This window comes from Pseudoxanthomonas helianthi, from assembly GCF_017939625.1.
Classification (GTDB): domain Bacteria; phylum Pseudomonadota; class Gammaproteobacteria; order Xanthomonadales; family Xanthomonadaceae; genus Pseudoxanthomonas_A; species Pseudoxanthomonas_A helianthi.
Genome location: NZ_JAGKTC010000003.1, coordinates 115,344 through 346,029, shown reverse-complemented (window position 1 = coordinate 346,029; position 230,686 = coordinate 115,344). Strand labels below are relative to the sequence as shown.

General features: G+C 66.2%; 166 protein-coding genes, 6 tRNA genes and 2 pseudogenes (2 of these 174 only partly in view). 79 read left to right on the top strand and 95 right to left on the bottom strand.

Annotation, left to right across the window (positions count from 1 at the left end; translation table 11 throughout):
* From pilW to J5837_RS13360, 7 genes are all read left to right on the top strand, one after another.
* Positions 1-322, top strand: the final stretch of a protein-coding gene (gene pilW, locus J5837_RS13390) for a type IV pilus biogenesis/stability protein PilW (protein ID WP_210537574.1). 482 nt of this gene lie to the left of the window's left edge; the window shows 322 of its 804 coding nt (coding positions 483-804); its start codon lies beyond the left edge, outside the window; it ends in the stop codon at positions 320-322.
* Positions 322-1,116, top strand: a complete 795-nt coding sequence (locus J5837_RS13385; RefSeq protein ID WP_210537265.1) for a RodZ domain-containing protein — start codon at positions 322-324, stop codon at positions 1,114-1,116. The genes pilW and J5837_RS13385 overlap by 1 nt, the downstream gene beginning before the upstream one ends.
* Before the next feature lie 83 nt (positions 1,117-1,199).
* Positions 1,200-1,868 carry a YfgM family protein gene (locus J5837_RS13380; protein WP_210537264.1) on the top strand — a complete coding sequence of 223 codons (669 nt, stop codon included), beginning with the start codon at positions 1,200-1,202 and terminating at the stop codon, positions 1,866-1,868.
* On the top strand, positions 1,868-3,202 hold the full coding sequence (gene bamB / locus J5837_RS13375; protein WP_210537263.1) for an outer membrane protein assembly factor BamB: 1,335 nt from the start codon (positions 1,868-1,870) through the stop codon (positions 3,200-3,202). The genes J5837_RS13380 and bamB overlap by 1 nt, the downstream gene beginning before the upstream one ends.
* Before the next feature lie 145 nt (positions 3,203-3,347).
* On the top strand, positions 3,348-4,745 hold the full coding sequence (gene der, locus J5837_RS13370; protein ID WP_210537262.1) for a ribosome biogenesis GTPase Der: 1,398 nt from the start codon (positions 3,348-3,350) through the stop codon (positions 4,743-4,745).
* Between the two features lie 49 nt (positions 4,746-4,794).
* On the top strand, positions 4,795-5,928 hold the full coding sequence (gene moeB, locus J5837_RS13365) for a molybdopterin-synthase adenylyltransferase MoeB (protein WP_210537261.1): 1,134 nt from the start codon (positions 4,795-4,797) through the stop codon (positions 5,926-5,928).
* A 230-nt stretch (positions 5,929-6,158) separates the two neighbouring features.
* The gene (locus J5837_RS13360) at positions 6,159-7,160 is read left to right on the top strand and encodes a DUF2272 domain-containing protein (RefSeq protein ID WP_210537260.1); all 1,002 of its coding nucleotides are present in this window, start codon (positions 6,159-6,161) and stop codon (positions 7,158-7,160) included.
* Between the two features lie 12 nt (positions 7,161-7,172).
* On the opposite strand, the gene J5837_RS13355 is transcribed toward J5837_RS13360, so the two are convergent.
* The gene (locus J5837_RS13355) at positions 7,173-8,075 is read right to left on the bottom strand and encodes a LysR family transcriptional regulator (protein ID WP_210537259.1); all 903 of its coding nucleotides are present in this window, start codon (positions 8,073-8,075) and stop codon (positions 7,173-7,175) included.
* A 107-nt stretch (positions 8,076-8,182) separates the two neighbouring features.
* Between J5837_RS13355 and J5837_RS13350 the strand changes: the two genes are divergently transcribed.
* The 8 genes and pseudogenes from J5837_RS13350 (at position 8,183) to tadA (ending at position 15,715) form a co-directional block, all read left to right on the top strand.
* Positions 8,183-8,959, top strand: a complete 777-nt coding sequence (locus J5837_RS13350; protein ID WP_210537258.1) for an SDR family oxidoreductase — start codon at positions 8,183-8,185, stop codon at positions 8,957-8,959.
* A gap of 88 nt (positions 8,960-9,047) precedes the next feature.
* Positions 9,048-9,296 (top strand): hypothetical protein, encoded by a 249-nt coding sequence (locus J5837_RS13345; RefSeq protein ID WP_210537257.1) that lies wholly within the window; start codon positions 9,048-9,050, stop codon positions 9,294-9,296.
* Complete coding sequence (locus tag J5837_RS13340; RefSeq protein ID WP_210537256.1) at positions 9,293-10,480, top strand: low temperature requirement protein A; 1,188 nt, start codon at positions 9,293-9,295, stop codon at positions 10,478-10,480. The genes J5837_RS13345 and J5837_RS13340 overlap by 4 nt, the downstream gene beginning before the upstream one ends.
* A gap of 97 nt (positions 10,481-10,577) precedes the next feature.
* A complete protein-coding gene (folD, locus tag J5837_RS13335) occupies positions 10,578-11,465 on the top strand; it encodes a bifunctional methylenetetrahydrofolate dehydrogenase/methenyltetrahydrofolate cyclohydrolase FolD (protein ID WP_425504846.1) in 888 nt (295 codons plus the stop codon).
* Between the two features lie 93 nt (positions 11,466-11,558).
* Positions 11,559-13,016, top strand: a complete 1,458-nt coding sequence (guaB, locus tag J5837_RS13330) for an IMP dehydrogenase (RefSeq protein WP_210537254.1) — start codon at positions 11,559-11,561, stop codon at positions 13,014-13,016.
* Positions 13,017-13,099: 83 nt separating this feature from the next.
* Entirely contained in the window at positions 13,100-14,665 is a 1,566-nt protein-coding gene (gene guaA, locus J5837_RS13325) for a glutamine-hydrolyzing GMP synthase (RefSeq protein ID WP_210537253.1), read from the top strand.
* 18 nt (positions 14,666-14,683) lie between these two features.
* A pseudogene (locus J5837_RS16450) lies at positions 14,684-15,127 on the top strand (GNAT family N-acetyltransferase); the annotation flags it as partial.
* A 138-nt stretch (positions 15,128-15,265) separates the two neighbouring features.
* Complete coding sequence (tadA, locus tag J5837_RS16445) at positions 15,266-15,715, top strand: tRNA adenosine(34) deaminase TadA (RefSeq protein ID WP_244755988.1); 450 nt, start codon at positions 15,266-15,268, stop codon at positions 15,713-15,715.
* A gap of 91 nt (positions 15,716-15,806) precedes the next feature.
* Here the strand turns inward: tadA and J5837_RS13315 are convergent, their stop codons facing one another.
* Positions 15,807-16,280: a DUF2721 domain-containing protein gene (locus tag J5837_RS13315; RefSeq protein WP_210537251.1), complete on the bottom strand. Its 474-nt coding sequence runs from the start codon at positions 16,278-16,280 to the stop codon at positions 15,807-15,809.
* A 58-nt stretch (positions 16,281-16,338) separates the two neighbouring features.
* On the opposite strand from J5837_RS13315, the gene orn reads away from it, so the two are divergent.
* Together orn and J5837_RS13305 are read left to right on the top strand one after the other, a co-directional pair.
* Positions 16,339-16,896 (top strand): oligoribonuclease, encoded by a 558-nt coding sequence (gene orn / locus J5837_RS13310; protein ID WP_210537250.1) that lies wholly within the window; start codon positions 16,339-16,341, stop codon positions 16,894-16,896.
* A gap of 3 nt (positions 16,897-16,899) precedes the next feature.
* Positions 16,900-17,334, top strand: coding sequence for a GFA family protein (locus J5837_RS13305; RefSeq protein ID WP_210537249.1), 435 nt, complete (start codon positions 16,900-16,902; stop codon positions 17,332-17,334).
* Between the two features lie 15 nt (positions 17,335-17,349).
* On the opposite strand, the gene J5837_RS13300 is transcribed toward J5837_RS13305, so the two are convergent.
* Together J5837_RS13300 and ppsA are read right to left on the bottom strand one after the other, a co-directional pair.
* Positions 17,350-18,306 carry a mechanosensitive ion channel family protein gene (locus J5837_RS13300; protein ID WP_244755987.1) on the bottom strand — a complete coding sequence of 319 codons (957 nt, stop codon included), beginning with the start codon at positions 18,304-18,306 and terminating at the stop codon, positions 17,350-17,352.
* A 113-nt stretch (positions 18,307-18,419) separates the two neighbouring features.
* Positions 18,420-20,807: a phosphoenolpyruvate synthase gene (ppsA, locus tag J5837_RS13295; protein WP_210537248.1), complete on the bottom strand. Its 2,388-nt coding sequence runs from the start codon at positions 20,805-20,807 to the stop codon at positions 18,420-18,422.
* A 148-nt stretch (positions 20,808-20,955) separates the two neighbouring features.
* Here ppsA and ppsR point away from each other — a divergent pair, with 148 nt between their 5' ends.
* A complete protein-coding gene (gene ppsR, locus J5837_RS13290) occupies positions 20,956-21,777 on the top strand; it encodes a posphoenolpyruvate synthetase regulatory kinase/phosphorylase PpsR (protein ID WP_210537247.1) in 822 nt (273 codons plus the stop codon).
* A gap of 114 nt (positions 21,778-21,891) precedes the next feature.
* Positions 21,892-22,380, top strand: coding sequence for a DUF1249 domain-containing protein (locus tag J5837_RS13285; protein ID WP_210537246.1), 489 nt, complete (start codon positions 21,892-21,894; stop codon positions 22,378-22,380).
* A gap of 62 nt (positions 22,381-22,442) precedes the next feature.
* On the opposite strand, the gene J5837_RS13280 is transcribed toward J5837_RS13285, so the two are convergent.
* Both J5837_RS13280 and J5837_RS13275 read right to left on the bottom strand, forming a co-directional pair.
* Positions 22,443-22,518: transfer RNA gene (locus tag J5837_RS13280), tRNA-Glu, on the bottom strand.
* A 46-nt stretch (positions 22,519-22,564) separates the two neighbouring features.
* Positions 22,565-22,640: transfer RNA gene (locus J5837_RS13275), tRNA-Ala, on the bottom strand.
* Between the two features lie 138 nt (positions 22,641-22,778).
* Between J5837_RS13275 and J5837_RS13270 the strand changes: the two genes are divergently transcribed.
* From J5837_RS13270 to J5837_RS13155, 24 genes are all read left to right on the top strand, one after another.
* Positions 22,779-23,516, top strand: coding sequence for a beta-ketoacyl synthase chain length factor (locus J5837_RS13270; protein WP_210537245.1), 738 nt, complete (start codon positions 22,779-22,781; stop codon positions 23,514-23,516).
* Positions 23,509-24,291 (top strand): lysophospholipid acyltransferase family protein, encoded by a 783-nt coding sequence (locus J5837_RS13265; RefSeq protein ID WP_210537244.1) that lies wholly within the window; start codon positions 23,509-23,511, stop codon positions 24,289-24,291. The genes J5837_RS13270 and J5837_RS13265 overlap by 8 nt, the downstream gene beginning before the upstream one ends.
* The gene (locus J5837_RS13260) at positions 24,278-24,541 is read left to right on the top strand and encodes a phosphopantetheine-binding protein (protein WP_210537243.1); all 264 of its coding nucleotides are present in this window, start codon (positions 24,278-24,280) and stop codon (positions 24,539-24,541) included. Before J5837_RS13265 ends, J5837_RS13260 begins: the two co-directional genes overlap by 14 nt.
* Positions 24,538-24,792 carry an acyl carrier protein gene (locus J5837_RS13255; RefSeq protein WP_210537242.1) on the top strand — a complete coding sequence of 85 codons (255 nt, stop codon included), beginning with the start codon at positions 24,538-24,540 and terminating at the stop codon, positions 24,790-24,792. Before J5837_RS13260 ends, J5837_RS13255 begins: the two co-directional genes overlap by 4 nt.
* A gap of 21 nt (positions 24,793-24,813) precedes the next feature.
* Positions 24,814-25,365, top strand: coding sequence for a COG4648 family protein (locus J5837_RS13250; protein WP_210537241.1), 552 nt, complete (start codon positions 24,814-24,816; stop codon positions 25,363-25,365).
* Entirely contained in the window at positions 25,358-27,046 is a 1,689-nt protein-coding gene (locus J5837_RS13245) for an ApeI family dehydratase (RefSeq protein WP_210537240.1), read from the top strand. The genes J5837_RS13250 and J5837_RS13245 overlap by 8 nt, the downstream gene beginning before the upstream one ends.
* Positions 27,047-27,066: 20 nt before the next feature.
* On the top strand, positions 27,067-27,801 hold the full coding sequence (locus J5837_RS13240; protein WP_244755984.1) for a glycosyltransferase family 2 protein: 735 nt from the start codon (positions 27,067-27,069) through the stop codon (positions 27,799-27,801).
* Positions 27,798-28,736, top strand: a complete 939-nt coding sequence (locus tag J5837_RS13235; protein WP_210537238.1) for a lysophospholipid acyltransferase family protein — start codon at positions 27,798-27,800, stop codon at positions 28,734-28,736. The genes J5837_RS13240 and J5837_RS13235 overlap by 4 nt, the downstream gene beginning before the upstream one ends.
* Positions 28,729-30,273, top strand: a complete 1,545-nt coding sequence (locus J5837_RS13230) for an HAL/PAL/TAL family ammonia-lyase (protein WP_210537237.1) — start codon at positions 28,729-28,731, stop codon at positions 30,271-30,273. The genes J5837_RS13235 and J5837_RS13230 overlap by 8 nt, the downstream gene beginning before the upstream one ends.
* Entirely contained in the window at positions 30,260-30,682 is a 423-nt protein-coding gene (locus J5837_RS13225; RefSeq protein WP_210537236.1) for an acyl-CoA thioesterase, read from the top strand. The genes J5837_RS13230 and J5837_RS13225 overlap by 14 nt, the downstream gene beginning before the upstream one ends.
* Positions 30,679-31,293, top strand: a complete 615-nt coding sequence (locus J5837_RS13220; RefSeq protein ID WP_342345547.1) for an outer membrane lipoprotein carrier protein LolA — start codon at positions 30,679-30,681, stop codon at positions 31,291-31,293. The genes J5837_RS13225 and J5837_RS13220 overlap by 4 nt, the downstream gene beginning before the upstream one ends.
* The gene (locus J5837_RS13215) at positions 31,286-33,637 is read left to right on the top strand and encodes an MMPL family transporter (protein WP_210537235.1); all 2,352 of its coding nucleotides are present in this window, start codon (positions 31,286-31,288) and stop codon (positions 33,635-33,637) included. Before J5837_RS13220 ends, J5837_RS13215 begins: the two co-directional genes overlap by 8 nt.
* Positions 33,634-34,869, top strand: a complete 1,236-nt coding sequence (locus J5837_RS13210; protein ID WP_210537234.1) for an NAD(P)/FAD-dependent oxidoreductase — start codon at positions 33,634-33,636, stop codon at positions 34,867-34,869. Before J5837_RS13215 ends, J5837_RS13210 begins: the two co-directional genes overlap by 4 nt.
* The gene (locus J5837_RS13205; RefSeq protein WP_210537233.1) at positions 34,857-35,414 is read left to right on the top strand and encodes a DUF3261 domain-containing protein; all 558 of its coding nucleotides are present in this window, start codon (positions 34,857-34,859) and stop codon (positions 35,412-35,414) included. Before J5837_RS13210 ends, J5837_RS13205 begins: the two co-directional genes overlap by 13 nt.
* Complete coding sequence (locus J5837_RS13200; protein ID WP_210537232.1) at positions 35,411-36,598, top strand: beta-ketoacyl-ACP synthase; 1,188 nt, start codon at positions 35,411-35,413, stop codon at positions 36,596-36,598. Before J5837_RS13205 ends, J5837_RS13200 begins: the two co-directional genes overlap by 4 nt.
* Positions 36,598-37,071, top strand: a complete 474-nt coding sequence (locus J5837_RS13195; protein WP_210537231.1) for a hotdog family protein — start codon at positions 36,598-36,600, stop codon at positions 37,069-37,071. Before J5837_RS13200 ends, J5837_RS13195 begins: the two co-directional genes overlap by 1 nt.
* An 8-nt stretch (positions 37,072-37,079) precedes the next feature.
* The gene (gene fabG / locus J5837_RS13190; protein ID WP_210537230.1) at positions 37,080-37,814 is read left to right on the top strand and encodes a 3-oxoacyl-ACP reductase FabG; all 735 of its coding nucleotides are present in this window, start codon (positions 37,080-37,082) and stop codon (positions 37,812-37,814) included.
* Positions 37,811-39,082 (top strand): beta-ketoacyl-ACP synthase, encoded by a 1,272-nt coding sequence (locus tag J5837_RS13185; protein WP_210537229.1) that lies wholly within the window; start codon positions 37,811-37,813, stop codon positions 39,080-39,082. The genes fabG and J5837_RS13185 overlap by 4 nt, the downstream gene beginning before the upstream one ends.
* Positions 39,083-39,123: 41 nt before the next feature.
* Positions 39,124-39,567 (top strand): excinuclease ATPase subunit, encoded by a 444-nt coding sequence (locus J5837_RS13180; RefSeq protein ID WP_210537228.1) that lies wholly within the window; start codon positions 39,124-39,126, stop codon positions 39,565-39,567.
* A gap of 105 nt (positions 39,568-39,672) precedes the next feature.
* Positions 39,673-40,122: a CopL family metal-binding regulatory protein gene (locus tag J5837_RS13175; RefSeq protein WP_210537227.1), complete on the top strand. Its 450-nt coding sequence runs from the start codon at positions 39,673-39,675 to the stop codon at positions 40,120-40,122.
* Positions 40,123-40,242: 120 nt separating this feature from the next.
* Positions 40,243-42,108 carry a copper resistance system multicopper oxidase gene (locus J5837_RS13170; RefSeq protein WP_210537226.1) on the top strand — a complete coding sequence of 622 codons (1,866 nt, stop codon included), beginning with the start codon at positions 40,243-40,245 and terminating at the stop codon, positions 42,106-42,108.
* Complete coding sequence (locus tag J5837_RS13165; protein WP_210537225.1) at positions 42,105-43,106, top strand: copper resistance protein B; 1,002 nt, start codon at positions 42,105-42,107, stop codon at positions 43,104-43,106. The genes J5837_RS13170 and J5837_RS13165 overlap by 4 nt, the downstream gene beginning before the upstream one ends.
* A 106-nt stretch (positions 43,107-43,212) precedes the next feature.
* Positions 43,213-43,620, top strand: coding sequence for a heavy metal-responsive transcriptional regulator (locus tag J5837_RS13160; protein WP_210537224.1), 408 nt, complete (start codon positions 43,213-43,215; stop codon positions 43,618-43,620).
* Positions 43,607-46,114, top strand: a complete 2,508-nt coding sequence (locus J5837_RS13155; RefSeq protein ID WP_210537223.1) for a heavy metal translocating P-type ATPase — start codon at positions 43,607-43,609, stop codon at positions 46,112-46,114. Before J5837_RS13160 ends, J5837_RS13155 begins: the two co-directional genes overlap by 14 nt.
* A gap of 7 nt (positions 46,115-46,121) precedes the next feature.
* Here the strand turns inward: J5837_RS13155 and alr are convergent, their stop codons facing one another.
* The 4 genes from alr to J5837_RS13135 all read right to left on the bottom strand — a co-directional run bounded on the left by alr (position 46,122) and on the right by J5837_RS13135 (position 49,997).
* Complete coding sequence (gene alr, locus J5837_RS13150; protein WP_210537222.1) at positions 46,122-47,207, bottom strand: alanine racemase; 1,086 nt, start codon at positions 47,205-47,207, stop codon at positions 46,122-46,124.
* A 5-nt stretch (positions 47,208-47,212) separates the two neighbouring features.
* Positions 47,213-48,466 carry a D-amino acid dehydrogenase gene (locus J5837_RS13145; protein ID WP_210537221.1) on the bottom strand — a complete coding sequence of 418 codons (1,254 nt, stop codon included), beginning with the start codon at positions 48,464-48,466 and terminating at the stop codon, positions 47,213-47,215.
* 146 nt (positions 48,467-48,612) lie between these two features.
* Positions 48,613-48,867 carry a DUF6522 family protein gene (locus tag J5837_RS13140; RefSeq protein ID WP_210537220.1) on the bottom strand — a complete coding sequence of 85 codons (255 nt, stop codon included), beginning with the start codon at positions 48,865-48,867 and terminating at the stop codon, positions 48,613-48,615.
* 119 nt (positions 48,868-48,986) lie between these two features.
* Positions 48,987-49,997: a LacI family DNA-binding transcriptional regulator gene (locus J5837_RS13135; protein WP_210537219.1), complete on the bottom strand. Its 1,011-nt coding sequence runs from the start codon at positions 49,995-49,997 to the stop codon at positions 48,987-48,989.
* A 94-nt stretch (positions 49,998-50,091) separates the two neighbouring features.
* Between J5837_RS13135 and J5837_RS13130 the strand changes: the two genes are divergently transcribed.
* From J5837_RS13130 to J5837_RS13110, 5 genes are all read left to right on the top strand, one after another.
* Positions 50,092-51,144, top strand: a complete 1,053-nt coding sequence (locus tag J5837_RS13130) for a sugar phosphate isomerase/epimerase family protein (RefSeq protein ID WP_210537218.1) — start codon at positions 50,092-50,094, stop codon at positions 51,142-51,144.
* A 26-nt stretch (positions 51,145-51,170) separates the two neighbouring features.
* Complete coding sequence (locus J5837_RS13125; protein WP_210537217.1) at positions 51,171-52,388, top strand: nucleoside permease; 1,218 nt, start codon at positions 51,171-51,173, stop codon at positions 52,386-52,388.
* A gap of 12 nt (positions 52,389-52,400) precedes the next feature.
* Positions 52,401-53,525 carry a Gfo/Idh/MocA family protein gene (locus J5837_RS13120; RefSeq protein WP_210537216.1) on the top strand — a complete coding sequence of 375 codons (1,125 nt, stop codon included), beginning with the start codon at positions 52,401-52,403 and terminating at the stop codon, positions 53,523-53,525.
* Between the two features lie 63 nt (positions 53,526-53,588).
* Positions 53,589-54,449, top strand: a complete 861-nt coding sequence (locus tag J5837_RS13115) for a sugar phosphate isomerase/epimerase family protein (protein WP_210537215.1) — start codon at positions 53,589-53,591, stop codon at positions 54,447-54,449.
* Positions 54,450-54,464: 15 nt separating this feature from the next.
* Complete coding sequence (locus J5837_RS13110; protein ID WP_425504845.1) at positions 54,465-54,761, top strand: c-type cytochrome; 297 nt, start codon at positions 54,465-54,467, stop codon at positions 54,759-54,761.
* Positions 54,762-54,798: 37 nt separating this feature from the next.
* Here the strand turns inward: J5837_RS13110 and J5837_RS13105 are convergent, their stop codons facing one another.
* The 4 genes from J5837_RS13105 to J5837_RS13090 are packed head-to-tail and all read right to left on the bottom strand — an operon-like array spanning position 54,799 to position 58,635.
* Positions 54,799-55,554 carry a 3-keto-disaccharide hydrolase gene (locus J5837_RS13105; protein ID WP_425504844.1) on the bottom strand — a complete coding sequence of 252 codons (756 nt, stop codon included), beginning with the start codon at positions 55,552-55,554 and terminating at the stop codon, positions 54,799-54,801.
* Positions 55,554-56,126, bottom strand: coding sequence for a gluconate 2-dehydrogenase subunit 3 family protein (locus J5837_RS13100; RefSeq protein WP_210537213.1), 573 nt, complete (start codon positions 56,124-56,126; stop codon positions 55,554-55,556). The genes J5837_RS13105 and J5837_RS13100 overlap by 1 nt, the downstream gene beginning before the upstream one ends.
* Positions 56,126-57,811, bottom strand: coding sequence for a GMC oxidoreductase (locus tag J5837_RS13095; protein ID WP_210537212.1), 1,686 nt, complete (start codon positions 57,809-57,811; stop codon positions 56,126-56,128). The genes J5837_RS13100 and J5837_RS13095 overlap by 1 nt, the downstream gene beginning before the upstream one ends.
* A gap of 29 nt (positions 57,812-57,840) precedes the next feature.
* Positions 57,841-58,635: a hydroxypyruvate isomerase family protein gene (locus J5837_RS13090; protein WP_210537570.1), complete on the bottom strand. Its 795-nt coding sequence runs from the start codon at positions 58,633-58,635 to the stop codon at positions 57,841-57,843.
* Between the two features lie 235 nt (positions 58,636-58,870).
* Between J5837_RS13090 and J5837_RS13085 the strand changes: the two genes are divergently transcribed.
* Positions 58,871-59,221 carry a hypothetical protein gene (locus J5837_RS13085; RefSeq protein ID WP_210537211.1) on the top strand — a complete coding sequence of 117 codons (351 nt, stop codon included), beginning with the start codon at positions 58,871-58,873 and terminating at the stop codon, positions 59,219-59,221.
* On the opposite strand, the gene J5837_RS13080 is transcribed toward J5837_RS13085, so the two are convergent.
* The 6 genes from J5837_RS13080 to J5837_RS13055 form a co-directional block, all read right to left on the bottom strand.
* Entirely contained in the window at positions 59,172-60,266 is a 1,095-nt protein-coding gene (locus J5837_RS13080) for a polysaccharide biosynthesis/export family protein (protein WP_244755953.1), read from the bottom strand. The two genes, J5837_RS13085 and J5837_RS13080, sit on opposite strands and share 50 nt — an antisense overlap.
* Before the next feature lie 190 nt (positions 60,267-60,456).
* Positions 60,457-61,209, bottom strand: a complete 753-nt coding sequence (locus J5837_RS13075) for a YdcF family protein (protein ID WP_210537210.1) — start codon at positions 61,207-61,209, stop codon at positions 60,457-60,459.
* A 2-nt stretch (positions 61,210-61,211) separates the two neighbouring features.
* Positions 61,212-62,384, bottom strand: a complete 1,173-nt coding sequence (locus J5837_RS13070; protein ID WP_210537209.1) for a glycosyltransferase family 4 protein — start codon at positions 62,382-62,384, stop codon at positions 61,212-61,214.
* Positions 62,381-63,550, bottom strand: a complete 1,170-nt coding sequence (locus J5837_RS13065) for a hypothetical protein (RefSeq protein WP_210537208.1) — start codon at positions 63,548-63,550, stop codon at positions 62,381-62,383. The genes J5837_RS13070 and J5837_RS13065 overlap by 4 nt, the downstream gene beginning before the upstream one ends.
* 48 nt (positions 63,551-63,598) lie before the next feature.
* A complete protein-coding gene (locus J5837_RS13060; RefSeq protein ID WP_210537207.1) occupies positions 63,599-64,906 on the bottom strand; it encodes a lipopolysaccharide biosynthesis protein in 1,308 nt (435 codons plus the stop codon).
* 346 nt (positions 64,907-65,252) lie between these two features.
* A complete protein-coding gene (locus J5837_RS13055; RefSeq protein WP_210537206.1) occupies positions 65,253-66,440 on the bottom strand; it encodes a right-handed parallel beta-helix repeat-containing protein in 1,188 nt (395 codons plus the stop codon).
* 308 nt (positions 66,441-66,748) lie between these two features.
* On the opposite strand from J5837_RS13055, the gene J5837_RS13050 reads away from it, so the two are divergent.
* Positions 66,749-67,588 carry a hypothetical protein gene (locus tag J5837_RS13050; RefSeq protein ID WP_210537205.1) on the top strand — a complete coding sequence of 280 codons (840 nt, stop codon included), beginning with the start codon at positions 66,749-66,751 and terminating at the stop codon, positions 67,586-67,588.
* On the opposite strand, the gene J5837_RS13045 is transcribed toward J5837_RS13050, so the two are convergent.
* The 10 genes from J5837_RS13045 to J5837_RS13000 form a co-directional block, all read right to left on the bottom strand.
* On the bottom strand, positions 67,585-68,601 hold the full coding sequence (locus J5837_RS13045; protein ID WP_210537204.1) for a right-handed parallel beta-helix repeat-containing protein: 1,017 nt from the start codon (positions 68,599-68,601) through the stop codon (positions 67,585-67,587). The genes J5837_RS13050 and J5837_RS13045 overlap by 4 nt on opposite strands.
* Entirely contained in the window at positions 68,598-70,004 is a 1,407-nt protein-coding gene (locus tag J5837_RS13040; RefSeq protein WP_210537203.1) for an asparagine synthase-related protein, read from the bottom strand. The genes J5837_RS13045 and J5837_RS13040 overlap by 4 nt, the downstream gene beginning before the upstream one ends.
* Positions 70,005-70,034: 30 nt before the next feature.
* On the bottom strand, positions 70,035-72,266 hold the full coding sequence (locus J5837_RS13035) for a polysaccharide biosynthesis tyrosine autokinase (RefSeq protein ID WP_210537202.1): 2,232 nt from the start codon (positions 72,264-72,266) through the stop codon (positions 70,035-70,037).
* 43 nt (positions 72,267-72,309) lie between these two features.
* Positions 72,310-74,046, bottom strand: a complete 1,737-nt coding sequence (locus J5837_RS13030) for a UDP-N-acetylglucosamine 2-epimerase (protein WP_210537201.1) — start codon at positions 74,044-74,046, stop codon at positions 72,310-72,312.
* 409 nt (positions 74,047-74,455) lie between these two features.
* On the bottom strand, positions 74,456-74,893 hold the full coding sequence (locus J5837_RS13025; protein WP_210537200.1) for a low molecular weight protein-tyrosine-phosphatase: 438 nt from the start codon (positions 74,891-74,893) through the stop codon (positions 74,456-74,458).
* Between the two features lie 21 nt (positions 74,894-74,914).
* Entirely contained in the window at positions 74,915-75,313 is a 399-nt protein-coding gene (gene crcB, locus J5837_RS13020) for a fluoride efflux transporter CrcB (RefSeq protein ID WP_210537199.1), read from the bottom strand.
* Positions 75,310-76,620 carry a replication-associated recombination protein A gene (locus J5837_RS13015; protein ID WP_210537568.1) on the bottom strand — a complete coding sequence of 437 codons (1,311 nt, stop codon included), beginning with the start codon at positions 76,618-76,620 and terminating at the stop codon, positions 75,310-75,312. Before J5837_RS13015 ends, crcB begins: the two co-directional genes overlap by 4 nt.
* A gap of 233 nt (positions 76,621-76,853) precedes the next feature.
* Positions 76,854-77,477 carry an outer membrane lipoprotein periplasmic chaperone LolA gene (lolA, locus tag J5837_RS13010; protein ID WP_210537198.1) on the bottom strand — a complete coding sequence of 208 codons (624 nt, stop codon included), beginning with the start codon at positions 77,475-77,477 and terminating at the stop codon, positions 76,854-76,856.
* Positions 77,478-77,566: 89 nt separating this feature from the next.
* Positions 77,567-77,752, bottom strand: coding sequence for a hypothetical protein (locus tag J5837_RS13005; protein WP_210537197.1), 186 nt, complete (start codon positions 77,750-77,752; stop codon positions 77,567-77,569).
* 28 nt (positions 77,753-77,780) lie between these two features.
* Positions 77,781-80,147, bottom strand: coding sequence for a DNA translocase FtsK (locus J5837_RS13000; protein ID WP_210537196.1), 2,367 nt, complete (start codon positions 80,145-80,147; stop codon positions 77,781-77,783).
* Between the two features lie 287 nt (positions 80,148-80,434).
* Here J5837_RS13000 and trxB point away from each other — a divergent pair, with 287 nt between their 5' ends.
* From trxB to aat, 4 genes are all read left to right on the top strand, one after another.
* Positions 80,435-81,391 carry a thioredoxin-disulfide reductase gene (gene trxB, locus J5837_RS12995; protein ID WP_210537195.1) on the top strand — a complete coding sequence of 319 codons (957 nt, stop codon included), beginning with the start codon at positions 80,435-80,437 and terminating at the stop codon, positions 81,389-81,391.
* Positions 81,392-81,407: 16 nt separating this feature from the next.
* Positions 81,408-82,004, top strand: a complete 597-nt coding sequence (locus J5837_RS12990) for a PIN domain-containing protein (RefSeq protein WP_210537194.1) — start codon at positions 81,408-81,410, stop codon at positions 82,002-82,004.
* Between the two features lie 2 nt (positions 82,005-82,006).
* A complete protein-coding gene (locus J5837_RS12985) occupies positions 82,007-83,131 on the top strand; it encodes a GNAT family N-acetyltransferase (RefSeq protein WP_244755952.1) in 1,125 nt (374 codons plus the stop codon).
* A 130-nt stretch (positions 83,132-83,261) separates the two neighbouring features.
* Positions 83,262-83,993: a leucyl/phenylalanyl-tRNA--protein transferase gene (gene aat, locus J5837_RS12980; RefSeq protein WP_210537192.1), complete on the top strand. Its 732-nt coding sequence runs from the start codon at positions 83,262-83,264 to the stop codon at positions 83,991-83,993.
* Positions 83,994-84,097: 104 nt separating this feature from the next.
* Here aat and J5837_RS12975 read toward each other — a convergent pair whose 3' ends face one another.
* Positions 84,098-84,523, bottom strand: coding sequence for a hypothetical protein (locus tag J5837_RS12975; RefSeq protein WP_210537191.1), 426 nt, complete (start codon positions 84,521-84,523; stop codon positions 84,098-84,100).
* Positions 84,524-84,664: 141 nt separating this feature from the next.
* Between J5837_RS12975 and J5837_RS12970 the strand changes: the two genes are divergently transcribed.
* Both J5837_RS12970 and J5837_RS12965 read left to right on the top strand, forming a co-directional pair.
* The gene (locus tag J5837_RS12970; protein ID WP_210537190.1) at positions 84,665-85,519 is read left to right on the top strand and encodes a tetratricopeptide repeat protein; all 855 of its coding nucleotides are present in this window, start codon (positions 84,665-84,667) and stop codon (positions 85,517-85,519) included.
* A complete protein-coding gene (locus J5837_RS12965) occupies positions 85,488-86,105 on the top strand; it encodes a hypothetical protein (RefSeq protein WP_210537189.1) in 618 nt (205 codons plus the stop codon). The genes J5837_RS12970 and J5837_RS12965 overlap by 32 nt, the downstream gene beginning before the upstream one ends.
* A gap of 104 nt (positions 86,106-86,209) precedes the next feature.
* Here J5837_RS12965 and J5837_RS12960 read toward each other — a convergent pair whose 3' ends face one another.
* From J5837_RS12960 to J5837_RS12935, 6 genes are all read right to left on the bottom strand, one after another.
* A complete protein-coding gene (locus J5837_RS12960) occupies positions 86,210-87,667 on the bottom strand; it encodes an efflux transporter outer membrane subunit (protein WP_210537188.1) in 1,458 nt (485 codons plus the stop codon).
* A 5-nt stretch (positions 87,668-87,672) separates the two neighbouring features.
* Positions 87,673-88,422 carry an SDR family oxidoreductase gene (locus tag J5837_RS12955; protein WP_210537187.1) on the bottom strand — a complete coding sequence of 250 codons (750 nt, stop codon included), beginning with the start codon at positions 88,420-88,422 and terminating at the stop codon, positions 87,673-87,675.
* 77 nt (positions 88,423-88,499) lie between these two features.
* A complete protein-coding gene (locus J5837_RS12950; protein ID WP_210537186.1) occupies positions 88,500-91,682 on the bottom strand; it encodes an efflux RND transporter permease subunit in 3,183 nt (1,060 codons plus the stop codon).
* A gap of 149 nt (positions 91,683-91,831) precedes the next feature.
* The gene (locus J5837_RS12945; protein WP_210537185.1) at positions 91,832-93,022 is read right to left on the bottom strand and encodes an efflux RND transporter periplasmic adaptor subunit; all 1,191 of its coding nucleotides are present in this window, start codon (positions 93,020-93,022) and stop codon (positions 91,832-91,834) included.
* Positions 93,019-93,816 carry an SDR family oxidoreductase gene (locus J5837_RS12940; protein WP_210537184.1) on the bottom strand — a complete coding sequence of 266 codons (798 nt, stop codon included), beginning with the start codon at positions 93,814-93,816 and terminating at the stop codon, positions 93,019-93,021. Before J5837_RS12940 ends, J5837_RS12945 begins: the two co-directional genes overlap by 4 nt.
* Positions 93,813-94,040 carry a hypothetical protein gene (locus J5837_RS12935; protein WP_210537183.1) on the bottom strand — a complete coding sequence of 76 codons (228 nt, stop codon included), beginning with the start codon at positions 94,038-94,040 and terminating at the stop codon, positions 93,813-93,815. Before J5837_RS12935 ends, J5837_RS12940 begins: the two co-directional genes overlap by 4 nt.
* 124 nt (positions 94,041-94,164) lie before the next feature.
* Here J5837_RS12935 and J5837_RS12930 point away from each other — a divergent pair, with 124 nt between their 5' ends.
* Positions 94,165-95,163, top strand: coding sequence for a LysR family transcriptional regulator (locus J5837_RS12930; RefSeq protein WP_210537182.1), 999 nt, complete (start codon positions 94,165-94,167; stop codon positions 95,161-95,163).
* Positions 95,164-95,242: 79 nt separating this feature from the next.
* On the opposite strand, the gene J5837_RS12925 is transcribed toward J5837_RS12930, so the two are convergent.
* From J5837_RS12925 to J5837_RS12915, 3 genes are all read right to left on the bottom strand, one after another.
* The gene (locus J5837_RS12925; RefSeq protein WP_210537181.1) at positions 95,243-96,703 is read right to left on the bottom strand and encodes an MFS transporter; all 1,461 of its coding nucleotides are present in this window, start codon (positions 96,701-96,703) and stop codon (positions 95,243-95,245) included.
* A gap of 70 nt (positions 96,704-96,773) precedes the next feature.
* A complete protein-coding gene (locus tag J5837_RS12920; protein WP_210537180.1) occupies positions 96,774-99,323 on the bottom strand; it encodes a glycoside hydrolase family 3 protein in 2,550 nt (849 codons plus the stop codon).
* Between the two features lie 94 nt (positions 99,324-99,417).
* Positions 99,418-102,285: a TonB-dependent receptor gene (locus tag J5837_RS12915; protein WP_210537179.1), complete on the bottom strand. Its 2,868-nt coding sequence runs from the start codon at positions 102,283-102,285 to the stop codon at positions 99,418-99,420.
* A gap of 364 nt (positions 102,286-102,649) precedes the next feature.
* Here J5837_RS12915 and J5837_RS12910 point away from each other — a divergent pair, with 364 nt between their 5' ends.
* Positions 102,650-103,954, top strand: coding sequence for a glycoside hydrolase family 30 protein (locus tag J5837_RS12910; protein ID WP_244755951.1), 1,305 nt, complete (start codon positions 102,650-102,652; stop codon positions 103,952-103,954).
* A gap of 142 nt (positions 103,955-104,096) precedes the next feature.
* Here the strand turns inward: J5837_RS12910 and J5837_RS12905 are convergent, their stop codons facing one another.
* The 6 genes and pseudogenes from J5837_RS12905 to J5837_RS12885 form a co-directional block, all read right to left on the bottom strand.
* Positions 104,097-116,756 carry an autotransporter-associated beta strand repeat-containing protein gene (locus tag J5837_RS12905; RefSeq protein ID WP_244755950.1) on the bottom strand — a complete coding sequence of 4,220 codons (12,660 nt, stop codon included), beginning with the start codon at positions 116,754-116,756 and terminating at the stop codon, positions 104,097-104,099.
* 72 nt (positions 116,757-116,828) lie between these two features.
* Positions 116,829-116,933 (bottom strand): annotated as a pseudogene (locus J5837_RS16655) (ESPR domain-containing protein); the annotation flags it as partial.
* Positions 116,934-117,535: 602 nt separating this feature from the next.
* On the bottom strand, positions 117,536-118,348 hold the full coding sequence (locus tag J5837_RS12900) for a sulfotransferase family protein (protein ID WP_210537176.1): 813 nt from the start codon (positions 118,346-118,348) through the stop codon (positions 117,536-117,538).
* Positions 118,349-118,509: 161 nt separating this feature from the next.
* Positions 118,510-118,821, bottom strand: coding sequence for a hypothetical protein (locus J5837_RS12895; RefSeq protein ID WP_210537175.1), 312 nt, complete (start codon positions 118,819-118,821; stop codon positions 118,510-118,512).
* A gap of 255 nt (positions 118,822-119,076) precedes the next feature.
* Positions 119,077-119,700 (bottom strand): response regulator transcription factor, encoded by a 624-nt coding sequence (locus J5837_RS12890; RefSeq protein WP_210537174.1) that lies wholly within the window; start codon positions 119,698-119,700, stop codon positions 119,077-119,079.
* 144 nt (positions 119,701-119,844) lie between these two features.
* The gene (locus J5837_RS12885; protein ID WP_210537173.1) at positions 119,845-123,309 is read right to left on the bottom strand and encodes a PAS domain-containing protein; all 3,465 of its coding nucleotides are present in this window, start codon (positions 123,307-123,309) and stop codon (positions 119,845-119,847) included.
* Positions 123,310-123,489: 180 nt separating this feature from the next.
* Between J5837_RS12885 and J5837_RS12880 the strand changes: the two genes are divergently transcribed.
* Positions 123,490-124,725, top strand: coding sequence for an EAL domain-containing response regulator (locus J5837_RS12880; RefSeq protein WP_280518233.1), 1,236 nt, complete (start codon positions 123,490-123,492; stop codon positions 124,723-124,725).
* A 117-nt stretch (positions 124,726-124,842) separates the two neighbouring features.
* Here J5837_RS12880 and J5837_RS12875 read toward each other — a convergent pair whose 3' ends face one another.
* The 17 genes from J5837_RS12875 to J5837_RS12795 all read right to left on the bottom strand — a co-directional run bounded on the left by J5837_RS12875 (position 124,843) and on the right by J5837_RS12795 (position 163,456).
* Complete coding sequence (locus J5837_RS12875) at positions 124,843-138,180, bottom strand: autotransporter-associated beta strand repeat-containing protein (protein ID WP_210537171.1); 13,338 nt, start codon at positions 138,178-138,180, stop codon at positions 124,843-124,845.
* A gap of 366 nt (positions 138,181-138,546) precedes the next feature.
* Entirely contained in the window at positions 138,547-138,972 is a 426-nt protein-coding gene (locus tag J5837_RS12870; protein WP_280518232.1) for a helix-turn-helix domain-containing protein, read from the bottom strand.
* Between the two features lie 70 nt (positions 138,973-139,042).
* Positions 139,043-139,555, bottom strand: a complete 513-nt coding sequence (locus J5837_RS12865) for a hypothetical protein (RefSeq protein ID WP_210537169.1) — start codon at positions 139,553-139,555, stop codon at positions 139,043-139,045.
* Positions 139,555-140,025: an EF-hand domain-containing protein gene (locus J5837_RS12860; RefSeq protein WP_210537168.1), complete on the bottom strand. Its 471-nt coding sequence runs from the start codon at positions 140,023-140,025 to the stop codon at positions 139,555-139,557. Before J5837_RS12860 ends, J5837_RS12865 begins: the two co-directional genes overlap by 1 nt.
* Positions 140,022-141,218, bottom strand: coding sequence for a TIGR03032 family protein (locus J5837_RS12855; RefSeq protein ID WP_342345546.1), 1,197 nt, complete (start codon positions 141,216-141,218; stop codon positions 140,022-140,024). Before J5837_RS12855 ends, J5837_RS12860 begins: the two co-directional genes overlap by 4 nt.
* 66 nt (positions 141,219-141,284) lie before the next feature.
* Positions 141,285-146,192, bottom strand: a complete 4,908-nt coding sequence (locus J5837_RS12850) for an autotransporter outer membrane beta-barrel domain-containing protein (protein WP_210537167.1) — start codon at positions 146,190-146,192, stop codon at positions 141,285-141,287.
* 79 nt (positions 146,193-146,271) lie between these two features.
* Positions 146,272-147,762 (bottom strand): M4 family metallopeptidase, encoded by a 1,491-nt coding sequence (locus J5837_RS12845; protein WP_210537566.1) that lies wholly within the window; start codon positions 147,760-147,762, stop codon positions 146,272-146,274.
* 384 nt (positions 147,763-148,146) lie between these two features.
* The gene (locus J5837_RS12840) at positions 148,147-150,591 is read right to left on the bottom strand and encodes a winged helix-turn-helix domain-containing protein (protein ID WP_210537166.1); all 2,445 of its coding nucleotides are present in this window, start codon (positions 150,589-150,591) and stop codon (positions 148,147-148,149) included.
* Between the two features lie 181 nt (positions 150,592-150,772).
* Positions 150,773-151,183, bottom strand: a complete 411-nt coding sequence (locus J5837_RS12835; RefSeq protein WP_210537165.1) for an SPOR domain-containing protein — start codon at positions 151,181-151,183, stop codon at positions 150,773-150,775.
* A gap of 620 nt (positions 151,184-151,803) precedes the next feature.
* Positions 151,804-151,878, bottom strand: a tRNA-Val gene (locus J5837_RS12830).
* A gap of 73 nt (positions 151,879-151,951) precedes the next feature.
* Complete coding sequence (locus J5837_RS12825; RefSeq protein WP_210537164.1) at positions 151,952-153,574, bottom strand: FMN-binding glutamate synthase family protein; 1,623 nt, start codon at positions 153,572-153,574, stop codon at positions 151,952-151,954.
* Between the two features lie 22 nt (positions 153,575-153,596).
* Positions 153,597-153,680, bottom strand: a tRNA-Leu gene (locus J5837_RS12820).
* Between the two features lie 251 nt (positions 153,681-153,931).
* A complete protein-coding gene (locus J5837_RS12815) occupies positions 153,932-154,681 on the bottom strand; it encodes an N-acetylmuramoyl-L-alanine amidase (RefSeq protein WP_484573295.1) in 750 nt (249 codons plus the stop codon).
* Positions 154,682-154,803: 122 nt separating this feature from the next.
* A complete protein-coding gene (locus J5837_RS12810) occupies positions 154,804-157,662 on the bottom strand; it encodes a TonB-dependent receptor domain-containing protein (RefSeq protein ID WP_210537162.1) in 2,859 nt (952 codons plus the stop codon).
* Between the two features lie 335 nt (positions 157,663-157,997).
* Positions 157,998-159,590, bottom strand: a complete 1,593-nt coding sequence (locus J5837_RS12805; protein ID WP_210537161.1) for a serine hydrolase domain-containing protein — start codon at positions 159,588-159,590, stop codon at positions 157,998-158,000.
* A gap of 40 nt (positions 159,591-159,630) precedes the next feature.
* Positions 159,631-160,371, bottom strand: a complete 741-nt coding sequence (locus tag J5837_RS12800; RefSeq protein ID WP_244755947.1) for an N-acetylmuramoyl-L-alanine amidase — start codon at positions 160,369-160,371, stop codon at positions 159,631-159,633.
* Positions 160,372-160,474: 103 nt separating this feature from the next.
* A complete protein-coding gene (locus J5837_RS12795) occupies positions 160,475-163,456 on the bottom strand; it encodes a TonB-dependent receptor (RefSeq protein WP_210537160.1) in 2,982 nt (993 codons plus the stop codon).
* Positions 163,457-163,746: 290 nt separating this feature from the next.
* Between J5837_RS12795 and J5837_RS12790 the strand changes: the two genes are divergently transcribed.
* From J5837_RS12790 to J5837_RS12770, 5 genes are all read left to right on the top strand, one after another.
* Positions 163,747-165,117 carry a C40 family peptidase gene (locus J5837_RS12790; RefSeq protein ID WP_244755946.1) on the top strand — a complete coding sequence of 457 codons (1,371 nt, stop codon included), beginning with the start codon at positions 163,747-163,749 and terminating at the stop codon, positions 165,115-165,117.
* Positions 165,114-166,220, top strand: coding sequence for a dipeptide epimerase (locus tag J5837_RS12785; protein WP_210537158.1), 1,107 nt, complete (start codon positions 165,114-165,116; stop codon positions 166,218-166,220). The genes J5837_RS12790 and J5837_RS12785 overlap by 4 nt, the downstream gene beginning before the upstream one ends.
* Before the next feature lie 10 nt (positions 166,221-166,230).
* Positions 166,231-167,076, top strand: coding sequence for a MurR/RpiR family transcriptional regulator (locus J5837_RS12780; RefSeq protein WP_210537157.1), 846 nt, complete (start codon positions 166,231-166,233; stop codon positions 167,074-167,076).
* 160 nt (positions 167,077-167,236) lie between these two features.
* Positions 167,237-168,010: a L,D-transpeptidase family protein gene (locus J5837_RS12775; RefSeq protein ID WP_342345545.1), complete on the top strand. Its 774-nt coding sequence runs from the start codon at positions 167,237-167,239 to the stop codon at positions 168,008-168,010.
* Complete coding sequence (locus tag J5837_RS12770) at positions 168,007-169,263, top strand: dicarboxylate/amino acid:cation symporter (protein WP_210537155.1); 1,257 nt, start codon at positions 168,007-168,009, stop codon at positions 169,261-169,263. The genes J5837_RS12775 and J5837_RS12770 overlap by 4 nt, the downstream gene beginning before the upstream one ends.
* A gap of 77 nt (positions 169,264-169,340) precedes the next feature.
* On the opposite strand, the gene J5837_RS12765 is transcribed toward J5837_RS12770, so the two are convergent.
* From J5837_RS12765 to J5837_RS12700, 14 genes are all read right to left on the bottom strand, one after another.
* On the bottom strand, positions 169,341-170,537 hold the full coding sequence (locus J5837_RS12765; RefSeq protein WP_210537154.1) for a CaiB/BaiF CoA transferase family protein: 1,197 nt from the start codon (positions 170,535-170,537) through the stop codon (positions 169,341-169,343).
* A 113-nt stretch (positions 170,538-170,650) separates the two neighbouring features.
* Positions 170,651-172,486, bottom strand: coding sequence for a glycoside hydrolase family 127 protein (locus tag J5837_RS12760; RefSeq protein ID WP_210537153.1), 1,836 nt, complete (start codon positions 172,484-172,486; stop codon positions 170,651-170,653).
* Complete coding sequence (locus tag J5837_RS12755; protein ID WP_210537152.1) at positions 172,483-175,305, bottom strand: ThuA domain-containing protein; 2,823 nt, start codon at positions 175,303-175,305, stop codon at positions 172,483-172,485. Before J5837_RS12755 ends, J5837_RS12760 begins: the two co-directional genes overlap by 4 nt.
* Entirely contained in the window at positions 175,302-177,476 is a 2,175-nt protein-coding gene (locus J5837_RS12750; protein ID WP_210537151.1) for a formylglycine-generating enzyme family protein, read from the bottom strand. The genes J5837_RS12755 and J5837_RS12750 overlap by 4 nt, the downstream gene beginning before the upstream one ends.
* 20 nt (positions 177,477-177,496) lie before the next feature.
* A complete protein-coding gene (locus J5837_RS12745) occupies positions 177,497-178,438 on the bottom strand; it encodes a ribokinase (RefSeq protein ID WP_210537150.1) in 942 nt (313 codons plus the stop codon).
* A complete protein-coding gene (locus tag J5837_RS12740; protein ID WP_210537149.1) occupies positions 178,435-179,766 on the bottom strand; it encodes a serine hydrolase domain-containing protein in 1,332 nt (443 codons plus the stop codon). The genes J5837_RS12745 and J5837_RS12740 overlap by 4 nt, the downstream gene beginning before the upstream one ends.
* A gap of 35 nt (positions 179,767-179,801) precedes the next feature.
* Entirely contained in the window at positions 179,802-182,030 is a 2,229-nt protein-coding gene (locus J5837_RS12735; protein WP_210537148.1) for a TonB-dependent receptor, read from the bottom strand.
* Positions 182,031-182,270: 240 nt separating this feature from the next.
* Positions 182,271-183,137, bottom strand: a complete 867-nt coding sequence (locus J5837_RS12730) for a LysR family transcriptional regulator (RefSeq protein ID WP_210537147.1) — start codon at positions 183,135-183,137, stop codon at positions 182,271-182,273.
* A 47-nt stretch (positions 183,138-183,184) separates the two neighbouring features.
* The gene (locus J5837_RS12725) at positions 183,185-185,602 is read right to left on the bottom strand and encodes a sodium:solute symporter (RefSeq protein WP_210537146.1); all 2,418 of its coding nucleotides are present in this window, start codon (positions 185,600-185,602) and stop codon (positions 183,185-183,187) included.
* Between the two features lie 33 nt (positions 185,603-185,635).
* Positions 185,636-186,478, bottom strand: a complete 843-nt coding sequence (locus J5837_RS12720) for an HpcH/HpaI aldolase/citrate lyase family protein (RefSeq protein WP_210537145.1) — start codon at positions 186,476-186,478, stop codon at positions 185,636-185,638.
* Between the two features lie 175 nt (positions 186,479-186,653).
* Complete coding sequence (locus J5837_RS12715) at positions 186,654-187,919, bottom strand: DUF3472 domain-containing protein (RefSeq protein ID WP_210537144.1); 1,266 nt, start codon at positions 187,917-187,919, stop codon at positions 186,654-186,656.
* 130 nt (positions 187,920-188,049) lie between these two features.
* Positions 188,050-191,025, bottom strand: a complete 2,976-nt coding sequence (locus J5837_RS12710) for a TonB-dependent receptor domain-containing protein (protein WP_244755945.1) — start codon at positions 191,023-191,025, stop codon at positions 188,050-188,052.
* A 145-nt stretch (positions 191,026-191,170) separates the two neighbouring features.
* Positions 191,171-194,278, bottom strand: a complete 3,108-nt coding sequence (locus tag J5837_RS12705) for a TonB-dependent receptor (RefSeq protein ID WP_210537143.1) — start codon at positions 194,276-194,278, stop codon at positions 191,171-191,173.
* A gap of 237 nt (positions 194,279-194,515) precedes the next feature.
* Positions 194,516-197,800, bottom strand: a complete 3,285-nt coding sequence (locus J5837_RS12700) for a TIM-barrel domain-containing protein (RefSeq protein ID WP_210537563.1) — start codon at positions 197,798-197,800, stop codon at positions 194,516-194,518.
* 384 nt (positions 197,801-198,184) lie between these two features.
* Between J5837_RS12700 and J5837_RS12695 the strand changes: the two genes are divergently transcribed.
* The 4 genes from J5837_RS12695 to J5837_RS12680 are packed head-to-tail and all read left to right on the top strand — an operon-like array spanning position 198,185 to position 202,420.
* Positions 198,185-199,342, top strand: a complete 1,158-nt coding sequence (locus tag J5837_RS12695; protein ID WP_210537142.1) for an SIS domain-containing protein — start codon at positions 198,185-198,187, stop codon at positions 199,340-199,342.
* Between the two features lie 25 nt (positions 199,343-199,367).
* Positions 199,368-200,291 (top strand): ROK family protein, encoded by a 924-nt coding sequence (locus J5837_RS12690; RefSeq protein WP_210537562.1) that lies wholly within the window; start codon positions 199,368-199,370, stop codon positions 200,289-200,291.
* A 27-nt stretch (positions 200,292-200,318) separates the two neighbouring features.
* Positions 200,319-201,611, top strand: coding sequence for a D-tagatose-bisphosphate aldolase, class II, non-catalytic subunit (locus J5837_RS12685; RefSeq protein WP_210537141.1), 1,293 nt, complete (start codon positions 200,319-200,321; stop codon positions 201,609-201,611).
* A gap of 32 nt (positions 201,612-201,643) precedes the next feature.
* Positions 201,644-202,420 carry a DeoR family transcriptional regulator gene (locus J5837_RS12680; protein WP_210537140.1) on the top strand — a complete coding sequence of 259 codons (777 nt, stop codon included), beginning with the start codon at positions 201,644-201,646 and terminating at the stop codon, positions 202,418-202,420.
* A gap of 142 nt (positions 202,421-202,562) precedes the next feature.
* Here the strand turns inward: J5837_RS12680 and J5837_RS12675 are convergent.
* The 12 genes from J5837_RS12675 to J5837_RS12625 all read right to left on the bottom strand — a co-directional run bounded on the left by J5837_RS12675 (position 202,563) and on the right by J5837_RS12625 (position 213,016).
* Positions 202,563-202,636, bottom strand: a tRNA-Cys gene (locus J5837_RS12675).
* Between the two features lie 79 nt (positions 202,637-202,715).
* Positions 202,716-202,791 (bottom strand) — tRNA-Gly (locus J5837_RS12670).
* Entirely contained in the window at positions 202,782-203,435 is a 654-nt protein-coding gene (gene pgsA, locus J5837_RS12665) for a CDP-diacylglycerol--glycerol-3-phosphate 3-phosphatidyltransferase (protein ID WP_210537139.1), read from the bottom strand. Before pgsA ends, J5837_RS12670 begins: the two co-directional genes overlap by 10 nt.
* Entirely contained in the window at positions 203,432-205,291 is a 1,860-nt protein-coding gene (gene uvrC / locus J5837_RS12660) for an excinuclease ABC subunit UvrC (RefSeq protein ID WP_210537138.1), read from the bottom strand. The genes pgsA and uvrC overlap by 4 nt, the downstream gene beginning before the upstream one ends.
* 70 nt (positions 205,292-205,361) lie before the next feature.
* Entirely contained in the window at positions 205,362-205,850 is a 489-nt protein-coding gene (locus tag J5837_RS12655) for a low molecular weight protein-tyrosine-phosphatase (protein WP_210537137.1), read from the bottom strand.
* Positions 205,847-206,611 (bottom strand): 3-deoxy-manno-octulosonate cytidylyltransferase, encoded by a 765-nt coding sequence (gene kdsB / locus J5837_RS12650; protein WP_210537136.1) that lies wholly within the window; start codon positions 206,609-206,611, stop codon positions 205,847-205,849. Before kdsB ends, J5837_RS12655 begins: the two co-directional genes overlap by 4 nt.
* Positions 206,612-206,640: 29 nt before the next feature.
* Entirely contained in the window at positions 206,641-206,763 is a 123-nt protein-coding gene (locus J5837_RS16525; RefSeq protein WP_280518228.1) for a hypothetical protein, read from the bottom strand.
* A gap of 3 nt (positions 206,764-206,766) precedes the next feature.
* On the bottom strand, positions 206,767-207,783 hold the full coding sequence (gene lpxK, locus J5837_RS12645; protein WP_210537135.1) for a tetraacyldisaccharide 4'-kinase: 1,017 nt from the start codon (positions 207,781-207,783) through the stop codon (positions 206,767-206,769).
* Positions 207,780-209,528 (bottom strand): lipid A export permease/ATP-binding protein MsbA, encoded by a 1,749-nt coding sequence (gene msbA, locus J5837_RS12640; RefSeq protein WP_210537134.1) that lies wholly within the window; start codon positions 209,526-209,528, stop codon positions 207,780-207,782. Before msbA ends, lpxK begins: the two co-directional genes overlap by 4 nt.
* Positions 209,525-209,947, bottom strand: coding sequence for an ExbD/TolR family protein (locus J5837_RS12635; protein ID WP_210537133.1), 423 nt, complete (start codon positions 209,945-209,947; stop codon positions 209,525-209,527). The genes msbA and J5837_RS12635 overlap by 4 nt, the downstream gene beginning before the upstream one ends.
* A gap of 11 nt (positions 209,948-209,958) precedes the next feature.
* On the bottom strand, positions 209,959-210,600 hold the full coding sequence (locus tag J5837_RS12630) for a MotA/TolQ/ExbB proton channel family protein (RefSeq protein WP_210537132.1): 642 nt from the start codon (positions 210,598-210,600) through the stop codon (positions 209,959-209,961).
* A 73-nt stretch (positions 210,601-210,673) separates the two neighbouring features.
* Positions 210,674-213,016, bottom strand: coding sequence for a DNA internalization-related competence protein ComEC/Rec2 (locus J5837_RS12625; protein ID WP_244755944.1), 2,343 nt, complete (start codon positions 213,014-213,016; stop codon positions 210,674-210,676).
* Positions 213,017-213,210: 194 nt separating this feature from the next.
* On the opposite strand from J5837_RS12625, the gene J5837_RS12620 reads away from it, so the two are divergent.
* The 9 genes from J5837_RS12620 (at position 213,211) to J5837_RS12580 (ending at position 220,212) form a co-directional block, all read left to right on the top strand.
* Positions 213,211-213,540 carry a hypothetical protein gene (locus J5837_RS12620; RefSeq protein ID WP_210537131.1) on the top strand — a complete coding sequence of 110 codons (330 nt, stop codon included), beginning with the start codon at positions 213,211-213,213 and terminating at the stop codon, positions 213,538-213,540.
* 27 nt (positions 213,541-213,567) lie between these two features.
* Positions 213,568-214,026, top strand: coding sequence for a DUF2628 domain-containing protein (locus J5837_RS12615; RefSeq protein WP_210537130.1), 459 nt, complete (start codon positions 213,568-213,570; stop codon positions 214,024-214,026).
* Between the two features lie 61 nt (positions 214,027-214,087).
* Positions 214,088-215,119, top strand: coding sequence for an agmatine deiminase family protein (locus tag J5837_RS12610; protein WP_210537129.1), 1,032 nt, complete (start codon positions 214,088-214,090; stop codon positions 215,117-215,119).
* An 11-nt stretch (positions 215,120-215,130) separates the two neighbouring features.
* The gene (locus tag J5837_RS12605) at positions 215,131-215,646 is read left to right on the top strand and encodes a DUF1697 domain-containing protein (RefSeq protein WP_210537128.1); all 516 of its coding nucleotides are present in this window, start codon (positions 215,131-215,133) and stop codon (positions 215,644-215,646) included.
* A 25-nt stretch (positions 215,647-215,671) separates the two neighbouring features.
* Positions 215,672-216,556 carry a carbon-nitrogen hydrolase gene (locus J5837_RS12600; protein WP_210537127.1) on the top strand — a complete coding sequence of 295 codons (885 nt, stop codon included), beginning with the start codon at positions 215,672-215,674 and terminating at the stop codon, positions 216,554-216,556.
* A gap of 7 nt (positions 216,557-216,563) precedes the next feature.
* On the top strand, positions 216,564-217,094 hold the full coding sequence (locus tag J5837_RS12595) for a GNAT family N-acetyltransferase (protein ID WP_210537126.1): 531 nt from the start codon (positions 216,564-216,566) through the stop codon (positions 217,092-217,094).
* Positions 217,095-217,139: 45 nt separating this feature from the next.
* Positions 217,140-217,775: a TetR/AcrR family transcriptional regulator gene (locus tag J5837_RS12590; protein WP_210537125.1), complete on the top strand. Its 636-nt coding sequence runs from the start codon at positions 217,140-217,142 to the stop codon at positions 217,773-217,775.
* Positions 217,776-217,943: 168 nt separating this feature from the next.
* A complete protein-coding gene (locus tag J5837_RS12585; RefSeq protein ID WP_210537124.1) occupies positions 217,944-218,834 on the top strand; it encodes an alpha/beta hydrolase in 891 nt (296 codons plus the stop codon).
* Between the two features lie 163 nt (positions 218,835-218,997).
* Complete coding sequence (locus J5837_RS12580; protein WP_210537123.1) at positions 218,998-220,212, top strand: TraB/GumN family protein; 1,215 nt, start codon at positions 218,998-219,000, stop codon at positions 220,210-220,212.
* A 40-nt stretch (positions 220,213-220,252) separates the two neighbouring features.
* On the opposite strand, the gene J5837_RS12575 is transcribed toward J5837_RS12580, so the two are convergent.
* From J5837_RS12575 to J5837_RS12555, 5 genes are read right to left on the bottom strand one after another with little or no spacing between them, the layout of a single operon-like run.
* Positions 220,253-220,678, bottom strand: coding sequence for a DUF6326 family protein (locus tag J5837_RS12575; RefSeq protein WP_210537122.1), 426 nt, complete (start codon positions 220,676-220,678; stop codon positions 220,253-220,255).
* Positions 220,679-220,687: 9 nt separating this feature from the next.
* Positions 220,688-221,386: a DUF4386 domain-containing protein gene (locus J5837_RS12570; protein ID WP_210537121.1), complete on the bottom strand. Its 699-nt coding sequence runs from the start codon at positions 221,384-221,386 to the stop codon at positions 220,688-220,690.
* Positions 221,383-224,454 (bottom strand): efflux RND transporter permease subunit, encoded by a 3,072-nt coding sequence (locus tag J5837_RS12565; protein ID WP_210537120.1) that lies wholly within the window; start codon positions 224,452-224,454, stop codon positions 221,383-221,385. The genes J5837_RS12570 and J5837_RS12565 overlap by 4 nt, the downstream gene beginning before the upstream one ends.
* 4 nt (positions 224,455-224,458) lie before the next feature.
* The gene (locus tag J5837_RS12560) at positions 224,459-227,944 is read right to left on the bottom strand and encodes an efflux RND transporter permease subunit (protein WP_210537119.1); all 3,486 of its coding nucleotides are present in this window, start codon (positions 227,942-227,944) and stop codon (positions 224,459-224,461) included.
* The gene (locus J5837_RS12555) at positions 227,944-229,071 is read right to left on the bottom strand and encodes an efflux RND transporter periplasmic adaptor subunit (protein ID WP_210537118.1); all 1,128 of its coding nucleotides are present in this window, start codon (positions 229,069-229,071) and stop codon (positions 227,944-227,946) included. Before J5837_RS12555 ends, J5837_RS12560 begins: the two co-directional genes overlap by 1 nt.
* 273 nt (positions 229,072-229,344) lie before the next feature.
* Here J5837_RS12555 and J5837_RS12550 point away from each other — a divergent pair, with 273 nt between their 5' ends.
* Positions 229,345-229,737: a c-type cytochrome gene (locus tag J5837_RS12550; protein ID WP_210537560.1), complete on the top strand. Its 393-nt coding sequence runs from the start codon at positions 229,345-229,347 to the stop codon at positions 229,735-229,737.
* Positions 229,738-229,744: 7 nt separating this feature from the next.
* Positions 229,745-230,194, top strand: coding sequence for a c-type cytochrome (locus J5837_RS12545; protein WP_210537117.1), 450 nt, complete (start codon positions 229,745-229,747; stop codon positions 230,192-230,194).
* A 342-nt stretch (positions 230,195-230,536) separates the two neighbouring features.
* Here the strand turns inward: J5837_RS12545 and J5837_RS12540 are convergent, their stop codons facing one another.
* Positions 230,537-230,686: the 3' portion of a hypothetical protein gene (locus tag J5837_RS12540; protein WP_210537116.1), read on the bottom strand. It continues 1,383 nt past the right edge of the window; the window shows 150 of its 1,533 coding nt (coding positions 1,384-1,533); its start codon lies beyond the right edge, outside the window — the gene reads right to left on this strand; the stop codon is at positions 230,537-230,539.

Sequence of the window (230,686 nt, the reverse complement as noted above, 5' to 3'; positions counted from 1 at the left end):
GGGCGGGTGCGCGCGCAAGGCGGGACAGTACGAACGCGCCGAGCGCGATTTGCGACGCGCGTTGCAATTGGATGAAAACAACCCCTATGCCTTGGCAGAAATGGCCGAAAGCGAGTACCGTAATGGCCGGTTTTTCGAGGCTCGTGCGTTCTGCGAGCGCCGTTTGGGGATTGCGCCCGCCGATCGACGGACGCTGGAACTTGCCGCGATGACCGAAGAGAAGCTCGGCGACACGGACGCCGCGAAGCGTTACCGACAGCGCCTGGAGACGGAGTTTTCCAGCGCCACACCTGCAGTTCCAGTTCCCGGGAATCGACCCTGATGGCGGAGCAGAGTTCGTTCGATGCCGGACAAGCGCGCGATGCGGGCGAACGCCTGCGCGCGGCGCGCGAAGCGGCCGGTTTGAGCCTTGCCGAAGTCGGCACGCGCCTGCACATGCCGGTACGGATCGTGCAGACGCTGGAAGCCGGCGACTGGCAGCAACTGGGCGCGCCGGTGTTCGTGCGCGGGCAGCTGCGCAGCTACGCCAAGCTGGTGAAGGTCGACCTGGAACCGCTGCTGGACCAGGTGCGCATGACCCCGGTACAGCCGGTGGAACTGGTCAGCCGCAGCCACACCTCCCGGTTCCAGCGCATCGCCGAAAGCGTCGGCCGCCGCGCGGTCTACGTGGTGATGACCGCCGCACTGGCGATCCCGGTATGGCTGGCCACCCAATCGCACTTCGGCAAGGACCCGCGCGCGACCGCGTCGCTGGACGCGCCGCCGCCGATGCCTACCACCGCGGCAACAACCACCCCCAACAACGCAGCGCCGATCGCGGCGTCGCTGACGCCGTTGCCGCGCGCCGAGGCGCCGGCATTGAAACTGGTGTTCAACGCCGACAGTTGGCTGACCGCCACCACGGCCGATGGCAATCCGCTGGAAAAAGGCCTGGTCAAGGCCGGCGAACAACGCAGCTATCGCGCCGGCGAAATCGCCCGCCTCGTGATCGGCAATGCGGCTGCGGTCGAGGTTCAGCAAACCGGTAGTACGGTTGACGTGACGCCGTACGTGCGGGGCAACGTGGCACGCCTTGCGGTATCCTCTGACGGTTCGCTCGCGCCGGTCGCCAACTGACCCCGCGCGGGTCATCCGGAAGCGCTACCTCCAACCCGAACCCAACCCAGAAGACCCCGCTCGCGCGGGGCCACAGAGAACGCATGGCGATCGACGATCTGCTCGACGAACACGAACAAAGCGAACGCGTCCGCAATTGGCTCAAGAACAACGGCGCCGGCCTGATCGGCGGCATCGCGCTGGGCCTTGCGGTGATCTTCGGCTGGCAATGGTGGGATCGCCACCAGGCCCAGCAGAAGCAGCAGGCCTTCCAGGACTACGCGACTGCCCAGGCCAGCCTGGACAAGGCGACGGCCGCTGGCGCCGGCGGCCAGAAACTAGCCGACCTGAAGTCGGTGCAGGCCGAAGTCGCCAAGCTCGCCGCCGAAAACGAGCTGTACGCCAACCTTGCCGCGCTGCGCCTGGCCAAGGCCCAGGTCGAATCCGGCAAGCGCGACGAGGCCATCGCCACGCTGAAGGCGATCAAGCCAACGGCCGAGCTGAAAGCGGTGGTCGACCTGCGCCTCGCGCGTTTGCTGGCCGATGCCGGCAAGCATGACGAAGCCCTGAAACTGATCGGCAATGCCACTGATGCCGACAGCCTGGTCGCCCGCGCCGACATCCTGGCCGCGACCGGCAAACCCGAGCAGGCGCGCGAGCTGTACCTGAAGGCCCTGACCGGCATGGACGTGGCCGCGCCGCAGCGCCGGCTGGTCGAACTCAAGCTCACCGATGTAGGCGGTACCCCGCCCAAGCCCGCGGAGGCCACCTGATGAAAGCCGTTTCCCCACGTGGCCGCGTGCTCGGCCGCGTCGTCATCGTCGTCGCGCTGGCCTTCGCGGTCAGCGGCTGTAGCACCATCAAAGGCTGGTTCAGCGGAAAGGACGGCGACGCCAAGAAGGCTGCCGAGCCGGCCGAACTGACCAAGTTCACCCCCAGCGCCGGCGTTTCCCAGGTCTGGAAGGCCAATGCCGGCAAGGGTGAGGGCCGCCTCGGCCTGGCCCAGGGTCCGGTGGTCGCGGACGGACGCGTGTATGCGGCGGCCGTGGAAGGCGGCGTATACGCCTTCGATCTGCAGACCGGCAAGGAAATCTGGCACTACAAGCCCGAGAAGCGCCAGCGCGGCGCCAGCGAAGCGAGCGAGGCCAGCGAGAGCGCGCCCGTCAGCGAAGAAGCCAGCAAGGAAGAAAAGCGCCTGCGCAAGGCCATGGCCAAACAGGCCAAGAAGGCCGCGAAGGAAAAGCAGGACTGGCAGTTCTCCGGCGGCCCCGGTGCCGGCGACGGCCTGGTGGTGGTCGGCACGCTGGAAGGCGAGGTCATCGCCCTCGACGCCGCTACCGGTACGGAAAAATGGCACGCCAAGGTGCCCAACGAAGTGATCGCCGCCCCGGTCATCGGCCAGGGCATGGTGCTGGTCAAGGCCAACGACGGCGGCGTGACCGCCTTCGATGCGGCCACGGGCGAGCGCAAGTGGTTCTGGAACCACGAAATGCCCGCGCTGACCGTGCGCGGCAACGCGCCGGTGACGCTGGCGCCGGGCGTGGTGTTCTCGCCCAACGACGACGGCACGCTGGCCGCGCTCAACCTGAGCAACGGCGCCCAGGTGTGGAGCCAGACCGTGGCCGACGCCAGCGGCCGCAGCGAGCTGGATCGCATGGCCGACGTCGACGGCCCCGCGGTGCTCGACGGCACCACGCTGTACGCCAGCAGCTTCAAGAAGGAAACCATCGCCATCGAAGGCCCGAGCGGCCGCGTGCTTTGGACCCACGAGAACGGCGGCGCCGGCGGCGTCGGCGTGGGTGCGTCCTCGGTGGTGGTGTCCGATCCGGCCGGCACGGTATGGGCGATGGACAAGAACACCGGCGGCGCGATGTGGTCCCAGCCCGTGCTGGCGCGCCGCTCGCTGACCGCGCCGACGGTGCAAGGCGACTACGCCGTGGTCGGCGACTACGACGGCTACGTGCACTGGCTGAAGCTGGACAACGGCGAACTGGCCGCGCGCGAGCGCGTAGGCGGCGAGGCGATCCGGGCCAAGCCGGTGGTCGCCGACGGCATCCTGATCGTGCAGAACGTCGATGGCGAGCTGACCGCGTTCAAGCTGCAATAAGGCCGGAACCGGCAAGGCGCGTCGACTCGACCGGGGCGGAAACGCCCCGGTTTGTTTTGGGTGCATCGCCTGTCCGCCCAATCCCTGTTAACGTCGCCGGCGAGTCCGGCTTCATCCCTTTCCATTCCCGCGGGTTCCTCCATCCATGCTGCCCCTCGTCGCCCTCGTCGGCCGCCCCAACGTCGGCAAATCGACGCTGTTCAACGCGCTGACCCGCAGCCGCGACGCGCTGGTCCACGACCAGCCGGGCGTGACCCGCGACCGCAACTACGGCGTATGCCGACTGCGCGAGCCGCACTTCGTCGTCGTCGACACCGGCGGCATCGCCGGCGAAGAGGAAGGCCTGGCCGGCGCAACCGCCCGGCAGGCCCGCGCCGCGGCCGAGGAAGCCGACCTGGTACTGTTCATCGTCGATGGTCGCGAGGGCGCGTCCGGCCTGGACGACGACATCCTGCGCTGGCTGCGCAAGACCGCGCGGCCCACGCTGCTGGTGATCAACAAGATCGACGGCATCGACGAGAACGCGGCGCGCGCCGAGTTCGCCCGCTACGGCTTCAACGACGTGCTGGCCATTTCCGCGGCGCATCGCCAGGGCGTGGACGACCTGGTCGACGAAGTGCTGGAACGCCTGCCCGAGGAAGGCGAGGCGCCGATGCTCGACGACGATCCGTCGCGCATGCGCATCGCCTTCGTCGGCCGCCCCAACGTCGGCAAGTCGACCCTGGTCAATCGCGTGCTCGGCGAGGAGCGCATGATCGCCTCGGACGTGCCCGGCACCACACGTGATTCCATCGCCGTGGACATGGAACGCGACGGCCGCCAGTACCGGCTGGTCGACACCGCCGGCCTGCGGCGCAAGTCGCGCGTCGACGAGGCGGTGGAGAAGTTCTCCATCGTCAAGACGCTGCAGGCGATCGAGCAATGCCAGGTCGCGGTGCTGATGCTGGACGCGGGCGAGGGCGTCACCGACCAGGACGCCACCGTGCTCGGCGCGATCCTCGATGCCGGGCGCGCCTTCGTCGTGGCGATCAACAAGTGGGACGGCCTGACGACCTACCAGCGCGAGCAGGCCGAAGCCTTGCTGTCGCGCAAGCTCGGTTTCGTCGACTGGGCCGAGGCGGTGCGCATCTCGGCCAAGCACGGCTCCGGCCTGCGCGAACTGTTCCGCGCCATCCATCGCGCGCATGCCTCGGCCGCCCGGGAATTCGGCACCAGCGAACTGAACCGCGCGCTGGAAATCGCCTACGAAACCAACCCGCCGCCGAGCATCCGCGGCCACGTATCGAAGCTGCGCTTCGTGCACCCGGGCGGGACCAATCCGCCGACCTTCATCGTCCACGGCACCCGCCTGAAGGTGCTGCCGGATTCGTACACGCGCTACCTCGAGAACTTCTTCCGCAAGCGCTTCAAGCTGGTCGGCACGCCGGTGCGCTTCGTGTTCAAGGAAGGCGAGAACCCGTACGAAGGCAAGAAGAACGTGCTGAGCGAACGCCAGGTGGCGAAGAAGCGGCGGTTGATCCGCCACGTCAAACGCAACAAGTAGTTGCGCAGGCCGCGCGGTCCGGCGAGGAGAAACGCGCGATAATCGCCGCATGAGCATCCGCGAGATCGTCCCGGCAGAAGTCGCGGGCCTGTTGGCCCAAGGCGCGCTGTTCATCGATGTGCGCGAGGAACACGAACGTGCCGGTGGCATGGCCGAGGGAGCGCGTGGCGTGGCCAAGGCGACGCTTGAAGCCCAGCCCGCCGTCCATGTCGCAGACCGCAGCGCCACCGTGGTGCTGATCTGCCAGCGCGGCGCGCGTTCGATGCAGGCCGCGCAGGCGCTGCAAGCCGCCGGCTACACCGACATCGTCTCGGTCGTCGGCGGTACCAGTCGCTGGATCGAGGAAGGCCTGCCCGTGGTCCGGCCGCAGCTCGATGCCGACCAGCGCGACTTCCACGAACGTTATTCGCGCCACCTGCTGTTGCCGGAAGTCGGCGTCGAAGGGCAGCGCAGGCTGCAGGCTGCGCGGGTGCTGGTGATCGGCGCCGGCGGGCTGGGGTCGCCGGCGGCGTATTACCTGGCCGCGGCCGGCGTCGGCACCTTACGCATCGCCGACGACGACGTGGTCGACCGCAGCAACCTGCAGCGGCAGATCCTGCATACCGAAGCGCGGGTCGGCGAGCCCAAGGTCGCTTCGGCCGAGCAGGCGCTGCTTGCGCTCAACCCTCGCACGAAGATCGAAGCCGTCGCCGAGCGCGTGACCTCGGCCAATGTCGAACGCCTGTTGCAGGGCGTCGACGTGGTGGTCGACGGCGCCGACAACTTCCCGGCGCGCTACCTGCTCAACGACGCGTGCGTGAAGCTGGGCAAACCGCTGGTGTACGGCGCGGTGCAGCGCTTCGAGGGGCAGGCCAGCGTGTTCGACGCCGGCCGCCATCGCGGCGAAGCGCCGTGCTACCGCTGCCTGTTCCCCGAGCCGCCGCCGGCGGAATTCGCGCCGAACTGCGCGGAAGCCGGCGTGCTCGGCGTGCTGCCTGGCGTGATCGGCCTGTTGCAGGCGTCGGAGGCGATCAAGCTGTTGCTGGGCATCGGCGAACCGTTGACCGGACGCTTGCTGAACTTCGATGCTTTGTCGATGCGCTTCCGGGAAGTGCGCCTGAAGGCCGATCCGGATTGCGCGGTCTGCGCGCCGGGCAAGCCGTTCCCCGGATACATCGATTACGCCGCGTTCTGCGCCGGCTGAGGGCCGAGATGGTTCTCGTCCTGGGCCGATGCCCCTCCCTGTGGGAGCGACGTCAGTCGCGAATGTCGTAGCCACAAGATTCTCGTTGCGCGAACCGGATGCCGAAGCGATCGACGAGGGCGTTCGAGACCGGTGTGCTCATGCCTTCGGGATTCGCAGCTGACGTCGCTCCCGCGCCGGCTCTGCGAATGGCTTACCCTAGCCCTGTCTAGGGATGACGAGGTCAACGGATGTTGCGCGCACTGATCGCAGGTTCATTGGGTTGGTTCATCTGCACGATTGCCTCGCCTGCGCACGCTGCCGATCCCTGTCCGCTGCTGCGAACGCAGGTCGCGGCCAGCGACGTCGCGACCCGTATCGCCGCCTATGCGTGCAAGGAAAACCAGGACTGGTTCCGTCCGTTCATCGATGCGGACGGGCGCAGCGGCGGGCTGGGCGTGTACGAAGCCGAAAACGGCCTGTTGGCCGACGGCACCGCCGCCTGGCGCAAGGTCGCCCAGTACTGGATCGAAAGCGGCACCGGTGGCGGTGGCGAATGCGGCTATGCGGCTTCGTCGCCGTATCCATCGCCGGGATGCCGCAGTTTCGTCATCGACCGGCCGTGGTCGGCGGCCTTCGTGTCCTGGGTGATGCGCAAGGCGGGCCTGCCGGGTTTCCGCTATTCGGCCGGTCATATCGATTATGTGCGCCAGGCCTATCGCGACCCGGCATCGAGCCCGTACCTGGTGCAGGCGCCGCTGGGCGGCAAGCCGGCGCCGGGCGACTTGTTGTGCTACGTACGCATGGATTCCCGGATCTTCGGCTTCGGCCAGCTGGCGACCTTGCTGAGCATGCCCGATGCCAGCGGCCTGGCGATGCACTGCGACATCGTCGTCGCCGCCGATCCGAGCATGACCTGGCTGGTCGGCGGCAACGTGCAGAACACCGTGACCCTGCGCGCCCTGAAGCTGGATGCGCGCGGCTATCTGTCCGGTTTGCCGATGCGCACTCTGGCCGATCCGGTGTGCAGTCCCAACGCGCCGGCCAATTGCAATGCGAACCGGCAGGACTGGGCGGTATTGCTGAAGCTCAAGCCGCCCGCGGAGCTGGCGCGACTGCCGCAGCCGCCGCGGCCCATCGGCGCTCCGACGCCGCTGGCACCGACGCATTGTGCGGCCGTTGCGGGTGGCATGCAGGTATGTTCCAGCGGTGCATCCGCGCCGCAGCCCGTACCGGCCGATGAGACTCGCTGAAGATCGGACGCTTCAACGGACGACGTAGGGCGCCAGCAGTTCTTCCAGCCAGTCGATGTACACGTGCAGCAATCGCGACAACCGCCGCTGCGGTGGATACAGCACGGCGACGGGCAACGACGGCGCTTCGCAACCGGGCACGACGATCTCGACCAGCTCGCCGCCCTGCAGCAGCCCGGTCACGTCGTAGCGCGGCACCTGGATGAGGCCGAGGCCGGCCAGGCAACAGGCGATATAGGTCTCGGCACTGGTGACCGACACGTTTCCCTGCATCGACAGCGTGCGAGTGTGCCCGTCGCGCAGGTACTCCCAGTCCTCGCTCTTGCCGATGGCGACCCGGCCGAAGTGCACCACCGGCATGCGCGCCAGTTCGTCCAGCGTGTTGGGCATGCCATGGGCGGCGACCAGGGCAGGGCTGGCGCAGGTCGTTTGCGGCAAGCGGCCCAACGGCCGTTCCACCAGATCGAGCTCGCCCGTCTCGCCGACGCGCAGGACGCAGTCGATGCCTTCGTCCACCAGATTCGCGCGCTTGTCGGTGCTACCCAGCTCGATGGACGCCTGCGGATACCGTGCGAGAAAGCCCGGCAACGCCGGGGCGATCAGGGTGCGTCCCATCCGGGCCGGTACCTCGACCCGGAGCTGGCCGCCGGGCGCGAGTCCGCCGCGGAACAGGGACTCGGTTTCGGCCGCGTCGGCCAGCAGGCAACTGGCGCGTTCGTAAAGTTGTTCGCCTTCGCTGCTCAACCGCACGGACCGGGTGGTGCGCTGGAACAGGGGCACGCCCAGGTGCTGCTCCAGCTTCTGGACCGCCGCGGAAACGGACGAAGTCGCCATGCCCAGCGCATCGGCGGCGCGGGTGAAGCTGCCGGTTTCGGCCACCCGTTGGAACAAGGCCAGCGACTGCAGCAGGTCCATGGGCAATATTTCGATCTTTCCGAAAAGAATGTCCGGTATTGATGAGTTTATCCGATTCGGGCGGAGGCACAGACTCCCTTCCTCCCGAATCAACCGGAGTCGCATTCATGAGCAATCCCCACACGCTGCAGGACAAGGTCGCGGTCATCGCCGGTGGTGGCAAGAACCTCGGCGCATTGATCGGACGCCAGTTCGTCGAAGCCGGCGCGCGCGGCATCGCCATCCACTACAATAGCGACGCTTCGAAGGCCGATGCCGAAAAGACCGCGGCCGAGCTGCGCGGCCAGGGCGCCGACGTGACCCTGTTCCAGGGCGACCTGGCAGTGGTCGACAACAACGTGAAGCTGTTCGAACAGGCCAAGGCCCATTTCGGCCGGATAGACATCGCGATCAACACCGCGGGCGTGGTGATCAAGAAGCCGATCCTGGACGTGGACGAAGCCGACTACGACCGCAGTTTCGACGCCAACGCCAAGGCGGCGTTCTTCTTCCTGCAGCAGGCGGGCCGGACCCTGGCCGATGGCGGCAAGATCGTCACCCTGGTCAGTTCGCTGCTGGCCGCCTACACGCCGTTCTACGCGATCTATCCGGGCAGCAAGGCGGCCGTCGAGCATTTCACCCGGGCGGCGTCGAAGGAATTCGGCGCACGGGGCATTTCGGTCAATGCCATCGGCCCGGGCCCGATGGACACGCCGTTCTTCTACGGGCAGGAGCAGCCGGAAGCGGTGGCCTACCACAAGTCCGCGGCCGCGCTGAGTCCCTTCAGCAAGACCGGCCTGACCGACATCGAGGACATCGCGCCGATCGTCAGATTCCTGGTCACCGAAGGCTGGTGGATCACCGGGCAAACCATCTTCGCCAACGGCGGCTACACCACGCGTTGATGCATGCGGTAGCGGGGGCGAAGTGGGCAATCCCGACGCTTGAGGTTACGCTGGCGCGTCTTCCGATGATGGCGTCAGGGGAGGGTGGATGCGCACTGTCTTGTTGATCGTGGCCGGTTCGGCATTGGCCTGGCTGGCGATTTGGCTGGGCGCGCCGGCGCGGCGAAAACTCGCGGCAGGGTTGTTCGCCGCCGCCTGGCTGGGCGTGGTCGGCTGGAATTTGCGCACGGGCCTTTCGCACGGTTATTCGCTGGGCGAGGAGTTGCCGATCCAGGCCTTGATCTATCTCGTGCCGGTGGCGATCGCCGCCGTGCTGTCCTGGCGCGGCAAGCGATGAGCACGGGTTCGCGATCGCTGCTGCGCACGCGCGGCGGGCACGACAGCGGCCGGGTCGGCATGGTCGAGCTGTTCTTCGATCTGGTGTTCGTGTTCGCGGTCACCCAGCTGTCCCACAGCCTGCTGGCGCACCTCGACGCCGCCGGCGCCTTGCGAACCGGTTTCCTGCTGCTGGCGGTGTGGTGGGTGTGGATCTACACCTCGTGGGTCACCAACTGGCTGGACCCGGAAAAGATCCCGGTGCGGTTGATGCTGTTCGCATTGATGCTGGCGGGACTGGTGCTGTCGGCGTCGATTCCCAAGGCATTCGCGCAGCAGGGCGCCGCGTTCGCGCTGGCCTACGCGGCGATGCAGGTCGGGCGCACGGCGTTCATGCTGTGGGCGGCGCGTGGCGAGCCGGTGTTGCGCAACAACTTCCAGCGCATCCTGATCTGGCTGGCGATCTCCGCGGTGCTGTGGATCGCGGGCGGATTTTCCGAAGGCGATGCGCGCTGGGCTTTCTGGGTACCGGCTATGGCGCTGGAGATCGTTTCGCCGATGCTCTACTTCTGGGTGCCGGGGCTGGGCCGCTCCAGCACCGCCGACTGGAACGTGGATGGCAGCCACCTGTCCGAACGCTGTGCGCTGTTCGTGATCATCGCCCTGGGCGAATCGCTGCTGGTGACCGGGGCGACCTTCGCCGGGGTGGAGACGCTGGGTACGTCGCAGGCATTGGCATTCGCATCCGCGTTCGTCGGCAGCGTGGCGATGTGGTGGATCTATTTCGACACCGGGGCCGAGCGCGCCCACCACCGCATCGTCCATTCGAACGATCCGGGTCGCCAGGCACGCAGCGCGTATACCTATTTCCACGTGCCGATCGTCGCCGGCATCATCGTCTGCGCGGTCTCCGACGAACTGGTGCTGGTGCATCCGGACCATGCCGACGACGTCGGCATCGCGGTGATCCTGGCCGGCCCGGCGCTGTACCTGGTCGGCACTGCACTGTTCAAGTGGGTCACCAACGACCGCATCATCCCGCCGCTGTCGCACCTGGCCGGACTGGCATTGCTGGCCGCGCTCGCATGGCCGGCATTCGCGCATGCGTTCAGCGCCTTGCAACTGGGCCTGCTAACCACCGCGGTGATGGTGCTGGTGGCGACGTGGGAAACGCTGGCGCTGCGGCGGCCGGCCAAGGCGCGCTGAAGCACTCTGGGAGCGGCCACCGCTGCGATGCTTTTCTGGCCGGGCCGCAAATCGCGTCCATGGCCGCTCCCACAACATCGCATTGTTCGGGGAGAATATGCATCTTCCCGCACCGAATTGCCCGATGACCGCCCGCATCCTCGATGGCCGCCGCATTGCCGAAGACCTGCTCGACCACCTGAAGGACCGGGTCGATGCGCGGCTGGCCGCGGGACATTCGCGGCCCGGACTGGCGGTGGTACTGGTCGGCGGCGACCCGGCCAGCGCGGTGTACGTGCGCAACAAGCGCCGCGCGGCGGAGAAGGTCGGCATCCAGGCCCACGACTTCGACCTGCCCGAAGGTACGTCGGAAGCCGAATTGCTGGCCCTGATCGACCGACTCAACGCCGATCCCGAAATCCACGGCATCCTCGTGCAGCTGCCGCTGCCGGGCATCCCCGACGCCAGCCGACTGATCCACCGCATCGATCCGCGCAAGGACGTGGACGGCTTCCACCCGGAGAACGTCGGCCACCTGGCCTTGCGCCAGTTCGGCCTGCGCCCGTGCACGCCGCGCGGCATCACCACGCTGCTGGCCTATACCGACCAGCCGGTGCGCGGCCGCAACGCCACCATCGTCGGCGTGTCCAACCACGTCGGCCGGCCGATGGCGCTGGAGCTGCTGATCGCCGGCTGCACGGTCACCAGCTGCCACAAGTTCACTCCCGCCGAAGTACTGGAAGCGCGGGTCCGCGATGCAGACATCCTGGTGGTCGCGGTGGGCCGGCCGGGCATCGTGCCGGGCGAATGGGTCAAGCCGGGCGCCGTGGTCATCGACGTGGGCATCAACCGGCTGGACGACGGCCGCCTGGTCGGCGACGTGGGTTACCAGGCCGCTGCCGAACGCGCCAGCTGGATCACCCCCGTGCCGGGCGGGGTGGGGCCGATGACCGTGGCCACGCTGATGCAGAACACCATCGAGGCGGCCGAGGCCTCCGGCGCCTGAGTCCGGCACGCAGCGTTCCGTCGCCGGCAGGCGGCAAACCGGGGCCGTTTGGCGCTACAATTACGTGCTTCCCCAACTCCCCCGGGACCGCCGATGCTACGCATCCAGGCTGAAGCACTGACCTACGACGACGTTTCGCTCGTCCCCGCCCATTCCACCGTCCTGCCCAAGGACGTCAGCCTGGAAACCCGGCTGACCCGCGACCTGCGCCTGAAGCTGCCGATCGTGTCGGCGGCCATGGACACGGTCACCGAAGCGCGCCTCGCCATCGCCATGGCCCAGCTGGGCGGCATCGGCATCATCCACAAGAACCTGACCATCGAACAGCAGGCCGCCGAAGTGGCCAAGGTCAAGAAGTTCGAGGCCGGCGTGATCAAGGACCCGTTCACCGTCGGGCCCGATACCACCATCGGCGACGTGCTCAAGCTGACCCGCGCGCGCAACATCTCCGGCGTGCCGGTGGTGGATGGCGGCCAGTTGGTCGGCATCGTCACCAGCCGCGACATGCGCTTCGAAAAGAAGCTCGACGATCCGGTCCGCCACATCATGACCAAGAAGGATCGGCTGGTCACCGTGCGCGAAGGCGCGAGCGACGGTGAAGTGCTCGACCTGCTGCACAAGCACCGCATCGAGAAGGTGCTGGTGGTCAACGACGGCTTCGAGCTGCGCGGCCTGATCACGGTCAAGGACATCCAGAAGAAGACCGACAACCCCAACGCCGCCAAGGACGCCACCAGCCGCCTGCTGGTCGGCGCCGCGGTCGGCGTCGGCGGCGACACGGACCAGCGCGTCGAAGCGCTGGTCGCGGCGGGCGTGGACGTGGTCATCGTCGATACCGCACACGGCCACTCGCAGGGCGTGATCGACCGCGTGGCCTGGGTGAAGAAGACCTTCCCGAGCCTGCAGGTGATCGGCGGCAACATTGTCACCGGCGAGGCAGCACTGGCGTTGATGGACGCCGGCGCGGACGCGGTCAAGGTCGGCGTCGGTCCCGGTTCGATCTGCACCACCCGCATGGTCGCCGGCGTCGGCGTGCCGCAGGTCACCGCCGTGGACATGGTCGCGGAGGCGCTGCAGGACCGCATTCCGCTGATCGCCGATGGCGGCATTCGCTATTCCGGCGATCTGGGCAAGGCGATTGCGGCGGGCGCGTCGACGGTGATGATCGGCGGCCTGTTCGCCGGCACCGAGGAGGCGCCGGGCGAAGTCGAGCTGTTCCAGGGCCGCAGCTACAAGAGCTACCGCGGCATGGGTTCGCTGGGCGCGATGGAGAAGGGGTCCAAGGACCGTTATTTCCAGGACGCGAGCGACGCCGACAAGCTGGTGCCGGAAGGCATCGAAGGCCGCGTGCCGTATCGCGGTTCGGTCGGCAGCATCCTGCACCAGCTGGTCGGCGGCCTGCGCGCGACCATGGGCTACGTGGGCTGCGCGACCATCGAGGAAATGCGCAAGAAACCGCAGTTCGTGGTCATCACCGGCGCGGGCCAGCGCGAGAGCCACGTGCACGACGTGCAGATCACCAAGGAACCGCCCAACTACCGCATGAGTTGAGGCAGGACAGGAGAGGGAGGCGCACGGCGCGTCCCTCTCTTCGTATCAGGCATCCAGAATTCCATTCGCAAACGCATCACTCCATGACCGACCTGCACAGCGACAAGATCCTCATCCTCGACTTCGGCGCGCAGTACACCCAGCTGATCGCGCGGCGCATCCGCGAGATCGGCGTCTACTGCGAAATCTGGGCCTGGGACCACGATCCGGCCGAGATCGCGAAGTTCGGCGCCAAGGGCATCATCCTGTCGGGCGGCCCGGAATCGACCACGGAGCAGGGCGCGCCGGCCGCGCCGCAACAAGTGTTCGACAGCGGCCTGCCGCTGCTGGGCATCTGCTACGGCATGCAGACCCTGGCCGCGCAATTGGGTGGTGCAACCGAAGCGGCCGACGCACGCGAATTCGGCCACGCCCAGGTGGAGATCGTCGTGGCGGATGCACTGCTCAAGGGTCTGAGCGACCACGGCGGCAAACCGGCCATCGACGTATGGATGAGCCATGGCGACCACGTCGCCAAGGCGCCGCCGGGCTTCACCGTCACGGCCGTCACCGACCGGATCCCGGTCGCGGCGATGAGCAACGAAGCCAAGCGATGGTACGGCGTGCAGTTCCATCCGGAAGTCACCCACACCAAGCAGGGCCAGGAACTGCTGCGTCGCTTCGTCGTCGACATCTGCGGCTGCCAGACGCTGTGGACTTCGGCCAATATCATCGAAGACCAGATCGCCCGCGTGCGCGAGCAGGTGGGTTCCGACGAAGTGATCCTCGGCCTGTCCGGCGGCGTCGATTCCTCGGTGGTCGCCGCTTTGCTGCACAAGGCGATCGGCGACCAGCTGACCTGCGTGTTCGTCGACACCGGCCTGCTGCGCTGGCAGGAAGGCGACCAGGTGATGGCCACGATGGCCGAGCACATGGGCGTGAAGGTCGTTCGCGTTAACGCCGCCGAGCGCTATTTCAGCGCGCTGAAGGGCGTCGACGACCCGGAAGCCAAGCGCAAGATCATAGGCAACCTGTTCGTCGAGATATTCGACGAAGAATCGAACAAACTGAAGAACGCCAAGTGGCTGGCGCAGGGCACGATCTATCCGGACGTGATCGAGTCGGCCGGCAGCAAGACCGGCAAGGCCCACGTCATCAAGAGCCACCACAACGTCGGCGGCCTGCCCGAAGACATGAAGCTCAAGCTGGTCGAGCCGCTGCGCGAACTGTTCAAGGACGAAGTGCGCCGCCTCGGCGTCGAACTCGGCTTGCCGCGCGAAATGGTCTACCGCCATCCGTTCCCCGGCCCGGGCCTGGGTGTGCGCATCCTCGGCGAAGTGAAGGCCGAATACGCCGAACTGCTGGCCAAGGCCGACGCGATCTTCATCGACGAACTGCGCAAGTCCGGCTGGTACGACAAGACTTCGCAGGCGTTCGCGGTGTTCCTGCCGGTGAAGTCGGTCGGCGTGGTCGGCGACGCCCGCGCCTACGAATGGGTGATCGCGCTGCGCGCGGTCGAGACCATCGATTTCATGACCGCGCACTGGGCGCACCTGCCGTACGAACTGCTCGGCACCGTGTCCAACCGCATCATCAACGAACTGCGCGGCGTCTCGCGCGTGGTGTACGACGTCTCCGGCAAACCGCCGGCGACGATCGAGTGGGAATAAGCCACAGATCGTTCCGACATGTCCTTGATCGCGAGTGGACAGGAAATGCGCATCGCCCCGGTTGCCGAAGCCGATCGCGATGCGCTCGCCAGTCTGTTGATCGAAACGGTCGCGGCGAACGGCTCGGTCGGCTTCATGCATCCGCTGCCCTTGGCCGAGGCCCAGGCATTCTGGTCGCAGGCGCTGGCTTCCGCGGCACGCGGCGAACGCGTCGTCCTCGGGGCCTGGCTGGGTGATGTGCTGGTCGGTACCGGCACGGTGGTGTTGGCCATGGCGCCCAGCCAGCCGCATCGCGCCGAGCTGACCAAGGTGATGACCGCGCCGTCGGCGCGTGGCACCGGCATCGGCGCGGCGTTGGTCGCCGCACTGGAACAGGCCGTGCGCGACGCGGGCAAATCGCTGCTGACGCTGGATGCCGCGGTGATCGAAGGCGCGACCGCCTTCTATCGTCGCCTTGGCTACCACGGCGTGGGGGACATTCCGGCTTACGCGTACAAGCCGCTCGGCGGGCTGGGCGCGACGCGCCTGTTCTGGAAATCGCTAGATGCCCGCGAAATCACCACGACTTCGACAGCGGACCACGCAGCCGACGAACAATGGATGCAACGCGCACTGGCGCTGGCCGATCGTGCCGAACGCGAAGACGATGAGATCCCGGTCGGCGCCTTGCTGGTCTCGGCCGAAGGGGAAGTGCTGGGCGAGGGCTGGAACCGCAACATCGGCGACCACGACCCCAGTGCGCATGCCGAGATCGTCGCGATGCGCGAAGCCGGCAAGCGGCTCGGCAACCACCGCCTGGTCGGCAGCACGCTGTACGTGACGCTGGAACCGTGTGCGATGTGCGCGATGGCGATGGTGCATGCGCGGATCGCACGCGTGGTGTTCGCCGCCAGCGACCCGAAGACCGGTGCCGCCGGCAGCGTGTTCGACCTGCTGGCCGATCCGCGCCACAACCATCGCGTCGAAGTGCGTGGCGGCGTGCTGGCTGAAGAAGCCAGCCGGCGTCTTACCAACTATTTCCGCGCCAAACGCGGCAGACCGCTGCTGTAGGAGCGTCCTTCAGGGCGCGACTGCGAGAAAACGGGACTACGCGGAGTTTTCCGCGATCACGAGGGTTCCGGTCGCGCCCTGAAGGGCGCTCCTACAATTGGCCGCGCTTGCGGCGCGCACGCGCGTGGGCCTGGTCCATTTCCTCGTTGACCGCGGCCACCGCCAGTGCCGACTCGCGCGACAGCAGCAGGCTGGCCCCGAACAGGCACAGCACGCCGAGTACGGCGGAAACCGTCGGCAACACGTCCAGCCGGTATTGCAGGAAGGCGTCGACGGCGACGAACAGGCTGGTGGCGACGAAGCAGCTGATCGCGCCATACAGCAGGCGCCCGGCCTGCATGATGCGCATGCTGCGCTTGCGCTGCACGCTGATGCTCTGTTCGAGGGCAGCCAGGTACTCCGCGTCGTGCGGTTGTTCGATCTCGCGGATCAGCGTGCGCAGGCGGTCGACCACGCGGGCGAGCCGGTTGTTCGCCGACAGGATCAACGACGCGGTCGCGGTCAGGAAGAAGGCGGGCGCGAGCATCGCGGTGAGGATGCTGTAATGGCTGGCGTCGGCGGGCATCGCGGTTCCGGAAGCGTTTTCGGCAGGGATATCGGCGGGTCTGGGCTATCATAAGGCCATGACAGACAGCCATCGCAGCGACCGCCTGATCTGGATCGACCTGGAAATGACCGGGCTGGACACCACCCGCGATTCGATCATCGAGATCGCCACGGTGGTCACCGATTCGTCCCTGAACGTGCTGGCCGAAGGGCCGGAGTTCGCGATCTCCCATCCATTGTCGGCGCTGGAAGCGATGGACAACTGGAACCAGAACCAGCATCGTCGTTCGGGCCTGTGGCAGCGCGTGCTGGACAGCCAGGTCGGCCTGGCCGAGGCCGAGGCGCGCACGGTCGCCTTCCTGGCCGAATGGGTGCCGGCCAACGCCTCGCCGATGTGCGGCAATTCGATCTGCCAGGACCGGCGTTTCCTGCACCGGCTGATGCCGCGCCTGGAGAAGTATTTCCACTATCGCAACCTCGACGTCAGCACGTTGAAGGAACTGGCACGGCGCTGGGCGCCGCAGGTGCTGGCGGGAGTCAACAAGGAATCCAAGCACACTGCGCTCAGCGACGTGCACGATTCGATCGAGGAATTGCGGCATTACCGCAAGCATCTAGCCGAACTGGCGGAGTAGGGCGTGATCGCGCATCGGCTGGGCGGCAGCTGCGCTTGCGGTGCGGTCGCGGTGGAAGTCGGATTGGGTCGCGAGTTGGCCGCTTATTCGCCGCGTGCCTGCGATTGCGATTTCTGCTGCAAGCGAGGCGCGGCCTGGCTATCCGACTCCGCAGGTTTCCTGCGCCTGCGGACGAATGCCGGCCAGGACTTGAAGCGCGAACGGCAGGGGTCGGAGCAAGCGGAGTTCCTTTCCTGCGCCGCGTGCGGCACGCTGCTGGCCGTGCGCTGGCGCGATGACGATGGCCACGCTTACGGTGCGGTCAATGCACGGGTCCTGGCGCGCCACGATGAATTCGCGAGCGAGCAGGGCGCATCGCCGAAACTGCTGGAAGCCGCGGAAAAAACCGCTCGCTGGAAGGTATTGTGGTTCGCCGACGTAGAAGTGGCGACCGGCTGAGAAAAGCCGCCGGTCTCAGGGCTTCGCGTCGCCGTCGTCCGCCACCGATTTGTACACGATGTCGGACAGCGGGGTCCCGTCGGCATTGTGGTGATAGACGTGCAGGTCGCGCTGCGGGTAGGGAATGTTCAGGCCATGGCCGATGATCTCGGTACGCACCGCTTCGGTCAGGTCGCTCTTCACGCTTCCGAAATCCGTGGTCGCGACCCAGGCGAACAGGGTCAGGTTGACGCTGCTTTCCGCCAATTGGGTGACCTGCACGAAGGGTTCCGGCTGTTTCAGCACGCGCGGATTGTCCGTGGCGATCTTCAGCAGGATCGTCCGCGCCTGCTTGAGGTCGTCGTCGTAACCGACGCCCACCGCGATGTCGATGCGGCGCTGCGGCTTGGCGGTGAAATTGATGATCGGCGCGGTGGTGACCATGCTGTTCGGCAGCACGATCACCCGGTTGTCGAAGGTGCGCAAACGGGTCTGGAAGATGCGCACTTCCTCGACCGTGCCCTCCTGGCCGGCGGCGAGCACGTGGTCGCCGTCGCGGAACGGACGCAGCACGATCAGCATCACGCCGGAGGCGATGTTCGACAGCGAATCCTTCAGGGCCAGGCCGACGGCGAGGCCGGCCGCGCCGACCACCGCCAGCACCGAGGTCGTCGGCACGCCGATCTTCTGCAGCGCGGCGACGAACACCACCACCATCATCGCCGCGTAGGCGACATTGCGCAGGAATCCGGCCAGCGTGTGTTCCACATGGCCGCGGGTCAGGGCGCGGTAGACCATGCGGCTGATCCATTTGGCCAGCCAGTAACCGAGCAGGACGATGATCGCCGCGATCGCCCAGTTGGCCAGCACGGACGACCAGTGCATCTCGCTCCAATCGAACAGCGGGCCGGCCGCCTCCGCGGGCTTGCCGGCCGGCGCCAGTATCGACGCCAGGATCTCTTTCCAGCCGTCTTCGCTGGCGAACCGCTTCAGACCTTCCACGCCACCTCCGGATCCATCAACAGGAAGCCCCGCACAGGCGGGGCTTCCGATGCCTTGCCGACAGTCTAGCAACGGCAAGATGAGCGTGGCCTGTTTCCGGCCGGTCAGCCTGCCTTGAGCTTGGCCAGCCGCAACCAGGTATCGACCACGGTGTCCGGGTTCAGCGACACCGATTCGATGCCCTGCTGATACAGCCATTCGGCGAGGTCGGGATGGTCGCTGGGCCCCTGGCCGCAGATGCCGACGTACTTGCCTTTTTTCTTCGCGGCCGCGATGGCCATCGACAGCATCTTCTTCACCGCCGGATTGCGCTCGTCGAACAGGTTGGCGACGATGCTCGAATCGCGGTCCAGTCCCAGGGTGAGCTGGGTCATGTCGTTGGAACCGATCGAGAAGCCATCGAAGATGTCGAGGAACTCCTCGGCCAGCAGCGCGTTCGAAGGCACCTCGCACATCATGATGACCTTCAGGCCGTTCTCGCCCTGCTTCAGGCCATGGCGCGCCAGCACTTCGACGACTTTGCGGCCTTCCTCCAGCGTACGCACGAACGGGATCATCACCCACAGGTTGTCCAGGCCCATGCTTTCGCGTACCAGCTTGACCGCCTGGCATTCCAGCGCGAACGCCGGCTCGAACGACGGGTCGACGTAGCGGCTGGCGCCGCGGAAGCCGATCATCGGGTTTTCTTCGTGCGGTTCGTAGCGGGTGCCGCCGATCAGGTTGGCGTATTCGTTCGACTTGAAGTCGGACAGGCGCACGATCACCGGGTTCGGCGCGACCGACGCGGTGATGGTGGCGATGCCTTCCTTCAGGCGTTCGACGTAGAACTCGACCGGCGAAGCGTAGCCGGCGATCTTGGCGTCGATCTTCCGGCGGGTGTCGGCGTCCTGGCGGTCGTATTCCAGCAAGGCGAGCGGATGCACGCCGATGTGGCTGGCGATGATCATTTCCAGCCGGGCCAAGCCGATGCCGGCGTTGGGCAGCTGGCCGAAATCGAACGCGCGCTCCGGGTTGGCCACGTTCATCATGATCTTCAGCGGCGCCGGCGGCATGTTGCCCAGGTCGGTCGTCGTGCGCTCGAAGGGCAGGGCGCCGGCATAGATGTAGCCGGTGTCGCCTTCGGCGCAGCTGACCGTCACTTCGGCGCCGTCCTCGATGCGGTCCAGCGCGTCGCCGGTGCCGACCACTGCCGGCACGCCCAGCTCGCGGGCGATGATTGCGGCGTGGCAGGTGCGGCCGCCGCGGTTGGTGACGATGGCCGAGGCCCGCTTCATCACCGGTTCCCAGTCCGGGTCGGTCATGTCGGCGACCAGCACGTCGCCGGGTTGCACGCGGCTCATGTCGTCGAGCGAACGCACGACGCGGGCGATGCCGCTGCCGATCTTCTGGCCGATGGCGCGGCCCTCGGCGATCACGTCGCCGCGCTTCTCCAGCGCGTAGCGTTCGATCTGGGTCACGTGCGCGCGCGACTTCACCGTCTCCGGGCGCGCCTGCACGATGAACAGCTTGCCGCTGACGCCGTCCTTCGCCCATTCGATGTCCATGGGCCGGCCGTAGTGCTTTTCGATGGTCAGCGCCTGCGTCGACAACGCCTGCACGTCCTCGTCGGAAATCGAGAACTTGCCGCGCAACTCGGCCGGCGTGTCCTCGGTCCGCACGCGTTCGCCGGGCACGCTGGAATAGACCATGCGGATCGCCTTGGCGCCGAGCGTGCGGCGCAGGATCGCCGGCTTGCCCGCCTGCAGCGTGGGCTTGTACACGTAGAACTCGTCCGGGTTGACCGCGCCTTGCACGACCATTTCGCCCAGGCCGTAGGACGAGGTGACGAAGACCACGTCGCGGAAGCCGGATTCGGTGTCCAGGGTGAACAGCACGCCCGACGCACCGACGTCCGAACGCACCATCAGCTGCACGCCGGCCGAGAGGAACACGTCCTCGTGCTTGAAGCCATGGTGCACGCGGTAGGCGATGGCCCGGTCGTTGTACAGCGAAGCGAACACTTCCTTGACCTTGTGCACCACGTCGTCGGCGCCGGTCACGTTGAGGAAGGTTTCCTGCTGGCCTGCGAACGAGGCGTCGGGCAGGTCTTCGGCAGTGGCCGAGGAACGCACGGCCACGGCCACGTCGCCGCCCCCGTTCTCGGCGCACAGCTTGGCGTAGGCGCTGCGGATGTCCTGGTCCAGGTCCGGCTGCAACGGCGCGTCGATCACCCAGCCGCGGATTTCCTTGCCGGCCGCGGTCAGCGCCGGCACGTCTTCCACGTCCAGCGTGGCCAACTTGTCGTAGATGCGCTGGTGCAGGTCGTTGTGCGCGATGAAAGCTTTGAACGCCTCGGCGGTGGTCGCGTAGCCCCCGGGCACCGAGACGCCCAGGCCGGACAACTGGCCGATCATTTCGCCGAGCGAGGAATTCTTGCCGCCGACCCGGGCCAGGTCGGCCAGGCGGAGCTCATGCAGCCACAGGACGTTCGGGTGGGGGCTGGTCTGGTTCAAGCGCGATACTCCGAGACCGGCGCACACCGCGTGGAATCCCGGGGCGCAGGCCGCATGCGTGGGGAAGAGCGGCTATGATGCAGTGCAGACCAATTGCAGACAAGATTGATTTTGCTGCGGTTTTCGTGTTCACGACAGGAAGTGCGGAATGTCCGACATCAGGCCCGTGTTCTATGTTTCCGACGGCACCGGCATCACCGTGGAAACCATCGGCCACAGCCTGCTGACCCAGTTCAGCGGCTTCCACTTCCAGACCGAGCGCATCCCGTTCGTCGACGATGCGGACAAGGCGCACGACGCCGTCCGGCGCATCCGCGAGGCCGGCGAACGCCACCTGTCCCGGCCCATCGTGATCCATTCGATCGTCGATCCGGTGGTCGCGGCGATGCTGGGCGAAAGCGGGGCATTGACCCTGGACGTGTTCGCGCCATTCATCGACCCGATGGAACGCGAACTGGGCACCTTGCGCCAGTCGCGGGTGGGGCAGGCGCACGGCCTGGTCGATTTCGAGACCTATCACCGCCGCATCAACGCGATGAACTTCGCCCTGACCCACGACGACGGCATCGCGGTGAGTTACGACGAGGCCGACCTGATCCTGGTCGCGGTGTCGCGCGCCGGCAAGACGCCGACCTGCGTGTACCTGGCGCTGCATTACGGGATCCGCGCGGCGAATTACCCGTTGACCGACCAGGACCTGGAAACCGATCGCCTGCCGGCGCGTTTGCGCGCGTACCGGCGCAAGCTGTTCGGCCTGACCATCGACCCGGAACGCCTGGCGCAGATCCGCCAGGAGCGCCGGCCGAATTCCCGCTACGCGCAGTTGGACACCTGCAAGCGCGAAGTGGCCGCGGCGGAAGTCATGTTCCAGATGGAGCGCATCCCCACGCTCAGCACCACGCATACCTCGATCGAGGAAATCGCCAGCAAGGTGATGACCACGCTGGGGCTGCGGCGCGAAATGTTCTGAGGGGAAGGGTGCGGATCGCGCAATCGTCGCGATCGCGGAGAATCCTTAAATTAAGCCGCGGGAACCGATCCGTCAATGCTGCCGCAATCGCGTTCCGGCGTGTAGCATCGGGCCATGGCTTCGACCCTGCTTTCCGCCACGCGCATCCCCAAGCTCGGCCGCTTCGGCTGGCTGATGGCGTTGTACGCGGAGAACCACGCACGGCTGGTAAGGCTGTTCGAACCGGCCGACCTGGCGCCGGGTCGTTATGTCTCCAGCGTCGGCGACGGACTGGACGTGTATCTCGACGTGATCGAGACCCATCGCTACACGGTGGAATTGCGCCTGACTTACGGCCTGCACGACCCGGTCACCGGCGAGCCCGACCCGTCGGCCTTCGTCCGCATGTACCGCGACGCGCGCCAGGCCGAGGCCACGCATTGCTACGTCGGTCGCCGCTGGCAGGACGTGATCGGCCTGTACCCGCCGCCGGCGGAGTTGATCGGCCATCGCATGCGCATGAACACCTTCCTCGGCAAATGGCTGGAATACCTGGCCGAACGCGGCCACGGCGTGGCCACGCTGCGTCCGACGCACGCGGAACCCCATTGCGAAGTGGCCTGAGTCGAGGGTCGGCCGGAGTGCGGAAACGAAAACGGCCGCTTGCGCGGCCGTTCCGTTTTAGCTGGCGTCCCCACGGGGATTCGAACCCCGGTCGCTACCGTGAAAGGGTAATGTCCTAGGCCTCTAGACGATGGGGACACGGCGAAACTTTTTACCAGATCCCGACGGCCTAATGCCGGGAAGGTGGTGGAGCCAGCCGGGATCGAACCGGCGACCTCCTGCATGCCATGCAGGCGCTCTCCCAGCTGAGCTATGGCCCCACAAGGCTGGTGAGCCGCGCATTCTATCGGCCGTTTCGGGATCGTGCAAGCGGCATTTGCGTCGCGTTTGCCGGCTGGCGCAACAACAGGTGAATGCGGTTGAATTGCGCCGACGATTTCTTGAGCGCAGTGGCAGGGATGATCGAGTTCACCGTGGCCGACTGGGCCGCCTGGGCGCCGGGCTTGACCGGCGCGGAAGACTGGCGGGCCTGGGCGCGGCAGCCGTATCCGCCACGGGGCGAAGACGCGCCGCCGTTGACCGAAGTGCCGGCGATGCAGCGCCGCCGCATCGAGCGGCTGGGCCGCATGGCGATGCAGGCGGCGTACTGGTGCCAGCCCGCGCAGGCGGAGGCGATGCCGCTGGTGTTCGCATCGCGGCACGGCGACCCGGCGCGTTCGCTGGAACTGCTCGATGCGATGACGCGCGGCGAAGCGATGTCGCCCGCGGGATTCAGCCTGTCGGTGCACAACGCGATCGCGGCGATGTACTCGATCGTGCGCGGCGAACGCGGCAACTACGTGGCGCTGGCCGCCGGCGCGGCGACCGCCGAAGCTGCGCTGGTCGAAGCCGCCGGCCTGCTGGCCGATGGCGCGCCCGAAGCGCTGGTCGTGCTGTACGACTCGCCGCTGCCCGAGGTCTACCAGTCCTACGCCGACGAACCCGACCCGTACTACGCCTGGTGCTGGCGGATCGCACGTGCAGGCGAGGGGCCCCGCATCGCGCTGGCCAATGCGGCGGACGAGCCCGGGATCGAAGAGCCTGCGCCACCGGGGCTGCCGCACGGCCTCGACGTATTGCGTTTCCTGCTTGCGGGCGACGCCGAACTGACGTTCCGCGACCAGGGCGTGCAATGGCGCTGGAGCCGCCGTGCCTGATCGCCTGAACCATGCCTGGCGCGTGTTCGCCACCGGGCTCAGCTTCCTCGCCTTCGGCGTGGGCGGACTGCTGCTGCGTTTCGGCGTGATCGCGCCGCTGTCGTGGCTGGTGCGCGAGCCGCAGCGCCGACAGCGCCTGGTGCGGCGGATCGTGCAGGCCAGCTTCGCCGGGCATATCGAACTGATGCGCGTGCTGGGCGTGCTGACCTACGAGATCCGCGGCCGCGAGCGACTGGACCGCGCGGGCCTGTTGGTCCTGGCCAACCATCCGACACTGATCGACGTGGTATTCCTGATTTCATTGCTGCCCAACGCCGACTGCGTGGTGAAGTCGGCGGTGGCGCGCAATCCGGTGATGCTGGCGCGCGTGGCCGGCTACGTCAGCAACGACGACGGCGCCGGGCTGGTCGACGACTGCATCGCCGCGGTACGCCGGGGCGGCTGCCTGGTGATCTTTCCCGAAGGCACGCGCACGGTGCGCGGGCAGCCCATGCGGCTGCAGCGCGGTGCCGCGAACATCGCCGTGCGCGGCCGGCTGGACGTCACCCCGGTACGCCTCAGCTGCACGCCGATGACCTTGGGAAAGGGCGAAAAATGGTATCGTGTGCCGTCGCGTCGGTTCCATTACGTCGTCGACGTTCAGGAAGACCTGCCCATCGCGCAATTCCTGAACGACAACGGGACCGCGTCGGGGGGCGAGGCGGTCGCGGCGAGGCGGTTGACCGACTATCTGGCTGGGTATTTTTCGGGAGAACACACGCGTGCAGGCACTTGAGCACGAGATCAAGGAATTGATCATCGCGTCGCTGTCGCTGGAAGACGTGACGCCGGACGACATCGACGCTGCCGCGCCGCTGTTCGTCGAAGGGTTGGGGCTGGATTCGATCGATGCGCTGGAACTGGGCCTGGCGTTGCAGAAGCGCTACGGGGTCAGCCTCGCGGCCGATTCGCAGGAAACCCGTCGGCATTTCTCCAGCGTGCGCGCGCTGGCCGAGTTCGTTTCCGCGCAGAAGGCGATCGCATGACCAAGAACGAACTGCTGGCCCGGATCACCGCGATCCTGCACGACACCTTCGAGATCGACGAGGCGAGGGTCGTGCCCGAGGCGCGCCTGTACGACGACCTGGACATCGACAGCATCGACGCGGTCGACATGATCGTGCAATTGAAGCCGTTGCTCGGCCGCAACCTGCAGCCGGACGCCTTCAAGTCGGTGCGCACCGTACAGGACGTGGTGGACGTGCTCTACGGGCTGATCCGCGACGAAGCCGCCTGATCCGTCGGCGTCGGGGGTCGCTTGAGCCGCGTTCGCGCCACCCTGGTCCTGTTGCTGTCGCTGGCCTATCCGCTACTGGTCTACCTGGCGCTGGGACGCTTCGAGCCGCGCTGGCTGGCGCTGCTGCTGTTCGCGCTGGCGCTGCTGCGCGCGGCGACCGCGCGCGAGCCGGTATGGCTGGTTGCGGCGGCCGGCGCCGGCGCGTTGGCGGTGCTGACCACGCTGTTGAACGATGCGCTGCCGCTGAAGCTGTACCCCGTGCTGGTCAACGCGACCTTGCTGGCGGTATTCGGCATCAGCCTGCGCTATCCGCCGACCGTGGTGGAACGGCTGGCGCGCCTGCGCCATCCGCAATTGCCGCCTTCCGGCGTGGCCTACACGCGACGCGTCACCCAGGTCTGGTGCGGATTCTTCTTGTTCAACGGGCTGATTGCGCTGGCTACCGCGCTGTACGCCAACGACCGCGCCTGGGCGCTGTACAACGGTTTCATCGCTTACCTGCTGATGGGGCTGCTGTTCGCCGGTGAATGGCTGGTGCGCCGGCGCGTGATGGCGGGGCAGGCGCATGGCTGAGTGGCTGCCGCTGGATCGCGCGGCCGTGGCGCCGATCGCGGGGCGCCTCGTCGCCGTCGGTGGCGGCGAGCGACGCGACCATGCCGAGTGGTGCCGCCGCGTCGACGCCTGGCAGGCTGCGTTCTCTGCGCGAGCCGGCCTGCGCTGGGCGTTGTATCGCGAGGATGCTTTCGATTTTTCCGCCTGCCTGTATGGCGCCTGGCACGCCGGCAAGACGGTGTACCTGTGCGGCGACAACCTGCCGCAGACGCTGGATGCCGTGTCCGGCCACGTCGACGGTTTCGTTGGCGACATGCCTGCGGACCGCTCGCCATTGCATGGGTCCGAAGCCGAAGACGCCACGTTCGCCAGGACGCCGCTCGATGAGCACGCCGCGCGCCTGGTCGTGTTCACTTCCGGCTCCAGCGGTGAACCCGCCGCCATCGACAAGCGGCTGGCGCAACTGGCGCGCGAAGTCGAAGCGCTGGAAGCCAGCTTCGGCCCCGGTCTCGGCGACGCCATCGTCCACGGCACCGTCTCGCACCAGCACATCTACGGCCTGCTGTTCCGCGCCTTGTGGCCGCTGGCCGCGGGTCGTGCGGTCGCGCCACGACTGTTCTTCCCCGAAGAAATGCAGGCCGAGCTGGCCAAGGCGCCGAGCGTGCTGGTCGCCAGTCCCGCGCACCTGAAGCGGTTGCCGGAGACCCTGGACTGGTCCGGCGCGCGCCCAATGCTGCGCGCGGTGTTTTCCTCCGGCGGCGCCTTGCCGGCCGATGCGGCGGCGAACGTGCAGCGCCTGCTCGGCGTGCCCGCGACGGAGATCTATGGCAGCAGCGAGACCGGCGGCATCGCCTGGCGGCGCTGGGATGGCCATGCGAACGCGTGGCGGGCGTTGCCGGGTGTCGAATGGCGCGTCGCCGATGGGCAACTGGAAGTCGCCTCCCCGCATCTCGCCGACGGGAACTGGTGGCGCAGCGAAGACCGCGCCGAAGCCGACGGCGAAGGCGGCTTCCGTTTGCTCGGCCGCGCCGACCGCATCGTCAAGATCGAAGAGCGCCGCGTGTCGCTGACGGCGCTCGAGCGGCAGTTGCAGGCCCTGGACGAAGTCGCCGAAGCGCGCGTGCTGGTCCTGCAGGGTGCGCGCAGCCTGCTCGCGGCGGTGGTCGTGCCCAGCGAAAAGGGGCGCGTCCGCCTGGACGAATCGGGCGCGGCGAAATTCTCGCGCCGGCTGAACGCCGCACTGGCCGATAGCCATGACGCAGTCGCACGGCCTCATCGCTGGCGCTTCGTGGAAACGATGCCGGTCAATGCGCAGGGCAAGTCCACCATCGCCGCATTGGCGGCGCTGTTCCGTCCGGAACGGCCCGAACCGCAATGGTTGCGGCGCGAAGCAGAGCAGGCGGAACTGGAACTCGAACTGTCGCCGACGTTGGCGGCCTTCGATGGGCACTTTCCGCAAGCCGCGATCCTGCCCGGCGTCGCGCAACTGGACTGGGCGATCCGTTTCGGCCGGGAGGCGTTCGCGTTGCCGCCGCGTTTCCTGCGCATGGAGGCGCTGAAATTCCAGCAGGTGTTGCGTCCCGGTACGCGGGTGAACCTGAGCCTGGAATGGTTGCCGGAGAAGGGCGCGCTGCAATTCCGTTACCGGTCCGAAGCCGGCGCCCACGCCAGCGGACGTGTGTTGTTCGGGGAAACGCCGTGAGCGACTCCCTATTTACGCCGATGGTGGCGATCCCGGTGTACAACCACGAACACGCGGTCGGCGCGATGGTCGATGGCGTGCTGGCCAGCGGCGTGCCGTGCCTGCTGGTCGACGACGGTTCGCGCGAAAGCTGCGCGCGGGTGCTGCGCGAGCTGGCCGCGCGGGACCCGCAGCGCGTGTTCCTGCTGCGCCTGGCGCGAAACAGCGGCAAGGGCGCGGCAATGCTGGCGGGCTTCCGCGAAGCCGCGCGGCGCGGCGCCAGCCACGTGCTGCAGATCGATGCCGACGGCCAGCACGACGCCAGCGACATCCCGCGTTTCCTCGACGAGGCGCGGCGCGCCCCGGATGCGGTGATCTGCGGCGCACCGGTCTACGACGCCAGCGTGCCGAAGGGCCGCCTGTACGGCCGTTACCTCACCCATGTCTGGGTCTGGATCAACACGCTGTCGTTCGCCATCCGCGACTCGATGTGCGGTTTCCGCGTGTATCCCCTGGCGGCCGTGCTGCCGCTGATCGACGCCGAGCCGATCGGCCAGCGCATGGATTTCGACCCCGAAGTCCTGGTACGCCTGCATTGGCGCGGAGTGCGCGTGGCGAACCTGGAGACGCCGGTCCGCTATCCCCGCGACGGCATTTCCCATTTCGATGTGTGGGCCGACAACGTGCGCATCAGCCGCATGCACGCGCGCTTGTTCTTCGGCATGTTGCGCCGGCTGCCGCGCCTGCTGGCGATGCGCCTGGGGCGCGGCCGATGAGCGCGCGGCATTGGGCCGATATCGGCGAATCGACGTCGGCGCTGGGCATCCGTTTCCTGTGCGGCGTGCATCGCTGGCTGGGACGCTGGCCGTTCCGCCTGTGCCTGTATCCGGTGGTGACCTGCCACTGGCTGGCCAACGCGACCGCGCGCCACGCATCGCGCGAGTACCTGCGGCGCCTGCGCTCGCGCTTTGGCGAATCGATGCCCGCGCCGAACGCCTGGAACAGCCTGCGTCATTTCGCCCGTTTCGCCGAAACCCTGCTGGACAAGATCCTCGCTCTCGGCGGGCGTTATCCGCTGGGGAAGGTGGCCACCGAACGCGATGCGATGCTCGCGCAGATCGCCGCGGGGCAGGGCGGGGTGATCGTCACCGCGCACATCGGCTGCCTGGAACTGTGCCAGGCGCTGGCCGAGGACGTGCCTGGCTTCCGGGTCACCGCGCTGGTGCACACCGTGCATGCCGAGCGCTTCAACCGCCTGGCGCGGCGCATGCAGCCGCAAGGCCGGGTCGAACTGATGCAGGTCACCGAACTGGGGCCGGAAACCGCGATACGGCTGGCGGAAAAAGTCGCGCGCGGCGAGTTCGTCGCCGTGGCCGGGGATCGCGTGCCGATCCGCAGCACGCGCAATGCGCGGGCGCCGTTCCTGGGCCGCGAGGCGCCGTTCCCGATCGGACCGTACGTGATCGCGGCGATCCTCGGTTGCCCGCTGTTCGCGATGTCCTGCCTGCACCGGGACGACGGCTATGTCGTCCGCTTCGAACGTTTCGAGGAACGCGTGGTCCTGCCGCGCACGGACCGCAACGCCGCGCTGGCGCGGCAGGCAGCGCGTTTTGCACAATGGCTGGAAGCACAGGTGCGACAGGCGCCGTTCGACTGGTTCAATTTCTTTCCCTTCTGGGATCAACTGGCTGAAAACCCCACCCATGACTGAGTCGAATCCCATCGCCATCGGCGCCGCGCCGCTGCGCATCGAAGACGTCGTCGCCCTGGCGCGGCGCGAACGCACGGCCGCGTTGTCGGACAACGCCGCGTTCCGCGCGCGCATCGCCCGCGGCGCCGATTTCCTCGACCGCCTGTTGGCCGAAGATGGCGTGATCTACGGCGTCACCACCGGTTACGGCGATTCGTGCACGGTGAACATTCCGCCGGACCTGGTTGCGGAACTGCCGCACCATCTGTTCGCCTACCACGGCGTCGGCATGGGCCGTTTCCTCGACGCGGCCGAAACCCGCGCCGTGCTGGCCGCGCGCCTGGCGTCGCTGGCGCATGGCATGTCTGGCGTCAGCCTGCCATTGCTGGAGGGCCTCACCGCGTTGTTGCAACACGACGTGCTGCCGTTGATCCCCGCCGAAGGCTCGGTCGGCGCCAGCGGCGACCTGACCCCGTTGTCGTACGTCGCCGCGGTGCTGTGCGGCGAGCGCGAGGTGATGTATCGCGGCGAACGTCGTCCGGCGAAAGACGTCCTGGCCGAGATCGGGCTGGCGCCGCTGAAGCTGCGGCCCAAGGAAGGCCTGGCGATCATGAACGGCACGGCGGTGATGACCGCGCTGGCCTGCCTGGCCTTCGAACGCGCCGATTACCTGTCGCGGTTGGCGACGCGGTTGACCGCGTACAACGTCCTGGCCAGCGCCGGCAACGCGCATCACTACGACGAAGTTCTGTTCGCGGCCAAGCCGCACCCGGGCCAGACGCGCGTCGCCGCACGGCTGCGCGCCGACCTGCACAGCGACCGCCCGCCGCGCAACGAGCAGCGCCTGCAGGACCGTTACTCGCTGCGCTGTGCGCCGCACGTGATCGGCGTACTGGAGGACGCGTTGCCGTTCCTGCGCCAGCTGATCGAGACCGAACTCAACAGCGCCAACGACAACCCGCTGATCGACCCCGAAGGCGAACAGATCCTGCACGGCGGCCATTTCTACGGCGGCCACATCGCCTTCGCGATGGACGCGTTGAAGAATACCGTCGCCAACCTCGCCGACCTGATGGACCGGCAGCTGGCCCTGCTGGTCGACGCGCGATACAACCACGGCTTGCCGGCCAACCTGTCGGCGTCGCAAGGTCCGCGCGCGGCGATCAACCATGGCCTGAAGGCGCTGCAGATCAGCGTTTCCGCGTGGACCGCCGAGGCGCTGAAGCAGACCATGCCGGCCTCGGTGTTCTCGCGTTCGACCGAATGCCACAACCAGGACAAGGTCAGCATGGGCACCATCGCCGCGCGCGATTGCCTGCGCGTGATCGAACTGACCGAGCAGGTCGCCGCCGCCATGCTGGTCGCGGCGCGCCAGGGCGTCGAACTGCGCCAGCACATCGCGCCGGAGGCCTCGCTGTCCGGCGCGCCGGCGACCATGCTGGACGACTTGCGCGCACGCATCGCCCTGGTCGAGGAAGACCGTGCGCTGGACGGCGAGCTGCACGCGCTGCTGGCCGGCATCCGCAACCGCGACTGGACGTTGTATGCAGACGCCTGAATTCCGCGCCGAGGTCGAACTGACCCCGGCCTTCCACGATTGCGACGCGATGGCGGTGGTCTGGCACGGCCACTACTTCAAGTACTTCGAAATCGCCCGCTGCGCGCTGCTGCAGCAGTTTGGCTACGACTATCCGCAGATGCTCGAGTCGGGTTATTTGTGGCCCGTGGTCGACGCAAGGGTGAAGTACGTGCGTCCCTTGCGCTACAACCAGCCGCTGAAGGTCGGCGCCGCGCTGGTCGAGTGGGAAAACCGGATGAAGATCGAATACGCCATCGCCGACGCCGCCAGCGGCGAGGTGCTGACCCGCGCGCATACCATCCAGGTCGCGGTCGATGCGGCTTCGGGCGAGATGCTGTATGTGTGCCCGCCGGTGCTGTGGGAAAAGCTGGGAGTGCGGCCGGCGTGAAACGGATCCTGGCATTCGTATTGATCGGCTTGGCCTCCTTCGCGGCCCAAGCCGCGGACACCGGCCTGGCGATGGTGCAGCAGCGCGTGGCCAAGGTGGCGGTGCTGCGCGGCGAGTTCGTGCAGGAAAAGCGGGTCGCCGGGTTCAAGAGCCCGTTGCGCTCGCAGGGCCGCTTCGTGCTGGCGCGCGACCGCGGCGTGATCTGGACCACGCTGAAGCCTTTTCCGTCGGAAGTCGTGGTCACCCGCGATCGCATCTACAGCGTGCAGCGCGACGGCAGTCGCCAAGTCGAACTCGACGGCAGCCGGCAACCCGCATTGCGCGGAGTCAACCAGATGATGCTGGCGCTCGTGGCGGGCGACCTGCAGGGCCTGGCCGCTCGCTTCGAAGCGCAGGCGACCGCATTGCCGGGGCAGGGCTGGAAGCTGTCGCTGACGCCGAAATCCGCTGCGCTGGCCAAGGCCTTCGCCCGCATCGATCTGCAAGGCGACCGCTACGTGCGCGAAGCGCGCATCGTCGAAGCCAGCGGCGACGCGACGGTATTGGATTTTTCCGCCTTGGCCGAAACGCCGGCGCAACTGAGCCGCGAAGAGGCCGCGCGCCTTGACTGACGCGTCGGGCCAGGGGGAAGCGCATTTCCGGCGTCGCTGGCGCTGGCTGGCATGGGCGTGGTTGTTGCTCGTGCTGGCGGTGGCCTGGCACCAATGGCGTTTCTGGCACGAATCGCGGCTGGACAGCGATGTGCTGGCCCTGTTGCCGCAGGAAGCGCAGGACGCCGAGCTGGCCGACGTCACCCGTCGCATCGCCGACGCCAGCGCCCGCCAGGTCGTGGTACTGCTCGGTGCGGAGACGCCGGAGCGGGCGCATGCCGCCGAGGCCGCCTTCCGCAAACGCATCGCAACGGCGCAATCCTTGCGCGGAAACGGCGCGGCGCAGGACTGGTTCGACGCGGCGCGACGCTTCTACGCGCCGTATCGCGATCGCCTGCTGACCGACGAGCAACGCCGGCAACTGCGCGCCACGCCGGCGGAGGCATTGGCCGAAAACGCGCTGGCGGCGCTGTACGGTCCGGTCGGTGCGCCGCGCCTGACCGAATGGCGCAACGACCCGCTGGGTCTGTGGCCGCAGTGGTGGCAGGCGCGTGCGGCGGCTTCCGGCATGCAGGTCGGCGAGGACGGTCTGTTGCAGGCCGAAGGCCGTTACTGGCTAGCATTACAGTTCGAAACCCGCGATTCGGCGTTCCGGCTGGACGGGTCGCGCCCGTTGCAGGAAGCATTGGACGCCGCGTCCGGCGCAGCGCAGGCCACCGTGCCGGGCCTGCGCGTACTGCGCGCCGGCGTGCCACTGCACGCCGAAGCCGCTGCGGCGCAGGCCAACCGCGAAATCAACACCATCGGCTGGGGCTCGCTGGCGGCGGTGTTGTTGCTGGTGTGGCTGTCGTTCCGTTCGTTGCGGCCGATCCTGCTGGTTGCCGCCTCTCTGCTGGTCGGCTGCGCCGCGGCGTTGTCGGTGACTGCCATGGTGTTCGGCAAGGTGCACCTGTTGACCCTGATCTTCGGCGCCAGCCTGGTCGGCGTGGCCGAGGACTACGGCATCCACTGGTTCGCCTCGAGGCAGGGCCGTCCGGCTTCGCAACGCTGGTCCTTGCTGCGGCATCTTTTGCCCGGCCTTTGGCTGGCGCTGTTGACCAGCGCACTGGCCTATCTCGCATTGGGCCTGGCGCCGTTCCCCGGATTGCGGCAGATGGCCTTGTTCTCGGTGACGGGATTGGCCGCCGCGTTCCTGACCGTAATCTGCTGGTTCCCGTGGCTGGATCGCGGCGAACTGCGCGCCACGCGTTTTTCGCAGGCCATCGGCGCTTCGCTGTCGCGCTGGCCGCGGATGCGGCGGAGCAAGGCATGGCTGGCGTTCGCGGCGGTGGCGCTGCTTGCCGCGATCGCAGGTTTTGCGAAATTGCACGTCGACGACGACCTGCGCTCGCTGCAATCTTCACCGAAATCGCTGATCGCGCAGCAGATCGAAATCGGCCGCGTACTGGGCTTGCCGAGCCCGGCGCAGTTCTATCTGGTGCGCGGCGACAGCGCGCAGGGCCTGCTGGAACGCGAAGAAGCCCTGGTCGGGAGGCTAGAGGTCCTGCAAGCCAAGGGCGAAATCCACGGCTTCCAGGCAGTCAGCACCTGGCTGCCGTCCCTGCGTCGTCAGCGCGAGGACGCCGCGCTGAGTGCGGAAAAGGAAACCGCCGTGCTCGCAGCGGTCGGCACCGCGCTGGGCGAAGCCTTGCAGCGGCCGGGCTTCGCAAGCGATGCGATTGAACCCGCCGCATGGCTGGCCTCGCCGGTATCCCAGCCGTTCCGCCGATTGTGGCTGGGCGACATCGGCCACGGCATGGCCAGCGTGGTGATGATCGACGGATTGACCGCATCCAACGCGGCGACGACCCTGCCGGCGCAGGCGCAAGGCCTGCCCGGCGTGCGCTGGGTCGACCGCACCGCCGATTTCTCTTCCCTGCTGCGCCATTACCGGCGCCTGATGGGCGGCCTGTTGCTGGCCGGTGCGGCATTGGTGTTCGCGTTGCTGTGGTGGCGTTACCGCGGCAACGCGTGGCGGGTGATGCTGCCGACGCTGTTGGCCGGCGCGATCACCGTGGCCGCCCTCGGCTGGCTGGGCCAGCCGCTGCAGCTGTTCAACGTGCTGGCCTTGTTGCTGCTGCTGGGCATGGGCATCGACTACGGCATCTTCCTCCTGGAACACGATGGCGATCCGACCGCATGGACCGCGGTCTGCGTCGGCGCGGCCAGCACGTGGCTGTCGTTCGGCCTGCTCGCGTTGTCCTCGACGCCGGCACTGCGCGCGTTCGGCCTGACCCTGTTGTTCGGCATCGGCCTGGTCTGGCTGCTGTCCCCGCTGTTCCGGCCATCGGCCACCCACACTGCAAGGACTGGAAACCTGGAATGAACAAGGAAACGACCGAAATCCTGATCGTCGGCGCAGGCCCCGCCGGCTCGGTGGCCGCGGCGATGCTGCGCCAGCAGGGGCGCAAGGTGCTGATCGTCGAGCGCGAACGGTTCCCGCGCTTCTCCATCGGCGAAAGCCTGCTGCCGCAGAGCATGGAATACATCGAAGCGGCCGGCCTGTTGCAGGACGTGGTCGAGGCCGGCTTCCAGTACAAGAACGGCGCGGCCTTCGCCTATGGCGACAGGCGCACCGAGTTCGATTTCCGCGACAAGTTCTCGCCGGGGTGGGGCACCACCTACCAGGTGCAGCGGGCCAATTTCGACCATCTGCTGGCGAAGGGCGCCGAGCGCATGGGCGCCGAGGTGCGCTTCGGCCATGAGGTGCTGGCGGTCGAGCCGGGCGAACGTCCGCGCGTCGCCGTGCGCGCGCCGGAAGACGGGGAGTACGTGATCGAGGCGGACTTCATCCTCGACGCCAGCGGTTTCGGCCGCCTGCTGCCGCGCCTGCTGAAGCTGGAGTCGCCGTCCAACTTCCCGGTGCGCGGCGCGATCTTCACCCACGTGCGCGACAACATTCCGCCCGAGTCGGATTTCGACCGCAACAAGATCCTGATCACCACGCACCCGCAGCACGTCGACGTGTGGTACTGGACCATTCCGTTCTCCAACGGCTGCTGCTCGCTGGGCGTGGTCGCCGAACGGGAGTTCCTCGATCGTTACCCCGGCAGCGAACTCGAACGCCTGCAGGCCATCGTCGGCGAAGACCCGAACCTGTCGCGGCTGCTGGCCAAGGCCGAGTGGGGCGTGATGCCGGCGAAGCAGATCGTCGGCTACTCGGCCAACGTCGCCTCGCTGTGGGGGCCGGGCTACGCGTTGCTGGGCAATGCCGGCGAATTCCTCGATCCGGTGTTCTCGTCCGGCGTGACCATCGCGTTCAAATCGGCGCAACTGGCCGCCGAATGCCTGCGCCGCAAGTACGCGGGCGCAAGCGTCGATTGGGAAGCCGATTTCTCCATTCCGCTGCGCGCCGGGGTCAAGACCTTCCGCCGCTTCGTCGAGGCCTGGTACCAGGGCGGGTTCCAGAAGATCATCTATTTCGAGAAGGCCCAGCCCGAGGTGCGGGCGATGATCTGCTCGATCCTGGCCGGTTACGCCTGGGACACCGACAATCCGTATGTCGCCGACGAAAGCGGCCGGCGCATGCGCGTGCTGGAGGAGCTGTGCGCCGCCTGATCGTGCTCGCATTCGCCAGTCTGCTGCTGGCCGCGTGTGCGTCGCGCGGGCCGGTGGCGCGCCCGCAGGTCGAGCTGCCGCCGTTGCGGCTGCCGCCGGCGGCGCTGGGCAAGTCGTTGTCGCTGCAGCAGCGCCTGCATTTCACATTCGGTACCCAGCAGCGCGACCTCGATGCGCTGCTGGAGGCCGATCCGGACGAAGTGCGCCTGCTGGTGCAGGCGATGGGGCAGTCCGGCGTGCGCCTCAGCTGGGACGGAAAGGAACTGCGGGAACAGCGCGCGCCATGGCTGCCGCCGGCGGTGCGTGGCGAACGCGTGCTCGACGACCTGCAGTTCGTGCTGTGGCCGACCGAAGCGATCCGCGCGGCGCTGCCCTCCGGCTGGACGCTGGAAGAACGCGACGGCGAGCGCAGCCTGCAGCACCAAGGACACGTCTGGCTGCGCAGCAGCGGCGACGCGGCGAACGGCAACGCCACGCTGGAAAACCTGGCCGAAGGCTACCGCCTGCAGATCGAATCGGCATCCGGCACGGAAGCTTCGCCTTGAACGCATCGGTGTACCTCAACGAAGCCGGCGTGACCTGCGCACTGGGCGACGGTCTCGACGCGGTGGGCCGTGCCTTGTTCGCCGACGACCGGCCGCATGGCGTCGCGGTCAGCGAACGCTGGTCGCCGGGGCGACCGCTGGCGGTCGGCGAGGTGCCCGGCGTGCTGGCCGATCTTTCCGATTGCCCATTGCCGCTGCGCAGCCGCAACAACGCCCTGCTGCGCATGGCCTATGCGCAGATCCGCGCGGGCTGCGAACAGGCAATCGCCCGCTACGGCGCGCACCGGGTCGCGGTGGTGCTCGGCACCAGCACCTCCGGCATCGGCGAAACCGAAGCGGTCATGGCGCAACGGCATGCCGAAGGCCCATGGCCGGCGCGGTTCCATTACGCACAGCAGGAGATCGGCGCGCCTTCGCGATTCCTGGCCGCTGAATCCGGCGCGCGCGGGCCGGCGTGGACGGTGTCGACGGCCTGTTCGTCCAGCGCCAAGGCGTTGGCATCGGCCGCGCGGCTGCTGCGCGCGGGCATCGCCGATGCGGTGATCGCCGGCGGCGCGGATTCGCTGTGCGCGTTCACCATCGCCGGCTTCAGCGCGCTGGAAGCGGTCTCGGCGCAGCGCTGCAATCCGTTCTCGCAACGGCGCAACGGCATCAACATCGGCGAAGGCGCGGCGCTGTTCCTGCTGACCCGCGAGCCCGGTCCGGTACGGCTGGCAGGCTGGGGCGAAACCGCCGATGCCCACCACATTTCCGCGCCCGACCCGCACGGCGCGATGGCCGTCGTCGCGGTCGAACAGGCACTGGCGCGAGCCGGCCTGCGGGCCGGCGACATCGACTACGTGAACCTGCACGGCACCGCCACCGCGCAGAACGATGCGATGGAAAGCCAGGTGGTCGCCGCCAGCGTGGGGCAGGGCGTGCCGGTCAGTTCGACCAAGCCGCTGACCGGACACACGCTGGGCGCTGCGGGCGCGGTCGAGGCCGCGCTGTGCTGGCTGTCCATCGCACGCAATCCGCATGCCTTGCTGCCGCCGCACTGGTGGGACGGTGAGGCCGACCCGACGTTGCCGGCGCTGGCCTTCGCCCGCCCCGGTGAACGCGCCGGGCGTCCGCTGCGCCACGTGCTGAGCCATTCCTTCGCCTTCGGCGGCAGCAATGCCGTGCTGATGTTCGGAGCAGGCTGATGGAGAAACGAATCGAACCGATCGAGCGCGTGGTGCCGCATCGCGGCACCTTGCTGCTGATCGATCGCGTGCTGGACTGGGATGCCGAATCGATCCTGGTCGAATTGCGCGTGCCGGATGAAAGCATCTTCCACGATGCCGAAGGCGTGCCGGGCTGGGTCGGGCTGGAATACATGGCCCAGGCCATCGCCGCGTGGGCGGGCTGCAAGGCGCGCGCGGGCGGCGGCGCGCCGACCATCGGCTTCCTGCTGGGCACCCGTCGTTACGAATGCGCGCGCACCCATTTCCGCAGCGGAAGCCTGCTGCAGGTGGAGGCGCGCTGCGAGCTGTTGGGCGACAATGGGCTGGGGATGTTCGCCTGCCGCATCGTCGAAGGCGGGGAAACGCTGGCCACGGCCAATGTCTCGGTGTTCGAACCGGGCGATGCCGCGGCCTATCTGGAAACCGGAACCATGGGGAATACCCAAACGTGAGCGGCGACATGAGTGCAGACACGACGGTGCTGGTCACCGGCGCCAGCCGCGGCATCGGCCGCGCCATCGCCCTGCGCGCCGCGCGCGAGGGCTTCGACGTGGTCGTGCATTGCCGCAGCCGCGTCGACGAGGCCGAAGCGGTGGCCGCGCAGGTGCGCGAGGCCGGGCGCGAAGCGCGCGTGCTGGCTTTCGACGTGGCCGACCGCGCCGCCGCGGCCGCCGCGCTGCAGGCCGACGTCGCCGCGAATGGCGCCTACTACGGCGTGGTCTGCAATGCCGGCATCGCCCGCGACGCGGCCTTCCCGGCGATGAGCGGCGAGGATTGGGACGCGGTGGTGCATACCAACCTCGACGCGTTCTACAACGTGCTCAACCCGTTGGTGATGCCGATGGTGCGCCGGCGCAAACCCGGCCGCATCGTGACCCTGTCGTCGGTGTCCGGCCTGGTCGGCAACCGCGGGCAGACCAACTACAGCGCGGCCAAGGCCGGCATCATCGGCGCGACCAAGGCACTGGCGCTGGAGCTGGCCAGCCGCGGCATCACCGTCAACTGCGTCGCGCCGGGGCTGATCGACACCGAGATGCTCAGCGAAGAGGTCGTCGAACATGCGTTGAAACTGATTCCGGCGAACCGACTGGGCCGCCCCGACGAAGTCGCGGCGGCGGTGTGCTTCCTGCTGTCGGAGCCCGCGGGTTACATTACCCGGCAGGTGATATCGGTGAACGGCGGGCTCATCGGATGAGCGCAATCTTTGATCGGGCAATCCTCGACCAGGCAGGCAGGCGGCGCGTCGTGGTGACCGGCGCCGGTGCGATCAGCCCCATCGGCAATGACTGGCCGGCGATGTTCCAGCGCCTGCGCGAGCGCCGCAACGCGGTGCGGCGCATCGACGAATGGGACATCTACGACGGCCTCAATACCAAACTGGCCGCGCCGGCGCAGCCGTTCGAACTTCCGCCGCATTACAACCGCAAGACCATGCGCGGCATGGGGCGGGTTGCGGTGATGGCGGTGCGCGCCAGCGAGGTGGCGCTGGAGCAGGCGGGCCTGCTCGGCGATCCGCTGCTGAAGAGCGGGCGCGTCGGCGTGGCCAACGGCTCCTCGGCAGGCACCCATTCGGCCATCGGCGATTTCGGCCGCATGCTCAACGAGCACACCACCGCCGGGATCAACGCCACCACCTACATCAAGATGATGAGCCACACCGCGCCGGTGAACATCGGCGTGTTCTTCGGCCTGACCGGTCGCATCATCACCACGTCCAGCGCCTGCACCTCGGGCAGCCAGGGCGTGGGTTCGGCCTACGAAACCGTCCGCGCCGGCAAGCAGGTGGCCATGCTGGCAGGCGGTTCGGAGCAGCTCGATGCCACCGCCGCGGCGGTATTCGACACCCTGTTCGCCACCAGCGTACGCAACGACGAGCCGCAGGCCACGCCGCGGCCATTCGACGCCAACCGCGACGGCCTGGTGCTGGGCGAAGGCGCGTGCACGCTGATCCTCGAGGATCTGGAGCATGCGCGTGCGCGCGGCGCGAACATCGTCGCCGAAGTAGTCGGCTACGGCACCAACAGCGACGGCCAGCACGTGACCCAGCCCAGCTCGGAAACCATGGCCCAGGCGATGCGCCTGGCGCTGGAAGACGCCGGACTGCCGGCGTCGGCGATCGGCTATGTCAACGCCCACGGCACCGCGACCGAGCACGGCGACATCGCCGAATCGCGGGCGACGGCGGAAGTGTTCGGTTCGAACGTGCCGTTCAGCTCGTTGAAGAGCTATGTCGGCCACACCCTGGGCGCTTGCGGCGCGCTGGAAGCCTGGGCCAGCATCGAGATGATGCGCGAAGGCTGGTTCTCGCCGAACCTGAACCTGGAAAACGTCGATCCGCGTTGCGCCGAACTGGACTACGTGGCCGGCGAGGGCAGGGCGCTGCAGACCGAGTACGTGATGAGCAACAACTTCGCCTTCGGTGGGATCAACACTTCGTTGATCTTCCGTCGTTGGCGCGATTGATCCGGTATTTCCGACGTTCCATTGACCTCAAGGAGTTGTGCATGAAGAAGGTAGCGATTGCGGGTTTGTTGACGTTGATGATCGCAGCACCACATGCGAATGCCGCGGATCGACGCATCGAGCTGCCGTTGCAGGATCTGCTTTCCTCGCAGGAAGCGAAGGCCGCCGGCATCGATGGCAGCGTCCGTTTCTACCTGGCGGGGCAGAAGACGCCTGCGGTGGCTTCGCGGATGGGTGAGGGCGTTTCCAACAAGAGGACCAATGGCGTGGGTAAATCCGACGAAGAAGCCTGCCGCTGGGTGATGCTGTCGGTGCTTAAGGCGTTCCAGGACTCGGCCAAGGCCAAGGGCGCCAATGCCGTGGTCGACATGGTTAGCTATTTCAAGAAGAACGAATTCCGCAGTGCGACCAACTACGAATGCCATGCGGGCAACATCATGTCCGGCATCGCAATGAAGGGCACTTACGCGAAAGTCGGCAACTAAGTCCGGTCGGCTCCCGCGGCGAGCGGGAGCCGCACGGGGGCGGGTCCTGAACCGCCCTGTGCGGCGTGGATGGCTGTAGCGGCGGGGCTGGAGTAAAGTAGGCCTATGAGTCCGTGGTCCGCCCTGTTGCGTGTAGTGCTGATCCTCGTCCTGGTCCTGAATGGGGCAGGGGCGGCAGCGGCGTCCGTGACGATGATGCGGGCCACGATGTCGGAAGGCGCACCCATGGCGACTTCCGCGGCGTTGGAAACCTCGTCCGTGCAGGGCGAGACGCCCCCCTGCCACGACATGGCGCAGACGACGGCGAAAACCGCTTCGCCCGATGTCGCCATGCAGTCGCCGGCTCATGCGAGCCACGGCAAGGGCAAGCCGACGACTCCCGATTGCTGCAAGGGCGGCACTTGCCAGTGCGCCTGCATGCAGGCGGCACATGCCGCGCTTCCGGCGATGATCGCGTTCGCCCTCGTTTCCCCGCATTCGGATGTCGCGCATCCGATGCCCGCCGGCCATGCGGATCCCGCATTGCCGCACCTGGTCCGACCTCCCATCGGCTAAGCGTCCAAACGGCATCCGTGGTGCCTTTCCTCCATGCCCGAGATCCGGCCTGCGCCGGTTGCGGTCCATGGATATGGCCGCGTTCGAGCGGCATCTCATGACGCTTGCAGTGGGGTTCACATGTTTTCCGATTCATCCGATTCCGGCATTCCGCGCGGATTGTCGCGCCGCCGTTTCGTGCAGGGCCTGGCCGCGGGGGGCGCGGCACTGGGCTTGGGTCTGTGGCCCAAGCGCAGCTGGGCGTTGAAAGGCCCCGGCTATGCCAACGTCCTCTCGGGGACCGAGTTCGACCTGGCCATCGGCGAAACGCCGATGGATTTCACCGGCCGCCTGCGGCCGGCGATCACCGTCAACGGCTCGTTGCCGGCGCCGATCCTGCGTTGGCGCGAAGGCACCACCGTCAATCTGCGGGTCAGCAACGTGCTGCCCGCCGGCTCGATCCATGGCAAGCAAACCTCGATCCATTGGCACGGCATCATCCTGCCGGCCAACATGGACGGCGTTCCCGGCCTGAGCTATGACGGCATCGACCGCGGCGAGACCTACCATTACCGCTTCGCGGTCAACCAGGGCGGTACCTACTGGTACCACAGCCATTCGTCGTTCCAGGAACAGGCCGGCCTGTACGGTCCGCTGATCATCGATCCGATCGCGCCGGAACCCTTCGCCTACGACCGCGACTACGTGGTCATGCTCAGCGACTGGACCGACCTCGATCCGACCGCGCTGTTCTCCCGGTTGAAGAAGATGGCCGGCTACGACAACTACTACAAGCGCACCGTCGGCGACTTCCTGCGCGATGCGAAACAGGACGGGCTGAAAGCCACGCTGGCCGACCGGCGCATGTGGGGCCAGATGCGGATGACGCCGACCGATCTGTCGGACGTCAACGCCAACACCTACACCTACCTGATGAACGGCACCACCGCGCTGGGCAACTGGACCGGCCTGTTCCGCAGCGGCGAAAAGGTGCGCTTGCGCTTCATCAACGGCTCGTCGATGACCTACTTCGACGTGCGCATCCCCGGTCTGAAGCTCACCGTGGTCGCTTCCGACGGCCAGTACGTGCATCCGGTGACGGTGGACGAGTTCCGTATCGCGCCGGCGGAGACCTACGACGTCATCGTCGAACCTTCCGGGCAGGATGCGTTCGCCATCTTCGCCCAGGATGCCGGTCGTACCGGCTACGTCAGCGGCACGCTGGCGGTGCGCGAAGGCCTGCGCGCACCGGTGCCGTCCGTCGACAAGCGCCCGCTGCTGACCATGCAGGACATGGGCATGGCCCACGGCGGCATGGACATGTCCGGCGGCAAGGGCGCGGAGATGAGCTGCGGCGCGAGCATGGGCATGGCCGGGATGGACCATGGTTCGGAACAGGAACCGGCCAGCGCCGACCCGCACGCAGGCCACGACATGGCCGCTTCGACGCCCGGCGCGGACCAGGCCGATGGCGGCGTGACCCATCCGGCCAGCGAGACGCGCAACCCGCTGGTCGACGGCCAGGCCATGAGCGTCAGTTCGCGTCTGGACGACCCGGGCAACGGCTTGCGCGACAACGGCCGCAACGTGCTCAGCTACTCGATGCTGAAGAGCCTGTTCGACGATCCGGACGGCCGCGATCCGGGCAGGGAGATCCAGTTGCACCTGACCGGACACATGGAGAAATTCGCCTGGAGCTTCAATGGGCAGAAATTCTCCGAAGCCGCGCCGCTGCGGCTCAACTACGGCGAGCGGCTGCGCATCGTATTGGTCAACGACACGATGATGACCCATCCGATCCACCTGCACGGCATGTGGAGCGACGTGGAAGACGACAACGGCGAGTTCATGGTGCGCAAGCACACCGTCGACATGCCGCCGGGCAGCCGGCGCAGCTATCGCGTGCGCGCCGACGCGCTCGGCCATTGGGCCTATCACTGCCACCTGCTCTACCACATGGAAGCCGGAATGATGCGCACCGTACAGGTCGGGGAGGGCATCGCATGAACGCCCTGAAGACCAGCCTGCTGTGCATCGCGTTGGCTTCCGCATGGCCGGTGGCGGCGCAGGAGATGGACCATTCGAAGATGGATCATTCGAAAATGGCCATGCCTGAAACGCCGAAGCCGACGGAAACGGACCCCGCGAAGAAGAAGGCCGAACCCGAGGACGAACCGGCGCCGATGGACCATTCGAAAATGGATCACGCGGCAATGGGCCACGACATGTCGGGCATGCCGGTGGATTCGTCGATGCCGGGCATGCAGCACGACGAAGCGATGGCGCCCGAGCAACCGCGTACGCCGATTCCCCCGATCACCGACGCCGACCGCGCCGCCGCCCAGCCTCCCGGCGGGCACATGGCGCATCTCGACAACGGGATCCACAGCTACTCGTTGCTCAACCGGCTGGAAGGCTGGGACGCCGATCCCGGCAAAGGCCTGGCCTGGGAAGGGCAGGGCTGGATCGGCACCGACCTGGACCGCCTGTGGTGGCGCAGCGAAGGCGAACGCGTCGACGGGCACACCGAGTCGGCCGACATCGAAGTGCTCTACGGGCGCAGCGTTTCGACCTGGTGGGACGTGGTCGCCGGCGTGCGCCACGACTTCAAGCCCGGTGATTCGCAAAGCTTTGCTGCGTTCGGCGTGCAGGGGCTTGCGCCGCAGAAGTTCGAAGTCTCGGCGACGGCATACGTCGGCGAACGCGGCCAGACCGCGGCGCGCTTCGAAGTCGAATACGAGCTGCTGCTGACCAATCGCCTGATCCTGCAGCCGCTGGTCGAAGTCGACTTGTACGGTAAGGACGATCCGGCGCGCGGCATCGGTTCGGGACTGAGCACGGCGGAAGCCGGACTGCGCCTGCGCTACGAGTTCAGCCGCAGGTTCGCGCCGTACATCGGCGTGGTCCACGAACGCGCGTTCGGCAATACCGCCGACCTGCGCCGTGAGGAAGGCGAAGGCGCCAGCGATACGCGGTTTGTCGTTGGCGTCCGCGCCTGGTTCTGACCCGGCTGCCGCAAAGGCTTGACTCTGGACCCGGGTCCAAGGTGCAGACTGTCTTCGCGGGGCCCGGCCAGCCGGGCCCCATCCCACGTTCCCCGGAGTTCGGGACATGCACATCGGACAACTCGCGAAACAGGCCGGCGTGACGCCGGACACCATCCGCTATTACGAACGGGAAGGCGTGCTGCCTTCGCCGGCGCGGCTTGAATCCCGCTACCGCAACTACGGCCAGGACGATGTGGCCCGGCTGCAGTTCATCCAGCGCGCCAAGGCGCTCGGCTTCACCCTAGCCGACGTCGGCGAACTGCTGAGCCTGTCCGGCAGCAGGGAATCGGACATGTCGCGGGTCAGGCAGGCCGCGCAGGTGCGGCTGGCCGGCGTCGAAGCCAAGCTGGCCGAACTGACCCGCTTGCGCGACGGCCTGGTCAGCCTGATCGATGCTTGTCCGGGGCATGGGGAACTGCAGGGCTGCCCCATCCTCAATGCACTCGTCGGTGAAACACATGAACACGCCTGATCCTTCCAAACATCCACACCACCATCACCACGACCCGAAGCAGGGCTGCTGTTCATCCGACGCAAAGACGAGCGCGTCGACGCAGGCCGCTCACGACGACCATGGCGCGGCACATGGCTGCTGTTCCGCCAAGAAGGCCGATGCCGCCAATGCGAACCTGGTCACCGATCCGGTCTGCGGCATGCAGGTCGATCCCGCCACCACGCCGCACCACGCGGACCACGAAGGTAGCGAGTACCACTTCTGCTCGGCGCGCTGCCGCGAGAAGTTCGTCGCCGAGCCGGGCAGGTACCTTGCGCCGAAACCCGCGGCGCCGGTCGCGATGCCGAAGGGCACGACCTATACCTGCCCGATGCATCCGCAAATCCGCCAGGAGGGTCCGGGCACCTGTCCGATCTGCGGCATGGCGCTGGAACCGGAAATGCCCAGCCTGGAAGAGGAAGAAAATCCCGAGTTGAAGGATTTCACCCGGCGCTTCTGGTGGACCTTGCCGCTGTCGGTCGTGGTGTTCCTACTCGCGATGTTCGGCAACCGCATCGCATCGCTGGACATGGGCACGCGCACCTGGCTGGAACTCGCGCTTAGCGCGCCGGTCGTCCTGTGGGCCGGCTGGCCGTTCTTCGAGCGTTGCGTGCAGTCGATCCGCAACCGCAGCCCGAACATGTGGACGCTGATCGGTGTCGGCGTGGCCGCGGCCTTCGGCTACAGCGTCGTCGCCACGGTGGCGCCGGGCATCTTCCCGGATTCGTTCCGCGAACATGGCCGCGTCGGCGTGTATTTCGAAGCGGCGGCGGTGATCGTGTCGCTGACCCTGCTGGGCCAGTTGCTGGAGCTGCGTGCGCGATCCAAGACTTCCGCCGCGATCAAGGCGTTGCTGGGACTGGCGCCGAAGACCGCACGGCGCATCAACGACCGTGGCGATGAAGAAGACGTGCCGCTCGAACACGTGCACGTCGGCGACCGCCTGCGCGTGCGCCCGGGCGAGAAGGTGCCGGTCGATGGCATCGTGCTGGAAGGCCGTTCCAGCCTGGACGAATCGATGCTGACCGGCGAGCCGATCCCGGTGGAAAAGACTGCCGGCGGCCAGGTGATCGGCGCGACCCTCAACGGCACCGGCAGCCTGGTGATCCGCGCCGAGAAGATCGGCTCGGAAACCGTGCTGGCGCAGATCGTGCAACTGGTCGCGCAGGCGCAGCGCTCGCGCGCGCCGATGCAGCGCATGGCCGACAGGGTCGCGTTCTGGTTCGTGCTGGCGGTATTCGCCGTCGCCCTGCTGACTTTCTTCGGCTGGGGCCTGTTCGGACCGGAACCTTCGTGGACCTATGCCGTGCTCAACGCGGTGTCGGTGCTGATCATCGCCTGTCCGTGTGCATTGGGCCTGGCCACGCCGATGTCGATCATGGTCGCCACCGGTCGCGCCGCGCACGCCGGCGTGTTGTTCCGCGACGCCGAGGCGATCGAAAACCTGCGCAGGATCGATACGCTGGTCGTCGACAAGACCGGCACGCTGACCGAAGGCAAGCCGGCATTCCGCGATTGCCTGGTCGCACAAGGCTTCGAAAACGACCAGGTGCTGCGCTGGGCGGCCAGTCTGGAGCAGGGCAGCGAACATCCGCTGGCCGAAGCGATCCTCGCCGAGGCGCGGCAGCGCAATCTCCCGCTGGAAAAAGCCGATGGATTCGATTCGGTGACGGGGCAGGGCGTTCGCGGTCGCGTCGAAGGCCACGACCTGGTCCTCGGCAACCAGGCGCTGATGTCATCCGTCGGCGCCGATGTCGCCCCGCTTGCCGATGCGGTGGAACGCCTGCGCGGGCAGGGCGCCAGCGTGATGTTCCTGGCCGCCGATGGTCGTCTCGCCGGCGCGATCGCCGTGGCCGATCCGGTCAAGCCGACCACGCTGCCGGCGCTCAACGAATTGCGCGCCGCAGGCCTGCACATCGTCATGGCTTCCGGCGATGCGCAAGCCACCGCGGAGGCGGTCGGCCGCACGCTGGGCATCGACGACGTGCGCGGCAACGTCAAGCCGCAGGACAAGGCGGAATTGGTGCAGGCATTGAAGGCGCAGGGCAAGCGCGTGGCGATGGCCGGCGACGGCATCAACGACGCGCCGGCACTGGCCGCCGCCGACGTGGGCATCGCGATGGGCACCGGCACCGACGTGGCCATGTCCAGCGCGCAGGTGACCCTGGTCAAGGGCGATCTGCGGCGGATCCTGCAGGCGCGGGCGATTTCCGAAGAGACCGTCGCCAACATGAAGCAGAACCTCGGCTTCGCCTTCCTCTACAACGCCATCGGCGTGCCGGTGGCGGCGGGCGTGCTGTATCCGGTATTCGGTCTGCTGCTCAGCCCGATGATCGCCGCGCTGGCGATGAGCCTGAGTTCGGTTTCGGTGGTCGCGAATGCGCTGCGGCTGGCGAAGATGCGAGCGGACGTGTCGGCATCGATTTCGCATCGCCATGCCGCTTCTACAAGCGGCGGCGCCTCATGTCATTGAAACCGGTCTATCGCAGTGCGTCGGCGGAAACATATTTCCGTTCGACGCGCTTCAGCCCGGAGAGCAGGGTATACGCGCTGGTGCCGCAATGGCGGACCACATCGGCCAAGGGCACCTGCGTTCCCCACAGCTCCACTTCGCTGCCGACGCCTGCGTCGGGCAGGGCGCTGAGGTCGATGGTCAGCATGTCCATCGACACCCTGCCGACGATGCGGCTGGCATGCCCATCGACGGCGACCGGCGTGCCTTCGGGGGCACGCTGCGGATAACCGTCGGCGTAGCCCATCGCGACGACACCGATGCGCATCGACTTCGGCGTAATAAACGTGCCGCCGTAACCGATGGGTTCTCCGGCTTCCAATTCGCGCACGGCAATCACGCGCGAACGCAGGCTCATCACCGGACGCAACGCGTCGGCGCTCGGCTCGGGCCCGACGAAGGGCGACGCGCCGTACAGCATCAGGCCAGGCCGTACCCAGTCGCGGCGCGCATCCGGCCACGCCAGCAGACCAGCGGAATTCGCCAGGCTGCGCACGCCGATGTCGAGCCCGGCGCAGGCTGCGTCGAACGCCGCGATCTGCTCGCGGGTATAGGCGTCGGCCACGTCGTCCGCATTGGCGAAATGGGTCATCGCCACCGCGTCCCGCACCCACGGCAGGCGTTGCAGCCGTTGCCAGGCATCCGCGAATTCCGCTGGCGGCAGGCCGAGCCGATGCATGCCCGAGTCCATCTTCAACCAGATGCGCAGCGGACGTTTCGGCGCGTAGCGTTCCAGCGCGGCGAGCTGCCATTCCGAAGCGATGGCGCACCACAGGTCGTGGCGTTCGATCAGCGGCAATTCGTCGGCTTCGAAAAAACCTTCCAGCAGCAGGATAGGGCGGACGATGCCGGCTTCGCGCAGGGCCAGCGCTTCTTCGATGGCGGCCACGCCGAAGGCTTCGGCTTCAGGCTCAAGCGCGCGCGCGCATTCGACCGCACCGTGGCCGTAAGCATCGGCCTTGACGATGGCCATCGCATGGCTGGCGGTGCCACGCGCCACGCGGTAGTTGTGGCGCAACGCATCGAGATCGATCAGGGCCTGGGCGGGACGCATGGTTTTCAGCCGAACCGGGAAATATCGAGGCCTTCCGGATCGATCTGGGGCGTGCGCCCGGCGATCGTGTCGGCGATGTAGCGGCCCGAGCCGCAAGCCATGGTCCAGCCCAGCGTGCCATGTCCGGTATTGAGGAAAAGGTTGCGCAGCCTGGTCCTGCCCACGACCGGCGGGCCATCCGGCGTAGCGGGGCGCAAACCCGTCCAGAAACTTGCGCCGGCCAAGTCGCCGCCATGCGGATACAGGCTGCGCACGACCTTCTCCAGCGTCTGCCGGCGCTTGTGCCGCAACGCCAGGTCGAAGCCGGAGACTTCCGCCATGCCGCCGACGCGGATGCGCTGGTCGAAGCGGGTAATGGCGACCTTGTAGGTTTCATCCAGCACCGTCGACACCGGCGCCATCGCGGCGTCGGTGATCGACAGGGTCAGCGAATAGCCCTTCAGCGGATACACCGGCAGATCGATGCCCAGCGGCTTCAACAGGTTCGTCGACCAGCTGCCCAGCGCCATCAGGTAGACGTCGGCGGTTTCCACGTGGCCGTCGATGCGCACGCCGTCGAGGCGGTCGCCGGAAGCCTGCAGCCCTTCGATGCGGTGGCCGAAACGGAACTGCACGCCTTCGGCCTCGGCCAGTGCGGCCAGTCGCCGGGTGAACAGATGGCAATCGCCGGTCTGGTCGCCGGGCAGGCGCAAGGCGCCGGCCAGGGTATGGACCACGCCGGCCAGCGCGGGCTCGGCGCGGACGATGCCGTCGCGGTCCAGCACCTCGTACGGCACGCCATATTGCTCGAGCACGGCGATGTCCTTGCCCGCGGCGTCGAGCTGGGCCTGGGTGCGGAACAGCTGGGTGGTGCCCAACTGGCGCGATTCGTATTCGATGCCGGTTTCCGCGCGCAGCTCGTCGAGGCAATCGCGGCTGTATTCGGCCAGCCGGACCATGCGCGCCTTGTTGACCTTGTAGTGTTCGACCGTGCAGTTGCGCCACAGCTGCCACAGCCAGCGGTACTGGGCGAAGTCGGTGGTCGGCCGGATCGCCAGCGGCGCGTCCTTCGACAGCAGCCACTTGATCGCCTTCAGCGGCACGCCGGGCGCCGGCCACGGCGAGGCATAGCCCGGCGAGACCTGTCCGGCATTGCCGAAACTGGTGGCCATCGCCACCGCCGGTTCGCGGTCCACCACGGTGACGTCGAAGCCTGCACGGCGCAGGTACCAGGCGCTGGTCACGCCGATCACGCCGGCGCCAAGAATCAGGATTCGCATGCAATGAACCGGAACAGGAGGACGAAAGCGTCCTTCAAAAAAGGTATGTGAATTGTCTTACACGCCGACGCCTTTAGATAGATGCGAACTGCCGGCATTGGCGTCCGGCACACCGGATTGCTGCCTTATTGAGGCCCGCAACAGCATCAACGCTCGATGGCGCCCACGAGTCGACCTTCGCGATCCACCACCAGCCGCACCCGTTTTTGCCCGTAGTAGAACGTGGTCCGATACAGGCCTTCGTCCGCGCCGGTGCCGCGCTCGCACAAATGGGCGATCTTGCGATCGTCCAGGAGTCGCTTGAATTCGTCGGTGGCCAATCCGAACGCGCTGGCGACCTGCGCGCCGTCGATCTCGATTTCGAATTTCGGATTGAGGCGGATGGGAATGGACTTGGCCATGTCTTTCGATCGGGTGGGTGTGGGCCGAGTCTGGCTGCCTGGATCTGGCGGGGCATTGACCCAGGTCAGAGGCCATATCGCCTCATCCGTAATTTCGCATAATGTATATTATGTAAATATCAGGACCCAGTCCCGGGCGCAGCGGTCGACCCCCGCAGCATCAGGCTGAAAGCCAGGGTCTGCTGGTGCGGCACTTCCACGCCCTCGACGATGGCCAGCAGCAGGTTCACGGCGCGGACGCCGATCTCGCGCATCGGCTGACTGATGGTCGTCAGCGGCGGCGTGAGATACCGCGACGAGGCCAGGTCGTCGAAGCCGACGATCGAAAAGTCTTCCGGCACGCGCACGCCCAGATCCCGGCATGCGGCAAGAACTCCCAGCGCCATCTGGTCGCTGAAACAGAAGGCGGCGGTCGGCGCGGGTGCCTGGCTCAACAGGTCTTTCGCAGCCGCGTAGCCGGATTCGACCGAGAAGTCGCCCGGCGCGACGGTCAGGAGACGCAGGCGGCCGCGTGCCCTGCCCGCGGCCTTGGCCCCTTCCAGGCGTTGCTGGTGCAGGGGGTTGTCGGGCGGGCCGCCGACCACGGCGATCCGCTCGTGCCCCAATTCGTAGAGATGCTCCATCGCGGCGCGCGAGGCGGCGGCGTTGTCGATGTGGACGCTGGGAATGCCCAGTGCGGGATCGAACTCGCATCCGTTGACTACCGGCGCGATGTCGCCCAGTTGCCTGACGATCTCGCGTGCGGTCGGCGGCAGCCGATGCCCGAGGACGATCAAACCATCGGCCTCGTTGCGGCGAAGCATCTGCGCATAACGCTCCTCGCGATCCGGTTGGTGCTGGGTATCGCCAAGCAGGACGGCATAGTCGGCGGCCTGCGCCGCTTCTTCCGCACCCTGCAGGATCTGGGCGAAGAACGGATTGGCGATATCCGGGACCGTGACCAGGATCTTGCCGCTGCGCTGGGTCTTGAGCGTCCTGGCCACCGTGTTGGGGACATAGCCCAACGCGGCGGCGGCCTGCTCGATGCGCTGGCGCGTGGCTGGCAGGACCTTCTCGGGACGGGACAGCGCGCGCGACACCGTACCTGCCGAGACGCCGACGCGCCTTGCGATGTCGTAGATGGTTGCCATGCGTCAGTCCTTCGTTCCCCGGTGCGGTGCACAACAGGTGTTCCGCTGGGCCCATGCTAGGATAATGCAATCGATTGCATCGAGGCGGATTGCAGTGAAAACACTCAAGGGCCCAGCGCTGTTCCTGGCGCAGTTCATCGGTGACAAGCCTCCGTTCGATCGACTGGACACGCTGGCAGAATGGGCCGCCGGGCTCGGCTATTCTGGCGTACAAGTACCGACCAGCGCGCCCCACATCTTCGATCTCGCCCAGGCCGCGCAGAGCCAGGCCTATTGCGACGACATCGCCGGCATGCTGGCCCGGCACGGCATCCAGGTCACCGAGCTGTCCACGCATCTGCAGGGACAGCTGGTCGCCGTCCATCCCGCCTACGACAGCCTGTTCGACGGTTTCGCGCCGCCGGAAAAACGTGGCAATCCCGCGGCCCGGCAGGCTTGGGCCGTCGAGCAGATGACTTTGGCCGCCAAGGCCAGCCAGCGCCTCGGGCTGACGGCGCATGCCACGTTTTCGGGCGCGCTGGCCTGGCCGTATTTCTATCCGTGGCCGCAACGGCCGCCGGGATTGGTGGAAGAAGCCTTCGCCGAACTCGGTCGGCGCTGGCGGCCGATCCTGGATGTCTTCGACGCCTGCGGCGTGGATTTGTGCTACGAGATCCATCCGGGCGAAGACCTGCACGACGGCGCGACCTTCGAGCGCTTCCTCGACGCGGTCGACCACCACCCGCGGGCCAAGATCCTGTACGACCCCAGCCACCTGCTGTTGCAGCAGATGGACTACCTCGGCTTCATCGACCGCTACCACGACCGGATCGGCATCTTCCACGTCAAGGATGCCGAATACCGCGCCAGTGCGCGCAGCGGCGTCTATGGCGGCTACGAGAACTGGATCGATCGCCCCGGACGGTTCCGTTCGCTCGGCGACGGGCAGATCGACTTCAAAGCGATCTTTTCCAAGTTCGCCCAGTACGACTTCCCCGGCTGGGCGGTGCTGGAATGGGAGTGCTGCCTGAAGCATCCGGAGGACGGCGCGCGCGAAGGCGCCGCCTTCATCCGCGACCACCTCATCCGCGTGACCGAACGCGCCTTCGACGATTTCGCCGACAGCGGCGCCGATCCGGACGCGTTGCGCCGCATGCTGGGAATTTGAACCATACCGCCCTGGGAGGGGAAGCCGTGACGTCAACCATGCCGCGCCTGAGCGCGATGATGTTCCTGCAGTTCTTCATCTGGGGCGCGTGGTTCGTGACCCTGGGTACCTACCTGGTGCAAGGCCCGTTGCAGGCCAGTGCGAGCCAGGTGGCGACGGCGTACCTGAGCCAGTCCATCGGCGCGATCGTCGCGCCGTTCCTGGTCGGGCTGATCGCCGACCGCTACTTTGCCGCGCAGCGCATCCTGGCGGTGCTGCACCTGGCCGGCGCGGCGCTGATGTGGGTGGCTTCCACGGCCACGGACTTCAGCACGTTCGCAGGCTGCGTCATGGGCTACATGTTGTTGTTCATGCCGACGCTGGCCTTGGCCAACAGCGTCGCGATGCGGCACATGCAGTCGTCCGAAAAGCAGTTCCCGCTGGTGCGGGTCGCCGGCACCATCGGCTGGATCGTCGCCGGCGTGCTGATCGGCTGGCTGGGTTGGGAACAGGCGCATCGCCTCGAACTGACCTTCCGGATGGCCGCAGCGGCCTCGCTGGTCCTCGGCCTGTATGCGTTCACCCTCCCCCACACCCCGCCGCTGGCGCAACAACGCAACGCCACGCTCGGGCAGATCCTGGGGCTGGATGCGCTGCGCCTGCTGAAATCGCGTGCGTACCTGGTGTTCTTCCTGGCCTCGATCGCCATCTGCGTCCCGCTGTCGTTCTACTACAACTTCACCAATCCCTACCTCAACGACCTCGGCGTGCGCGGTGCGGCCGGTTTGCAATCGCTCGGCCAGGTGTCCGAGGTGCTGCTGATGCTGGCCATGCCGTTCCTGTTCGTGCGCCTGGGCGTGAAGACCATGCTCGCGGTGGGCATGGCGGCCTGGGTGCTGCGCTATGGCATGTTCGCCTATGGCAATGCCGACAGCGGATTCGCCCTGCTGGTGATCGGCATCGTGCTGCACGGCATCTGCTACGACTTCTTCTTCGTCACCGGGCAGATCTACACCGATGCCCATGCGGGCCCCGACACCCGCAGCAGCGCGCAGGGTTTCATCACCCTGGCGACCTACGGCGTCGGCATGCTGATCGGTACCTTCCTGTCCGGCGCGGTCGTGGAGCACTACACCACCGCGACGGGTCCCGACTGGCGGCATATCTGGCTGTTCCCGGCCGGCGTCGCGCTGGTCGTGCTGGTCGCCTTCCTGTTCCTGTTCCGCGAACGGCCGGCTGCCGTCGCTGCGCCGTCCACGCACTGAGAGCCCCGAAAGATGAGCAAGCTTGGCATCGCCATCGTGGGCACCGGGATGATCGGCGCCGTGCATCGTCGCGCGGCGCTGCTGGCCGGCGCCGTCATCCGCGGCGTGGGCGCGTCGTCGCCGGAACGCGCGAAGGAAGTAGCGCAGTCCTGGGATGTTCCGCGCGCCTATCGCGATATCGAGGAAGTCGTCGCCGATCCGCAGGTGCAGGTCGTGCATGTGTGCACGCCCAACCACCTGCACCGGCCGATGGCTCAGGCCGCGCTGCAGGCCGGCAAGCACGTAGTCTGCGAGAAGCCGCTGGCCACGACGCTGGAAGACGCCACGGCGCTGGCGTCGTTGGCCGCTTCGACCGGCCTGGTGGCCACGGTACCCTTCGTCTATCGCTATCACCCGGTCGTGCGCGAAGCGCGTGCACGCATCGCCCAGGGTGAGCTTGGGCCGTTGCGCCTGATCCATGGCAGCTACCTGCAGGACTGGTTGCTGGATCCGGCCAGCAACAACTGGCGCGTCGATCCGGCGCTGGGCGGTGCATCGCGCGTGTTCGCCGACATCGGCTCGCACTGGTGCGACCTGGTGGAATGGGTGGGCGGCGAGCGCTTCGTCGACGTCAGCGCCGTCTTCGAGACCGTGATCGCCGAGCGCGGCGCCACCGCTGGCCAGAGCTTCACCACGCCCGCAGCCGGCGGCGCGATGCAAGCCGTGTCGAGCGAAGACGTCGCCGCGGCCATGTTCAAGACCGCAAGCGGCACGCTGGCCTCGTTGACCGTCAGCCAGGTCTCGGCCGGACGCAAGAACCGCCTGTGGTTCGAGATCGATGGCGCCAGGGCCAGCGTGGCGTTCGACCAGGAAGACTGCGAACGCCTCTGGATCGGCCTGCCCGACCAGCGCGAGGAAGTCTTCGTGCGCGGCCCGGGGGCCGGAAGCGCCGAGCAGCGCAGGCTCTCGGTGTTCCCGGCCGGCCACGCGCAAGGCTACGGCAACTGCTTCGAGGCTTTCGTCGCGGACACCTATCGCGCCATCGCTGCCGAACGGCCCGAAGGGCTGCCGACCTTCGACGATGGCCTGCGTTCAGCGCTGATCGTCGATCGTGTCATCGCATCGGCCAAGAGCCGCGCCTGGACCCCCATCGGTTGAGCGAAGGGCGACCCGCCCTGCTCCACTCCTTGTTCGTAATCATCGGAATCACGTGAGGACATCATGACGAACAACACCCCACGCAAGCTCGCGACCGCCGCGCTCCTGCTCTTCGCCGCCCTGCCCGGCTTCGCGAAGGAAACCGGCGCCCGGACCAAGCCCATCGCAGTGCAGATGTACACGCTGCGCAACGTCGCTTCGCTCGACGAACGGTTGAAGATCGTCCATGACGCAGGCGTGCATGCAGTGGAAACGGTCGGCACGCAGGATGTCACCGCCGCGGAACTCAAGCGACTGCTGGACAAGTATTCGATCAAGGCCATCTCCAGCCACGTGCAACTGGCCGATCTGCGCAACAACCTCGACAGCGTGGTCGCCTTCAACAAGTCGATCGGCAACACCGTGCTGGTGATGCCTTACCTGGCCGAAAAGGATCGCCCGACCGATGCCGCGGGCTGGATCGCATTGGGCAAGGAACTGGGCGAGCTCTCGAAGCAGGTCCAGGCCAAGGGCATGACCCTGGCCTATCACAACCACGCCTTCGAACTGGTCGATTTCAACGGCAAGACGGGCCTTGAACTCCTGTTCGAAGCGGCCGGACCCCAGCTCAAGACCGAACTCGACCTGGCCTGGGTCGCGCGCGCCGGCTACGACCCGGCAGTGATGCTCGGCAAATTCCGTGGCCGCGTGTTCGCGGTGCACGCCAAGGACAATGCGCCGGCGGGCCAGGCCAAGGACGAGGGCGGTTTCGCCGCGCTGGGCCAGGGCGTGCTGGATTGGAAGAAGATCCTGCCCGCCGCCGCGGACGCGGGCGTGCAGTGGTACATCATCGAGCACGACGAACCGCTCGATCCGGCCAAGGTCGTGAAGACCGGCGCGGATTACCTGCGCGCGCACCTCCCCGCAAACGGCACTCGCCAGTAACCGACGGAGCCCGTGTTGAAAACCATCCTCACAGTAGCCCTGGTCGCCTCCGCAGCGATGCTTGCGGCCCCCGCATCCGCCGCGGAAGACGCCGCGACGGGCGCCAAACTCTACTCGGCCAATTGCTCGTCCTGCCACGGCGCCAACCGCGCGGGCATTCCGGGCATGTTTCCCGCGCTCACCGACGTGGGCAAGCGCCTCGACGCGAAACAGATCAAGGAAAAGATCACCAAAGGGGGCGGACTGATGCCGCCCTTCAGCCAACTGTCCGAGAAGGACATCGAAGACATCACGGCCTACCTGAAAAAATAGGACGCGTGGGCGCGGAAACGCGTTCCGCGCCCTTCGCTTACAGCTCGCGCACCCAGATGTTGCGATAGCTGACCTTGGAATCGTGGTCCTGCAGATAGATCGGCGCGCAGCCATGCGGCGAATACGAGGGCGCGCCGATGTATTCGGTCTTGCCCGACAGGACGGTGTCGTTCTGCACCAGGACGCCGTTGTGCAGCACGGTGATCCGGGCGGGCGAAACCAGGCCGCCGCCGTCCGAGAAACGCGGCGCCTTCCAGATGACGTCGTACACCTGCCACTCGCCCGGGGCGCGCGAGGCATTCACCAGCGGGATGGACTGCTTGTAGATCGACGCGGCCTGGCCGTTGGAATAGGTCGGATTGTTGTAGCTATCGAGCACCTGCAGCTCATAGACCTCCTGCAGGAAGATGCCGCTGTTGCCACGATGCTGGCCGTCGAAGCCTTTCGTCTCGGTCGGCGTGCGCCATTCCACGTGCAACTGGATGTCGCAGAAACGCTGCTTCGTGCGAATTCCCTTGCTACCCGGTACCACGGTGAACGCGCCATCGGCAACGGTCCAAGGCGCCTTGCCGCCCTGCTCTCCTTCCCAGGCCGAAAGATCCTTGCCGCCGAACAGCACCACGGCGTCGGAGGGCGACGCGCCGCTGGGCGTGGCGACGGCCGCGGGAACCGGTTTCCAGACTTCGGTCTTCGCGGGATCGCGCGACGGGTCGTTCTGCGCTTGCGCGAACGCGGGCGCCGCGATCAGCAAACAGGTCCCCATCAGGACGGGGCGAGTCATCTTGGCGTCCATCAGGTCGCCCACCCGGGCGTACCCGGCTCATAGTGCATGTCGCCGTCATAGCGACCCGGCACGGCGACGTATCGCAATACCTTCGTCGATCCCACCTCCGAGGTGAAGAAACTGAAGATGGCGAGCTGCTTGATCATCGTGAAGTAATGCGGCTTCAACGCTTCCTTGTCGGCGCCGCTGGCTGCGGCTATCGCCTTGGCCTGCTTCCTGGCTTCGGCGTCCAGGGTGCGCAGCAGTTCGGTGCGCGCTTCGGGCTTCAGCGACACGAAGCGGCCGCCGGCGCGCTTGTCGATGTCGGCCAGGCCGGCGCGGAACGTCGCCTGGTTCTCCGCGGTGTAGCAGTCGGTGGCGAATTGCGCCATGAACAGGCCCACGCCCGCGTCCTTCGCGCCCGGCGTCTTGGTCCGCGGCAGGATGGTTTCCGCGATCTCGTCCAGCGTGGCCACGTCGGCTGCGGAAAAGGCATTGTTGGCCGCCGGAACCGGTTCCTGTCCGTAGACGAAGGCCGGTACGCCGATCATGGCCGCGCCGGTGGCGGCGGCGATCATCTTCAGGAGGTCACGACGTTCCATCACAGGTTCCCCGCCTTGAGTTCGCGCACCGCGTGGTCCGCCGCCCGCGCCGTCAACGCCATGTACGTCAGCGACGGATTCACGCAACCACTGGAGGTCATGCAGGCGCCGTCGGTGACGTAGACGTTCGGCGCGTCCCACACCTGGTTGTGCATGTTCAGCACCGAGTTCTTCCGGTCCCGGCCCATGCGCGCCGTGCCCATTTCGTGGATGCCCATGCCGGGCGCGTAGTCGTTGTCGTGCGCCCTGACGTCCTTGACGCCCGCCGCTTCCAGCATCTCGGCGGCGTCCGCGCCCATGTCCTTGCGCATGGCCATTTCGTTCTCGCGTATGGACACATCCATCGCCAGCACCGGCAAGCCCCACTTGTCCTTGCGGTTCGGATCCAGGCTGATCTTGTTGTCGTGGTAGGGCAGCATCTCGCCGAAACCGGTCATGCCGATGTGCCAATCGCCCGGCAGGGTCAACGCATCCTTCAGGTCGGCACCGATGTTGAGCTCGGCGATCTCGCGCGACCATCCCGAACGGCTGGCCCCGCCCTGGTAACCGAACCCGCGGATATAACCGCGCTTGTCGCCGCCGACGTTGCGGAAACGCGGGATGTAGAAGCCGCAGGGACGACGGCCGTAGTAATACTTGTCCTCGTAGCCGTCGACCCGGCCGGACGCGCCGACGCGGAAATGGTGGTCCATGACGTTGTGCCCCAGCTCGCCCGAGGAAGAACCCAGCCCGCCTTCCCAGACATCGGTGGCCGAGTTCATCAGCAGCCAGGTCGAGTTGAAGGCCGATGCGTTGAGGAAAACGACCTTGGCGGTGTACTGGTAGGTCTGGCCGGTCTCGGCATCGATGATCTCCACCCCGCGCGCCCGCTTGCGGTCCTTGTCGTAGAGCACTTCCTTGACGATCGAGAACGGACGCAGGGTCAGGTTGCCGGTCTTCATCGCCGCCGGCAGCGTCGCCGACTGGGTCGAGAAGTACGCGCCGAACGGACAGCCCAGGATGCACTTGTTGCGGTACTGGCAATTGACCCGGCCCTGCTCGGGCTTGGGCTGGGTGATGTTCGCGGTACGCGAATGGATCAGGTGGCGCGTGCCGCCGAATGCCTGCTTGATCCGGGCCGCCACGTCCTTCTCGACGATGTTCAGCGGGATGGGCGGCAGGAACTCGCCGTCCGGAAGCACGTCCAGCCCCTCGCGGGTGCCGGCGATGCCGGCGAACTTCTCCACGTAGTCGTACCACGGCGCGATGTCGGCGTAGCGGATCGGCCAGTCGGTGCCGATGCCGTCCTTTAGGTTCGCTTCGAAATCCAGCTCGGACAGGCGATAGCTCTGCCGGCCCCACAGCAGCGAGCGGCCGCCGACGTGGTAGCCGCGGAACCAGTCGAAGCGCTTGGTCTCGGTGTAGGGGCAGTCCTTCTCGTCGGCCCACATTCCCGCGGTTTCCTCGGAAAGCGGGTAGTCGCGCTTCAACACCGGATGGTCCGCGATCATCGCCTGGGTCGGCTCGCCGCGATGCGGGTAGTTCCAGGCCTCCTTGGTCGCGTTGACGTAATCCTTGACGTGCTCGATGTTGCGGCCGCGCTCCAGCATCAGGACCTTGAGGCCCTTCTCGGTCAGTTCCTTGGCAGCCCAACCGCCGCTGATGCCCGAGCCGACGACGATGGCGTCGTAGTGATTGTCTGCCATGGGTTTGTTCACCTAGGTGGATGTATTTTTCAGACGTCGCAGAGGCGTATCGCCTCGCGCAGCGAAGCGACCGGGTCCGGACCTTCGGCTTCGAACTCCTGCGCCACGTATCCCTGGAAGCCGGTGTCGCGGATCGCGCGACAGATCGCCGGATAGTTGAGTTCCTGGTTGTCGCCGATCTCGTGCCGGCCGGGCACGCCCGCCGTGTGGTAGTGCTTGAAGCACTCGTGGTGCTTGCGGATGGTGGCGATGACGTCGCCTTCCATGATCTGCATGTGGTAGATGTCGTACAGCAGGCCGAAGTTGTCCGACCCGATCCGCTTGCACAGCTCCACGCCCCACGCGGAGTGATCGCACAGGTAGTCGTGGTGGTCGACCTTGGAGTTCAGCAACTCCATCACCAGCACGACACCGCGCTTCTCGGCATGGCCCAGAATGCGCTTCAGCCCGGCCTCCGCATTGGCCATTCCCACCGCGGGGTCCATGCCGTTGCGATTGCCGGAGAAGCAGATCAGGTTGCGGTAACCGGCATCGGCGACCAGGTCGATGTGGCGGGTGTAGCGTTCCACCAGCTGGTCGTGGAATTCGGTGGCGGCGAAGCCCTTGGTCAGGCCCAGTTCCGCGCCGTTGCACATCGAGCTGTACACGCCATGCGCCTTCAGGACGGACCATTCATCCGGGCCGACCAGATCGATGGCGGCAAAGCCGATGTCCTTCACCGTCTGGCAAAGCTGGGCGAGCGACTGGTTGGAAAGGGTCCAGCGGCAGACAGAATGTTTCAGGTTGCCCTTCAGCGGCGATGCGGCGGCGAACCCGGGCAGCATGCCTGTGGCAACCAGCCCGAGGCCCCCCATCGCCGCAGAACGAAGTGCACTGCGCCTGGTGAACTTGGAATCCAGAGCGCTCATCGCGGCATCCTTACGTCACAAAGGAAAGTTCTCTGCAACAAATCTTTCGAGGTATCGCGCAACGGGGATGCACACCGGCTGGCGCTGCTGCGCGCCGGCCCGATCGAATAGATGCCCATTCATCTTCCGGCCTCCCGACCGGTACGAAACCTTGAAGATTCGCCTTGATGCAATCGATTGCAACATTAAACAGCGAAATGCCTCATGGCAATACTTCAGGCATGACTTCTTATGCTGCAAGGCACAACGCGACGCGACGTTTTCGCTCGCGCAGACTGCCTGGGTGCCTTCGGTGATCATCCCCGTCGATGATCGCATGCGCGCGCGTCCGGGCGCTGCAATGTTCGTGTACGAAACTCGTGGCGATGCCTCTATCCGTTTCGACATCCGCCGCTCCGGCGAAGAGGCGACGGCCTGTCTTCACGAAGTTCGCGGGAAACGCGATGCCCGCATCAATTCCCGGCGCGATCCAAGTTGTACTGCGCAGCCGCTGCGTTGTTGATCAGGCCCGACAGCGGCAGCAATTGGCTCAGGAAGCGATTCCAGCGCGTCACCCCCGCCGGACCGACCCAGACCACATCGCCTGCCCGCAGCGGAAAACGCGAGCCGAGCGCGAAAGCCGCCGGCGACTTGGCGTTCAAGTGATAGACCGTGGTCTGCGCATTCTGCAGATCCTCGATGCCGCGGATCACGTAGACCGCGCTGCCTTTCGAGGTCACCGGATTGAGTCCACCACTGCGGCCCAGGGCCTGGGTCAGCGACAGATCGGTGGTCTTGAAGGTGATCGCCTGCGGACGCATCACTTCGCCGATCACGTAGACCTGCTTGCGATCGTTGAACGGCAGGAACAACTGGTCGCCGGGCTTCAGGTAAATGGTCGGCGCGGTCTTGCCGTCGCGGTTCAACGCATCGAGGTCGATCGGATAATTGCGTTGGTCGCGGGTCAGCACGAAACCGGACAGATCTGCCTGTTCCGGATCGATCCGCGCCTTGCCGATGGCCTGCGCCAAGGTCAGCGGAACGGTGGTGATTTCCTGGGGCGTGGTATCGGCGAACGCGCCCTGCACCGAAACCCGGCTGCCATAACCGACCACGTTGACGTCGAGCTGCGGATCGCGCAGGTACTTCGACAGGCGATTGGCCAGTGTGCTGCGCAATTGCTCGATCGACATGCCGGTCACGTTGATCTTGCCGGCGTAGGGATAGAAGAAGCTGCCGTCCGGCTGCACCAAGCGTCCATTGGTCACTGCCTGCTGCTGGCTGCCGGCAGGCGTGGTGAGTTCCGGGTGATCCCAGACCGTGACCAGCAAGGTATCGCCCGGTTGGATGCGATAGGTTTCCGGGCGATAGCTGACGATTTCCGAAGGCAACGCCGCGGCCGGCACGGACGGTTGGGCACTAGCCAGCAGCTGCGGGGTGATCGCCACCACGCGCGGCTCGTTGCCCTGCACCGTGGCGTTGTCGCTTTCGCCGCGCACGGACATCTGCTGGCCGGTGCAGCCGGCGAACATGGCGACGCACAGGGCGGCAGCCAGGGACTTGGTCATGGTGTTCATCGTGTGCCCTCCTTGCGGGCGGCGTGAACGAAAGGATTGCGGCAATGCGATGCATTGCGTTCGCCGACGGTGGTGCACGGCGGTGCTGTCGAGCCTAGTTTTCGCGGTGCGTGCTCCGCGTGAAATGCATCGCGCAACTTTGCTCGCGGATGAACACGTCGCGTATGCGCAAGGTTCATCTTCATAACCGCGCGGCCAGCAGCCCGGCGAGTTCCTTCCACGCGCGCCCGCTGCGCCACAACGCGCCGCGCGACGGCACCCAGCGTTGTTTCCAGCCGCACAACGGCGCGCCTTCCGGTACCGGCACCGGGACCACTTCGATCCCGGCTTCGCGGAACAGAAGGTTGGCTCGCGGCATGTGCAGCGACGAAGTGACCAGCAGCAGGCGTCGCAAGCCGTGCCGGCGCGCGATCTCCGCGGTGTATTCCGCGTTGTCGCGCGTATCGCGGCTGTTCTCTTCCAGCAGCAGTACCGAAGCGGGCACGCCGAGCCGTTCCATCGCATCGGCCATGCGGCGCGCTTCACTGCCCTTCCCGCCTCCGCCGCCACCGGAGAGGATCACCAGCGGCGCTCGGCGCGCCCACCAAGCGCGCGCGCCGGCGGCGACGCGGCTGTACTTCAGCGCCTGCGCATCGACTTCGGGACGATCCAGCCATCCGTAATGGCCGCCGCCGAGCACCACGATGGCATCCGCCGTGGGCAGGCTCGCGGCATCGGCGACCGTCGGGTAACGACGTTCCAGCAAGCCGCGCAGCGCATCCGAAGCGATCGGCACCGACCACACCGCCGACCACGCCACGCCCAATGCGAGCAGCGCGGCGCCGAGCCTGCGTCGCCGCACCACGATCAACACAAGCGCGGCCAACGCCAGCCACAGCGACAGGGTCGGCGGATAGGTCAGCGCAACGACGAGATCCTCGATCGAATTCGGCATGCTCAGGAAACCTGCAGGCACTTCTGCCAATCGCCCGGCAACGGCACCGGGAGCAATTCGTCGTAGACCTCGAGGGTCTGGCGGATCACGCCGCGCAGGTCGAAGTGCTGCAGCGCCTGCTGGCGCGCGCGGTCGCCCAGGCGCAACAGCAACTCGCGATCGTCGTCCAGCCGCGCCAGCGCCGCGGCCAGCGACGACGCGCTGCGCGGTTGCACGTGCAGGCCGTCGACGCCGTCTTCGGCGACGACTTCGCGACACCCCGGAAGATCGGTGGTCACCAGCGCCAGGCCGCTAGCCGCGCCTTCGATCAGGCTCTTCGGCACGCCTTCGCGGTAGTAGCTCGGCAACGCCATCACGTCGACCCGGCGCATCAACGCAGGCATGTCTTCGACGTGGCCGAGCCAGCGCAGGGCGCCCTGGCGCTGCCACTCTTCGACCTCTTCGCGCTGCACCGAACTCGGATTGCCCGGATCGGGCGTGCCGGCGAGCAGGAAGTCGATCTGCCGCCCCTGCCGTTTCAGCATCAGGGCGGCTTCGGCGAACTCGCCAACGCCCTTTTCCCGCAACAGCCGCGCCGCCAGCAGCACGCACATCGGTCGCGTCGCCGGTGCGCGCGGCGCAGGACTGAACCGGGTGATGTCGACGCCGGAGCTACGGATCACCCGGATCTTTTCCGCCGGCGCCAGTCGCAGTTCGGTGAACAGGTCCGCGTCGTCCGGGTTCTGCAGGATGACCCGGGAATTGCCATGGCCCAGGCTGCCGCGCATCAACGCGCCGACCAGGGGCCGAAGCACGCGCGCCTTCAGGCTTTCGCTGGCGAACACGTAGCCCATCCCGGCCACTGCATTGACCATCGCAGGTACACCGGCGATGCGCCCGGCTAGCGCACCGTACACCGCGCATTTGGCGGTGAAGCTGTGCAGCAGGTCGGGTTTCTCCGCTGCCAGCAAGCGTGCGAGCGCCCGCAATACCCACGCCTCGCGCAACGGATTGAGGCTGCTGCGTTGCATCGGCAGCGTCCGCCACTGGATGCCATGATCCGCGAAACGGGCGCCGAAATCGCCGGGCGGCGACACCATCACCACCTCCGCGCCCAGCGATTGCAGTTGCTGCGCGGTCGACAGGCGGAAGTTGTACAGGTACCAGTCGGTGTTGGCGAACAGCACGATCTTCATCGAACGCCCTCCGCCATGCCACCGTGCACGGCATCCCCGGCCCTGCCCTGCCCGATGGTTGCGAATCGTGCCGACGGCAGCAGCAAGGGAAGGATCAGGAACAGCAGGAAGCAGGACGCATAGCGGATGCCGCTGCCGGGGTTGTAGATGCCGAACGGCGTATACGCCACCAGCATCATCACCGTTGCCGGCAGCCAGCCCAGCAGCACTACGGCGCGCGGCGGCTCGTGCAGCTTGAACAACGCGGTGTAGGCGGCGCGCAGCAGCAAGCCGAGCACGATCAGCCCGGCGGCGAAGAACGGCAGCATGATCGGCCGAGAAAGCACTTCCATCGGCGTCGGCCCGACCAACGCCAAGGGCGCCATCCACCACACGTTGGCCAGCAGGTCGCCGGTGTCGCGAAGGTCGACCCAGGTCCGCGTGGTCGCCGAGGTCACCGTGAAGTAGCTCCTGGCCTGCGGCAGCACTTCCTCGCCGATGAAGGCGTCGATCTGCGGCCACGTCACGTACAGCGTCAACGCGGCGAGCAGGATGAAGAACAGGGCGCGCACGCCGACGCTGAGGCGCAGCCGCGGCCCCCAGGCGAACATCAGGTAGACCACGAAGAACAAGGCTGCGCCGAGGCCGAACGGCGCGCGCAGGTACACCATTCCCGCCACCGCCAGGGCCGCCAGCAGCATGGCGCCAGCGCCGCGCCGGCGCCGGTAATGCCCGAGCACCGCGCCCATGAAGAAGCCCATCATGCCGACGAACAGCGATTCACGACCGGTCACCGAGGCCCACACGCCGAAGTTCGGGTTCAACAGGATCAGCAACAACGGCCAACGCTGGCGTCCGCGCAAATCCGCGCCGGAGGCCAGGTAGCAGACGCCGGCGGCGGCGAACATCGAGAATGCGAGATGCACCAGCACGTCCATGCCCAGCACCGAGCGCAGGCCGCCGGCGATGCGCGTGATCAGCAGGGTGCGGCCCTGGGTAAACGACGATTCGCCATAGCCGCCTTCCAGGTAGGCCTGGGCATCGCCGAGCATGCTGTAGCGGCTGTAGACGAAGACGGAAAACAGTGTCCAGCCGGCGAAGATCGCCAGCACGAGGAGCCGACCGAGCGGTGCGCCCTCGATGGCCAGCGACCGCGGCGCGAAACGGTATTGTGCGGATGCGATCATCGTTCGAACCTCCGTGGTGCGCGGTTCCCCGCGCGATGCCGGCGCGGATCACGGGCCATGGGTCAACTCCGGGTGCAGCTTGCGCACGCCCCGCCAGGTGCCGAACAACAGCGCGGCTTCCGCCACCACCGTCGCCCAGGCTGCGCCCATTTCGGAGAACAGCGGGATCAACAGGACGTTGCCGATCACGGCGACGACCGTCGCCATCGTCATCGCGTGGACGCGCAGGCGCATGTGGTCGCCGGTCATCAGCGCGGCGCCCATCGCGGTGGAAAGGAAGCGGACCGGCGGACAGATCGCCAGCACCATCAGGATGGCCACGACCCCGCTATAGCGCTCTCCGAACGCCAGCGGCACCAGCCACGGGCTCAACGCCAGCATCGCGGCGCTCACCAGCAGTCCCAGCACGAACATGCCGGCATTGCCCTTGCGATAGGCGAAACGGAATTTGGGTTTGTCGTGCGCGGCCCAGCGGTGCAGCTTGCCCTGCAGGAACTTCTGGTAGATCGTCGCCGGGATCAGGTAGATCGCGGTCATCACCGCCAGCGCGATCGCATACCTGCCGGCATGCGCATCGCTCTGGAAGTACTTCAGCAGGATCGTGCTGATCTGGAAGAACACCGGATACAGCGCCGCATACACGCCGTAGGCCCAGGCCTGCGACCACACATCGCCCATGCCGGGGCGCACGCCATGTTCGATCGCCTCGGGTCTTGGCCCGTGTCCCTTCAAGGCGATCTCGCCGCGGAACATCGCGCGTATCTGCGGCACCGCCGACAACGCCATCAGCAGGGAAATCGACCCGTAGGCGATGGCGACGAAGCGCCAGCCGAGCTGCGGCACCAGCAACAGGCCGATGGCCACCAGCAGCCGGCTGCCCGGAATCGCCAACTGGTTCAAGGCCATCCGCGCGAAGCGGTCTTCCAGCCGGAACTTGTTGCTGGCCAGGTTTACCGTCAGCACGCTGAGGATCACCGGGGTCAGCACCAGCAGGCTGAAGCGCGTGCCATCGCGCGGCGCGGCCAGCAATGCCCAGGCCACGACGATGCCTATCGCCAGTACGGTCGTCGCCAGGGTGAAGCGCAGCGACGGCACCAGCCAGCGATCTGCCGCCCAGCCTTCGACGCCATACGCCTTCAGGCGGAACTGGGTCAGGCCGAAGCCGGCCAGCGGCGCGATCATCGTCACCGTCGCCAAAGACGAAGCGAACAATCCATAGGCATCGGGCCCCATCTTGCGCGCGAGCAAGGTCTGGGTGAGGAACACCATCAACGCGCCGACGACGGTGGCGACACCGAGCATCGACACGGTCATCGCCGCGCGGCGCAACGCGGGCAGTGCCATCGAGGCGTTCATCGGCGGCGCCTCCCCGCCATGACGTGCTTCGCTTGCTGGGGGAGACTGGCGAACATCATCGGACTCTCGGGCGACAAGACTTCGGCTGCGTCTCCCGCTTCCTCCGAAGCAGCGAGCTGTCGCAGTCGTCGCACGATTATCCGGATGCGCTTCGCACGCACTGAACGAGCGTATACAAGCCTGAAGCGAGATGACGCGGGTCTTACCCGCTTTTCACCGCCTCGTCACCGCCGCTTTACTCATTCGGGCAAAGCGGCGCATCGGCCGCGTCCATGTCTAACCCGAACCTGAATTGGACAGGTTCGGGAGCGCGCACGGTCTCGGCAACCGTGCGCGGTCATACCCCTCAACGATAGTAGTTCGTCGTGATCCGGATGTCGGTCGTGGCGCTGTAAATGTAGATGTCGCGCTCGATCTTCGAACTCCACCCATCCAGGGTGAAGGCGGTGCGCGTCAGCACGCCCTGGCGGCTGTAGTTGCCGGAGAAGATGTTGCGGCTGACCTGGCAGTTGCTGGTTCCATCCTGGATGAATACGCCGGTCGCCGAGTTGTTGCGGATGGTGTTGTTGGAGATGTAGCTCGCCACCGCGTTGCGGGTGACGATGCCGCAACTGCCGTTGTTCTCGACGGTGCAGCGGTCCACGGTGACGCTCTTGGACCCCTTGTACAGCAACATGCCGTAGCGGGCGTTGCCATGCACCCAGCAGTTCCGGAACAGCACTTGGTAGGCGATGTTGCCGTTCTCCGGCTCGATGTCGACGCCGCATTGCGGCGAGGTACCGTGGCTGTAGCTGAACTCGGAATCGTAGACCTTCACCCCGCGCACGTAGCCGACCGACATGGCCTGGCGGCGGTTGCCGGTGCTGACGACATTGGCGACGACGACATTGGAAGCAGGTACCGGCGGCGCCTGCCACACGCTGGCGCCGGCGACCACGAGGCCGTCGCCCCAGCAGTTGGAGATGTGCATGTCACGCACGATCACGTTGCTGGAACCGCGGATGAAGACGCCGCGACCCCACTCGCCGGTGGTGCCGTTATGACCATCGCGTTCACCGATGATGCGGCCGCCGGAAATCTCCACGTCGTGCTGCTTGCTCGCGTACAGCACGCTGTACTGCTCGGCGCTATTCGGGATGGCGACCAGCACCGCGTCCGACGCCAGCCGCAGGTGCATGTTGCTGCGCAGGCGCACCGAGGTCACCGCGTCGATCAGGTAGGTACCGCCCGGAATGTCGACGGTACCGCCGGTCGAAGGCAGCGCATTGATCGCCCGCTGGATCGCGGCCGTGTCGTTGGAATTGCCATCGCCGAGCGCGCCGTAGTCGCGCACGTTGAGCACGGTGCCGCTACGCGCCAGGGTCGGCAAAGTGTAGGTGGATACGGCCACGCCCTCGCTGGTGACGGCCGCGAACAGTGGCTTGGCGAAGCCGGCCAGGGTGGCGGGCACCGCAATGGCCATCGACTTGCACAGGAAATCGCGACGCGCCATCCCAGGCTCGCGCACCGCGCGAGCGGTTTCGATGTTTTTCATGTAGGGAATCCCCGAGGTGTTTCTGTTCTGGTTACAAAATTTCTGATGCGTACGACGCAGGCACGAAGTCACGCGCCAATGCAGGACGAAACGTATCCGAATATCGCGCCATGTACAGAACGGATTTCCATAACTGTGACTTCGCATCCTATTCACTCGCGTGAACGTCGCGAAGTCAGTTTGGTGCAGGCGCATTCAAGTACATGACCGCGCGGCGGGAGCGTGCGCGCACCCGCGGATTTTTCATCCCCCGTTCTCGCCTCCCGTGCCATGGTGCTCCTGATCGAATGGATGGAGCATTGATCTGCATGCTTGACGCGGACCGCATGGCCGGGAGTGACGACCCGGCGTCGTTCGCGCCGGTGAACCTGTTGTGGACCGGCGGCTGGGATTCGAGTTTCCGCCTGCTGCAACTGTTGCTGCTGCACAGGCGCAAGGTCGTGCCGTGGTACCTGGTCGACGAGACCCGTGCCTCGTCCCGCAACGAGCTGCTCGCCATGCAGCGCATCCGCGAACGCCTGTTCCAGGAACATCCGCAAACGCGTTCCCTGCTGGCGCCGCTCCGCCGCCACGACGTCGCGGAAATCGCCCCCGATCCCGAGATCACCGCGGCCCATGCAGCCCTGGCGTCCGAGCGCTTCCTGGGCAACCAGTACGACTGGCTGGCCAGGTTCTGCAAACAGCAAGGCATCGAACGCGCCGAGCTCGCCGCGGGTTACGTCGGTGGCCGCATCCATGCCGCGTTGCATGCGTTCGTCACTTCGTTCCGCGATGGCGACCACGACAGCTACCGCGTGGGACCGGAGCACCGCGGCACGCCGCAGCACCTCCTGTTCGGCGCTTTCTCGTTCCCGCTATTCGAACTGGACAAGCTGGGCACCGCGCGGATCGCGGCCGACCACGGCTGGCTGGACCTGCTGGACCTGACCTGCTTCTGCCACAAGCCGCGCAACGACGGCGTGCCATGCGGTTGCTGCAACCCGTGCCTTTACGCAGTGGACGAAGGTTTCGGCTGGCGCATCCCGCGCAGGAACCGCATCAAGGGCATGTTCTACCGCGCGCTCGTGCGGCCGGCGAAAGCCCCGGCCAAGGCGATCCTGCGGCGCCTCGGCGGCGGCGCCGAGCGTTCCCCGTCGCGAGCGGGCTAGCGGGAGGACGCGACGGGATTGCCGTCCACGCGGATGTTGCGCGAACCGGCACGAACGGCCACGCCGCGGCCGCCGTTGCCCTGGAGGCGGTTGCCGTTGAACTCGGAGTCCAGCGCGGCGAAGGCGAGAATGCCCGGACCGCCATTGCGCTCGATCGTGCAGTTCCGGATCGTGACCGCGGCCGCTCGCTTGTACAGCTGGATGCCTGCGCCGCGGTTGCCGCTGGCTTCGCAGTCCTCGATCACGATATCCCGCGCGACGTCGGCATCGGGTTCGATGTCGATACCCGCGCCGGGGGCGGTGCCGCCGTTGCCGTTGAACCGGCAATCGCGCACGCGCACGCCACGATAGCTGCCCAGGGTCAAGCCCTGGCGCCGATTGCCTTCGCACACCACCCCGACCAGCAGCAGGTCGCTGCCCGGTTGCGACCAGCGTCCGCGGGACATGTAGCCGCCGGCGGAAATGCCATCGCCCCAGCAGCGGGAAATCCGGATGTCGCGCAGGGTGACCCGCTGGCAGGCGCGCAGGCGGATGCCGTGCCCCCACTCGCCTTCCGTACCCAGGTGCGCATCGCGTTCGCCGATGATGCGGCCACCCGAGATCTCCAGGTCCTGCAGGCGCTCGCCGAGCAGCACGTTCGTTTTCGGCTTGGCATTGGGCATGGCGCGCAAGGTGGCGCCTGCCGCCAACGCAAGATGCATGCGGCTGCGCAGGCGGACGCTGCGGGTCGGGTCGATCAGGTAATCGCCTGCAGCAACCTCCACGGTACCGCCCGCACTCGGCAGCGCGTCGACCGCAGCCTGGAACGCCGCGGTGTCGTCGTGGACGCCGTCGCCCCTCGCCCCGTGATCGCGGACGTCGATCCGCGCACTGCCGCGTGCGCGTGACGCCTCGGCAGAGGACGCCCGCGCCAACGGGAAGCCTGTGGCAGCGACGAAACCCAGCATGAGCAGGCCGCCCACGAAGGTACGGCGCGACTCCGCCGCACTTTCGGCATCCGTATCCGTGCTCATGCCGCTTCCGCCTGTGCAGGCTGCTCCACCGCGTTCTCTTCGCGATGGTGGGCCAACCATGGCAGCACCACCGCGAGCAGGTAGAACTTGGAGGCGTGATATTTGTTGTCGAAACGGCGGCGATTGCGGTCCAGCCATGGCACCGCGCCGGGCAACAGGTCGCCCGCCAGGCGTGCGTATTCGCGGACCTGGTCGAAACGCTGCGCGGCCAGGCCGCGCACGTCGAAGCGGAAGCTGCCCTTGCCGCGCACGTAAGGCAGCTCGCCGAAGTGGGTGGCGATGTGGCGGCGGATCAACACCTTGTTGGTGCCGGTGGCCGGGTCGACCTTCTGTTCGCGCGGCACGTGGTGATGGATCCACTCGCGCAGCGCATAGTCGCAAAGCGGGTATGCGGCCCGCATCGACATCGCTTCCGCGGTGTAAAGGCCCTTGGCGAAGGCGCCTGCGGAGCCGGCGATGGACATCGACATGTCGCGCCATTCCCAGGCGCTGGTCGCGGTGCCGATCTCGCGCTTGAACAGCTGCAGCCGCTCGCGCGACCGCGCCGACATCGGCTCGCCGAACAACTCGTCCACTTCGCCGTCGGCGAAGCGCGAGCCGGGAAACACCCGCTCGACCGCGCACATGCGCAGGCTGCCCAGCAGGAAACAGAGGCGGAAGCTGCGTTCCACCAGCGGCAAGCCCGCCAGCCAGTGCGGCAGCGGCAGGTCGCGCGCCATCCAGCGCAGCAGGCGATGCTTCAGCTCCATCGGGGTACCGAAATAGCTGTCCGCACCCATGCCGTCGATCACCCCGTCGCCGCCGGCGGCGGCGATCTCGGTAGCGAGGTCGAAATACGAAAGCAGGGCGAAATCGGCGGTCAGCAACGGCATGCGCGGCACCGCCGCCAGGTAGCGGTCGAAGGCGCGGCCCGGATCGCAGACCAACGCCTCGTGGCGCAGGCCCAGGGTGCTGGCGACCTGCGCCGCGCTTTCCAGTTCGTTCTCCTCGCGCCCGCCCAGGTAGGTGATGCACGTGGTGTCTGGCCGGGCGTCGGCGCAGGCGATCGCCAGCGTGGTGGAATCCTTGCCTCCGCTCTGCAGCAACCACGGCGCGCGCATCTTCGCGCAGCTGCGCTGCACCGCTTCGCACAGCATCCGATGGTAGATCGCGACCCAGTCCTGCTCGCGCCCGACCGACTCCGGCACCTCGCCGGCGTTGCGGAACTTGAAGCGGAACTCCGGCTCGGCCAGCATGTCCTGGGACGGATCGAAGCCGAAGGTCACCAGCTTGACCTCGTCGTAGATCGAATGCGGCGGGAACACGAAAGCGTTGCGCAGCAGGTCGGCGACCGATACCCGGTCGATGTGCCGCCGGACCGGCCGCAACGCGGCGAAGTCCGGCTCCGCGTAATAGGGGGACATCGTCATCTGCATGGCGCATGCCTCCCGCGCTTACGAGCGCATCGGAACGTATTCGTAGTGGCTGTAGGCGTACTGCCCTGCGCCGCGGTTCTCGACGCCGTTGAAGATCGCGCCGTCGACCTCGACTCCGTTCTGCTCCAGCCGCCGCTTGGCCAGCACGATCTCGCGCTGGCGGTTCAGGCCCCAGCGCACCACCATCAGGCAGGTGCCGACGTTCTGCCCGATCAACGCCGCATCGGTCACCGCCAACACCGGCGGCGTGTCGATCACCACCGCGTCGTAGCGCGAGGACAACTGGCCGAGCACGTCGGCGAAGCGGTTGCGCATCAGCAACTCCGAAGGATTCGACGGCACCGCGCCGCGCGAGATGAAGAACAGGCCGTCCGCGCCCTTGACCGGACGGATCGCTTCGGCGGCATCGATACGCCCCGACAGCAGTTCGGACAGGCCCTCGCCGCAACGCATGCCCAGGGCATGGTGCAGCGAGCCGCGACGCATGTCCGCGTCGACCAGCAGCACCCGCTGGCCGGCCTGGGCGATGGACATGGCCAGGTTGGCGCAGACGAAGGTCTTGCCGACCGCCGGGCTCGGCGCGGCGATCATCAGCAGGTTGTTGCCGTTGCGCATGCGGGTGAAATGCAGGCTGGTGCGCAGCGCCCGCACCGCTTCCATCGCCAGGTCGGTCGGCGCGCGCAAGGCGAGCAGGCGCTTGCGGCCCAGGCCGCGGCGCGCGCCGTCTTCGGTCAGTTCGCGCCCGCGCGAACTGTGCGGAATCGAGGCGTATACCGGCAGGCCGAGCATTTCGATGTCGGCCGGGTCCTCGATGCCGCGCCGGAACATCTGCCGCAGCAGCACGAACGCGACCATCAGCATGGCGCCCAGCGCGGTGCCGATGGCCACGGTCGGCAGCGGTTTCGGCCAGGCCGGCTGGTCGAGGTTGACTGCGGCCGGATCGATGATGCGCGCATTGCCCACCGCGCTGGCGGCGGCGATGTTCAGCCGCTGCGCCTGGTCGAGCAGGTTGGCGTAGGTCTGGCTGGTGATCTGCACGTCGCTGTTCAGGCGGAACAGGCCCTGTTCGGCATCCGGCAACTGGCGGATGCGCGACTGCAAGGAAGCCTTGTCGCGCTGGAACTGGCTGATCTGCCGCTGCAAGGCCTGGTAGGTCGGATGCTGCGGGGTGAAGCGTCCGGTGACTTCGGTCGCCTGGATGCGCAACTGGTTCAGTCCCGAATCCAGCGCCAGCGCCTGGTCGAGCAAGGCCTTGTTCTGGGTGGCCACGTCCATGGTCTGGGTGTTGGCCTGGAAGTCGCGCAGCGCCGCCTGGGCCTTGGCCAGTTCGTCGCGCACCTTCGGCAACTGCGCGGTGACGAACTCGAGCCGCTTGGCCGCCTCGGCCGAATTGCGGTCAACGTTCTGGCGCACGTAGGCCTGGGTGACTTCGTCCAGCAGGCGGCGCGCGCGCACCGGATCCGGGCTGGCGTACGACAGGGCGATGACGCCGGAGCTCCTGCCCTGTTCGGACACTTCGATGTCGCGCTTGAGCTGGTCGACCAGCGACACGTCGTCGCGGCGGGTCACGCCGAAGCGCATGCCCGGATTGGCCTTCATCGATTTGACCTGCATCGCGATGCCGTTGGCCTTGACCGGCTGGCCGACGCGGCCTTCCACCAGCACGCGTCCGGCGTCGTCCGCGAGCACGTAGCGGCCGCCCTCGCCCGCGACCAACTGCAGCGGCACGTCGTACAGCGCCTGCGGCACGTCCAGCCGGGCGACTTCCAGCGATTCGCCGCCCCAGCCATAACGACTGAATCCACGCCACGGCGAAGCCAGCGCTCCGGGGTGCAGGCTCTGGAAACGGCGCGCGAAGTAGTCGCCGACCAGCGGGAAACGCGCCGGTTCTATTTCGATATCCAGCCCCAGCTTCTTCACCGCTTCGCCGAACACGTGGCGGGAACCCATCAGCTGGATCTCGGTCGAGGCGGCATCTCCTGTCGGCGCGGCGGGCAACGCGGCTTCCTCGTCGACGCCGGGCACGCCGGGCGTGCGGTTCTCGACCTGGATCACCGCGTTGGCTTCGTAGCGCGGCGTCGCGATCATCACGTAGGCGATGCTGGCCAGCAGGAACGCCAGGGTGCCGAACAGGACCAGGCGCTTGTGTTCGAGCAGGGTGCCGACCAGCCCGGGCAGGTCGACGTCGTCGTCGCGTACCGGCACCGGATGGATGCGCGGGTCGTCGTAGATCGGAATGCGGCGGCTCATGGATATCACCTCTCGTATTGCTTGCATGCCTTGCGCGGACGCATCAGGACGCCTTGCGCAGGGCCTGGTCGGGATCGGCGTCGTCGCGGTCCGCCAGGCCGGCTGGCGATGAGGAGGCGGCTTGCGCCGAACCGAGTTCGCTCAGGGCCTCCAGCACCTGTTCGTCGTCGCGCGCCACCAGCACGCGTTCGGCGGGCACGCCGGCGGCGATCAGTTCGCGGCCGGTGGACTCGCTGGAAGTCACGTGCAGGGCGGCCAGCGTGCGCACGATCCGGCGCCCCGCGTCGGCGATGTCGTGCGTCGCCGAGGCCTCGGTGCGCGGTTCCTCGCCGATGCACACCACCGGGATGTCGCAGGCGCGCGCAGCCAGGCTGGTCGCCACCGCGGCGGGCGAATTGACCGGCACCAGCACCGCGTCCGGCCTGGCCGCGCCCAGCAGGCGCTCCATTCCGTGCAGTGACGATGCGGTCACCTCGCCCGACGACTGCCGCAGGTTGAAATCCGCGTGCAGGTCCAGCGCTTCCAGCACCGGTTCGGCGGCACGCTCGGCGCACAGCGCCGGCTCGAACCGGTCGTCGTCGACCATGTTGTGCATGATCGATGCGATGGCGATGGCGTCGCCGGCCGAAGGCGCCACGCACAGCATCCGCATCCGCGTCGTCTCGCCGTCCTCATTCCCGTGGGTCGTGCGACCCGAATCCGGCAGCAGGTGCAGCGAGTGGCTGTTGATGCCAGCCACCTGCACTTCACCACGCCAGTCGTCGCCGAGCGCGATCTCGTCGCCGGTGGTGGTGGCGCCAGCCGTGTCGGGCGAGGTCTTCGGGGTGAAAAGCAGCGCATTGGCCCGGCCCGCCATCGCCACCGCGCGCTCGCCCCACAGCATGTACAGGACGGTGACGGCCACGAAGGCCACAAGACCCAGCACGCCCGGTGCGCCGCGCAAGGCGTATCCGAACGCGGTCAACAGGCCCGCGACGGCGACGATCACCAGCAATGCCGCCCGCGGCGCGAATCCTGCGTCCAGCAGCAGGTGGTGCAAATGCTGGCGATCGGGCTTGAACGGCGATTTGCCCTGGCGTATGCGCCGGTACATCACCGCCAGCGTGTCCATGACCGGAAGCGCCACGCACCACAGCACGTCGACCGGAGCGAGGCGGCGCACGCTGTCGTGGCTCAGGTAGATCAGTCCCCAGGCCAACACGAAACCGATCAGCGTGCTGCCCGCGTCGCCCATGAACACCTTGCGCCCGTCGGGCCAGCCCAGGTTGACGCAGACATACGGGATCAGCGCGGCAAACAGCACCTCGAGGAACAACAGCGCCCCGGGATGACCGCCGGCGAAGTTGCCCATCAGCAGCACCGAACCGATCGCCGCCATCGCCATCGCCGCGGCCAGGCCATCGATGCCATCGAGCATGTTGTAGGCGTTGATCAATCCGATCACCGCCACCACCGTCACCGGGATTCCGAGCCAGCCCAGATGGAATTCCCCGCTGCCGAACAGCGGCCCCAGCCCGTCCACGTAGTAACCGGTCATCGCGATGACCCAGCCGACCACGCACATCTCCACCACCAGCCGCGTACGCACGCTGAGATCGTGGAAATCGTCGACCGCACCGACCGCGACGATCAGCACGCTGCCGGTCACCAGGCTCAGGGTGAAGTTATCCAGGTAGCCCAGGTAGCAAAGCCCGGCCAGCGTCCCGAGAAAAAAACACAAGCCGCCGATCAGCGGAATGCGTCCACTGTGCTGCTTCCGCGCATCCGGCCTGTCGGTCAACCCGAACCTGCGCGCGATCGGCCGCAGGGAAAAGATTGCGAAAAGGGATACGGCCAGGGAAATCGCACTGGCCGCGACAAGTTTTGGATCCACCATGTTTCCTCGCCTCGGTCTTCATTCCGGGTCGCAGGAATACGCGCTTGCGCGCACGAGCAGAGGCTGTTTCCCGATGCGTGTTCCAGCGTGATGCTTCTTTCTTCGTCTTGCCGGAAAAAACACTCGGAGGCCTATCCTCGAATTCCATGCTGCGTTGGCGAGGAATCTAGCCTTGGAAAAATGATGGAGCGATGAAGGCGCCAATTAATCATGCTGAACATGGGGGAGAACATTCAGCATCATCAGCGGATGCATGAATCAGGTTCACCGATGCGATGACATGGTGAATTCGAGAGCCGATTTCGACTCCACTTCAAAGACGGTGCAGCCACGCATCCAATGCGCTGTCGATCATCGAATACACGCCATCGAACATGTCGTCCGATCTCCCGTAGGGGTCGGGAATCTCCGAACGCCCGCTCCATTCGCCCAACAGGAAGGTCTTGGAACGCGTCCATGGCGCCATGCCCTGCAATGCCACGAGCTGGCGCCGCTCCATGGCCAGCACCAGGTGCGCATCCCTGATCTGCGCGATGTCGATCTGGCGCGCGACGTGCGTGCTTGCATCGAGTCCGTGCATCGCCAATACGCGGGCTGCGGCGGGATCGATCGGATACCCGACCATGGCCGCCAGGCCGGCCGATTCGACACGGATGTTGTCGTTCCCCTTGAGCTTTTCGCGCAAGGCGATTTCCGCCATCGGACTGCGGCAGATGTTGCCCTTGCATACGATGAGGATGCGCTGCGTCATCATCGCGCCCGTGGCACGCCGTCAGATCGGGCGGATCGCGCCCGCGACGCGGCTGCCCAGCCAGACCAGGAGTAGACCGGCGAACAGACTGGTCGCGAGGTACGCGAACAGCAGGCCGTTGCGGTCGGTCTTCGCGAACAGCAGGCATTCCACCATCAGGGCGGAGAACGTGGTCAACGCGCCGAGCACGCCGACGATCAGGAACGCGCGCCAGTACAGCGCGGACGGCCCGCGCGCTTCGAGCCAGACGACCAGGAAGCCGGCGGCGAACGATCCGATCAGGTTGACGGCCATCGTGCCCCACGGAAAGCCGCTGCCGAGGTGGCGCAGGAGGAAACCGCCCATCCAGAAGCGCAAGGCAGCGCCCAATGCGCCGCCGGCCATCACCAACCCGAGTTGCTGCCACCACAACGTGATCATCGGTTCGGCTTCCTCTTCGCGTTGCTGCGCGCCTGCGCCCGCGCCGCGCGCAGGGCGTCGAGTTTTTCCTTCAACTTGATCTCCATGCCCCGCTCCACCGGCTGGTAGTAGACGCGCTCGCCCATCGCATCGGGAAACGCGGTCTGGTCCAGCGCGATGCCGCCTTCGGCATCGTGGTCGTACTGGTAGCCGGTGCCGTAGCCGAGTTCCTTCATCAGTTTGGTCGGCGCGTTGCGCAAGTGCATCGGCACTTCCTGGGTGCCGTACTCGCGCACGTCGCGCCTGGCCGCGCCGAAGGCGACGTAGCCGGCGTTCGACTTGGCGGTGCTGGCCAGGTAGATGACCAGTTGCGCCAAGGCCAGTTCGCCTTCGGGACTGCCGAGGCGGTCGTAGGTCTCCCAGGCCTCGATCGCCATCTGCAAGGCTCGTGGATCGGCCAGGCCGACGTCCTCGACCGCCATCCGGGTCATGCGCCGGGCCAGGTAGATCGGGTCGCAGCCGCCATCGAGCATCCGCGCCAGCCAGTACAGCGCCGCATCGGGGTTGGAACTGCGCACCGACTTGTGCAACGCCGAGATCTGGTCGTAGAACTGCTCGCCGCCCTTGTCGAAGCGGCGCGTGCGGTCGGCCAGCACCTGGGCCAGCGTCTGCTCGGTGATTTCCCCGCCTTCGCCCGCGGCCAGTTCGGCGGCGATTTCCAGCAGGGTCAGCGCGCGGCGCACGTCGCCATCGGCGGCGCCGGCGATTTCGCCCAGCAGCGCATCGGCGATGCGGATGCCCTGCCCGCCCAGGCCGCGCTCGGTGTCGTCCAGCGCATGTTTCAACGCGACCCGAATGTCGTCGGCCGACACGGCTTCCATCACGTGCACGCGACAGCGCGACAGCAAGGCCGAGTTCAATTCGAACGAGGGATTTTCGGTGGTCGCGCCGACGAAGATGATCGAACCGCGCTCGATATGCGGGAGGAACGCATCCTGCTGCGCCTTGTTGAAACGGTGCACTTCGTCGACGAACAGCACGGTGTGCCGGCCTTCGGCGAAGCGTTGCGCGGCTTCGGCCAGCACCTGGCGCACTTCGGGCAGACCGGACAGCACCGCGGAAATCGCGCGGAATTCGGCATCGGCGTACTTGGCCAGCAGCAGGGCCAGCGTGGTCTTGCCGCAACCGGGCGGACCCCATAGCACCATCGAATGCACGTGGCCGCCCTCGACCGCCCGGCGCAGCGCACTGCCGGGCGCCAGCAGGCGGCGCTGGCCGACCATTTCGTCGAGCGTGCGCGGACGCATGCGCTCGGCCAGCGGTCGCATCGCGGTGCGGTCGACCGTCAACAGGTCGGGTTCTTCGATCAGGGGGATCTTGGGCTTGGCCACGTGCGCATTCTAGCGTCGTGAGTCGCGCCGGTGAGACGTTTCCTGCCCGGTGGGCAGCTATGCGGGGCCTCATGTGGGAGCGACCTTGGTCGCGAATGCTCTTGGCTTCTTCCGTTCATCCGAAAAGCGAGAAAAGCATTCGCGACCAAGATCGCTCCCACGAAAGCTTGCTAGCGCTCGCCGACCACGTCGATGTCCTTGCCGGGGACGTACTTGAACGTGCCGGCGGCGAACGACGGATTGCGCTTCCAGCCGCTGAAGGAAATCTCGGTGCGCTGGCCGACCGCGTCGACGACTTCCATCTTCGCCAGGCCGCCATTGCCGAAGCCGAGCTTGGCGCTCTGGAAGCCGGCGTCGCCCTCCTGCTTCGGGGTCAGCAGCAGCCATTGCAGGCCGGCGCCGGCCGCGCCTTCCTTGACGTTGAAGCGGGCGTCCAGCTTGGCCGGTTCGAACAACGCGGCAAGCGGGCTGTTCTGCTCTTCCGCGCCCTGGTCGCGGACGGTGGCCTGCTGCAGGTCGGGCTCATAGATCCAGACCTTGCGACCATCGGCGACGATCAGTTGTTCGTAAGGCTTGCGGTATTCCCAGCGGAACAGCTTGGGCGCGGACAACGCGACGCGGCCGTTGCTGCTTTCCTTCAACTTGCCGCCACGGTCGTACACCTGCTGGACGAACTGCCCGTCCAGCCCTTTCAGGCCGTTGGTGAACGACTTGAGTTCATCGCGTGCACCGGCGTGGGCGGACGGCGCGAAGGGAGCGATAGCGAAAGCGATCAGTACGGCAGCGCGGAACATGGGGATTGCCTGTTGGAGGTTCGCGGAAAGTGTGCCCGGCGGAACCTGAACAGGCCGCCGCTCAGGGCTTTCCTGAAGTTCACCGGGGCTCATCTAGGTGAAGCGATGCCCGACGCTCCGTCCATGAAGCCACGAATGAAGCCCTTCCCGGCGGAATACGCAAGGTCCACCACATGCAGGGCCAGCAATGCGATCAGCACCGTCTTCAGCCATGGACGCTGATCGATGGCGCGGCCGATTTTCTCGAAGGTGGCGGATGATTTGGCGCTTTCCATCTGGTTACGCTCCTTTATCGACATCGAATCAGCGCGGCGGTGGCGCCAATACCGTACGGTCGCCATTGTGCTCCGGCGGCGACACCACGCCAGCCGCTTCCATCGCCTCGACCAGTCGCGCGGCACGGTTGTAGCCGATCTTCAAGCGGCGCTGTACGCCCGAGATCGACGCACGACGGCTTTCGGTGACGATCTTCACCGCCTCGTCGTACAGCGGATCGGCTTCCGGATCGTCGGCGTTGGCGGCTTCCGGCAGGCCGGTCGCGCCGACCACCACGCCGTCGCCCATGATCTGCACTTCCTCGAGCACGCCTTCGATGTAGTCCGGCGCGCCGGTGGCCTTGATGTGCTCGACGACCCGATGCACCTCGTCGTCGCTGACGAAGGCGCCATGGATGCGCTCGGGCATGCCGGTGCCGGGCGGCAGGTACAGCATGTCGCCGTTGCCCAGCAGCGATTCAGCCCCGCTCTGGTCAAGGATGGTGCGCGAGTCGATCTTGCTCGACACCTGGAAGGCGATGCGTGTCGGGATGTTGGCCTTGATCAGGCCGGTGATCACGTCCACCGACGGGCGCTGCGTGGCCAGGATCAGGTGAATGCCAGCGGCGCGGGCCTTCTGCGCCAGGCGCGCGATCAGCTCTTCGACCTTCTTGCCGACGATCATCATCATGTCGGCGAATTCGTCGATGAAGATGACGATGAACGGCAGCGGTTCCAGCGGACGCGGCGCTTCGGCCAGGTCCGGGTTCGGCTTGAACAGCGGGTCCATCAGCGGCTGGCCGGCGTCCTGCGCGTCCTTGACCTTCTTGTTGAAGCCGGCCAGGTTGCGCACGCCGACCGCGCTCATCAGCTTGTAGCGGCGCTCCATTTCCGCCACGCACCAGCGCAGGCCGTTGGCGGCTTCCTTCATGTCGGTGACGACCGGCGCCAGCAGGTGCGGGATGCCCTGGTAGACGCTGAGTTCCAGCATCTTCGGGTCGATCATCAGCATGCGCAGGTCCTGCGGCGTGGCCTTGTACAGCAGGCTCAGCACCATCGCGTTGACCGCGACCGACTTGCCCGAACCGGTGGTGCCGGCGACCAGCAAATGCGGCATGCGCGCCAGGTCGGCCACGGTCGGCCGGCCGGCGATGTCCTTGCCCAGGGCCAGAGTCAGCGGGCTGGCCGACTTGTCGTATTCCTTCGAACGCAGCAGCTCGCTGAGATAGATCATCTCGCGGTGGGTGTTCGGCGTTTCCAGGCCGATCACCGACTTGCCGGGGATCACGTCGACCACGCGCACCGACTTCACGCTGAGCCCGCGGGCGATGTCCTTGTCCAGCGAGCTGATCGAGCTGACCTTGACCCCGGGCGCGGGCTCGATTTCGAAGCGGGTGATCACCGGGCCCGGATAAGCGCCGACCACCTGCGCATCGATGCGGAAATCCTTCAGCTTGAACTCGATCTGCCGCGACAGCGTTTCCAGGGTTTCTTCCGAATAACCCTTGGTCTGCGGCTTCGGATCGTCAAGCAGGGCCAGCGGCGGCAGGCCGGAAGCGTCGCCGCCGGTGCCATGGAACAGCGGGATCTGCTGTTCGCGCTTGGCCCGGTCGCTCTTTTCCACCACCGGCGGCGCCGGCGGTTCGATCTTCACCGGTTCGCGCTTGGCGCGCAGCTCCACGTCGGCCCTGCGCACTTCCTCGCGTTCCTCGCGCATCGCCCGGGTCTGCTGCCATTCGTTGGCCTGCTGGGTGCCGCGGCGGAACAGCGCCGGCAGTTTCAACGCCCAGCCACCGATGCGTTCCATCACCGCGAACCACGACAGGCCCGTGGCCAGGGTCACCGAAATCAGGAACAACGCCAGCAGGAACAGGCCGCCGCCGAACTCGCCCAGCCCGGTCTTCAGCGAACTGCCGACCAGCCGGCCGAGGATGCCGCCGGCATGCGCCTCGTTGTGTTCGGTCGGCAGGTACAAGCGCAGGTGCAGGATGCCGGTGGCGGCGATCAGGAAGCCGACCATGCCGACCAGACGCAGCGCAGGACCGAGGTCCGCTTCGCCGTCGCCGTCGGTGTCCATGCCGAACAGCGCGATCCAGGCGATGGCGCCCAGCAGCAGCGGCAGCACGTAGGCGGTGTAGCCGAACATCTGGCGCAGGAAGTCGGCGATCCACGCGCCGATGGCGCCGCCGATGTTGTGGATCGGGGTCAGCACGCTGCCGGCGGCCTGCGACCAGCCCGGATCGTTCGGCGAATAGGTAAAAAGGCAGGCCAGCAGGTACAGCAACACCGGTGCGATCGCGATCAGCGACAGGTCGCGCCACAGCTTCTGCCGGCGCGGATTCGGCGGCGCGGCCGCCTTGCGTGCCGTTGCGTTGGCGCCTTTCGCCTTGCCGCGTTCCGGAAGCTCTTTCGCCACCTTGACCAGACCTTAGGAATATTTCATTAGTAGTTGATAATAAACGAATCTTTCGCGAATTTCAGCAGCCTTTGCGATCCCGACGATTCGAAGTCCGGCAGGCATGGATCGGCTCGCCGAGCGCTTCGAGACAGCAGGATCGGCGCATCCGGAAACGATGCCGCCGCACCAGCGCATTCCATCGACGCGCCTTGATTCGCCCTGCCCTCACCGCCACTCTATGCGGACCGGCGAGACGTGCATCGGATGCGCGTTTCGCCTTCTTTCCATCCCGATCCCGAGTTTACATGACCACCTCGAAGCACTGCCGCCTGCTGATCCTGGGTTCCGGTCCCGCCGGCTGGACCGCCGCCGTCTACGCCGCCCGCGCCAACCTGAAGCCCGTCGTCGTCACCGGCCTGCAGATGGGCGGGCAGCTGATGACCACGACCGAAGTGGACAACTGGCCGGGCGATGCGCACGGCCTGATGGGCCCGGACCTGATGGCACGGATGCAGGCGCACGCCGAGCGGTTCGATACCGAGGTGATCTTCGACCACATCCATACCGCCGACCTGTCGCAGCGGCCGTTCAAGCTGATCGGCGACAACGGCGAGTACACGGCCGACGCGCTGATCATCGCCACCGGCGCCACCGCCAAGTACCTGGGCATCGAATCGGAAGAGACCTACAAGGGCCGAGGCGTGTCCGCCTGCGCGACCTGCGACGGATTCTTCTACAAGGACCAGGACGTCGCGGTGATCGGCGGCGGCAACACCGCGGTCGAGGAAGCGCTGTACCTGGCCAACATCGCCCGCAAGGTCTACCTGGTGCACCGCCGCGACACCTTGCGCGCCGAGAAGATCATGCAGGACAAGCTGTTTGCCAAGATCGAGGCCGGCAAGATCGAACCGGTCTGGCACCACACGGTCGACGAGGTGCTGGGCAACGACGCCGGCGTGACCGGCGTGCGGGTCAAGTCGGTGCTGGACGGTTCCACCCGCGACATCGACGTGCACGGCTTCTTCGTCGCCATCGGCCACACCCCGAACACCTCGCTGTTCGAAGGCCAGCTGGCGATGAAGAACGGCTACCTGACCATCAAAACCGGCCTGGACGGCAACGCCACCCAGACCTCGGTACCGGGCGTGTTCGCCGCCGGCGACGTGGCCGACCAGGTCTACCGCCAGGCGATCACCTCGGCGGGTTTCGGCTGCATGGCCGCGCTGGATGCGGAACGGTACCTGGACAAGAACGGCGGCTGACGCGGCGGATCCCGGCATGCGCACGAACTACGTCCTGATCGACTACGAGAACGTGCAGCCGAAAAACCTCGCCTTGCTGGAGGCCGAGCATTTCCGGGTCAAGGTATTCCTCGGCGCCAGCCTGGCGAAGCTGCCGGTCGACCTGGTGACCGCGATGCAGGCGCTGGGTTCGCGGGCGGAGTACGTGCGCATCTCGGGCAACGGGCCGAATGCGCTGGATTTCCATATCGCCTACTACATCGGGCGCATTGCCGCCGAGGATGCGGATCCGTACTTCCACATCATCTCGAAGGACACCGGCTTCGATCCACTGATCGCCCACCTGAAGGACAAGGGCATCGGCTGCAAGCGGTCCGCGACCCTCGACGCCATCCCGATCCTCCGCTCCCTGACCGAGGCGCCCAGGGACGAACAGGTCGACGGCGTGATCGAGAAGCTCAAGGGCATGCCCAAGAACCGCCCGCAGAAGGACAAGACCTTGCGAACCATGATTTCCGCATGGTTCGGCAAGAAGCTGGACGACGCCTCGCTGGACCGGGTCGTCGGCGAGCTGGTCAGGCGCAAGGTCATCGCCGTCAATCAAGGCAAGGTTCGCTACACCTTGCCGAGCTGACCTTGCGACGCGCTATCGTTCATTCGCTTGCCGACATCCCGGCGACCGCCTGGGATGCCCTGCACGACGGCCGCAATCCTTTCGTTGGCCACGCCTTCCTCGCCGGGCTCGAGCAGACCGGCTGCCTGCGCGAAGACTGGGGCTGGACGCCGCATCACCTCACGCTATGGAACGGCGACGCGCTGGTCGCCGCCGCGCCGGGCTACCTGAAGCACAATTCCCACGGCGAGTTCGTGTTCGACCACGCCTGGGCGCACGCCTATGCGCGCTACGGCCGGGACTACTACCCGAAATGGCTGGGCGCCGTGCCCTACTCGCCCGTCACCGGCCCGCGCCTGCTGGCGCGCGACGATCCGGCACGGCGCGAATTGCTGAAGGCGATCGTCGCGGAAACGCGGCGCCTCGGCCTGTCCTCGGCCCACGTCAATTTCCACACGGAAACCGAGGACAGCACGTTCGACGATGTGTGGCTGCCGCGCCTCGACGTGCAGTACCACTGGCGCAACGAAGCCGGCTGGACTTCGTTCGACGACTTCCTCGCCGCGATGGACCACAAGCATCGCAAGAACATCCGCCAGGAACGGGCGAAGGTGCAGCGCGCCGGCGTGACGTATCGCATGTTGCACGGCGACGAAGCCGGCGACGAGGCACTGGACGCGATGTTCGGCTTCTACCTGCAGACCTTCGCCGACTACGGCAATTCGCCGGCGCTGACACTGGATTTCATCCGGCATCTGGCGAAAACGATGCCCAGGCAGCTGGTGATCTTCCTCGCCGAGCGGCAGGGACAACCGATCGCCGGCGCGCTGTGCCTGCGCGGCGCCGATACCTTGTACGGACGCTATTGGGGCGCGACGGAGAATTCGCCCGGGCTGCATTTCGAGACCTGCTACTACCAGGGCATCGAATACTGCCTGCGCGAAGGTCTGCACGCGTTCGAACCCGGCGCACAGGGCGAACACAAGATCGCGCGCGGGTTCCTGCCGGCGTTCGTGCGCAGCCGGCACTGGATCGCCGAGGAAGGTTTCGCCGACGCCTTGCGCCGCTGGTGCGAGGATGAAACGCGCTCGGTCCGCGGCTACGCGCAAGCGCTCGCGGCGCATTCCCCATTCCGTTCGTCTCCGTAGGAGCGCTCTTCAGAGCGCGACCGGGAACCCTCCCGGATCCATGGAATTGCCTGCGCAGCGTCGTGCGATGGCGGTCGCACCCAGATGGGCGCTCCTACAAAAGCGGGAACATCGCGGCCAGAATGCGGGCATGAGCCAGCGTCCGTTCCTGTTGCCTCCCGATCCCGCCGCGCCGTTCCCGCCGGCGGAACTGGCCTTGCGCCAGCCGGATGGCCTGCTGGCGGTCGGCGGCGACCTGTCCCCTGCCCGCCTGCTCAATGCGTATCGCGGCGGCATCTTCCCGTGGTTTTCCGCGGGCCAGCCGATCCTGTGGTGGTCGCCGGATCCGCGCACGGTGTTCCGTACCGACGGCGTGCGCCTGTCGTCGAAGTTCCGGCGCTCGTTGCGGCATTCGGATTGGATTGCGCGCGCCGATACCCGCTTCGCCGAGGTCATCGCCGCCTGCGCCTGCCTGCCGCGTCGCGGCCAGGACGGCACCTGGATCACCGCGGAAATGCAGGCCGCCTATGTCGAACTGCATCGGCTGGGCCATGCGCATTCGGTCGAAGTGCTCGACGGAGCGACTTTGGTCGGTGGCATTTATGGCGTCGCCGTCGGACGGATGTTCTTCGGCGAAAGCATGTTCAGCGCGGAATCCGGCGGTTCCAAGGTCGCACTGGCCGCCCTCGCCCATCGCCTGCGCGAATGGGGCTGGCCGTTGATCGATGCGCAGGTCGAGAACGAACACCTGCGCAGCCTGGGCGCCGAACTGTGGCCGCGTCCGGATTTCCTGCGCATGGTGGCTGCGAAAACGCAGGAACCGGCCGAAGCCGGTTCCTGGAGCGCTCGATTCGGCGTATTGCCAGCCAACGAACTGGCTTGAGGGAAACAACTGCAATCCATGTAGGAGCGACGTCAGTCGCGAATGCTTTTTCCCCGACTTGTTGAAGAGCATTCGCGACTGACGTCGCTCCCACGACGCGGTGTTCAGCGGCGCTTGGCGGCGATGCGCTTGGCGACCTTCTTCCCGCGAGTGGTGGTGCGGCGCACGGCCTTGGCGGCCTTCTTCGTGGTCTTGCGGCTGCGGGTCGCAGGCTTGGGCTTCAGGCCCAGCTTGGCCAGCACCGGCGCCAGGCGCGCTTCGACTTCTGCGCTGAACTGGCCGACGCGGGCTTCGCCCTGCTCGCGCACGCTGGCGATGCCGCCGCGCACGTTGTCCTGCGCTTCGCCGGCCAGTCGGGCTGCCCGCTGCTTCAACGCGTCGATGCGGGCGACCGCGTCGTTGGCGGCGTTGCGGGTTTCGCGGCGGGCGATGGCGACCACGCCCAGGCCGGCCAGCCACAGGTGGCGGAGGCTGGTTTCGGGCGTCTTCGCCGGGATCTTCTTCGCGGCGGGTTTCTTTCTCGCGGCCATGGGGGGCTCCGTGATACCGGCCCGGATGGCCGGTTTTCAAGGTCGCATGCTGCCGGCCGCGGCTGGAGCAAACACACTACCGGCCGCGCTTGCCAGCGGTCGCCGATGCCGCCATGCTCGACGCCACAAGGGAGGGAACCAATGGCTGCGAAATCATCGAAGTGGGCGGCGTTTCCGCACGACGCCAAGGCCTTCGCCTATGCCGGCGACGCGTTGAAGAAAGCCTGGCCGGCCCTGCACGCCGGCGATGCGGAACCGTACCCGGACGCGAAGCGCGCCGCCGCGCTGTTGAAAGCGGCGGGCAAGTCCGCACCGAAGCTCGACGCCGACGCGCTGGCGACGGCGCTGCAGGACGCGTGGCGCGCCTTCCACCATGGCGACTTCCAGGCTGCGTTCGAAGCCGGCGAAAAGCTGGGGCCGATCGGCGCTTCGGTCGCGGTCAAGGCGATGGGCATCCATGCCACCTATCTGGTCGAAGACGACGCCGAGCGGCTCAAGCGCTTCGAGCAGGCGGCCAAGCTGGCCGAGGCCGCGATCAAGGCGTTGCCGGACGAAGCCAACAGCCATTACCGCTACGCCTTCGCCCTGGGCCGCTACAGCCAGGGCCTGAGCATCGCCAAGGCGCTGAAGCAAGGCATCGCCGGCAAGGTCCGCACCGCGCTGGACACGGCGCTGGAATTGCAGCCGAAGCACGCCGAGGCGCACATCGCGCTGGCGGTCTACCACGCGGAGATCATCGACAAGATCGGCGCGATGATCGGCGGCCTGACCTATGGCGCGAAGGCGTCCGAGGCCGAAGCGCACATCAAGACCGCGCTGAAACTGACCCCGGATTCGCCGATCGCCCACGCCGAACACGCCAACGTGCTGCTGTTGCTGTACGGAGACAAGAAGGAAGACGCCGCCGCCACCGCTTACGAGAAGGCCGGCAAGCTGAAACCGAAGGACGCGATGGAGTCGCTGGATGGCAGCCACGCCAGATCGCAGCTGGAATAGCCTGCGCCGCGCCACGGGCTGGCTGCTGCTGGCACCGGTCCTGGCATGCGCACAACAGGTCCCCCAGCCGAATCGCGAGGAAGCCGCGCCGGAGGCCGCCACAGCGGTCGGCGACATCCTCGGCGATGCGCTGACCTGCCGCACCGCGAGCGCGGCGCTGCCAGGCCTGTTGTCCCGCCTGCGCAACGAGCGCCCGGCCGAGTTCATGCAGACCGACCGGCAGTATTCGCAACCGGTCATGGATCTGTATCGCCTGCAGACGCCGATACAGGCATGGGGCAACGAAGGCGACACGATCGCCATCACCCAGGACCGGGTGATGCTGGCCGTCCCCGGCAGCATGGAGGAAGTCAGCAAGCGGGTCGACCGCGAGCTGGAGACCAGCCGCAATTCACCGTTGCCCGTGGTCCTCGACGACACGCACGTCCTGGTGGTCTACCCCGCAGAACAACCCGGACTGGAAGGATTCACCCTGCTCGGCTGCGAGTACCGGATCGACGGCCTGGCCCTGCTGGACAACCCGGCCGACGCCTGGCGCAAGGCGCAGGCGCCTGCCGGGACGCCCTCGACTCCATCCCGGCCCTAGCGCAGATCCGGACAACCCGTGGGAGCGGCCTTCGCCGCGAATGCTTTCCGCCAGTCCGCACAGGCAAGAGCATTCGCGAGCAAGCTCGCTCCCACAAGGCTGTCTCAGGTCGACGGATCGATCCGCAGCGGAACGTCCCGGTCGCGCGTCGCGGCGGCCTCCTCCGGCAGATAGCGCAACCAGCCACCTGCCAGCGACTGGTACAGCGACACCACGGCCAGGGCATTGCGTACGCGTCCCTGGGCGAAGGCGTCCTCGGCCTGCAGGCGCGTGCCTTCGGCGTCGAGCAGTTCCAGCACGTCGATGGCGCCGTTGTCGAAGCGCAGTTTCGCCACCGAGGCGGCGCGCGCACTGGCGGCCGCGGCCTGTTCCAGGTGCGTCGCCTCCTCGCCGCTGCGCGATACCCGCGTCAGCGCGTTCTCGGTTTCCTCCAAGGCCAGCAGCACGGTCTTCTGGTAGTTGGCCAGGTCGGCAGCAGTCTCGGCATTGGCCGCGGCGATGCGTGCGCGCACGCGGCCGACATTGAGGAACGAGCCGTCGATGCCCAGCGACAGCATCCGCGTCTCGCTGTCGCGTTCGAACAATGCGCCCGCGTCCAGCGCCTGCGTGCCGATCAGCCCGCCCAGGGTGAAGCGCGGGAACAGATCCGCGGTCGCCACGCCGATGCGTGCGGTCGCGGCGTGCAGGCGCTGTTCGGCGGCGGCCACGTCGGGGCGACGGCGCAGCAGTTCGGCCGGGGCCCCGGCAGCGATCTGCTCCGGCAGGGCCGGCAGGTCGGCAGGCGCTTCCAGTTCGGCGACCAGCGATTCCGGCGTGCGTCCGGTCAGCACCGCGATGCGATGCGTGGCCGCGGCGATCTGCGCCTGCAGCGCGGGAATGCGCGAACGCGTGGTCTCGGCCTGGCTGCGGCTGCGGTCGACGTCGAACGGCGTGGCGAAACCGGCGTCGCGGCGCACTTCCAGCAACTGCAGCGTGCGCGCCTGGTTATCGGCGTTCTCGCTGGCCACGCGCAACTGTTCCTGCCATCCGCGCAACTGGAAGTAGCTGCGCGCCAGTTCGCCGACCACGGCGACCTGCATCGCCGCAAGATCGGCGGCGCTGGCCTGCGCCTCCGCACGCTGCGCTTCCACGCCTCGGCGGATGCGGCCGAAGAAATCCAGTTCCCACACCGCGCCGAAACCGGCGCTGTAGGCGTCCTGGTCGCGTCCCGCCCGGTCGACGCCGGGCAACTGGTCGCTGCTGGCCAGGGTTTCGGTCGCCTCGGCGTTGGCGGTCAGCGTGGGCAAGTGGTCGTACTTCGCACCGCGCAGCAGCGCGTTGGCCTGCTGGTAGCGGGCATAGGCGATGCGCAGGTCGTGGTTGGCCGAAAGCGCGTCTTCGACCAGCCGTTCGAGCCTGGCGTCGCCGAAGTCGCGCCAGAACTCGGCATCGACTTCCGGCACCGCATCGTTCGCCGCTTGCGCGCGGACGAAGCGGTCGACCTGCGGCGGATCGGGCCGGACGTAATCCGGCCCCACCGTGCATGCCGCCAGCACGCTGGCGGCGATGGCGGCGGTAAGCATCGATTTCACCATGGCAGCACCTGATCGAAGTAGAAGTAGCCACCGGTCGGGCCGTCGTTGCCGATCAGCGCCAGCTGCACGCTGGTGCGCGCGCCTTCCGGCACGGACAGTTCGCCGTTCTGCTGGTCGCCGGATTTGTTCATGTCGGTCTGCACGTAGCCCGGGTGGATGGTGTTGACCTTGATTCCGGTGTCCTTCAGTTCGTGCGCCAGATGCACGGTCCACGCGTTCACTGCGCTCTTGGACACGTTGTAGGCCGGCACGCCCTTGAACTCGTAGATGAAGGAGGCCGGGTTCTGGTGCTCCGAGATCGAGCCCAGCAGGCTGGACACGTTGACGATGCGGCCCGCCTCGGACTTGCGCAGCAGCGGCAGGAAGGCTTGGGTGGTTTCGACCAGGCCGAACAGGTTGGTGTCGAACGTGGTGCGCCAGGTCTGCAAGGACTGGCCGGACACGCCCTTGGCGGGATCGTCGACCAGGATGCCGGCATTGTTGACCAGGATGTCGAGCTTGCCGTGGCGCTGTTCGATTTCCTTCGCGGCGGCGGCGATGCTGGCCGGATCGGTCACGTCCAGCGCGACCGCTTCCACCGGCAGGCCTTTTGCCTGCAGTTCCAGGGCGGCTTCGACGGCCTTGTCGCGGTTGCGGCCGGCGAGGATCGTGTGCACGCCAGCTTCGGCCAGCTGGCGCACGGTTTCGCGGCCGATGCCACGGGTGGCGCCGGTGACGAGGGCGACTTTGTCGGTATTGCTCATGGGGATGCTCCGTTCGTGGGGGGTGGGAGAGGCTCGCCCGCGTTCGCCGCGGGCGATATCCGTTTCTTGCGTGGAGATCAGGCTTCGACTTCCGCGTGCCCGTCGTGGGCCACCGCCGGCTGGTCGTGGCGCACCAGCGGACGGCCGGCCAGCTTGCGCAGCGCGACGTAAAACACCGGGGTCAGGAACAGGCCGAACAGGGTCACGCCCAACATGCCGGCGAACACGGTGATGCCGGTGACGCTGCGCACTTCCGCGCCGGCGCCGTGCGATAGCACCAGCGGCACGGTGCCGGCGATGAACGCCACCGAGGTCATCACGATCGGGCGCAGGCGCAGGCGGCAGGCTTCTAGCGCCGACTCGACGATGCTCTTGCCCTGCAGTTCCAGTTCGCGGGCGAACTCGACGATCAGGATCGCGTTCTTGCACGCCAGGCCCATCAGCACCACCAGGCCGACCTGCACGAACACGTTGTTGTCGCCGCCAGTCAGCCATACGCCCAGCAGCGCGGACAACAAGGTCATCGGCACGATCAGGATCACCGCCAGCGGCAGCGTCCAGCTTTCGTACAGCGCGGCCAGCACCAGGAAGGCCAGCAACACCGCCAGCGGGAACACCACCAGCGCAGCCTTGCCCTGGGTCGCCTGCTGGTAGCTCAGGTCGCTCCAGTCGATGCCCATGCCGGTTGGCAGCACCTGCTGCGCCAGCTCGGTCACCTTGGCCATCGCTTCGCCGGACGACAGCACGCGCGGATCCGCGTTGCCGAGCAGGTCGGCGGCCGGATAACCATTGAAGCGGATCACCGGGTCGGGGCCGTAGGTCTGCTTGATGTTGACCATGCTGCCGATCGGCACCATTTCGCCGTTGGTGTTGCGGGTGCGCAGGTTGGCGATGTCCTCGACGTCGTCGCGGAACCCGCCGTCGGCCTGCGCGATCACCTGCCAGGTACGGCCGAACATGTTGAAGTCGTTGACGTAGGCCGAACCCAGGTAGGTCTGCAGCGTGTCGAACAGCTCGGTCAGCGGCACGCCCTGTGCCTTGGCCTTGACGCGGTCGACTTCGGCGTCGAGCTGCGGCACGTTGGCCTGGTAGCTGGTGATCGGGAAGCCCAGCCCCGGCGCCTGCGACGCGGCGCCCTGGAAGGCCTGCACCGCGTTCTGCAACTGGCCGTAGCCCAGGCGCGTGCGGTCCTCGACGAACAGCGACCAGCCCGAACCGTTGCCCAGGCCCTGGATCGGCGGCGGCATGAAGGCGAAGGTGAAGCCTTCCTGGATGCCGGCGAACTTCTGGTTGAGCTCGGCGGTGATTTCCTCCGCGCTGCGCGAGCGCTCGCTGAAGGGCTTCAGGGTGAAGAACACCACGCCGTTGTTCGGGGTATTGGTGAACTGCAGCGGGTTCAGGCCCGGGAACGCGACCTCGTTCGCCACGCCGTCGACGCCCTTGGCGATCGCGGCCATCTTCTTCAGCACCGTGTCGGTGCGTTCGATCGACGCGCCTTCGGGCATCTTCACGCCGGCGATCAGGTACAGCTTGTCCTGTTGCGGGATGAAGCCCGCCGGCACTGCGCGGAACATCACGCCCGCGCCGAGCAGCAGCACCACGTAGACCGCGAACACCGCGCCGCGCTTGCCGAGGGCACGGGACACCGCACCTTCATAGCGCTGCGAATTGCGCTTGAAGAAACGATTGAACGGACGGAACAGCCAGCCGAACAAACGGTCGATCAGGCGCGAGGGGCGGTCCTTCGGCGCATCGTGCGGCTTCAGCAGTTTGGCGGCCAGCGCCGGCGACAGGGTCAGCGAGTTGATCGCCGAAATCACCGTGGAAATCGCGATGGTCACCGCGAACTGCTTGTAGAACTGCCCGGTCACGCCGGTCAGGAAGGCCATCGGCACGAACACCGCGCACAGCACCAGGGCGATGGCGATGATCGGACCGGACACCTCGCGCATCGCCAGGTGCGCGGCCTGCAACGGCGTGGCGCCTTCCTCGATGTGGCGCTCGACGTTCTCGACCACCACGATGGCGTCGTCGACCACGATGCCGATGGCCAGCACCAGGCCGAACAGGGTCAGCGTGTTGATCGAATAGCCCAGCAGATACAACACGCCGAAGGTGCCGACCACCGATACCGGCACGGCCAGCAGCGGGATGATCGACGCGCGCCAGGTCTGCAGAAACAGGATCACCACCAGCACCACCAGCAGGGTCGCTTCCAGCAGGGTCTGCACCACCGACTTGATCGAGTCGCGCACGAAGATGGTGGTGTCGTAGATCGACTGGATCTCGATGCCCGGCGGCAGGGTCGGACGGATCTCGTCCATCTTGGCCACCACCGCGTCGCGGATCTCCAGCGCGTTGGCGCCGGGGGCCTGGAAGATGCCGATCGCGGAGGCGTTCTTGCCGTCCAGGCGCGCGCGCAGGGTGTAGTCGCCCGCGGCCAGCTCGATGCGGGCCACGTCGCGCAGGCGCACGATCTCGCCGTCGCCGCCGCTCTTGAGCACGATGTCGCCGAACTCCTCGGTCGATTCCAGCCGGCCCTTGGCGTTGATCGGCAGCAGGAAATCGCTGCCGTTGGGCATCGGCTCGGCGCCGAGCTGGCCGGCGGAAACCTGCACGTTCTGCTCGCGCACCGCGCGCAGCACGTCGCTGGCGGTCATGCCGCGGCTGGCCACCTTGTCGGGGTCCAGCCACAGGCGCATGGCGTAGTCGCCGCCGCCGAACTGCTGCGCGTCGCCGACGCCGGGAATGCGCGCCAGTTCGTCCTTGATGTGCAGGCGCATGTAGTTGCGCAGGTAAAGCGAATCGTAGCGGCCGTCCTTGGAGGTCAGGTGCACCACCATCAGGAACACCGGCGACTGCTTCTGCACGGTCACGCCCTGCCGGCGCACGTCCTCGGGCAGGCGCGCCTGCGCCTGGGAGACGCGGTTCTGCACCTTCACCGCCGCGTCGTCCGGGTCGGTGCCCGGCTTGAAGGTGACGGTGAGCTGCAGCACGCCGTCGGAACCGGCGACCGACTTGACGTACATCATGTCCTCGACGCCGTTGATCGCTTCCTCCAGCGGCGTGGCCACGGTCTCGGCAATCACCTTGGGGTTGGCGCCGGGATAGACCGTGCGCACGACCACCGAGGGCGGCACCACTTCGGGGTATTCGCCGATCGGCAGCAGCGGAATCGAGATCAGGCCTGCGGCGAAGATCACGATCGACAACACTGCCGCGAAGATCGGCCGGTCGATGAAGAATCTGGAAAAGTCCATGGGTGGATTTCCTGAAAGAAGAAAACGGGAACCCCGCCTGCACGAAACAGGCTTCGGGTAGAAAACAAGAACCGGTGTGGGAGCGACGTAAGTCGCGAACGGCTTTTAGAAAAGCATCGCGACTTACGTCGCTCCCACATCGGAGGGCATTACTTCATTGCGACGCGGCCATCGGCGGCGGCCTGCATCGCCACCGCCTTGGCCTGCACCGGCATGCCGGGGAAGAACACCTTCTGCAGGCCATCGACGATCACGCGGTCGCCCGGCTTCAAGCCGCTCTGCACGATGCGCAGGCCTTCGGCGTTGCGGCCCAGCACCACGTCGCGACGCTGTGCGGTGCTCTTCGCGTCGACCACGTACACGTACTTGCGGTCCTGGTCGGTCAACACCGCCTTGTCGTCGATCAACAGGGCGTTGAAGCGACCGCTGCCCGGCAGGCGCACCCGCGCGAACAGGCCCGGGGTGAACTGGCGCCCGTCGTTGTCCAGCAGCGCGCGGCCGCGGATGGTGCCGGTGCTGCGGTCGACCTGGTTGTCGAGGAAATCGACCTTGCCCGTGTGCGGGAAGCTCTCCTCGCCGACCAGCGACACCTGCGCCGGCACGCCGGTTTCGTCGCGTTCGCCCTTGCGCGCCAGTTCGGCGTAACGGAGGAAGGTCGACTCGTCGGTGTCGAAGTACACGTAAACCTTGTCTTGCGACACGATCGTGGTCAGCACGCTGCCATCGTTGGCGCTGACCAGGTTGCCGGCGGTGATCATCGCGCGACCGGCGCGGCCGCTGATCGGCGCGCGCACCTGGGTCCATTCCAGGTTGAGCCGCGCGCTTTCTACCGCCGCACGCGCGGCCTGCACGTCGGCCTGGGCGACCGCGGCGGCGGAACGGCGCTGTTCGTAGCTTTCGGTGGAGATGGCTTGCGATTCGGCTAGCTTCTTGGCGCGCGAAGCCTCGCTGCGGCCCTGCTCCGCCTGGCTCAGCGCCCGCGCCAGCTGCGCCTGCGCCTGCGCCAGTTCGGCGCGGTAGCTGCGCGAGTCGATGCTGAAGAGCACGTCGCCCTTGCGCACTTCGTCGCCTTCGCGGTAGTTGACGCGCTCGATGTAGCCGGACACGCGCGGACGCAGTTCGACACTTTCGACCGCTTCGACGCGGCCGCTGAATTCATCCCACTGGCTGACTTCCTTGACCAGCACCGGGGCGACGCTGACCTGGGCCGCCGGCGGTGCGCCGGCTTCCTGCGCGTTGCCGCCGCTGCAGGCGGCGAGTATCGCGACCGACAGCGCGAGCAAGGCGCCACGCAGCGCCGTGGAAGGGATTCGTTGCGAATTGGGGGAGGCGATGTTCATGGGTGGATTCCGCGATGTGAGGGGGAAGACGAGGGGGAAGGAACAGGCAACGACGCGAACATGTGCGGAGGCGGCGGCGCCCACGCATCGGAAAAGCGCACGACCGGACGGACGCGCTGCCCGTTGCGCGCCAGCAGCGAGACCGCGCGGCGGCCGACCGCCAGCGCATCGGGCCAGCCGGCGCAGGCGTCGGCGATGTTCTCCGGCGTGCAGATCGGGTGGTCGATCGACAGCAGTTGCACGATCACGCCCAGCGGCGCGGCTTCCTCGTGCAGCACGCAGGCCAGCATGTTCAACGCGGCGGCGCTGACCGAGGCGTGGCCGTAACCGGACCAGCCGCGTTCGGCGCAGGTGCCGCCGACCAGCACGTAATGCGCCGGCATGCCGCCGCGCGCGCTTTCGGCGAGCAGCGGCAACAGATGGCGGGCCGAGGCCAGATGCGGCAGCAGATCGAGTTCCAGCGTGTCGGTCAGCGCATCGACCGGCTTGTCGAGCAGGCGACCGCTGGTGCGCGGACCGGCGAGACAGGCGAACACCGCGCGCAACGGCTGGCCGCGCTTGCGCACCGCGCTGGCCAGGCGCAGGCCGTCGCGGTCGCTGCGGATGCAGGAGATCGGCATCGGCTGCAGTCCGGACTCGCCGGCATGGCGCGCGACCAGCGCATCCATCCGCGGACCCTTGCAGCCGGCGGCGAGTACCGGGCCGCCGGCTTCGAGCAGCGCGCCGACCACGCCGGAGCCGACTGTCCCGCTGGCGCCCAGTACCAGGGTCACAGGATTCAATATCCCGCTCATGGGATTTTAATTCCTGCATCCGGGATAATTGCAGCGGCAATCAAATTGGGAAGACGATTTCTGCCGACGCGCACGCCACCGCCGGCCTGTTGCCGGCGCGGCGCCAGCAGATCGCGCAAACGCGTCCGCGAAGGTGTTTTCTCGGGGAAAAACGTAGTGAAATCGCCGTTCTGCGCCGGCCTTTCAGCGGCTTCGAAAGCGGCCTTCATCAAGTCGGACAACATGGGGCGTCTCCAGGACGGGGGAACCTGGGCGCAAAGTTACGCCTGCAATCAGGACTTGATTAGTCTGTGTTTAGGGGAATAATCATCCCGCAAGCGGTCCAATCCCTCTTCCCCAGGAATCCCCATGAGCCACGACCTCAACGACACCCTGATCTTCGTCAAGGTGGTCGAGCACGGCAGTTTCATCTCCGCGGCCAAGTCGCTGCGCCTGCCGAAGACCACGGTCAGCCGCAAGGTGCAGGAACTGGAAGCGCGCCTTGGCGCGCAGCTGCTGCACCGGACCACGCGCAAGCTGGGCCTGACCGAAGCCGGCAACGTCTACTTCGAGCATTGCCAGCGCATCGCCCAGGCGCTGGGGGAAGCCGAGAGTGCGGTCGGCCAGCTGCAAAGCGGCCCGCGCGGCTGGCTGCGTTTCACCGCGCCCTACTCCATCGGCATCGACAAGATCGCGCCGCTGCTCGGCGAATTCCACGCGCGCCATCCCGAGGTGCGGGTCGAGATGCTGCTCAGCAACGAGCCGCTGGACCTGATCGACAAGGAAATCGACGTCGCCCTGCGCGGCGGTTCCCTGCCCGACTCCAACCTGATCGCGCGCAAGCTGGCCACCTTCGGCAGCCAGGTCTACGCCAGCAGCAGTTACATCGCCCGCCATGGCGAACCGCTGCATCCGGACGACCTGCGCCACCATCGCAGCCTGGCGATGTCCAAGTACCGTCGCAACAACGGCTATTACTGGCCGCTGAGCAACGGCGCCGGCGAGGAAACCGATTTCCCGGTCAGTCCGGTGCTGGTCGCCAACGATCCGGGCGCGTTGAAGGGTGCCTTGCTGTGCGGCGAAGGCCTGATGCTCGGCGCCGACGTGATGGTCAAGCCGTTCATCGAGCAGGGGCTGGTGCAGCGCGTGCTGGCCGGCTGGACCGGTCCCACCTGGGATTTCAACGCGGTGTTCCCGCGCGGACAGGGCCAGTCGCCGAAGGTGCGCGCCTTCATCGATTTCCTGGTCGAACGGCTGAACTTCGAGATCGACTACATGCAGGCGCACTGCCCGGTGTTCCTGGCCCAGCAGCAGGCGCGCGACGCGGCGGCGGCGGGCCTGCGCATCATCGAGGACGCGTTGGCCTGATTCGGCTGCCGGCTTTTCGCGATGCAAAGAAAAACCCCGGCGATGCCGGGGTTTTTCGTGGACGTCACGAAATCGGTGGTCAGTGGCCGCCGCTGCCGGAAGCCAGCTTGTCCAGGTCGATGCCCTGCCGACGCAGCGTACGCGTGGCGGCGACGGCGTAGAAGGCCAGGTAAGCGAAGCAGGCCACGCCGACCCAGTAGCTGGCGTGGATGCCGACGATGTCGGCCACCCAGCCCTGGAACAGGCTGACGAAGCCGCCGCCGCAGATCATCATGATCAGGAAGCTGGAACCTTCGTTGGTGTTCTTGCCCAGGCCGGCGATCGCCAGGGTGAAGATGCACGGCCACATCACGCTACAGAACAGGCCCACCGAAGTGAAGGCGAAGGTGCTGAGCATGCCGCTGGTGGCCATGCCCAGCAGCAGCGCGGCGATGCCGCACACGGCGAAGTACAGCAGCATGCGCGCCGGGTTGCCGCGGCTCAGCAACGCCGCCGCGATCATCACCAGGATCACCGGCGCGTAGACCAGGAACGGCTTGATGTCGTGCTGGGCGATGGCGTTGACCGCGAGGAACACGCCGAAGGCGATGAACGGCAGGATGAAGGTCAGCAGGCTCTTCATCGATGCGCCCACGTCGAACGCGCCCGCCGCGCCCGACCAGCGGCCGATCATCAGGCTGGCCCAGTAAAGCGAGATGTAAGGCGCGATGTGCGCGGTCTGCATGCCGAGGTCTTTCTCGAGGTACGCCGGCAGGTTCGCCGCGGTCGACACTTCCACGCCGACGTAGACGAAGATGGCCAGCATGCCCAGCACCAGCTGCGGGTAGCGGAACGCGGCGAACGCGGAGTTGCTGTGGATCAGCTTGCCGCTGTCGCCCGCCTCTTCCGCGGCCAGGTGCTCCAGGTCGATGTGGTTGGGTACCGAGGAGAAGTACAGGAACACCGCGACCAGGATGAACACCGCGCCCAGTACCAGGTATGGCGTCTTCACGCTTTCGATGCTGGCGGTGGTGCCGCCCGCGGCGACGCTGCCGAAAATCGCGATGCTGACGATCAGCGGGCCGATGGTGGTGCCGAAGTTGTTGATGCCGCCGGCCATGGTCAGGCGCTGCGCACCGGTGCTCGGGTCGCCCATCACGATGGCCAGCGGGTTCGCCGCAATCTGCTGCAGCGAGAAGCCCAGTGCGACGATGAACAGGCCCGACAGCATCAACGCGAACGAACCGGTGTTCGCCGCCGGGTAGAACAGCAAGGTGCCCAGCGCCGAGATCACCAGGCCCAGGCAGATGCCGTTCTTGTAACCGATGCGGTTGAGCACGTCGATCTTGATCGCCTTCGACACGAAGAAATAGATCAGCGAGCCGACCGTGTAGGCGACGTAAAACGCCACCGAGACCAGCTGGCTTTGCCATTGCTTGAGGTCGAAGGCCTGCTTGAACACCGGGATCAGGATGTCGTTGCTGGCGGCGACGAAGCCCCAGAAGAAGAACACCGTGATCAAAACCAGGAACTGCGACCATCGGGTCGTTTGCTTGCTCATGCCCTACCCCTCTCCTGGGTTGGTGTCTGCGTGTCGTGTCGCGGGCGGCGCGAACGCCGCCCGCTCCGGCTCATTGTTGCGCGGCGCATTTGAGCACATCCGCTTCGCCGGCGGTACCCGACACGATGCGGATTCTGGTGAACGCCGCGGAGAACGGCGCATCGGCTTCGATCGAGAACGGCACTTCGACGGCGGACAGATCGGCGCCCTTTGTTGCGAAGCAACCAAGCGGGGCCTTGATCGTGTGCTTCTCGCCGGGCTTGAAGCCCGCCAGCGCCGGGCCTAGGTCGACTGCGCCGCCGCAGTCCTTGCCGCAGCCCATGCCGAGCAAAACCGGCGTTTTCGCGGGTTTTTTCACCACCACGTCGAATTGCAGCGTGGCCCCGGCGGCGGCCATCGCGGTCAGGTTGTTGCGGGCAACCGTGTTGCGGGCGAAGAAGCGCGCAGGCCGCAGCCAGCTCACTTCCTTCGCGTCCTGCTGGGTATTGACCTGCACCGTGCCGACGCGCAGCGCCGGGTTCGCTTCCGGCCATTCACTGGTCTTGTTTAGGTCTCCTCCCACGGCGCGTTCCTGCCCGCCCGCCGACAGCTGCAACGCGAACGGCGCCATGTCGGACAGGTTGAAGATCGCCAGCGTGGTCGAATCGCCGCAGGCCTGCGCCTTGTCCAGCGGCAATTGCGCGACGCTGCCCGGGTTCGCGTAGCCGAGGCCATAGCCGGGCTTGAACAACGCCAGCTTGTTCGGCGCCGGACAGGCCAGGTTCGGCCACGGGAACGTCAGGCGACCGCGGAAGTCGTGCGCGGGCTTGCCGTCGGCGCCGGCGACCAGCACGTCGGCAACGCCCTTGCCTTCGGTGCCGGGCAACCAGGCCGCGACAAAGGCGTTGGACAGGTTCAGAAGATCGTTTGCATACAGCGGACGGCCCGACAGGAACACGGTGATCACCGGCTTGCCGGTCTTCGCCGCGGCCTGGAGGGTGGCGAGGTCTTCGGGGAAACGACGGCTGTGCGCGACGGTGTCGGACGGCACGATGTCGCCCATCATTTCCGCGTACGGCGTTTCGCCGATCACCGCGACCACGGCGTCGAACTGCGAAGCATCGGCGCCTTCGGCGCTGGCGAGCAAGGTCACGTTTTCCGCACCCAGCGCCTCGCGGAAACCGGCGACGATGCTGTCGGCGTTCGGATAATCGGCGTTGGCGTTGTCGCTGCCCTGCCAGGTCAGCGACCAGCCGCCGGCCTGGTTGGGCAGGCTGTCGGCGCCCTTGCCGACCACCAGCACGCGCTGACCGCGCTTCAAAGGCAAGGCGCCGCCTTCGTTCTTCAACAACACCAGCGATTCGCGCACCGCGCGACGCGCGAGGTCGCGATGCTGCAAGGCCGCCTCCTTGCCCGCGTACTGGCTGTCGGACGGTTTGTGTTCGAACAGGCCCGCGCGCAACTTGACCCTCAGGATGCGGGTGACCGCATCGTCGATGCGCGACATCGGGATCTCGCCGCTTTCGACCTGTCGGGTGGTGTTGGCGATGAACGCCTTCCAGTCGTCGGGCACCATCACCATGTCGATGCCAGCGTTGATCGCCTTGGCGCAACTGGCGTTGCTGCAGCCCGGCACCTGGCCGATGCCGTTCCAGTCGGACACGACGAAACCGTCGAAGCCCATCTTGTCCTTCAGCGCTTCGGTCAGCAGCGCCCGGGCGCCGTGCATCTTGCCGTAATCGACCTTGGCGGCGACGTCGTCCCAGCTGTTGTACGAGGCCATCACCGTCTGCACGCCCGCTGCGAGCGCGCCGTAATAGCCCTGCCCGTGCACGTTGATCATGGTCGCCTTGTCGACGATGGCGTTGCCCTGGTCCTTGCCCTGGTCGGTGGCGCCATCGCCGATGAAATGCTTGGCCGTGGCCACGACGGAGCCGTCGCCATGCAAGTCGCCCTGCAGACCCTTGACGTAGGCGGAGGCGTATTCCTTCACCAGCGCGGGATCGCTGGAGAAACTTTCGTAGCTGCGGCCCCAGCGCGTGTTCTGCGCGACGGCCAGGGTCGGGGCGAACACCCAGCCGATGCCGGTGGCGCGGGTCGATTGCGCGGTGGCTTCGCCGATCTTCCCGATCAATTCCGCGTCGTGGGCGGCGCCGAGGCCGACGTTATGCGGGAACAGCGTAGCGCCGTAGACATTGCTGTTGCCGTGCACCGCGTCGATGCCCCAGATGATCGGGATCTTCACCTTGGCATCGACGTTCATCGACGCATCGTGGTAACGGTCGGCCAGCGCCAGCCAGTCCTTCACCGCCGCATGCTTGTTCATGCCCGGCCACGAACCGCCGCCATTCAGCACCGAACCGATGTAGTACTCGCGCACCTGCTCCGGCGTGATCGTCTTGATCTCGGCCTGGGTCATCTGGCCGATCTTCTGCGCCAGCGACATTTCGGACAGCATCTGCTTGATCCGCGCCTCGAGCTGCTCGTCCCGGGCGACCGCGCTGTCGACGTGCGGCCAGTCGGCCAGCGTGGCGACGGACTCGGCTTGCTTTTGTCCGGTTTCGGCGGCCTGCCTTTCGCAACCTGCAAGGCCGATCGCCAGGCAAGCACCTCCCAATACAACGAGCCGGCTCAGTTTCATTCGTGGGGACTCCTTTGGAACATGGTCAGCCCCGGTCGCGACGCAGAACTCTGTTCAAGAGAATCGACGCCGTGCCGGGGCTGGGTGGTTACGATCAGAATTTGTAGGTCAGGCCGAGCAGGTACTGGCGTCCGTATTCGTTGTATTCCAGCGGTTGGCTTGCACCGCCGGCGAATTGGGAATCCTGCACCGTACGGTACGGCGAATTGGTCAGGTTGTTGACCTGAAACAGGATCGACATACCGCTGAGCGCGCTGCCCTCGCCGAATTCATAACCCAATTGCAAGTCGGTCTGTTTGTCGGCCAGCACCGTGGTGTACGCGCGGGAGAAGAACAAACTATAGATCTCGCCGCGGAAGCTGGACCGGTAGCGCTCGTTGATACGGGCCGAGAATCCGTGCTTTTCGTAATACAAGGTCAAGTTGGCCACGTCGCGCGAAAGACCAGGCAACCACGTCTGTTCGGATTGGCTGGTGTCGCCACCGCTGGGGTTGATGTTGCTCTCGGTGTACGAGGCGTTGAACAGTGCGCCGAAACCATCCAGCGCGGGAGTCCATTCGCCGAAATCCAGCGCGGTACTGAATTCGACGCCACGCAGGTAGCCGCCCTTGTCGTTGACCGGGGTACTGAACGTGCCGATGTTCGAAACAGGCGGCGTGCCGCCTGGATTCGGGTTGGTGTACCCGGTGAAATCGTAATCCACGGTTTGCGTGCGAATGTAATTGTCCAGGTTCTTGTAGAACAACGCCAACGCCACGTAGCTAGCTTCGCCGAAGTACTTCTCGAAGGAGACATCGACCGCCTTCGCGCGCCATGGCTTCAATCGGGGATTGCCGCCGTTACCACTCCAGAGGCCTGCGCTTGCCCCCGTTTGCGCGACGCTGGCATTGCTCGCAGCGCGCATGTCATCGATGCGTCCGCGCGCGAGGGTCTTGGCTGCGCCGAAGCGGATGAACCTGCCCTCGCCGAAATCCGCTACCAAGTTCAGGCTCGGCAGGAAATCAGTGTAGGTCTTTCCGGCATGCACGGCGGCCAGGTTGTCTATATTGTTGACATTAAAGCCGACCGAGGACTGGTCGGTACGCACGATCTGCATGCCGACGTTGCCGCGCAGGCGCACGCTCGAACCAATATCGGTGTCGATGTCTACCTTGGAGTAGAAAGTCCGCACCTTCTCGGTAACAGTGAAGTCCTTCTGGTAGTCGCCGTCGCTCATGTTCTGCTGGATGTCGTAATACTTGGCCAGCGCCGCATTCACGTCGTAGCCGAGTACGCCGCCGATGCCGGCGAAGCCGAGGCCTGTCGGCGACACCAGGACATCGCCACCGACCGCGACCGGGGTACGGCCGTTCTTCAGATTGGCGAAATACACCGTCGAGGTCTTTTCCTTGTCGCGCTGACTGAGGTTCACGCCGACATCCCAGCCCACGAACGGACCGAAATCCAGGTCGTGGTGCAGTTCCACGCGAAATGCCTTGATCGTGTCCTTCAAGCGCGGCGCTTCGATGCGCCCGTCATGGCCCCAACTGGCTGGGTCGCTCAGCAGCACCCTCTGCGGATCGGAGTAGTCGTTGCCGAAGGCGAACTGGGCGAAATCGTTGGAGCTCAGCGGAGTGTCGAAGACCGCGCTGTCCAGCACCGGCGTCACCGTGCCCTCACCGTCCACCGTCTCGATGCCGGCATAAGTCTCTGCGATGCTTTGCTTGCGCTTGGTGGTGGAATAGCTCAGGTCAGCCATCACCGACCAGGTCTCCGCGAACTTCCATGTATTGCGCCAGCCGGCGGAAAACAAGTCGTCCTTGCGATGGTTGTAATCATTGCGGACTACCGGTTCCAGGTTGTTCACGGTACCGCCGGTGACGACGTCCACATTGCCACTGCGCGCGGTACGGGGATTGCTCAACGTCACCCCGTTGCCTGTCCAGGGATCCTGACTCCACATGATGCCGCGCATCGTTTCCTTCTGGTCGAAGCGTGAGTAGTACAGGTCCAGAATGCTGTGGAATTCATCGTTCGGCTTGAATTCGAATACACCCATCAAACCATCGCGCTTCTGGTCCGCAGAGCGCGCCCAGATCTCAGCGCCCATCAGCATGTCCGCTCCCGGTGGCTTGCCCGGAATGCCGTCGGCGGGGAACCAGTCGGCCGAACCGCCCCACCACCACGCCTTGTAGTGCTTCTCCTGGAACGGAGAATCCAGATGGGCGAAGCCGAGCGCGATGCCGATGGTGTTGTCCGCGAACTGGTCGATATACGAGGCGCTCACGCGATAGCCATTGGCATCCACGCCATCATTCAGTTCGCCGAACGAGTTGCGTTCACCGCGCACGTTGAGATTGATCTTTCGCTCGCCCACGGACAACGGGCTCACGGTCTGCATGTCGACCGTGCCGGACAAGCCCTGCCCGATCAACTTGGCGTCGGGCGTCTTGTACACGGTCACGGCATTGACCAGTTCGGAGGGGTATTGGTCGAACTCGACGCCGCGGTTGTCGCCAGTAGTGACCTGCTCGCGTCCATTGAGCAGCGACGCGGCGAAGTCGGGGGCGAGGCCACGGATCGCAATGACCTGGGCACGTCCATTGACGCGCTGCGCCGCCAGGCCGGGTAGCCGGGCCAGCGACTCGGCGATGCTGACATCGGGCAACTTGCCGATGTCTTCGGCCGAGATCGCCTCGACGATGGAATTGGATTCGTTTTTGGTTTCCAGCGAAGTTGCGATGCTATGCCGGATGCCGGTCACCTTGACCGTTCCCAGCGTCTCGACATCCTTCTTCTCTTCCGGCTTTTGCGTGTCAGTCTTTTCTGCATCGGTCGCTGCGGCGGCCTGACCGACCGGCGCCTCTTGCGCCTGTATGGCGAAGCTGGCGAACAACGCGGCGCTGCACGCCGCAACTAGGGCTCGCTTGCGCAAGATGGTTCGATTCCCCTTCAAATCTGCAGCTTTTTCGTGACGCGACATCGCCCCTCTCCCGTCGAAGTTGACAGCGCTGTCATACCTGCGTCTACTTGAACTTGTCAAACGAAAACTTAATTAGCCGCTTACTGCGTCGCAGCAATACTGCATTTCATGCGCTTACGCATTTTGCGCTGGTATTCCATTGTTGCGATGCACTATGCCGAATGCGCATCGGCATGGCGCTGAAAACGGAATGGAAGGAGCATCCATGTACAAGAAAAACCGCCGGCGCGCCTCGCAAGCAAGATCCCTCGGCAGATCGTTTCGGTGGCTGGCCGCATTGGCGCTCGTCGTGTCCGTCTGTGCAAGCGCTGCCGAGCCGCCGAAGCCGAAGGTTTCGGTATGGATCACCACCTCGGACCACGCTATGGCATTGAAGCCCTCGCCTGCCGCCGCGTTCGACAATGGCAAGCGCTTGCCATTGCACATCGATGTCGATGCCGACCAGCGTTTCCAGTCGATGATCGGTTTCGGCGCTTCGATCACCGATGCCTCGGCCTGGCTGATCCAGAACAAGTTGAACCCGACGCAACGCGAGGCGCTGCTGAAGGAGTTGTTCGGTCCCGCGCCCGGGCTGGGCTTGAACTTCGCCCGCCTGACCATCGGGGCATCGGACTTCTCGCGCCATCACTACAGCCTGGACGATCCACCGGATGGCCAGCCGGATCCGCAGCTGAAGCATTTCAGCATCGATCCGAACCGCGGCGACGTGGTGCCGGTGACCCGCGCGGCGCTGGCGGTCAATCCACGGTTGCAGGTGATGGCCTCGCCTTGGAGTGCGCCGGCGTGGATGAAGCACAACAACAGCCTCATCAAGGGGAAGCTGTCGCCGCGTTATTACGATGCGTTCGCGCGCTATCTTCTGAAATACGTCGATGCCTACGCGGCGGTAGGCATTCCGATCTTCGCGCTGACCGTGCAGAACGAACCGGACTTCGAGCCCGGCGACTATCCGGGCATGCGCTTGAACGCGCCCGAGCGCGCACGGCTGATCGGCGACCACCTCGGTCCGTTGCTGGCGAAGCGCGGATCGAAGCCGTTGCTGTTCGACTGGGACCACAACTGGGACAAGCCGCAAGAGCCGTTGGGCGTGCTCGCCGATCCGGTCGCCGGGCGTTACGTCCACGGGGTGGCCTGGCATTGCTATGGCGGCGAGCCTTCCGCGCAATCGAAGGTACACGATGCGCATCCGGAAAAGGATGCCTATATGACCGAGTGTTCGGGCGGCGCGTGGGAGCCGCTGATCAGCGGCGGCCTGACCTTGCAGGCGCGGCGGTTGATCATCCAGTCGCCGCGCCACTGGGCACGCGGGGTGCTGTTCTGGAACTTGGCGCTGGACGAAAACCGCGGCCCGCACGCGGGCGGCTGCGATACCTGCCGCGGCGTGGTGACCATCGACTCGCGCACCGGCGCGGTCAGCCGCACCGACGAGTACTACGCCCTCGCCCACGCCAGCCGCTTTGCCCGGCCCGGCGCGCGGCGCATCGCTTCGAACGAAACCGGGCACGAGCTGGACAATGTCGCCTTCCGCAATGAAGACGATGGTTCGCTGGTATTGATCGTGACCAACTCGGCGAAGAAAGCGCAGCGCTTTTCGGTGGCTCAGGGCGGGCGTACGTTCCGCTATCGTTTGCCGGCGAAAAGTCTGGCGACCTTCGTCTGGAAACAATGAAGATGGCCGGCATCAGAGGCTCGGCATTGCAGGCAATCCTAATCGCTTCTGTTTCCTTCGCGATCTTGCCTCAATCCTTGATTCGATGCGCTTCCGCCTGAGCGGGCCACCCTCCCTTGCGTGAAGGGCGGCCCTGAAAGAATCACCAACGTACCCGCACGCCGATGTTGGCCTCGCGCTGCTCGTAATCGGTACCCTCCAATCCCTTGCCTATCGACGCCACGCCGAACAGGCTCACGCGCTGATTCACTGCAGCTTCCAGGCCCATGTCCAGGGTCGCGGAGGTGCCTAGGTCGTGGTTCGGCAGCACTTGGGCCACGGGATTGGCGCCTTGCGGCAGCACGCTCACGCTGCTCTCGTTGCCTCCGACGTTTCGCTGCACGCCCAATGTCGCCCACGGCCGGATTACCGAACCGTTGGCGCGGGTAATCACCTTTTCCACCCGCAATGCCGCGCGTGCCGTGCCGACCAGATCGTCGTCGAACACGATCGCCTTGCCGGCCGCGTCGACCTTGCTGCCCCAACTCACCGCGCTCGCGGTCAGCTGCACCTGCGGTTCGAGTATCCAGTTGCCGTCGAGCTGATAACGATGCCCGGCGCGTGAGCTCAGGGTCAGGCTGTTGCCCAGGACCCGGTCGCGGAAGCCATCGGGGCTATGGATGTCCGCATGAGGCACCTGGCCGGTGAGCACGAAGTTGAGGTAGCGCCCGGTGTCCCACGTATGGCTCATGTACATGCCGGCGACCAGCGTATCCATCTGCACGTTGGCAATGCCCGAACCCGGCAGATCCGTGGAGTTGACGCCTGTCGTCCAGTAATTGCCGTGGCGATAGCCCAGGTAGAACCCGCCGCGCAAAGTACGGCCCTTGCGGTCGAAGGCGCTGTCGGCACCGACATACAGGCCCACGTCGTCGCCGGAGACTTCGAACCCGGGATTGGCGCCCAGCTCCAGTTCGCTGCCGGTGACGGCCATCCAGACTCCCCGGCAATCGTCGATCACGCCGGTGCCGGCCCGCTCGACCGGCCATTGCGGCTGATGTCCGCACTGCGGCAGGTCCCGCCCACGGACTCCCGCCAGGCGCTGGTGGATCAGGTTGTCGCTGTTCTGCGCCGCCAGAAGGCCCAGGCTCGGCAACACGCCATATGCGGGCACTTCGGGCAACAGGCCCGCTTCCGCGCTCAGGTACCAGTTGTTGTCGGCCTGGCGTCCGAACTTCCATGGATAGACGCTACCGTTGAGTCGGATCGTGTCGTCCGCCGCCACGAACTCGCCCGCGGTTCCGAGGTTGTCGTTCGGGCTATCGATCACCAAGATCGATGCCAAGCCGCCACCGGCGATATCGCTGCCGTCTCCGGTGAACGCGATCTGCGTACGGCCAGTCACGTCGCCTTCGATGTCCAGCCCTCCAGCGCTCAGGGTGCCAGGCGAGACCGTCAGTTGCACGACGCCCTCGTTGCCGGCGTAGCCGCCGCCGATCATCAGGCGGTTCGCGCCCACATCGATCAAGCCGGCGTTCTCGACGTTGCCAGCGATACGCGCACCAGCTCCGGCGAACAGCGTCGAAGTCCCGTCGATCGCCAGCACGCCACCGCCCAGATCCAGCGTGCTTCCGAGCGTGAATTCACTGCCGCCCAGCAGCTCCACGCGCTCCCAACCGGCCAGCGTAGGCAGGCTGTCGTCATCCAGGACCAGGCCATTGAAGCCGAGTCGGTCGGTGCCCGCACCGCCGTCCAGGGCGGTCAGGCCGCTGATGTCGCCGCCAATGAAGTCGGCTTGGTCGTTGCCGCTACCGAACGACAGGGCGCCAATGACGGTCCCGCGCGAAGTGAACCTGTCATCGCCGGCCGTGCCGCTATAAGTGCCCTGCACTTCGAGCGTCGCACCGGCCGCCACGGTCGTGGTCTGCGCCGTCACGCTGCCATCGGCCGTCACGTTCAGCGTGCCGTCCAGCACATTGACCGTCGTGAAGTCCGAACTGGCCGGGCCATTGACGTTCAACTCGCCTGCGCCGGTCTTGCTCAGCGTCTCGAACTGCTGCACCGCTCCGAGGTCCGCCGTCGTCGCGATGTTGGCATTGAAGGTGTCGTTGCCGGCGCCTGCCTCGACCGTGCCGAGGATGACGGTATCGTCGTGGATGGTCAGCATGTCGTCGCCGGCACCCAGCGCGAAGTTACCGCCCTGCGTGTCGAGCGTGCCCGCCACGTCCAGCACGTCATTGCCATCGCCCATACCGCCCGTCGCCAGCAGCATACCGCTACTGCCCACCGACACCGTGTTGGCACCGGCGCTGCCGGTGATCGTCACCGTCGTGCCCGGCGCTGCCTGCGCCGTGCCATCGACCCGCAACGCCGTGCCGTCGCCCATCGTCACCGTCGGCGTGTTCAACGTGCCAGCCGCGGCCAGCGTGCCGCCGGTGATCGTGGTGCCGCCGCCGAAGGTCTGGTTGCCGGTCAGTGTCGCGGTACCGGTGTTGTCCTTGCGCAGGTATTCGAAGTTGATCGTGTTGCTCGCGTCGAAGCTCAGCGCGCCGGCATTGTCCAGCACGACCGTGTCGCCCGCACCGTGACCACCGCCGCTGATGGTGGCCGCCAGCACGGCGCCATCCTGCAGGGTCAGCGTGTCGTCTCCGCCGCACAGGTCAATCGTACCGCTGCCCGATACCCTGCCGGCCACGGTCATGCTGTCGGCGTTGTCGCCGCAGCCGTAGCTGCCGTCCACGTTCAGCGTGGCGCCGGCGGCGACCAGCGTATCGAGCGGACTGCCGGCAATCGCTACCACGCTGGCACCCGCACCTATGTTCAGCATGCCATCCAGCACCTGCACCTGCTGCAGCTCGGTGATGGCCGGGCCGTTGATGTTCAGCACGCCAGTGCCCGTCTTGGTCACGCCTTCGAAGTTCACTAGGGCGCCAAGGTCGGCAGTGAGGTTGATGTCGTAGACGCGGGTGTCCATGCCGGCACCGCCATCGACCGTGCCGTTCACCGCGGTGCCGTCATGCACCACGAAGCTGTCGTCGCCATCGCCCAGCGCGAAGACGCCGCCCGCGGCGTCCAAGGTGCCGTGGACATCGAGCACATCCGCGCCCGCACCCAGATCGCCAGTGGCCAGTGCCGTGCCCGTGATGTTCACGGTGTTGACGCCAGCGCTGCCGATGATCGAAGACGCGCTGGCGCCACCGCCATCCAGCGTGCCGGCCACGGTCAGCGTGGTGTCGTCGTTCATCGCCACGCTCGGGGTGCTCAGTCCGCCCACGATCGCCAGTTCGCCACCCGCAAGCGTGGTGCCACCGCTGAAGTCCTGGCTACCGACCAGAGTCGCCACGCCGCTATTGGTCTTGGTCAGGTATTCGAAACGGGTAACCGTGCCGGCCCCGAAGGTCAGCGCCTGCGCGTTGTCGAGCACGACGGTGTCGCCATCGCCATGCGCGCCGCCGTCCAGGGTGCCGGTGAAGCCGCTCAGATCGGCGCCATCGTGCAGTGTCAGCACATCATCGCCATCACCGAAAGCAATGGCGCCGCTGCCCGTGAGCGCACCCGACAGGTCCATGGTGTCGTTACCAGTCGAACCGTTGACGCTGCCATCCACCCTCAGGGTGGCGCCATTGGCCACGGTTGTCGCAACCACACCATTGAGGCTGCCTGTTGCAGCGACGTCCAGCGTGCCGCCATCCACATGGACCGCGGTGAAATCCGACGATGCCGGACCCGCCACGGTCAACGTACCGTTGTTCGTCTTGGACAGGGTTTCGAAATTCGTGGCGCCGCCCAACACGGCCGTGCCGGTGATGTCGGCGGTCAGGGTGTCGTTGCCCGCACCGCCGTCGATGGCGGTACTCAGGCCGCTCAGGTCGGCGCCGTCCTGGATGATCAGGTTGTCGTCGCCGTCAAGCATGTCGATGGAACCGACGCCGCTGACGTTGCCGGCGACGGTGAAACTGTCGGCGCCAGGCGTGAACAGGACGCTGCCGTCCACATTGAGGCTCGCGCCCTGGGCAACCGTCGCCGTCTGCACGCCGTTGAGGCTTCCCGCCGCGCCGACATCCAGCGTGCCGCCCTCGACGTTGACGGTCGAGAAAGCCGACATGGCCGGGCCGTTGACATGCAAGGTGCCGGTGTTGGTCTTGGTCAGCGTTTCGAAGTCGACAGCACCGCCCAGCACGGCACTGCCGGCCAGATCGGCCACGAAAGTGTCGTTGCCGGCCCCGCCGCTGACCGGGCTGGCCAGGCCGGACAGGTCGGCGCCGTCCTGGATCGTGAACGTATCGGCGCCATCGCCCATGTCGAGCGTGCCGGCACCGGTGACGGTTCCTGCCACGGTCAGGTTGTCGTTGCCCACGGTGAACGACAGGTTGCCGTCCAGCGCAAGCGTGGCGCCGTTGGCGACGGTCGCGTTCTGCACCCCGTTGATGCCACCGGCGGCGCCGATATTCAACGTGCCCTCAAGTACGTTGACGGCCTCGAAATCCGACTGCCCGGGGCCGGTGACGTTGAGCACGCCGGTGCCGGTCTTGGTCAGGATCTCAAAGTTAGTCAGCACACCCAGATTGGCACTGGTGTCGATATCCGGATTGAAGGTGTCCAAGCCCGCGCCACCATCGATCGTTCCCAGTACCGTGGTGCCATCGTGGATGGTGAAGGTATCGCTGTCGTCGCCGAGCGAAAGTACGCCGCCCTGGGTGACCAGGGTACCTGTCACATCCAGCACATCGCTACCCGCCCCCAAGTCACCGGAGCCCACCAGCAAACCGCCGGCCCCTACGTCGACGGTGTTGACGCCCGCACTACCGGTGATGACTGCGGCGGTACCCCCGCCCCCACTCAGCAAACCGTTGACATTGAGCACGGTGCCGTCGCTCATCGCGAGGGTCGGGGTCTGCAGCATGCCGCCCACGGTCAGCGTGCCTTCGTTCAGCGCGGTGCCACCGCTGAAGTCGTGCGCACCGGTCAACGTCGCCTCGCCCGCACCATCCTTCTGCAGCAGTTCGAAGTTGGCGACCTGGCCTGCGTCCAGCGCCATCGCGCCGGCATTGCTCAGGACCACCCTGTCGCCGGCGCCCGCATCGCCGTCGATGGGGTTGGCGAGGCTCAGATTCGCGCCGTCGTTGAGCGTCAGCGTGTCGTCGCCACCGCACAGGTTGATCGTGCCGCTGCCGGAGACCGTGCCCGATACGTCCATCGTGTCGTTGCCGGTGCCGCAGCCGTAGGTGCCGTCCACGTTCAGCGTGGCGCCCGAGGCCACCGTGGTCGCCAGGGAGCTGCCGGCGGTAGCCACGATACTCGCGCCTGCGGCGATGTTCAGCGTGCCCTGAAGCACCTGCACTTCCTGCAGGTCGGTCGCGCCCGGGCCGGTAACGTTGAGCGTGCCGGTGCCGATCTTGGTCACGCCTTCGAAGTTCAGCAGCGCACCCAGCACGGCGGTGGTGTTGATGTCGTAGGTGCGTGTATCGAGACCGGCACCGCCGTCGACCGTGCCGACCACGGTGCCGTCGTGCACGATGAAGTTGTCGTCGCCATCGCCCAGCCCGAAGATGCCGCCACCGGTATCGAGCGTTCCGGCCACGTCCAGCGTGTCGACACCTGCGCCCAGGTCGCCACTGGCCAGCAGCGTGCCGCCCGCACCCACGGCAACGGTGTTGCTGCCCGCGCTGCCGGTGATGGCGACCGGATTGCCGGCGCCCGCGTCCAGCATGCCGGTGACGTTCAGCGACGTATCGTCCGCCAGGTCGACGGTCGGCGTGGACAGCGTGCCGGCGACCTCTAGTTCGCCGCCGTTGACGGTAGTGCCACCGATGAAGCTCTGCGTGCCGGTCAGCGTCGCCGTGCCGATGTTGTTCTTCTGCAGCAGTTCGAAATTCGCGGTATGGCTGGCGTCGAACGTCAGCGTACCGGCGTTGTCCAGCACCAGCGTGTCGGCCGCACCGGTACCGCCGCTAATGGTGTTCGCGAGCGCCGCGCCGTCCTGCAGCGTCAGCGTGTCATCGCCGCCGCACAGGTCGATCGTGCCGCTGCCCGAGACGGTACCGGCCACGGTCATCGTGTCGCTTTCGGCGCTGCAGCCATAGCTGCCGTCCACGTTCAGCGTGGCGCCGGCGCCCACCGTCGTGGTCAGCGGAATGCCCGGAGCACCCACCACGCTGCCGGCTGCTGTCACGTTCAGCGTGCCTGCGGACACGTTCACGGATTGGAAGTCCGAACTGAGCGGACCGTTGATGTTGAGCGTGCCCGCACCGGTCTTGCCCAGCGTCTCGAAGCCCTGCACTGCCCCCAGGTCCGACACCGTATCGATGTGGGTGTCGAGCGTGTCGTTGCCGGCAGCAGCAGTCACCGTGCCGATGATGTTGGTGTTCTCGTGGATGGTCAGCCTGTCGTCGCCATCGCCCAAGGCGAAGACGCCCGCGCCGGTGTCGAGCGTTCCCGCCACGTCGAGCACGTCGTTGCCGGTGCCCAGGTCGCCGTTGGCCAGCAGCGTGCCGCCGGCGCCCACACTGACGGTGTTGTTGCCGGCGCTGCCAGCGATCACCGCCGCGGTACCGCCCGCCGCCTGCACAGTGCCATCGACGTTCAAGGCAGTGCCGTCGGCCAGGGCGACGGTCGGCGTATCCAGCGCGCCGTCCACGTCCAGCACGCCGCCGGCGATCGTGGTGCCGCCGGTGAAACTCTGGCTGCCGGTCATCGTAGCGGTGCCGCTGTTCTGCTTGAGCAGCGTTTCGAAGCCGGCGGTCTGGCCACCGTCGAAAGCCAGGTTCGTGGCGTTGTCCAGTACCAATTGGTCGTTGGCGCCCGCGCCGGCATCCACGCCGGCGCCGGCGATCGCAGCGCCGTCCTGCAAGGTCAAGGTGTCGTCGCCGCCGCCCAGGCCCAGCGTACCGGCCCCGGTATTCAGCAGGCTGGCCAGGGTGACCGTGTCGGCGCCGCCTCCCAGATCGCCCGCTGCTGCGAGGCTGCCCCCGCTGTTGACGTTGATGGTCTGGTCGCCGCCACTACCAGTGATGATGGCAGGAGCGCCGCCGGTGTCTTCCACACTGCCGTCCACGTTCAAAACAGTACCGTCGGCCATGGATAAGGTGGGCGTCTCCAGGACGCCATCTACATCCAGGATGCCGCCGTCGATGTGGGTACCGGCGCCATAGTGGTGGTTGCCGGTCAGCGTGAGCGCGCCAGTGTTCTCCTTGACCAGGATGTCGAAGGTGTCGATGGCGCCGCCGTCCAGCGTGTATCCCAAGGCGGTGTCGACCACCAGGGTGTCGGTGCCGGCGCCACCGGAGGAATTCACGCCCCCACCCAGCATCTGCGCACCGTCGTGGAGCACCAACTGGTCGTCGCCGCCGCCGAGGCTCAGCGAGTCTGCCCCGGTATTCAATGTGCCCCTCAAGTAGACGGTGTCGTTGCCGTCGCCCAGGTCGCCGCTCGCCAGCAACGCGCCGCCGCCGGCCACGGTGACGGTCTGCGCGCCGGCGTCGCCGGTGAGGATGGCCTGCGTAGATCCGGCCGCCTGCACCGTACCGTTGACCGCCAGCGTCGAAGTGCCGGTCATGCCGATGGTGGGGGTGCTCAGGGCGCCGTTCACCTGCAGGGTGCCGGCGCTGATCGTGGTGGCCCCGATCTGGTTGTTCGCCGAGGTCAACACGCTGGTTCCAGAACCCACCTGCGCCAGTGTGCCGGGGCCGCTCAACGTGCCGCTGAAGGTGAACGTATCGCCGCGGTTGAGCGACAGCGTAGACGTAGGCGAATCGACGATCACGTTGCCGACGCCGGCATTGCCGGTGATGCCGCCGTTGCCGATCATCAGGTTGCCGTTGTTGATGACGGTATTGCCCGAGTAGGTATTGTTGCCGGTCAGGATCCAAGTGCCGGAGTCGTTCTTCGCCAGAGTGGTGGCACCGGTGCCATTGTCACCAATGGCACCGCCCATCGTGTTGGCACCGGTGTTGGTGCCGCCCAGGGCGATGGTGCGAGTGGCATTGGTGCCGGTCAGGGCCACGGCGCCGGTGTTGGTGAACTGCAGTGCGCCGGTGCCGGAGGACTCGATGTAGGTGACGCCGGTGTCCAAGGTGAACTGGCGGTCGGTCGTATCGCCCGCGCCGGTATAGCGCAGCGTGGAGCCGTTGCCGATGATCAGGTTGCCGGCCGCGCTGGACGAGGCGCCGATGCTGCTGGCTTGGCCGCCGTTCGCCATCTGATCGACGCTGAGCACGCCGCCGTTGATCCGGGTCACGCCGGTATAGCTGCTGTTGTTGTTGCTCAGACGCCATAGGCCGGTGCCGGTCTTGGTCAGCGAGGTGACGCCGGCGCCGTTGTTGTCCAGTTGCGCGGAGAACAGGTTGTCGCCGCTATTGGTGCCCGTCAGCGTCAGCGTGCGGGCGACATTGGAGCCGGCCAGGCTCACCGCGCCGCTGTTGGTGAACTGGATGATGCCGCTGCCGGTGGAGGAGATGGTGCCGCCGCCGGTACCCAGGGTGAATTGGCGATCGGTGCTGTTGCCGGCACCGGTGTATTCCAGCGTGCCGCCGTTGATCACGAGGTTTGCGGGATCCGAGCTGGAGGCGCCGATCGAGCTATTGACACCGCCATTGGGCAGGCAGCTCACCTGCAGAACGGCGCCGCTGTTGATCGTGGTGCTGCCGGTGTAGCTGTTGTTGCAGCTGGTGAGCGCTTGCGTCCTCGTGCCGCCGCCCGTACCCGACAGGACCAGGTTACCGGCGCCGCTGATCGTACCGGCATAGGAACGAGTGTCGACGCTGTTGATCGTCAGCGTGGCGCCGCCCAGCGTGATGTTGCCGCCGCTGGTGCCTCCGCCGATCAGCGAGGTCACCGTCGTATTGAACCCGTTGAGGTCCAGCAGGGCGCCGGCGGTGTTGCTCAGGCTCATGTGCCCCGAGGGGCCGAAAGCGTTGGTCGCTCCCGCACGTAGGGTGCCGCCGCTGACCAGGGTATCGCCCGTATAGGTGTTGGCGCCCGACAGCACCAGCGTGCCGCTCCCCCCTTTGACCAGACCGCCGCCGCCGATCACCGCCCCGCCGAACGTCAGGGTCGTCGCGGCATTGGTCACGCCGATGGTGCTGTTGCCCGAATTCAACCGGAAACCGCGATCGGTCGTGACGGTCCCCCCGGTGTAGTTGAGCACGCCGCCATCGAACACCAGATTGGTGGAGGCACTGCCCGAAGCACCAATGCCACTGACCTGCCCGCCATTGGCCAGGCAGTCGACGTTCAACGTGGCGCCCTGCAGGGTGGTAACACCGGTATAGGTATTGTTGCAGCCACTGAACGTCTGGGTGCCGCCATCGGTGCGCAGGACGCCACCTGTGCCGCTGATCGCGCCCGAGTACGTGCCGGTGCCGCCGGCGATGCGCAGGGTCGCCGAGCCCAGGGTCACGTTGCCGCCGTTGGCGCCACCGCCACTGAGTGCGCCGATGGTGTTGTTGAAGTTGTTGAGGTCCAGCGTGGCGCCGGCCACGTTGGCCAGCGTCACGGTGCCGGTGCCGCCGAAGGCCTGGGTGGAACCGGCGCGCAGGGTGCCGGCGTTGATCACGTTGCCGCCGGTGTAGGTATTGGTGCCGGAAAGCACCAGCGTACCGGCGCCGTTCTTGGTCAGCGTCCGGTTTCCTCCCGTCTGCTGCACCACGGTACCGCTGACGGTCAAGGTGGTCGCCGCATCGCTCACGTCGACGGTGCCGTTGTTCGCGCCCAGGGTGAACCCGCGATTGGTGCTGGTGGTGGCGCCGGTGTACTGCAAGCCGCCGCCGTTGAGCACCAGGTTGGCCGACGCGGCCGAGGACGCGCCGATGCCGCTGACCTGGCCGCCGTTGGCCAGCCTGTCCACCGACAACAGGCCACCGGTGATGGTCGTGATTCCCGTGTAGTTGTTGGTGTCGTTGGACAGGGTCAGCGTGCCGGCGCCGCTCTTGGTCAGGGCCGCGCCGTCCGCGCTGGTGACCAGCCCGTTGAAGATCAGGTTGCTGCCCGCGTTGGCGACGTCGACCGTTGAGCCAGTGATCGCGCCGGAGCGGGCGATGGTGAAGCCGCGGTCGCTGGTTGCCGTGGCGCCGGTGTAGCGCAGCGTGCTGCCTTCGAGCACAAGGTTGGAGGCGTCGGCGGACGAGGCGCCGATGCTGCTCGCCGCGCCGCCGTTGCCGATATTGGTTACCGTCAGCGTGCCCTGCGCTACCCGGGTTGCGCCGGTGTAGGTGTTGTTGGCACTGGTCAAGGTGACCAGGCCGGTGCCGGCCTTGGTGAAGCCCATCGGCGTGCCGTTATCGACCACCTGCGAAGCGATGGTGAAATTGCCCGTGCTGTTCTGCTGGACTGCCAGGTCGCCGCCGTTGGCGCCAGTCAGCATGCCGCCGGCGATCACCTGGTCGGTGTTCAGTACAGTCGGCGCGACGATGATGGTGCCGTCCACGCCCAGGGTTTGGCCCAGGCTCACGGTCACCGTGGTCGACTTGGCCACCGTGTAACGCAGTCCCGCCAGTTGCTTGGTGCCGGACACCGTGCCGAAGAAGCCGGTGGAGTCGGTGATGTACTCGTTGTCCAGCCAGTTCGCTGCGTTGTCCTTGTTTGTGTAATCCAGCGCCGTGAACGCAACGATGTTTCCGCCCACCACCTTGGCGTAATCCGTGCCATTGACGGTCGCCCATCCACCCAGCGTCGTGTTGGTGGTGGTGATGTTGCCGCCCGTCGGCAGGTTGAAGTTGATCAACCCGCTCGTACGGCTAATCGCGCCCAGGTTCACGGTGAGACTACCGCCGGTACCCGACTTGGCATCGATGGTGTTGTTGCTGCCGGCGATATTGAGGCCATTGAAGGTCTGGGAGTTGGCCTCACCCGCCGCGCCGACGATGTTAAGCCGACCGCCTGCCATCGTGAGCGTGGAACTGTTGCTGACGATGTTGCTGGTCGGGCCGCCAGCGGGACTGAAGTCCAGGGCCAAGACACCTCCGCCGACGGTGGTGGCACCGGTGTACGTGTTGACGCCGGTCAGCGTCTGCGTGCTTGCGCCGAGCTTGGTGAGCCCACCGCTACCGGTTATGTTGCCGGCGTAGGTTGCGGTGGTGCCGGACGCGCCTTCCAGGGTTAACGTAGCGCTGCCCAGATCCACGCTGCCGCCGGTGCCGGCGAGCGTGCTGAACGTCTTGTCGAAATCGTTGAGGTCCAGCGTTCCGCCGTTGACCTGCGCGGCGGTGGATCCACCGAAGGCACCGGCCGAGCCGGCGCGCAGCACGCCGCTGTTGACGATGGTGCTGCCGGTATAGGTGTTGGCGCCGGTCAGCGTCCAGGTGGCGTTGCCCGTGTTGCGCAGATTGCCGGTGCCGGAGATGACGCCGGAGACGACGTTGTCGGCACCGGTAAAACTGCCGCCCAGACTCGCGGTGCCAGTGATGGCCAGCGCCCCGCTCAGCGTCAATGCCCCCGTGCCATTGCTGTTGAGCGCACCGTTGGAGATGTTCCCGATCTTGTTGGTCGACTCGCCGGTGCCGACATAGGAGAGATTGCCTCCGTTGACGAAGACCGAACCGGTTCCCAAGGAGCCCGCGACGCCGGTATTGGCGATCACTCCCGCCTCGACGGTGCCGGTACCGCCGATAGTCGCCTGGCCCGAGAACGTATTGGCGGTACCCAGCCGAAGGGTATGCCCGGCGCCGGCTGAAAACTGCGCACCGCGGGCGGAGTTGCTGCTGATCACGCCCAGCACATTCATGTCCGCCGAATTGGCGTTGAAGCCGAAGGCTTGCGAACCGCCCACCGCGGCGACGTCGCCGGTCAGCGTCAGCGTGCCGCTGCCACTGTTTTGCAGGAAGGCGCCGCCGGCGTAGTTGCCCGGCCTCATTTGCCAGTTGCGGTTGGAGCTGTGGCCGGCGCCGGTGTAGTGAAGTGTCGATGCGCCCAGCGCCTGGCCGCCACCCGGCCCGATCAGGATCGTGCCGTTGGCTACCGTCGTGGGCGCGCCGAGCGCACTCGCCACGCCCAGGTCCGCGATCGAACTGAAAGAATAGGAATCGCCGCCCCAACTCGGCAGAGTCGTGAACTGGGTTTGGCCCTGATAGTTGTTGGCGTTGTTGGTCAGCGCGATGCCCGCGCCGACGTTCATGCCGCCGGCACCCGTGTAGAACACGCCGCCGAGTCCGCTGCCGCGGATATTGGCGATACCGCTGGTGAGATTGACTGTGCGGCTTGCCGAGATCGCGCCAGCCGAAGACAGCGTGCGTCCGCCGCCCAGATTGATCACATTGCCTAGACTGCCCAGCGCGGCATCGCCGACCGCGCCGATGGTGAGGCTTCCGCCGGTAGCGTTGATCGTGCCGGTGAAACTATTGGCTGCATTCAATGTCAACGTGCCGCCGTTGACGTTGATGCCGCCGTTGAGGGTGTTGCTGCCGTTCAGCACCAGGGTGCCTGTGCCGGTCTTGGTCAGCCCGCTGGTGCTGTTGATCACCGAGGAGATGGTCTGCGTGACGGCGCCGCTGCCCGAGTCGATGGTCGGGTTGAGACCGCTCAGGTTCAGGGTGCCGCCAGTGAGGGTGTAACCGTTGCTGGTGAAGCTGATGTTGTGGACGGTGACGGGCCCGCCGAGGGTCACCGTCCCCGCGGTCCCTCCGAAGAAGGCATCGTCTAGCGCGGCGTTGTTCCAGGCGCTGAAGGGGCCGCTGACGCCATCGTTGTTCGGACTCCAGAACGCACCGCTGGTTCCCCAGGTGCCGTTGCCGCCGATACCCACGGCGGTGTTGTTCGGGTCCCACCAGCGGTCGGCGGCCCAGGCAGGCGCATAAGCCATCAGCAACGCCATCAGAATGGACGCACGCAACGGCCAAGCCGTCGCCGGTGGTGAGCCATCGGTCATGTCGGAGTCGAGCGCGCCCTCAACGTCTGCCGCCCGCTGATCAACCGCGCGCCCACCCTTGCCATGCCGCACTGCCAACTCGGACGCGACTATCCACGCGCGAAGGGACTTGGACCAGATGATACGGAAGACGCGATTCATGATTGACCCCTGTCATTGATCGTCCTGGCGGGACGGTATGGACCGAGGTGCGCCGAATGTGGACGCATCGATTCCTTGCAGGGGGAAGTCGTCAGTACCGATGGCACGGGTACGACGTCGCATTGCCGATGCGCTGGACGCAGCACGTACGAAAAGAAACCAGGAGCCTGCCCGAGACCGCGCGAATGCGCTTTGCATCGACGGACCGGGGCGATGGTCTAAACGGACTCGTTACAGATTGCAGGGTCCGGTACGACCGATCGCCCGCCGAGCGGGCTGTTCATGACTGACGTGCCGATCAACAGTGTCCCCCTGACAGCACTATAGCCACTGCCAGAAAACCTTTGCTGCATCGATATGCTAAATGGGGCGAATCGCGACGGAAATTGGGAAAAATCCTAGATCGCATTCAAGCTTTCGGAGGACAGAACAGCCATGGTCGGGGATTCCACGCACCCATGCTTCTGACATTGCGCTTTTGCCTCCGGAGAGTAACGCTCTCGGCGAAGCACCGTGTAGAGCACACCGCTCCTGCATATCGCTCTGAACTGCACCTCGCCCCCCGCTTCGGCCCCTCCAGCAGATAGCCGCCAGTCCGGGACTTACACCACCTGCACGCCCCGAATGTTGGCCTGCGCATTGAGCCAGAACGCTTCGTTTTCGAAACGCCGGAATATATCCAGCGGCAGCACGGTCGACCGGTCCGGTGCTGCCACTTTCCTGCCGACCGCATGCAAGCCCGGCATGCCGGTGCGCTCGTCGTACTCGCCGACATCGAATTGCACGTTATCGAAATCGTGCCGGAACGGCGGCGCGCCGATGAAATCGTAAATCGCCGCCATGGCTCCGGCAGGGTCGCGAACCAGCGTTTCGTACTGCAACAGCATCAAGTGCTGCGCATGTTCGCCATAGAACGCTTCCTTCAATCCGTTGTAGGAATATCCCACCAGGCCATCGCCGCTTGCCATCGCCTCTACACGGTTGTAGACCGTGCTCCCGGTTTGAAAATTGAGCATGAAGGATGGACGCAGAGCATTCTTCCGAATTGCCCTCTCGGCGCTGTCCATGATCCACGACAGCTGGCGCACGCAAGCGATGATCTTGAAGTCCGGAAAAAGCTCGCTCAAAACCGGCAACTTCGAACACCATATGCGGCTTGTATCGAAAATGACTTCCGCCGGGAATTCCGGGCCGTAATAACCCGCGAACATGCCCCGCAGCACGCGTCGGCGCTGCTCGTCGGAAATGAATACGGAAAGCTCGTTCCGGCCGCTCATTTCACCCAACAAAGCATCGACCATACCCGCGAGCGGACTGCTCATGTGGGCATGGAATCGAGGATTTTGCCGCAGCAAGGCGGCCAGCAGAGTCGAACCGGACCGAGGCAGCCCCGAAATGAAGTGAATAGGTCGCATCCTTCCCCTCCCTTGGCGGCGATTGTACGGGAACCCGATGTGATCGGCAGTTTGGTTGGCCAGCGAGCTGGCGCGCCTCAACTGCCGCTGCGCATGGCCGGAAGAACCGGCATTCCGGCTGCGCTAGGGAAATCACGCCCGTTTGGACTGCCGCGCAGCCTTCAGGCGTCGGCGTCCGCCAACGCGACATGGGCCGCGACACGATCCAGCACTTCGACCAGCACGCGCCGCGCCATCTGGAACAGTTGCGCGAACGTTCCCGCGCCCGCCAATGCATCCGCGTGCGCGCTCTCGATCGCCATGGCCGCATGAGAGGCGAATACGTCTGCGGCTTCGTTTTCCCCGATCTGTCGGCACCCGATCGCGATTCGGTTCGCCAGGTTCAGCGCCCGGTGCCACTGCCCTTCGGATGCGAGCCGCTCCAGCCGCTCCAAGTCCTTCCACGCCGACTGGTGAAAGACGCGAAGGATCATCCCGACCTTGCTTTCGTCGTCTCCGAGCAAAGCGCTTAGCGCCGGGTACGCCGGTTGGTCCTGCCCACCAAATTGCATCCTCTTCTCCCTATCGGACCATCTCGGCAATTCCCTGTCAGGAACCGAGTACGCGTGCGCGTCATGAATCGAGCGGAATGTCCGCCCTGACGACACGCATCGTAAAGTTCCGAAGCGGGAGGCGGTATTGGGAAAAGTCTGATTGGAACGGGAAACCGACCTGCTCCAACCTCAATCCTACTGTTCCAACAGGTAATCCAGCCCGTGCATCGAAAGATAGGGGCCGATCTCGGTATTGGACCCCAGCCCCAGCTTGCGAAGCGCGTTGTATTTGTGCGCCGTCACGGTTTTGTAGCTGCGGTCGCTATCGATGGCCAAGGCCTGCAGATTCCCGCCTTTGGCGAGCGCCAGCAGGATGTCGCGCTCGGCGGCGGTCAAACGCATCCACGGATGATTCCGCGCGACCTGCAGATCGATCCCAGGATCGATGAAGCTCCCTCCCGCTACCACCGCTCGCATCGCTTCGAGGACCACATGCGGGCCGCTGTTCTTTGAAACGAACGCGGAGGCCCCTTGGTCGAACGATGCCAATGCCAGACAGGGATGCGCCTGGCCGCTGTATACGACGATGCGCATCTCCGGCCGGAGCGCATGCACTGCCTGCAACAGCGGAACGCTCTTCAAGTCCCCGGGCATCTGCAGGTCGAGGATGAGATAGTCGCACCCGGCGTTGCCGGCGCGACGCATGAGGTCATGGCCATCGGCGACGGACCCGATATCGGCGTCCGGAAAGGCCGTCTTCAACATCTCGGCAAGCGCGATGCCGATGATCGGATGGTCGTCGGCGATGATGATCCGCATCGAGCACGCCTCCAAGGCGCGTGTTTCCCGTCCAGTCGCCCATCTACGCCGCCCTCCCGGCCATGCCGGACGGATGGTGGCGCGCAAGCCATAGCGTAACGCAGCAAACCCTCCGCGGGGAGGACCACGCGCACCAAACCGTCGTTACGGCGCTGCCAGGTAATCGCTGACGCGCCCGAGCACCCGCCTCAGCTCATCGCGGGCGCTGGCGAAGTCGTCCGCGAAATCGAATCCTTGTCCCGCCTTGTTCTCGACGGCCTCCAATGCACTCGCCGCCCGTCCCTCGCCCAGCTGCCTGCATCCGGACTTCAGCTTGTGGGCCAAATCACGCACGCCCTTCCAGTCTCCGGATCCGTAGGCCGCGTCCAGCGATTCGCAATCGCCCCGGGTGGATTCTTCGAAAATGCCTAGCACCTGGACCAGTCGTTTCCTGTTGTGACCGAGGATCTCGGCCAGTTCCCGGTAACGGACGGGCGACTGATCCTCTGTCATCACGTCGACTACCGGCTCCTGGGGCTCTTGCCGAGCGTCACGGGGCAGGAACTCGGCCAGGACACGCTTCAATTCGCGCATCTGCAATGGCTTTCCCAGGTATCCATTCATGCCAAGCGCCCTGCAACGTTCGCCTTCTCCCTGCAGGACGCTCGCCGTGACGGCGACGATGGGAAGTTCTGGCCCTCCCCCGCTCCGCTCCTTGTTGCGGATCAATCGGGTAAGTTCGTATCCGTCCATGTCGGGCATGTGGCAATCGGTCAGCAACAAGGCATAGCGCTTCCCCGACTGCAGTTTCGCCCATGCGCTGGCGCCGCTTTCCGCCACGTCGCACGCGTAACCCAGCCGCTTCAACTGCCGGGAAATCACCTCCCTGTTGGTGGGATGGTCTTCCGCAAGCAGGATGAGCCTGCCCGCTTCCTCCTGCTGCTCCCGGAAGGAAGGATCGAGTTCTTCGGACGCGTACTCCTCCGCGATCGCCGGGGTCGGCGCGCTGGCCCGCCCCAAGGCGACGGCGATCGCGCGAACCAGGCCGTCTCGCGTGAGTGGATTGCCGCTGACCAGCGTCGCATTCGGGATGGAAGCGGCTTGGGTGGGCTCAAGCGTTCTCACGATCACGAACGGCAGATCCGACAACCCCGGATGTTCGTCGAATCGGCGGCGCAAATCCGCGCATTCCGAAGAGGCCCAGCCCTTGTCCAGCAAGATCAGGTCGATTCGCCCATGTCGGCTGCTCTCTCCGGCACGCGCGAGCAAAACGTCGGCCGAGTCGCAGAACTCGATCCCCGCATCGAACCTTGACAGGAAATCCGCGAGGATCCGCCGCCTCGTCTCGTTTGCCGCCACCGCAAGAACCTTCACCCCGGCAATGGGGTTTTCCTTGTCGGTTCCCTCCGCGGAAGCCACCTCGAAAGGAATCACGACGCTGAAGCGGCTTCCCCGGGAAGGCTGGCTCTCGCATTCCACCCGCCCGCCCATCAACTCGGTCAGGTGCTTGACGATGCTCAGCCCCAGGCCGGTGCCGCCAAAGCGGCGCGTCGTCGCGGCATCGGCCTGCTGGAACGGCTGGAACAAGCCCTGCAGGGTTTCCTCGTCCATTCCGATTCCGGAATCGATAACGTCGAAGCGTACGTGGACCGGGGAATCGGTCGGTTCGCATCGATCCAGGGACACCGCCAGGACCACGCCGCCGCGCTCGGTGAACTTGATGGCATTGCCGACCAGATTCGTCAGTATCTGGCGCAACCGGACCCGATCGCCCAAGACCCGCCTCGGGACATCCGGAGAGACGTCGATGTCGAGGTCGATGCCGCGCTGCGTGGCGTGTATCCCCAGGGCCTCCCCCACGCTTTCGGAAAGCCGCCGCAAGGAGACCGCCGTGTAATCCAGCTCGAGTTTTCCCGCCTCGACCTTGGAATAGTCCAGCACGTCGTTGATCACCGTCAGCAGGGCGAAGGCGGAATCCTTGCAGCTCCTGAGCATCAACTGCTGCTCGGAACTCAACGGCGTTTCCAGCAGCAGCTCGATCATGCCGACCACGCCGTTCATCGGCGTCCTGATCTCGTGACTCATCATGGCGAGGAACCGCGCCTTCGCTTCGGTCGCGCGCTGTGCTTCCAGCGCCTTCTGGCGCAGATCGGCCTTGAGATTCTCTTCCTGCGTGACGTCCTTGGCGATGCCGATCATCCATTTCGTCCGGCGGCCATCGGGTCCGCTTCTCCATACGAACGTCGCCTGCACGGCCACCCATCGTATTTCGCCGTCGGGGCGCACGATCCGGTACTGGTGGGCGTAGTCCTCCCCGCGCTCCGCCACCTCGGCCAGATGAGCCAGGACTTCCTCTCGGTCCTCCGGGTGGAGCGCTTCGAAGAAATGGCGCCTCGTTATCGGCTCCTCTGCGCCGTATCCGTATATACGACGGACGTTGATGTCCCATGTGATCGGGTCGTCCAGGCTCGGAGCATCGAGATCGTCGGCTTCGTCGACATCCCGGAATTCCGAGCTCCAGGCGCCCAATTGGCCGCTCCGCAATGCCAGCTCCAGATTGGTGCGGGCCTGCTCCAGCGCATGGGATGTCAATTGCGCTTCACGCACGCGCTGACGCAAGTCGGCCTTCAGGTTTTCCTCGTCGGTGACGTCACGGACGATGCCGGTCGTGACCTTCTCATCCTTGCCTGTCCTGGGATTGGAATGCAGCCCGGTCACCGCGGCTACGGCGATCGTCCGCTCCGTCCCATCCGGCCGCACGATTCGATATTGATCGGCATACTCCTGCCCGCCGTCCCGCAAGACGGACAATCCGGCCAGCACACGGTTGCGGTCTTCAGGATGGATCGCGTCGAAGTAGCTGCGACGCGTTACCCTTTCGTCGTCGCTTCTGCCGAAGATGCGGCGAACCCCCGCATCCCAATCTATCGGCTCGTCTAGGCCTCCTTCCTCGGCATCGGCCGCTCTTGTGGTACGCCAGACGCCGAATCGCCCACTGCGCAGCGCGAGATCGAGGTCCACCCGGGATTGCTCCAGCTCCACCAGGGCGAACTCGGCCCTTTGCTTTGCAAGAGAGAGCTCGAGCTCCTGCTGCTTTCGCTGGGAGATGTCCCTGTTGACGCCAACCAGAAGTGGTGGGGATCCGGATTGGATATGGCGCATGGCCGATCCTTCCACCCATCGCCAACCGCCCTCCCCGTCCCGATATCGGAACTCGTAATCGACCGGCGTACCGTCCCGCAATGCCTTCCCGACCGCACCCTTGACGGCGCCCACGTCGTCCGGGTGCGCATGCATCACCAGTTCCGACGCCACGTAATTCCTTTCGCTGAGGCCGAACAGCTCTCGCTCGAACGCGTCCAGGTCGAGGAGATCGCTTTTCGGATCCCAAGTCCAGGTCCCCATTTGCGCGGCGCGCAGCGCCACACTGAGGCGAGCGTTGCTAACCTTGAGTTCCTGGCGCAGCCGCTCTGTCAAACGAAGGCGCTGACGCGCCAGGAGCCCCACCCGGGTGACGCCGACCAGCAATACCAGCGCGCAGAGCCAGCGTATCGCATGCCCATCGGCAAAACCGATGACATAACTGGCGATTACCATGGACAGCGTCCAGGCAATCGTGACCACCAGCACTTCACGCCTTGTCCGCGCCTCTACCATCCTCACCCATCCAGTCGGCGGAAGTGCCCGGACGGCACCTCATAGTCGGCAGAATTCCCCGCTTGGCTTTAAGCTAGGAGCGTCGGATCGGGTTTGTCAATCATCGCCTCCACCCCGATCAGGACGCTGCAGATACGACGACAATCAGGAGTGATGGTCCGAGTGCAAAACGTCCGCTTCCCTGGTCTGCGCGTACTCGTCGTCGACGACGATTCAATGATGACCGCGCTGTTGTCGATGATCCTGTCCGACTACGACGTGGACCTGGTCGGCGTCGCCAACAACGGGAACGCCGCGTTGGGCCTGCTTTCCGGCAAAGCGGCCGATGTGCTCATCTGCGACCTCAACATGCCCGGCATGGATGGGGTGCAGTTGATGGGGTTGGTTTCCACGTTGGAGCAGCGTCCGGCCATCATCGTGCTGAGCGGCGAAGATTCCCGCATCCTCGACTCCAGCCGGCAGTTCGCCGAAGCGAAAAACCTGACCGTGCTTGGCGTATTGAACAAACCCATCGCGCACGAGTCCTTGGTCGCGCTGCTGGCCCGTTACCAACGCAAGGAGCAGCGGGCCACGAACAAGGCCCCGGATGTCGCCTTGGACCAAGCGCACATCCGCGCTGGGCTGGTAGGGACGGCGCTGCGGTTGTCCTACCAGCCCAAAGTCGACCTGCGAACCGGACGCCTTATCGGAGTCGAAGGCCTCCTGCGCTGGACCGATCCGGAATCGGGGGTGTTGTGTCCACCCGGCGAGGTGATCATGGCTGCGGAGCGGCACCACCTGATCAATGAACTGACCTTGGCCATTTTCGCGCATGCCGTCCGGGATCGCCGTATCGCCGCGGCCGGCGGGCTCGCCGTGAATTTTGCCATCAACCTTTCGTTGGAGAATCTGAAAGAGGCGAGCATCGCCGACCAGATGCTCATGATCGCGGCCCGGGAGGCCGCAACGCCCTCCGATTTCACGCTTGAAATTACCGAGACCCACCTGATCGACGATCTCGCGCGGATCCTCGAGCCTCTCCTCCGCCTGCGCCTGCAAGGTTTCAAGATCGCACTGGACGATTTCGGCACGGGTGCTTCCACGATGCAGATGCTTTCCCAACTGCCGAGCACCGAGCTCAAGATCGACCGCAGTTTCGTCGCCGCGGGGCCTCTTGGCTCCCAGGGCCGCGCTTTCCTGCAGTCCGCGGTCGAGCTTGGCCGTCAAATGGGCCAGTCCATCGTTGCCGAAGGCATAGAAACAAACAAGGAATTGGAACTGGCGATCGAGCTCGGCTGCCACCTGGGACAAGGCTATCTGTTTTCCCGTCCGCTCCCCCTCGAAGACCTGATGGTGTGGGAACGTTCGCGCGCCGGCATGCGTGCGACGGCCGGAATACCGGTCGATTAGAGCCACGCTATCCACGAACGAACCTCTGCTGGCGCAAAGCCAATTAGCTCGTTGACAACACCGGAAGATGGGCCCGGTCGTTCGCCATGACGGCGGCGCAACCGGGCCACCACGGCGCTACCAGCGCACCCGGACACCTGCGTTCGCCGCTCGATGTTCGTAATCGGTGCCCTCGAGGTCCTCGCCTACCGAAATCACCCCGAACAGGCTGACCTTCTCGTTGAGCTTGGCTTCGACGCCCATGTCCAGGCTAGCCGCCAGCCCACGGTCGTGGTTCGGAAATAGCCGCGGGGTTGCGTTCGGACCTGTCCCGGTCACCTCAAGGCCGGTGGCCTTCTCCCCGAACGTGTCCTGCACCGCCAGCGTCGCCCACGGCCGGATCGATGCGCCCCCCGCGGTTTTGAACGCTTTCTCCAGGCGCAGTCCTGCGCGCGCAGTGCTGGTCACGTCGTCGTCGATCACGAGGGAGCGCCCGCCTGCATCGACGGTGTCTTGCCAGTGCACCTGGCTCGCATCGATCTGCATCTGCGGTTCCAGCGTCCATCCGCCTTGCAATGCGTAGCGCCAGCCCGCGCGCGCGCTCAACGTCAAGCTGTTGCCGACGAGGCGTTCGTTGAAACCATCCGCGGTCCGCACGTGGGCGCTTGGGCGCAGTCCGCTCAGGATCACGTCGGCGTAGGCACCATTGGCCCACTGGTTGCTGAAATACAGGCCGCCCACCGGCGTGTCCATATCGATCTCCGACTCGCCGATGCCAGGCAGATCCGTCGAGTTGACGCCACTGGTCCAGTAGTTCGCGCGCAACAGGCCCAGGTAGCCGCCGAAGCGCAGGATCCGGTCGCTGCCGACGGCCTGGTCGAAGCCCATGTAAAGGCCCACGTCATCGCCCGACAGCTCGAAGCCCGGATTGGCGCCCAGTTCGATTTCGTTGGTCGCCGTAGCCACCCAGAAGCCATGGCAGTCATCGATCACGCCCGCACCGGCGCGTTCGGCCGTGCCCTTCGGTCCGCAATCCGAATCGGTAACACGTACACCGGCCAGGCGCTGGTGCACCAGGTCGCCTCCTTGCTGGGCCATCAATGCCCCGATGGTCGGCAATACCGCATAGCCCGGAATCTCCGGCAGCACGCCGCCGCCGTCGGTGCCCAGATACCAGTTGTGGTCCGTACCGTTCTGTTCGAACGTCCACGGGAACACGCTGCCCTCCAGGCGCACGAAACCATCGACCGGCTCCGCGGGCACGAAGGCCCCCGCCGACGCGTTCGCCGCCGAGATCACCAGGATGTCCGTGGGCGCGGTCACATCGGTGCCGTCGCTGGCAAAGATCACGCCTGTGGTACCGCCGACGTTGCCGGCGATGTCCAGCCCGCCGCTGGTGCCGTTGGCCGGCGATACCGTCACTTGCAACAGGCCATTCGCCCCGTTGTAGCCACCACTGATGGCGACGCGATTGGCGCCCACGTCGATGCGCCCGGCGTTCTCCACGCTGCCGGTCAGGCTGGCGCCGTCGTTCGCGGTCCAGACCGACGTGTTGTCGATGAACAACGTGGCACCCTGGAGATCCAATGCGCTGGCCAGGGTCAGGCTGCTGTTGTCCAGCAACTCGACGCGTTCCCAGCCGCTCGTCACGTCGAAGTTGTCGGCTTCCAGTTCCAGGGAGCTGAAACTCAACACGTCGCCGCTGCCCGCGCCACCATCCACGCCGGTCAATCCGCCCAGGTCGCCGCCGACGAAATGCGCCGAATCGTTGCCGGCACCGAACGACAGGGCTCCGTTCACGGTGCCCATCGACACGAACGTATCGTCGCCGGCGGTTCCGGTGAAAGCGCCGTGCACGTCCAGCGTGGCCCCGACATTGATCGTGGTGTCCTGGCTGCTCAGGGTGTGGCCAACCGCCACGTCCAGGGTGCCCTGCTCGATCTGCACGTTGGTATAGGCCTGGTCCCCCTCGGCGATCAAGGTGCCATTGCCGCCCTTGTACAGCGTCTCGAAGTTCACGGTGGGACCCAGCACCATCGTGGTGTCCACCTGCGCCTGGATCGTATCGGTGCCTGCGCCACCATCCACGGCATTGGCCAGTCCGCCTAGGTCGGCACCCTCCATCAGGACCAGCCGGTCGTCTCCATCGCCCAGCGCGACCGTACCGCTGCCCGCGACCGTGCCGGCGACTTCGATCACGTCGTCACCTTCGCCGCCAGCGAAAAGGCCATCCACGTTGAGCATGGCGCCCATGGCCAGGTAAGCGCTCCGCACCCCTTCCAGGCTGCCGTCGACACCGATATCCAACGTGCCGTTATCGACGGTCACGGTGGCGAATGCCGACGGTGCCGGGCCGTCGACATGCAGCGTGCCGGTATTGGTCTTGGCCAGCGTCTCGAAATTGATCGCACCACCCAGCGTCGCTTCGCCGGCCAGGTCGGCGACGAACGTATCCGTACCCGCCCCGCCATCGACCGGCGTGAGCAAGCCGGACAGATCCGCGCCATCCTGGATCGTGAACGTGTCGTTGCCGTCGCCCAGGCCGACCGTACCGCTTCCGGTCACCGTACCCGCCACGGTCAGCGTGTCGTTGCCGCCGGTGCCGGTATAGGCGCCGTCCACCTGCAAGGTCGCACCCAACGCCACCGTCGTGTTCTGCGCCGCGATGCTGCCGCCCGCGGTCACGTCCAGCACGCCGGCCTGCACGGCTACGTCGATGAAATTCGACGGGCCATTGATCTGCAACGTGCCATCGCCCGACTTGCCCAGCGACTCGAAGCCCAGCAGGCTGCCCAGCGGTACCGTGTTGCCGGTGCCCACATTGACGTTGAGCATGTCGTTGCCGGCACCGCCATCCACCGTACCCAGCATGGCCGTGGTGTCGTGCACCACGAACATGTCGTCGCCGGCGCCCAACGCCAACGTACCGCCATCCGTGTCGAGCGTGCCCGCCACATCGAGGACGTCGTTGCCGTCGCCCAGGTCACCGCCCGCCTGCATCAGTGCGCCCACGGCCACGTTTACCGTGTTGGCGCCAGCGCTGCCGGCGATCGCCGCATAGCCGCCGCCATTGCCCCGCAGCGTGCCGTCGACGTTCAGCACCGTGTCGTCGGCCAGCGCCACCGTCGGCGTTTCCAGCGAGCCCGCTACCATCAAGATACCGTTGTTCACCGTGGTGCCGCCGCTGAAGCTCTGCGTGCCGGTCAGCGTCGCTTCGCCGGTGTTGTCCTTCTGCAACTTCTCGAAGTTGACCACGTTGCCGCCGTCGAAGCTCAACGCGCTGGCGTTGTTCAACACGACCGTGTCGCCGCTGCCGTGGCCGCCGCCGCTGATCGTCGTCGCCAGCACCGCGCCGTCGTTGAGCGTCAGCGTGTCTTCGCCGCCGCACAGATCCACCGTGCCGCTGCCGGACACCGTGCCAGACACCGACAGGTTGTCGTTGCCGTCGCCGCAGCCGAAGCTGCCGTCGACGTTGAGCGTCGCACCGCTGCCGACCACGGTATCGAGCGTGCCGCCTGCGGTCGCCACGACACTGCCGCCCGGACCGATGTTCAGCGTGCCGCCCAGCACATCGACCGACTGCAATTCGGTCGCGGCGGGACCGTTGATGTTGAGCGTACCGGTGCCGGTCTTGGTCACGCCTTCGAAGTTGACCAGGGCGCCCAGGTCGGCCGTGGCGTTGATGTCGTAGACGCGCGTATCCAGTCCGGCGCCGCCATCGACGGTGCCGACGACCACGGTGCCGTCGTGCACGACGAATCTGTCGTCGCCGTCGCCCAGCGCGAATGCACCGCCGGCGGTGTCGAGCGTGCCCACCACGTCGAGCGTGTCGTTGCCGCCCCCCAGGTCGCCGGTCGCGATCGCCGTGCCGTTCACCGTCACGGTATTGGCACCCGCGCTTCCGGTGATGGCCGCAGGATTGCCGCCACCCGCGTCGAGCGTGCCGTCCACCGTCAACGCGGTGTCATCGGCCAGCACGACCTGTGGCGTAGCCAGGCTGCCGGCCACTACGAGGCTGCCTTGCATGACTTCGGCGCGCACGCCGTAGGCCTGGTTGCCGACCAGCGTCGCCGTACCGGTGTTCTGCTTGCTGAGGACTTCGAAATCGACGATTGCGCCGGTTCCGAAGACCAGGTCCGCCGCGTTGTCGAGCACGATGGTGTCGCCGCCGCTGTCCGCGCCGCCATCGAGCAGGCCGGTGAAGCCGCCCAGGTCGGCGCCGTCATGCAGGGTGAGCGTGTCGTCGCCATCGCCGAGGCCGATCAGGCCATTGCCGCTGATCGTGCCGGACACGCCCATCGAATCGTTGCCCGCCGAGCCCAGATAGCTGCCATCGACATTCAACGTCGCGTCGCCAGCCACCGTCGTGGACGTAACCCCGCCGATGCTGCCGGTCGCGCCGACGTCCAGCGTGCCGCCGTCGACATTGACGGTGATGAAAGACGAAGGCGCCGGCCCATCGACATGCAAGGTGCCGGTATTGGTCTTATTCAATGTCTCGAAATTGACCGCGCCCCCCAGTGTCGCCTCGCCCGCTAGGTCGGCGACGAACGTATCCGTACCTGCCCCGCCATCGACTGGCGTCAGCAGGCCCGACAGGTCCGCGCCATCCTGGATCGTGAACGTGTCGTCGCCATCGCCCAGTGCCACCGTTCCGCTTCCGCTGACCGTGCCCGCGACCACCATCGTGTCGTTGCCGACGGTACCGTTGTAGCTGCCATCCACCTGCAGCGTGGAGCCCGCAGCGACCGTCGTGTTCTGCGCCGCGACGCTGCCGCTGGCACTGACTTCCAGCGTGCCCGCGCTCAGGTCCACGTCGATGAAGGACGAAGGGCCGTTGATCTGCAGGGTGCCGTCGCCGGATTTGCCCAGCGACTCGAAGCCCAGCATGCTGCCCAGCGGCACCAGGTTGCCGGTGCTGACGTCGACGTTGAGCAGGTCGTTGCCGGCGCCGCCATCGACCGTGCCGAGCACCGCCGTGGTGTCGTGCACCACGAAGGTATCGTCGCCGGCACCCATGCCGAATACGGTTCCGCCGGTGTCGAGCGTGCCGGCGACGTCGAGCACGTCGCTGCCGTCGCCAAGGTCGCCACCGGCCTGCAGCAGCGCACTTGCGGCCACGTTGACCGTATTGACGCCGGCGCTGCCGGTGATCGAGGCATAACCGCCCGCATTGCCTTGCAGCGTACCGGTGACATTCAGCACGGTATCGTCGGCCAGCCCGACCGTCGGCGTTTCCAGCGCGCCGGCCACGGTCAGTCCGCCGCCATTCACCGTCGTGCCGCCGCTGAAGCCCTGCGTACCGGTCAGCGTTGCTTCACCGATGTTGTCCTTCCGCAGGAACTCGAAGTTCGTCGTGTTGCTCGCGTCGAAGCTCAGCGCGCCGGCATTGTTCAGCACCACCGTGTCGCCCGTCCCGTGGGTGCCGCCGCTGATCGTGTTGGCCAGCACGGCACCGTCGTTGAGCGTCAGCGTGTCTTCGCCGCCGCACAAGTCGATGGTGCCGCCGCCGGACACCGTGCCCGAGACGCTGAGCGAATCGTTGCCGCTGCCGCAGCCATAGCTGCCGTCGACGTCGAGCGTCGCGCCCGCCGCAATCGTCGTATCCAGAGAGCCGCCAAGCATTGGCGTAACGCTGGCGCCCGCGGCGACATTCAAGGTCCCGCCGAGCACATCGACGACCTGCAACTCCGTCGTACCCGGACCGGTGAGGTTGAGTATGCCGATGCCGGTCTTGGCGAGGCCTTCGAAGTTGAGCAGCGCACCCACGTTGGCGATCGCGTTGATGTCGTAGACGCGGGTGTCCAGACCGGCACCGCCGTCGACCGTGCCGAGCACCAAGGTGCCGTCGTGGACGGTGAACGTATCATCGCCCGCGCCCAGGTTGAAACTTCCGCCACCGGTATCGAGCGCGCCGGCGATGTCGAGCACGTCGCTGCCATCGCCAAGGTCGCCACCGGCCTGCAGCAGCGCACTTGCGGCCACGTTGATCGTATTGACGCCGGCGCTGCCGGTGATCGAGGCATAACCGCCCGCATTGCCTTGCAGCGTACCGGTGACATTCAGCACGGTATCGTCGGCCAGCCCGACCGTCGGCGTTTCCAGCGCGCCGGCCACGGTCAGTCCGCCGCCATTCACCGTCGTGCCGCCGCTGAAGCCCTGCGTACCGGTCAGCGTTGCTTCACCGATGTTGTCCTTCCGCAGGAACTCGAAGTTCGTCGTGTTGCTCGCGTCGAAGCTCAGCGCGCCGGCATTGTTCAGCACCACCGTGTCGCCCGTCCCGTGGGTGCCGCCGCTGATCGTGTTGGCCAGCACGGCACCGTCGTTGAGCGTCAGCGTGTCTTCGCCGCCGCACAAGTCGATGGTGCCGCCGCCGGACACCGTGCCCGAGACGCTGAGCGAATCGTTGCCGCTGCCGCAGCCATAGCTGCCGTCGACGTTGAGCGTCGCGCCCGCGGCGACGACGGTATCGAGCGAAGCACCGACCGCCGCGATTACGTTTCCAGTCGCGCCGACGTTCAACGTACCACCGTCGACAGAGACCGTGCTGAAGGACGATGACCCGTCGATGTTCAAAGTGCCGACATTGGTCTTGTTCAGCGTTTCGAAATTGACCGTGCCGCCCAGCGTGGCACTGCCGGCGATATCCGCAACGATCCCGTCTACGTCTGCCCCGCCGTCCACCGGTGCCGCCAGCCCGGCGAGATTCGCGCCGTCCCGGAGGGTGAAGCTGTCGTCGCCATCGCCCAGGGCGACCGTGCCGCTGCCGGTCACCGTGCCCGCGACGGTCAACGTGTCGCTGCCTGCAGTGCCGTTGTAAGCGCCGTCCACCTGCAAGGTCGAACCTGCGGCAACCGTGGTGTTCTGCGCGGTCACGTTATTGACCTGCAACAAGCCTGCCTGCAGGTCGACGTTGACGAACTGGGCCGTACCATTGATCTGCAAGGTGCCCAGGCCGGTCTTGCCCAGCGACTCGAATCCCAGCAGGCTGTCCAGGGTCGCGGCATTCGCCGCACTGATATCGACGTTCAACAGATCGTTGCCGATACCGCCATCGACCGTGCCCAGCACCGACGTGCCGTCGTGGATGGCGAAGATGTCGTCGCCCGCGCCCAGGTCGAACGTGCCGCCGACCGCGTCGAGCGTCCCGGCCACATCCAGCACGTCGTTGCCATCGCCCAGGCTGCCGTTGGCGCGCAGCAGCGCACCCGCCGCGACGTTCACCGTGTTGGTTCCGGCGCTGCCGGTGATGGCGATGGCATCGGTCGGCAAGGGGCCTGCGGTAGCGGTCCCGTCGACATTGAACACGGTATTGTCGGCCATGCCCAGCGTCGGCGTGGTCAGGTTGCCGTCCACGCCCAGCGTGCCGGCATTCAACGTGGTGCCGCCACTGAAACCGAGCGTGCCGGTGAGTGTGGCGATGCCACCCTGGTTCTTCACCAGCAATTCGTAGTTGGCGACGTCGCTGCCGTCCAGCGTCATTGCCAGGGCATTGTTCAGCACGACGGTGTCGCCGACGTTGTGCGCTCCGCCGCTGATCGCATTGGCCTGCGCCAGGTTGGCGCCGTCGTTCAGCGTGAGCGTGTCGTCGCCTCCGCACTGGTCGATCGTACCGCTGCCGGTGACGTTGCCGGACACGACAAGCGTATCGGCGCCAGTGCCGCAGCCATAATTGCCGTCTACGTTGAGCGTGGCACCGTTGGCGACCGTCGTCGCCAGCGTACCGCCCGTCGCCGCCGCGATGGCGGCGCCCGCCGCCACGTCCAGCGTGCCCGCATTGACGTTGACCGTGGCGAAGTCCGAGGTGCCCGGGCCGTTGACGTGCAGCGCGCCGACGCCGGTCTTGGTCAGCGTTTCGAAGCCCTGCACCACGCCCAGCGCTGCCGTGGTGGCGATGTTCGCGTTGAGCGTGTCGGTGCCGGCACCACCGAACACCGTCCCGACGACGCTGGCGTTGTCGTGGATGACGAAGCTGTCGTTGCCGTTGCCCAGGTCGAAATTGCCGGCGCCGGTGTTCAGCGTGCCGGCAACGTCGAGTACGTCGGTGCCATCGCCCAGCGTGCCGACGGCGAGCAGCGAAGCTCCCGCATTGACATTGACGTTGTTGCTGGCGGCGCCGCCGAGGATGACGGTCTGGATGCCCGCGCCTGCCTGCACCGCACCGTCGATGTTGAGCGTGGTCGTGCCGGCCGCGTTGGTCATGCCGATGACCGGCGTGGTCAGGCTGCCGTTCACGTCCAGCGTGCCGCCGCTAATGGTCGTGTTGCCGATATAGGTGTGGTCGCCGTTAAGCGTGGCAGTGCCGGTGTTGCTCTTGAGCAGATTTTCGTAGTTGGCGACAGTGCCCTGGGCGAAGTCGATGAAACCTGCAATATCCAGTTGCACCGTGTCGCCGATACCGGCGGTGTTCGCACCGCCGTTGAAGACGCCGGTGTAGCCGCTGACATTGGCCCCATCGCGCAGGATCAGGGTGTCGTCACCACCGCACTGGTCGATGGTGCCGTCGCCGGTGACATTGCCCGAAATGCTGATGGAATCGTTGCCGGTGCCACAGCCGAAGGCGCCGTCGACATTGAGCGTCGCGCCGGAGGCGATGGCGGTATTGAGCGCGCTGCCTGCCGTCGCGATGATCGCCGCACCTGCATCGACGTCCAGCGTGCCCGCGTTGACGTTGACCGTACTGAAGTCCGAGCTTCCCGGGCCGTTGAGGTGGAGCGTGCCGGCGCTGGTCTTGGTCAGGGTTTCGAAGCCCTGCACCACGTCGAGGTCCGCCGTGGTGCCGATGTTTGCGTTGAGCGTGTCGGTGCCGAGGCCGCCCAACACCGTGCCGGTGACATTGGTGTTGTCGTGGATCAGGAAGGTGTCGTCGCCTGCAGCTAGATCGAACGTTCCGCCCATGGTGTTGAGCGTGCCGGCCACGTCCAGCGTATCGCCGCCGTCGCCCAGGCTGCCATTGGCCAGCATGGCGCCCGCGGCGCCGATGCGAATCGTGTCGCTGCCGAGGCCGCCCGTGACCAGTGTGGCGCCTGCAGTGGATGTCTGCAGCGAGCCGCTTACCTGCAACGTTGCGCCACCGGCGTTGGTGAACGTGACGTCGTTGGTCAGCAGCGTCCCCGGCGTCACCAGCGTGCCCTGCTCCATCACCACATGGTCGATGTCGCTGTTGTTGGTCATCGTGGTGGTGCCGGGGCCACGTTGCACCAGCGTGCCGTCGCCGATGACGGCCTGGCTGAGCGTGTATGCATTGGAACGGTTCGCTACCAACGAGGCGCCGGCGGCGACAAGGGCTGTCGTGCCGGCGCCCAGGCTGCCAGTGGTGCCACCCGAACCGACCTCCAGCGTACCGGCGCTGACATTGGTGGTGCCGGTATAGGTGTTGTTGGCGGTCAGCGTCAGCGAGCCCGCGCCCGTCTTGGTCAGGCCACCGAGCGTGCTGGTGCTGCGCAGTACACCGCTCATGATCGCATCGCGCGCGGCCGTGCCGTCGTTGACGTGCACGGTGCGCGCACTGGCGCCGAGATTGATGCCATTGCGGAAGTCGACGGTGCCAGTGGCGGTCTGGTAGCCGAAGACCAGTTGATGATTGGTCGGCACGAAGCCACCGCTGCCCCAGGTCAGCTCGCGCGCATCACCGAACAAGTTGACGACTTGCGTACCATCCCACGCCGCGAAGCCGCCCGATCCGGTCCAGCGAACGCCCTGCTCGTAGTTGTCGTCGTCCAGCACCTCGGTGCCATAAGCCGGCAACGGTCCCGTCGCCCCGTCCGGATCGACCCCAACCGTCGTGCCGTTGTTGTCGATGAAAGAAAGGCCCCGCGTGCTGGTGCCGCGGAAGAAGCCGCCGCTGGCGGCAGTGAGGCCGAGTACGCCGCCAGTACCATCGGCGATACCTTCAAAGAGAATCAGGCTGCTCCGCTCCGAGGAGCCGGTGGTACCGTGGCTGCTGGCAACGCCCAGGCCGCCGGTGATCGCTCCGGCATTGTCCAGGCGAAGCGCGCCACCAGCGATACGAGTATTGCCCGCATAGGCGTTCGCGTGGGCGTTGTTGTCGGTGACCAGGGCCCATAGGCCTGGACCGGCTTTGCGCAGGGTGAAGATGTTGTTCGGATTGTGGAACTCGGCCGGGGTAAGGCCGTTGACCAGCGTCGGCGCGAACAGGTTGTCCCCGTTATTGGTGCCGCCCAGCGTTTGGGTAAATCCACCGTTGCGGTCGACGATCAGGCCGGTGTTGGTCAGCGACAAAGGGCCGGTACCGGAGGATTCGAGGATGCCGTTACCCCAGGCCCAGAACAGTCGATCAGTGCTTTCGCCGCTGCCAATGTAACGCAGCGTGCCGCTGTTGCTGCGGAAGTCCGAAATCAGATCGCCGGCGCCGACACTGGATGCATCGCCCGCGTTGCCGATCGTGGTTGCCTCGAAGGTGCAACCATTGACGAGGAAGCGGCCGGTAAAGGTGTTGGCGCCGCTCAGGCGCCAGACGCTGCCGGCGGAACATTGGGTACCGATGAGAGCCGTGGTGCCCGCGCCATCGGAGATGACGCCGGAAAGGATATTGGGGTCATCGGCAACGCCGTTGTTGTCCGCATCGGTGCTGACGAAGGTTCCACCCAGGCGCAACTCGTTGCTGGCGCCGCTGGTCGTGGTGGCGACGTCACCGCTGAATTCCAGGGCACCACTGCCCCGATTGAACAGATGCAGGAGCGAACCCGTGCGTCCGGCAAGAGCCAGGTTGCGGTTGCCGCTGGCCGGTCCGGTACCTTCATAGATCAGGCCGCCGTTGTGGCTACCCAGTTCGATGGTTGCACCGGTGCCGAACGAACTCGCCGTACCGACGTCTGCCAGGGTGTTGAAATACACCCACATGTTGTCCGTGGCGCTAGTTTGGTCGCCGCCGCCGATCCGGGTGTCGCCGGAATAGGTGTTCAGCCCGAACAGGTCCACGTCGCCCTGCCCCTGCAAGGCCAGAGCCCCGGTGCCCTGGATCACGCCCTGCAGTCGCACGTCGCGGTCCAGACCGGCCCCCTCGTTGACGTTGATGGCACGCTCCGACGCACCCAAGTTGATGCCGTTGTCCCACACCACCGTGGAGTTGGTGAATCGACCGCCGAAGCGCAGCATTTCGCCATTGGGCACGAAACCTCCGACGCCCCAGGTGAGAGTGGCGCCGGTGCCCCCCAGGTTGACGTGGCGCTCCCCACCAATGGCACCAAAGCCGCCCGAGCCGATCCACTGGACCTGCCCGGCGCCCGTGCCCACCGCGTCGGTGAAGTCGCCGGAGGCCGCGGTCATCATCAGCATGCCGCCGTTCTGGATACCGCCGACGCCGTTGAATTGGACATTGCTGTTGGGCGATCGTGCCGCTGCGGTGCCCAGGATCAGATAGCCCCTGTCGGCGAGGTCCTCGCCGATCACCGTGGCCCCCGAATAGCTATTCGCGACGGTCAGCTCCAGAGCGCCATTGCCGCGCACCTGTAAGCCGCCAGTCCCCTGTAAGACGCCGCTGATCACGGCATGATCGGCAATATTGCCGTTGTCCGCGCGCACGTCGCGCAGGCCGCCGGTCAGGTCTATGCCATTCTGGAAGTCCAGCTGGCGGGCGTCGCCTCCGGTGGCGTTGGTACCAAGAATCAGCGCATGACCGTTGGGAACGAAGTTACCGTCGTTCCAGGTAAGCGTGACACCGGCTCCGCCGAGATTGACGGTGACGTCCGATTGATTGTTCAGGGCATAGAAACCGCCGGTTCCGGTCCAATGCACCTGGCCGCCACCGGCGCCATTGGGCATGGTGATGCTCGGCTCGGCGCTGGTGCCGTAGATGAGGGTGTTGCTGCCGTTGTTGAGGCCCTCGAAGCGTATGTTGCTGTTTGGCGACAAGCTGATGCTGTTCAGCACCAGCTGCGCGCCGTTTCTGATGATGGTGTCGCCGCTGTAGGTATAGCTGCCGCCATCGAACCAGGTGGTGCCGCTGGCCAGGGTCAGGTCGCCGGTGAAGCTCATGGGACCGTTGAAGCGGACGCCCCCACCCTGCGTCAGCACCGAAAGCTGGTTGGCACCGGTATCCTGCAACGGTCCGCGTACGGTCAAGTTGTGGCCACCGACGCCCAAATGCAGCACCGTGTCGGCGGTCAATACAGGCGTGCCGCTCCAAGTGGCGTTGCCGAGGCCATCGATGTAGCGATCGCCCCCCGTGAGGGTCACATCGTGGTTGAGCGTGGCATTGGTGTCCACGCGCAAGACGCCGCCGTTGAGGACTAGCTGCGCGGCATCCGTATCCCCGCCGAAGGCGTCGCCTTCCACGCGGAGAAAGCCGCCGTTGACGGTGACCACGTTGCCAGCGGCGGCAGCGGCCGCGTCAGTGCCCCTCATAAAGAGTTGGCCGGCGTTTACCGTGATACCGCCAGTGAAGCTGTTGGTACCATCCAGGTAGAGTGAGCTATCGACCCCGCCACCTTCATTCAAAACCAGACTCAACCGGTTGATGCCGGTATCGGTGAGGTTGCCCGCAAAGACGGTGTTGCCATTGGCCCCGGTGTTGGTCACCTGCAGCGTGGTATTGGCGGTGAGGACCAGGTTGCCGGTCCAGGTGCTGCTGATGTCGGCGAATGGTTGGTTGATGTTGATGGTGCCGCCGCCGGCGGCGGTGATGTTGTGATTCAGGCTGATGCCGCCCAACCAGAGGTTGCCGCCATTGTTGATCACCAGATTGGCGGCCGCGGTATTACCGCCGAAGGCATTCGCGTTATTGACTTGCAACACGCCGCCGTTGTTGACGGTGACTACGTTGGCGGCGCCATTGAAGCTGTTGCTGCCCGTGCCGACCAGGCGCGCATTGCTGTTAACGGTGATACCGCCGGTCAGCGTGTTGGTGCCGCCCAGGACGATCGCGCCATTGGTCGAGCCGCCGCTGACCCGAAGGCCGTTGCTGCCGGCCAACACCGAATTGATCGTCGCTCTGTTCCCGCCCGTATAGCTGATGGTCGGGTTAGTGCCGGCTAGGGTCAGGGTGTTACCCGTGAGCGTGTATTGGTCGGCCGTGAAGGTCAAGTTGTGGGCGGTGATCGGCGCGCCCAGGGTGACCGTACCCGCCGTGCCGCCAAAAAAAGCGTCATCAAGCGCAGGATTACTCCAGGGGCTGAAAGGACCGGTAACGCCATCGGCAAGGGGGCTCCAGACCGGATTGGTCGCGTTCCAGATGCCATTGCCGCCCTGCCCGGCGGTGCTGCCATTGGGATCCCAGTATCGGTCGGCCGCGTAGGCCGAGGGGTACAACGCCGCCAGCGCCAGCAGGACGCCCAGTCGCAATGGCCACGCCGTGTGCCGGGAGATTCCGGCGGTATCGCCATCGTGTCTGTCTTCGAAGGTTACGGTGCGTTGGTCGACCGTTCCGCCGCGCTTGCCGCGACGCATGCTCAGTTCCGACGCGACCACCCACGCTTGCAGGACGTACGACCAAACGATGCGGAATACCCGATTCATCCCCTGCTCCTTCTGTTCGGACCATCGAACGCCGCCCGCGGCCACGGCCGCCCCGGCAAATGTCGCGCCATCGGGACCGCGACAGAGCGCGCCCCCCATCCGTCAATTCCCAAAAACCCACACTTCATCCCCGAACGGCGGGCACGCTCGTTCGTGCCGTTTGTTCGGGCCTCTGCTGGTATTTGCCCCCTTATCGATCCGAGACCGGACGGATAAAGCGCTTCATCGCACTAAGGCGAAACATACATTATCGAGTTCGACCAGCCTGTGACATTGGGAAAGTTCCTATGTGACGCGCCGCACAGATGACCGCACTTTCCACTGCATTCCGATTTGCCAGATCCGCGGCATCGCCCGCATCCACGGCTAAGCCGACTGCCTGCTTAAGCCGAGGCTTCGTCTCAAAGCATTGTCGCCCGCAGATGCATGCGCTCCATCCACCTGTTCCTTCGCAATCATTTCCACCAGATCACAGACCGCCTTTTGCGCCCTTTTGGGCAACCGGCGGATCACCTCAAGCAACCTCGCTTCCGTCTCGTCCACGGCATAGTCGTAGGCGACGGCCGGAACTTCGATCTCGGGGCTGCAGGTCGGATCGCCTCGGCCCGTGGCAAGCCATTCAAACGGAACGTTGGCCACGATGGAGATGGCGGCCAGATGCTCGACGCAGGGGCGCGTGCCACCATCGCGCTCCCATTGCGTCACCGCACTGCGATGGACACCGACCCTGCGGGCCAACTCGTGTTGCGACAACCTCATAAGCGTTCGACATCGTCGTATGCGCAAGGCCATGGAGGCCATAGTGGTTCTCTTCGTAGCTTGATGCTGTTCGATAAAACGGCGATCGCTTGGGGTCGTCAGATCAGGGCAGCGGCGAGAGAGGTTGAAGTTTCGCGCCCTCGAAATAGGTGACGCGCAACTGCAGCCCCTTTTGCGAGTAGCCGATGAAGGTCGAGTTGGCCGTGGGTTCGTGCGCAAGCACGTATCGCGAGGCGAGCATCGCGTTTTCGAGTTCCAGCAGCACCCCCAGGCTTTCCGGTTGTTTCAGCGCAGCGTTGTACGACTCCAGGACTTCGCGCGCGAAATTGAAGAACGGAACGGTCTGCTTCTGTCCTCGGAAATCCGGGGAAAAGAACTGCCTGTAGTAGTACATCGGCTGGCGCAACCTGGGCAGGATCCGCATGACCGCCGTCCCGACGCCGACCAGCGACCCATCGGTACCGCGGGCGATGCACACGGCCTGACGCGCGCGAGCAGCCGCCCTGTCGGCATCGGGAATGGCGCGATTACGCGCCCAGAAATCCGTCAGCTCGGCGGCGAGATCTTCGGTCACACCCTTCCAGACGGCCACGAATTCGCAGGGCAGATCGGGCATCAGCGACGCTCCTGGCCTTCACCCGCCGCTGCGGGCGCGCTTCCCCGCGTCTTCTGGCCTAGCGCGAACAGTGCTCGAACAGCGGCCACATACTCGTCGAATTCGAGTCTTCCGTCCTTGTCGGCATCGAATGCCGGCAGACCCGGCGCAGCCTGCCCGGCCTGTTTCACCAAGGCCAGGTTGGCGTACTCGCCTGCCTCCAGTGCGCCGCTACGATCAGCATCGATGGACTGGAACTGCTCGCGCAGACGCACCTCCAGCGCAATGGCCTGCCGCAAGCCCGGGTACCCTTTCCGGAACTCTTCCTGCGACAGATTTCCGTCGCGATTCGCGTCTAGTGCGGCGAAGACTTTCGAACTGCCGTCCGTCTTCGGCGCTGGCGAAGCCGCCTGTCCCGCCATTGCAATCCAAGGGGCGCAGCACATGGGAAGGGACGCGATCAACGCGAAAGGAACGGCGCGCGCACTCATGCTGATCGGGCCTCGTCGTTCCCCATCTCCGTCGTGAAAGTGATGAGCTCACGGATCTCCGGCGTGCGCAGGCCGACCACCATCGGATTCTTCACGTTCGGAAGGAAGCAAAGATCGAATACCTCCGTGATGTCCCCCTCGAACCGTATCCAGTTCAATACGTCCCCGTTGGTCAGCGACACGATCTGCACACCGCACCAGGGATCGGCATCCCGCTTGCGCAATTCCTCGTCTAGCTGCAGTCCTTCGAAGCGCTGGTTGCGCGGCTTCGACAGGCCGATCGCGGCGACGTTGCTGATGATGGAAAGTCCGCGCAGGAATCCGGGACAGAACACGAACGGCACGAACTTCCTGGTTTCGAAATCCACCCATCCCAGGTGACCGGTACCTGCGTTGAGCACCCACAACTTTCCGTTCGCCCAGCGAGGCGAATGCGGCATCGACAGGCCTTCGCAGACGATCTCGTTGCTGGCGACGTCGATCACGATGCCGCCGTCGTGGCGCCGGTCGCGCCAGCCGTCCACGCTGTCGCTGCGGCACACCGCCGTCACGTAACGCGGCTCGCCGTCGACCATTGCCAGGCCATTGAGATGACAGCGGTCTTCCGGCGCCAGCCGGCTGATGAAATCGGGTTTCCAGACCGCCTTGAAGCTGTGCGTCTGGTCCAGTTCCGCCAGGCACGAATACTTGGTGTTGACGAACACCACCTTGCCGTTCTTGCGAATGCCCAGTTCGTGGATGTCGAGGTCCCCGATGGTCTGCGCGTTGCGCGGCACGTAGCACTTGTCGAACTGCTGGTGGATCACTTCATTCGCACGCAGGACGTTTTCGAAGCGCCACAACTGGTACAGCCCGCCAAGGTAAATGCGCTGGGCATTGCCCACCACGCCCATGGCGCGTTCGAAAATGCGTTCGAAGAACGACACCCTGCCCTGCCGGTCGCTGCCCACCAGATACAGCCGGCCGGTCTGGTACGAGGAAACGGCCAGCGAAAGCCTGTTCGCCGCCAACCATCCCGCCAATCCGCGGGAGCAGCTCTTCTCCACCTTCAACTTCATCAGGTCCTGCGGGGGCGCGGTCACGCTTTGTACCGCCGGCGCCGACTGGGTCCCTTCGTCGGCAGGCGACAAGCCGGCCCCGTCGTGTTCACCGGCCTTCTCGCCGCCCACTTCCGCATTCTTCTTTCTTGCCACTTGTTGCTTGCTCCTCGATGCCCGCCGGTAACCGGCGGGACAATATCACTACCTGTTCCGGCGCCATTACCAGCCGTAGCGGACGGTCAGCTGGCCGCCGTGGACGCTCTGCAGCGAACCGCCATCGGTCCAATTGAACCCGCCGCTGATCGACAAGCCGTTCCGCTGTGCCGTCAGGCCCAACTCGATCATCGCGCTGGTGCCCTTGGTTCCGACCACGCCGTGCAAGCCGTCACCAACCGAATGGCCGAAGTCCCCGTCGAACTCGCGAACGGCGCTGGCCGAGCCATATGGACTCCATGCAAAGCCCCGCGCCTGGAACGTTTTCTCGAAAGTCACGCCCAGGCGGCCTCGCGACGACGTTCCGCCTTCGCTTGTGAAAGCGGTCGCGCCTCCACTGAGCACGCTCATGTCGTCGATGCGGGTACGCGTGTACTGCAGCTGCGGCACGATGCGAAGCCCGCCCGCCGTGGTGAGGACATGCCCGACTTCGACGTTGGTGGCCTGCGCCGAGGTCTCCGTCCGGTGTTCCGTCGAGGACGAGCGTAAGCGCGCATCCACCCCGATCCAACGATGCGAGACATCGGCATAGGTGCCGTCCTGGCCGAACCAAGTGGTGTACAGGCCGAACGTGCGGCCATCCAGGTCGTCCCGGCCGGCGCCAGCCACAGCTTGATCGCCTTCGGATTTACCGATAAGCACGCCCAAGGAAACCGTCTCGGACGGCCGGACGTCCAGGCCCAGTTCCCAGCCGCGGTTCGACTGGTGGAAGCCGAAGCTGCCGCCTGCGCCGTAATTCGCGTCATGCTGCAGCTCGACATCGCCGCTGCTGCTGAACATGCGCAACCAAGGCGAAGGACCCGCGTCGTTCCGGGGCACCACGATGCGCGGACGATAAGCGCCGATCTGCGCATTGATCATGCTTTGCACGCCCGGCGCGACGGCGGCGGCCGTCGAACCCACATCGTTCAGGCCGGTCACGTCCGTGCTCAGGGCGAGGATGGTCTCGGCCGCGTTCAAGGGATCCGCGGAAGCCTTGAGTCCGAAGTCGAGGGAAACGAAACCGGTGCGCGCGTACTGGACCTGGCCCAGCGAGAAGCCATCGGCCTGGGCAGTGGGGACACGGGCCAGGGTGATGTCGCTGCTGGCCGTGCCCGGCAAGCCGATCAGGCCGACATTCAGCGTTTGCATTTGCGCCGAGGACACCGTGGCGAGGGGCATGGATGAAAAGGCAGCGACTGTCTGCGTCTGCGCCTGTCCGAGGTCCGCCTGGGCGACCTGGAAGGTATCGCTGCTCTGGTCGGCCGCGTTCACGTCGAGATTGATCGTGCCGTGACCCTCAAGGGCTCCGGTCAGGACCAGCGCGTCGTCGGTATCGCCATCCAGGAAACTGATGATACCGTCGTTGACCAGCGTCGCCGATCCGATCGCGTTGCCGTTGCCTGACACGCGCAGCGTGCCGGCGTTGAGGAACGAGTTGCCACCGTCAGCTGCACCCAGTTCGATCACGGCGTTTTCCATGACCACCAGGCCGTTGTTCACGATGTGGTCGTCCCCTCCTCCGAAATCGGAGTAACCCACCGTAAACCAGGTCGCTCCCGCGGCATTGGCCAGGCTGTCGCCGAATCCGCCGGTGACGATGGCGCCGGTCAGGCTGCCGCGATTGTCGATGCTAGCCGTCGCATCCGTCCCCGAGGAGATGGCGATCCGGATGCCATCGCCGAATGCGCCGATGCTGCCGGAATTGGTCAGCACGCTGTTGCCCTGGGATTCCATCGAGACCGCGATGGCCGTGGCGTCGCTGCCGTAGGCGGCAGCGACGATTTTGCCGGTGTTGTCGACCTGCACGCCTTCTTCGCCCAGGACGTTCGCACCGGTTGCGTTGGCAATGGCGCCGGTCGCGGAGGCGAGGATGTCGCCGCCGTTCACCAGCCCCGCATTGCCGTAGAAACTGTTGACAATGGCTCCGGTGGCCAGTGCGTCATCGGCTTCGGTGACAGCGGTGATGTGGCCAGCATTGGTGACGCCTGCCGTGAGCGCACCGAGTGCTACCGCGCCGTAACTGCGGCCTACGCCGCCGTCGGCGCTCGCCGTGGCGACGATGCTGCCGCTGTTGTCGATCGCCGTGCTGCCGCCATCGGTAACCCTCACCGGGTTCGCCCAATCGCAGCCATAGTCGTCGCAGTTGTAGGTCACCGTCTGGTGCAGCGAGAATCCGTAGCTGCCGACCGCCCAGGCATCACCGTTGGCAGCAATGGCACCGGCACGGATGGCACCGGTGTTGTCGGTGCTGGAGTCGTACTGGCCCAGCACGAAAGTGCCGTAGGCCGATGCATAGCCGAAATCGGCGCTGGCCATCGCTTCGACATCGCCCCGGTTGACTATTTCGCCAGTGAGGCTGACGGAGTTGTAACCGACCGAGGCACCGAATGCCGTCGCCAGGCTGGGGTTTGCATTCGGGCCATCTGCGGTGACCGTGGCATGCGAGATCACCGTGCCGGCGTTGTAGATACTGCCGTGATCGGTCCTGAACGTGTGCACGCCGAAACTGACTGCGCGACCGGCATATGCGTCGCTGTAAAGGCTGCCCACCGTGGCTTCTGCGGTAATGGTCGCGCCGGCCTCGTTGATCAGGTTACCGGAGTATTTACCCGTCACCATGGCGCCGTAAGCACCGACAATACCCAAACTGGAGGTCGCCGAGGCGGTAATGTCGCCCGAGTTGACCACCAATCCGTCGTACTTCGCGTAGACCTGTACGCCCGTCGCGCCCGCACCGCCGGAGAAGTGGTTCACCGCATCCTCGGAAACGGCGATGGCAGCGATATCGCCGTGGTTGACGATCGAGGCATCGCCCTGGAACCCGGCCCCGGCATAGATGCCTGCCGCCTTGGTGGCGCTGTAGAACGTGTGGGGGCCGTACGCATAACCATGGGCGTGGCCATAAGCGGTGATCTGTCCATCGTTGACGACGTCGATACCATATATGCCTGTCGCCTCGATGCCGGTCGCGAATCCGCCGCCATACAGCTCGGCTTCGCCGATGGAGATCACGCTGGCGTCCGCCGCATTGGCGACCGAGGTGTACACGCCCGAGGCCCCGATGCCTATCGACCCGGCAATGCCGGCTTCGGCAGAGGCGTGGGCCACGATGCTGCCGTGGTTATCGATATGGGTACCATCGAAACCGTACAGACCTGCTGCCTTGACGCCAGTCGCGTAGGCATACGAGGTGACATACCGATCCACGTCTCCGCGAACGGCATGGGCGACGGCTTCGATGTCGCCATAGTTCGCCACGCCCACCGCGCCCATCTGATTGACGGCATACGTGGCAATGGCATTTGCGATGCCGAGGTCGGCCTGCGCGTGACTCCATATCGAACCGGTGTTGTCGATCGACACCGCCCCGCCGTACGCTCCACTCGACTGCACGACCGCACCCCAGGCCGATGCGTAGCCTTGGCTGGTCTTGGAAACGGCGCCGATTTCCCCGGAATTGACGATGTCGGCGTCCCAATAACCCAAGGAGTTGACCGCGATCGCGCCGATGCTCTTGGCCTGCAGGAAATAATCGGTGCCGCTGATGTCCTCCTGCGCCAGTGCCGTGGCTGTAATCGTTCCGCTGTTGTCGATCGACGACGTGTAGATCGCGGCGAGGTTGTAGACACCGAACGCGACCGCTTCCTCTTCACCGTAGACGGCCATGCCGCCCTCGGCCACGGCCGAGATGGTGCCCTGGTTGATCGTGATTGCGTCACCCAGGTACGCGGCGACGTTCAACGCACCGTATGCACTGGCGCTCTCGCCATGCGCCTCGGCGAGGATGTCACCGGCGTTGGTCGTATAGGCGCTGAAGGTATAGCCGACCGAATACACGCCCGTCGACGACGATACGTCGCCGCTGGCGCTGGCATGGATGTTGCCCGCGTTGTAGACGGTGGAGCCGTTGTAACCGAACGAATCCGCACCACGCGCCACCGCCTCCCCGCCGTCTGCGCTGGCGCTGGCGGTGAGATCGCCGTAGCTATAGATCGCCGTATAAGCCCCGTATGCACGCGCTGCGCGCGCGGTGGCGCTGCCACCCTCGCCGGCGGTGGTGATGGCGGTGCTGTCGAGATCGTTGAAGATGCTTGCAACGTTGCCGATGGCATAAGCGCCCGTGGCGTACGCCAGTCCACCGGCCCCCACCGCCGTCGCCTCGGCGACGAGGTCGCCGCCGTTGATAAGGACGCCGATGCCGCTGTTGTGGGCGCCATCGACCACGGCCGCATAGGCTTGAGCGTCGGCAGTGTCGCTGCTGGCATGCGCTGCGATGCCGGCGTAGTTATGCAGTGTCGCTGCGTCCCAGCCTTCTACAAGCACGCCCATGCCGAAGGCGTCCCCGCCTTCGGCAATCGCAGACGCGCTGACGGAATCGTACTGGGTCAGTTCTGTGAAAGACTCGGTGGATTCGACGACGCCGTAGTTGATCGCAACTTCCAAGCCATAGGCATGGACGGTGCTATCAACGGCCGCGAAGGTAGCTGCCTGGGCGACCGAGGCGAATGCTTGCGGTCCCAACTCGCCGCCGACCGCGGTGATGTCGTCCACCAGCCACTCGACGGCCGGTATGCCTGTCGGCATCGACCAGTCCATCGCAGCGCCACCCTGGTCTTCGACCAACGCAACCGGGCCATCTCCCATTCCGACAGCGGAATTCACGCTTGCCGGCTGTCCGCTATCCGCTACCCGGGTCAGGTCGTATGGAGCAATCGCACTGCCTTCGACGTGTACGGCAGCGGAGCTGCACGCATGCAGGCTTGCAGCCGGCCCACATGCGTCATCGGCATGGGCCATCACCGGCGCCGAGAAGGCCAGCATCGTCGCCGAAACGGCCAGCGCGGCGCGGACCGCTCGGGCGATGGGAGCTACCGCGGGAATTGCGTGGATGCGCCTCGTGGGCGCGCCGCTGTGCTGCACGAAACCGATCATCTCTACCCCTGGGAAAACTGTTGTTGGAAACCCGGCTACCGATGCGTGCGGCAACCGGGTCCTGTCGGTTCAATCCGGCTCAGTTGACGCTGGCTGCGGACCACGCCTGTGCGACGGCGGTAGCCTCTGCCGAAGTGGTTCCGTAGAGATCCTTCGCGGCCTGGATGGTGGCGGCGCGTGCGCCGGAATAGTCGGTGCTCGAAGTGAAATAGACGCTCAAGGCCCGGTACCAGATCTTCGCCGCCTTGTCCCGTCCGATTCCCGCGAATGTCGTCCCGTTGCACGTCTTCGGCGCATGGTTGACGCCACTGAAGGTCTTGGCGCTGGTACCTTCCGCAAGGAGATAGAAGAAGAAGTTGCCCACCCCTGACGAGTAGTGGACGTCGAGGTTGCCGAGGTTGCTGGCATAGCAGTTCGGCGAACGACCATCGGCCGATGGGTTGAACATGAAGCGCAAGGCTTGCTGGTCCGCGCTGCCTGGGACGTTCGCGAGGATGGTTTCCTCGCCGATCATGTAGTCGGGCGTGTCCTGCGGGTTGTTGGCATGGAACTCGACCATGGTGCCAAGAATGTCGGAATTCGCCTCGTTGAGGCCGCCCGACTCTCCGGAATAGATGAGGTTGGCGGTATGCGAGTTGACGCCATGGCTCATCTCATGGCCGGTGATGTCGAGTGATACCAGCGGGCCGATGGCGACCCCGTCGCCATCGCCGTAGGTCATGCAGAAGCAGGCGTCGGACCAATAGGCGTTGCTGTAGCGCCGGCCATAGTGCACGCGGCTGTAGCTCCCCCTACCGTCATTGGCGATGCCGATGCGGCCGAGGATGTCCTTGTAGTAGTCCCAGGTGACGGAAGCGCCGTACTGCGCGTCCACCGCGGTGGTTGCGAGGTCTGAGGTGGCGTAGTTGCCCCAGGTGTTGTCGCTGTCCTTGTAGACCTGGCCTGCGGTCCGGCTGTTGGAGCCGTCGATGGTGAAGAGCCCCCCGCGCGAAGGGTCGCGCAATTCGTAGCCGCTGGTTATCGAGTTGGTGACCGATGGCACGCTTCCCGAGTACAGGGTCCGGAAGGTGCCTGCGGCCGCGGCGGTATGCAGGTTGCTCCAGCGCTCCAGGATTTTCCCGTTCTGGGCGTCCACGATGTAGGTCATGTCCGCATTCTGGTTATGCAGGTGGACCTGCCACGCCAGCCGGGCGGCGCCGCGCCCTCGCGCATAGACCGCCAGCAATGCATCCGGCGAACCGGCGAAGTTGGAGCCGAACTCCGTTCCGGCGGAGACGATCGCCTCGTCCGCCTTGATCGCAGGTAGGGTCGAAAGGTTCAGGACGGCCGGTTGGGTAATGGAAGCGGACTTGAACTGGCCGTTCCTTGAGTGGACGACGAGGTCGCCGCCGATCACCGGCAGCTTGTTGTAGGTACGGTCGAAGCGGACATGCTCGGTTCCGTCGGCATCGATGATCGCGTCCCGAGCCAGGAACCCATCGGCCGCCGACGTCCGGACGATGCCCGGATGATTGCGGACCAGGCCAAGGGCACGACCGACGATCGGGCTATCCGCCCGGCCTGCGGCCATCGCATCGCCGCCGACCAGCGCAGCCACCGCCAACACCAACAACTTCCTATTCAGATACATGAATGACCCCTATGGCATCGATTTAGACGTAACCGGGACGCGCGAGCTGCCCCTCGCAACATGGCAACGGAATCAACATTCCACTGTGCGTCCGGTACGCCACAAGAGGCCTAAGGGGTGAGGTGATGGAAAGGAAATCGAACGAGAATGCTTCGGTCATGGCGCGCAAGTCCCGGTCATGCCTAGGTATTTCGGAGCGCTGCCGGGGGGACGTCCTGGCTCGGCGATGGCCGGTTTCCGCGGGGCAAGCGGGAACTACGCGGCGGCATGGCAGCCCCGTACATTGACCAGCTCGACTTATCTGAAAGCTATCGACCTATGCGATCACAAGATAGGCTCGACCGCGGTGTCGCGTTCCCCGCCAAGGGTCTTGGTCCGCTCGCCCGCGGATGCCGCGGCATGCGGATCGCCCAGGGCCCGATACAGCGCCCACATGACCCAGGCCACCCGATAATCCGTCTCGGCGTACTTCTCCAGCTCGCCCATGATGGCGGACGCGGAGGCGTACTGCCGCGTATCGAGCAGCAGCATCGCCTGCACGACGCCGGTCCGGACTTCCATTTCAGGGGCCGCGCGACTCCCCCCTGAGGCCGCGACCTTTTCCGCCTGCTGGAGAGCGGCGGCACGCTCTCCAGCAGCCCGGTCGATAAGCGAGCGCGCCAGTCCCAATGCGATGGCGTGGTCGTCTTCCCGTTCGTCGCTCGGCGCAATGCTGGCCAGCCAGGTTCTCGCCAGCGGGACATCGCGGCCGCGCAGGGCGGCCTGGATGGCGGCCAGCACTAGACCGCCACTGGCGCCGGCCGCTGGCGGCCCGCTCGCGGCAAGCCGTCGGGCCTCGACGAATTCGCCCCGCGCCAGATACAGGCGCAACCACAATTCCAGGAGACGCGGATCGGTCTCCGGCAGGCCTCGCGAGCGGAGGCCCGCCAAGGTGACGCCGGCGTCGCGTAGCCGGCCCAGGGCTATCTGGATCCGCGCCTTCGTCGCCAGGACACCCGCGGCGACGTCGCCGTTTTCCAGCTTCGGCAGCTGGGCTTCTGCACGGCGGATCGTGTTCCAGGCGTCGACCGGCCTGGCCAGGACCATCTGCACATCCGCCTTTTCCTGCAAGGTGGTTGCCAGGTAATCGTTGACCCGGAAGCGTTCGAAGGTTTCGATCGAGCGGTCGAACTCATGCAGGGCTTGCAGGTAATCCCCCCGGAGAGTCTCGGCCTTGCCGATGTTGTGCCCGATCACGCCCAAAGCAATAAGGTCCCCGGAGCGCTGGAGCCAAACTCGTGCTTGCCCCATGTCCTTGACACCGGCGTCGACGTCGCCGTGTTGGGCACGGATGATGCCGCGCCCCTGGTAGGTCAGCCCAACCATTCTCGAATTGACCCGATCCGGCGGCAGCGATTCCAGCAGCGCCAGCGACTGGGTGAACCGCTGTTCGGCGGCGTCGAGGTTGTTTCGCGAGCGTTCGACAGTCCCCAGCCCGATCAACGCGCTGATCTTCGTATCCGGATCAGCTTTGGGTGCATGGTCCAGGGCGTCCCGAAAGAGCCTGCCCGAAGCGTCGAGATTGGCAGCGCGAAACTCCAGCCTCGCCTCCCGGAGAAGGAATCGCGGATCGCCACGCTCAGCGGGCGATGCTGACCGGACCAACCGGCGGGCTTCTACCAATCGGCCCACCAGGATCTCCGCGTCGATCCGGTGCAGGCGCTCGGCTAACGGGCTCGGCGGTGGTCCGGCCCCGTTCCCACCGGATTGCCGCAGCCATGCATCGGCTGCTTCTGCGACGGCGGCGAGCACAGTACCGGCTCGGGCTTCAATCCGCTGTTCTTTCCCGGCATCGAACAGGCGAAGGCGAACCCGCCAGCCCGCCTGCTCCCGCTCCATCTCCGGCTGGACCACCCAACGCGCCCCGCTGAGCGCAAGCAGTTTCTTTCGGGCGAGGGCGGGCATGTCGCCTTCGACCGCGGCACTCAGGCGCAAGGCCTGCTCGCTGGGCAGCACGTTGATGCCGCTGCCGCGAAGCCGTGCGGCCATGTAGTCCATGGCGCCCAAGCGGACCCATGCGTTTTCCGAATCCATCGGGACGACCGCGACCGGCATGACCAGCACGGCGTCGTTCGCCGCGACCGATACGTCCTTGTTCCCGTACCGCAGATAGTAGAAGCCAAGCCCGGCTACAACGATCAACATGGCCAGCATCGTCCACCCTGCTCGCGGGAAACGTCTATGCCATCTGTGCGCCGACGGCGGCGCCCCGGCTGCCCCGATGTCCGACGAGACGGATGTGTCGTGTCCGGCCTGCTCCTTCTCTAGTTCCTTTGCCGGAGCCTCGACTTCGACTTCCTCCCATGCATCGGCCGGGACGACCGGCTCCGTATCGGGAGGCGCCGCCGCCTCGGCAACAGCCTCGCCATTCGGGCCATTCGTGCCGTCTGCTCCATCCGCTTCGGATGAAAGCGCCACTTCCTGAACCGGCATCACCCATCGGTAGCCAAACCGTGGCAGCGTGCGGATCATCGCCTGCTGATTGCCGGTGTCGTCCAGCGCCTTGCGCGCGCGCAACAGCGTCTGCGCCACGACGGTGCCGCTGGCGTCGACCCGCCCCCAGACCGCTGAAATCAGCTCGTCGCGACCCACCGCCCGGTCGCGGTGTTCGATCAGATAGACCAGGCATTCCAGCGATCGCGCACGAAGTGCGACCGGCTTTCCGTTACGCAACAGCTCTCGCGAGGCCGGGTTAAGCTCGAATTCGCCGAACAGGTACTTCAGGCGCATGAAAGCTCACCACCCATGTACTTCCACAAAGACAGCAAGCGAAGATCCCCTACCTCTTTCCAATCATACATGAAGGCCTTGCCGCCACAGGGCGACTGGGCGACAGAACCGGGACATCCCGGCACCTTTCGCCCCAGTGCGAACAATCCTTCGACAGAAAACGACCCTATTTGCCACCACGCTATCGCGTGGCGATCTCGCTCACGGGGAGTGACTGGACTCCCGCCGACCTGAGGGTTTCGCGCGCCCGCTCCAGTTCCATCCGATTCTCAAACGGCCCGAGGCGAACGCGGTAAAGTTCGTAGCCGCGTCCGGCAATTTCCCTACGATCCAGCCTGGACGTGAGCCCGAGGAATCCTATGCGTGCCCGCAGCGCATCGGCCTTGGCCACTTCACGAAATGCACCAACCTGGAGCAGGTAGTCCGTTGCGCTGGATCGGATAATGGCGGCGGAAGTTCTGCCCTCTCGATCACGAGGCATTTCGATCGGATTTTTCTGCCGGCCTCCTGGCTGAAATCGAGTAGCCACCGCAGCGGCGATGTTTCCAGAACGTTCGGACGCGAGGGCCGCGCTCAAGTCCTTTTCGGTCAACAACTGTTCCCCGGGCGACAACGAGTCTGCAGGCGATACTCGGGAATCGCCTTGGCGAGTGCTCGCCGACCGCGACCCTCGCGGATGGCCCGCGGCCAAGTCATGGGCCTGCAGCGCCGCGACAGAAACGCACATTGGCACCACGAACACCAAGTTGGCGATGGCTCTCATGTGCGGCTACCTCTACCTCAGATCTTTTGCAAACATCATCCATGCATGGCACGTCACGCACTGGCTCCTTCCAGCCAAGAGAGTTTCCGTGCGGGTAATGCGGGATGCATCCGGCTCCCGTGTCCTCGACTGCCACAACCGTGTCCACGTCGGCGACGATGCAATGTTGGGATCGAAAGTCACAGGCGTGAATTGGGAAATATCCTAGGGATACGCTTCGCTTCGTCCGGCCCGTAGCTGGTTCATCACGCCCAGGGATGCCGATGCCATACCGCATGCACCGGCGAGATGGGAAAGAAGACGTAGGGAAAAGCCCCCTCGCGTATGGCCGGAACGGTACCCAGGTGCCGCCCCGGTTCGGCGGGAAGTCCCGGCACAGAACGAAAAAAGCCACCGTTTGACGGGTGGCTTTTCGATCTTCAAACCCTTGAAGCTCAAGGTCATTTAGATGGTGGGCGGTACAAGTTTCGAACTTGTGACCCCTGCCGTGTGAAAGCAGTGCTCTACCGCTGAGCTAACCGCCCGGAATCGTGGAATGGCCAGTGGGCCGATTCGGGGCGCGTATGGTACCGGCGGCCGGTTTCCCGGTCAACGCGGTCAACGCGACTTGCTGGCCCGCAGCGCCAGCAGCCGGTCCGGCGGCGCGAAACTGTCGCTGCGCGCGTCGGCCCAGAACTGGCGGAAAACCGCATGTTCCGGCGTGCCGGCCAGCAACTCGCCCGGCTCCAGGAAACGGTACAGCGCGGCCAGCGACCGCACCTCCACCGGCGACACCCGGCGCAGGATGTGCTCGGGACCGAGCTCCGCCGGATGCGCCAGCCCGGCCGCACCGAGCAGGTCGCGCAGCGCCTTCAGCGTGTTCTGCTGGAAATGGAACACCCGCATCGCCTTGTCCGGCACGTCGAGGTGCTTCCAGCGGCTCGGGTCCTGCGTGGCCACCCCGGTCGGACACTTGTCGTTGTGGCAACTCTGCGACTGGATGCAGCCCAGCGCGAACATGAAACCGCGCGCGGCGTTGCACCAGTCCGCGCCCAGCGCCATGGTCCGGGCGATATCGAACGCGCTGGTGATGCGCCCGGCCGCCCCGATGCGGATGCGATCACGCAGGTTCAACCCGACCAGCGTGTTGTGGACCAGCAGCAACGCCTCGTGCATCGGCACGCCGACGTGGTCGATGAACTCGGCCGGCGCCGCGCCGGTACCGCCTTCGGCGCCATCGACCACGATGAAGTCCGGCAGGATCCCCGTCTCGTGCATCGCCTTGGCGATGCCGAACCATTCCCACGGATGGCCGATGGCCAGCTTGAACCCGGCCGGCTTGCCGCCGGACAGCTCGCGCAACCGCGCCACGAATTCCAGCAGCCCGCGCGGCGTGGAGAACGCCGAATGCTTCGCCGGGGAAACGCAGTCCTGGCCCATCGGCACGCCACGGGTCGCGGAGATCTCGGCGCTGACCTTGGCCGCCGGCAACACTCCGCCGTGGCCGGGCTTGGCGCCCTGCGAAAGCTTGACCTCGACCATCCTCACTTGCGGCGAGCGCGCGTTGTCGGCGAAGCGCGCTTCGCTGAAGCTGCCGTCGTCGTTGCGGCAACCGAAATAGCCCGAACCGATTTCCCAAACCAAGTCGCCGCCCATCTCGCGGTGGTACGGCGAAATCGAGCCCTCGCCGGTGTCGTGGTAAAAACCGCCGCGGCGCGCGCCCTCGTTCAACGCGCGGATCGCGTTGGCCGACAGCGCGCCGAAGCTCATCGCCGAAATGTTGAACACGCTCGCCGAATACGGCTGTGCTGTGCCCTCGCCGATCATGACGCGGAAATCGTGCGAGGCGACGTGCAGCGGCGCCAGCGAATGGTTCAGCCATTCGTAGTCGACCGCGTACATGCCCTGCTGGCTGCCGAACGGCACCACGTCCATCACGTTCTTGGCCCGCTGGTACACCAGCGAACGCTGCTGGCGCGAGAACGGCACCTCGGCGGTGTCGCCTTCGATGAAGTACTGGCGCATCTCCGGGCCGACCGCCTCCAGCCCGTAGCGGAAGTGGGCGAGGATCGGATAGTTGCGGCGCAGCGTGCTGCGCTTCTGCAGCAGGTCCCAGGTGCCGAGCAGCGCCAGCGCGCCGAACAGTGCGACACCCCACCCCGCCGAAGGCCAGTGCGGCGCCAGCGCGATGCAGGCCAAGGTCAACAGCAGACTTGCCGTGTAGGCCAGGTAACGGTGCATCGCGTTCCTTGTCATCGATTCGTGCCCGGGGTGGGAATCGAACCCACACTCCCTTTCGGGCGAGGGATTTTAAGTCCCTTGCGTCTACCAGTTTCGCCACCCGGGCGGGACAGCGGCAGCATGATAAGCCAGTTGGCGGGTTGGCTGGGCATGGCTTGCCCGGCCTGAAGGCAGGGCCAGGGCCGTCTCAGGTGCGACAAATCCCTCCACGTGGGAGTGACGTAAGTCGCGATGCTCCTTCTCGCCCGATTGGAAAGGCATCGCGACTTACGTCGCTCCCACATCGGAAGTCAGCTGCGGACCTGGATTACCCGATGGTGCCTGTGCATTTGCAAGGAGTTGCCTGCCGCGCTGCTTTCACTTCGCTTGATGCGTCCAGTCGGCGCGGGTCAGCGCATACAGGATGCGGCTGTCCTGCTCGTCGAGCTCGGTGGCGCTGTCGCCGCGGAAGTGGTTGCGGTAGGCGCGCACGGTAGCGGCACGGTCGTCGAGCGAATAGCCGACCAGGCGCAAGGCCAGCCAGGGGTCGAAATTCGGCGGCGGGGTTTCGTCGGTGTTGTCCGGCCAGCGACCGAAACCGGCTTCGGCCAGGCGCTTCCACGGGAACAGCGGACCCGGATCCGGTTTGCGCGTCGGCGCCAGGTCCTGGTGACCGATGATCGACTGGCGCGGGATGCGCAGGCGCTTGCACAGGTCGTCGAGCAGCACCAACAGGCTATCGATCTGCTGCGGCGGGAACGGGCTTTGGCCGTCGTTGTCGATCTCGATGCCGATCGAGGCCGAGTTGAGTTCGGTGATTGTGCCCCAGCTCCCCGCTCCCGCCTGCCATGCGCGGTCGCGGTCGGCGACCAACTGGTAGACGTGGCCGTCGCGACCGAGCAGGTAATGCGCGCTGACCGGTCCCTTGCTGTTGCGCGTGCGCAGCGTGTGCAGGCTCTGCTCGACCGAATCCTCCTCGGTGAAGTGCAGCACGATCAGGTTGGCGCGACGCTCGTCGTAGTTCTTCGACGGCACCCAGGTCGCCAGCGGATTGCGCGGTGCGTGCGCGCAGGCGGCGAGCAGGCACGAGAGCATGGCAAGGCACAGCAATCTCGAGGACATCTTCATCATCGTTTCGGCTCCATGGTGGAGGTCGTGATGGCGGTTCGGGTTTTTCCGAAGCGTAAATGAAAACGCCGCCGGTCGCCCGGCGGCGGCAAAACGGAAATCCGATCAGGCCAGGGATCGCATCATTCGAAGCGGTACTCCAGCAGCATGTTGAACGAACGGCCGCGCGGATCGGCGACACGCGCTTCCCAGCCCGCGCCATCGCCGTCGTCCAGGTAGCGGACAGTGAACGGCGGATCGGTGTTCAACAGATTGCGGACGCCGAAGGTCGCCTTCAGGTTCTGGATGCCCGTCCAGCTGATGCTGTAGTTGTAGGTGATGTACTCGTCGACATCAGGATTCCAGTTCGACGGCGTGTAGCCGTTGACGATGCCGCCCGGGCGGTAATCCTTGTAGCCGCCACGGTAGATCTGGGTCAGCGTATGCGCCCAGTCGCCCTTGCCCCAGCTGAGGCCGAGGGTGTGCTTCCACTTGATCGGCAGGTTGAAGTAGCGCTCGTACATGCCGACCAGGTTGTCGCTGTACGGATCGATGTCGAAGCTCTTGGTCTTGAACGTGTCCAGGTAATTGCCGTTGAGATGGACGTTCCAGCGGCCGCCAGCGAGATCGCCGCCGACGTTGGCGTCCAGCTCGATGCCGCGGGTCAGGGTACCGCCGGTGTTGATGTAGCGCTGGTCGATCCCCACGATTTCGCCGCTGCCGTCGCGAAGGAAGTTCTGCGCGTACTTGGCGTAGTTGGTCCGCATCGTTTCCAGGTTGAAACCGCCGCGAATCGTGTTGATGCGCTCGATTTCCCACCAGTCGACGCTGACGTTGATGTTGGAGGTCGGCGCCAGGACGAAACCGACGCTCTTCTGCTTCGCTTCTTCCGGATCCAGGTTCGGATTGCCGCCGGTGATGATGTCCGGGCGGATCTGCACGTTGCAGTTCGGCACGTCGGGGTTGTAGCGGCCGTTCGGGCAGATCGCCGGATCGGCCAGGTCCAGGCCGGTGTACAGGGTGGCGGTGGTGCCGCGGAACAGCTTGGCGAAATCGGGCACCTTGAAGCCGGTGCTGTACGAGCCGCGGAAGGCCAGCCAATCCACCGGCTGCCACTTGAACGAATACTTCGGGTTGGTGGTGCCGCCGAAGCCGTCGTAGCGGTCGTGGCGCACGGCGAGGTTCAGCTCAAGGCTGTCGAACACCGGCACGTTGAACTCGGCGAACGCGGCCTTCACGTTGCGCTGCTTCGGCGTCATGTAGTTCGCGGCGTCGCCCGGCGCGCCGAACACGTAGGCGTTGCCCTGCGACCATTCCGACGGACCGCCGAACTCGTATTCCTCACGGCGGATATCGACGCCCAAGGCGGCCTGCACGTCCTCTTCGCCCCACAGCTTGAAGCCGAGACTGCCGCTGAAGCTGGCATCGAACGTGGTGGTGGAGGACACGCCGTGGTACAGCTCCAGACCGCTGGCGTCGGCCGCGGCCAGCGCGTCGTAGGCCGCCTGCGACTGGTCCTGGCCGGGCATCAGGAACGGGTTGAGCACGCCGTTCTTGAGCGCCGCCTTCAGTTGCGGGGTGAAGTAGTAGCCGCCGGCGAGCACCGACTGTGCCCGGCTCTCCGCGCGCGACAAGCCGACCGTATAGTCCCAGGTGCCCAGGGTACCGTTCAGGCCGAACAACACGCGGTAGGAACTGGTCGTGGTTTCGAGCTGGCGCGGGCCGCAGATTTCGCAGCGCCAGCGATAGGTGATCGGCCTGCCGTAGACGAGGTTGTCGCTGGCGGTGTCGCCGAAGTAGGTCCTCAGCGCGTTGTAGATCGCGTCGTAGGTCGGCTTCGTGTTCGCGTTCAGCTCATAGGCGTCCAGCTGGATCGAACTGGCATTGATGCTGGTGCTCAGCTGCTGGGCTTCGAATTGCCGTTTCGAGGTGACCTTCGAACCCATCACCTCGGCGAAGAACTCGTGGTTGTCGCCGATCTTGAAGGTGGCGCGGCCGATGGCCTGCAGGGTCTGCACCGGTTGCTGGATGGTGCGCGCGCGGCCGTAGTCCCATGCGCAGGCGAAACTGGCGCCGGGGCTGGCCCAGATCTTGTCGTCGTAGGGCCCCATCATGTCGCCGCCGCTCTCGCAGCCGGCGCCGCCGGGCAGGTCGAGAGTGTTGATCGAGGTCTTGGTGAGGGCGGTGCTCGGATCCCTGAGGCCGCCGCCGATCAGGCTGTTGGTGCCCGACACAACCGTGGCGAAAGGCGTACCGCGCGTATCCGGCGCCAGACCGCGGTCCGGCTGGAAGCTGTTGACGAAATCGCGCTGGTTGCCGCGCAAGATGTCGTTCTTCTTCGCGTTCACCGCGACCCATACGTTCCAGCGGTCGCTGTCCAGGTCGCCGAATCCGCCGAGCATGCTGGCGTGATAGATGTTGCCGCCGCCTTCCTGGGTCACGTCGGTGCCGGCGGTGAGCGCCAGGCCCTGGTAGTCCGTCTTGGTGATGAAGTTGATCACGCCGCCGATGGCGTCGGTGCCGTACACCGCGGATGCGCCGTCGCGCAGCACTTCGACCCGCTCGATCGCGGCGAACGGAATCGAGTTCAGGTCCACCACCTGGCCGGCCAGGCCATGGGCGGCGACACGACGACCGTTGAGCAACACCAGCGTCGCGTCCGCACCCTGCCCGCGCAGGTTGGCGCCGGATACGCCGTTGTTGCCGCGCGTGCCCGGAGGCGCGATGCCGCTGTTCGCGGCGAGGGTGTCGGGACCGTTGCTGGCGACGTTCAACTGCTGCAGCAGCTGCTCGGCCGAAGTGATGCCCTGCGCTTCGATCTCCGCCTTCTGGATGATGGTCACCGGCAACGCGGCTTCCACGTCTGTGCGCTTGATGCGCGAACCGGTGACGGTGATCTTGTCGAGGTTCGTCGCCGAGGACGACTGGGAGGGCTGGCCGGCATCCTGCGCCATGGCGGGCACGGCCATCGCGATCAGCACTGCCGCGCAGAGAAGGTTCAATCGGAAATTAGGGTGGGTTCGCATGTGGTCTCCGGACGAAAGGAACGAGGGAGCAGAGCAGACGAGCGCGAAACGGCGGCCTTCCCTTGCCCGCGGCCATGCGCGCAACCGGTTTCCCCCGTTCGCGCACGACACCAAAGGGATGGTTCTGGAGCAGGAATCCCCACGGCGTAGCGTGCGGCTGCGGCAGCGCGACGTGATTCGCTGTTTAACACGGTATTCACAAAAGCGTCAACGGCCTTTGGTACGTGACGGCACCCGCTCGAGAGACTGATCGGCCTCGCAGGCCAGCGCACATTCGAGGCATAGCGGCCGGGAGAAAAACGGACACCTTCCTATCCTCCCGGCTTCGCCGTCGGGCAATCGCCGACGCGAGTCAGCGCGAGGTCTTCGTAGTCCGAACTGAAGTCGCCTTGCGGGTCGAATTTGGCCATGCGCAACGTGCGCACATCGCCCTGCCGGGCAAAATCCAGCCAGGCGTTTTCGTCGACCGCTTCGTCGTCCCAGACCAGCAGGAAGCGCCCATCCAGCCGCCCTATCTGGCCGTGCATCTTCGGCGACTTCAGCGAGCGCCACTCCACTTCCTTGCCCGTCGCACAGATGCGCACCTCGCCGAACCACGGATCGCGCCACGTGCCCAGCCAGTCGCGCAGCGCTTCGGCGGCGACGAGCTTGCGCCTGGCGATGTCGGGCAGCTTGGCCTTTGCCGGCGCGGCAGCGATCGGCTGGGGCGGCTTTGCCAGATCGTCGGCGTAACCCTGCACGCCCAGCGAGGCTTCGGGCGCGGTAAACAGCTTGAGTAGTGCTTCGCCCAACACAGTGCGGGCGCTGCTGCCATCGCCGTTGATCATGAACACGAAACCGGAGCGGCGATCCGGCAACAGCATCATCATCGAATACATGCCGCCCAGCGTGCCGGTGTGCGAGACCGTCCATTCGCCATCGACGTCGGCCAGGCGGAAGCCATAGGCGTAAGCGTAGTAATGCGTGCGGTCCCAGCGCTTCTGCCGCTGCGAAACCGGCATCGGCGTGCGCGCCTTCCACATTTCCGCGCGCTGCGCATCGCCCAGCCATTGTTTCTGGGCATCGGTCGGCACCAGCCAGTTGCGTGCCCAGGCGAGCATGTCGTCGAGCGAACAGCGGATGCCGCCCGCCGGCGCGGAGGCGATTTCCGGCACCAGCTCCGCATCGCCGCGGGTACGGACGATCTTGTCGCCGTCGCGGGAATGCGGCTGCGCCACGCTGCCTGCATCGGTCAGGCGGAACTCCCCTACCCGGCAGCCCTCCAGCGCCAACGGCTTGAACACTTCGCGCCGCAGCAGTTCTTCGTAGGAGGCCCCGCCGGCCGCTGCGGCCACCTGTCCTGCCACCACGTACAGCAGGTTGTCGTAGGCATACCCGGCGCGAAAGCCATAAGCCGGCTTGATGTAGCGCAGTCCATTGACGATATCGTCGCGGGTGAACAGGTTCGGCTCGGGCCACAACATCAGGTCGCCGCCGCCCTCGGGTAGGCCGCTGTTGTGCACCAGCAGATCGCTGACCGTCATGTGCCGGGTGACCCATGGATCGTGCATGGCGAATCCGGGCAGGTGTTTCACCACCGGGTCGTCCCAACGCAGCTTGCCCTGTTGCACCAGCCGCGCCAGCACGGCCGCCGTCATCGCCTTGCTGTTGGAGGCGATCTTGAACAGCGTCTTCGTGGTGACCGGATCGCCGCTGCCGAACACGGTCTCGCCGTAGCCGCGCGCGAACGTCACCTTGCCGTCCTCCATCACGCCGACCGCGATCCCCGGCAGCTTGTAACGATCGATGGTGGCGCGCACCGCGGCATCGATCGCCTGCGCATCGGGCGCCTCGTCCGCGGCCTGCGCCACGCGGGGAACACCGATGGAAAAGGTCAGCAACAAGGCGGCGACCAAACACTTCATGTTCCCCTCCGTACGTTCGGTCGCTCCGTTGCCGGAACGCCTATTGCGATTTCGCAGGCGGCTGCGTGACCAGTGGCCGCGTCAGCGAATACAGGATACGCAGATCCTCGGCTTCCAGTTCGGCGTCCTGGCTCTCGATGCCTCGGAAGCGATGGCGAAAAGCGCGCAGCGCGCCCTCGCGATCATCCAATGGGTAGCCTATCGCTGCCATCGCAAGCCAACCGTCGAAACCGGGCGGCGGCTCGCCGGCATCCGGGTCGGGCCACATGCCGAAGCCGGCTTCGTACAGGCGCTTCCACGGGAACAGCGGACCCGGGTCGATCTTGCGGCCAGGCGCCATGTCCTCGTGGCCGATGACTTGGCGTCGCGGAATGGCCAGGCGTTGGGTCAAGTCGTTCAACAGCACGATCAGCTTGTCGATCTGCACGTCCGGAAACGGGTCGTGTCCGCTGTTGTCCAGCTCGATGCCGATGGACGCCGAATTGACGTCGGTGATGGTGCCCCAGCGCCCGCCGCCCGCATGCCAGGCGCGCTTGCCGTCCTTGACCAGCTGGAACAACCTGCCGTCGCGCCCCACCAGGTAATGCACGCCGACCGGCCCCTTGCTATTGGCGGTCTTCAGCGTGTGCAGGCTTTTTTCCGACGACTCCTCGGTGGTGTAGTGCAGGACAATCAGGACTGGCTGGCGTTCATTGAAGTTGCGCGAACGCTCCCACTTGGCCAGCGGGTTATGCCCGGTGGCACAGGAAGACAGCAGCGCAGCCAGCAACGCTATGGACAACCAACGCAATGCAATACGCAAGTGTTCGTCCTACTTTACGGATCCATCTGCGGCATGCCGAAGCCGCCGTCCACCCGACGGCGGCCCCGGCCTGCCATGGAACTCAGAAGTTCCAGCTGACCACCAGGTTCATGTAGCGCGGCGACTGCCAGACGGTGCCTTCGCCGAAGTAAGGCATCTGGTTGCCGGGCGTGCTTTCGTAGCGGGAATGCACGTTGACCTTCACCTGGCGGTTGAGCAGGTTGTAGACGGCGAAGCGTGCCTTCAGGTCCACGCCTTCCACCGGCAAGGTCCAGGTTGCGCTGAGGCCTAGACTGGTGACCCACGGCATGCGACCGAATGCGCCGCGCGGCGTATAGACCAGTTCCCTGTTCAAGCTTGAACAATTTGCCACGCACAGCCAGCCCGAACCGCCGCCGCTGAACTCGCCGGGGCCGCCCGCGCTGCGATTGTCGTTGGGCCAGCGCACGCCAAAGGCGGTGATCGGCCCGCCGGAACGCGCCGACAATGTGGCGCCGAAGCTCCACATTTCGTTGAGCTTGTAGCTGCCGCGCAGCTTGATCTGGTGGCGGAAGTCGTTGAACAGGACGCCGTAGCGCTCGTTGACGGCCGGGTGGTCGTAGTACTGCACCAGGTTGGTGTCGGCGTAACCCGTATCCGAGTTCACCGGGCCTTCGATGTTGCCCTCGCTCTTGGACCACAGGTAGCTGGCGTTGAACGCCCACTTGTCATCCCATGCGCGATCGATCTGGAACTCGACCGCCTTGTAGGTACGGCGGGGCTTCTTGTAACCCATGATGGCGCCGCTGCCGGACGCAATATAGCCGTCCTTGGAATTGTCGAAGGTGACCCAGCTGTTGGTATCCGGGCACCACAGGGTGTTGGTTTCGCCTGGATTGAGAATCGGCCAGTCACCGGAATACCAATCGCAACCCTCCACGTGGTTGGTGCGCACATCTTCCACCGCACGGGTCACCTTGCGGTAGGTAGCGTTGATGCCGTAAGACCATGCCTGGCTGATCGCCTGCTGGAAGCCCAGGATATATTCGTCCTGGAACACCTGCTTCAGGTCGCGGGACACCGCGGTGCGGACATCGTCGGGCGCGGGGGCATTACCCTCGGTGTTGACCGGCCCGATCTGCGCACCAAGGTTCGGTGCGAGATAGGGTGCTCCGGTAACCGGATCGGTCTGCTGGGTCCACCCATTGAGCACGTAGTAAGTGTGCTCGTCGGTGGTACCGCCACCGAAATAGTCAGTCAGTTTGTTGGTCAGCGGGATGTAGTAACGGCCGGCGTTGCCGAACAGCTTGGTGGTGCCATCGCCCTTCATGTCCCAGCTGAAGCCGACTCGCGGCGAGATCATGTCGCTGAAATCGGCCTTGGCGAAGGTCGCTCCCGACGCCAGCGTGTTCTCGAACTTGTCCGCGCGCACGCCGAGGCTCAGCAACAGGTTCGGCGTGACGTTCCAGTTGTCCTCCACGTAGAACGCCTGGGCCTTGGTCGAAACCGGCGCACCGGTGACGTAATGGCGGGCATCGACGATTGCGGTGACGCCTGCGGGAACGACCGCGCCGTTCGGAAGCGAGCCGCCTGGCGTGGCCGCCTGCGCCTGGTAACTCATGCCATCGCCCGGGTACACCACCGAGCTGTTGGAATCCATTACTTCCTGATCCAGGCCAAAGCGCAGCAAATGGTCTCCAAGCGCCCATTCGAAGTCCAGACGCGCCGCTTCCCGCTTGTCGTAGCGGCTGCTGATGCTGCTATTGGTCGGATGGCAGCCTTCCTGCATCGTTGCCGGGCCGAATGCGGCCGTATAGCTACCGGAGCGGGTCACGATGCTGCAATCGGCGTCCCACGGGCTTCCGCTCGTGGCGCTGCGCTTGTTGACCCCGTACATGGCCTTGGCGGTGAAGTTATCGCCGAAATGGCCCGTATAGGTCGCCGACCAGTTGTCGCCGCCCGAGCCGGCATTGCTTTCGCCGAGCTTGTCGCCGAACTGGGCCGTATCCCAGTTGTAGTCGTAATTGCTGGTGACCGTATCCGCCTTGTCGGAGAACGCGAGCAGCTCCAGCTTGTGGTTGTCGGTGATGTTCCAGTCGAACTTGGCGCCCCAGAAATCGTTGTCGCTGGTGGTCTTCCAGGCCTCGTTCGTGTCGATGTCCTTGGAATCGTTGTCGCGCTTCTCATACATCGCGAAGAAGAACAAACGATCCTTCACGATCGGACCGGACGCCCATATGTTGGTCTTGTACAGGGGGCTCTTGTCGCGACTGGTGCGGTCGCGTTCGTCGATGGTGCCGTCGTGGTGGAAATGGTCCTTCTTGTCGGCCGCCCAATCCGCCGGCTCCAGCGTCACTTCGACGCCGCCATGGAATTCGTTGCCGCCCGAACGCGTCACCGCGTTGATGACGCCACCGGTGCTGCGGCCGAATTCGGCGGAATATCCGCCGGTCTTGACCTGGACTTCCTTGTAGAAGGCGAACGGCACCGACGAGAAGCCCTGGCGGCGGTACGGATCGGTCACGTTCAAGCCGTTGATGTACACGGCGTTCTCCGCCACCGACGAACCACCGAAGGTCAGGCCGCCGAAGGTCGCGCCCGATCCCACCACGCCGGGCGCCATCAACGCTACCGCGCCCAGGCTCTGGTCCACCGGCAGGCGCGCCCATTCTTCGCGGGTCACGTTGGTCGCGGTCTCGGTGCTGCGCACGTCCACCCGGTTGACCACGCGCGAGCCGACCACCTGGATCGCATCCAGGTTGGCCACGTCGCCTCCGGCGCTCAGGTTCACCGTAGTGGTACCGCCCAGGGAGACGCTGACTGCGATCGGCTTGCCGCTGCCTGCGGTCAGGGTGTAATCGCCCGGCGGCAGTTGCGCGACGCGGTAGGTGCCGTCCTTGCCGACCGTGACCACGCGGTTCTGGCCGGTCGCGGTATTGGTGACGGTAATCGTGTCGCCGGCGTTGGCGCGGCCGGCTACTGCGCCGGTGACGGCCTGGGCGAATCCCGGCGCAGCCAGCGAAGTCAGGCACAGGCCCAGGGCGACGTTGAGTACGGACTTGCGCAAACGGCGTGCATTGCTCATAACCACTCCCCGGTAATGACCGACTTGATTCGTTCGTAGGTGCGTCTGCTGCGCGAGACACGGCAGCCAGCGGCAGCGTTGGCTTCCCGGCTGTGTAACACGGCGGCAAGGGCTGGTCAATAATTTATTCTTGCCGTATAACAAATGCGAATTACCTATTCCGCAACGCACCAATCGCACCGCCCACGGCCTTGCCGTCCGGCGTTGCCAGATTCCAGAAAGGAGAAGGGATGATCGTCACGCGCCACCTGCGGCTTGGGCTCACTGCCGCGGTCACTTTGGCGCTTGCCATGGCCGTCGCGCCCACCGTGGCACGCGACCGCCCGGCAACGCAGTTGCCGGTGCCGGAAAGCGGCGTCATCGGGGTTACCGATGCCTACCTTGCGCCTGAGTTCTGGGTGTCGAAGTTATCGGCGCCCGACAAGGTACTGATGCCGCGTGCCGCCATCGACGCCCGCAACGCACGACTGCTGCGCGACGACGCTTCGATGCACGACCTGTCGGCCCTGCCCGCGATGCTGCCGCGCGCGCAGGTCGCCGGCTGGATCGACGGATTGGCCTCGCCGCCCGCGAAGCCGCTGTGGGACGAAGCCGGCAAGCCAGTGCCGAAGGCAACCCTTGATGCCATCGTCGCCAACCGCGCCATCGATGCCATTCCGGCGAACCAGCCGACGCGCTACGGCATGGCGGTCGAACGCGCAGCACTGCGCACCTTCCCCACCCTGCTGCGCGTCTTCAGCCGCGACGACGACACCGACATCGACCGCTTCCAGGAAAGCGCGCTGTTCCCGGGCGACCCGGTCGTCATCGCGCACGCCAGTGCCGACGGGCAGTGGTTGTTCGTGGTCAGCCCGCGCTACGCCGCTTGGGTGGAAGCCAAGGCTATCGCCGAAGGCGACAAGGCGACCGTGCTCGCGTATTCGCAACGCATGCCGTACCGGATCGTCACCGGCGCCAAGCCGCGCACGGTGTTCACCCGCGAAGCACCGCGCGTCTCGGAACTGCAGTTGGACATGGGCACGCGCGTGCCGCTGGCGAACGTCGCGGCGGACAAGCCGGTCAACGGGCAGCACCCGTACAGTTCGTGGGTCCTCGACCTGCCGGTGCGCGACGGCGACGGCCGCCTCGGCTTCGCGCCTGCCCTGTTGCAGAAGAATGCCGAAAGCAGCGCCGACTACCTGCCGCTGACCCATGCCAACATCCTCCGCCAAGCCTTCAAGTTCCTGGGCGAACGCTACGGCTGGGGTCATTCCTACAACGGCCGCGACTGCAGCGGCTTCGTCTCGGACGTCTACCGCAGCATGGGCGTGCAGATGCCGCGCAACACCAGCGCGCAGGCGATCAGCCCGGTGTTCACGCGGACCCATTTCGAGCCCGGCGACAGCCGCGACAAGCGCATGGCGGCGGTGCGGGCGATGCAGGTGGGCGACCTGGTCTACATTCCCGGTCATGTCATGATGTATATCGGGAATATCGACGGCATGCCCTATGTCATCCACGATACCAATGGCGGCAGCTTCCTCGGTGCGGACGGGGAAATGCGTTCGATGCACTTGAACGCGGTTTCGGTCACGCCGCTGCTGCCGCTTCGCTTCAACAAGGACAACGACTACGTGGATCGCATCACCAATATCGTGCGGGTGGCCAAGGATTCTCCATGAAGATCACCGACATCCGTTTCGGCATGCTGCGCGTGCCTCTGAAGACGCCGTTCAAGACCGCGCTGCGCACCGTGGACCGGGTCGAGGACGTGGTGGTGACGGTGCACACCGACAGCGGCCACGTCGGTTATGGCAGCGCGCCGGCCACCGCAGTCATCACCGGCGATACCCACGGCTCGATCGTCGAAGCCGTGCGCCATTACATCGCCCCGCGCCTGATCGGCCTGGACATCGCCAACCTCAACCGCATCACCCAGCTGGTGCAATCGGCGATGGAGAAGAACACCAGCGCCAAGGCCGCGGTGGAAATCGCGGTATACGACCTGTGGGGGCAGCTGTACGGCGCGCCGTTGTACAAGCTACTGGGCGGCGGCGACCCTGCCATCACCACCGACATCACCATCAGCGTCGATTACATCGACAAGATGGTGGCCGACTCGCTGGCGGCAGTGGAGCGCGGCTTCGAATCGCTGAAGATCAAGGTCGGCAAGGACATCGGGCTGGACATCGAGCGCACCAAAGCGATCCACGCCGCGGTCGAGGGCCGCGCGCTGCTGCGGCTGGACGCCAACCAGGGCTGGACCGCCAAGCAGGCGGTGTACGCGCTGCGCACGCTGGAAGACGCCGGGGTGCGGCTGGAGCTGGTCGAACAGCCGGTCAAGGCGCACGACCTGGCCGGCCTGCGTTACGTCACCGAACGCGTGCACACGCCGGTGATGGCCGACGAAAGCGTGTTCGGTCCGCGCGAAGTCGTCGAGCTGATCCGCATGCGCGCGGCCGACATCGTCAACATCAAGCTGATGAAGACCGGCGGCATTTCCAACGCGGTGCGTATCGCCGACATCTGCAGCCTGTACGGCATCGACTGCATGATCGGCTGCATGCTGGAATCCAGCATCGGCGTCGCCGCGGCAGTGCACCTGGCGGTGGCCCGGTCCGACGTGATCAGCAAGGTCGACCTGGACGGGCCTTCGCTGTGCCAGTTCGACCCGGTGGCCAGCGGCGTGATCTTCAACGAATCGGAGATCAGCGTGACCGACGCCCCGGGCCTGGGCATCCGCAGCATCGACGGCCTCGCCCCCGCGGCCGAGCTCGCCGCCTGAGGCGCCGACGATGACCGCGCTGGTCAAGATCCGCTCCGAACGCGACCGGATGTCGGCGATCGAGCGGCGCATCGCCGATTTCATCCTCGAGAACGCGCATCTGCTGCGCGACTACTCGTCGCAGCAGCTGGCCGATGCGCTGGACATCAGCCAGTCCAGCGTGGTCAAGTTCTGCCAGAAGCTGGGTTTCAAGGGCTATCCCGACCTCAAGCTGGCGATCAGCGAAGCGGTGATCCGCGCGGACAATGGCGATGGAACGGTAGCCAAGCCGGCGAGGAAACCCCTCTCGAGTACCCAAGGCTACAAGCTATGGGTGCGTAAATCCGAGGCCGAAGAAGCCACCCGCCTGATCAACCCGCCGGGTATCCTGACCCAGACTGCCGAAATGATCGGCCGCGCAGGCACGGTGTTCATCATCGGCCTGGGCGAAGACGACCTGCATGCGCGTGCGCTGGCCTTGCGGCTGGCCCAGCTCGGCATCCTCACCGTGCACAACTTCGATGCCGCGCACATGACCGCCAGCCTGTCCGCGGCCCGGGCCGACGATGTGTTGCTGGTGTTTTCCGAACACGGCATGCAGCCCGCGCTGTGCCAGCTGGCGCGGCACATGCGTTCGCAGCGCGGCAAAGTGGTCACGGTCACCCGCCACAGTTCCAACGCCTTGCGCGCGCTGGCCGACCTGGCCTTGCTGGTGTCCGCGCACGACGAACACCCGCACATCGAACCGCTGCTCTATCACTCCGCCTTGCAGCACCTGCTCGACCGCGTGCTCATCCGCCTGTACGAAGCCGATGGCGGACGCCGCTCGCGGCTGCAGGAAAACCAGGAACGCATCCAGCCGTTGCTAGAGTCGTGATCGCGGCTCGCATTGGTTTCAGTTCGTCATCCCGGCGAAAGCCGGGACCCAGCTCCTGGCGCAAAGGCTGGGTCCCGGCTTTCGCCGGGATGACGAGCAACCGCGTCGCAACTCGTGCATGCTTGGAATCCAGAATACTCAGCCTTCCGGGAACCCATTGATGTCGATTCGCCAAATCGCGACCTTCCTGCTATTGCTCACGTTGGCCGCCTGCGCACACAAGCCAAAGGGCTACGCCGATGAAGCCATGCGTTGGTCGAATGCACAGCAACTCGTGCTGGTGACCAGCGCCGACTGGAACGCCACCAACGGCGAACTGCGCAGGTTCGAGCGCGGCGACAACGGCTGGACCCAGGTCGGCGACGCGATGCCGATCACGCTGGGCCGCACCGGTACGGCCTGGGGCATCGGGTTGAACGCGCCGCGCAACGATGGGCCGGTCAAGCGCGAAGGCGATGGCAAGTCCCCGGCCGGCGTGTTCGCCATCGGCCCTGCGTTCGGCTATGCCGCCAGCGCCCGCACCGGGCTCGACTACAAGGCGATGGGCACGAACGACTGGTGCATCGACGTGCCCGAATCGGCGTACTACAACCGCATCGTCGACCGCAGCGTGGTCAAGGCGCCGGGGCTGGACAAGTCCAGCGAACCGATGCGCCGCGACCTGCATGCCGACGGCGACCAGCGCTATCGCGAGGGCTTCGTGATCGAACACAATGCCGATGGCGCGGTCCGCCAGGGCGGCAGCTGCATCTTCGCGCATTTGTGGAAGGCGCCCGGCGAAACCACCTCGGGCTGCACCGCAATGGCGCCGGCCAGCATGGAAGACCTGTTGGCCTGGCTGGATGCGCGGCGCCATCCGGTGTTCGTGCAACTGCCGAAGGCCGAATACGCACGCCTCGTCCACGCCTGGAAATTGCCGGAGATCGCCCTTTGAGCCAGACCGCACGCGTACTGACCGGCCTGATCGCCGGCATCGTCCTTGGCATCCTGCTGGCGTGGATGGATCCGGCGCTGGCCCGGCAGGTCGCCGACATCGTGGAGCCGTTCGGCAAGCTCTGGCTCAACGCGCTGCAGATGACCGTGGTGCCGCTGGTGCTGGCGCTGGTGATCGTCGGCATCAACCAGACCAGCGACGCCGCGCATTCGGGCCGGGTCGCCCGGCGCGCGATCGTCACCTTCGTCGTGCTGCTGTTCGCGGCCGCGGCGATGACCGCGGTGCTGGCGCCACTGGTGTTGTCGATGCTGCAGCCGGATCCCGCGGTCGCCGCTGCCCTGCGCGGACACGAGGCAGAGGTGCAGGCGACGAATGGCGGCGGCTGGGCTTCCGCACTGATCGCGATCGTGCCGAGCAACGCGGTGGCCGCCGCAGCCGCCGGCGCAATGCTGCCGCTGGTGACCTTCGCCCTGTTCTTCGGTTTCGCCCTGACCCGGCTGGAGCCGCCGGCGCGCGCGCAGGTGGTCGGTTTCTTCAAGGCGATCGCCGACGCGATGATCGTGGTCGTGCGCTGGGTGTTGTGGGCGGCGCCGGTAGGCATTTTCGCCCTGGTGCTGGCGCTCACCGCACGCGCGGGGCTGGGCATGCTGCAGGCGCTGGGCATCTACATCGCGCTGGAGTGCGCGCTCTACGCGCTGGCCGTGGTGCTGCTGATCGGCGTTGGCATCGCTTTCGGTCGCCAGTCGCCGGGGCGTTTCATCTCCGGGCTGGTGCCGGTGCAGGCGGTGGCTGCCAGCACGCAGTCCTCGCTGGCGACGTTGCCGGCGATGCTCGACAGCGCGCAGCAGCGACTCGGTTTTTCCCAGCGGGTGTCGGGACTGGTGCTGCCGATGGCGGTATCGCTGTTTCGCATCACTTCGCCGATCCAGTACCTGGCCACCGCCTGCTTCGTCGCCTGGGCGATGGGCGTCGAACTGGGCCCGGCGCAATTGGCGACCGGCGTGGTTCTCGCTGTATTGGTCAGCATGGGCTCGGTCGGCCTGCCCGGCCAGGCGATCTTCCTGGCCACCAACGTTCCGGTCAGCCAGGCGATGGGCTTGCCGATCGCGCCGTTGGCGGTGCTGATGGCGGTGGATGCGATCCCCGATGTGCTGGCGACGGTCGGCAATGTCACTGGCGACATGACCGCGACCGCGGTGGTGGCGCGACAGACGCGCGACGAAGCGGCCGCTGAAGCCGATCCCGTGGATTGACGACGCTTCTGTAGGAGCGCACTTCAGTGCGCGACGGAACTCCCGGTCGCGCACTGAAGTGCGCTCCTACTGGTTTCCTACGCTTTGCGGACCTGCGCTTCGGATGGGTCCGCGACGGCTTCGAGCACGTCCGCCGTGTCCTGATCGAATACCGGCGAAGCGAAGGGCTCCGGTCCCGGCGTGCGTCCGAATTTGATCGGCTGGGCGACGCCGTGGTAACTGCCCAGCACCGGGTGGTCGATGCGGGTGATGATGCCTTCGGACAGCACCTGCGGATGGGTGAACATGTCCTCGACCTTGCGCGCCGCCGCGCACGGCACTTCGTCGCCGAAGATCGCTTCCCATTCCAGTGCATCGTGCGCGGCCAGCGCGTCGTGCAGCAGCGGAATGATTTCCGCCGCGTGTTCGGCGCGCTTGCGCACGCTGTCGTAGCGCGGATTCGCCGCCAGCGCCTGCAGGCCGGTCTTGTCGCACAGCGCCTGCCAGAAGCGCGGCGTGTTGGCCGAGATGTACAGGTAGCCGTCGCGGGCCGGATGGATGCCGGTGACTCCACCCGAACGCATGTCGCGGCCGATGTCGAGCGATTCGCCCTCGGCCCAGATCAGCCGGGCCGACTGCATGGTCAGCGCGCTGCGCAGCAGGGAGATACCGACGTACTGGCCCACGCCGCTGCGCTCGCGTTCGTACAGCGCGGAGGACACGCCGGCGGCCAGCAACGCCGCGGCGTAGTAGTCGACAACCGAGCCGTAGACGATTTCCGGCGGACCACCGCGCTTGCCTTGCAGCGCGCAGATGCCGGTCATGGTCTGCAGCACCTGGTCGTAACCGGCCTTGTCCTTCATCGGCCCGGTTTCGCCATAGCCGGTCACGGCGCAGTAGACCAGCCGCGGATTGATCGCGGTCAGGCGGTCGAAATCGATGCCGAGGCGGCGCGGCACCGCCGGGCGGAAGTTATGCACCAGCACGTCGGCTTCGCGCACCAGGCGCAGCAGCGCGTTCAGGCCTTCGGCGCTCTTCAGGTCCAGGCGGATGCCCAGCTTGCTGCGGTTCACGCCCATGAAGGCGCGGCTTTCCGCCTGCAAGGTCGAAGGATACTGGCGCAGGTTGTCGCCGTCGGGCGGCTCCACCTTGATCACGCTGGCGCCCTGGTCGGCCAGCAGCGTGCAGCCGTAGGGGCCGGCGATGTAGGCGCTGAGGTCCAGCACCTTGATCCCGCTCAGCGGGCCCTGCGGGCCCTCGCGCCGGGCCAGGTCGAATGGCGATGAGTGCTTCATGGACGGCTGATCCTTCGAATCCTGTCCGTTCTATGCGACGAGTGTGGGCGACGGGTGCGGCCCGAAACAGGCGTGCGGCATATGTTCTGCCTCCAGAAATTCTTGCGATCGCCCTAACAGGCCCTTTCGCCGGGCGCCAGCGACAGCCAGGTCAGGCGCCATGCGCCGTCCTCGCGGCCCCCGGCACGGTAATACGGCACGAATGCCAGCGGCGCGCGATAGTCCAGCGCCATCTCGATGCGAACGCCCTCGCCCGTCGCCGGATCGCCCTCTTCGCGCAGCCATTGCGGGGGCGGCAGCTCCGGAAGCCGGATCGTCTCCTCGAACTTGAATCCGTCGATCAAGCCCGTCGCATAGGCCAGCGGACCACGACTCAAGGCGACGTAGTCGAAGCGCAGCACCTGCTGCTTCACCTCGCTGCCATCGGGCGCGCGCGATTCCTGCACGTTGCGGTTGCTGCGGAAGTGCAGCGTCGGTGCCATCGGCAGGCGCAGGCGGATGCGGTCGCCAGGGCGCCATACACGCACGATGCGCAGCCATTCGCCGGCGACGACCGCACCGACAGGCTGGCCATCGACTTCGGCACTGGCATCGCGTGCCCACGACGGGATGCGGATCTCGATGGCGAAACGGGTAGCGCGTTCCGGTTCGACACGGATGTCCACGGCGCCGTCGAACGGATAGTTCGTGGCCTGGGTCAGCACCACTTCGCCGGCCACCGGCATCAGCAACTTCGCCGAACCCGGACCCAGCAGGTTGATGCGCAAGCCGCCGGTCGTACCGCTGTAAGCCAGGTCGGGCAATTCCTCCAGCGCCATCGCGCCGCTGGATTTGCAGCAACGCCAGTAGGTGGTGTGCACGCGCTTGCCGTTGGGGAAGGAGTAGTAGCACCAATCCTCGCCGTCGGGCGCGGCCGCGCCGAGCAGGTCGTTGTAGGCGGTGCGTTCGATTTCCTCGGCGTAGCGCGCGGCGCCAGTGATGCGCAGCAGCTCGCGGTTGAGTTGCAACCAGGCCAGGATCGAACAGGTTTCCACGTAGCCCTGCGGGCTGAACACGTTCGCCGGATTGAACACTTCGCGCGAACGGTGGGCCACCCCGCCCCATGGGCCGCCACCCAGGGTCAGGTGGTGGTTGCGAATGTTGTGCCACAACTTCTCCACCGCAGTCAGGTATTCCGGATTGCCGGTGGCGCGATGCAGCTTGGCCAGGCCGACCAGGTTCCAGAGCAACTGATAGGCCTTGCCGGTGGCGATTTCCGAAGCGTCGGCGCCTTCCAGCGCCCGGCCGAGCAGGCGCAAGGCCGGATTGGCCTCGATCTGCTCCAGCACCAGCAGCGCCAATTCGAGGAAACGCTGTTCGCCGCTGGCGAAATGCAGTTCCACCGCGGCGTCCAGCAACACCGTCGCCGACATGCCGTGGTGGTTGCCGAGGCTATTGATGTCGATGCCGGCGCGCAACGTGCGCAGGCACAGGTCGCCGATGCGCACGGCGGCTTCGAGATGCCGCGCTTCGCCCAGCGCACGCCAGGTCTCGACCAGGCCGACGACCAGGTAGCTGTGCGTCCACATGTCCCAGGTGCGCAGCGCAGGCGCTCCGTCCCAGCTGACCGGTTTCGGCGGTTGCGGAACCATGAAGCGGCGAGAGGGCGCGTAGGTGCCGAGATAGCCATCGGGTTCCTGCACCGCCACCAGGTAATCGGCGACGCGGCGCAGGTGCGCGACCAGCGCGGCATCATCGCTGCGCATCACCGCCTTCGCCGCGGCGTACAACCATTTGCCGGCGTGCTCGCCGTACCAGTCGCCTTCGAGGTTGGCCGCACGGTGCTCCGGCGAGAACAGCGCAATGGCCGGACTGTGCTCGTCGACGATGAAATGCAGCAGGCGACCGCGCAGGTTCGCCGCCAGCGCTTCGCCCAACACCCCGCCCAGTTCGGTACGGTCCGGATTCATTGCTTGAGATACCTCGCCATCGCGTCGATCTGTTCCTTGCTGAGCCCCTGCGCCTGCAGGCGCATCGCGCCATGGTCGAGCGCGTCGATGATGCGTTGGCGGGGACGCGTCGCCAGTACGGCCTTCGGCGGGATATTGCCTTGCGGATGGTCGTGGCACATGGCGCAACGTTGCTGGTAGATGGCCGCCGCGTCGAGGTTGGCGGCGACGGCGGGCGCCTCGGCTGCCGTCTTGCCCGGCGCGGTCGAAGACGCCTGTTCACGATTCGCCAGCCGCCGACCGCCTTGGCCGAAGGCCTGGATGCGATCGGTGCCGACGAACACCTGACCGCCGCCGAACGCGGGTTCGTTGTACTTGCCGCTGGTGAACAATTCGCCCGGCGCGCTGCGCCACAGCATCTCCAGCGTATGCGCATCCAACGCGTACAGTACCGGACGCGGCGCCCCATCGCCGGCCAGCAGCGCCGAGCGCGGCGCGTTTTCGTCGAGGATCCAGACGATGGCATTGCGCGGCCCATCGCTGGTCACCACCGGCGAACCGGGATTGCCCAGCACCAGGCGGCGGTTGCTGCGGTCGATGCGCAGGTACGGCGGTTGTCCCGGAGCGCGCACCACTTGGACGCGAACCACCGATGGCGGCACGCTTTTCGATGAACCCGGCGCCGCTTTGGTGTTGCCGGTGGCGAAGAGGTAGTCGACGCCACGCTCATCGCGAAACGCCGCCGGCAACGAGCGCGCCCGCGCCAGATCGAGCGCCGCGTCCTCTTCCGAATACGGCCCGAACACGCTCAGCGGCCCGCGCGTACCGAATTGCGGCTGCACTTGCGGCGGCAACAGCGAACCGTCGCTGGAGGCATCCGTGCTGCACGCCGGGCGTCGGTCGAGCTTCCCCGGCAGCCGATCGCGATCCAGCAGATACAGATTGCCCTGCTTGCCGCCGACGGCCAGCAGGCGCGGCGATGCACCGGCCTGCGCATCCGGCAGCAACAGCACGCCGCCCGAACCGAGGTCGATATCGTTCTTCGCCGTGGTGCAATGGTTGAACGGCGTGTAGGTGCCTTGCAGCACGAAACCCTTCGCGCCCGGCTGCGACAGCTTCAGTACCGACTGGGTCCAGTCGTGCGCCTGTTCCTTGTAGCCGTCGAAACCGCTGCCTGTGGCCACGTACACATTGCCCTGCCCGTCCACGGCCGGTCCGCCTGCGCCCCAGATGCCGCCGCTGCCCCGGTGGGGCAGCGCCACGGCGGCGAAGGCGCTGTCCACTTTTGCGACGCGCGTCTCGACCGACGCGATCCAGCCGGTTTCGGTTTCGCCGAACACCACGTACAGATGAGATCCGTCGGGACTCAGGTTCAGCGCGCCGCGCTGCACGCGGAAATCGAACTTGCGCTTCGGCGGCACGGCCTCGGGACCGGCATTGGCGTTGAACCGGTTGAAGGTAGCTTCATCCAATCGCACGGGCCAGCCACGCAATACCTCGCCGCTATCGAGCTCCAGCGCGTACGCCTGCCAGCGTTGCTTCGGATCGCAATGGGTCACGTACAGGCGATTGCTGGCCGGATCGGCGATCGGCGTGCCGAGGATGCCGGTCGGCACGCCGTCCAGCGGCGCCGGCTGCAGTCGGCATGGCTCGCCCAGACGCTTGCGCCAGAGGATGCGCCCGGGCGCGAGGTCGCCATGGCGCGCGGCGTTGATCGCGTAGACGTAGCCGTTGCTGCTGGCGGCGATCACCACGGACAGGCTTTCGCCGCGATACGGTCCGCGGGTGAACGCCAGTTTCTCGATGTACAGCGGCGAGGCGTACAGGCGCGGCGGCTGGCCATCGAAGGCGTCGAGCTGCGGCGATTCCCAGACCAGGCCGAATTCGCGTTCGTCGAGTTTTTCCGGTGTCAGCACGCGTTCGTCGCGGCGCCAGCCGCTGCGGCCGGCATCGACGTGGAAAGTCGCTCGCGGCAGATCACCGGACTTCGATGCCATTGCCGTTGCAGGTGCTGCGGCGAGAGGCTTGTCGTCCGGAACTTCCAGTCCGGCCGTCCAAAACACCGCATTGCGCAACAGGCGGCGCACGCTCGGTTCGTCCAGCGCGGCAAGGAAGTGGCCGCCGCTGTAGACGACGCTGCGGCCGCCACCCTCGCGTTCGAACGCCCAGGCGACCTCGGTGGTTTCGGCCTTGTCGTCGAGCACGGCCTGCCCGTCGCGGAACTGCGGATGCAGGACGGCTTTCAGCAACGGCGCACGCGCGCCACCTTGCGTCGAGAAACGGAACGTCGGATAGAACTCGTCGCGATATCCGAACTCGCCGATCGCCTGCGTGACCGCATGCGCCGCCGGCTTGAGCTCGACCCACTCGGTGGTGCGGTCGAACATGCCGACGCGCGCGCCGCCCAGCCAGCGCGGCAGGCCGAGGTCGTCGTCGGGCAGCACGGTTGAAGCCTGGTGCAAGGCGACCACGCCCACGCCACGTTTCATCAACGCTTCGAACACGGCCCGCTTCGCCGGATCGCGCAAGGGATGCTTGTCCAGCCCATCGAAATACCAGACCACCGCATTGGCGCCGTCGAAAGCGTGTGGATCGCCCGGCCATCCGTCCGGATATGCGGCGACTTCAATGCGGCCGCGGGCTTCCGGATCGTCCCGCAACAAGGCCTGCAGGGTGCGGATACCTTGCGGGTAGTCGTGGCTGCCCGCCCCCTCGCTGTCGGCACCGCCGATCAGCACGACCTTGCGCGGGGGCGTCCGCTCGCAGGCGGAGAGCAACAGGCCGGCTGCCAGCAGGACGCCGGCCACCCATGCCCACGTGGCCGCCCGCGGGAATCTCACGCCGCATCCACCACGCAACGGAAACCGACGCAGCCGGAACGATCCTTGCACGGCGCCATCAGCAGGTATTTGCCGTGCTCGTCCAGGCGCAGCGCCTGCGGGAAATACCAGTGCGACGTCTGCGGACGGTAATGGCTGCCGCCGCGCAGCACTGCGGCGCGGGTGTGCGCGTCGAGGTATTCGTCGGTCCATTGCCAGACGTGGCCGACCAGATCCTCGACCCCGAACGGGCTGGCGCCTTGCGGATGCGATCCGACATCGTCGGGCGGCGAAGCGATGCGCTCGTAACAAGGTGCAGGCACTGCGCCGTCGTTCCAGGCGTCGCCCCACGGGTAGGCGCGACCATCGCCACCCTGCGCGGCGTATTGCCACTCCCATTCGCGCGGCAGGCGCTTGCCGGCCCACGCGGCGTAGGCGCGTGCGTCCTCCAGCGACACCCAGCGCACCGGCTGGCGTTCGCTGCCCGGCACGGGCGCACCATCGCGCCAATGACGCAGGAAGTTGTGCGCGTCGCGCGGCCGGTAGCCGCTGGCGTCGAGGAAGGCCCGGTACTCCGCGTTGGTCACCGGATGGCGGTCGATGTGGAAAGCGCGCATCGACATGCGTTTGCGGTGGAAGCGCCGCGCGTTCGGCTCCCACGGGTATTGCACGTCGTTGCCTTCCCAGGTCTGGCCTTCGACCTCGACGCCGCCAACGACGAACTCGAACTCCCCGGCCGGTACGGTGACCATGCCATCCGGCGCAGCAGCGACCGGAGCGGTCGGCGCGATTTCGACCAGCGTCTGCGGCAACGAATGCCACGCGCTCGATAGCGACTGCAACGGCGTCTTCGCGCGCTCGCGCATCGCGGCAAGGAAATCGTCGAGCGCTTCGTTCGCGCCCTCATCCAGCGCGAGCACCGCGCCGAAGCCGCGCGGTTCCAGCGCGAAGTCCAGCACCGCGCGGCCACCATCGAAGCGCGGCTCCAGTTCGACGCCGTTCCACAGATCGAACCAGCGCCGGCCCGCCGCCTGCGGCAGCGCCAGTTGTTCGCCTTCCACGGCGTACTCGTTGCGGTTGACCACGGTCCACAGGGTCGTGCCCTGCCCCGGGAAACGGCTGGCGAACACCCCGCGCTGCAGGGTCTTCTCGTACGGGCGCCATTCGCGGCTGGTCGGCAACGTCGGGAAACGGCGATAGATCGCGGCGATTCGGCGCAGCGACTCGGCGTCGCGCGGAACGAACTGGTTCCACAGCCCCCAGATGTTCTCCCAGGCGTTGTAGCCGATGCCATTGAAGAAGCAGTACTGCAGATCGTGGTTGCGGTCGCGGCCCCAGCGGTTCTCGTAGTTGATCATGTGGCGGGGTTCCAGCCACTTGAACTTGGCCACCGGCGGCACCGCTTCGTTCGGCGCCTTCTTGCCCCAGCTTTGCACGTTCCAGACCAGCTGTTCCTCGGCGCTGATCGTCGATTCCGGCTGCAACACCGCCGGCCGGCCCAACGCGTCGCAAGCGTCGAAGAATGCGCGCGGCACGCCGTTGTAGGTGTCGCCGTTGATGCCGTCGGCGCCGACCGCGGCGACGATCTTCGCGATCGCCTGCCAATCGGCTTCGCCCTGTTCGCGGGTGCCGTTGTCCCACGGCATGGTCGGCAGGAACACGCGCACGCCGCGACGGTGGAAGTCGTCCACCGCACCTTTCAATCCTTCCAGTCCGCCCGGCAGGTCGGCGGCCAGGTCGAACTGGTTGCGGTCGTCGATGCCGATGTTCGGGTACACGTACCAGATCAGCACGCTGTCGATGCCGCCGAAGCGCGCTTCCAGATCATCGAGGTAGCGGTCGACGGTGTAGCGGCCGCTGTCCGGATCATGAAAGAAGCGGTCCTCGACCATCATCTGCGCATGGACGAAGTTGCGCTGCGCCCATTGCAATTCCGGGCGGCGGTAGTTGGCGTCGTCGTAGCCGATCCGGGTCAGGTGTTCGCGACGCCAATCGCGCAGTTCGGCGATCCAGTCGTCGGCGCTGGCGTTGGGATCGACCTTCCAGTGGCCGATTTCGGCGAACGGCCAGCCTGGCGCCTTGCCCGGCGTGGGCAGGTAACGCTGGGTGGTGACGTGCGAGAACTTGTATTCGGTCTTCGCCGGGCGTCGTGGCGCGTCGTCGGGTTCGGAGGATGATGGCGAGTCGTTCATGGGGAATTCTTCGGTTTCGATCACAGGCGGCAGTAGGCGGCCAGCGACTGCTGCGCTTGCGGGGGGAAAGGCGGCGAATCGCGAAGGAAGGCCTCCACTTCGCCGTGTTCGGGGATGCTGGATTGCGCGCCCAGGCGGGTGCAGGCGATGGCGGAAGCCGCACTGGCATAGCGCAAGGCGTCGTCGATGCCATCGCCCTGGGCGAGGCGTGCGGCCAGCGTACCGCAGAAGGTGTCGCCCGCCGCGGTGGTGTCGACTGCCTGCACCACGAAGGCGGGTTGCAGGTGGATCTGGCCATCGATGCGTGCGATGCAGCCGCGCGCGCCGAGGGTGACCACGACGCCAGGCACGTACAACTTCGCCAGGCCCGCGGCGACGCTGGAAGATTCGCCACTGAGCAGCGCGAGTTCGCCTTCGTTGACCACCAGCACGTCGAGCGCGGCAAGCAGGGACTCGGGCAAGGATCGCGCCGGCGCGGCGTTGAGCAGCACCTTCACTCCAGCTGCGCGTGCGGCGGTGGCCCACGCGCCCACGGCTTCCAGCGGCGTTTCCAGTTGCAGCAGCAGATGCGAAACCGCGTCCAGCGGCGGCAGGTGTTCGGCACGCAACGCGTTGTTGGCGCCGGGTGCGACGGTGATGGCGTTCTCCGCGTCGTCCGACAGGCAGATGAAGGCGGTGCCGGTCGGTTGGTCGGGCGTGCGCACGATCAACGGTTCGACGCCGGCATCGCGCAACGAAGCTTCCAGAGGCACGGCGAAGGCGTCATCGCCCAGGGCCAGCAGCATGCGCGTCGGCGCGCCGCCGGCACGGGCGCAGGCGACCGCCTGGTTGGCGCCCTTGCCGCCAGGGAAGGTGGCGAAATCGCGGCCGAGCACGGTTTCGCCCGGCGCGGGCACGTGCGGTGCGCGCACGACGAAATCGAGGTTGGCGGAGCCGGCGACCAGCAGGTGGCGCTTGTTCATGGCAGGGTCTGGTAAACGAGGTTGAAGAAGGGGACCGACAGGCGCGGCAATTCGTTGGCGCCATCGCGGGGCAGATGCTGCGCCAACAGGATAGCCACCAGACCCCGCCTGCGGTCGATGGTGAAGTAGGTGGATGCCGCTCCAGACCAGCCGAACTGCCCCACCGAGCCCAACCTCCCCCGCTTCTCGACATCGGTTACGACGTATCCACCCAGGCCGAAGCCTTCGCCAGGCGCAGGCCCCGCCGGCGGCGGATCGAAGCCCGCCAACTGGTCGCGCATCATCAGTTTGACGGTCGCATTCGACAGCAGGCGCGTACCGTCCAGTTCGCCGCCATTGGCCAGCATCCGCGCGAAGCGCAGATAGTCGGCAGCGGTCGAATACAGTCCGCCGGCGCCGTTGTCGTAACGGTTCAGGCGCACGCCCGGCTGACGAGCGCTCTCGGTGTCGGCCAGGACCAGCTTGCCGTCGTCGCCCCTTGCGGTCAGGTCGACGATGCGATCGCGCTGCGCTTGCGGCACTTCGAAGCCGGTATCTTTCATGCGCAACGGGGTGAAGATCCGCTGTTGCAGGAATTCGCCGAACGGCTGGCCGCCGACGACTTCGACCACCCGCGCCAGCACCTGCGTGTTGACCCCGTCGTAATGGAAATGGGTACCGGGCGCTTCGGCCAGCGGCGCTTGTGCCACGCGCCTGGCGTAGTCGGCGAGATCGCTGGCTTGGTCGGGCGCGGCCTGCTGCAACAGGTGCGCGGCCTGCGGGTGTTCCGCCGCATCGGTGGCGAAACCGGCGGTATGGGTCAACAGGTTGCGGATCGTCGGCCCCGCATTTTCCGGGTCCCGTGGCTCGCCCGCCTTTCCTTCCCCTTCGCAGAAGGAGGACAGAGGGGGATCCGCTTTTCCGCCCGATGTCGCGAAAGGCAAATCCCCCGTGGCCCCCTTTGAAAAGGGGGCGAAGCAACGGCGCAGTCCGGCGAATTCCGGCAGGTAGCGCGACACCGGTGCATCCAGCGACAGCTTGCCCTCTTCCACCAGCATCAACGCCGCCACCGAGGTGATCGGCTTGGTCATCGAGTAGATGCGGAAGATCGCATCGGGCCGCATGCGGTCGTGACGTGCGAGGTCGCGATAACCGAAGGCGGCCACGTCGGGGGGCTTTCCATCGAGCGAAACCACGCTGACCGCGCCCAGGTAGCCGTGCCGAGGGGCGGTGGCCTGTTCGAGGAAATCGCGCAGGCGCTCGGACTGCGGCGAGATCCGTTGCGAAACTCCGGCTGTGGCGGACGCGCGCCCTTGCCCCGCACAAACCGTGGTTGGCGACAGCAACAAGGCTGCCGCCAACGTTATTGCATATGCCGCTTGCGTCACCAGGTGAACTCGTGGGTGAACGACACCATGCGCCCACGTCCGGCCCAGTAGTTGCGGAAGCCCGGTACCTGCGACCAAGTCAGGATGTACTGCTTGTTGAATACGTTTTCCACGCCCAGCGAGAAACGGCCGAAGCGTTGCGTGCGGTAGTTGAGGCCAAGGTCGAACAAAGTGTAGCCGTTGGTCTTCTCGGTGTAGCTGAAGGTCGCGCCGTCGAACGGCCTCGTATCCTTACCGGACAGCGATCGCGACAACAGCGTGGTGAAACCGAGGGTCACGTCCCCTTGCGGCAGGAACTTCCAACGCGCCGACATCACGATCTTGTCGGGGTTGACGTCCAGCGCGCCCATCGGCTTGTTCAGGCCACCCGCCGGATAGCGACGGCGGGTGTCGGCGGTCCAGAACGAAGTCATGCCGCGGATGTGCGAATAGATCAGGCTCAGCTTCCAGTCGTCGTCGATGTTCAGGTCGCCGTTGAACTCGAAGCCCTTGATCTCGGTCGGCGCGCGGTTCAGCACGAAGTCGTTGGTTGCGGGATCGATCGCCAGCGAGGTGCCGAAATCGGCGTTCGACTGGTAATACGAGGCGCCCATCGAAGCGAAGTCGCCGCGCCAATTGAAGCCGACTTCCTTGTTCTCGACGATGATCGCCTGCAGGTCGACGATGCCCTTCACGCTTTGTCCGTCGGTGTTGACGTTGCGCAGCGGGATGCCGACGTTCGGCAGTCCGAAGCCTTCGCCATAGGCAACGAACGCCGACCACTGCGGACTGATCTGCCAGACCGCGCCGAGGTTCTTCATAGTTTCGGCATAGGACAGCGTGCCGCCCTCGACGAACTTGCGGCCGCGGAACCAGGTCGTGGTGTAGGAATCGACGTGCAGTTCGCCGTCTTCGCGACGCAATCCGCCGCTGATCGTGACCGGGCCGATTTCATAGCTGAGCTGCGCATACGGTGCGACGCTGGTGTATTCCATCGGCGGCACCCACAGGCGGTCGGTCAGCGCCAACCGCTGCTCCGCGGTGTCCTTCACCCAGTCGACGCCGGCGCGCAGTTCGAGTCCGTCGACGCCGAACAACTGCGGCCGGGTCCAGGACGTGCGCAGGCCGCGCTTGTCGGAGTTGATTTCCGACTGGTCCCAGATCAGGCCGTCCGGGCCGTTCGGCGGGATCAGCGGATCCTGGCGATCCGACCCGTTTTCGGGCGGATAACGCATTGCCTGGTCGGCCCAGTAGCCATTCAGGACCAGGGTGCCACCGAGGAAATCGCCGTCGGTGTACATCACGTTGACCTGTTCGAAGTCGTTGAACTCCGCCTTGGTACCGAACAGGTGCCCGCGTTCGGACGTGTTCGGAACGGGGTTCGGGCAGGACACCGGATCGTAGCGGCAGCCATCGATCTGGATGTAGTTGCCGTTACCCTGGATCTTGAAGCGGCTGTAGGTGGCCTGGATGCGCTTTTCGCCGTCCTCGCCGAAGTTGTAGCCGCCCTTCAGGAAGAGGTTCTTCGCGACCGAATCGTTGACCGAGCCGCTGGTGTTCATGCCCAACCGACGCCCCTCGGCGTCGTAACCCATGCCGCGGTCGATGATCGACGCACCGACGACCAAGTCGTAGTCCTCCTTCTTGCGCATGAAGTTCAAGCCGACCTTCCAGCCGGAACTGTCGTCCTCGAACTGGGTGGAATAACGGGTCAACAGGCGGAACTCGTTGCCTTCCTTCCTGGGCACTGCGGAGATGTAGTTGATGATGCCGCCCGCCGCGCCGATGCCTTCCGAAGCCGACGGACCGTTGATCACCTCGATGCGGTCGACGATGCCCATGTCGGTGAACGTGGCGTTGCGGGTGCCTTCGCGCAACGGCGAACCCTGCGGTACGCCGTCGAACAGGCGCAATGCGATGCGGCCGCGCAGGTTCTCGCCGGTATTGCTCATCGCCTGCGAGGCCTCGGAATAGCCGGGCACGGTGCGGGCCAGGACCGCCGTCGCGTCCTCGGTGACCAGCAACGTGTGCTTGATCTCCTCCTTCGACACCAGGGTGATCGCGCCCGGGATCTTGTCCACCGCCTTGGGCGCGCGCGTACCGGTCACGACCATGCGGTCGAGGTTGGTCGCCTTGTCATCCTGGTCGCCGCCATCGGTGCTGGCGGCCTGCTGGGCCATCGCGCCGGCGGGGAACAGGGATGCAGCCAGCACGCAGGTGATCGCCGCGGTCAGTCGATTGGTCATGACGTTTCTCTGATGGATGTACGGTGGCTTCGATGACGGCCGTTGCGGCCGCCGCGTTTACGTTCTAGTCGCCATGCCCGTGCGGACATGGTGGCCGGCAACGCCCCTCCCGGCGCACCTGCAGCCTGCTTGCACTGGTTTTCGCCGCAGCTTAGGTCGCGGACGCAGGCGATTGAACCGCCGTCCGCTATGTTCAGTGACTAGAAATTGTCTTTATTGCGCTGCAGCAGCGCGCCGGATTCAATCGACGCGGCGGCTTTCCCGGATCAGCACGTTGACCAGCCGTTCGCGCACGCTGGAACGCGACCACACCACCCCTATCCGGCGCGGTTCCGAAGGCAGCGGCAACGGCATCCGCACCAGGTCGAGGCCTTCCGGCCACGGCCGCGCCCAGTCCGGCACCAGCGACACGCCCAGGCCGCGGTCCACCATCACCGCGATCGCGTTGAGCGCGTTCAATTCGAAACGCTCGTGCGGAACGATGCCCGCGTTACGCAGGTATTCGTCGGCCTGGCGTCCGCCCCACTGGTGGCGGTCGTAGCGGATCAGCGGCTCGCTGGCCAGCAACTCGTGCGGATCGCGGCCGGCCATCCGCGCCGGCGCCAGCACCACCAGCGGCTCTTCGCGCAGCAGCTGGAACTGGCAGGTCTTCGGCAACGAATACGGCGCCTGCAGCACCAGCGCCGCGTCCAGTTCGCCCGACTCCACCGCGCGGTAGAGGTCAGCGGAATAGCCGGGCTGGATGAACACGTTGATCTGCGGGAAGTTCTCCACCATCCGCGCGAGGATGTCCGGCAGCATGCCGGCCAGCGCAGTCGGGCAAGCGCCGACGCGCAATTCGCCGGAGATCGCATTGTCGTTGGCGACGCTGCGCAGGTCGGCCACGTCGCGCAACAGGTCGCGCGCCCGTTGCAGGATGCGCGAGCCCTCCTCGGTCATGCTGACCGTGCGCCCGACCCGCGCCACCAGGGTCGCGCCCAGCTCGCGCTCCAGCGTGCGCAGCTGCTGGGCCACCGCCGCCGGGGTGATGTTGAGCTCGCGCGCCGCCGCGGCCATCGAGCCGCGGTCGACGACCGTCACGAAGGTGCGCAGGAATTGGGTGTCCATCGGTGCCGGTTAGCCTAGCCGAGCGTGGGCGGTTTCGCCAAAACCGCTCATTCGGCCGGTATCTGGTCGCGACGGTAAATGGTCAGCCCCTGCAGCGACTGCTTCGGCGGCGGGAAGAACAGGCTGGCCAGGTAGCCGATCACGATGCACAGCAGCACCGAGATGGCCAGGTAGAAGTATGGGTGCACCAGCTTGAACGACCAGGCCACGAAGGTCAGCGCGATGCTACAGGCGATGCCGATGGCCACGCCGGGCGCGTTGGCGCGGCGGGTGAACATGCCCAGCGTGTACGCGCCGGCGAAACCGCCGCCGAGCAGGCCGGCCAGCTCGATCGACAGGTCGAACAGCGAGGAGATGTCGAAGCGCGCCAGCACCAGGGCGATACCGATGCCGATCAGGCCGACCACCACGGTCATCACCTCGGCGAACAGCACGCTCTTCTTCGGCGTGGGGTTCTTCGCCAGCTTCTCGTAGAAATCGACCGAGATCAGCGTGGCCACGCTGTTCATGATGCCCGACAGCGTGGCCATCGCCGCGGAGAAGATGCCCGCGATGATCAGCCCGGTCACCCCGGTCGGCAGTTCGGCCGCGATGAACAGCGGGAAGGTCGCGTCGACCGGCAACAACGGGTTCATCCGCTCCGGGTGGTTCATGTAGTACACGTACAGCGCGGTGCCGATGCCGTAGAAGACGAACCCGCCCGGAATCATGATCAGGGCGAACGCCCACACCGAACGCCCCGCCTCGCGCGCCGATTCGGTGGACAGCACGCGCTGCATCAGCACTTGGTCCTTGGGGAAGGTCAGCACCACTTCGAACAGCACCAGGAAGATGAAGCCCCACACCGTCGCCTTGGTCAGGTCGAAGCTGAAATCGAACAGCTTGGTCTTGTCGGCCGCCGCAGCCACGCTGGTGAATTCGCCGAAACCGCCCTTGACGTGCCAGATGATGAACAGGATGGCGAAGATCGCGCCGCCCATCTTCACGATGACCTGGACGAAGTCGGTCCAGATCACCGCCTTCATGCCGCCCATTGCCGTGTAGATGATGGTGAAGCCGCCCATCAGGAACACGCTCCAGACCACGTCGATGCCGGTGATCGTGGAAATGGCCAGCGCCGGCAGGAACAGGATCACGCTCATCCGGCTGCCGATCTGCATCACGATGGCCAGCGCGCTGGCCAGCATGCGGATGGCCGGATGGAAACGCGTCTCGAGGTACGAGAACACCGACATCAGGTTCAACCGGCGCAGCAACGGCACGATCCAGATCGCCACGAACACCAGCCCGAGCACCGCGATCAGGTTGTTGGTCAGGTACTGCCAGTTGGTTTCGAACGACTTGGCCGGGATGGCGATGAAGCTGATCGAGCTGGTGTTCGCGGCGTACAGGCTGACGCCCGCCGCCCAGAACGGGATCGAACGTCCGCCGACGAAGAAATCGGACGTGGACTTGCGCTTCTCGCGCAGGTAGAAGTACAGACCGATGCCGATCATCGCGGCCAAGTAGACCACCAACACCAGCCAGTCCAGCCAGCCCAACAGCAGCTTGCCCGCCTTCACTTGCGCCGTGCCGGCCTGCAGTTCCGTGCTGCCGGGCGTGCGCGACAATTGCAGCAGACCGTCGCGCCAGCCGGCCGTCGCCACGCCGCCGGCCGGCAGTTCGCCGGGCAGCTCGGCCCAGGCGCGTGTGATGATCTGGAAGGTCATCAACTTCGCCGTCGAGGTCGCGTCGGCGGGATCGCGCACCGCGTACAGCACGTGCGCCTGCCCCATCGCCCGCGCGGCGCCGGAAACCACCCGGCCCGGGACTGCGTGCGCCGACAACCAGCCCTTCTCTTCCACCCAGGTCCACAGCGCATCGCCCGCGACACCCTGCCCGGCTGTCGTGACCAGCAGCTGTCCACGCTGGACCACGAACGAAGTCGGTGCGCCGCCTGGCCATGTCGGTTTCGCCTGCCACACTGGCCGCGCGGCGGCGCGATCCAGCACGAACACGCGCGGCTTCGATGCCGCATCGATGCCCGCGACATAGACCACGCGCTCATGCACCGCGCCCAGCGCGTCTTGCAAAGCTTCCGGCAGCGCGGGCAAGGCCTGCGCGCGCAGGCGGTTGTCGGTCAGGACCAGTTCGGCGACTCCATCGACGCTCGCGTCGCGCGGAGAAGTCAGTACCAATGCCTGCGTACCGTCGCCAAAAGCGCTTCGAATCTGCGCGGTCGGCGTATTCCAGTCGAGCGGCTTCCATGCGTTCGCCTGCAACGCCCACGCCTTGCTCTCGGCCAGGGCCAGCGGCTGCTGGTTGGCGACGGCGAGCACCGGCTGCGCGGATGTCGCGAGCGGTGGCAACTGCTGCCGTTCGACCGAAGCGAGGCTTTCGGCGAAGCCGCTCACGGGCAGCAGTGCCAATACCGAAACCAGCAGCGAGGCGAGACGTTGACGGAAGGTCGTCGGGGCAGAAGGCATTCGTCGCGTCTCGGCTCGGATTCGGTGCTGTGGTCAGGGCCGCGCGGCGCGCAAGGTCGCTTCGGCGCGTTTCAGATACGGTGCGTCGACCATGCGGCCGTCGACGACGAAGGCGCCGCGGCCTTGCGCATGCGCGGCCTGCGCCGCTTCGACGACCTTGCGTGCGTGGGCGATTTCGGCCTCGCTGGCACGAAACACCTCGTTGGCCCACTCGACCTGGCGTGGATGGATGCAGCTCTTGCCGAGGAAGCCCAGCGACCGCGACAACGCCGCTTCGGCGCGGAAGCCCGCTTCGTCGTCGATGCCCGCGAATGCCCCGTCGTAGGCGAACACACCCGCTTCCGCCGCGGCCATGCGCAGCGCGAACATCACGGCATGCAGGTTTTCGCGCTTCGAGCGGTCGATGCCGAATGGCTCGAACAGATCGCCCAGCCCCAGTTGCAGGCCTACCAGTATTTCGTCGGCGCCGGCGATCGCTGCCGACTCGCGCAGTCCGCGCGGCGTTTCGATATTGGCGAGGAGATCGGGCACCGCGCCCTGCGGCCACATCGCCCGCAGTCTTTTGGACGCGGCACGTACCTGCTCGGCGGATTCGACCTTGGGCAGGTTGACGATGTCCAGCGGCGCACCTGCCAAGGCCGCCAGGTCGTGTTCGAAATGGGCGGAGTCCCGCGCGTTGACACGCACGATCAGCAGCTTGCCGGAGGCCACGGCTTCCGGGCTGCGAACGAAGGCAGCCACGTCTTCGCGCGCCCGCGCCTTGCCCGATTCGGGCACCGAATCTTCCAGATCGAACGACAGCGCATCCGCCGGCCCGGCCAGCGCCTTGGCGAACAGCTCCGGCCGCCCCCCGGGCACGAACAGCTTGCTACGCATCGCTCTGGCTCGTCATGGGCGCCAGTGTCGGACAAACCGGAGCCAAGGAAAATGATTTCCCCGGTGTTTCAGACGGAAGTTTTACTTTCTTCAGCGACAACCCGCACAGAGAAAATCCCGCTTGCGCGGGATCTTCTCGTGCTCGAACCAATCTCCCGCGACCGGACCGGCCGCCTCAGGGAAGCTGGCTGAAATCCACTTCCGGATGGATCAGGTTGGCCGAACGGTCGAAGTACTGGTCTGGCGCTACGGTATCGCTGAAGAAGCCGTCGTTGCGCAGGAAGAATGCGTTGCCGTTCGCTCCGCCGGCGAAGTCCAGGCGCTGCTGGTTGCGACCGGTGGCGTCCACGGTGAACCTGGCCCGGGTGATCTCGGTCCATGTCCCGTCGGCGCCGATCGCCCATTGGTTCCCGTACGAAGCCCTGCGGCCCAGGTATCCCGTGGCGGGGTTGAATCCCTCCAGGAAGGAATACGTGGAAGTCAGGTAGGACACCCTGCCGACGTACTTCCACGTCGCCAGGAATTTCCATTCCACGCCCGACTTCGCATTCTTCTTGTCGACAGGCACGCCGAACCAGAAGGAATACAGCGTATTGCCGCTGCCATCGGGTTGCGCGCGGGTCAGGAAGCGGTAGGTCTTGCCGGCTACCCACGGGAACACCAGGTGGCTCTGGCCGCCGGTGCCCTCGCCGCCGAACCCGTTGGTGATGACCTGGCTGCCCTTGCGCACGAGCGTGGTGCTGCCCGTGGGCGAATCCCACACCGAGAACAACACCCAGCGTTCCTTCGGAGAATTCACCTGGATGCCGGCATAGCCCACGTCGAAACCGTTGGCCATGTAGTACGTGCCGACCGGATCCTGCCCCTGGGGCACGGTGATCTCGCTATAGAAGTACTCGGTGTTCGCCGGCACACCGAAGCCCAGGTGTACCGACGGACCGCGCCGCGACCAGTAGAAATTGGCCGGGTCGTTGGCGAACACGGCGCCGGTCGACGCAGCGCCGTCGATCAGCAGGTCGGAGATGTCGCCGAAGTACTTACCGTCGGTGGAGACGCCCTGCAAATCGACCTTCACGTAGCCGGGCGCATCGACGTAAAAACTGCCGACGGGGAATGGGGATGTCCCCGTGCCATACAGATCCGCCGTCCGCGTCTGGCCGCCCAGGCTGACCTTGACCTGGCTATGGCTGGCGCCGGCCAGCGAACCGGCCAGCGACAGGTCCAACGTCCCCGCCTGCCCCGCGTAGAAATAGGTGCTGACCACCGTCTGCGACGAAGTCCAATTGTGCAGTCCGGTGTCGTTGATGGTTTCGGCGGCGTTCTTGGGCGCCACGGTGATGTAGGCGTTGCCGCCGAGCGGCACCGAGGTAGCGGTCTGGGCTTCGGCCAGTCCGACATACGAAAACATCAGGCCCAGCAATGCTGCGGCAACGTAGCGCATGACCCCTCCAGATATCTGCTTGCGGGATACAACAGGAAGAAAGCGATGATCGAACTGCATCGGGCGGTTCCGACGCCGGACGGACCCGGCGTCGGAGTGCGTCGCCGCCGGCGAACCGGCGCGGCCCGGCTCAGAACTTGTAGCCGACGCTGAAGCTGTAGCTGCGGCCCAGGTTGCTGGCGTAGCCGGAATAGGTCATCCAGTCGTTGGGGTCGAAGAACGGCTTGCGGTTGAACAGGTTCTTCAGGGTGAAGCCGACATGCCAATGGTCGTCCGGCTGCCAGTTCAGGCCGAGGTTGGCCGTCCACCAAGCCGGCACTCCGTCGCAGTCGCTGGGCGCCACCGCCACGTAACCGCCGGTGCAGGTTTCGGCGTTGTTGTCGAGCGCGTCGTACTTGTCCCACGCCCACTTGGTCTTGCCGACGTAGTTGACGAAAAAGCTGGTGGTGACTTCGCCATAGCTCCAGTCGGCGTTCAGCGTGGCGCGCAGCCGCGGGTTGCCGTAGTAACCGACGAAGTTGCCGTAGTACCAGCCGGATCCATCGTCGAAGTTGTACATGTTGCGGCGCGCGATGGTCGCGGCCACGCCGATGTTCAGGTTGCCGTAGTCGCCCAGGTCGAAACGGCTGCGCGCGTCGATGTCGAAGCCATCGACCAGGGTGCGACCACGATTCTTGTACTGGCCAATGACGCTGGCCACATTGCCGGTGCTGTAGCTCGGCAACGTACCCGGGCAGGTGACGCCGCTGGCCGGATCCGCGCACATTGCCGCCAGCGCGGCCAGGTTGGCCTGGTCGGTCTCGGTGATCGGGAAGCGGGTCATCTCGATGATTTCTTCCGGATTGCTGTAATCCGGCGCGACGATCTCGTTGCGACGGTAGATGAACCACCAGTCGGCCGACACCGACAGCCACTTGGCCGGTTCCCACACGAAGCCCAGCGTGGAAATCTTGGCCTTCTCCGGCTTCAGGTCGGGGTTGGGCCGGGTCATGCGCGCCACGTTGCGGCTGCAGTCCGAGTTGTACAGCGAGTTGCCCAGGTCCACGTCGGTCTGGCGCTGCGACTGGCGCAGCAAGGTGGCGATCGCGTTGGTCTCCGCGCAACGGGTTTCGTCGCGGTAGCCGCCGATCTGCGCGTACACGCCGCCGGTGCCGGATTCGGCCAGGCTGGGAGCGCGGAAACCTTCCGAGTAGGTACCACGCAGCAACAGCTGGGGCAGCGCCTGGTACTTGATGCCGATCTTCGGCGCGACGTTGGCGCTGAAGTTCGGGTACTTGTCCAAGCGCACCGCCATGTCGAGTTCCAGCTTCTCGGTGATCGGCGCCACGGCCTCGGCGAACAGCGCATAGGTGTTGCGCTTGCCATCGAACCACGAGCCGCCCTGCTGGGTGATCTTGCCGTTGGCCGCGTCCTCGTTGCCGGGCGTGTAGAAGGTCTCGCGGGTCGCGTTGAAGCCGAACGCCGCGCGCACTTCGCCTGCCGGCAGGTTGAACAGCGGGCCTTCGATCTTGCCGTCGAGCGTGTGCAGGCGCGTCCACGACTGGATGTCGAAAGTCGGGAACGCCTCGCGGATCAGCGCCGCGTTGGCTTCGCTGATCTCGCCGAACTTGTAGGCCGGGTGGTCGGAAATGATCACGCGACCGGTACCCGGATCGATGGTGAATGGACCGAACGCCTTGATGAAACCGTCGATGTTGACGTTGGTGGTCTGGTAGGTGACCGAATGGGTGCCGGCGCTGGCGAACGCGGTTTCCCAGTTCCAGTCGCCGAGACTGCCCTTCAGCCCGGCCAATACCCGGTAGCTCTTGTCGGTATTGCGCTGGCCGAAATGGTTGCCGCCGACGTCCTGCAGCAGGTAACTCAGGCCAACCACGCCGCCGTTTATCGCCTTCAGTTCCGGACTGGCATGGTTGTACTCGTTGTCCGGGCCGAGCCACGGCGTCAGGAATTGGTTGACGGTGGTACCGGTATTGCGCGAGAACCAACTCTGCGGGTTGCCGGTGGTGGTGCCGAACGCGCGCGGCGTGCCGCCGTTGGCGGTCAGGTCGATGTCGGTGTAGGTCGCCTCGGCGAAGGCTTCGGTGTTCTCGCCGATGAGGAAATGGCCGTTGACGTAGGCGGTGACGCGCTCGGATTTCGCACCGCCTTCGATCTCGTTGTTCAACCAGGTCTGCCAGATGCAGCGCGTGCCGGTCGCCACTGCGAGCACGTTGTTGCAGCCCGGCGCCGCTTCGTCCCGGCGTACTTTCGTCACCGGATCGATGGCGTAGTAATAGCCCGGATTGAAGACGCCCGGCGCGCTGCCGGTGCCGATGCGCAGGTTGTTGATGTAGTTCGGATTGTTGATGTAGTACTGGGCCGGCTTCTTGTCGTACATCTCGCTCAGCGGGATCGGATCGCGCCGATACAGGTTGACCGAGGCATAGACGTTGTAGCGGTCTTCATCGAGGTCGCCGAAACCGCCGGTGATGCTGGCCTGGTGCTCGCCGTAGCTGTCGAATCGCGACGACTTGTCGGTGACGAGATTGACTTCCAGGCCCTTGTACTCGCGCTTGGTGATCACGTTGATCACGCCGGCCACCGCATCGGTGCCGTACACGGCCGAGGCGCCATCGGTCAGCACTTCCATGCGTTCGATCGCCGCGGCCGGGATCGAATCGATGTTGACGAACTGGGTCTGGAAGCCCGCCGGCGCGCCGTAGTACGACAGGCGACGGCCGTTCAACAGCACCAGCGTGCCCTGCGCGCCGAGTCCGCGCAGATTGGCTTGCGACGCGCCATCCGAGCCGGTGAACAGCGACTTCGAGTCGACCTGCGCAGGACGCGCGGCCGGCAGGTTGTCCAGCACCTGCAACAGGGTGCGGGCACCCATGTTTTCGATGTCCTGCCTGCTGATGATCTGCACCGGCGACGCGGTTTCCACGTCGGTGCGCTTGATGTTGGAACCGGTGACCTCGATGCGGGCCAGTTCGGTGGCCTTCTCGTCCTTCTTGTCCTGTTCCGCCGGCGCTTCCTGCGCAGCGAGCGGGCCGGCGGCCATTGCGGCGGCCAAGGCGATGGACAGGCCGGTCAGGGCGATGCGGTGGTTGCGGCGGTTTGCAGACATCTTGTTTCCCGTATCTGTGATGGATCGTGCGGCGCGTCGTGCAAGACGGTGCGCAGGGCGAAGCGGAAGTCTTTCTTGCTGGATCGCGGCACCGCCGTCATGGCCGGGCCGGCCGTCGGAACGGTGCCGCGAGATCCCCATCGACTCAGTAGTCGTAGGTGATGCTGAAGCGCGCCGAGCGCGGCGCCTGGGTGTTGGTCGGCATTTCGTACATCGGCCAGCCGCTCTGCGGGTTGTCCGGGCTGTAGTTCCAGTTCCGGTTCAGTGCCGTCTGCTCGTTGAGCAGGTTGAACACGTCGAAATGGAAGCCAAGCTTGTGATCGGCGAACGCCGGCCGGTAATGCACGCCCAGGTTGATCGAGTTGTTCCAGCCCAGGCGTCCCTTCTTGCCGGGAGGCGTGGGCTGGCCTGTCCCCGGAACCGGCACCAGGCTGCCCTCGGAATTCAGAGTCCACTGGCCATCGCACCAGTAGAAGCCGCCGTAGCCATAGGGCTTGGTCTGATCCGGTCCGTACTTGCCCAGGCAGTACTTGGGCCCGCCGGAGACCATCGTCAGGTTGCCGGACACCTGCCATTCGCGGTTCAGCTGGTAATAGCCGAACAGCTTGATCTGGTGGGTATGGTCGTAACCGTACGGACCGTTGGCGTTCACCATTACCGCGGGGTTGTCCCAGTCGGTTTGCTGGGTGCCGCCGATCGAGTCGCTGCGGGTCTGGCTCTGGCCTTCGCTATTGCCGTAGGCGCGCGACCAGGTGTAGTCGAACTTGCCGTACCACTTCCCGTCGAAGGCATGCTCGACGAAGAAGTTCAAACCGTTGTACTTGCGCTTCAATTTCGGGAAGCCCATTTCGGCGGCGGTCATCGGCACGTCGTGATACACGCCGGACGTATCCTTCACCACGATGACGTTGTCGATGCCGGGATTGATCTGCCGGCACCAGGGGTCCCCTTCGTAGTCGACCTCGATGCCCATCGCCTCGGCCTTGTCGAAATGGCCCATGGCCTTGCCGTCGAAATCCGGCCCACCGTCGGCGTTCGTGCCGTTGCAGAAATCGTCGATGACGCTGCGCAACTCGCGATGGGTGAACTTGGCGCCGAAGGTGTTGTGCGAATCGAGCGCCTTGACGAAGCCCAGGATGAGCTCGTCCTGTGCCTGTGGCTTCAGGTCCTTGGCGTAGATCAGGTGGAAGTCCGGGCTCTGGCCGTAGGAACCGTTGATCGAAACCGGCTCCGTCATCTGGGTCAGGCCGGTCGGCACGCCATTCGAATCGATGCCGCTGTAGGTGTAGTACTGCTGAGTGTTGAGCGCGCTGTTGGCCAGCCAGCCATCCGAGGAAAGCGGCTGGTTCATGTCGTAGCGGCCCAGGTTGCCGAACACTTTCAGACTGCTGTCGCCGTGCGCGTCCCAACTGAACCCAAAGCGCGGCTGCCACAGGTTGTTCTGCTCGACGTAGGTATCGTGGTGGGTGTTCTCGTTCCGATAGCTGTCATGGCGGATGCCCAGCGTCAACAGCAGGCGGTCGGTGACTTGCCAGTTGTCCTCCAGGTATTCGGCCTGCTGGTAGGTATACAGGTCGCCGCCGGTACGGCGCACGTTCTTGGTCACGTAATAACCGCTCGCGCCATTCGGATAGTCCGCCGTGGCCGGAACGCCGATGTTCGGATTCAGCGGAATCGTCGGCGAGTCGGTGTGCCCATACGACCATGAATAGCCTGGGCCGGTCGGCAGGCTGCTGTTGATGTCCACCGCGGTGGAGTCCAGCCGGTCCACGCCGAAGTTGAGGGTATGCGCGCCCAGCACCCAGTTCAGGTCGATGCGCCAGTTCTTGGTGTTGAACTCCCCGGGTGCGGCGATCGACGAGCGTGTTTGCTGGCTGCGGATCGGCGTTCCGCCGTTGTAGGCCGGATTCTGGAACTCCGGACTGCCGACGAACGCGTTGGTCGTGTCCAGGCCGACCGGTATGGTCTCCGACTTCAGGTCCATCTTGCCGTACTGGGCGCTGAGGGTCAGCGTGTCGGTCAGGTAGCCCGTGTACTTCGCCGCCCAGAAGCGGCCACCGTTGGTGCCGTCGCTCTGGCTGTTCGGTTTGACGTCGCCGCGCTTGCGGTTCAGGAAATCGTAGTGGTACTGCGTGCTCGTGCTGTCGATGTTGTTGTAGTCACCAGTCAGTTCCAGCAAGTGGTTGTCGGTGATGTTCCAGTTGATCTTCGCGTACAGCTTGCGGTTTTCCGAACTGGATTCGGTGTAGGTGTCCGAGGTCACCGAACCGACGGAGTGGCCATCGGTATTGCTCTGTTCGGCTGCGACGAAGAAGAACAGACGGTCGCGCAGGATCGGGCCGCCGATGTAGGCGTCGTAAGTCTGGGTCGACGACTCGTTCTCGCTGCGCGGGCTGTACAGCATTCCCGTCTGGGCGGCTTGCGCGGTCGGCGTGCCGAAGGCGTTCATCGGCAAATGCGAGTAATAGAGATCGGTCTGGTCGGCCCGGGACCAGCTGGGGAAGAACACCGCCGTGCCACCGAACTTCCATTCGTTGGTACCGCTCTTGCCAAGGATGTTCAGAACTCCGCCTTCCGAACGGCCGTACTTCGCGCTATAGCCACCGGTATAGATTTCTTCCTGGTCGATCGCGCCGTAAGGCAGGGTCAGGCCGCCCTGGCCCTGGTTGGGATCGGTGGTGTTGAAGCCGTTGACGTAATAGACATTCTCCACCACCGAGGCGCCGCCGAAGCTGGACAGCGGCGCACCGAAACGGCCGCTGGCCGCGGTGGTGCCCGGCACCACGCCCGGCGCCAACAGCGCCGCGGCTTCGGCGGAACGGGCCAGCGGCAGTGCCTTCAATTGCTCGGAGGTGAGCACAGTGCGCGAGTCGACCGACGTCACGTCGATGGCGGCGCGGGAGCCCCGGACGGTGACCTGGTCGAGCTGCTGTACGTTGTCGCCACCGCCGGCGAACGAAACGTTCTCGCCCTGCCCCACGCGCAGGACCACGTTCTCCTGTGTCTGCACGACCTTGCCGTCGCGCTGCAAGGTGACGGTGTAGGTACCCACCGGCAATTGCGCGGCGGTGTAGCGGCCGTTGCTGCCCACCGCGATCTCGCGCGTCGCACCCGTCGCCGTGTTGTGGATGACGATGGTCTGGCCTTCGCCGGCCGGTACCTGGCCATAGATGCTGCCCACCGTTGATTGGCCATGGACGGTGCCTGCGGCCAGCAGGGAACCGATGGCGACGATCAGGCACTTCTGTCTCAAGGAATGTCCGCTTTTCATGAAACCTCTCTCTCACGAATGCATGGGTGGTTTCCGCCGGTCCGCCTGCGGACGCGACAGCGCTTCATGACCGGTCCCTATCGGATCCGGTCAGGTTCGACCGGGAACTGCTGCGTGGTGCTGGTGCGATGGATACGGCATACACATTGGTGCGGGTTTTCAGCTGGCGATGAGGTCGTACGGCAATCGATGTTCCCGATGGCGCGAACGACTGTGTGTTCACGGCGAAGCGATGCTGGCGGCATCGCCCTCCTGACCGATCAGGACCGCGTTGGCCCAGTTGCCGCAGACCTGCGGCGACTGCGCGCCGAGCGTGCGCAGGCTCAGGTTGCGCAGGCCGCGGATGTCGAGTTCGGGTTTGACCACGCCCGGTGCCTTGACCAGGCCGCTGTCGTACAGCAGGCGGCCATCGCCCCAGACCTGGAATTGCAGGCCCCCGGCGGCACGGCAGCTGTCGTCGACGCCGAGATCGGCGCGCAGCAGTTGCCAGTTGCCCTGCAGGTTCACGTCGAGGCGGCTGTCCGCACCGACGCCGAGGCCGCGGCGGAACTGCAGGCCGTTCATGCGCATGTCGGCGGCACCGCCGAACGCCTTGTCGCGCGCGATGTGCTTCGCCAGCGTTTCCGGCATCGCCAGCTCGGACAGGTAGCGCTGCAGTTGCGGACGCTCGCCGGCCTGGTGCTCGAGGATGTGGAAGGTGGAAAGCGCGATCGGGCCGACGTCGCGCGGCTGCAGCGCGTCGTAGGCACGCGCCGCGCCCGTGCCGCCCTGCGCCGCCGTGACCATCGGGTCCAGCGCATTCGCGCCATCGCCTTCCGGGTTCTGCACGCTGAGCACGCGGAAACGCAGCAAGCGACCGGCACGCGGAGCGAATTCGATCTTCTGCACGCCCTGCTCCAGCTTCAGGCGACCGGTCGCGACCGGTTCGCCCCATTCGCCGTTGCTGTCGGCCAGATAGACCTCATAGTCGCGGATCTGCCCGTGCTTCCAGTTCTTGTCGTTGCGCGGCGCCAGTTCGATACCGTCGATCAGCTTGCGTTCGCCGAAACCGATGGTCCATTCGTGCGCGCCGGTGCGCACGGCCTGGTTGCGCACGCTGCGGAACCAGGTGCCCGGATCGTCGTCGAAGGCGTTCTCCAGCGGGTGGCCGGGTTCTTCGGCCGGGCGATTGACCACCAGCAGGCTGTCGGACGGCAGCGCGCGGCCCAACGCCGGCGCCGCCGGGAAAGCGTCGTCGGCCGCCGCCTTGGCGACAGGAATGTCGAGGCGGAACGCCAACGCCGTGCGGATATCGACCGGCGCGGTGCGCACGTGCACGGTGCCGCGACGTTCCTTGGCATCGAAGTACCAGCCTTCGTTCGCGGCATCGAACGCGGCGCGGTCGGCCAGCTTCGGCAACCCACGGCCATCCAGTTCCACCGCTTTCGGCTGCTGTCGGCTCAGCACACGCAACGCATAACGGCGCTGCGGCAACTGGCCGGCGTAGCTGCCCTTCACCGCACCGATGCCTACCTTTACTTCGCCGCTGCCCTGCGCCGGCGCATGCATGGAGACGACCTGCTCGCTGGATTCGCCCTGGGCGTAGCGGCGCGTGTTGCCGTCGTCCTCGTACAGCACGTACTGCGATTCGCCCTGCGGATACAGGTCGAATTCGACTTCATCCAGCGGCTTCTCGCCGTCGAACAGCATCGCCGGATACATCGGCAGGATCGCGCCGGCGCGCACGAACAGCGGCAGCGTCGCCAGTTCCACCTGGCGGTCGATCTGCCTGCCCTGCGCGCCCGCCTGCACCTGGCGGCCGTCCCAGTAATCGATCCAGCGGCCCGCCGGCAGGTGGATGTCGCGGCGCCAACCGCGGCTGGCGGCCTGGCTGCGATAGACCGGCGCGACCAGCAATTCGCGCCCGAGCAGGAACTGATACTTGTGCGCTTCGGTCTGCGCCTGCGGATCGTCCGGGTAATCCCACATCAGGCCGCGCACGATCGGCGCGCCGCTGGTTTCCGCATCGCGCGCCAGTCCGTACATGTACGGCGTCAGGCGCATCTTCAGCTTGAGATAGTCGCGGTTGATGCTGCGATAGGGTTCGTCGAACGCCCACGGATGCTTGCGCGAGTTCGCCGACCAGCCGGACATGCCCATCAGCACCGGCGTGAACGCCTTCCACTGCAGGTCGCGGGTATAGGTTTCCGCGCTGCCGCCGAAGATGCCGTCGACATCGCCCGTCGCATACGCATAACCGGACAGTCCGGAGCCGATGATCGTCGGGATGTGCCAGCGGATGTAGTCCCAACTGCCGCTCTGGTCGCCGGTCCATGCCACCGCGTAGCGCTGGATGCCGGCCCAGCCCATCACCGTCCAGAGGAACGGACGCGAATCGGAGTTGTCGAAGATGCCGTCGTAGGCCGAATGGTTCGCATCCATCGCGAACTGGTAGCCCTTGCCGGTCCAGGCCACGTCGAGCTTCTGCACGCGGGTGCCGGCCTTGCCGACTTCCCAGGCGATCTTCTCCACACCGTTCTCGGTCCACAGGCCGGTACGGAAGCCGTACTTCGCCAGGCCTTGTACCACTTTCGGCAGGTCGGTGTAGCCGCAGCCGTAGCCGTCGTTGGGCAGGATCCAGCCGCCGGGCATGTCGAACTCGCGGTACTTCTTGGCCACGCTGTCGACCACGTCGGGCGTGGTGCCGGTGGGGCCGTCGCTCCAGCCCTCTGGCACGGTGCCCGGCTTCTTCTTGTTGTCGCCGTCGTTGTAGCAATCGGCGTCGCCGTAGGAATAGCCCCAGCGCGGCAGCATGCGCGCGCGGCCGGTCAGCGCGGTGTAGCGATCGAGCAGTTCGTGCAGGCCATCGCCGACGAAGTAGTACGCGTCGAAACGATCTTCCTTGTGCAGCAGCGTGGCCGAATCGGGCTGGCGCAAATCGTACGCACCGTCCGCCCAGGTGTTGCGCAACATGCCCCAGCCGCGCGAACTGAGCAGCATCGGCGCGGGGCTCGGGCGATCGCCTTCTTCCCACCCGCCGGAATAGGAAATCTCCAGCTCGCGGCCCTTGAACTGGAAGCGGCCGTTCTGCTGGCCGCCGCCATAGAAATACTCGTCCGGCGTGCTGGAAAGCGTCTGCACGCTTTGTTCTTTCGCCAGGTCCAGCGGCTGCAACTCGCGCCACAACGGCACCGGCTTGCCGGCTTCGATGCGCTCCAGCGCCAGCCGCAGCGGCTGGCGCTGCACGTGCAACACCAGCGCATCGGTGCGGATGCGGATTTCGTTGGCGTCTTCTTCGACGTTGGCGGCGACCTTGACCGGTGCCTGGGGCAACACGATCGGCGTGGCCTTGTCGCCGGCCGGGCTCAGCTTGCCGTCGCGACCGGCCTGCACGCGAAACATATCGGCGCGCACCAGTTCGATGCGGACGCGGCTGCCGTTGTCGGTGACCAGTTCCCATGCCGGCGCAGCGCCGGCATCGGTCGCAGGCGCGAAGCTGCGCAGGTTGCCGACCGTTTCGGCCATGGCCGGGGACACGGCCGTTCCCAGCAATCCGGACAAGGCCAGCAACCAGCCGCAGCGTCGTTTCCTCGTCTCCACCCTGCCCTCGGCACCGCTTTCGCGGCAATTCGAAATGTCGAGCAAGGACTCTAGGGCAGCGTCTTTTCCAAAGTCAATAAATTGCAAAGAAAAAAATAAGATATTCTGTTTAAACGAAAGTTTGTGCGCAGCAAAACTTGCGAGAACCAGGGTGAAATGCGAATTTCTCGGCTATAACTTCAGTTGGAATTGAAACCAACCCTGCGAAAGATGGTCGCATTCGTGAACTCGATATCTTTCTATTAGCTTTCGATATTTGACTTTTCGAAAGAAAAAACGGATCGTGTGGCGGCCCAACTGGAATCGAGAATGGACGCCAATACGCTCCCCGACCTCTCCGCCTGGCAACGCCTCGGCGGAAGCGATACCGCCGCCGAAATCGCCCAGCAACCCGCGTTGTGGGATGAGCTGGCGGGTTTGCTGGAAGCGGCGCGCGCGCCGCTGGAAAGCTTCCTCGGCGACTGGCTGCGCAAGCCGGGGAATCGCGTCGTGTTCACCGGCGCAGGCAGCTCGGGTTTCATCGCCGAAATGGCCGCCGACGCGATCAACGCGCAATGGCCGGCCGAAATCCGCGCGATCCACACCACCAGCCTGCTGACCCATCCCGCGCTGTACCTGCAGCGCGACCGGCCCACCTTGCTGGTCTCGTTCGCACGCAGCGGCTCCAGTCCGGAGAGCGTCGCCGTCGTGGACCTGGTCCGCGACAGCGTGACCGAGGCGCGCTTCCTCGACATCACCTGCAATCCGGACGGCGAACTCGCCCGCCGCGGCCAGGGCCGCGCCGATACCTACACCCTGCTGATGCCGGCGGCCAGCTGCGACCGCGCCTTCGCCATGACCAGCAGCCTGACCTGCATGCTGCTGGCCGCGCTGGCCGCCTTCGACGAGGCGCCATGGCCGCAACGGCTCGAACGCCTGCACGCGCTCGCTGCGTTGGGCCGCAAGTCCGCGAACGAATGGGAAGCGGCAGTCGCCGAACTGGCGCGACAGCCGCATTCGCGCGTGATCTACCTCGGCAGCGGCCCGCTGGAAGCCGCCGCCCGCGAGGCTTCATTGAAGTTGCTGGAACTGACCGCGGGGCGGATACCGGCGCTGGCCAACACGCCGCTCGGTTTCCGCCATGGCCCCAAGTCGCTGCTCGACGGCGAAACGCTGGTGGTGGTCCTGCGCAGTGCGCAGCCGCTGGCGCGCCGCTATGAGCAGGACCTGCTCGACGAACTGCGCCGCGACGGCGTGGCGGGCCGCGTGCTGTCGGTCGGCCCGCAGGTGGCCGGCGAAACCGACGATTTCGCCCTGGCCGTTTCCACGGAACTCCCGGACGCCTGGCTGGCGCCGCTGTGGCTCGGCTTCGCCCAGCGTTATGCACTGCATCGTTCGGCCGCGCTGGGCTTCACTCCCGACAATCCGTTCCCGGACGGCACGGTCAATCGCGTCGTCCAGGGCGTTACGATCCATCGCCATGGCTGAAACCGAACCGGTGGGCGCGACCGCGATGCCGCTCTGGTATGGCATCGATATCGGCGGCACCAAGATCGAGCTGGTCGCCTGCGACGAGGACTTGCAGGTCGTGTACCGCGCGCGCCTGGCGACGCCGACGCAGGACTACGATGCGTTCCTGCGCGCGGTGGAAACGCTGGTCGGCGAAGCCGATGCGGGACTCGACGGCGTTTGCCGCGCGGTCGGCGTCGGCGTCCCCGGCGTGGTCGATCGCGACGGCCGCCAGCTCAGCGCCAATGTGCCCGCGCTGACCGGGCAACGCGTCGGCCATGACCTGCAACAGCGCCTGCAGCGCCCGCTGCACCAGGGCAACGACTTGCAGTGTTTCGCCGTGTCCGAGGCCAACGGCGGTGCGGCCGACGGTTATCCCAGCATGTTCGGCGCGATTCTCGGCACCGGCGCCGGCGGCGGTTTCTGCATCGAAGGTCGGCTGGTGGCCGGATGCAACGGCATGGCCGGCGAATGGGGACACTGGACCGCGCCGGCGACCCTGCTGCAGGAATATTCGCTGCCGGTATACGACTGCCCCTGCGGCCTGCGCGGCTGCGTCGAACGCTATGTGTCCGGTAGCGGCCTCGCGCAACTGCATCGGCACCTGGGCGGCGATTCGGCCGAAGCCAGCACCGTGGTCGCGCAGGCGCAGGCCGGCGACGCCTCGGCGCAATGCGCGCTGGACATCCATCGCGACCTGCTCGGCCATGCGCTGGCCGGCGTGGTGATGGCGCTGGATCCGCATGTCATCGTCCTCGGTGGCGGCCTGTCCAAACTCGAATCGCTGTATCGCGACCTGCCCTCTGCCATTGCCGCGCACTTGTTCAAGAGCGCCAGCGTGCCGCCGATCCTGCCGCCGAAATTCGGCGACGCCGGCGGTGCGCGCGGCGCAGCGCTGCTCGCGCGCCAACGCAGCCAGGCGCACTGACTTCCCCATTCTTCCGGAGCTTTCGCCTTGTCCCCGATCCAGGCCCTCATCGACACCCACCGTCGCGGCGACAACGTCGGCATCTACAGCGTCTGCTGCAGCCATGAACAGGTGCTGCTGGCGGCGATGCAGGTGGCCCGGGATTACGACACGGTGTTGCTGATCGAGGCGACGTCGAACCAGGTCGACCAGTTCGGCGGCTACACCGGCATGAATCCGGCGCAGTTCCGCGATTACGTGCTGGCATTGGCGCGCGCGCAGGACTTCCCGGCCGAACGCCTGGTCCTGGGCGGCGACCATCTCGGCCCGAACGCGTGGCAGAAGCTTCCCGCCGAGGACGCGATGGTCAACGCGCGCGAACTGATCCGCGCCTATGTCGCCGCGGGCTTCCACAAGATCCACCTCGACTGCAGCATGTCCTGCGCGGACGATCCGACTCCGCTTCCCGACGAAACCGTCGCCGCGCGTTCGGCCGAACTGGCGCGCATCGCCGAGACCACCGCGGCCGACGCCGGCCTGCCGCCGCCGGTGTACGTGATCGGCACCGAGGTGCCGGTGCCGGGCGGCGAAAGCTCGCTGGGCGGCGGTGTGCAAGTGACCACGCCACAGGCCGCGGCGAAGACGCTGGAAATCCATCGCCAGGCTTTTGCCGCGCCGGATCTGCAGGAGGCATGGCAGCGGGTGATCGCGATGGTCGTGCAACCCGGTGTCGATTTCGACCACAGCGACGTGCAGCACTACGCGCCCGCCGCGGCAGCCGCGTTGTCGGATTTCCTCGAACGGCAGCCGCGCATCGTGTTCGAGGCGCATTCCACCGACTACCAGACCGAAGCCTCGCTGCACGCGCTGGTGCGCGATCATTTCGCCATCCTCAAGGTCGGCCCCGCGGCGACCTTCGCCTTGCGCGAGGCGCTGTTCGCGCTGGCGAGGATCGAGGACGAGCTGCTGCCCGAATCCGAACGCTCGAACCTGGTCGATACCCTCGACCGCCGCATGGTCGAGCGCCCCAAGGACTGGCGGAACCATTACCATGGCGACGAACGCGAACTGCGCCTGTTGCGCCGCTATGCGCTGAGCGACCGTTGCCGCTATTACTGGGGCGACGCCGAGGTGAAGAAGGCGGTGGACCGGCTGGTCGACAACCTGCGCCGCCACGCGCCGCCTTCGACCCTGCTCAGCCAGTACCTGCCCGAGCAGTACCGGGCCGTGGTCGAAGGCAGGCTGCAGGCCGAACCGCTGGCCCTGGTCCGGCACAAGGTCTTCGGCCGCCTCGCCGAGTACGCCCGCGCCTGCGCGCGCAACGCGGCCGGCCCGCGCTGAGCGCGCGTTCCAGCATCGAAAGGGGATCCGAAATGCGCAACACCCGCCAACGCCGCGAACAGATCATGCAGTTGCTGATCCAGCACGGCGTCGTGCACGTTTCCGACCTGGTCGAACGCTTCGGCGTGTCGTCGGTGACGATCCGCGCCGACTTGACCCACATCGAGTCGCAGGGCCTGGCCACGCGCAACCACGGCGGCGCGGCACTGGTGCGCACGCCGCCGCAGGAACAGGACATCCACGAGAAGGACGAGCTGAACCATCCGTTGAAGGACGCGATCGGCGCCTGCGCGGCGCGGCTGGTCAAGCCGGGCGACAGCATCATCATCGATTCGGGTTCGACCACGATGATGCTGGCGCAGCACCTGCGCCTGCACCAGAACGTGATCGTGATGACCAATGGCCTCAACGTCGCCTGGGAGCTGGCCAACGCGCCCGGCGTCGAACTGCGCATGACCGGCGGCCTGCTGCGCAAGCAGGCGCTGTCGCTGCAGGGCAGCCAGGCCGAGGCCAGCCTGGGCCCCTACAGTTTCGACACGCTGTTCCTGGGCGTGGACGGATTCGACCTGCAGTTCGGCCTGACCACGCACCACGAAGCGGAAGCCAGCCTCAACCACCGCATGGTCGAACGCGCGCGCAAAGTCGTGGTGCTGACCGACGCATCGAAATTCGGCCGGGTCAGCCTGCACCGCATCGCCCTGCTCGACCAGGTCCACACCGTGATCACCGATCCCGGCATCAGCACCGAGTATCGCGAGGGGCTGCAGCGGTTAGGCATCGAGGTGATCGTCGTCGATCCGGTGCCCTGAGATCCGATCGACGACTCGTAGGAGCGCCCTTCAGGGCGCGACCGGTTATCTCGTCGCGCCCTGAAGGGCGCTCCTACAACAGCGGGAACACCAAAATGAAAAAGCCCGCAGCTCTGCGGGCTTTTTTTCTTCCACCAATTTGTGGAGGCCTGGGTCGGAATTGAACCGGCGTACGCGGATTTGCAGTCCGCTGCATGACCACTCTGCCACCAGGCCGGTGACGTCCGGCGACACCATAGCGCAGATGGCGTCGCCGACAAACAAAACCCCGGCTTGGCCGGGGCTTTGCGAAAACTGGAGCGGGAAACGAGACTCGAACTCGCGACCCCGACCTTGGCAAGGTCGTGCTCTACCAACTGAGCTATTCCCGCGGGGTGAGGCGCGAAATTCTACCGTCCTTTCTGGAACTGTCAACAGCCGCTTGTTCATCCGCGCGCAAACTCGGCCACGCCGCGTGCAGGTACTGGACCCCGGACCACAACGTCAGCACCGCGGCCACCGCCAGCAGCCAGTCGCCGACGTGGAAAACCGCCTTGCCCAGCCAGATCCCGGCGCCCGGGTCGAACTGCTGCTGCGGCGAAACCGAATACAGCAGGCAGCCCAGCGCGACCATCTGCGCGATGGTCTTGATCTTGCCGATGGTCGCGACCTTGACCTTGGCCCGCTGGCCGATTTCGGCCATCCATTCGCGCAGCGCCGACACCGCAATTTCGCGGCCGACGATCACCGCGGCCCAGAACGCCATCCACGGCGTCGGATGGCCCTGCACGATCAGGAACAGCGACACCGCGACCATCAGCTTGTCCGCGACCGGATCGAGGAAGGCCCCGAAGGCCGAATGCAGCTCGTAGCGGCGCGCGATCCAGCCGTCCAGCGCATCGGTGACCGCGGCTAGCACGAACACGAACACCGCGGCGAAATTCGTCCACCGGTAAGGCAGGTAGAACACCACCACCAGCACCGGGATCAGCACGATGCGCAGCAGGGTCAGCCAGGTGGGGATGGTGAACTTCATTCGTTGCCGGTCGAGGATGGCGACACGGGCGGCGCCAGCCCGTGCAGGTTAGCGTAGATTCGCGCGGCGAGCGCGGCGTTGATGCCTTCGACGCGGGCGATTTCGTCCTCGCCGGCGGCCTTCAGTCCCGCCAATCCGCCGAAATGCTTCAGCAGGCTGGCGCGGCGGCGCGGACCGATGCCTTCGATGTCCTCGAGCCGGCTGGTCATGCGCGCCTTCTGCCGGCGGCCGCGATGGCCGGTGATGGCGAAGCGGTGCGCCTCGTCGCGCACCTGCTGGATCAGTTGCAGCGCGGGTGAAGCCGCGCCCGGCCGCACTTCGCGGCCGTCGGCCAGCACCAGGGTCTCGTGGCCGGCCCGGCGCTCCTCGCCCTTGGCCACGCCGACCAGCACCACGCTGTCTATGCCGAGGTCGGCCAATGCGGCCTTGGCTTGCGCCAGCTGCCCCGCGCCGCCGTCGATCAACAGCACATCGGGAAGCACCCCACCCTCTTCCACCGCGCGACGGAAGCGGCGATCCAGGGCCTGGCGCATCGCCGCGTAATCGTCGCCCGGCTCGATGCCGGTGATGTTGTAGCGGCGGTACTGCCCGCGCACCGCCCCGGCGGCGTCGAAAACCACGCAGGAAGCCACGGTCGCTTCGCCCATGGTGTGACTGATGTCGAAGCACTCGATCCGCTTGGCCGGCTCGGGCAAGTCGAGCAGCTCGCGCAAGGCCTCGCTGCGCGCGTGCTGCGCGTCGCGGCTGGACAGTTCCGTCGCCAGGGTGACTTCGGCATTGCGCCGGGCCAGGTCGAGGTAGCCGGCGCGTTCGCTGCGCACGTTCCACTTCAACTGCACCTTGCGCCCGGCCGCCGCGCCCAGCGCCGCTTCGATCAGTTCCGCATCGGGGATCTCGCGATCCAGCACGATCTCGGCCGGCGGCGTCTGCTCGGCGTAGTACTGCGACACGAACGCCGCCAGCACTTCGCCGGCGCTGTCCTCGCCGTTGGTCCGGGGAAAGAAGGCCCGCGTGCCGAGGTTGCGGCCGTCGCGGAACGCCAGCAGCAACACGCAGGCCGCGCTGCCCTGCATCGCGCAGGCGAGCACGTCGAGGTCGGCGGCGTGGCCGTCGACGTACTGGCGCGCCTGCAGGCTGCGGATGCTGGCGACCAGGTCGCGCAGGCGCGCGGCCTGCTCGAAATCCAGGCGCGCGCTGGCCGCTTCCATCGCCCCGGTCAGCTCGCCGGTCAGCTCGTCGCTGCGGCCGTCCAGCAGCAGCGTGGCGCGACGCACCGCCTCGGCATATTCCGGCGCGGGCACCAGGCCCACGCACGGCGCGCTGCACCGGCCGATCTGGTACTGCAGGCACGGCCGCGAGCGATTGCGGAACACGCTGTCCTCGCAGTTGCGCAGCTTGAACAGCTTCTGCATCACGTTCAGCGTTTCGTGCACCGCGCCCACCGCCGGATACGGACCGAAATAGCGCCCCGGCACCGCGCGCGGGCCGCGATGCATGGCGATGCGCGGCCATGGCTCCTGGGTCAGCAGCACGTATGGGTAGCTCTTGTCATCGCGCAGCATCACGTTGTAGCGCGGCACGAGCGACTTGATCAGCTGGTTTTCCAGCAGCAGCGCCTCGGCCTCGGTACGGGTGACGGTCACGTCCATCCGCGCGACCTGGGCCAGCATCGCCAGCGTGCGCGGCGTCTTCGGCGAGCTGTTGAAGTAGCTGGCGACGCGCTTGCGCAGCGCACCGGCCTTGCCCACGTACAGCAGGCTGCCGTCGGCCGCGTACATGCGGTACACGCCCGGCGCGGTGCTCAGGCCGGCGGCGAAGGCCTTGCCGTCGAAATCGTTGGCGGCGGTGGAACTCATCGATCGGGATTATGCCTCGTGGGAGCGGCTATGGCCGCGATGAGGCCTTTTCGTGGATATCCAATCGCGGCTATGGCCGCTCCCACGAAACACGCTCCTGCGTATTTCCGATGCGCACGGCGATGCGTTGCGCGGCAGCGTCGACCTCGGTCCAGGTGCGTTCGAAATCGCTCGTATCGCCGTAATACGGGTCGGCGACTTCGCCTTCGGGTTCGACGCCAGCCCAGTCGAGCAACAGCACGGCCTTTTCGGCGAGTCCGATGGGTGCGATGCGACGCGCATCGATCAGGTTCTGCACGTCCGCGCACAGCAGCCAGTCGAAATATTCGAAATCGGAAGCCTTCAACTTGCGTGCGCGCAAACCGCCGATATCGACTCCGTGCCCGCGCGCGCAGGCGATCGCACGCCGGTCGGGCGCTTCGCCGGCATGCCAGCCGCCGGTACCGGCCGAATCGGTTTCCACCCAGTCCAGCCCGGCCGCGTCCAGGCGCGCTCGCAGCGCCCCTTCGGCCATCGGCGAACGGCAGATGTTGCCCAGGCACACCGCGAGCAGCTTCATCCGCCCCGCCCGGCCAGCCACGCCTCGGCCCGGTGCAGGTCTTCTTCGGTGTCGACCCCGGGTGGGAACGGCTCGGGAGTCAACGCCGCAGCGATGCGGAACCCCGCTTCCAGCGCACGCAATTGCTCGAGCGATTCGACCTTCTCCAGCCGCCCCGGCGGCAGCGCGGCGAAACGGCGCAGGAAGCCGGCGCGATAGGCATAGATGCCGATATGGCGCAGGCATTCGCCAGGCATCAGCGCGCGACGGTCCTGGGCGAAGGCATCGCGGTGCCATGGGATCGGCGCGCGACTGAAGTACAACGCGTTGCCGTTGGCATCGCGTACCAGCTTGACCGCGTTGGGGTCGAAGAACTCGTCGGGATCGACGATTTCCGCGGCCAGCGTGGCCATCTCCGTGCCGCTGGCCTCCAGCGTTTCCGCGACTTTGCGGATGCCTGCCGCCGGCGCGAACGGCTCGTCGCCCTGCAGGTTGACCACGATGGCGTCGTCGTTCCAACCGGCGATATCCGCGCATTCGGCCAAGCGATCGCTGCCGGAAACATGGCTGGCGGCGGTCATCGCCACGCGCACGCCACTGCCCTGCAAGGCTTCGGCGATGCGTTCATCGTCGGTGGCGACCCACGCCTCGCGCGCGCCGGCATCCAGCGCACGACGGGCGACGCGCAGCACCATCGGCACGCCGCCGATCTCGCGCAACGGCTTGCCCGGCAGGCGGGTCGAGGCATAGCGGGCGGGAATGGCAACGACGAAGTCGGTCATGGTGGCTCGTGGATCAGTACGGGGCGCGATCAGTTCAGGTTCGTCATCCCGGCGAAAGCCGGGATCCATCTTGATTTTGATTCTTCGTCGGTTTCATTGCTGAAAGCAACAGCAAAATGGATCCCGGCTTTCGCCGGGATGACGATTCTCAAGGCTCATCCTTTTTTCGCACGCGCGTTCGCGGCCGCCAGCCTGTCCAACAACGCCACCCAGAACGCCTCCGGCAATTCCGCGTTCACCGGCACGCTGTAATCCCAGTCGGTGGCGAAGGCCGCGCACTTGACTGCATCCTTTTCGGTCATCAGTACCGGCAGTTCGCTGCCGAAAGCCAGGTCCTGCCGGGTGTAGCGGTGATGGTCGTCGAAGGCGTGCGGCACCACGCCGAGGCCCTGTTCGCGCAGCATCGAGAAGAAGCGCTGCGGATTGCCGATGCCGGCCACCGCATGCACGCGCTGGCCCGAGAACGCCGACAGCGGGCGCAGGCGCCCGCCGCGCATCGGCACGGCACCCTCGACGCGCAGATGCATCGGCCATTCGCCGAAGCCCGCCTCGCCCGCGCCCATGCCCAGGTTGAGCACGCGGAAGTCGCACTCGCCGCCGCGTTCGGCCGGCTCTCGCAGCGGTCCCGCCGGCAGCAGGCGGCCGTTGCCGTAACGGCGCGCGGCATCGATCACTTCGATCTCGATGTCGCGTTGCAGGCGGTAGTGCTGCAGGCCGTCATCGCAGACGACCACGTCGCAGCCGGCGGCGGCCAGCTCGCGCGCAGCGGCGACACGATCGCGGTCCACGCGCACGCGCACCCCGGTGCGCCGTGCGATCAGCACCGGCTCATCGCCACCTTCGTCCGGCGAAGTCTTCGCATCGACCCAGCGCGGGGTCGCTTCGTCCGCGCGACCGTAGCCGCGGCTGGCCACACCGGGATTCCAGCCGGCCTCGCGCAGGCGCTGCACGATGGCGACGGTCAACGGGGTCTTGCCGGTGCCGCCGACGCTGACGTTGCCGACCACGATCACCGGCACGCCCACGCGTTGCGACTTCAGCAGGTTCTTCGCGAACAGGCGCCGGCGCAACGCGATGGCGCGCGCGTACACCGCCGCTAGTGCCTGCGCATGCGCGGGCACGGTGCCTTCGCCATACCAGTACGCAGGGGTTTGCTGTTTCGACTTGCTCACTCGGCCTCGCGGAACTGCATGCCGTGCAGGTGCGCGTACAGCCCGCCGCGCGCCAGCAATTCGGCGTGGGTGCCCTGCTCCACCAACCGGCCCTGGTCCAGGACCAGCACCTGGTCGGCGTGTTCGATGGTCGAAAGCCGGTGCGCGATGACCAGGGTCGTGCGGTCCGGCATCAACTTCTGCAATGCGTTCTGCACCAGGCGTTCGGATTCGTTGTCGAGCGCGGCGGTAGCCTCGTCGAGGATCAGTATCGGCGCGTCCTTCAGCATCGCGCGGGCGATGGCCAGGCGCTGGCGCTGGCCGCCGGAAAGCCGGCCGCCCTTGGCGCCGATCTGCGCCTGCAGGCCGTCCGGCAGGGTCTCGACGAACTCCATGGCGTTGGCGCCGCGTACCGCCTGTTCCAACGCCGGCTGCCCGGCCTGGGCCAGTTCGCCGTAGGCCACGTTGTCCGCGACGCTGCCGTCGAACAGCATCACCTGCTGCCCGACCAGGGCGATCTGCCGGCGCAGGTCGGCGAGGCGGTAGTCCTGCACGCCATGGCCGTCGAGCAGGATCTGTCCGCTTTCGGCTTCGTAGAAGCGCGGGATCAGCTTGACCAGCGTGGACTTGCCGCTGCCCGAACGGCCGACGATGGCGGTGACCGTGCCGGGGCTCGCGACGAAGCTGATGTTCTCGATCGCCGGCCGCGTCGCGCCGGGATAGCGTGCGGTGACGTTGCGGAATTCGAGCTGGCCCTGCGCTCGCGCCAACGGCAGCGTGCCGGTGTCGGTTTCGTCGGGCGCATCCAGCACGTCGAACAGGCGTTCCGCCGAGGCCACGCCACGCTGCAGCATGTTCTGCACGTTGGTCAGCTGCCGCAGCGCGGGGATGATGCCGGCCATCGACAGCAGCAGGGTGAAGAAAGCGCCCGCGGTCAGCCGGCCGGCCTGCGCTTCCAGGCCGGCGATCAGCAGCAGCACGGCCAGGCCGACCGCGCCCATGGTTTGCACCACGGCGGTCGCCACGCCACGCGTGGTTTCCACTTTCATCGCCAGATTCAGGTTGATGTCGGCCAGCGTGCGGTAGCGCGCCGTTTCCGCGGCCTGGGCGCCGTACACCTTCACTTCCTGCTGGTTGGACAACGCCTGGTCCGCGGCCTGCAGCAGGTTGCCGCTGCTTTCCTGGATGCGGTGGCTGACCTTGCGGTAGCGGCGCGCCACCTTGTTCATCACCCAGGCCAGCGGCGGCGCCAGCAGCAGGATCGACAACGTCACCAGCCAGCTCGTCCACAGCATCACGCCGAGCAGGAACAAGGCCTGCAGGGCCTGCTGGATCATGACCTTCATCGCGTCGACGGCCGCCTGCGACACCTGATCGCTGTCGGAGCCCAGCCGGATCAGCATGGAGGGCACCGGCTCGGTATCGAAGCGCAAGCCGGACATGCGCAGGTACTTGCCCAGCACGCCCACGCGCAGGTCGCGGGCAATGCTGCGTGCGGAACGGCCCATGGCCAGGTCGGTGACGAAGCCGGCGAAGCCGCGCACCAGGAACACCAGCACGATCAACGCCGGCAGCACCCAGATGTTGTCGACGTCGCGCGCTTCGAACGTGCGATTGGTGATCGGCTCCATCAGCTTGGCGAAGGCCGCGCTGCCGCCGGCTTCGACCAACGCGGCCACGAACGCCAGTCCCAGCAGCCCCCGATACGGCTTGGCGAAACCGAGCAGGCGCCGGTAGGTTTGCCACGGCGATGGCCTTTCGTTCACCGTTTCTGCTCCGGCGCGGTGGCGAACTGCACGTTGCGGAAACCGAGCTGGCCCAGCACGTCCAGCGCGGTGATCACCGCCTGGGTCTGCGCGCGCGCGTCGGCGCGCAGCAGCACCGGGCGCTCGTGGTCGGTGCCGCCCAACTGGGCGACGGCCTGCTTCAGCGCGTCGGCGTCGGTGCGCAGCACTTCGTGGTCGCCGACGAAATAGCGTCCCTCGGCGTTGATCAACACGCTCAGCGGCTGCGACTGCGCTTCGGCGGGTTCGCCGGTGGCGGTCGGCAGTTGCAGCTTCAGGGTCGAACGCGCGTCGAAGGTGGTGGTGACCACGAAGAAAATGATCAACACCAGGATGACGTCGATCAACGGAATCAGGTTGATCTCCGGTTCGTCGTGGGCACGGTCGTCGCGGATGCGCATCGTCGGTCGGTTCAGCGTTGATTCGCGCCGCGCACGCGGGCCAATGCGCCGTTCTTGTCGTCCAGCGTATCGAGCAAGGTGGTGGCTTCGCGCTCCATTTCAATGACGTAGCCGGCGACGCGACTGCGGAAATGGCGATGGAACACCAACGCCGGGATCGCCACGATCATGCCGGTGGCGGTGCAGACCAAGGCCTTGCCGATGCCGCCGGCGAGCTGGTTCACGTCGCCGATGCCGTGGTCGAGGATGCCGAGGAACATCTGGATCATGCCGACCACGGTGCCGAACAGGCCCAGCAGCGGTCCCGCCGCGGCGATGGTGCCCAGCGCGTTGAGGAAACGCTCCATGCGATGGACCTGGTGGCGGCCGGTGTCCTCGATGCGCTCGCGGATCAGCACCCGCGGGCGGTCGCGCACGTCCAGCGCGGCGGCCAGCAGCGCACCCAGCGGCGAATTGCGGCGCAGGGTTTCGATGTGCGCCGGATCGAGCTGCCCGCCGGACGCCCAGCGACGCACTTCGTCGCCGAGGCCGGGCGGCAGCACTTCCTTGCGCCGCAGGCTCCAGAAGCGTTCCACCACGATGGCCAGGGCCAATACCGCGAGCAGCAGCAGGGGAATCATCGGCCAACCGCCGGCCTTGACCAGTTCCAGCACGCAATCCTCCGGCCCCGGGCCGTTAAGCGAAGGCCATAGGATAGTTCATGGCTGCAGCCGTCGTGGAACGGCGTCAATCGCCGCGCAATGCCGCCGCATCCCACAGCCGTGCCTGCCAGCGCCGACGCTCGCGCACGCCCGGGCCGTGCCGGTCCAGCCAGACCGTGATCGCGCCGCTGTCAGCGGTGTTCAGCACTTCCGCACCGGCTTCGCGCCAGCGCTCCACCACTTGCGGCCGTGGATGACCGAAGCGGTTGGCATAGCCGGCCGAGACGATCGCCACCTTCGCTTGCGTCGCAGCGACGAAGGCCGGATCGGAAGACCCGCCGCTGCCATGGTGCGGGGCCAGCACCACGTCGGCACGCAGGTCGCGTGCAGCACGGCGGACCAGCTCGCGTTCGATCACGCCGCCGATGTCGCCAGTCAGCAACGCCGCACCATGGGCAGATTCCACCCGCAACACGCAGCTGGCTTCGTTCTTCAGATATGGAAAATGCGGCGTGGGATGCAGGAAACGGAATTTCACGCCGCTCCATTCCCAGACCTGTCCGACTGCGCAGGCGTGTCGCGCCGGCACCGGCGACCCTGCCGGTGTCAGGCTGTCCAGCACCGGCATGCCCCGTTGCACAGCCTGGAAGCCGCCGGCGTGATCGTTGTCGCCGTGGCTGACCACGACGCGATCCAGCCTCGCCACGCCCAACGCATGCAGCGTGGGCAACACCGCGCGCTCCCCGGCATCGAAACCATCGGGCACCGCCGGGCCGGTGTCGTACAGCAAGGCATGGTCATGGGTGCGAACCAGCACCGACAGGCCCTGCCCCACGTCGATCACCGTCAGCTGCACCGCACCGGGCTCCGGGAGGTCGCGGTCCGGCCACAGCATCGGCAACCACAGCATCGCGGCCAGCGCCTTGCCCGGCACGCCGCGCGGCAGCAACAGCCAGAACGCCCCCAGCAGCGCCAACGGCAACGCATACCACGCGGGCTCCGACATCCAGTAAAGGGCGAAACGGCTGCGGGCCATGGCGGAGAAAACCTGCCAGCTTGGTTCGAAGCATGCGGCCGCCAGCTTCCACGCCCAATCGCCCCAACCCGCGTGCAGCACGTCCAGGCCGGTGCCGAACAATGAAAGCGGCACCACCACCAGGCTCCACCACGGAATCGCGCCCAGATTCGCCAGCGGACCGACCAGCGAAGCCTGGCCGAACAACACCACGGTCAGCGGCAACAGGCCCAGCGTCGCCACGCCTTGCGCGGACAGGAACTCGCGCCACAGCGACCGCGTGCGTTCGCCCGGCAGGCACCAGACCAGCCAGGCGACGCCGCCGAAGCTGAGCCAGAAGCCCGCCGCCAGAACCGATAGCGGATCGCAAACCAGCACCGCGATCAACGAAAGCGCAAGCGCATCCAGCGCGCGCAACGGCCGTCGCCCACAACGCGCCACCACCACCACGGCAATCATCAGGCCGGTGCGCAGCGTCGGCAGCGCGAATCCAGTTACCGCCGCATAACCCGCCGCGCCCACGAAGGCGGATACGGCTGCCACCTGCGGCCGCGGCATCCGCCGGGCGAACACGGGAAACAATCGCCACAACCCTGCACCGAGCAGCGCGCAGAAGCCGGCGACCAGGCCGACATGGAAGCCGGAAATCGCGATCAGATGGGTCAGCCCGGCGGCGCGCAGCACCTGCCAATCGGCGTCGTCGAGGAAGCGCGTATCGCCCAGCGCCAGCGCACGAACGAAGCGCGACGAGGCAGCGGGCGTGCCCTTGGCGATGCGCGCGGATTCGCTTTCGCGCCAGGCCTGCAAGCCGGAGGGTGGCGCGAGCTGTCGCGCGGTTTCCGCATCGACCAAATACCCGGTCGCGGCGATGCGCTGGGCCAAGGCATAACGTTCGCTGTCGAAACCGCCGGGATTGCGCAACCCGCGCGGCGCGCGCAGGCGTACGTTGAAGCGCCAGCGCGCGCCGGCCCGCAGTTGCGTGCGCGGACCCAGCTCGACGGCGTCGTAGTCGTCGTACCACGCCAGCTGCAGGCGCTTGCCGCGCAGTTCCGGCAACTGGTTCTGGCTATCATCGACGCGGAACTGGAAACGCGTGCGGCGCGGCTCGCTCTGCGGCAGGTCGACGATGCGCCCGCTGATGGCGAGTTCCCGCTTCTCCAGCCGCGCCGGCAATTGCGTCGAAAGCACCCAGCCAGCATGCAGTCCCGCCCAGCCGAAACCTACCAGGGCCAAGCCCAACCAGCGCAATCCTGGCTTGCGCAGGGCCAGCGCCGCCCCGGCAGCCATGCACACCGCCCGCACGGGCCACGGCGCCAACGTCGGCAACCACAGGCATGCCACGACCCCGGCCAGCAATCCGGCCGACGCCGCAATGCCGAACCACGGCACGCGAGCGGACATGTCGTGACGCATGCGAAACATCGTTCGGCCTCCCTGCCTGACGACGCCATGATCCGCGTCCGGCGTTGCCCTGCCATCGGCGCACGCCGCCCCGATCGGTAGGGATAATCCGACCCGCTCGCCTCGACGCGCCGGAACCGTGCATCGGGCAAGGTCTTGGCACGATCCGTTTGCTATAAAGGCCCCCTCATCCGGGGAGCACCACCATGAGCCGTCGAACCTACACCCTGCCCTTGCTGGCCCTGCTGGGCCTGTCCTTTGCCGCCGGCGCCGACACCTTGCTGATCGACCGGACCAAGGAATTGCCGGCCGGTTCCGTGCCGGTGCGCGGGCAAACAGCCGCGCAGGTCGAATCCCGCTTCGGCGCCCCGCAGCAGAAGCTGGAACCGCGCGGCGGCCAGAAGCGCCAGTGGCCGACGATCAACCGCTGGGTCTATCCGACTTTCACCGTGTACTTCGAGAAGAACAAGGTGATCGACGTGGTGGCCAACCAGGCCAGCGCGGATGAGGTCGGGCCGAAGCCGCCGATCAGGTAGCACTTCACAAACAAGCAAGGATGCGAAATGAATGACCCTTACAACAACAACCCGTTTGCGAACAATCCGTATGCCCCGCCGCAGACCGCGGCTGACGCGACGGTTCGGCGCAGCACGCCGGACCCGATTGCGCGACTAGATGTTTCCGAATTCTGGAAAGAGAGATTCCGACTGATCGAGAAGGCAGGAGGACCGGACCTTCCCTTGATCCGCAATTTGCCATCCGCCGAACGGATGAAAATCGGATTCAACTGGCTCGCCTACCTGCTTGCCGTTCTGTTCGGCCCGATTCATTACTTCGTCAAGGGATTGTGGCGGCAAGGATTGGTGTATCTCGGCATTACCATCCTGGTTCTGATGTTGTTGGCCGCGATCGGCATCAACCCGCGCGCTGCCGTCGCCATAGGCATGGCCGCGATCTACGCCTCGCGCATCAACGTCGGCTATTACAGAAAAATCGTTCTGGGGAATGCGCCCTGGCTGTGAAGATTCCGGGGCTGACGCGCTTGGCTTAGACTGCCGACCTTCCCCCAAAACAAAGATTCTCATGAGCCCCGCCTACCGTTTCCCCGCGGAATGGGAACCCCAATCCGCGATCCTGATCGCATGGCCGCACGCCGATACCGACTGGGCCGAGCGGCTGGGCGAGGTCGAGGAAACCTACGTCGCCCTAGTCGCCGCGATCACTCGCTTCCAGCGCGCGATCGTCTGCGTGGCCGACGACGACCTGCAGACCTATGCCGAAGCGCGACTGCGCTCGGCCCGCATCGACATGGACCGGGTCCGCTTCATTTCGAACGTCGAGTACGACGACACCTGGCTGCGCGATTCCGGCCCGATCAGCCTGCGCCACGACGGTCGCTTCAAGCTGCTCGACTTCCGCTTCACCGGCTGGGGCGGCAAGTTCGAAGCCAGTCGCGACGACCGTCTGGTAGGCGAACTGTCCGGGATGAACCTGTTTCACAACTATTTCGTGCAAAGCATTGATTTTGCTTTGGAAGGTGGCGCCATCGAAACCGATGGCTCGGGCAGCCTGCTGACCACCTGGCACTGCCTGCATGAACGCCATCCCGGCGCCAGCCGCGAAGAACTGACCGAAAAGCTGGCCGGCTGGCTGCAGCAGGACCGGGTGCTGTGGCTGGACCACGGCTATCTGGAAGGCGACGACACCGACGCCCACATCGACACCCTCGCCCGCTTCGCCCCGGACGACGCCATCGTGTTCCAGGCCTGCGACGACCCGGCCGATTCGCACCACGCCGAACTGCAGGCGATGGCCGACGACATCGCCGCGCTGCGCACCGCCGACGGTCGGCCGTACCGATTGTTCCCGCTGCCATGGGCGCAGCCCATCCTCGACAATGGTCGACGCCTGGCCGCCTCTTACGCCAACTTCCTGATCGTCAACGGCGCCGTGCTGATGCCCGCCTACGGCGATCCGGCCGATGCCAGGGCCGCCGCGGTGCTGGGCGAAGCCTTTCCCGGCCGCGAGATCGTGCAGGTTCCCTGCCGACCCCTGATCTGGCAGAACGGCAGCCTGCACTGCATCACCATGCAGTTGCCGGAAGGCCTGGTCTAGGCGACACCGCCATGCCGCGTTACATCGCCTTGCTGCGGGGCGTCAGCCCGATGAACGCGAAGATGCCGGAGCTGAAGCGCTGCTTCGAGGACGCCGGCTTCGGCAATGTCAGAACCCTGCTGTCGAGCGGCAACGTCGCCTTCGATTCGCCGAAGCGCTCCGAGCTGTCGCTCGCCCGCAAGATCGAAGCGGCGATGGCGCAGTCGCTGGACCGCAGCTTCTGGACCGTGGTGCGGCCTGCAAGCCATTTGCAGGCGCTGATCGAGGCCGATCCCTTCGCGTCCCTGCACCTGCCCGAGAAAGCGAAAAAGGTCGTGACCTTCCTGCGCGAACCGCCCACGGCCCGGCTCGCCCTTCCGATGGAAAAGAACGGCGCGCGCATCCTGGCGATGCGCGGGCTGGAAATCCTCACCGCGTACACCCCGCAACCGGGCAATCCCGCCTTCATGGCCCTGCTGGAGCGCACTTTCGGTGGCGAAATCACCACCCGCACCTGGGACACGGTCAGGAAGTGCGCGGCTGCCTGAGACGGCCAGCGAATACAATGCGCGGATGAAGACCAAGACCCTGCCCGTCGCCCTGGTCCAGGAAAAGAACCACGGCGATGCCGAGGCCAACCTGGCCGTGATCGAAACCCGCGTGGCCGAGGCCGCGAAGCGCGGCGCCAAGCTGGTGCTGTTGCAGGAGCTGCACAACGGCGCCTACTTCTGCCAGCATGAGTCGGTCGGCGAATTCGACCTGGCCGAACCGATTCCCGGCCCCAGCACCGAACGCCTCGGCAAGCTGGCCAGACAGCACGGCGTGGTGCTGGTCAGTTCGCTGTTCGAACGCCGCGCCGCCGGGCTGTACCACAACACCGCGGTGGTGTTCGACGCCGATGGCTCCACCGCCGGCAAGTACCGCAAGATGCATATCCCGGACGACCCGGGCTTCTACGAGAAGTTCTACTTCACCCCGGGCGATCTCGGCTTCCAGCCGATCGACACCTCGGTCGGCCGCCTCGGCGTGCTGGTGTGCTGGGACCAGTGGTATCCGGAAGCCGCGCGCCTGATGGCGCTGGCCGGTGCGGAGATGCTGCTGTACCCGACCGCGATCGGCTGGGATCCTTCGGACGAACAGCCCGAGAAGAACCGCCAGCGCGACGCCTGGGTGCTGAGCCACCGCGGTCATGCCGTCGCCAATGGCCTGCCGGTGCTGTCGTGCAACCGCGTCGGCCACGAGGCTTCGCCGCTCGACGCGGCCGGCATCGATTTCTGGGGCAACAGCCATGTGCTGGGACCGCAGGGCGAGTTCGTCGCCGAAGCCGGTGGCGAGCCGACGATCCTGATGGCCGAGGTCGACATGCAGCGCAGCGAACACGTGCGCCGGATCTGGCCGTTCCTGCGCGACCGCCGCATCGATGCCTACGACGGCCTGCTCAAGCGCTACATCGATTGATCGTTCGATGAACCTAGTCGTCCGCGACGCCACCGAAGCCGACATTCACGCCATCGCCGCGATCTACGCGGTCGAGGTGCGCGACTTCGTCAATACCTACGAATACGACGTGCCGGACGCAGCGGAAATGCTGCGGCGGATGCGCGCCGTGCTGGCGGGTGGCTACCCGTACCTGACGGCCGAGTTGGACGGCGAAGTCGTCGGCTATGCCTATGCCAGCGGGTTCCGCTCGCGTGCCGCCTACCACTGGGTGGTGGAGAACTCGGTTTATGTCGCCGCAGGCATGCAGGGACGCGGCATCGGCGCTGCGTTGCTGGAAAAGCTGATCGCCGAATGCGAGGCGCGCGATTTCCGCCAGATGATCGCGGTGATCGGCGAGCCGACCAACACCGCGTCGATCCGCCTGCACGAGCGCTTCGGCTTCCGCCATATCGGCACCTTCCCCGGCATCGCCTGGAAACAGCAGCGCTGGCTGGACACGGTGTTCATGCAACGGGCGCTCGGCGAGGGCACCGATACGGGTCCCAGCCCGGGCTGAGCCCGCCGGCTTGCAAAATACGAACGGTCGTGCTTTTATGCCGGCATGTCACCAGCTACCGCCAGCGCCCCCGCTTCCCGTCGTGCCGCGTCGAAAGGCGCAGCGACGCGCGATGCCATCCTTGCGCGGGCTTACCTGCTGGCCTGCGTGCAAGGCCTGGACGGCCTGACCATCGGCGGATTGGCCGAACAGGTCGGCATGTCGAAGAGCGGCGTGTTCGCCCACTTCGGTTCGCGCGAAGACTTGCAACTGGCCACGCTGGATACCGCCGGCGAACGTTTCATCCAGCACGTGCTGGTGCCGGCACTGAAGGCGCCGCGCGGGCTGCAGCGCCTGCGTGCGATCGTGGCCAACTGGTTCGACTGGGTGCGCCATAGCGACGACGGCGGCTGCCTGTTCCTGGCCGCGGCCAGCGAGTTCGACGACCGCCCCGGTCCGGTGCGCGATCGCCTGCTACGCCATGAAGCCGACTGGCGCGACCAGTTGGCGCGTGCGGCGCAACTGGCCATCGACAATGGCGAACTCGCGGCCGACACCGAGCCGGCGCAATTGGCCTTCGAACTCTACGGGCTGGCCCTGGCCCTGCACCACGATGCCGGCCTCACCGGCTATGCCGCCGCCGCCGAACGCAGCCAGCGGGCGTTCGAACGCCTGATCCGCAGCTACTCCCCCACCGCCTGAACCCACGTCGAGGTTGTCGCCATGGAATTCGTACACTCCAAAAATAGCACGACCGTTCGTATCGAAGAATCGTCCATCCTCGAAGCACCACCATCACCATCCAAGGCGCGAACACCGGCCGATTCATGGCTGAAAGCGGACTGGCGGCTGGCGACCATTCATTCGGGCATGAAGGCCTTGAGCCGGCTCAGCCCATCGCTGGCCGCGCGGGTGGTCGACCGCCTGTGGTTCTCAGCACCGCGCACGCAGCCGAGTGCGGAAGCCCGCGAGCGGTTGCAAGCGGGTACGCGCCTGCACCATCGCGTGCACGGGCGCGAAGTCGTCGCCTGGAGCTGGGGCGAAGGACCGACCATCCTGCTGGTGCATGGCTGGGGTGGCCACGCCGGGCAACTGCACGCCTTCGTCGAACCATTGCTGGCCGCCGGCTACCGGGTCGTCGCGTTCGACGCGCCGGCGCATGGCGCTTCGGCGCCGAGCCGCTTGGGCGGCAGGCGGGTGACCTTCTTCGAGATCGCGGAGGCCATGCGCACGGTCGCCGCCGACGCCGGCCCGCTGGCGGGAGCGATCGCCCATTCCGGCGGTTGCGCGGTGATGGCGCTGGCAATGCGCGAAGGCTGGTCCGCGCCGGCGAAGCTCGCCTTCGTGTCGCCGTTCGCGCAGCCATCCGCTGCGTTCGCGCCGTTCGGTCGCAGCATCGGCGCCAGCGACGAGGCCATGACGCGTTTCGTGCGCATGGTCGAAGCGCGGTTCCAGCGGCCGTGGAGCGATTTCGACATCACCGGCCTGCCGCCGTTGCGCGCGGTGCCGCCCTTGCTGCTGGTGCATGACCGCGGCGACCGCGAGGTGGCTTTCGCGCATAGCGAAGCCATCGCGCGAACCTGGCCGGACGCGCGCCTGCTGCCGACCCAGGGCCTCGGCCACCGCAAGCTGCTGCGCGAGCCGGGTGTGGTCGAACAGGTCGCCAATTTTTTCGGCCCGGCACCAAAGACCACTGCGCCGGTCGTCGTGCCCGCCGACGCCCGGAACGAACTCGATCGCTATTTCGAAGGCGCCTGCTGATCGAAAACCGGGGCGGCCAGCCTGAACCGCCGCCCCGCGGGTCGCTTCCGTTGCCGGCGCGGAGGCCCTACCCTAGCCGCCCCGCCCGCTTCCCCGACGACGGCGCTTATCGGCGCCGTCGGCATATCCGGCGAAGCAACCGGCGCCGCCTCGAGAAATCCGCTTGCAAACCCCGCTTTCCACCGAACCGACGCCCTGGCAACAGCAACCGCACAAGGTCGTCGAACGCGACGGCGTGCGCTACACCCTGCTCGGCACCGCGCACGTCTCCAAGGCCAGCATCGACGCGGTGCGCGAAGCCGTCGCCAGCGGCGCCTTCGATACCGTCGCCGTGGAGCTGGATGAAGGCCGCCTGCAGGCGCTGACCGACCCCGACGCGCTGGCCCGGCTCGACCTGATCAAGGTGATCCGCGAAGGCAAGACCGCGATGTTCGCCGCCAACCTCGCCCTGGCCGCTTACCAGCGCCGGTTGGCCGAACAACTCGGCGTCGAACCGGGCGCGGAACTGAAAGCCGCCGCGCTGGACGCACGCGAACGCGGCCTGTCGCTGCGCCTGATCGACCGCGAAGTCGGCCTGACCTTCCGCCGCGTGCGCGCCAGGCTGGGCTGGTGGACGCGGGCCAAGCTCGGCGCCGGCATCATGATGGCGATGTTCGCCGACGAGGAAGTCGCCGACGACGAAATCGAAAAGCTCAAGCAGGGCGACCTGCTGGAATCGAGCTTCGGCGAATTCGCCAGCGGCAGCCCGGCGTTGTTCGAAACGGTGATCGCCGAGCGCGACCGCTACATGGCCGCGAAGCTGCGCGAACTGCCCGGCAGCGGCGCGCGCGAGGTGCTGGCGGTGGTCGGCGCAGGACACCTTTCGGGCATGGCCCGGCACCTGGCCGAAGACGGCGACGCGCCGCAGCAAGTGCAGCGCGAGCTGGAAACGGTGAAACAGAAATCGCGCGTGCCGTGGATGGAACTGATCATCGGCACGTTCGTCATCGGCGGCTTCGCCTGGGGCTTCTGGAAAGGCGGCATCGATGTCGGCGCGGACCTGATCGTGCAATGGGTGCTGGCCACCGGCCTGCTCGGCGCGCTGGGTTGCGCCATCGCCGGCGGCCATCCGCTGAGCATCCTCGCCGCCTTCATCGCCTCGCCGCTCACCCCACTGCACCCGGCATTGGCTTCGGGCACGGTCAGCGCCTTCGTCGAAGCGACCGTGCGAAAACCGACCTACGCGGACTTCCTGGCCCTGCGCGACGACGTGCAAAGCGTGCGCGGCTGGTATCGCAACCGCGTGGCGCGCGTGCTGCTGAACTTCTTCCTGACCAGCCTGGGCACCGCCATCGGCGTGTGGACCGGCGGACTGCGCATGCTGGGCAAGCTGATCTGAAGCATTACCCCGACCTACGGAACTGGTCTGAGCGCTGCTTCTAACCAGCGCGTGGCCAGCGCCACGCCAACCATGCGATCACCGCGCACAGCATGATTTCGATGCCGCTGTAGGCCAGGTAGAACCACCATGCGCCGGGCATCGTCATCGCCACGAAGACCGCATAGAACAGTGCGAGCCCGATGTTGAACCAGCGCGCGAGCCGCGTTGGCAACGCCAGCGACATGAACACCATCAGTCCGGGCACCACCAGCAACAGCGCGACGAACAGCAGCGAACCCTGGCTGGCCGGACCCATCGGACCTGCGCCGTCCAGTATGTGCTGGAGTTTCCCGGGCTTGTAGAGCCCGAAATAATCGCCGTAGAGGTAACAGAAGGTCAGGCTGGCCCACAGCGCGGACAGCTTCACCCGCAATGGCAGCGGCGGATCGAGCAGTGCGCGCGAAGGACGGGCGGTCGTCTGCATCGGGAGCTCTCAGGACAATGAGGATTGCGGCGCACCGCCGCGGCCGACGCGCGCTCCGAATGCCAGCAGCCACAAACAGCTGCCGATTTCGCCCAAGGCTGCGGGCATGCGCACGTAGCCCATCAGCGCGGAATCCGCGACGCGCGGCACCAGCCCGCCGAATACCTGCGCGACATATCCCGCGCCGCCCAGCACCAGCAGCAGGCCCAGCACGCGCGGTATCCGGCCGGAGCGCAACACCAGCCAGCCGAACGGCAGCAGCCACAATCCCCAGAACAGGCTGGCGATGCGCAGGCCGTGGCCATAACGCTGCAGGCACAGCGCGAACGCGGCATTCGCCGAGTCGGCGGCATTGGCACCGGCGGTTTCCAGCAGCGACAAGGCTTCCATCCGGTGCGTCACCGCCACCAGGCCGATCGGCACGCTGACCGCGGCCAGCGCCACCATCAACGTGGCGGCGCCTCGGTTCACGTCGGCAAACACCCGATACAGCGCGAACGGCAGCAGCAGGAAGGCGACCTGCATCGCCAGGAACGCCGCGATGCCCGCACGGAACAGGCCCGCGTGCGCGGCAGCCTCGGCGATCATGCCGCCCGACTGCGACGGCACGTAGGCCAGGCAGAACATGCCGGTCAGCACCACCACGAGATACAGGGCGCCGGCCACGCGTCCGTCGCGCCGCAAACCGAGGGTGGCGTTCCCGTTCATGCCGTGGCCTGCGCCTCACGCCGCTGCGCACGGGTCATCCGCGCCCTGCCCATCAGGCGCTTCGTACCGATGCGCAGGTCGTCCAGGATCGCGTAGATGGTCGGCAGGAACAGCAGGCTGACCACGGTCGAGAACGCCAGGCCACCGGCGATGGCGCGGGCCATCGGGTAGTACGGCGGCATGCCGTCCGCGGTCTTGGTCGACAACGCGATCGGGATCATCGCCAGGATCGCCGTGCCCATGGTCATCATGATCGGGCGCAGGCGTTCCTTGCTGCCTTCGACCAATGCCTGGGTGCGCGGCAAGCCTCGCCGTCGCAGGTTGTTGATGTGCTCGATCATCACGATGCCGTTGTTCACCACCACGCCCATCAGCACCAGGATGCCGATCACCGCCATGATGTTCATCTCGGTGCCGGTGATCCAGAACAGCCAGTACACGCCGAAGATCGAGAACAGCACGCAGGACATGATCGCCAGCGGGAACAGCAGCGATTCGAACACCGCCGCCATGATCACCAGCATCAGCACCAGCGCGATCATGATCGCCCGCTGCATTTGCGCCATGCCGTCGAAGTTGATGTTGAAGCCGCCGCCTTCGAAGGTATAGCCGTAGCCCGGCGGGAACTGCATGCCGTTCAAGGTGGATTCGATGGCCTTGCGCGCGTCCTGCATCGACACGTCCTTGGCCAGGCTTGCTTCCACCTTCAGCATGGTCTGCCGGCTCTGGCGCTGGATCGAGGTCGCGGCCGGATTGACCCCGACGTCGACCATCGCCAGCAGCGGCACCTCGCTGCCGTTGGGCGCGCGCACCATGAAGGTCGACAGGTCCTCGACGCCGTAGTTCTCGGAGCCGGCGAAACGCACGTTGACCGGGATTTCGATCTCCCCGCGGTGGAAGTCGCGCAGCGAAGAGCCGCGCAACGCCATGCTGACGTACTGCGCCACCTGCTGCGCACTGAAGCCGTAGGCGGCCGCGCGTTCGCGGTTCACCCGCACCGCCAGCTCGGTATTGGCGTCGCCGGTATCCACGCGCACGTCGCGCAGCTTCGGATTGCGCGCCAGCATCGGCACCACGTCCTCGGCCAGTTCCTGCAGGGTCTGCGACGAATCGCCGATCAGGCTGAAACTGATGCCCTGGCCGTTGGGGTCGTCCATGCCCGGCCAGCCGATGCCGATCTTGGCGCGCGCCGATTGCGGCAGGCCCTTGCGCACGTCCTCCTGGATCTTCTTGCTCAGCTCCGGATCCTCGATGTCGAGGAACAACCGGGTCTGCGCCCAGCCGGTTTCGCTGTAGCGGCTGTACACGCGCTCGATGTGGAACGGCTTGCGGTTGGCGTTGACGAAGGCTTCGACCCGCGCCACTTCCTTGCCCATTTCCTCCTTGGAATAGGCGCCCTTCCACTGGTAGAAGATGTTGATCTCGCTGGGGTCGTTGTCGTCGCCGCCGCCCTGGGTATGGGTCATCGGCCAGAAACTGGCCGCGGTGATGAGCAGGATGCCGGCCACGCTCCAGCCGCGGTGTTCCAGGGTCCAGCGCAGGGCGCGCGCGTAGCGCTGCTGCAGCCGGGTGATGAACGGCGACTTCAGCGCCGGCGGGGTCTTCATCCGCGCCGATAGCATCGGGATCAGGCTGATCGCGACCAGCCAAGAGGCCAGCAGCGAGAACGAAATCGTCACCGCCAGCTGCGACAGGTAGATGGTGATGATGTTCTTCTCGCCGAACATCATCGGCAGGAACACCACGCAGTGGCACAGCGTGCCCGCGGACAGCGCGATGGCCACGTGGCGGGTGCCGACGATCGAAGCCAGCCACGGCTTGCCCGGGTACTTCTCGCGTTCCTGGTAGATGCTCTCGACCACCACCACCGCGTTGTCGACCAGCATGCCCACCGCCAGCAGCAGGCCCATCATCGAGATGATGTTCAGCGTGATGCCGGTGAAGTACATGAAGCCGAGGGTCATGATGAAGCAGATCGGGATGGCCAGGGTCACCATCAGCGTGGACGGCCAGTGGCGCAGGAACGCGTACAGCACGATCACCGACAGCAGCAGGCCGATGGCGCCCGCCTCGGCCAGCGCCAGCAGCGAGCTGGTCACCGCCTGGCCCTGGTCGTCGGTGACCTCGATGTTCACGCCCTGCATCGCCGGATCCTGCTCCAGCAGCTTCACTTCCTCGCGCACGGAGCGCGACAGGTCGACCAGGTTGGCCGCGCGTTCCTTGTAGATGTCCACGCCGACGCTGGGCTTGCCTTCCATGCGCCGCACGTAATCCATGCGCTGCGGCTTCAGGTCGACGTCGGCGACGTCGGACAGCCGCGTGCCGCGCTTGTCGATGCGCAGGTCGCGCAGCTGCTGCAACTGGGCCAGTTCGCCCTTGGGCTGCACCCGCAGGCGTTGCCCGGATTCGGTGATCTGGCCGGCGGACACGGAGAAATTCGCCGCCTGCAGCTGCTTCACCAGATCGTTCAAGGCCACGCCGTTCGCGGTCAGGCGATCCTTGTCCAACGCCACCAGCACTTCCTGCTGGGCCACGCCTTCCACCTCGACCCGGGCGACGCCCGGCAGGCGCTCCAGGCGCTGCTTGATGCTGCGTTCGATCAGGTCGGCGCGCGCGCTCAGGTCGATGTTGCTACTCAGGCGCAGGCTGATCGCCTCGCGGTCGCTGGTGCTCCAGCGGTAGACGAAGTAGCGGCGGAAATCGTCCGGCAACTGGTCGCGGATCGCGTCGATGCGCTCGCGCGCGTCGGACGCGGCGATGGCGATGTCCTTGTCCCAGTCGCTGAACCGCACCTGCACCGAGCCGCCCTCGGCGTTGGCGCGCGAGTTCATCGACTCGATGCCGGGCATCGTGGCCAGCGCCTCTTCCACCGGCCGCACGATGTTGCGTTCCACTTCTTCCGAGGTGGAACCCGCATACGGCAGTTGCACGAAGAAGAACGGAATCGTCGCCTCGGGTTCGGCCTCCAGCGGCAGGCGGAACGAGGCGATCAGGCCGATCACCACCATCGACACGAACAGCATGATGGTGGTGACGGGCCGGCGGATGGACAGCTCGGTGATGTTCATCCGGTCAGTCCTTTGCGGCGTCGCCGAGGGCATCGTGTTCGTGCGAGAGCACCTCGGCCACCTGGGCGGCGGCGTTGCGCGCGCGGCGGCCGCGTTCGGCGTAGAACTCGTCCGGCTTGCGGTCCAGCAGGTCGTAGACCACCGGGATCACCACCAGGGTGAGCAGGGTCGACACCAGCAGGCCGCCGATCACCGTGGTCGCCATCGGCGAACGCACTTCCGCGCCTTCGCCGAAGGCCAGCGCCAGCGGCAGGAAGCCGAACACCGCGCACAGCGTGGTCATCATGATCGGACGCAGGCGCGAGCGTGCGCCTTCGACCAGTGCCTCGCGCTTGGCCACGCCGTCCTCGCGCAGCTGGTTGACCTTGTCGATCAGGATGATCGCGTTCTTCACCACCAGGCCGACCAGCAGGATCAGGCCGATGAACACCACCACCGACACCGGCGCACGAGTCAGCAACAGGGCCAGCACCGCGCCGACCAGGGCCAGCGGGATGGTGAACAGGATGACGAACGGATGCAGCAGCGATTCGAACTGCGAGGCCATCACCAGGTAGACCAAGAACACCGCCAAGCCGAAGGCGAACAGCAGCGACTTGATCGAGTCGTCCAGTTCCTGGCCCTGGCCACCGATGCGCATGTCGATGTCGGTGCCCAGCGGATTGTCGGCGACCATCTTGCGCACTTCGCCGATCGCCGCACCCAGGTCGGTATCGCGCAGGTTGGCCGAGACGATGGCGACGCGGCGCTGGTCGGCGCGGTGGATCTCGCTGGGACCGGTAGTGGACACGATGTCGGCGACCGAACCCAGTTCCACCGGCGTGCCGGCAGTCGGGTTGACGATCAGGCGGCGGATGTCCTCGACCGAGGAACGTTCCGATTCCCGCACCCGCACCAGTACGTCGATCTTGCGGTCGCGGAAACTGTAGCGCGTGGCGACGTTGCCCTTGACCTTGTTGACCACCGCATCGGCGATCTGGCGCGTGGTCAGGCCGAGCGCGGCGGCGCGGTCCTGGTCGAACACGATCTGGATTTCCGGGAAACCCTGCTCCACCGTCGACTTCACGTCGGCGTAGTGCGGATTGGCGCGCAGCATGCCGGCCAGCTTGTTGCCGGCCACGCGGATCGTGTCCAGGTCGCTGCCTTCGATCTCGATCTCCAGCGGCGGCGACAACGAGAACAGCTCGGGGCGGGCGAAATCGACCTGCGCCGACGGATAGGCCTTCATCGTCTCGCGCAGCTTTTCGGTCAACTCGGTCTCGCGCGAGGTATCGCCCATCACCACGGTCAGCTTGCCGATGTTCTCGCCGCTCTCGGTCGGGCTGGCATCCAGGCGCGTGCCGGTGCCGGACACGCCGTACAACAGGCGTACGCCGTTTTCCTTGGCGTGCTTCTGCTGCACGTCGCGAATCAACGCATCGGTCTGCGCCAGCGGCGTGCCCGGCGGCAGCTTGGCGGTCATTTCGAAACGGTCCTGCGCCAGCTGCGGGATCAGGTCGGTGCCGAGCATCGGCAAGGCCAGCAGGGTCAGGATGAACGCCACGGCCGCCACGCCCAGCACCGGTGCGGGACGTTTCAGGGCCGCGGGCAGGATGCGCAGGTAGGCGCGTTCGGCGCGCGCGTACGGCGCCATCGCCAGGTCGCTGAACTTGCGCATGACCGGGCCGACCACGGCCACCAGGCCGCGCCAGATGCGCACGATGATCCACGCGATGCTGAAGAAGCCATAGCGGAACAACGCGCCCACGCCGCGGCCGGTGTATGCGGCCGGCTTCTGCCAGGTTTTGTTCGGCTGCCAGCGTCCACGCGGCGCTTCCTCGGGGAAACCCAGCGGCGGGCGGCCCTTCAGCGCACTCAGCATCGGGATCAGGGTCATCGCCACCACCAGCGACACCGCGATGGCGATCGCCACGGTCAGCGCCTGGTCGCGGAACAGCTGTCCGGCGATGCCCTGCACGAACACCAGCGGCAGGAATACCGCGATGGTGGTCAGGGTCGAAGCGACCACCGCCATGCTGACTTCGCGCGTGCCGGCGATGGCGGCTTCGAGGATGCCCAGCCCGCGCTCGCGCGCCTTGGCGATGCTTTCCAGCACGACGATCGAGTCGTCCACCACCAGGCCGGTGGCCAGCGCCAGGCCGCCCAGCGACATCACGTTCAACGACAGGCCCAACTGGCCCATGAAGAAGAACGTCGCGATGATCGACACCGGCAGCGAAAGCGAGATGACGAAGGTGCTCCAGCCATCGCGCAGGAACAGGAAGATGATCAGGATCGACAGGATGCCGCCGATCACCGCGTCGACCTTGACATCGTTGACCGCGTGACGGATGAACACCGACTGGTCCTCGACCTCGGTCAGCTCGATGTCCTTGGGCATCTTCTCGCGGATCAGCTTCAGCCGCGCTTCCAGCGCGTCCGCGGTGGCGACCGTGTTGGCGTCGCCTTCCTTGTAGATGGCCAGTTCCACCGCTTCGTGGCCGCCGCTGCGGATCACCGCCTCGCGTTCCTTGTAGCCCTGGCGCACGTCGGCCACGTCCTTCAGCCGCACCGGCGAAGTGCCGCTACCGGAACCGCCTCCCTGCAACGCGGCGATCACGTTCGGATCGCGGCTGCCGAGGATCGCGGTCATCAATTGGGCATTGGTGCCGGTCGCCGATGCGCTGCCCGAGCCGCTCGCCGTGGTCAGCAGCATCTCGCGCATCTGCTCGACCGTGGCGAACTGGTTGACCGTGCGCACCAGGTAGCGCTGCGAGCCTTCTTCCAGGCGGCCGCCGGACAGGTTGACGTTTTCCTGCTGCAGGCGCTGGATCACGCTGTCCAGCGACAGGCCCAGCTGGGCCAGCTTGCGCTGGTCGATGTCGACCTGCACCTCGTCCTCGAGGCCGCCGCCGACCTTGACCGCGGCCACGCCGTCGACCGGCTCCAGCTTGCGCTTCAGGTCTTCGTCGGCGTAGCGGCGCAGTTCCATCAGCCGGCGGATCGCTTCGGCTTCGCCGCCGCTATCCTGCTTCGACGACAGCGCCAGGCGCATGATCGGCTGGGTGGACGGATTGAAGCGCAACAGTACCGGCGGCTTGGCCTCCAGCGGCAGCTGCAGCGCCTCCATCTTGTCGCGCACGTCCAGGCCGGCCTGCTCCATGTTCGTGCCCCAGGCGAACTCGAGCACGACATCGCTCTGTCCGGTGCGCGAAATCGACTTCAGCTTGCGCAGGCCCTTGACCACGCCCAGCGCTTCTTCGGCCGGCTGCGAAATCAGGGTCTCGACTTCCGAAGGCGCGGCGCCTTCGTAGTCGGTACGCACGGTCAGGGTCGGATAGCTGAGGTCCGGCAGCAGTTCGACCTTGAGGCTGGACAGCGAAATCATGCCGAACAGCACCAGGGTCAGCGTCATCATCGCGATGGTGACGCGCCGGCGCGTGGCGAACTCGACCAGGTTGAAGCCGCCGCCCGAAGCGTCCGCGACCTCCCGCGAATCGTGCGGGCTCATTACTTCACCGCCTGCGCCGGGGTCGCGGCCTTGGCCTGCACCGGCTTCTTGTCTCCGATCACCTGCACCGCGCTGCCTTCGCGCAACGCGGCCTTGCCGGCGATGACCACGGCATCGCCCGGTTTCAGGCCTTCGCGCACTTCGACCAGGCCGGCGTCGTCATAGCCCAGCTTCAGGGTGGTGCGCACGGCCTTGTTGTCGCGGACCACGAATACGGCGGGTTCGCCGCCGTCTTCCAACAGCGCGGTGCGCGGCACCACCAGCGCATCGGCGCGCTGGTCGTAGTTGATGCTCAGGCGGCTGAACATGCCCGGCTGCAACTGGCCGTCGCCGGCGAAGGCGGCGACCACGCGGAAGGTGCCGGTGCCGGTGTCGACCACCGGCGACACGCGGTCGACCGTACCGGTGAAGCGCTGGCCCGGCAGCGCATCGGCGACCAGTTCCACCGCCTGCCCCGGCTTGATCTTGGCGATCTCGCGCTCGGGCACGTTGAGCGTGGCTTCCAGCCGGCTGCTGTCGACGATGCGGAAGATCGGCGAGTTGATCTGCACGAAGTTGCCCGCCTTGATGCTGCGCGAAGCGATCACGCCGGAAATCGGCGCGGTGACCGTGGTATAGGACAGCTCCAGCTTGGCCGAGTTGTATTGCGCGCGCGCATTGGCCAGGTTGAAGCGGATCTCGTCGAGGTCGTTGGCGCTGATCATCTGCTGGGTCACCAGCTTCTGCGCGCGGACGTAGTTGTTCTCCAGCTTCATCATCTGCGCCTCGGCCTGGCTGACCGCCAAGCGCGCGCGATCCGGATCCAGCCGCACCAGCGGCTGCCCGGCCTTCACCTGCTGGCCTTCTTCGACCAGCACCGCCAAGGCCACGCCGGAGGTCTTGGCCACGACCTGCGATTCGGCGCGCGGCTCCAGCGTGGAGGTGTTGGCATAGCTCGCCGCGATGGCGCGGCGTTCCGCCTTGGCGACTTCCACAGGGACGGCGTCGGCCCCCTTGTCCTTGCCGTCCTTGGCCATGGCCTCTCCGGGGCCACCCCCGCCCTTGCAGGCGGCCAGGGCGAAAGCGGTGGTCATCAGGAGGGCCGCCAGACGGAAGTTCGGGCGACGGGGGGAGTTGAGTGGGGACATCGGGCAAGGACCGTTGTATAGGTGTTGTAGATAGGTATATCACCCAAGCTTGAACGGCGTATGCGCCGAAGGTCATGGTGACTTGCTGGGCATTCCCATTGGGATGCGGAGACGACCGTGTCCGTTGCAGGCCGCGTCGCGCGCAGCGTAGAGGAAACAGCGCCTTGCCGCGCATGGTTGGCGAGCTTCGTGAATGCCACGTTATACTTGCCCCAGCCAAGCGCCGCGTGGGTCGCGGTGCGCGCAATCCCAGGGAATCCCGGACACAACATGATGCGACCGCTGCCGCTCGCCGCCTGCCTTGCCTTGGCCGCCGCTTTCTTCGCGACCGCCGCCTCCGCCGCCCAGGACCCCGCCAGCAGCGCGCCGGCCGCCGCGCCCGCCACCGCTGCCCCGGCAGCGGCCGCCAAGGCCACCGGCGACGCTTCCAAGGGCAAGACCCTGACCTATACCTGCCAGGGCTGCCACGGCATCACCGGCTACAAGAACGCCTACCCGAGTTTCCACGTGCCGCGCATCGGCGGCCAGTCGGCCGAGTACCTGACCCAGGCGCTGACCGAATACCGCGAGGGCAAGCGCAAGCACCCGACCATGCAGGCGCAGGCGCAGAGCTTCTCCGCGCAGGACATCGCCGACATCTCCGCCTACCTCTCCACGCTGAAGTAAGCCGCACATGACGACGAACTCCTTGCGTCCCGCCCTGCTCGCCGCCGTTGCCGTGGCTGCCCTCGTTGCCGCCGGTTGCTCGCAGAACAACGAAGTCGCCGCCGCCGATCCCGGCCACGCCAGCGGCGAACACGAATCCGGCTCCTCCGCCGGCCTGCCCGAAGGCCGCATCGCCATCGGCGAGCAACTGGCGAAGAAGAAGGGCGAAGCCACCGGCCAGAGCTGCATCGACTGCCACGGCGCCGAAGGCAATGCGCCGATCGACGCGACCTACCCCAAGCTCGGCGGCCAGTACGGCGACTACATCGCCCACGCGCTGCAGAACTATCGCGGCGGCGAGCGCGTCCACGCGCTGATGAGCCCGCAAGCCGCCAAGCTCAGCGACCAGGATATTTCCGACCTCGCCGCCTACTTCGGCTCGCGCCAGACGCAGTTGCACGATCTCGCCGGCCAGTAAGGCGATCGCCGCAGCGCATCAACGAAAACGGAGCCGCAAGGCTCCGTTTTCGTTTGCGCACACGCCTCGCATAAGACATCCACGACCGCGATGGCTCTTGCTTTGTAGAGCCGAGTTCACTCGGCTGCTCTTGCCTTGCTCTTTGCTTTTGCCTTGCTCTTGCGGAAGCCGGGCTTGTCCCGGCTTGCTTTTCGCCCCCTGCCGCAAAGAGCAAAAAAAGCGCGCAGGGACAAGCCCGGCACCCCCGCGGGGGCAGGCTCTACGAAAGCAAAAAGCGGCCGAGTGAACCCGGCTCTACAAGACAAAGGCAACTCGCGGCCAGGCCGTTCCCGTATCCGGATTTCAGCTGTCCGTCTTGATCGGATTGCGTTTCTTCGGAATGACCGGCGGCGGTCGCGCCACGGCGGGTTGGTCGTTGAGGTTCGGATCGAACAGGCCGCAGCCGCCGCCCAGTTGCAGCACCGAAATCACGCAGCGCACTTTCTTGCGTGT

Excerpts from the sequence above, each read along its gene's own strand:
- J5837_RS12615 (WP_210537130.1), top strand. The coding sequence starts at position 213,568 with ATGAATGACCCTTACAACAACAACCCGTTTGCGAACAATCCGTATGCC.
- J5837_RS12745 (WP_210537150.1), bottom strand. The coding sequence starts at position 178,438 with ATGAACAAGCGCCACCTGCTGGTCGCCGGCTCCGCCAACCTCGATTTC.
- J5837_RS12560 (WP_210537119.1), bottom strand. The coding sequence starts at position 227,944 with ATGAGCCCGCACGATTCGCGGGAGGTCGCGGACGCTTCGGGCGGCGGC.
- J5837_RS12775 (WP_342345545.1), top strand. The coding sequence starts at position 167,237 with ATGTCGATTCGCCAAATCGCGACCTTCCTGCTATTGCTCACGTTGGCC.
- J5837_RS13065 (WP_210537208.1), bottom strand. The coding sequence starts at position 63,550 with ATGATCGCATCCGCACAATACCGTTTCGCGCCGCGGTCGCTGGCCATC.
- J5837_RS12870 (WP_280518232.1), bottom strand. The coding sequence starts at position 138,972 with ATGGCCTTGCGCATACGACGATGTCGAACGCTTATGAGGTTGTCGCAA.
- J5837_RS12595 (WP_210537126.1), top strand. The coding sequence starts at position 216,564 with ATGAACCTAGTCGTCCGCGACGCCACCGAAGCCGACATTCACGCCATC.
- trxB (WP_210537195.1), top strand. The coding sequence starts at position 80,435 with ATGACCACCTCGAAGCACTGCCGCCTGCTGATCCTGGGTTCCGGTCCC.
- J5837_RS12850 (WP_210537167.1), bottom strand. The coding sequence starts at position 146,192 with ATGATCGGTTTCGTGCAGCACAGCGGCGCGCCCACGAGGCGCATCCAC.
- J5837_RS12945 (WP_210537185.1), bottom strand. The coding sequence starts at position 93,022 with ATGAACATCGCCTCCCCCAATTCGCAACGAATCCCTTCCACGGCGCTG.
- J5837_RS12925 (WP_210537181.1), bottom strand. The coding sequence starts at position 96,703 with ATGAGCAAGCAAACGACCCGATGGTCGCAGTTCCTGGTTTTGATCACG.
- J5837_RS13045 (WP_210537204.1), bottom strand. The coding sequence starts at position 68,601 with ATGAGCACGGATACGGATGCCGAAAGTGCGGCGGAGTCGCGCCGTACC.
- J5837_RS13095 (WP_210537212.1), bottom strand. The coding sequence starts at position 57,811 with ATGGCAGACAATCACTACGACGCCATCGTCGTCGGCTCGGGCATCAGC.
- J5837_RS12575 (WP_210537122.1), bottom strand. The coding sequence starts at position 220,678 with ATGCAGACGACCGCCCGTCCTTCGCGCGCACTGCTCGATCCGCCGCTG.
- J5837_RS13360 (WP_210537260.1), top strand. The coding sequence starts at position 6,159 with ATGTTGCGCGCACTGATCGCAGGTTCATTGGGTTGGTTCATCTGCACG.
- tadA (WP_244755988.1), top strand. The coding sequence starts at position 15,266 with ATGCAACGCGCACTGGCGCTGGCCGATCGTGCCGAACGCGAAGACGAT.
- J5837_RS12605 (WP_210537128.1), top strand. The coding sequence starts at position 215,131 with ATGCCGCGTTACATCGCCTTGCTGCGGGGCGTCAGCCCGATGAACGCG.
- J5837_RS12825 (WP_210537164.1), bottom strand. The coding sequence starts at position 153,574 with ATGCACCGTTACCTGGCCTACACGGCAAGTCTGCTGTTGACCTTGGCC.
- J5837_RS12695 (WP_210537142.1), top strand. The coding sequence starts at position 198,185 with ATGGACGCCAATACGCTCCCCGACCTCTCCGCCTGGCAACGCCTCGGC.
- J5837_RS12765 (WP_210537154.1), bottom strand. The coding sequence starts at position 170,537 with ATGAAGCACTCATCGCCATTCGACCTGGCCCGGCGCGAGGGCCCGCAG.
- pgsA (WP_210537139.1), bottom strand. The coding sequence starts at position 203,435 with ATGAAGTTCACCATCCCCACCTGGCTGACCCTGCTGCGCATCGTGCTG.
- J5837_RS13270 (WP_210537245.1), top strand. The coding sequence starts at position 22,779 with ATGATCGAGTTCACCGTGGCCGACTGGGCCGCCTGGGCGCCGGGCTTG.
- J5837_RS12940 (WP_210537184.1), bottom strand. The coding sequence starts at position 93,816 with ATGAGCGGGATATTGAATCCTGTGACCCTGGTACTGGGCGCCAGCGGG.
- J5837_RS13235 (WP_210537238.1), top strand. The coding sequence starts at position 27,798 with ATGAGCGCGCGGCATTGGGCCGATATCGGCGAATCGACGTCGGCGCTG.
- J5837_RS13185 (WP_210537229.1), top strand. The coding sequence starts at position 37,811 with ATGAGCGCAATCTTTGATCGGGCAATCCTCGACCAGGCAGGCAGGCGG.
- J5837_RS13120 (WP_210537216.1), top strand. The coding sequence starts at position 52,401 with ATGAGCAAGCTTGGCATCGCCATCGTGGGCACCGGGATGATCGGCGCC.
- J5837_RS12975 (WP_210537191.1), bottom strand. The coding sequence starts at position 84,523 with ATGGCCGCGAGAAAGAAACCCGCCGCGAAGAAGATCCCGGCGAAGACG.
- J5837_RS13385 (WP_210537265.1), top strand. The coding sequence starts at position 322 with ATGGCGGAGCAGAGTTCGTTCGATGCCGGACAAGCGCGCGATGCGGGC.
- J5837_RS13210 (WP_210537234.1), top strand. The coding sequence starts at position 33,634 with ATGAACAAGGAAACGACCGAAATCCTGATCGTCGGCGCAGGCCCCGCC.
- guaA (WP_210537253.1), top strand. The coding sequence starts at position 13,100 with ATGACCGACCTGCACAGCGACAAGATCCTCATCCTCGACTTCGGCGCG.
- J5837_RS13070 (WP_210537209.1), bottom strand. The coding sequence starts at position 62,384 with ATGAAGATCGTGCTGTTCGCCAACACCGACTGGTACCTGTACAACTTC.
- moeB (WP_210537261.1), top strand. The coding sequence starts at position 4,795 with ATGAGCATCCGCGAGATCGTCCCGGCAGAAGTCGCGGGCCTGTTGGCC.
- ppsR (WP_210537247.1), top strand. The coding sequence starts at position 20,956 with ATGTCCGACATCAGGCCCGTGTTCTATGTTTCCGACGGCACCGGCATC.
- J5837_RS12545 (WP_210537117.1), top strand. The coding sequence starts at position 229,745 with ATGACGACGAACTCCTTGCGTCCCGCCCTGCTCGCCGCCGTTGCCGTG.
- J5837_RS12900 (WP_210537176.1), bottom strand. The coding sequence starts at position 118,348 with ATGCGACCTATTCACTTCATTTCGGGGCTGCCTCGGTCCGGTTCGACT.
- crcB (WP_210537199.1), bottom strand. The coding sequence starts at position 75,313 with ATGATCACGTTGTGGTGGCAGCAACTCGGGTTGGTGATGGCCGGCGGC.
- J5837_RS12570 (WP_210537121.1), bottom strand. The coding sequence starts at position 221,386 with ATGAACGGGAACGCCACCCTCGGTTTGCGGCGCGACGGACGCGTGGCC.
- J5837_RS12625 (WP_244755944.1), bottom strand. The coding sequence starts at position 213,016 with ATGCGTCACGACATGTCCGCTCGCGTGCCGTGGTTCGGCATTGCGGCG.
- J5837_RS12565 (WP_210537120.1), bottom strand. The coding sequence starts at position 224,454 with ATGAACATCACCGAGCTGTCCATCCGCCGGCCCGTCACCACCATCATG.
- J5837_RS12725 (WP_210537146.1), bottom strand. The coding sequence starts at position 185,602 with ATGCCTTCTGCCCCGACGACCTTCCGTCAACGTCTCGCCTCGCTGCTG.
- J5837_RS12890 (WP_210537174.1), bottom strand. The coding sequence starts at position 119,700 with ATGCGGATCATCATCGCCGACGACCATCCGATCATCGGCATCGCGCTT.
- J5837_RS13230 (WP_210537237.1), top strand. The coding sequence starts at position 28,729 with ATGACTGAGTCGAATCCCATCGCCATCGGCGCCGCGCCGCTGCGCATC.
- kdsB (WP_210537136.1), bottom strand. The coding sequence starts at position 206,611 with ATGACCGACTTCGTCGTTGCCATTCCCGCCCGCTATGCCTCGACCCGC.
- J5837_RS12710 (WP_244755945.1), bottom strand. The coding sequence starts at position 191,025 with ATGTCTGCAAACCGCCGCAACCACCGCATCGCCCTGACCGGCCTGTCC.
- J5837_RS12620 (WP_210537131.1), top strand. The coding sequence starts at position 213,211 with ATGAGCCGTCGAACCTACACCCTGCCCTTGCTGGCCCTGCTGGGCCTG.
- J5837_RS12840 (WP_210537166.1), bottom strand. The coding sequence starts at position 150,591 with ATGCGCCTGAAGTACCTGTTCGGCGAATTCGAGCTTAACCCGGCCTCG.
- J5837_RS13135 (WP_210537219.1), bottom strand. The coding sequence starts at position 49,997 with ATGGCAACCATCTACGACATCGCAAGGCGCGTCGGCGTCTCGGCAGGT.
- J5837_RS13195 (WP_210537231.1), top strand. The coding sequence starts at position 36,598 with ATGGAGAAACGAATCGAACCGATCGAGCGCGTGGTGCCGCATCGCGGC.
- J5837_RS12735 (WP_210537148.1), bottom strand. The coding sequence starts at position 182,030 with ATGACCAATCGACTGACCGCGGCGATCACCTGCGTGCTGGCTGCATCC.
- der (WP_210537262.1), top strand. The coding sequence starts at position 3,348 with ATGCTGCCCCTCGTCGCCCTCGTCGGCCGCCCCAACGTCGGCAAATCG.
- J5837_RS13160 (WP_210537224.1), top strand. The coding sequence starts at position 43,213 with ATGCACATCGGACAACTCGCGAAACAGGCCGGCGTGACGCCGGACACC.
- J5837_RS12780 (WP_210537157.1), top strand. The coding sequence starts at position 166,231 with ATGACCGCGCTGGTCAAGATCCGCTCCGAACGCGACCGGATGTCGGCG.
- J5837_RS13055 (WP_210537206.1), bottom strand. The coding sequence starts at position 66,440 with ATGAAAAACATCGAAACCGCTCGCGCGGTGCGCGAGCCTGGGATGGCG.
- J5837_RS12750 (WP_210537151.1), bottom strand. The coding sequence starts at position 177,476 with ATGAACGACTCGCCATCATCCTCCGAACCCGACGACGCGCCACGACGC.
- J5837_RS12815 (WP_484573295.1), bottom strand. The coding sequence starts at position 154,681 with ATGAAGATGTCCTCGAGATTGCTGTGCCTTGCCATGCTCTCGTGCCTG.
- J5837_RS13245 (WP_210537240.1), top strand. The coding sequence starts at position 25,358 with ATGGCTGAGTGGCTGCCGCTGGATCGCGCGGCCGTGGCGCCGATCGCG.
- J5837_RS13350 (WP_210537258.1), top strand. The coding sequence starts at position 8,183 with ATGAGCAATCCCCACACGCTGCAGGACAAGGTCGCGGTCATCGCCGGT.
- J5837_RS13075 (WP_210537210.1), bottom strand. The coding sequence starts at position 61,209 with ATGCCGAATTCGATCGAGGATCTCGTCGTTGCGCTGACCTATCCGCCG.
- J5837_RS13225 (WP_210537236.1), top strand. The coding sequence starts at position 30,260 with ATGCAGACGCCTGAATTCCGCGCCGAGGTCGAACTGACCCCGGCCTTC.
- J5837_RS12920 (WP_210537180.1), bottom strand. The coding sequence starts at position 99,323 with ATGAAACTGAGCCGGCTCGTTGTATTGGGAGGTGCTTGCCTGGCGATC.
- J5837_RS13380 (WP_210537264.1), top strand. The coding sequence starts at position 1,200 with ATGGCGATCGACGATCTGCTCGACGAACACGAACAAAGCGAACGCGTC.
- J5837_RS13345 (WP_210537257.1), top strand. The coding sequence starts at position 9,048 with ATGCGCACTGTCTTGTTGATCGTGGCCGGTTCGGCATTGGCCTGGCTG.
- J5837_RS13285 (WP_210537246.1), top strand. The coding sequence starts at position 21,892 with ATGGCTTCGACCCTGCTTTCCGCCACGCGCATCCCCAAGCTCGGCCGC.
- J5837_RS12845 (WP_210537566.1), bottom strand. The coding sequence starts at position 147,762 with ATGGCCGCAGGCCGGGCGGATAGCCCGATCGTCGGTCGTGCCCTTGGC.
- J5837_RS12760 (WP_210537153.1), bottom strand. The coding sequence starts at position 172,486 with ATGAATCCGGACCGTACCGAACTGGGCGGGGTGTTGGGCGAAGCGCTG.
- fabG (WP_210537230.1), top strand. The coding sequence starts at position 37,080 with ATGAGTGCAGACACGACGGTGCTGGTCACCGGCGCCAGCCGCGGCATC.
- aat (WP_210537192.1), top strand. The coding sequence starts at position 83,262 with ATGAGCCAGCGTCCGTTCCTGTTGCCTCCCGATCCCGCCGCGCCGTTC.
- J5837_RS12680 (WP_210537140.1), top strand. The coding sequence starts at position 201,644 with ATGCGCAACACCCGCCAACGCCGCGAACAGATCATGCAGTTGCTGATC.
- J5837_RS12950 (WP_210537186.1), bottom strand. The coding sequence starts at position 91,682 with ATGGACTTTTCCAGATTCTTCATCGACCGGCCGATCTTCGCGGCAGTG.
- alr (WP_210537222.1), bottom strand. The coding sequence starts at position 47,207 with ATGCGTCCCGCCCAGGCCCTGATCGATCTCGATGCGTTGCGCCACAAC.
- J5837_RS13155 (WP_210537223.1), top strand. The coding sequence starts at position 43,607 with ATGAACACGCCTGATCCTTCCAAACATCCACACCACCATCACCACGAC.
- J5837_RS12690 (WP_210537562.1), top strand. The coding sequence starts at position 199,368 with ATGCCGCTCTGGTATGGCATCGATATCGGCGGCACCAAGATCGAGCTG.
- uvrC (WP_210537138.1), bottom strand. The coding sequence starts at position 205,291 with ATGAGTTCCACCGCCGCCAACGATTTCGACGGCAAGGCCTTCGCCGCC.
- J5837_RS12635 (WP_210537133.1), bottom strand. The coding sequence starts at position 209,947 with ATGCGCATCCGCGACGACCGTGCCCACGACGAACCGGAGATCAACCTG.
- J5837_RS13005 (WP_210537197.1), bottom strand. The coding sequence starts at position 77,752 with ATGGAAAGCGCCAAATCATCCGCCACCTTCGAGAAAATCGGCCGCGCC.
- J5837_RS12860 (WP_210537168.1), bottom strand. The coding sequence starts at position 140,025 with ATGAGTGCGCGCGCCGTTCCTTTCGCGTTGATCGCGTCCCTTCCCATG.
- J5837_RS13145 (WP_210537221.1), bottom strand. The coding sequence starts at position 48,466 with ATGCGAATCCTGATTCTTGGCGCCGGCGTGATCGGCGTGACCAGCGCC.
- J5837_RS13050 (WP_210537205.1), top strand. The coding sequence starts at position 66,749 with ATGCTTGACGCGGACCGCATGGCCGGGAGTGACGACCCGGCGTCGTTC.
- J5837_RS13015 (WP_210537568.1), bottom strand. The coding sequence starts at position 76,620 with ATGCGACCGCTGGCCGAGCGCATGCGTCCGCGCACGCTCGACGAAATG.
- J5837_RS12960 (WP_210537188.1), bottom strand. The coding sequence starts at position 87,667 with ATGCTTACCGCCGCCATCGCCGCCAGCGTGCTGGCGGCATGCACGGTG.
- J5837_RS12930 (WP_210537182.1), top strand. The coding sequence starts at position 94,165 with ATGAGCCACGACCTCAACGACACCCTGATCTTCGTCAAGGTGGTCGAG.
- J5837_RS13175 (WP_210537227.1), top strand. The coding sequence starts at position 39,673 with ATGAGTCCGTGGTCCGCCCTGTTGCGTGTAGTGCTGATCCTCGTCCTG.
- J5837_RS12655 (WP_210537137.1), bottom strand. The coding sequence starts at position 205,850 with ATGAAGCTGCTCGCGGTGTGCCTGGGCAACATCTGCCGTTCGCCGATG.
- J5837_RS12610 (WP_210537129.1), top strand. The coding sequence starts at position 214,088 with ATGAGCCCCGCCTACCGTTTCCCCGCGGAATGGGAACCCCAATCCGCG.
- J5837_RS13100 (WP_210537213.1), bottom strand. The coding sequence starts at position 56,126 with ATGGAACGTCGTGACCTCCTGAAGATGATCGCCGCCGCCACCGGCGCG.
- J5837_RS12730 (WP_210537147.1), bottom strand. The coding sequence starts at position 183,137 with ATGGACACCCAATTCCTGCGCACCTTCGTGACGGTCGTCGACCGCGGC.
- J5837_RS12795 (WP_210537160.1), bottom strand. The coding sequence starts at position 163,456 with ATGAGCAATGCACGCCGTTTGCGCAAGTCCGTACTCAACGTCGCCCTG.
- J5837_RS13355 (WP_210537259.1), bottom strand. The coding sequence starts at position 8,075 with ATGGACCTGCTGCAGTCGCTGGCCTTGTTCCAACGGGTGGCCGAAACC.
- J5837_RS13180 (WP_210537228.1), top strand. The coding sequence starts at position 39,124 with ATGAAGAAGGTAGCGATTGCGGGTTTGTTGACGTTGATGATCGCAGCA.
- J5837_RS12935 (WP_210537183.1), bottom strand. The coding sequence starts at position 94,040 with ATGTTGTCCGACTTGATGAAGGCCGCTTTCGAAGCCGCTGAAAGGCCG.
- orn (WP_210537250.1), top strand. The coding sequence starts at position 16,339 with ATGACAGACAGCCATCGCAGCGACCGCCTGATCTGGATCGACCTGGAA.
- J5837_RS12895 (WP_210537175.1), bottom strand. The coding sequence starts at position 118,821 with ATGATCCTTCGCGTCTTTCACCAGTCGGCGTGGAAGGACTTGGAGCGG.
- lolA (WP_210537198.1), bottom strand. The coding sequence starts at position 77,477 with ATGTTCCGCGCTGCCGTACTGATCGCTTTCGCTATCGCTCCCTTCGCG.
- J5837_RS12715 (WP_210537144.1), bottom strand. The coding sequence starts at position 187,919 with ATGCGCTACGTTGCCGCAGCATTGCTGGGCCTGATGTTTTCGTATGTC.
- J5837_RS12865 (WP_210537169.1), bottom strand. The coding sequence starts at position 139,555 with ATGCCCGATCTGCCCTGCGAATTCGTGGCCGTCTGGAAGGGTGTGACC.
- J5837_RS12585 (WP_210537124.1), top strand. The coding sequence starts at position 217,944 with ATGAAGGCCTTGAGCCGGCTCAGCCCATCGCTGGCCGCGCGGGTGGTC.
- guaB (WP_210537254.1), top strand. The coding sequence starts at position 11,559 with ATGCTACGCATCCAGGCTGAAGCACTGACCTACGACGACGTTTCGCTC.
- J5837_RS13115 (WP_210537215.1), top strand. The coding sequence starts at position 53,589 with ATGACGAACAACACCCCACGCAAGCTCGCGACCGCCGCGCTCCTGCTC.
- J5837_RS13080 (WP_244755953.1), bottom strand. The coding sequence starts at position 60,266 with ATGACCAAGTCCCTGGCTGCCGCCCTGTGCGTCGCCATGTTCGCCGGC.
- J5837_RS12915 (WP_210537179.1), bottom strand. The coding sequence starts at position 102,285 with ATGTCGCGTCACGAAAAAGCTGCAGATTTGAAGGGGAATCGAACCATC.
- J5837_RS13105 (WP_425504844.1), bottom strand. The coding sequence starts at position 55,554 with ATGGACGCCAAGATGACTCGCCCCGTCCTGATGGGGACCTGTTTGCTG.
- J5837_RS12875 (WP_210537171.1), bottom strand. The coding sequence starts at position 138,180 with ATGAATCGGGTATTCCGCATCGTTTGGTCGTACGTCCTGCAAGCGTGG.
- J5837_RS13240 (WP_244755984.1), top strand. The coding sequence starts at position 27,067 with ATGGTGGCGATCCCGGTGTACAACCACGAACACGCGGTCGGCGCGATG.
- J5837_RS13025 (WP_210537200.1), bottom strand. The coding sequence starts at position 74,893 with ATGACGCAGCGCATCCTCATCGTATGCAAGGGCAACATCTGCCGCAGT.
- J5837_RS13170 (WP_210537226.1), top strand. The coding sequence starts at position 40,243 with ATGTTTTCCGATTCATCCGATTCCGGCATTCCGCGCGGATTGTCGCGC.
- J5837_RS13090 (WP_210537570.1), bottom strand. The coding sequence starts at position 58,635 with ATGCTGCCCGGGTTCGCCGCCGCATCGCCGCTGAAGGGCAACCTGAAA.
- folD (WP_425504846.1), top strand. The coding sequence starts at position 10,578 with ATGCATCTTCCCGCACCGAATTGCCCGATGACCGCCCGCATCCTCGAT.
- J5837_RS13315 (WP_210537251.1), bottom strand. The coding sequence starts at position 16,280 with ATGCCCGCCGACGCCAGCCATTACAGCATCCTCACCGCGATGCTCGCG.
- J5837_RS12955 (WP_210537187.1), bottom strand. The coding sequence starts at position 88,422 with ATGAGCAATACCGACAAAGTCGCCCTCGTCACCGGCGCCACCCGTGGC.
- J5837_RS12555 (WP_210537118.1), bottom strand. The coding sequence starts at position 229,071 with ATGTCCCCACTCAACTCCCCCCGTCGCCCGAACTTCCGTCTGGCGGCC.
- J5837_RS13060 (WP_210537207.1), bottom strand. The coding sequence starts at position 64,906 with ATGAACGCCTCGATGGCACTGCCCGCGTTGCGCCGCGCGGCGATGACC.
- J5837_RS12590 (WP_210537125.1), top strand. The coding sequence starts at position 217,140 with ATGTCACCAGCTACCGCCAGCGCCCCCGCTTCCCGTCGTGCCGCGTCG.
- J5837_RS13165 (WP_210537225.1), top strand. The coding sequence starts at position 42,105 with ATGAACGCCCTGAAGACCAGCCTGCTGTGCATCGCGTTGGCTTCCGCA.
- J5837_RS13140 (WP_210537220.1), bottom strand. The coding sequence starts at position 48,867 with ATGGCCAAGTCCATTCCCATCCGCCTCAATCCGAAATTCGAAATCGAG.
- J5837_RS12805 (WP_210537161.1), bottom strand. The coding sequence starts at position 159,590 with ATGAAGTGTTTGGTCGCCGCCTTGTTGCTGACCTTTTCCATCGGTGTT.
- J5837_RS12785 (WP_210537158.1), top strand. The coding sequence starts at position 165,114 with ATGAAGATCACCGACATCCGTTTCGGCATGCTGCGCGTGCCTCTGAAG.
- J5837_RS12880 (WP_280518233.1), top strand. The coding sequence starts at position 123,490 with ATGGTCCGAGTGCAAAACGTCCGCTTCCCTGGTCTGCGCGTACTCGTC.
- J5837_RS12970 (WP_210537190.1), top strand. The coding sequence starts at position 84,665 with ATGGCTGCGAAATCATCGAAGTGGGCGGCGTTTCCGCACGACGCCAAG.
- J5837_RS12790 (WP_244755946.1), top strand. The coding sequence starts at position 163,747 with ATGGCCGTCGCGCCCACCGTGGCACGCGACCGCCCGGCAACGCAGTTG.
- J5837_RS12550 (WP_210537560.1), top strand. The coding sequence starts at position 229,345 with ATGCGACCGCTGCCGCTCGCCGCCTGCCTTGCCTTGGCCGCCGCTTTC.
- J5837_RS12965 (WP_210537189.1), top strand. The coding sequence starts at position 85,488 with ATGGCAGCCACGCCAGATCGCAGCTGGAATAGCCTGCGCCGCGCCACG.
- J5837_RS12600 (WP_210537127.1), top strand. The coding sequence starts at position 215,672 with ATGAAGACCAAGACCCTGCCCGTCGCCCTGGTCCAGGAAAAGAACCAC.
- J5837_RS12720 (WP_210537145.1), bottom strand. The coding sequence starts at position 186,478 with ATGCGTAGCAAGCTGTTCGTGCCCGGGGGGCGGCCGGAGCTGTTCGCC.
- J5837_RS12910 (WP_244755951.1), top strand. The coding sequence starts at position 102,650 with ATGGCATTGAAGCCCTCGCCTGCCGCCGCGTTCGACAATGGCAAGCGC.
- J5837_RS13035 (WP_210537202.1), bottom strand. The coding sequence starts at position 72,266 with ATGAGCCGCCGCATTCCGATCTACGACGACCCGCGCATCCATCCGGTG.
- J5837_RS13255 (WP_210537242.1), top strand. The coding sequence starts at position 24,538 with ATGACCAAGAACGAACTGCTGGCCCGGATCACCGCGATCCTGCACGAC.
- J5837_RS12990 (WP_210537194.1), top strand. The coding sequence starts at position 81,408 with ATGCGCACGAACTACGTCCTGATCGACTACGAGAACGTGCAGCCGAAA.
- J5837_RS13340 (WP_210537256.1), top strand. The coding sequence starts at position 9,293 with ATGAGCACGGGTTCGCGATCGCTGCTGCGCACGCGCGGCGGGCACGAC.
- J5837_RS12700 (WP_210537563.1), bottom strand. The coding sequence starts at position 197,800 with ATGGCCGAAACGGTCGGCAACCTGCGCAGCTTCGCGCCTGCGACCGAT.
- bamB (WP_210537263.1), top strand. The coding sequence starts at position 1,868 with ATGAAAGCCGTTTCCCCACGTGGCCGCGTGCTCGGCCGCGTCGTCATC.
- J5837_RS13040 (WP_210537203.1), bottom strand. The coding sequence starts at position 70,004 with ATGTCCCCCTATTACGCGGAGCCGGACTTCGCCGCGTTGCGGCCGGTC.